188 protein-coding genes and 2 riboswitches (1 of these 190 only partly in view) are annotated in these 230,686 nt (G+C 70.7%); of the genes, 90 read left to right on the forward strand and 98 right to left on the reverse strand.

The genetic code is table 11. The features are described 5' to 3' along the window. A protein-coding gene (locus tag GUI43_RS01805) for an FAD-dependent oxidoreductase (protein ID WP_112697931.1) crosses the window boundary here: on the reverse strand, positions 1 to 800 show its 5' portion. The gene continues 595 nt to the left of window position 1, outside the view; only the first 800 of its 1,395 coding nucleotides appear in the window; its start codon is at positions 798 to 800; its stop codon lies off the left edge, out of view. Between the two features lie 45 nt (positions 801 to 845). Beyond that, positions 846 to 1,343 (reverse strand): GNAT family N-acetyltransferase, encoded by a 498-nt coding sequence (locus GUI43_RS01810; protein ID WP_112697725.1) that lies wholly within the window; start codon positions 1,341 to 1,343, stop codon positions 846 to 848. Between the two features lie 95 nt (positions 1,344 to 1,438). On the opposite strand from GUI43_RS01810, the gene GUI43_RS01815 reads away from it, so the two are divergent. From GUI43_RS01815 to GUI43_RS01825, 3 genes are read left to right on the forward strand one after another with little or no spacing between them, the layout of a single operon-like run. Beyond that, positions 1,439 to 1,792: an ArsR/SmtB family transcription factor gene (locus tag GUI43_RS01815; protein WP_112697727.1), complete on the forward strand. Its 354-nt coding sequence runs from the start codon at positions 1,439 to 1,441 to the stop codon at positions 1,790 to 1,792. After that, positions 1,789 to 2,880: an ACR3 family arsenite efflux transporter gene (arsB, locus tag GUI43_RS01820; RefSeq protein ID WP_112602551.1), complete on the forward strand. Its 1,092-nt coding sequence runs from the start codon at positions 1,789 to 1,791 to the stop codon at positions 2,878 to 2,880. Before GUI43_RS01815 ends, arsB begins: the two co-directional genes overlap by 4 nt. 17 nt (positions 2,881 to 2,897) lie before the next feature. Then, positions 2,898 to 3,338 (forward strand): arsenate reductase ArsC, encoded by a 441-nt coding sequence (locus GUI43_RS01825; protein ID WP_112697729.1) that lies wholly within the window; start codon positions 2,898 to 2,900, stop codon positions 3,336 to 3,338. Here the strand turns inward: GUI43_RS01825 and eno are convergent. Further along, the gene (eno, locus tag GUI43_RS01830; protein WP_112602553.1) at positions 3,320 to 4,585 is read right to left on the reverse strand and encodes a phosphopyruvate hydratase; all 1,266 of its coding nucleotides are present in this window, start codon (positions 4,583 to 4,585) and stop codon (positions 3,320 to 3,322) included. The two genes, GUI43_RS01825 and eno, sit on opposite strands and share 19 nt — an antisense overlap. 118 nt (positions 4,586 to 4,703) lie before the next feature. On the opposite strand from eno, the gene GUI43_RS01835 reads away from it, so the two are divergent. Further along, on the forward strand, positions 4,704 to 5,618 hold the full coding sequence (locus tag GUI43_RS01835) for a MerR family transcriptional regulator (protein WP_112697731.1): 915 nt from the start codon (positions 4,704 to 4,706) through the stop codon (positions 5,616 to 5,618). Here the strand turns inward: GUI43_RS01835 and GUI43_RS01840 are convergent. Together GUI43_RS01840 and GUI43_RS01845 are read right to left on the reverse strand one after the other, a co-directional pair. After that, complete coding sequence (locus GUI43_RS01840; protein ID WP_112602787.1) at positions 5,615 to 6,610, reverse strand: ribonucleotide-diphosphate reductase subunit beta; 996 nt, start codon at positions 6,608 to 6,610, stop codon at positions 5,615 to 5,617. The two genes, GUI43_RS01835 and GUI43_RS01840, sit on opposite strands and share 4 nt — an antisense overlap. Positions 6,611 to 6,669: 59 nt before the next feature. Beyond that, positions 6,670 to 8,991, reverse strand: a complete 2,322-nt coding sequence (locus tag GUI43_RS01845; protein WP_249037636.1) for a ribonucleoside-diphosphate reductase subunit alpha — start codon at positions 8,989 to 8,991, stop codon at positions 6,670 to 6,672. Positions 8,992 to 9,183: 192 nt separating this feature from the next. Further along, a riboswitch (cobalamin riboswitch) is annotated at positions 9,184 to 9,400 on the reverse strand. A gap of 430 nt (positions 9,401 to 9,830) precedes the next feature. On the opposite strand from GUI43_RS01845, the gene GUI43_RS01850 reads away from it, so the two are divergent. Then, entirely contained in the window at positions 9,831 to 11,228 is a 1,398-nt protein-coding gene (locus GUI43_RS01850; RefSeq protein WP_112697735.1) for an enolase C-terminal domain-like protein, read from the forward strand. A gap of 11 nt (positions 11,229 to 11,239) precedes the next feature. After that, positions 11,240 to 11,962 (forward strand): FadR/GntR family transcriptional regulator, encoded by a 723-nt coding sequence (locus tag GUI43_RS01855; protein WP_112589820.1) that lies wholly within the window; start codon positions 11,240 to 11,242, stop codon positions 11,960 to 11,962. Between the two features lie 10 nt (positions 11,963 to 11,972). Here the strand turns inward: GUI43_RS01855 and GUI43_RS01860 are convergent, their stop codons facing one another. The 5 genes from GUI43_RS01860 to GUI43_RS01880 form a co-directional block, all read right to left on the reverse strand. Further along, complete coding sequence (locus GUI43_RS01860) at positions 11,973 to 12,992, reverse strand: aldo/keto reductase (protein ID WP_249037621.1); 1,020 nt, start codon at positions 12,990 to 12,992, stop codon at positions 11,973 to 11,975. Beyond that, positions 12,989 to 13,807, reverse strand: a complete 819-nt coding sequence (locus GUI43_RS01865; RefSeq protein ID WP_112589823.1) for an ATP-binding cassette domain-containing protein — start codon at positions 13,805 to 13,807, stop codon at positions 12,989 to 12,991. Before GUI43_RS01865 ends, GUI43_RS01860 begins: the two co-directional genes overlap by 4 nt. Continuing rightward, positions 13,807 to 14,859 (reverse strand): ABC transporter substrate-binding protein, encoded by a 1,053-nt coding sequence (locus GUI43_RS01870; RefSeq protein WP_112697737.1) that lies wholly within the window; start codon positions 14,857 to 14,859, stop codon positions 13,807 to 13,809. The genes GUI43_RS01865 and GUI43_RS01870 overlap by 1 nt, the downstream gene beginning before the upstream one ends. A gap of 40 nt (positions 14,860 to 14,899) precedes the next feature. Continuing rightward, positions 14,900 to 15,907: an ABC transporter permease gene (locus tag GUI43_RS01875; RefSeq protein ID WP_091406814.1), complete on the reverse strand. Its 1,008-nt coding sequence runs from the start codon at positions 15,905 to 15,907 to the stop codon at positions 14,900 to 14,902. Between the two features lie 320 nt (positions 15,908 to 16,227). Then, complete coding sequence (locus tag GUI43_RS01880; protein WP_249037622.1) at positions 16,228 to 17,106, reverse strand: amidohydrolase family protein; 879 nt, start codon at positions 17,104 to 17,106, stop codon at positions 16,228 to 16,230. Between the two features lie 273 nt (positions 17,107 to 17,379). Beyond that, positions 17,380 to 17,523, forward strand: a riboswitch (cobalamin riboswitch). 35 nt (positions 17,524 to 17,558) lie between these two features. Here GUI43_RS01880 and GUI43_RS01885 point away from each other — a divergent pair. From GUI43_RS01885 to GUI43_RS01895, 3 genes are read left to right on the forward strand one after another with little or no spacing between them, the layout of a single operon-like run. After that, positions 17,559 to 17,762 (forward strand): CbtB domain-containing protein, encoded by a 204-nt coding sequence (locus GUI43_RS01885; RefSeq protein WP_112589832.1) that lies wholly within the window; start codon positions 17,559 to 17,561, stop codon positions 17,760 to 17,762. Beyond that, a complete protein-coding gene (locus GUI43_RS01890) occupies positions 17,753 to 18,523 on the forward strand; it encodes a CbtA family protein (protein WP_112602557.1) in 771 nt (256 codons plus the stop codon). The genes GUI43_RS01885 and GUI43_RS01890 overlap by 10 nt, the downstream gene beginning before the upstream one ends. After that, on the forward strand, positions 18,520 to 19,116 hold the full coding sequence (locus GUI43_RS01895; protein WP_211326627.1) for a histidine phosphatase family protein: 597 nt from the start codon (positions 18,520 to 18,522) through the stop codon (positions 19,114 to 19,116). The genes GUI43_RS01890 and GUI43_RS01895 overlap by 4 nt, the downstream gene beginning before the upstream one ends. A gap of 79 nt (positions 19,117 to 19,195) precedes the next feature. Here GUI43_RS01895 and GUI43_RS01900 read toward each other — a convergent pair whose 3' ends face one another. After that, entirely contained in the window at positions 19,196 to 20,698 is a 1,503-nt protein-coding gene (locus GUI43_RS01900) for an MFS transporter (protein ID WP_112697741.1), read from the reverse strand. 180 nt (positions 20,699 to 20,878) lie between these two features. Between GUI43_RS01900 and GUI43_RS01905 the strand changes: the two genes are divergently transcribed. After that, positions 20,879 to 21,511, forward strand: a complete 633-nt coding sequence (locus GUI43_RS01905) for a TetR family transcriptional regulator (protein WP_249037623.1) — start codon at positions 20,879 to 20,881, stop codon at positions 21,509 to 21,511. A gap of 80 nt (positions 21,512 to 21,591) precedes the next feature. Here the strand turns inward: GUI43_RS01905 and GUI43_RS01910 are convergent, their stop codons facing one another. Both GUI43_RS01910 and GUI43_RS01915 read right to left on the reverse strand, forming a co-directional pair. Continuing rightward, positions 21,592 to 27,207 carry a GH92 family glycosyl hydrolase gene (locus tag GUI43_RS01910; RefSeq protein ID WP_112697743.1) on the reverse strand — a complete coding sequence of 1,872 codons (5,616 nt, stop codon included), beginning with the start codon at positions 27,205 to 27,207 and terminating at the stop codon, positions 21,592 to 21,594. 275 nt (positions 27,208 to 27,482) lie between these two features. Then, positions 27,483 to 28,562, reverse strand: a complete 1,080-nt coding sequence (locus tag GUI43_RS01915; RefSeq protein ID WP_112584509.1) for a glycoside hydrolase family 19 protein — start codon at positions 28,560 to 28,562, stop codon at positions 27,483 to 27,485. Between the two features lie 441 nt (positions 28,563 to 29,003). Between GUI43_RS01915 and GUI43_RS01920 the strand changes: the two genes are divergently transcribed. The 3 genes from GUI43_RS01920 (at position 29,004) to GUI43_RS01930 (ending at position 31,545) form a co-directional block, all read left to right on the forward strand. Further along, complete coding sequence (locus GUI43_RS01920; RefSeq protein WP_112697745.1) at positions 29,004 to 30,026, forward strand: polysaccharide deacetylase family protein; 1,023 nt, start codon at positions 29,004 to 29,006, stop codon at positions 30,024 to 30,026. Positions 30,027 to 30,116: 90 nt separating this feature from the next. Continuing rightward, entirely contained in the window at positions 30,117 to 31,055 is a 939-nt protein-coding gene (locus GUI43_RS01925; RefSeq protein WP_112697747.1) for an acetamidase/formamidase family protein, read from the forward strand. Between the two features lie 154 nt (positions 31,056 to 31,209). Continuing rightward, positions 31,210 to 31,545 (forward strand): hypothetical protein, encoded by a 336-nt coding sequence (locus GUI43_RS01930; protein ID WP_112584506.1) that lies wholly within the window; start codon positions 31,210 to 31,212, stop codon positions 31,543 to 31,545. 15 nt (positions 31,546 to 31,560) lie between these two features. Here the strand turns inward: GUI43_RS01930 and GUI43_RS01935 are convergent, their stop codons facing one another. Further along, the gene (locus tag GUI43_RS01935) at positions 31,561 to 32,694 is read right to left on the reverse strand and encodes a tyrosine/phenylalanine carboxypeptidase domain-containing protein (RefSeq protein WP_167457782.1); all 1,134 of its coding nucleotides are present in this window, start codon (positions 32,692 to 32,694) and stop codon (positions 31,561 to 31,563) included. 153 nt (positions 32,695 to 32,847) lie between these two features. Between GUI43_RS01935 and GUI43_RS01940 the strand changes: the two genes are divergently transcribed. The 6 genes from GUI43_RS01940 to GUI43_RS01965 all read left to right on the forward strand — a co-directional run bounded on the left by GUI43_RS01940 (position 32,848) and on the right by GUI43_RS01965 (position 41,601). After that, positions 32,848 to 34,524 (forward strand): hypothetical protein, encoded by a 1,677-nt coding sequence (locus GUI43_RS01940; protein WP_146765842.1) that lies wholly within the window; start codon positions 32,848 to 32,850, stop codon positions 34,522 to 34,524. Positions 34,525 to 34,699: 175 nt separating this feature from the next. Beyond that, entirely contained in the window at positions 34,700 to 36,118 is a 1,419-nt protein-coding gene (locus tag GUI43_RS01945) for a WGR domain-containing protein (protein ID WP_112697751.1), read from the forward strand. Positions 36,119 to 36,185: 67 nt separating this feature from the next. After that, the gene (locus GUI43_RS01950) at positions 36,186 to 37,289 is read left to right on the forward strand and encodes an endonuclease domain-containing protein (protein ID WP_112697753.1); all 1,104 of its coding nucleotides are present in this window, start codon (positions 36,186 to 36,188) and stop codon (positions 37,287 to 37,289) included. Then, positions 37,286 to 38,014, forward strand: coding sequence for a hypothetical protein (locus GUI43_RS01955; RefSeq protein ID WP_112697755.1), 729 nt, complete (start codon positions 37,286 to 37,288; stop codon positions 38,012 to 38,014). Before GUI43_RS01950 ends, GUI43_RS01955 begins: the two co-directional genes overlap by 4 nt. Next, a complete protein-coding gene (locus GUI43_RS01960) occupies positions 38,011 to 41,259 on the forward strand; it encodes an ATP-binding protein (RefSeq protein ID WP_112697757.1) in 3,249 nt (1,082 codons plus the stop codon). The genes GUI43_RS01955 and GUI43_RS01960 overlap by 4 nt, the downstream gene beginning before the upstream one ends. A 9-nt stretch (positions 41,260 to 41,268) precedes the next feature. Continuing rightward, a complete protein-coding gene (locus GUI43_RS01965) occupies positions 41,269 to 41,601 on the forward strand; it encodes a putative quinol monooxygenase (RefSeq protein WP_112697759.1) in 333 nt (110 codons plus the stop codon). Between the two features lie 72 nt (positions 41,602 to 41,673). Here the strand turns inward: GUI43_RS01965 and pdxY are convergent, their stop codons facing one another. The 3 genes from pdxY to GUI43_RS01980 all read right to left on the reverse strand — a co-directional run bounded on the left by pdxY (position 41,674) and on the right by GUI43_RS01980 (position 44,662). After that, positions 41,674 to 42,525, reverse strand: coding sequence for a pyridoxal kinase PdxY (pdxY, locus tag GUI43_RS01970; protein ID WP_112697761.1), 852 nt, complete (start codon positions 42,523 to 42,525; stop codon positions 41,674 to 41,676). 174 nt (positions 42,526 to 42,699) lie between these two features. After that, a complete protein-coding gene (locus GUI43_RS01975; protein ID WP_112584497.1) occupies positions 42,700 to 43,494 on the reverse strand; it encodes a S1 family peptidase in 795 nt (264 codons plus the stop codon). Positions 43,495 to 43,645: 151 nt separating this feature from the next. After that, on the reverse strand, positions 43,646 to 44,662 hold the full coding sequence (locus GUI43_RS01980; RefSeq protein WP_112697763.1) for a LacI family DNA-binding transcriptional regulator: 1,017 nt from the start codon (positions 44,660 to 44,662) through the stop codon (positions 43,646 to 43,648). A 256-nt stretch (positions 44,663 to 44,918) separates the two neighbouring features. Here GUI43_RS01980 and GUI43_RS01985 point away from each other — a divergent pair, with 256 nt between their 5' ends. From GUI43_RS01985 to GUI43_RS02035, 11 genes are all read left to right on the forward strand, one after another. Beyond that, a complete protein-coding gene (locus GUI43_RS01985) occupies positions 44,919 to 47,273 on the forward strand; it encodes an AbfB domain-containing protein (protein ID WP_112697765.1) in 2,355 nt (784 codons plus the stop codon). Between the two features lie 462 nt (positions 47,274 to 47,735). Then, positions 47,736 to 49,028, forward strand: a complete 1,293-nt coding sequence (locus GUI43_RS01990) for a cytochrome P450 (RefSeq protein ID WP_112697767.1) — start codon at positions 47,736 to 47,738, stop codon at positions 49,026 to 49,028. Between the two features lie 261 nt (positions 49,029 to 49,289). Further along, a complete protein-coding gene (locus GUI43_RS01995) occupies positions 49,290 to 49,769 on the forward strand; it encodes a helix-turn-helix transcriptional regulator (RefSeq protein WP_112602571.1) in 480 nt (159 codons plus the stop codon). A 253-nt stretch (positions 49,770 to 50,022) separates the two neighbouring features. Then, positions 50,023 to 52,431, forward strand: a complete 2,409-nt coding sequence (locus GUI43_RS02000) for a sensor histidine kinase (protein WP_112697769.1) — start codon at positions 50,023 to 50,025, stop codon at positions 52,429 to 52,431. Positions 52,432 to 52,447: 16 nt separating this feature from the next. Continuing rightward, the gene (locus GUI43_RS02005; protein ID WP_030490280.1) at positions 52,448 to 52,852 is read left to right on the forward strand and encodes a roadblock/LC7 domain-containing protein; all 405 of its coding nucleotides are present in this window, start codon (positions 52,448 to 52,450) and stop codon (positions 52,850 to 52,852) included. Between the two features lie 53 nt (positions 52,853 to 52,905). Beyond that, a complete protein-coding gene (locus tag GUI43_RS02010; protein ID WP_112584491.1) occupies positions 52,906 to 54,099 on the forward strand; it encodes an ABC transporter substrate-binding protein in 1,194 nt (397 codons plus the stop codon). Next, positions 54,096 to 54,992: a branched-chain amino acid ABC transporter permease gene (locus GUI43_RS34195; RefSeq protein WP_112584490.1), complete on the forward strand. Its 897-nt coding sequence runs from the start codon at positions 54,096 to 54,098 to the stop codon at positions 54,990 to 54,992. The genes GUI43_RS02010 and GUI43_RS34195 overlap by 4 nt, the downstream gene beginning before the upstream one ends. After that, positions 54,989 to 56,008: a branched-chain amino acid ABC transporter permease gene (locus tag GUI43_RS34200; protein ID WP_146765843.1), complete on the forward strand. Its 1,020-nt coding sequence runs from the start codon at positions 54,989 to 54,991 to the stop codon at positions 56,006 to 56,008. Before GUI43_RS34195 ends, GUI43_RS34200 begins: the two co-directional genes overlap by 4 nt. Then, positions 56,005 to 56,748 carry an ABC transporter ATP-binding protein gene (locus GUI43_RS02025; protein ID WP_112697773.1) on the forward strand — a complete coding sequence of 248 codons (744 nt, stop codon included), beginning with the start codon at positions 56,005 to 56,007 and terminating at the stop codon, positions 56,746 to 56,748. The genes GUI43_RS34200 and GUI43_RS02025 overlap by 4 nt, the downstream gene beginning before the upstream one ends. After that, a complete protein-coding gene (locus tag GUI43_RS02030; RefSeq protein ID WP_091406868.1) occupies positions 56,748 to 57,518 on the forward strand; it encodes an ABC transporter ATP-binding protein in 771 nt (256 codons plus the stop codon). The genes GUI43_RS02025 and GUI43_RS02030 overlap by 1 nt, the downstream gene beginning before the upstream one ends. Positions 57,519 to 57,550: 32 nt before the next feature. Then, on the forward strand, positions 57,551 to 58,354 hold the full coding sequence (locus GUI43_RS02035) for a class I SAM-dependent methyltransferase (protein WP_112697775.1): 804 nt from the start codon (positions 57,551 to 57,553) through the stop codon (positions 58,352 to 58,354). 388 nt (positions 58,355 to 58,742) lie between these two features. Here the strand turns inward: GUI43_RS02035 and GUI43_RS02040 are convergent, their stop codons facing one another. Further along, positions 58,743 to 59,684: a hypothetical protein gene (locus GUI43_RS02040; protein WP_112697777.1), complete on the reverse strand. Its 942-nt coding sequence runs from the start codon at positions 59,682 to 59,684 to the stop codon at positions 58,743 to 58,745. Between the two features lie 294 nt (positions 59,685 to 59,978). Here GUI43_RS02040 and GUI43_RS02045 point away from each other — a divergent pair, with 294 nt between their 5' ends. Beyond that, positions 59,979 to 60,959 (forward strand): ATP-binding cassette domain-containing protein, encoded by a 981-nt coding sequence (locus GUI43_RS02045; protein ID WP_112584484.1) that lies wholly within the window; start codon positions 59,979 to 59,981, stop codon positions 60,957 to 60,959. Then, positions 60,956 to 61,783 carry an ABC transporter permease gene (locus GUI43_RS02050; RefSeq protein WP_112584483.1) on the forward strand — a complete coding sequence of 276 codons (828 nt, stop codon included), beginning with the start codon at positions 60,956 to 60,958 and terminating at the stop codon, positions 61,781 to 61,783. Before GUI43_RS02045 ends, GUI43_RS02050 begins: the two co-directional genes overlap by 4 nt. A gap of 1 nt (position 61,784) precedes the next feature. On the opposite strand, the gene GUI43_RS02055 is transcribed toward GUI43_RS02050, so the two are convergent. Next, positions 61,785 to 64,973: an ATP-binding protein gene (locus GUI43_RS02055; protein ID WP_112697779.1), complete on the reverse strand. Its 3,189-nt coding sequence runs from the start codon at positions 64,971 to 64,973 to the stop codon at positions 61,785 to 61,787. Positions 64,974 to 65,086: 113 nt separating this feature from the next. On the opposite strand from GUI43_RS02055, the gene GUI43_RS02060 reads away from it, so the two are divergent. The 6 genes from GUI43_RS02060 to GUI43_RS02085 all read left to right on the forward strand — a co-directional run bounded on the left by GUI43_RS02060 (position 65,087) and on the right by GUI43_RS02085 (position 72,090). Continuing rightward, positions 65,087 to 65,920, forward strand: coding sequence for an ABC transporter ATP-binding protein (locus GUI43_RS02060; protein ID WP_112584481.1), 834 nt, complete (start codon positions 65,087 to 65,089; stop codon positions 65,918 to 65,920). A 32-nt stretch (positions 65,921 to 65,952) separates the two neighbouring features. Beyond that, positions 65,953 to 66,936 (forward strand): ABC transporter substrate-binding protein, encoded by a 984-nt coding sequence (locus GUI43_RS02065; RefSeq protein ID WP_112697781.1) that lies wholly within the window; start codon positions 65,953 to 65,955, stop codon positions 66,934 to 66,936. Positions 66,937 to 66,941: 5 nt separating this feature from the next. Beyond that, positions 66,942 to 69,041 (forward strand): iron ABC transporter permease, encoded by a 2,100-nt coding sequence (locus GUI43_RS02070; protein ID WP_112697934.1) that lies wholly within the window; start codon positions 66,942 to 66,944, stop codon positions 69,039 to 69,041. Positions 69,042 to 69,068: 27 nt separating this feature from the next. Then, positions 69,069 to 69,974 (forward strand): siderophore-interacting protein, encoded by a 906-nt coding sequence (locus tag GUI43_RS02075; protein WP_112697783.1) that lies wholly within the window; start codon positions 69,069 to 69,071, stop codon positions 69,972 to 69,974. A gap of 131 nt (positions 69,975 to 70,105) precedes the next feature. Beyond that, positions 70,106 to 71,566, forward strand: a complete 1,461-nt coding sequence (locus tag GUI43_RS02080; protein WP_091406888.1) for an SDR family NAD(P)-dependent oxidoreductase — start codon at positions 70,106 to 70,108, stop codon at positions 71,564 to 71,566. Positions 71,567 to 71,613: 47 nt separating this feature from the next. Beyond that, positions 71,614 to 72,090 (forward strand): heme-degrading domain-containing protein, encoded by a 477-nt coding sequence (locus GUI43_RS02085; protein WP_112584538.1) that lies wholly within the window; start codon positions 71,614 to 71,616, stop codon positions 72,088 to 72,090. 45 nt (positions 72,091 to 72,135) lie between these two features. Here GUI43_RS02085 and GUI43_RS02090 read toward each other — a convergent pair whose 3' ends face one another. Then, the gene (locus tag GUI43_RS02090; protein ID WP_211326628.1) at positions 72,136 to 73,512 is read right to left on the reverse strand and encodes an FAD-dependent oxidoreductase; all 1,377 of its coding nucleotides are present in this window, start codon (positions 73,510 to 73,512) and stop codon (positions 72,136 to 72,138) included. A gap of 235 nt (positions 73,513 to 73,747) precedes the next feature. Here GUI43_RS02090 and GUI43_RS02095 point away from each other — a divergent pair, with 235 nt between their 5' ends. Together GUI43_RS02095 and GUI43_RS02100 are read left to right on the forward strand one after the other, a co-directional pair. Then, on the forward strand, positions 73,748 to 75,124 hold the full coding sequence (locus GUI43_RS02095) for a serine hydrolase domain-containing protein (protein ID WP_112697935.1): 1,377 nt from the start codon (positions 73,748 to 73,750) through the stop codon (positions 75,122 to 75,124). 86 nt (positions 75,125 to 75,210) lie between these two features. Then, positions 75,211 to 76,539: an alpha/beta fold hydrolase gene (locus GUI43_RS02100; protein WP_112584478.1), complete on the forward strand. Its 1,329-nt coding sequence runs from the start codon at positions 75,211 to 75,213 to the stop codon at positions 76,537 to 76,539. Positions 76,540 to 76,603: 64 nt separating this feature from the next. Here the strand turns inward: GUI43_RS02100 and GUI43_RS02105 are convergent, their stop codons facing one another. Beyond that, entirely contained in the window at positions 76,604 to 77,824 is a 1,221-nt protein-coding gene (locus GUI43_RS02105) for an MFS transporter (RefSeq protein WP_112602586.1), read from the reverse strand. 41 nt (positions 77,825 to 77,865) lie between these two features. On the opposite strand from GUI43_RS02105, the gene GUI43_RS02110 reads away from it, so the two are divergent. Then, entirely contained in the window at positions 77,866 to 78,975 is a 1,110-nt protein-coding gene (locus GUI43_RS02110; protein ID WP_112697787.1) for an ROK family protein, read from the forward strand. An 84-nt stretch (positions 78,976 to 79,059) separates the two neighbouring features. Here the strand turns inward: GUI43_RS02110 and GUI43_RS02115 are convergent, their stop codons facing one another. The 3 genes from GUI43_RS02115 to GUI43_RS02125 form a co-directional block, all read right to left on the reverse strand. Continuing rightward, positions 79,060 to 79,443 carry a MerR family transcriptional regulator gene (locus GUI43_RS02115; RefSeq protein ID WP_112584475.1) on the reverse strand — a complete coding sequence of 128 codons (384 nt, stop codon included), beginning with the start codon at positions 79,441 to 79,443 and terminating at the stop codon, positions 79,060 to 79,062. Positions 79,444 to 79,551: 108 nt separating this feature from the next. Then, complete coding sequence (locus tag GUI43_RS02120; RefSeq protein WP_112697789.1) at positions 79,552 to 80,004, reverse strand: Rv0361 family membrane protein; 453 nt, start codon at positions 80,002 to 80,004, stop codon at positions 79,552 to 79,554. A 57-nt stretch (positions 80,005 to 80,061) separates the two neighbouring features. After that, the gene (locus tag GUI43_RS02125) at positions 80,062 to 81,312 is read right to left on the reverse strand and encodes a L,D-transpeptidase (protein WP_211326629.1); all 1,251 of its coding nucleotides are present in this window, start codon (positions 81,310 to 81,312) and stop codon (positions 80,062 to 80,064) included. Between the two features lie 185 nt (positions 81,313 to 81,497). Here GUI43_RS02125 and GUI43_RS02130 point away from each other — a divergent pair, with 185 nt between their 5' ends. Together GUI43_RS02130 and GUI43_RS02135 are read left to right on the forward strand one after the other, a co-directional pair. Further along, a complete protein-coding gene (locus tag GUI43_RS02130) occupies positions 81,498 to 82,049 on the forward strand; it encodes a hypothetical protein (protein WP_146754611.1) in 552 nt (183 codons plus the stop codon). Between the two features lie 225 nt (positions 82,050 to 82,274). Then, positions 82,275 to 83,396 carry a DUF1996 domain-containing protein gene (locus GUI43_RS02135; protein WP_146765844.1) on the forward strand — a complete coding sequence of 374 codons (1,122 nt, stop codon included), beginning with the start codon at positions 82,275 to 82,277 and terminating at the stop codon, positions 83,394 to 83,396. Between the two features lie 274 nt (positions 83,397 to 83,670). On the opposite strand, the gene GUI43_RS02140 is transcribed toward GUI43_RS02135, so the two are convergent. The 11 genes from GUI43_RS02140 to GUI43_RS33665 form a co-directional block, all read right to left on the reverse strand. Further along, on the reverse strand, positions 83,671 to 84,648 hold the full coding sequence (locus GUI43_RS02140; protein ID WP_112697797.1) for a hypothetical protein: 978 nt from the start codon (positions 84,646 to 84,648) through the stop codon (positions 83,671 to 83,673). Between the two features lie 32 nt (positions 84,649 to 84,680). Next, a complete protein-coding gene (locus tag GUI43_RS02145; protein ID WP_112697936.1) occupies positions 84,681 to 86,210 on the reverse strand; it encodes an OmpL47-type beta-barrel domain-containing protein in 1,530 nt (509 codons plus the stop codon). 8 nt (positions 86,211 to 86,218) lie between these two features. Next, entirely contained in the window at positions 86,219 to 90,157 is a 3,939-nt protein-coding gene (locus tag GUI43_RS02150) for a ThuA domain-containing protein (RefSeq protein WP_112697799.1), read from the reverse strand. Positions 90,158 to 90,180: 23 nt separating this feature from the next. Next, the gene (locus GUI43_RS02155; RefSeq protein ID WP_112584468.1) at positions 90,181 to 91,185 is read right to left on the reverse strand and encodes a multicopper oxidase domain-containing protein; all 1,005 of its coding nucleotides are present in this window, start codon (positions 91,183 to 91,185) and stop codon (positions 90,181 to 90,183) included. Between the two features lie 356 nt (positions 91,186 to 91,541). Next, positions 91,542 to 92,345: an amino acid ABC transporter ATP-binding protein gene (locus GUI43_RS02160; protein ID WP_112584534.1), complete on the reverse strand. Its 804-nt coding sequence runs from the start codon at positions 92,343 to 92,345 to the stop codon at positions 91,542 to 91,544. A gap of 5 nt (positions 92,346 to 92,350) precedes the next feature. After that, positions 92,351 to 93,145: an amino acid ABC transporter permease gene (locus GUI43_RS02165; RefSeq protein ID WP_091406922.1), complete on the reverse strand. Its 795-nt coding sequence runs from the start codon at positions 93,143 to 93,145 to the stop codon at positions 92,351 to 92,353. Positions 93,146 to 93,222: 77 nt separating this feature from the next. Continuing rightward, complete coding sequence (locus GUI43_RS02170) at positions 93,223 to 94,041, reverse strand: basic amino acid ABC transporter substrate-binding protein (RefSeq protein ID WP_112584467.1); 819 nt, start codon at positions 94,039 to 94,041, stop codon at positions 93,223 to 93,225. Positions 94,042 to 94,217: 176 nt separating this feature from the next. Beyond that, the gene (locus GUI43_RS02175) at positions 94,218 to 94,895 is read right to left on the reverse strand and encodes a hypothetical protein (RefSeq protein ID WP_112697801.1); all 678 of its coding nucleotides are present in this window, start codon (positions 94,893 to 94,895) and stop codon (positions 94,218 to 94,220) included. A gap of 86 nt (positions 94,896 to 94,981) precedes the next feature. After that, the gene (locus tag GUI43_RS02180) at positions 94,982 to 95,893 is read right to left on the reverse strand and encodes a sulfotransferase family protein (RefSeq protein ID WP_112584465.1); all 912 of its coding nucleotides are present in this window, start codon (positions 95,891 to 95,893) and stop codon (positions 94,982 to 94,984) included. 3 nt (positions 95,894 to 95,896) lie between these two features. Beyond that, the gene (locus GUI43_RS02185; RefSeq protein ID WP_112697803.1) at positions 95,897 to 96,916 is read right to left on the reverse strand and encodes a sulfotransferase; all 1,020 of its coding nucleotides are present in this window, start codon (positions 96,914 to 96,916) and stop codon (positions 95,897 to 95,899) included. Next, positions 96,913 to 98,196, reverse strand: a complete 1,284-nt coding sequence (locus tag GUI43_RS33665; protein WP_170158649.1) for a glycosyltransferase — start codon at positions 98,194 to 98,196, stop codon at positions 96,913 to 96,915. Before GUI43_RS33665 ends, GUI43_RS02185 begins: the two co-directional genes overlap by 4 nt. Positions 98,197 to 98,454: 258 nt before the next feature. Between GUI43_RS33665 and GUI43_RS33670 the strand changes: the two genes are divergently transcribed. From GUI43_RS33670 to GUI43_RS02205, 3 genes are read left to right on the forward strand one after another with little or no spacing between them, the layout of a single operon-like run. Next, entirely contained in the window at positions 98,455 to 99,417 is a 963-nt protein-coding gene (locus GUI43_RS33670; RefSeq protein WP_170158650.1) for a sulfotransferase family protein, read from the forward strand. Beyond that, the gene (locus tag GUI43_RS02200; RefSeq protein ID WP_170158651.1) at positions 99,410 to 100,189 is read left to right on the forward strand and encodes a sulfotransferase family protein; all 780 of its coding nucleotides are present in this window, start codon (positions 99,410 to 99,412) and stop codon (positions 100,187 to 100,189) included. Before GUI43_RS33670 ends, GUI43_RS02200 begins: the two co-directional genes overlap by 8 nt. After that, positions 100,186 to 101,667: a hypothetical protein gene (locus GUI43_RS02205; RefSeq protein ID WP_112697811.1), complete on the forward strand. Its 1,482-nt coding sequence runs from the start codon at positions 100,186 to 100,188 to the stop codon at positions 101,665 to 101,667. Before GUI43_RS02200 ends, GUI43_RS02205 begins: the two co-directional genes overlap by 4 nt. Before the next feature lie 141 nt (positions 101,668 to 101,808). On the opposite strand, the gene GUI43_RS02210 is transcribed toward GUI43_RS02205, so the two are convergent. The 7 genes from GUI43_RS02210 to GUI43_RS02240 form a co-directional block, all read right to left on the reverse strand. Next, positions 101,809 to 102,660, reverse strand: a complete 852-nt coding sequence (locus GUI43_RS02210) for a sulfotransferase family protein (RefSeq protein WP_170158652.1) — start codon at positions 102,658 to 102,660, stop codon at positions 101,809 to 101,811. Continuing rightward, positions 102,657 to 104,255: an oligosaccharide flippase family protein gene (locus tag GUI43_RS02215; protein ID WP_112697815.1), complete on the reverse strand. Its 1,599-nt coding sequence runs from the start codon at positions 104,253 to 104,255 to the stop codon at positions 102,657 to 102,659. Before GUI43_RS02215 ends, GUI43_RS02210 begins: the two co-directional genes overlap by 4 nt. A gap of 22 nt (positions 104,256 to 104,277) precedes the next feature. Then, positions 104,278 to 105,291 carry a Wzz/FepE/Etk N-terminal domain-containing protein gene (locus tag GUI43_RS02220; protein ID WP_112584457.1) on the reverse strand — a complete coding sequence of 338 codons (1,014 nt, stop codon included), beginning with the start codon at positions 105,289 to 105,291 and terminating at the stop codon, positions 104,278 to 104,280. Positions 105,292 to 105,315: 24 nt separating this feature from the next. Continuing rightward, positions 105,316 to 106,773 carry an O-antigen ligase family protein gene (locus GUI43_RS02225; RefSeq protein WP_112697817.1) on the reverse strand — a complete coding sequence of 486 codons (1,458 nt, stop codon included), beginning with the start codon at positions 106,771 to 106,773 and terminating at the stop codon, positions 105,316 to 105,318. 180 nt (positions 106,774 to 106,953) lie between these two features. Next, entirely contained in the window at positions 106,954 to 108,246 is a 1,293-nt protein-coding gene (locus tag GUI43_RS02230; protein ID WP_112697819.1) for a glycosyltransferase family 4 protein, read from the reverse strand. A gap of 246 nt (positions 108,247 to 108,492) precedes the next feature. After that, positions 108,493 to 110,769 (reverse strand): catalase/peroxidase HPI, encoded by a 2,277-nt coding sequence (gene katG, locus GUI43_RS02235; protein ID WP_112697821.1) that lies wholly within the window; start codon positions 110,767 to 110,769, stop codon positions 108,493 to 108,495. After that, positions 110,766 to 111,221 (reverse strand): Fur family transcriptional regulator, encoded by a 456-nt coding sequence (locus GUI43_RS02240; protein WP_279616384.1) that lies wholly within the window; start codon positions 111,219 to 111,221, stop codon positions 110,766 to 110,768. The genes katG and GUI43_RS02240 overlap by 4 nt, the downstream gene beginning before the upstream one ends. A 198-nt stretch (positions 111,222 to 111,419) precedes the next feature. Between GUI43_RS02240 and GUI43_RS02245 the strand changes: the two genes are divergently transcribed. The 3 genes from GUI43_RS02245 (at position 111,420) to GUI43_RS02255 (ending at position 114,438) form a co-directional block, all read left to right on the forward strand. After that, positions 111,420 to 111,827, forward strand: a complete 408-nt coding sequence (locus GUI43_RS02245) for a YciI family protein (RefSeq protein WP_112602605.1) — start codon at positions 111,420 to 111,422, stop codon at positions 111,825 to 111,827. Positions 111,828 to 111,835: 8 nt separating this feature from the next. Next, positions 111,836 to 112,981, forward strand: a complete 1,146-nt coding sequence (locus GUI43_RS02250; protein ID WP_091406960.1) for an RNA polymerase sigma factor — start codon at positions 111,836 to 111,838, stop codon at positions 112,979 to 112,981. Between the two features lie 431 nt (positions 112,982 to 113,412). Beyond that, positions 113,413 to 114,438, forward strand: coding sequence for a glycoside hydrolase family 11 protein (locus tag GUI43_RS02255; RefSeq protein ID WP_112584449.1), 1,026 nt, complete (start codon positions 113,413 to 113,415; stop codon positions 114,436 to 114,438). A gap of 253 nt (positions 114,439 to 114,691) precedes the next feature. Here GUI43_RS02255 and GUI43_RS02260 read toward each other — a convergent pair whose 3' ends face one another. From GUI43_RS02260 to GUI43_RS02305, 10 genes are all read right to left on the reverse strand, one after another. Next, positions 114,692 to 116,053: a serine/threonine-protein kinase gene (locus GUI43_RS02260; RefSeq protein ID WP_249037625.1), complete on the reverse strand. Its 1,362-nt coding sequence runs from the start codon at positions 116,051 to 116,053 to the stop codon at positions 114,692 to 114,694. Positions 116,054 to 116,244: 191 nt separating this feature from the next. Beyond that, positions 116,245 to 117,138, reverse strand: coding sequence for an SGNH/GDSL hydrolase family protein (locus GUI43_RS02265; protein ID WP_112697824.1), 894 nt, complete (start codon positions 117,136 to 117,138; stop codon positions 116,245 to 116,247). Positions 117,139 to 117,341: 203 nt separating this feature from the next. Then, positions 117,342 to 117,956, reverse strand: coding sequence for a dihydrofolate reductase family protein (locus GUI43_RS02270; RefSeq protein ID WP_112584446.1), 615 nt, complete (start codon positions 117,954 to 117,956; stop codon positions 117,342 to 117,344). A gap of 107 nt (positions 117,957 to 118,063) precedes the next feature. Further along, positions 118,064 to 118,546 (reverse strand): GNAT family N-acetyltransferase, encoded by a 483-nt coding sequence (locus GUI43_RS02275; protein ID WP_146766733.1) that lies wholly within the window; start codon positions 118,544 to 118,546, stop codon positions 118,064 to 118,066. 263 nt (positions 118,547 to 118,809) lie between these two features. Then, entirely contained in the window at positions 118,810 to 120,207 is a 1,398-nt protein-coding gene (locus GUI43_RS02280; RefSeq protein WP_112697828.1) for a glycoside hydrolase family 62 protein, read from the reverse strand. Between the two features lie 186 nt (positions 120,208 to 120,393). Beyond that, on the reverse strand, positions 120,394 to 121,479 hold the full coding sequence (locus tag GUI43_RS02285; RefSeq protein WP_112697830.1) for a hypothetical protein: 1,086 nt from the start codon (positions 121,477 to 121,479) through the stop codon (positions 120,394 to 120,396). Positions 121,480 to 121,537: 58 nt separating this feature from the next. After that, positions 121,538 to 121,981, reverse strand: coding sequence for an OsmC family protein (locus tag GUI43_RS02290; RefSeq protein ID WP_112697832.1), 444 nt, complete (start codon positions 121,979 to 121,981; stop codon positions 121,538 to 121,540). Between the two features lie 25 nt (positions 121,982 to 122,006). Further along, positions 122,007 to 123,746 (reverse strand): multicopper oxidase family protein, encoded by a 1,740-nt coding sequence (locus tag GUI43_RS02295; RefSeq protein WP_112697834.1) that lies wholly within the window; start codon positions 123,744 to 123,746, stop codon positions 122,007 to 122,009. Next, entirely contained in the window at positions 123,743 to 124,195 is a 453-nt protein-coding gene (locus GUI43_RS02300; protein ID WP_112697836.1) for a DUF6220 domain-containing protein, read from the reverse strand. Before GUI43_RS02300 ends, GUI43_RS02295 begins: the two co-directional genes overlap by 4 nt. 10 nt (positions 124,196 to 124,205) lie before the next feature. After that, on the reverse strand, positions 124,206 to 125,201 hold the full coding sequence (locus GUI43_RS02305) for a carboxymuconolactone decarboxylase family protein (protein ID WP_112697838.1): 996 nt from the start codon (positions 125,199 to 125,201) through the stop codon (positions 124,206 to 124,208). A 144-nt stretch (positions 125,202 to 125,345) separates the two neighbouring features. Between GUI43_RS02305 and GUI43_RS02310 the strand changes: the two genes are divergently transcribed. The 3 genes from GUI43_RS02310 (at position 125,346) to GUI43_RS02320 (ending at position 127,984) form a co-directional block, all read left to right on the forward strand. Further along, positions 125,346 to 126,476 carry a sensor histidine kinase gene (locus tag GUI43_RS02310; protein ID WP_225854947.1) on the forward strand — a complete coding sequence of 377 codons (1,131 nt, stop codon included), beginning with the start codon at positions 125,346 to 125,348 and terminating at the stop codon, positions 126,474 to 126,476. 25 nt (positions 126,477 to 126,501) lie between these two features. Next, positions 126,502 to 127,164, forward strand: a complete 663-nt coding sequence (locus GUI43_RS02315; protein ID WP_112584437.1) for a response regulator — start codon at positions 126,502 to 126,504, stop codon at positions 127,162 to 127,164. Between the two features lie 106 nt (positions 127,165 to 127,270). Beyond that, positions 127,271 to 127,984 carry a hypothetical protein gene (locus GUI43_RS02320; protein WP_112584436.1) on the forward strand — a complete coding sequence of 238 codons (714 nt, stop codon included), beginning with the start codon at positions 127,271 to 127,273 and terminating at the stop codon, positions 127,982 to 127,984. A 13-nt stretch (positions 127,985 to 127,997) separates the two neighbouring features. Here the strand turns inward: GUI43_RS02320 and GUI43_RS02325 are convergent, their stop codons facing one another. Continuing rightward, entirely contained in the window at positions 127,998 to 128,765 is a 768-nt protein-coding gene (locus tag GUI43_RS02325; RefSeq protein ID WP_112584435.1) for a class I SAM-dependent methyltransferase, read from the reverse strand. Between the two features lie 131 nt (positions 128,766 to 128,896). On the opposite strand from GUI43_RS02325, the gene GUI43_RS02330 reads away from it, so the two are divergent. Continuing rightward, a complete protein-coding gene (locus GUI43_RS02330; protein ID WP_112584434.1) occupies positions 128,897 to 130,423 on the forward strand; it encodes a gluconokinase in 1,527 nt (508 codons plus the stop codon). On the opposite strand, the gene GUI43_RS02335 is transcribed toward GUI43_RS02330, so the two are convergent. From GUI43_RS02335 to GUI43_RS02350, 4 genes are read right to left on the reverse strand one after another with little or no spacing between them, the layout of a single operon-like run. After that, complete coding sequence (locus GUI43_RS02335; protein WP_091406994.1) at positions 130,401 to 131,291, reverse strand: ABC transporter permease; 891 nt, start codon at positions 131,289 to 131,291, stop codon at positions 130,401 to 130,403. The two genes, GUI43_RS02330 and GUI43_RS02335, sit on opposite strands and share 23 nt — an antisense overlap. Next, complete coding sequence (locus GUI43_RS02340) at positions 131,291 to 132,190, reverse strand: ABC transporter permease (RefSeq protein ID WP_112602615.1); 900 nt, start codon at positions 132,188 to 132,190, stop codon at positions 131,291 to 131,293. The genes GUI43_RS02335 and GUI43_RS02340 overlap by 1 nt, the downstream gene beginning before the upstream one ends. Then, the gene (locus GUI43_RS02345; protein WP_112602616.1) at positions 132,187 to 133,299 is read right to left on the reverse strand and encodes an ABC transporter ATP-binding protein; all 1,113 of its coding nucleotides are present in this window, start codon (positions 133,297 to 133,299) and stop codon (positions 132,187 to 132,189) included. Before GUI43_RS02345 ends, GUI43_RS02340 begins: the two co-directional genes overlap by 4 nt. Further along, complete coding sequence (locus GUI43_RS02350; protein ID WP_112584430.1) at positions 133,296 to 134,516, reverse strand: ABC transporter substrate-binding protein; 1,221 nt, start codon at positions 134,514 to 134,516, stop codon at positions 133,296 to 133,298. Before GUI43_RS02350 ends, GUI43_RS02345 begins: the two co-directional genes overlap by 4 nt. Before the next feature lie 185 nt (positions 134,517 to 134,701). Between GUI43_RS02350 and GUI43_RS02355 the strand changes: the two genes are divergently transcribed. Next, on the forward strand, positions 134,702 to 135,784 hold the full coding sequence (locus GUI43_RS02355) for a LacI family DNA-binding transcriptional regulator (protein WP_112697937.1): 1,083 nt from the start codon (positions 134,702 to 134,704) through the stop codon (positions 135,782 to 135,784). A gap of 147 nt (positions 135,785 to 135,931) precedes the next feature. Beyond that, positions 135,932 to 139,393, forward strand: coding sequence for an alpha-glucuronidase family glycosyl hydrolase (locus GUI43_RS02360; protein WP_112697938.1), 3,462 nt, complete (start codon positions 135,932 to 135,934; stop codon positions 139,391 to 139,393). Between the two features lie 98 nt (positions 139,394 to 139,491). Here the strand turns inward: GUI43_RS02360 and GUI43_RS02365 are convergent, their stop codons facing one another. Beyond that, positions 139,492 to 140,481: an ArsR/SmtB family transcription factor gene (locus GUI43_RS02365; RefSeq protein ID WP_112584429.1), complete on the reverse strand. Its 990-nt coding sequence runs from the start codon at positions 140,479 to 140,481 to the stop codon at positions 139,492 to 139,494. A 56-nt stretch (positions 140,482 to 140,537) separates the two neighbouring features. On the opposite strand from GUI43_RS02365, the gene GUI43_RS02370 reads away from it, so the two are divergent. Both GUI43_RS02370 and GUI43_RS02375 read left to right on the forward strand, forming a co-directional pair. Continuing rightward, positions 140,538 to 141,320 carry an SDR family NAD(P)-dependent oxidoreductase gene (locus GUI43_RS02370; protein WP_112697842.1) on the forward strand — a complete coding sequence of 261 codons (783 nt, stop codon included), beginning with the start codon at positions 140,538 to 140,540 and terminating at the stop codon, positions 141,318 to 141,320. A 33-nt stretch (positions 141,321 to 141,353) separates the two neighbouring features. After that, positions 141,354 to 142,730 carry an MFS transporter gene (locus GUI43_RS02375; protein WP_244220509.1) on the forward strand — a complete coding sequence of 459 codons (1,377 nt, stop codon included), beginning with the start codon at positions 141,354 to 141,356 and terminating at the stop codon, positions 142,728 to 142,730. Here the strand turns inward: GUI43_RS02375 and GUI43_RS02380 are convergent. Then, positions 142,666 to 145,665 (reverse strand): glycoside hydrolase family 95 protein, encoded by a 3,000-nt coding sequence (locus GUI43_RS02380; RefSeq protein WP_112697844.1) that lies wholly within the window; start codon positions 145,663 to 145,665, stop codon positions 142,666 to 142,668. The two genes, GUI43_RS02375 and GUI43_RS02380, sit on opposite strands and share 65 nt — an antisense overlap. A 469-nt stretch (positions 145,666 to 146,134) precedes the next feature. Between GUI43_RS02380 and GUI43_RS02385 the strand changes: the two genes are divergently transcribed. Continuing rightward, a complete protein-coding gene (locus GUI43_RS02385; protein ID WP_112697846.1) occupies positions 146,135 to 147,139 on the forward strand; it encodes a hypothetical protein in 1,005 nt (334 codons plus the stop codon). A gap of 15 nt (positions 147,140 to 147,154) precedes the next feature. Here the strand turns inward: GUI43_RS02385 and GUI43_RS02390 are convergent, their stop codons facing one another. Beyond that, positions 147,155 to 147,958, reverse strand: a complete 804-nt coding sequence (locus GUI43_RS02390) for a helix-turn-helix domain-containing protein (RefSeq protein WP_112697848.1) — start codon at positions 147,956 to 147,958, stop codon at positions 147,155 to 147,157. Positions 147,959 to 148,125: 167 nt separating this feature from the next. Between GUI43_RS02390 and GUI43_RS02395 the strand changes: the two genes are divergently transcribed. Then, a complete protein-coding gene (locus tag GUI43_RS02395; protein WP_112584424.1) occupies positions 148,126 to 148,470 on the forward strand; it encodes a DUF1330 domain-containing protein in 345 nt (114 codons plus the stop codon). Positions 148,471 to 148,574: 104 nt separating this feature from the next. Next, positions 148,575 to 149,450, forward strand: coding sequence for an alpha/beta fold hydrolase (locus tag GUI43_RS02400; RefSeq protein WP_208646695.1), 876 nt, complete (start codon positions 148,575 to 148,577; stop codon positions 149,448 to 149,450). Between the two features lie 7 nt (positions 149,451 to 149,457). On the opposite strand, the gene GUI43_RS02405 is transcribed toward GUI43_RS02400, so the two are convergent. Then, positions 149,458 to 149,688, reverse strand: coding sequence for a hypothetical protein (locus GUI43_RS02405; RefSeq protein WP_112584423.1), 231 nt, complete (start codon positions 149,686 to 149,688; stop codon positions 149,458 to 149,460). A 96-nt stretch (positions 149,689 to 149,784) separates the two neighbouring features. Between GUI43_RS02405 and GUI43_RS02410 the strand changes: the two genes are divergently transcribed. Both GUI43_RS02410 and GUI43_RS02415 read left to right on the forward strand, forming a co-directional pair. Further along, positions 149,785 to 150,510, forward strand: a complete 726-nt coding sequence (locus tag GUI43_RS02410) for a TetR/AcrR family transcriptional regulator C-terminal domain-containing protein (protein ID WP_112697850.1) — start codon at positions 149,785 to 149,787, stop codon at positions 150,508 to 150,510. Positions 150,511 to 150,684: 174 nt separating this feature from the next. Continuing rightward, positions 150,685 to 151,083 (forward strand): hypothetical protein, encoded by a 399-nt coding sequence (locus GUI43_RS02415; protein ID WP_112602627.1) that lies wholly within the window; start codon positions 150,685 to 150,687, stop codon positions 151,081 to 151,083. Positions 151,084 to 151,088: 5 nt separating this feature from the next. On the opposite strand, the gene GUI43_RS02420 is transcribed toward GUI43_RS02415, so the two are convergent. From GUI43_RS02420 to GUI43_RS02430, 3 genes are all read right to left on the reverse strand, one after another. Further along, positions 151,089 to 152,261, reverse strand: coding sequence for a hypothetical protein (locus GUI43_RS02420; protein ID WP_112697852.1), 1,173 nt, complete (start codon positions 152,259 to 152,261; stop codon positions 151,089 to 151,091). After that, positions 152,258 to 152,773 (reverse strand): SigE family RNA polymerase sigma factor, encoded by a 516-nt coding sequence (locus GUI43_RS02425; protein ID WP_091407022.1) that lies wholly within the window; start codon positions 152,771 to 152,773, stop codon positions 152,258 to 152,260. Before GUI43_RS02425 ends, GUI43_RS02420 begins: the two co-directional genes overlap by 4 nt. Positions 152,774 to 152,879: 106 nt before the next feature. Next, complete coding sequence (locus GUI43_RS02430) at positions 152,880 to 154,058, reverse strand: MalY/PatB family protein (protein WP_112697854.1); 1,179 nt, start codon at positions 154,056 to 154,058, stop codon at positions 152,880 to 152,882. Positions 154,059 to 154,341: 283 nt separating this feature from the next. Here GUI43_RS02430 and GUI43_RS02435 point away from each other — a divergent pair, with 283 nt between their 5' ends. Beyond that, complete coding sequence (locus GUI43_RS02435; RefSeq protein WP_112602633.1) at positions 154,342 to 155,388, forward strand: SMP-30/gluconolactonase/LRE family protein; 1,047 nt, start codon at positions 154,342 to 154,344, stop codon at positions 155,386 to 155,388. A 51-nt stretch (positions 155,389 to 155,439) separates the two neighbouring features. Here GUI43_RS02435 and GUI43_RS02440 read toward each other — a convergent pair whose 3' ends face one another. Both GUI43_RS02440 and GUI43_RS33675 read right to left on the reverse strand, forming a co-directional pair. Next, the gene (locus GUI43_RS02440; protein WP_112584417.1) at positions 155,440 to 156,078 is read right to left on the reverse strand and encodes a hypothetical protein; all 639 of its coding nucleotides are present in this window, start codon (positions 156,076 to 156,078) and stop codon (positions 155,440 to 155,442) included. Further along, the gene (locus GUI43_RS33675; RefSeq protein ID WP_167457683.1) at positions 156,075 to 156,236 is read right to left on the reverse strand and encodes a hypothetical protein; all 162 of its coding nucleotides are present in this window, start codon (positions 156,234 to 156,236) and stop codon (positions 156,075 to 156,077) included. Before GUI43_RS33675 ends, GUI43_RS02440 begins: the two co-directional genes overlap by 4 nt. Positions 156,237 to 156,298: 62 nt before the next feature. Between GUI43_RS33675 and GUI43_RS02445 the strand changes: the two genes are divergently transcribed. The 3 genes from GUI43_RS02445 (at position 156,299) to GUI43_RS02455 (ending at position 161,984) form a co-directional block, all read left to right on the forward strand. Then, positions 156,299 to 160,381 carry a tetratricopeptide repeat protein gene (locus GUI43_RS02445; protein WP_112697856.1) on the forward strand — a complete coding sequence of 1,361 codons (4,083 nt, stop codon included), beginning with the start codon at positions 156,299 to 156,301 and terminating at the stop codon, positions 160,379 to 160,381. A gap of 65 nt (positions 160,382 to 160,446) precedes the next feature. Continuing rightward, complete coding sequence (locus tag GUI43_RS02450) at positions 160,447 to 161,127, forward strand: haloacid dehalogenase-like hydrolase (RefSeq protein ID WP_112697858.1); 681 nt, start codon at positions 160,447 to 160,449, stop codon at positions 161,125 to 161,127. After that, positions 161,124 to 161,984, forward strand: coding sequence for an oxygenase MpaB family protein (locus GUI43_RS02455; RefSeq protein ID WP_112697860.1), 861 nt, complete (start codon positions 161,124 to 161,126; stop codon positions 161,982 to 161,984). Before GUI43_RS02450 ends, GUI43_RS02455 begins: the two co-directional genes overlap by 4 nt. A gap of 138 nt (positions 161,985 to 162,122) precedes the next feature. Here GUI43_RS02455 and GUI43_RS02460 read toward each other — a convergent pair whose 3' ends face one another. The 4 genes from GUI43_RS02460 to GUI43_RS02475 are packed head-to-tail and all read right to left on the reverse strand — an operon-like array spanning position 162,123 to position 167,528. Continuing rightward, positions 162,123 to 164,447 (reverse strand): beta-xylosidase/alpha-l-arabinosidase, encoded by a 2,325-nt coding sequence (locus GUI43_RS02460; RefSeq protein WP_112697862.1) that lies wholly within the window; start codon positions 164,445 to 164,447, stop codon positions 162,123 to 162,125. A 38-nt stretch (positions 164,448 to 164,485) separates the two neighbouring features. Further along, entirely contained in the window at positions 164,486 to 165,346 is an 861-nt protein-coding gene (locus GUI43_RS02465) for a carbohydrate ABC transporter permease (protein ID WP_181518555.1), read from the reverse strand. 2 nt (positions 165,347 to 165,348) lie between these two features. Further along, positions 165,349 to 166,347, reverse strand: coding sequence for a carbohydrate ABC transporter permease (locus GUI43_RS02470; RefSeq protein ID WP_112584411.1), 999 nt, complete (start codon positions 166,345 to 166,347; stop codon positions 165,349 to 165,351). After that, on the reverse strand, positions 166,344 to 167,528 hold the full coding sequence (locus GUI43_RS02475; RefSeq protein ID WP_225854944.1) for an extracellular solute-binding protein: 1,185 nt from the start codon (positions 167,526 to 167,528) through the stop codon (positions 166,344 to 166,346). Before GUI43_RS02475 ends, GUI43_RS02470 begins: the two co-directional genes overlap by 4 nt. Positions 167,529 to 167,790: 262 nt before the next feature. On the opposite strand from GUI43_RS02475, the gene GUI43_RS02480 reads away from it, so the two are divergent. After that, positions 167,791 to 168,795 (forward strand): LacI family DNA-binding transcriptional regulator, encoded by a 1,005-nt coding sequence (locus GUI43_RS02480; RefSeq protein WP_112584529.1) that lies wholly within the window; start codon positions 167,791 to 167,793, stop codon positions 168,793 to 168,795. A gap of 42 nt (positions 168,796 to 168,837) precedes the next feature. Here the strand turns inward: GUI43_RS02480 and GUI43_RS02485 are convergent, their stop codons facing one another. Beyond that, positions 168,838 to 169,611 carry a hypothetical protein gene (locus GUI43_RS02485; protein WP_112697864.1) on the reverse strand — a complete coding sequence of 258 codons (774 nt, stop codon included), beginning with the start codon at positions 169,609 to 169,611 and terminating at the stop codon, positions 168,838 to 168,840. A 272-nt stretch (positions 169,612 to 169,883) separates the two neighbouring features. Here GUI43_RS02485 and GUI43_RS02490 point away from each other — a divergent pair, with 272 nt between their 5' ends. The 5 genes from GUI43_RS02490 (at position 169,884) to GUI43_RS02510 (ending at position 180,365) form a co-directional block, all read left to right on the forward strand. Then, on the forward strand, positions 169,884 to 171,731 hold the full coding sequence (locus tag GUI43_RS02490; protein ID WP_112584408.1) for a glycoside hydrolase family 15 protein: 1,848 nt from the start codon (positions 169,884 to 169,886) through the stop codon (positions 171,729 to 171,731). A gap of 129 nt (positions 171,732 to 171,860) precedes the next feature. Beyond that, entirely contained in the window at positions 171,861 to 172,415 is a 555-nt protein-coding gene (locus GUI43_RS02495) for a hypothetical protein (RefSeq protein ID WP_112584407.1), read from the forward strand. 582 nt (positions 172,416 to 172,997) lie between these two features. Continuing rightward, entirely contained in the window at positions 172,998 to 175,208 is a 2,211-nt protein-coding gene (locus GUI43_RS02500) for a HelD family protein (protein ID WP_112697866.1), read from the forward strand. A 338-nt stretch (positions 175,209 to 175,546) separates the two neighbouring features. After that, positions 175,547 to 178,255, forward strand: coding sequence for a CHAT domain-containing protein (locus GUI43_RS02505; protein ID WP_112697868.1), 2,709 nt, complete (start codon positions 175,547 to 175,549; stop codon positions 178,253 to 178,255). A gap of 28 nt (positions 178,256 to 178,283) precedes the next feature. After that, a complete protein-coding gene (locus tag GUI43_RS02510) occupies positions 178,284 to 180,365 on the forward strand; it encodes a hypothetical protein (RefSeq protein ID WP_112697869.1) in 2,082 nt (693 codons plus the stop codon). Between the two features lie 9 nt (positions 180,366 to 180,374). On the opposite strand, the gene GUI43_RS02515 is transcribed toward GUI43_RS02510, so the two are convergent. The 3 genes from GUI43_RS02515 to GUI43_RS02520 form a co-directional block, all read right to left on the reverse strand. Then, positions 180,375 to 182,336: a caspase family protein gene (locus tag GUI43_RS02515; protein ID WP_146765846.1), complete on the reverse strand. Its 1,962-nt coding sequence runs from the start codon at positions 182,334 to 182,336 to the stop codon at positions 180,375 to 180,377. After that, a complete protein-coding gene (locus GUI43_RS33415; protein WP_146765847.1) occupies positions 182,333 to 183,475 on the reverse strand; it encodes a hypothetical protein in 1,143 nt (380 codons plus the stop codon). The genes GUI43_RS02515 and GUI43_RS33415 overlap by 4 nt, the downstream gene beginning before the upstream one ends. Positions 183,476 to 183,660: 185 nt before the next feature. Further along, positions 183,661 to 185,196 (reverse strand): vWA domain-containing protein, encoded by a 1,536-nt coding sequence (locus GUI43_RS02520; protein ID WP_112697873.1) that lies wholly within the window; start codon positions 185,194 to 185,196, stop codon positions 183,661 to 183,663. Between the two features lie 119 nt (positions 185,197 to 185,315). On the opposite strand from GUI43_RS02520, the gene grpE reads away from it, so the two are divergent. The 7 genes from grpE to GUI43_RS02555 are packed head-to-tail and all read left to right on the forward strand — an operon-like array spanning position 185,316 to position 195,871. Then, on the forward strand, positions 185,316 to 186,083 hold the full coding sequence (grpE, locus tag GUI43_RS02525) for a nucleotide exchange factor GrpE (protein WP_112697875.1): 768 nt from the start codon (positions 185,316 to 185,318) through the stop codon (positions 186,081 to 186,083). 29 nt (positions 186,084 to 186,112) lie between these two features. Beyond that, positions 186,113 to 187,783: an Hsp70 family protein gene (locus GUI43_RS02530; protein WP_112602664.1), complete on the forward strand. Its 1,671-nt coding sequence runs from the start codon at positions 186,113 to 186,115 to the stop codon at positions 187,781 to 187,783. A 5-nt stretch (positions 187,784 to 187,788) separates the two neighbouring features. Further along, positions 187,789 to 190,449 (forward strand): SaeA-related protein, encoded by a 2,661-nt coding sequence (locus GUI43_RS02535; RefSeq protein WP_112697877.1) that lies wholly within the window; start codon positions 187,789 to 187,791, stop codon positions 190,447 to 190,449. 1 nt (position 190,450) lies between these two features. Beyond that, positions 190,451 to 191,644 carry a zinc ribbon domain-containing protein gene (locus tag GUI43_RS02540; RefSeq protein ID WP_112602668.1) on the forward strand — a complete coding sequence of 398 codons (1,194 nt, stop codon included), beginning with the start codon at positions 190,451 to 190,453 and terminating at the stop codon, positions 191,642 to 191,644. Further along, positions 191,641 to 194,043 carry a GTPase-associated protein 1-related protein gene (locus GUI43_RS02545; protein WP_112697879.1) on the forward strand — a complete coding sequence of 801 codons (2,403 nt, stop codon included), beginning with the start codon at positions 191,641 to 191,643 and terminating at the stop codon, positions 194,041 to 194,043. Before GUI43_RS02540 ends, GUI43_RS02545 begins: the two co-directional genes overlap by 4 nt. 3 nt (positions 194,044 to 194,046) lie before the next feature. Continuing rightward, the gene (locus tag GUI43_RS02550) at positions 194,047 to 195,606 is read left to right on the forward strand and encodes a TRAFAC clade GTPase domain-containing protein (RefSeq protein WP_112697881.1); all 1,560 of its coding nucleotides are present in this window, start codon (positions 194,047 to 194,049) and stop codon (positions 195,604 to 195,606) included. Continuing rightward, on the forward strand, positions 195,599 to 195,871 hold the full coding sequence (locus tag GUI43_RS02555) for a hypothetical protein (RefSeq protein WP_146763050.1): 273 nt from the start codon (positions 195,599 to 195,601) through the stop codon (positions 195,869 to 195,871). The genes GUI43_RS02550 and GUI43_RS02555 overlap by 8 nt, the downstream gene beginning before the upstream one ends. Positions 195,872 to 195,873: 2 nt before the next feature. Here GUI43_RS02555 and GUI43_RS02560 read toward each other — a convergent pair whose 3' ends face one another. The 7 genes from GUI43_RS02560 to GUI43_RS02585 form a co-directional block, all read right to left on the reverse strand. Beyond that, entirely contained in the window at positions 195,874 to 197,751 is a 1,878-nt protein-coding gene (locus GUI43_RS02560; RefSeq protein WP_112697883.1) for an AAA family ATPase, read from the reverse strand. Further along, the gene (locus GUI43_RS02565) at positions 197,748 to 198,971 is read right to left on the reverse strand and encodes a hypothetical protein (protein WP_112697884.1); all 1,224 of its coding nucleotides are present in this window, start codon (positions 198,969 to 198,971) and stop codon (positions 197,748 to 197,750) included. Before GUI43_RS02565 ends, GUI43_RS02560 begins: the two co-directional genes overlap by 4 nt. Next, positions 198,971 to 199,627 (reverse strand): 4Fe-4S single cluster domain-containing protein, encoded by a 657-nt coding sequence (locus GUI43_RS02570; protein WP_112697885.1) that lies wholly within the window; start codon positions 199,625 to 199,627, stop codon positions 198,971 to 198,973. Before GUI43_RS02570 ends, GUI43_RS02565 begins: the two co-directional genes overlap by 1 nt. Beyond that, the gene (locus GUI43_RS02575; RefSeq protein WP_112602683.1) at positions 199,624 to 200,670 is read right to left on the reverse strand and encodes a hypothetical protein; all 1,047 of its coding nucleotides are present in this window, start codon (positions 200,668 to 200,670) and stop codon (positions 199,624 to 199,626) included. Before GUI43_RS02575 ends, GUI43_RS02570 begins: the two co-directional genes overlap by 4 nt. After that, the gene (locus tag GUI43_RS33680) at positions 200,667 to 201,446 is read right to left on the reverse strand and encodes a protein phosphatase 2C domain-containing protein (RefSeq protein WP_170158653.1); all 780 of its coding nucleotides are present in this window, start codon (positions 201,444 to 201,446) and stop codon (positions 200,667 to 200,669) included. The genes GUI43_RS02575 and GUI43_RS33680 overlap by 4 nt, the downstream gene beginning before the upstream one ends. After that, positions 201,443 to 202,198 (reverse strand): vWA domain-containing protein, encoded by a 756-nt coding sequence (locus GUI43_RS33685; protein WP_170158654.1) that lies wholly within the window; start codon positions 202,196 to 202,198, stop codon positions 201,443 to 201,445. The genes GUI43_RS33680 and GUI43_RS33685 overlap by 4 nt, the downstream gene beginning before the upstream one ends. A 317-nt stretch (positions 202,199 to 202,515) precedes the next feature. After that, positions 202,516 to 203,502: a hypothetical protein gene (locus GUI43_RS02585; RefSeq protein ID WP_112697886.1), complete on the reverse strand. Its 987-nt coding sequence runs from the start codon at positions 203,500 to 203,502 to the stop codon at positions 202,516 to 202,518. A gap of 619 nt (positions 203,503 to 204,121) precedes the next feature. Here GUI43_RS02585 and GUI43_RS02590 point away from each other — a divergent pair. Together GUI43_RS02590 and GUI43_RS02595 are read left to right on the forward strand one after the other, a co-directional pair. Then, complete coding sequence (locus tag GUI43_RS02590; protein WP_211326630.1) at positions 204,122 to 205,099, forward strand: hypothetical protein; 978 nt, start codon at positions 204,122 to 204,124, stop codon at positions 205,097 to 205,099. 503 nt (positions 205,100 to 205,602) lie between these two features. Further along, positions 205,603 to 206,310, forward strand: coding sequence for a Crp/Fnr family transcriptional regulator (locus tag GUI43_RS02595; RefSeq protein ID WP_112697887.1), 708 nt, complete (start codon positions 205,603 to 205,605; stop codon positions 206,308 to 206,310). On the opposite strand, the gene GUI43_RS33690 is transcribed toward GUI43_RS02595, so the two are convergent. The 3 genes from GUI43_RS33690 to GUI43_RS02605 all read right to left on the reverse strand — a co-directional run bounded on the left by GUI43_RS33690 (position 206,292) and on the right by GUI43_RS02605 (position 207,818). Beyond that, positions 206,292 to 206,735: a hypothetical protein gene (locus tag GUI43_RS33690; protein WP_112697888.1), complete on the reverse strand. Its 444-nt coding sequence runs from the start codon at positions 206,733 to 206,735 to the stop codon at positions 206,292 to 206,294. The two genes, GUI43_RS02595 and GUI43_RS33690, sit on opposite strands and share 19 nt — an antisense overlap. A 73-nt stretch (positions 206,736 to 206,808) precedes the next feature. After that, positions 206,809 to 206,946, reverse strand: a complete 138-nt coding sequence (locus GUI43_RS33695) for a hypothetical protein (RefSeq protein WP_170158655.1) — start codon at positions 206,944 to 206,946, stop codon at positions 206,809 to 206,811. Between the two features lie 98 nt (positions 206,947 to 207,044). Next, positions 207,045 to 207,818: an alpha/beta fold hydrolase gene (locus GUI43_RS02605; protein ID WP_249037626.1), complete on the reverse strand. Its 774-nt coding sequence runs from the start codon at positions 207,816 to 207,818 to the stop codon at positions 207,045 to 207,047. Between the two features lie 314 nt (positions 207,819 to 208,132). Here GUI43_RS02605 and GUI43_RS02610 point away from each other — a divergent pair, with 314 nt between their 5' ends. Then, entirely contained in the window at positions 208,133 to 208,741 is a 609-nt protein-coding gene (locus GUI43_RS02610; RefSeq protein WP_112697890.1) for a TetR/AcrR family transcriptional regulator, read from the forward strand. 124 nt (positions 208,742 to 208,865) lie between these two features. On the opposite strand, the gene GUI43_RS02615 is transcribed toward GUI43_RS02610, so the two are convergent. The 7 genes from GUI43_RS02615 to GUI43_RS02645 all read right to left on the reverse strand — a co-directional run bounded on the left by GUI43_RS02615 (position 208,866) and on the right by GUI43_RS02645 (position 216,181). Then, on the reverse strand, positions 208,866 to 210,305 hold the full coding sequence (locus GUI43_RS02615) for a dihydrolipoyl dehydrogenase family protein (protein WP_112697891.1): 1,440 nt from the start codon (positions 210,303 to 210,305) through the stop codon (positions 208,866 to 208,868). A gap of 1 nt (position 210,306) precedes the next feature. Next, complete coding sequence (locus GUI43_RS02620; RefSeq protein ID WP_112584397.1) at positions 210,307 to 210,864, reverse strand: hypothetical protein; 558 nt, start codon at positions 210,862 to 210,864, stop codon at positions 210,307 to 210,309. Between the two features lie 79 nt (positions 210,865 to 210,943). Next, complete coding sequence (locus GUI43_RS02625) at positions 210,944 to 211,243, reverse strand: EthD family reductase (protein WP_181548669.1); 300 nt, start codon at positions 211,241 to 211,243, stop codon at positions 210,944 to 210,946. Positions 211,244 to 211,426: 183 nt separating this feature from the next. Continuing rightward, complete coding sequence (locus tag GUI43_RS02630) at positions 211,427 to 212,824, reverse strand: pyridoxal phosphate-dependent decarboxylase family protein (protein WP_112697892.1); 1,398 nt, start codon at positions 212,822 to 212,824, stop codon at positions 211,427 to 211,429. Positions 212,825 to 212,951: 127 nt separating this feature from the next. Further along, complete coding sequence (locus GUI43_RS02635) at positions 212,952 to 214,127, reverse strand: GDSL-type esterase/lipase family protein (RefSeq protein WP_112697893.1); 1,176 nt, start codon at positions 214,125 to 214,127, stop codon at positions 212,952 to 212,954. Between the two features lie 81 nt (positions 214,128 to 214,208). Further along, positions 214,209 to 214,775, reverse strand: a complete 567-nt coding sequence (locus tag GUI43_RS02640; RefSeq protein WP_112584394.1) for a TetR/AcrR family transcriptional regulator — start codon at positions 214,773 to 214,775, stop codon at positions 214,209 to 214,211. A 170-nt stretch (positions 214,776 to 214,945) separates the two neighbouring features. Next, positions 214,946 to 216,181 carry a low temperature requirement protein A gene (locus GUI43_RS02645; protein WP_112697894.1) on the reverse strand — a complete coding sequence of 412 codons (1,236 nt, stop codon included), beginning with the start codon at positions 216,179 to 216,181 and terminating at the stop codon, positions 214,946 to 214,948. A gap of 229 nt (positions 216,182 to 216,410) precedes the next feature. Between GUI43_RS02645 and GUI43_RS02650 the strand changes: the two genes are divergently transcribed. Then, positions 216,411 to 216,824 carry a DUF6896 domain-containing protein gene (locus GUI43_RS02650; RefSeq protein ID WP_146765848.1) on the forward strand — a complete coding sequence of 138 codons (414 nt, stop codon included), beginning with the start codon at positions 216,411 to 216,413 and terminating at the stop codon, positions 216,822 to 216,824. Positions 216,825 to 216,858: 34 nt separating this feature from the next. Here the strand turns inward: GUI43_RS02650 and GUI43_RS02655 are convergent, their stop codons facing one another. Then, the gene (locus GUI43_RS02655) at positions 216,859 to 217,401 is read right to left on the reverse strand and encodes a hypothetical protein (RefSeq protein ID WP_112697896.1); all 543 of its coding nucleotides are present in this window, start codon (positions 217,399 to 217,401) and stop codon (positions 216,859 to 216,861) included. Positions 217,402 to 217,567: 166 nt separating this feature from the next. Here GUI43_RS02655 and GUI43_RS02660 point away from each other — a divergent pair, with 166 nt between their 5' ends. Further along, positions 217,568 to 218,812, forward strand: coding sequence for a PQQ-dependent sugar dehydrogenase (locus GUI43_RS02660; RefSeq protein WP_112697942.1), 1,245 nt, complete (start codon positions 217,568 to 217,570; stop codon positions 218,810 to 218,812). Positions 218,813 to 218,912: 100 nt separating this feature from the next. Here the strand turns inward: GUI43_RS02660 and GUI43_RS02665 are convergent, their stop codons facing one another. After that, complete coding sequence (locus GUI43_RS02665; RefSeq protein ID WP_249037627.1) at positions 218,913 to 219,422, reverse strand: hypothetical protein; 510 nt, start codon at positions 219,420 to 219,422, stop codon at positions 218,913 to 218,915. Continuing rightward, positions 219,419 to 219,931 carry a DUF1772 domain-containing protein gene (locus GUI43_RS02670; protein ID WP_244166463.1) on the reverse strand — a complete coding sequence of 171 codons (513 nt, stop codon included), beginning with the start codon at positions 219,929 to 219,931 and terminating at the stop codon, positions 219,419 to 219,421. Before GUI43_RS02670 ends, GUI43_RS02665 begins: the two co-directional genes overlap by 4 nt. A gap of 195 nt (positions 219,932 to 220,126) precedes the next feature. On the opposite strand from GUI43_RS02670, the gene GUI43_RS02675 reads away from it, so the two are divergent. From GUI43_RS02675 to GUI43_RS02690, 4 genes are all read left to right on the forward strand, one after another. Further along, complete coding sequence (locus GUI43_RS02675; RefSeq protein ID WP_112697897.1) at positions 220,127 to 221,275, forward strand: sensor histidine kinase; 1,149 nt, start codon at positions 220,127 to 220,129, stop codon at positions 221,273 to 221,275. After that, the gene (locus GUI43_RS02680; protein ID WP_112697898.1) at positions 221,272 to 221,934 is read left to right on the forward strand and encodes a response regulator transcription factor; all 663 of its coding nucleotides are present in this window, start codon (positions 221,272 to 221,274) and stop codon (positions 221,932 to 221,934) included. Before GUI43_RS02675 ends, GUI43_RS02680 begins: the two co-directional genes overlap by 4 nt. Positions 221,935 to 222,415: 481 nt before the next feature. After that, complete coding sequence (locus GUI43_RS02685) at positions 222,416 to 224,533, forward strand: double winged helix-containing putative transcriptional regulator (RefSeq protein ID WP_170158657.1); 2,118 nt, start codon at positions 222,416 to 222,418, stop codon at positions 224,531 to 224,533. Positions 224,534 to 224,885: 352 nt separating this feature from the next. Then, the gene (locus GUI43_RS02690) at positions 224,886 to 225,455 is read left to right on the forward strand and encodes a DinB family protein (protein ID WP_112697900.1); all 570 of its coding nucleotides are present in this window, start codon (positions 224,886 to 224,888) and stop codon (positions 225,453 to 225,455) included. Between the two features lie 151 nt (positions 225,456 to 225,606). Here GUI43_RS02690 and GUI43_RS02695 read toward each other — a convergent pair whose 3' ends face one another. Continuing rightward, the gene (locus GUI43_RS02695) at positions 225,607 to 225,948 is read right to left on the reverse strand and encodes a VOC family protein (protein WP_112697901.1); all 342 of its coding nucleotides are present in this window, start codon (positions 225,946 to 225,948) and stop codon (positions 225,607 to 225,609) included. Positions 225,949 to 226,004: 56 nt separating this feature from the next. Between GUI43_RS02695 and GUI43_RS02700 the strand changes: the two genes are divergently transcribed. After that, positions 226,005 to 226,484, forward strand: coding sequence for an LPXTG cell wall anchor domain-containing protein (locus tag GUI43_RS02700; RefSeq protein ID WP_112697902.1), 480 nt, complete (start codon positions 226,005 to 226,007; stop codon positions 226,482 to 226,484). Between the two features lie 133 nt (positions 226,485 to 226,617). Here the strand turns inward: GUI43_RS02700 and GUI43_RS02705 are convergent, their stop codons facing one another. The 3 genes from GUI43_RS02705 to GUI43_RS02715 form a co-directional block, all read right to left on the reverse strand. Further along, complete coding sequence (locus tag GUI43_RS02705; RefSeq protein WP_112697903.1) at positions 226,618 to 227,439, reverse strand: alpha/beta fold hydrolase; 822 nt, start codon at positions 227,437 to 227,439, stop codon at positions 226,618 to 226,620. A gap of 19 nt (positions 227,440 to 227,458) precedes the next feature. Beyond that, positions 227,459 to 228,028 (reverse strand): DJ-1/PfpI family protein, encoded by a 570-nt coding sequence (locus tag GUI43_RS02710; RefSeq protein WP_091407098.1) that lies wholly within the window; start codon positions 228,026 to 228,028, stop codon positions 227,459 to 227,461. An 89-nt stretch (positions 228,029 to 228,117) separates the two neighbouring features. After that, complete coding sequence (locus tag GUI43_RS02715) at positions 228,118 to 228,861, reverse strand: GntR family transcriptional regulator (protein ID WP_112602713.1); 744 nt, start codon at positions 228,859 to 228,861, stop codon at positions 228,118 to 228,120. 460 nt (positions 228,862 to 229,321) lie between these two features. On the opposite strand from GUI43_RS02715, the gene GUI43_RS02720 reads away from it, so the two are divergent. Continuing rightward, positions 229,322 to 230,686 (forward strand): extracellular solute-binding protein, encoded by a 1,365-nt coding sequence (locus tag GUI43_RS02720; RefSeq protein ID WP_249037628.1) that lies wholly within the window; start codon positions 229,322 to 229,324, stop codon positions 230,684 to 230,686.

Genomic DNA, 230,686 nt, shown 5'->3' on the forward strand with positions numbered 1-230,686 from the left:
CGGATCCGTCCGGCGTCGACGTGCGCACGCAGCCGTACGCCGAGCGCGCCCCGCGCCGGGAGGGCGTCGGCGTCCCCGCCGCCGTAGGTACGCGTCGGCGCGGCGGCCCGGATGGCCCAGGTGACCTCGGTGCCGGGCTCGACGGCAGCCAGCTCCGCCAGGGACAGCAGGGTGTTCGCGGCCGAGTGACCGGCGCCGACCACCAGGGTGTGGCGTCCGACGAACCGACCCCGGTCGGCGCCGAGGACGTCCGGCAGCGCGTGCTCCAGGTACGCCGCCGCGTCGGCCTCCCCTCGCGCGCGCAGACCGGACGCGCCGAGGACGTTCGGCGTGCTCCAGGTGCCGGAGGCGTCGATGACGGCGCGGGCGACCAGCTCGTCGCCGTCGGCGAGGCGGAGCAGGAACGGTGCGGTGTCGCGTCCGGCGGTACGCAGCCGGTCGAGGCCGAGCCGGCTGATCGCCTCGACGCGTGCCCCGTACCGCACGTGTGGCTTCAGTTGTGGCAGCTGCGCGAGGGGCCGGAGGTAGTCGTCGACCAGCTCCGCGCCGGTGGGCAGTGCCCCCGGATCGGGGGCGACCCAGCCGGCCTCGTCGAGGAGCCGACGGGCGGCCGGGTCGATGTTGTAACGCCATGGCGAGAAGACCCGCACGTGCCCCCACTGGCGTACCGCGGCACCCGGGGTGTCGCCGGCTTCGAGGACGGTGAAGGGCAGCCCGCGTTCGTGCAGGTGCGCGGCGGCGGCGAGACCGGTCGGGCCGGCGCCGATGACGATGGTGGGAAGGTCGTCCAGAGCGTTCATCAGTGGCTCCTCGGTGTGGTGGCCCGTCTTGAGGGCCACGGCTGGTCAGGTGATGGTGGGGCTGCGACGTTCCAGCAGGATGACGTCGCGCCAGCGGTCGTGATGGCGACCGACGCGCTCGCGTACGCCGATGACCCGGAAGCCGGCCCGCTGGTGGAGGGTCAGGCTGGCGGTGTTCTCCGGGAAGACTCCGGATTGGATGGTCCAGATGCCGGCTGCCTCGGTGGAGGCGATCAGCGCGGTCAGCAGCAGCCGGGCGACGCCCCGGCCCTGGGCGGCCGGGTCCACGTAGACGGAGTGTTCGACCACTCCGGCGTAGACCGCGCGGGTCGAGGTCGGCGAGACTGCGACCCAGCCGAGGACGGCCCCGTCGCGGTCGGCGGCCACGAAACGGTGCGCGCTCAGGCGCGCGGCGTCGAACGCCGCCCAGGTCGGGGCGGTGATCTCGAAGCTGGCATTGCCGGCGTCCAGACCGGCCTGATAGATCGCCAGGACCCGCTCGGCGTCGGCGTCGGTCATGGGGCGCACGGTGATGTCGGCCATCAGCGGGTTGCCTTCCGGAAGAGATCAGCGGACTGTCTCGACGTCTGTCGAATCAGACAGTTGCACACTGATTAGAGAAGTGTCAACCTAGAGGAATGTCGAATCAAGCAGGTCCGACCGTGGACGTGTCGTGCTGCCTCCCGCTGGCCGAGCGACGCGTACCGGCCGAGGCCGCCGCTGTGCTCGCGCCCGCGTTCAAGGCCCTCGGCGACCCGGTGCGGCTGCAGCTGCTGTCGATGATCGCCTCCGCCGAGAGCGGGGAGATCTGCGTCTGCGACCTGACCCCCGCGTTCGACCTGACCGGTCCGACCATCTCGCACCACCTCAGGACGCTGCGCGAGGCCGGGCTGGTCGACGCCGAACGCCGGGGCACCTGGGTCTACTACCGCGCCCGGACGGGCATCCTCCGCCAGCTCGCCGCACTGCTCACCGTGGCGCCGGCGACATGACGACGACCCTGCAGAGCGACCCGGCCGAGAGCGCCGTCGTCGGCCGCCTCTCCCGACTCGACCAGTTCCTCCCCGTGTGGATCGGGCTGGCGATGGTCGCCGGCCTGCTCCTCGGTCGGCTGATCCCCGGGTTTAACAGCGTCCTGGACGCGGTGCAGATCGGCGGGATCTCGCTACCGATCGCGGTCGGCCTGCTGATCATGATGTACCCGGTGTTGGCGAAGGTCCGCTACGACCGACTCGACACCGTCACCGGCGACCGGCGGCTGCTGATCTCCTCGCTGGTCCTCAACTGGCTCGTCGGCCCCGCCGTGATGTTCGCCCTGGCCTGGATCTTCCTGGCCGACCAACCCGCGTACCGCACCGGGCTGATCATCGTCGGCCTGGCCCGGTGCATCGCCATGGTCATCATCTGGAACGACCTCGCCTGCGGCGACCGGGAAGCCGCCGCCGTCCTGGTCGCCCTCAACTCCGTCTTCCAGGTCGTCGCCTTCGGCGTGCTCGGCTGGTTCTACCTCTCCGTACTCCCCCAGTGGCTGGGGCTCTCCGGCGCCGAGCTGACGGTCTCGGCCTGGGACATCGCCGGTAACGTGCTCATCTTCCTCGGCATCCCACTGCTCGCCGGCTACCTCACCCGCCGCCTCGGCGAGCGCGCCAAGGGCCGCACCTGGTACGAGGCCCGCTTCCTACCCCGCATCGGCCCGGCCGCCCTCTACGGGCTGCTGTTCACCATCGTGATCCTGTTCGCTCTGCAAGGCGACGCCATCACCACCCGACCCCTGGACGTCGTCCGCATCGCCCTGCCCCTGCTGGTGTACTTCACCCTCATGTGGGCCGGCTCCTACGCCCTCGGCCGGGCCATCGGCCTCGGCTACCAACGCACCACCACCCTCGCGTTCACCGCCGCCGGCAACAACTTCGAACTCGCCATCGCCGTCGCGATCGGCACCTTCGGCGTCACCTCCGGCCAGGCCCTCGCCGGAGTCGTCGGCCCCCTGATCGAGGTACCCGTCCTCGTCGGGCTCGTCTACGTCTCCCTGTGGGCGCGGCGCCGCTTCTTCACCCCCACGAACTCCGCAACCGCGTAACCCGGAAGGCACCCCCCGTGAGTGACAAGCCCAGCGTCCTGTTCGTCTGCGTCCACAACGCCGGCCGCTCCCAGATGGCCGCCGGATGGCTGCGCCACCTCGCCGGCGACACCGTCGAGGTCCGCTCCGCCGGCTCCGCCCCGGCCGACACCGTCAACCCCGCCGCCGTGCAGGCCATGCGCGAAGTCGGCATCGACATCACCGACCAAACCCCGAAACTTCTGGAGTACGCCACGGCGGAGTCGTCCGACGTCATCGTGACGATGGGCTGCGGCGACACCTGCCCGGTCTTCCCCGGCAAACGCTACGAGGACTGGAAGCTCGACGACCCGGCCGGCAGGGGCGTCGACGCCGTGCGCCCGATCCGTGACGAGATCCGGGACCGGGTGGAGAAGCTCCTCACCGACCTGAACCTCGCCACCGGACCGAGGCACACCCCTCAGCGGCCTCCGGCGTAGCGGGCGCGCTCGCCCAGCTCCTCCTCGATGCGGATGAGCTGGTTGTACTTGGCCGTGCGGTCGGAGCGCGACAGCGAGCCGGTCTTGATCTGACCGCAGCCGACGCCCACAGCCAGGTCGGCGATGGTGGTGTCCTCGGTCTCCCCGGATCGGTGCGACATCACCACCCGGTACCCCGCCTTGTGCGCGGCGTCCACCGTCGCCAGGGTCTCGGTGAGGGTGCCGATCTGGTTGACCTTGACCAGGATCGCGTTGGCGTAGCCGCCGTCGATCCCGTCGCGCAGCCGGTCGACGTCGGTGCAGAAGACGTCGTCGCCGACCAGCTGCACGCGCTCCCCCGCCACCGCAGTCAGTCGCTTCCAGCCGGCGATGTCGTCCTCGGCCATCGGATCCTCGATCGAGCTGATCGGGTACCGGGAGACCAGGTCGAGCAGGTAGTCGATGTGCTCCTCGACGGTGCGCCGGCGTCCCTCGCCGACGTAGTCGTAGACGCCCGCGCGGAAGAACTCCGAGCTGGCCGGGTCGAGGCAGATCCGCACGTCGACGCCGGGCTGGTAACCGGAGTCCTCGATGGCGCGCAGCACGAACCGCAGCGCCTCGTCGGCGTCCGTGACGTTCGGCGCGAAGCCGCCCTCGTCACCGACGTTGGTGTTGTGCCCGGCGGCGGCCAGGGACGCCCTGAGGGTGTGGAAGACCTCCGCGCCCATCCGGACCGCCTCGGCGAACGTCTGCGCTCCGACCGGGGCGATCATGAACTCCTGGAAGTCGAGCGGATTGTCGGCGTGCGCGCCACCGTTGATGATGTTCATCATCGGCACCGGCAGCAGGCGGGCGCCGACGCCACCGACGTAGCGGTACAGCGGCTGCCGGTGGGCCAACGCCGCAGCCTTCGCCGTCGCCAGGGACACCGCCAGGATCGCGTTGGCGCCCAGTCGACCCTTGTCCTTGGAACCGTCGAGAGCGATCATCGTCTCGTCGATCAGGGCCTGGTCCTCCGCGTCGAGCCCGAGCACCGCGTCGGCGATCTCGCCGTTGACCGCGGCGACGGCCGTGCTGACGCCCTTGCCGTGAAAACGCGTCCGGTCCCCGTCGCGCAGCTCGACCGCCTCGTTCGCCCCCGTCGACGCGCCGGACGGCACGGCCGCCCGGCCGGTCGACCCGTCGGCGAGGACCACGTCGGCCTCCACTGTCGGGTTGCCCCTGCTGTCGAGGATCTGCCGAGCACGCACCCGACTGATTGCCGTCATCACACACTCCCTGCTCAAGCTGCCTGTTCGCAGCCAGACTGGCAGGAAACGGCGGCCCTGACACCGCGACGATGGACACGTTGACCCGTACCCCGGGGTGCGGGTTTAGGGTCGCGGGATGCGGGTGGGTGAGTTGGCACGCCGGACCGGAACCACGGTCCGGGCACTGCGGTACTACGAGTCGGCCGGGCTGGTCGTACCCCGGCGGCTGGGCAACGGCTACCGCGAGTACGACCCGATCGCGGTGCGGCTGGTGGCGCAGATCCGGGAGCTGATGGCGCTCGGCCTCACCGTCGAGGAGACCCGCCCGTTCGTCGAGTCGATCGCCGATGGTTCCGACGACACCGACGTGTGCGCGGCGGCGGTGGCCACGTACCGCAGCACCATCACCAACCTCCAGGAACGGATCGGCAAGCTGACCGCCCAGCGGGACGCGCTGGACGCCCGCCTGGACGCCGCCGCGACCCAGGTCGTACCCGGCAGTCCCGCCGAAGGCGCCGACCCCACCACGCTGGTCGGCGTCAGATTGCCAGCGCTGTCCTTCTACGGCACCGACGGCCGCCCGGTCGATCTCGGCGCGCTCGGCCCCGGCCGCAGCGTCATCTTCGTCTACCCGCTGACCGGACGACCGGGCGTCGACCTGCCCAACGGGCTGCTGGAGATCCACGGCGCGCGCGGCAGCACCGAGCAGGCCGCCTGGTTCCGCGACCACCACGCCGAGCTCCGCGCGGCCGGCGCCGCGCGGGTGTACGGCCTGTCCGCGCAGTCGACCGGGTACCAGCGAGAACTCGCGCACCGACTGCGGCTGCCCTACCCGCTGATCCCCGACCCGAGGCTGACCCTGGCCGACGCGCTGCGGCTGCCGACCCGCACCGCCGGCGACATGACGCTCTACGAGCGGCTGACGCTGATCGTCGCCGACGGCGCTGTCGAACACGTCTTCCACCCGATCCCGGACCCGGCGTCGCACCCACTGCACGTGATGCGGTGGCTCACCAAGCGACGCCAGGCCCCCGGATCGGTTGCCGCCTAGAAATCGTCGTCGAAGGCGACAGTGCCGGTCACCCCGACCTGGTACGCCGACACCCGCCGCTCGAAGAAGTTGGACAGCTCCTGGACGTCCTGCAGCTCCATGAAGCCGAACGGGTTGCTCGACCCGTAGTGCGGGGCGATGCCGAGCTGGGCGAGGCGGCGGTCGGCGACGTGCTGGAGGTACTCCCGCATGTCGGCCAACGTCAGACCGGGCACACCATGGCCCAACAGGTCCTCGGCGAACTGCACCTCACACTCGACCGCCTCGGTGAGCATCCGGCGAACCTGGTCGGCGAGGTCGTCGTCGAACAGGTCCGGTTCCTCGGCACGGACGGTGTCGACGACGTCGAACGCGAACGCCATGTGCATGGACTCGTCGCGGAACACCCAGTTGGTGCCCGAGGCGAGGCCGTGCAGCAGGCCGCGGGAGCGCAGGAAGTAGACGTACGCGAACGCGCCGTAGAAGAACAACCCCTCGATGCAGGCGGCGAAGCAGATCAGGTTGAGCAGGAACGTCCGCCGGTCCTCGCGGGACCGCAGCTCCCGCAGGTCGTTCAGTGAGTCGATCCATCGGAAGCAGAACTCGGCCTTGCGACGGATCGAGGGGATGTTCTCGATGGCGGCGAAGGCCTCGAAGCGCTCCGTCTCGTCGGGCACGTACGTGTCGAGCAGGTTGAGATAGAACTGGACGTGCACGGCCTCCTCGAACAGCTGACGGGACAGGTAGAGGCGACCCTCCGGGCTGTTGACGTGCTGGTAGAGGTTGAGCACCAGGTTGTTGGCGACGATCGTGTCACCGGTGGCGAAGAACGCCACCAGGCGGCTGACCAGGTGCCGTTCTGCCGGCGACAGCTTGTCCAGGTCGGCGAGGTCGGCGTGCAGGTCGACCTCCTCGACCGTCCAGGTGTTGCGGATCGCGTCGCGGAACCGGTCGAAGAAGTGCGGGTAGCGCATCGGGCGGAGAGTCAGGTCCATCCCGGGGTCGAGCAGCATGTGCGTGGTCCTCGTGTCGGTGGTGCTGGCGTCGGTGGTGGTGGCGCTGTCGGCGGGGGTCACTGGCAGGCCTCGCACGACTCGGGGTTCTCCAGCGAGCAGGCCAGCGCCTCCGCGTCAACCCCGACGGCGGGCGCGACAGCGCTGACGGTGGCCTGCTGGATCCGCGTCGCGGGGCGCGAACGCAGGTAGTAGGTGGTCTTCAGGCCGGCCTTCCAGGCGTACAGGTACATCGACGAGAGCTTGCCGATGGTCGGCGCGGCCAGGAACAGGTTCAGCGACTGGGACTGGTCGATGAACGGGGCGCGGGCGGCGGCCAGGTCGATCAGCGCCCGCTGCGGCAGCTCCCACGCGGTGCGGAACAGCTCCCGTACGCCGGCCGGCAGCTCGGCGATGTCCTGCACCGACCCCTCCGCCCGCTTGATCGCCGAACGGATCCGCTCGGTCCACAGACCGCGGGCCTTCAGCTCGCGTACCAGAGCGGTGTTGACCTGGAGGAACTCCCCCGACAGAGTCTCGCGCTTGAACAGGTTGGACACCTGCGGCTCGATGCACTCGTAGCACCCGGCGATCGAGGCGATGGTCGCTGTCGGCGCGACCGCCACGAGCAGCGAGTTGCGCAGCCCGTACGCCTCGACCCGCTCACGCAGCGCGTCCCACCGCGCGGTCTGCGTACCCTCGACACCCCACAGGTCGGGCTGGAGCTGGCCCCGCGCGGCCCGGGTCTGCGGGTACGCCGGATGCGCGCCGAAGTCGCGCGCGAGGTCGGCGGAGGTCTCCAGCGCGGTCAGGTACAGCTCCTCGCTGATCAGGGTGGACAGCTCCCGCGCGGCCGGCGAGTCGAACGGCAGCCGTAGCGCGAAGAAGACGTCCTGGAGGCCCATCAGCCCGAGTCCGACCGGCCGCCACCGGGGGTTGCTCGCCGCCGCCTGCGCGGTCGGGTAGTAGTTGATGTCGATGACCCGGTCGAGGAAGGTCACCGCGGTCCGCACCGTGGCGCGCAGCCGCTCCCAGTCGATGCCGCCGTCGGTGAGGTGGGCGGCGAGGTTCACCGAGCCGAGGTTGCACACGGCGGTCTCGGTGTCACTGGACACCTCGACGATCTCGGTGCAGAGGTTCGACAGGTGCACCACGTTGCCCGGCTCGGCGGTCTGGTTGCAGAGTCGGTTGGCGGCGTCCTTGAAGGTCATCCATCCGTTGCCGGTCTGGGCGAGGGTCCGCATCATCTTCCCGTACAGCTCCCGTGCCGGGACCTGCCGCACGTAGCGACAGTGCGCCTCGGCCTCCCGGTACGCGGCGTCGAACCGCTCCCCCCACAGGTCGGGCAGCTCGGGCACCTCGTGCGGGTCGAACAGCGACCACAGCTCGTCGGCCTCGACCCGGCGCATGAACTCGTCCGGGATCCAGTTGGCCAGGTTGAGGTTGTGGGTGCGCCGGGCGTCCTCGCCGGTGTTGTCCCGCAGTTGCAGGAACTCCTCGATGTCCGGGTGCCACGGCTCCAGATAGACGCAGGCCGCGCCCTTGCGCCGGCCACCCTGGTTCACCGCGGCGACGCTCGCGTCCAGCGTGCGCAGCCACGGCACGATCCCGTTGGACTGCCCGTTCGTGCCCCGGATCAGCGCGCCTCGGGAGCGGACCCGGGAGTACGCGATGCCGATGCCACCGGCGAACTTGGACAGGTTGGCGACCTGGGCGTACCGCTGGTAGATCGAGTCCAGCTCGTCGAGCGGGGAGTCGACCAGGTAGCAGGAGGACATCTGGGTGTGCCGGGTGCCGGAGTTGAACAAGGTCGGTGAGCTGGGCAGGTAGGCCAGGCTGGACATCAGCCGGTAGAAGTCGACCGCCTCGTCGGCCGTCCGGGACAGTCCGCAGGCCACCCGCAGCAGCCAGTACTGGGGGGTCTCCAGCACCAGTCGGCTGGTGGGGTGGCGCAGCAGGTAGCGGTCGTACACGGTGCGCAGGCCGAAGTACTCGAACCGGCGGTCGCCGTCCGGGTCGATGGCGTGGTCGAGGGTCGCGGCGTGCGCGGCGACGAACGCGGCGGTGTCGTCACCGATCAGGCCCTCGGCGTGGCCGACCCGGATCGCCGCGCTGAACGAGGTGATGCCCTGTCGACGCACCTCCTTGTCGACGTAACCGGCCAGCAGCCGCGCGGCGAGGCGCGAGTACTGCGGCTCCTCACCGATCATCTCGGCCGCGGTCTGGATGGACAGCCGGTCCAGTTCGGCAGTGGTCGCGCCGTCGTAGAGGCCGCTGATGGTGCGGGTGGCCACCCGCATCGGGTCGACGTCGGTCAGGTCGTCGGCCCACCGTTCAACCGCTCGGACGATCTTGTTCACGTCCACGGGTTCGGTGCCGCCGTCGCGCTTGCGGACCTGCATCGGCGTCCGCCGCACTGTCGCGTCGCCGCTGGTCGGGACTACCTCGGTGACTGTCACCACTCGCTCCTCGGAGTTCGAGACCTGGTGGCCCGGACGCGAGGAGACAGACACCAACGGACGCCACGCCAGCCCGGCGTGGGTCAGGGGGCGTCAGCCGTCCCACGCGGCCTCGGACCGCCGCCCACCCGGGTACGGGTACGCGGCGCGCTGGCAGGTCTTCGGACTCGCGGGCACGACCGGTGTCGCCGGTCTCCTACTGGCCGTCGCTTCCCAGGCCGATTGGTGGCCCAGTGCTGTTGACGGCGGTCGTTCCCACTCACCGCTGCGGGACAGTCCCGGATTTCCACCGGGTTCCCTGTTGCCTCGACCACCCCGGATGAGCGGCCGAACCAGCTGCGCTCGACACCATATATAGGGACGCAGCCGTTGTCACACCCCACATGTCGTTCTCGGGCGTGTCGGCACCGACTCGGTGACCACCGTCACCACCCCGGCCGGCCACGCCACGCCGACCGACGCCCGGCACCGGAGACGGGCTCTCCGGGCGGGTGTCGACAGTCGACAGAGATTTGACGTATCGAGGCCAGGGTGGCGCAGGCCGCACTCATACGCCACCGTCAATGCCCTGTGATGGGATGGAACATCCAATCTCCACGGACCGCCACTCCCGCCACCTTCACCCGTCAACCGGCACGATGGGCGGCAAGGCGGATCGGCACGGCGAGGCAAACATCATATGTCTGTGGGCCTGCGATGATCGACATCGTTGACGCGCCGGAGCGGCCCTCCGTATACTCCCAGTGATCATCTGATCTTTAGCCTAGCCGGGCGAGGAGCGCATGCCGCAGATCACCGCCGTCACCGTCGAAGACGTCCGCTTCCCCACCTCCCTGACCGCTGACGGGTCAGACGCCATGAACAAGGACGGCGACTACTCGGCGGCCTACGTCGTCCTGCACACCGACGGCGTCGACGGCGTGGGCGCGCCACTCGCGGGGCACGGCCTGACCTTCACCATCGGTCGAGGCAACGACATCGTCGCGGCGGCGGCAGTCCACCAGGCACAGCTTCTGGTGGGCCTGGACGTGGCGACGATGGCAGCGGACATGGGCGCGGTCTACCGCCTCCTCACCTCCGACTCGCAACTGCGCTGGCTCGGCCCCGAGAAGGGCGTCGTCCACCTGTCCCTGGCCGCCGTGCTGAACGCATCGTGGGACCTGGTCGCCCGGCTCGCCGACAAGCCGCTGTGGCGGCTGCTCGTCGACATGTCCCCCGAGCAACTCGTCGACATCGCGGACCTGCGCTACCTCTCCGACGCGCTGACCCGTGACGAGGCACTGGCCATCCTGCGGGCCAAGGAGGGCACGAAGGCCGCCCGCCTCGCCGAGCTCGACCGGACCGGCTACCCCGCCTACACCACATCCGCGGGTTGGCTCGGCTACGGCGACGACAAGCTGCGCCGGCTCTGTCAGGAAGCGGTGGACACCGGCTACGGCTACGTCAAGCTCAAGGTGGGCGCCAACCTCGACGACGACATCCGCCGATGCGCGATCGCGCGGGAGATCCTCGGGCCGGACCGCAACCTGATGATCGACGCCAACCAGGTGTGGGACGTCGGTCAGGCCATCGAGTGGGTCACCGCCCTCGCCCAGTTCACGCCACTGTGGATCGAGGAGCCGACCAGCCCCGACGACATCCTGGGCCACGCGGCCGTCCGCCGCGCCGTCGCGCCGATCGGCGTCGCCACCGGCGAACACTGCCACAACCGGGTGATGTTCAAGCAGCTGTTCCAGGCCAAGGCCATCGACTTCTGCCAGCTCGACACCGGCAGGTTGGCCAGCATCAACGAGATCGTCGCCGTGCTGCTGCTCGCCGCGAAGTTCGACGTCCCGGTGTGCCCGCACGCCGGCGGTGTCGGGCTGTGCGAGATGGTCCAACACGTGTCGGTGCTCGACTACGTCGCGATCTCGGGGGACCTCACCAACCGGGTCACCGAGTTCGTCGACCACCTGCACGAGCACTTCACCGATCCCTGCATCATCCGGGACACCGGTTCCGGCAGCGGATACGTCCTGCCCAGCCAGCCCGGCTACTCCACCCGGATGCGTCAGGAGTCGGTGGCGCTCTACCGGTTTCCCGACGGCCACTACTGGGCGGCGACAGACCCGACTACCGTGTCATCTCCGGAGGCGGCGTACGTGATCGCGGGTGGGAAGGCCACCCCCGCCGGCCGCTAGGGGGGTCGGTCATGTCTCGCACTGACGAAGTGGTCAACGGCATCAAGCGGATGATCCTCGAAGGGCAGTTCAGGCCCGGGGACCGGTTGCCCATCGAGAAGGACCTCGCCGAGCAGCTCGGTGTCTCGCGGGGGTCCCTGCGCGAGGGGATGTCAGCCCTGTCGATCCTCGGCATCGTCAACATCCGCCAGGGCGACGGCACCTACGTCACCAACCTCGACGCGCCACAACTGCTGGCCCCGATGGGTTTCGTGGTGGACTTCCAGGGCCAGGGCGACCCCCGCCACATCCACACCGTTCGCCGTCTGCTGGAGTGCGAGGCCGCCTGCCTGGCGGCGACCAGGATCACCGACGAGGCCCTGACCCAGGCGGGTGACCTGCTCGACGAGGCGGCCCGGTTGATCGGCCAGTCACCGCCGGACCACGAGCGGATCATGGAGATCGACATCGCCTTCCACCGGATCATCGCGGTGCACGCCGAGAATCCGGTGCTGGTCGGCCTGATCGAAGCCTTCGCCGGGCGCACCATCCGTGGCCGGCTCTGGCGGAGTCTGCACGAGGAGGGCGCGGACCTGCGGACCCATGACGAACACGTGGCGATCCTGAAGGCCCTCGTGGCGCGCGACCCGGAGCGGGCGCGCACCCGGATGGCCAACCACCTGATCGGCGTGGAGGAGTCGTTGCAGGGGTTACCCGACGACGCTGACGCCAGCATCGAGACGGCCCGGTCGTGACGGCCGATCCTCACGGCTGCACGTCGAGCAGCCCCTCGTCGTACAACGCCGTCCAGAGCTGATCCGGGACGTCGACAGCAGATCGACGCAGGGTTTCGGTCACCTGGGCCTCGTCACGCATGCCGACCACCGTCGAGACCACGGCCGGGTGACGACGGACGAACGCCAACGCCGCCTGGGGCAGCGTGACGCCGTACATCTGACAGACCCGCGCTATCCGGCGGGCCTGATCGATCACCTCTGCCGGCGCCTGCTGGTAGTCGTAGACGGCGTCGGTCGGCGGCATGTCCCGGGCCAGCAGCCCGGAGTTGTAGACGCCGGCGACCACCACGCCGACGTGGCGGGCCTGCGCGAGGGGCAGCAGGTCGGTCAGGGCGCCCTGCTCCAGCAGGGTGTACCGGCCGGCGCACATCACCACGTCCACGTCGGTCTCCGCCACGAAGCGGGCCAGCATCGCGGACTGGTTCATCCCGGCCCCGACGGCACCGATCACGCCCTGTTCCCGCAGCTCCACCAATGCCGGGATCGCCTCGCGCGTGGCCTGCTCCCAGTGCTCGTCCGGGTCATGCAGATACACCACGTCGATCCGGTCCAGGCTGGTGCGCCGAAGGCTGGCCTCCAGGGAACGGTGTACGCCGTCGCGGCTGAAGTCCCAGACCCGGCGATGGTCGGCGGGAACGTCGAACCCCTCCGGATCACGCCGGTGCGCCGTCTCCGGTGACGGCACGAGCAGCCGGCCGACCTTCGTTGAGACCACGTACCCGCCGCGCGGGCGGGAGCGCAGGGCCGCGCCCAGGCGCCGTTCGGACAGGCCCAGCCCGTAGTGCGGTGCCGTGTCGAAGTATCGGACGCCGCCTGCCCACGCGGTGTCCACCGCGGCGGCGAACTGCTCGTCCGACGTCGCGCGGTAGAGATTGCCGCCCTGGGAGGCGCCGAAGCCCAGTGGACTCAGCCGCAGCGGCGAACCGACGCCGCTGCGGGTCGTCGGACGGGCGGGATCGCGCGCGCCCCGCTGGACGACAGCCGTCACCGCTCGTCCCGATCCACGTTGGTGCTGCCGGTCATCGCCGCGACCAGATCGTCGGTGGTGACCTCGTCGGCGCGGAGTTGGGCGGCGCGCCGACCGAGGCGCAAGACCTCGACCCGGTCGGCGATCTCGAGCACCTGCGGCATGTTGTGGCTCACCAGCACCACCGACATGCCGGCGTCACGGGCACGCCGAACGACGTCGAGCACCCGCCCGGTCTGGACCACACCCAGGGCCGCGGTGGGCTCGTCGAGGATGACCACGTTGGTTGCCCAGATGATGGCGCGGGCCACCGCCACGCACTGCCGCTGCCCACCGGAGAGCATCGCGATCGGGGTGGTGACCCGGGGGATCCGTACGCCGAGTTCGTCGAGGGCGGCGGCGGCGCCGTGGCGCATGGCGCGCTTGTCCAGCAGCCCGAGCCGGCCGAGTGGTCCGGAGCGGAGGATCTCCCGGCCGAGATACAGGTTGGCGGCCACGCTGAGGTCGTCGGCGACGGCGAGGTCCTGGTAGACCGTCTCCACTCCCGCCCGTCGGGCATCGACCGGAGTGGAGAACTGGACCGGGCGGCCGCCGACCCGGATCTCGCCCTCGTCGGGTGGGTGCACACCGGACAGGGTCTTGATCAGGGTGCTCTTGCCGGCGCCGTTGTCACCGATCAGCGCGACGACCTCACCTCGACGGACCGTGAAGTCGGCGCCACGCAACGCCTCCACATGCCCGAATCGCTTGACGATGCCGCGGGCTTCGAGGACCGGCGGTTCCGCGTCGGTGGGTTGCTGATGGCTGTCCGCGGTGGCAGTGGGGATCGCGCCCATCACTGCACCGGCGGGCGGGCGCAGCTGGGCTCGAGCACCGCCTTGATCTCCGCCGAGTCGATGTTCTCCTTGGTGACGAACGTGACGCCGGTGTCGGCCGACGCCAGCGGCGCCTTGTCCCGAAGGTGCTTGACCATCTTGTCGACGCCGAAGTAGCCCATCTTGAACGGGTTCTGCACGACCAGCGCGGAGATCTGGCCGTTGCGCACCCCGGCGATCTCGTCCGGGGCCGCGTCCCAGCCGATGATGACCACCTTGCCGGACTTGCCGGCGGCCTGGATGGCCTGGGCGGCACCGAGCACGCTCGGCTCGTTGGCCGCGAAGACGCCGGCGAGCTTGGGGTTGGCGGTGAGGATGTTCTCGGTGACCCGTCGGGCCTCGTTGACGTCACTGCGGCTCGGCTGCTGGCCGACCAGCTTCAGGTTGGGGTACTGGGCGAGACCGGCCTTGAAGCCGTCGACCCGCTCGGTGTTGGTCTGCGATCCGGGCTGGAACTCGACGAGCGCCACCTCGTGGTTGCCGGGGCCGAGTTCGGTGGCGAGCAGCTTCGCCGCCTCGGTCGCCGACGCGCGGTTGTCGGTGGCGAAGAGGGGCACGTTCGACGGCTGCGGGCTGGTGCCGGAGTCGATCATGGCGACCGGGATGTTGGCGCTGAGTGCCTTGTCGGTCGCCGGTGCCAGCGCGCTGGAGTCGGTCGCCGCGTAGACGATGCCGTCGACCTTCTTGGTGACGAAGTTCTGGATCAGGTTGACCTGGCCCTCGACGTCGGTCTCGGTGGTCACCCCGTCCCACTGGACGGTGACGTCCCCGGCGCGCTGCGCGGCGCACTCGGCGCCCGCCTTGACCGTGTTCCAGTAGTCGGCCCCGACCGCCTTGGGTACGACGGCGAGCTTCAACGGGCCGCTCGCGTCCTTGGTCGCGCCGTCGCCGCCGTCACGGACCTCGACCCCGCCGCAGGCGCTGAGCAGGGCGGTCGCCGCGGCTGCGGCCAGGATCGCCTGCGTGCGCAGGAGTCGTCCTCGCGTCCGCCGGCTGGTGGTGGTGTGTGCCATGGTGTGTGTCCTTCCTCGTTCGGACTCTCGGAATGGCATGTCAACCCCGTGATTCCAGCCGCCGGCGGCGGTACTGGTCGAAGTAGACGGCGGCCCAGATGATCACGCCGACGATCACCTGCTGGTAGTGGATGCTGATGTCGAGCAGGACGGCGCCGTTGCGGACCAGGGCGATGAGGAACGCGCCGATGATGGTCCCGACGATCCGGCCCTGCCCGCCGAACAGGCTGGCTCCGCCGATGACGGCGGCGGCGATGACGTCGAGTTCCAGCGAGATCCCGTAGTTGGGCTGGCCGGAGTTGACCCGGGACGCGGCGATCATGCCGCCCAGCCCGACCAGCACGCCGGCCAGCACGTACACCCCGGTCAGGTGCCGCCCGACCCGGATGCCGGAGCGGCGGGCCGCCTCCAGATTGGAGCCCATCGCGTAGGTGTACTGACCGAAGCGGGTCTGGGAGAGCAGGAAGGCGACCCCGACGGCGACCAGGACGGTGATCACCACGGCGAACGGAATGCCGAGGATCTGCCCGTTGCCGAGCAGTTGGAAGGACCGGGGAAGGCCGTAGACGCCGACCGCTCCGGTGATGATGAAGACCAGGCCCCGACCCACGGACATCGTCCCCAGCGTCGCGATGAACGGCGGAATCCGGGCAACCGTCACCAGCAGGCCGTTCAACAGCCCGGCCAGTGCGCCGACGCCGATCGCGACCGCCGTCGCCGCCCAGAGCGAGAAGCCGAGGTCGCGCACGACCATCGCGCCCAACACGCCGGCGAGCGCGGCGACGGACCCCACGGACAGGTCGATGCCCTTCGTGATGATGACCATCGTCTGGGCCGTGGCGATGATGGCGATCACCGCCGTCTGGGCGCCGATGTTGAAGAGGTTGTCCGCTGTGAGGAAGTAGGGACTCGCGAAGGTCAAGGCGATGAACAGGACGACCAGCGCGGTCGCGGCGGTGAACTCGGAGACGGCGTGGGAGATCCGTTCCCGGAACCAGTCGCTGAGTTCGCCGCGCTGCGTGCCGGCGGTTGCCTCGGCGCTACTCATCGTCGGACCTGACCTCCCCAAGCGCGGCGCCGGCGTCCGACGGGGACCCGCCGACGAGCCGAACGCCTGTGAGCGACCGACCCCGCTCGGACGGTGGTGCGGCTAGATGGCCACACATCCCTTGGAGATAGGTCGGATGTTTCCCACGATCAGGCGTTACCTTGCCACGCATTCACGTATGTTGCCAAGGTCTTGCGAGCATGTTTTGCCATCGTTACTTGCACCGCCGAAGGCATACGTCCGACCACATCGACATCGCTGCCGCCGCCAGCGTGTTATCGATAACATGCTATGTCCCCAGTTGGGAAGGCGCTGCCGTCTCAGGACGGGGCCAGCCGGTAGACCCGGCTGGCGGTCTGACGCCAGATCGCGGTCCGCTCGTCGTCGGACAGCGGGTCCAGCAGGTCATTGAGGACTGTGACCCAGCGGGTGTACGAGGTGGCGAGCAGGCACACCGGCCAGTCCGAGCCGAACATCAGCCGATCCGGGCCGAACACGTCCAGGGCGTGCTCGACTGCGGGCCGCAGGTCGGCAGCCGTCCAGGGCTGGCCGTCCACCTCGGTCACCAGGCCGGAGAGCTTCGCCGTCGTGTTGGGCTCGGCCGCGAGCGCCAGCAGGTCGCGCTGCCAGTCACCGAGATCGGCGCGCCCGAGCGGGGGCTTGCCGAGGTGGTCCAGGACGAACCGCACCTGGGGCAGGTCGTGGACGAGCCGGGCGGCCGCCGGCAGCTGATGATGGCGCACCAGGAGGTCGAAGGCGAGGCCGGCGGCACCGACCGCGGCGATGCCGTGCCGCACGTCGGGGCGGTCGAGATAGGTCGGGTCGGGTTCGGACTGGACCAGGTGGCGGATCCCGACCAGCCGTTCGCCGCCGCGGGCCCTGCGTAGCCGGGCGAGGCGACGGTCGACATCGGCGGCGGTGAGGTCGACCCAGCCGACGACCCCGGCGACGAGGGGGTCGTCGGCCGCGATGCCGAGCAGCTCGGGCGTCTCCGACCGAACGGCGACGGACTGGACGACCACGGTCTGGGTGACCCCGGCGGCCCGGGTTGCCGGGGCGAGCTCGACCGGCGTGAAGTCGTCGTCGATCGCGGCCATGGTGTGCGGGTCGATCCAGGGCTGTGGGTGCCGCGCCCGGACCCAGAGGTGATGATGCGCGTCGACAATGCCCTGTCGTCGCGCAACCTCGCCGGTCGTCACCGGCCCCGTCCTGGTGTGTTCGTCCACTCTGCACCCCGCCCCGCCGCTGATCGAAACCCTCCGGGTCGACCCGGAGCCACAGAGCCGATCTGGCAGGTTGACCATGTTAGCGGTAACAGAGTGTTCACGAGTCGCGGAACGCGCGCTACGACCGGCTGGCGGCAGTGTCGCCTTTTGGTCTGACGAATCCGCCGGCACCCTGCGGCTCAGTCGGCTCGTTGACCGAGCGATGGGTGCCGCGTTCGGTGCCCGGGGTCCGGGTTGACCGCCCGAGGCGGCACCGCTACCGTCGACCCACTATCTGCGGCGACGCGAGGGAAGCCGGTGTGAATCCGGCGCGGTCGCGCCACTGTGAGCGGTCCCCAACCACAACTGGGGCCGCGAGCCAGGACGCTCGGTCGTCCGCAGCCTTGCGATGGGGACGCGTCATCCCTGGGGAGGTTCGTGTATTCATGTCTAGCTCCGCTTCCAGCCAGCCGGTGGTGCACCCCGCTGGCAGTGCGCGTCTGATGTGGACGGCTCTGGCGACCGTTGCCGTGCTCACCCTGCTGGCGTACCTCGTCGCCTTCGACCAGGGGGCGGTGTCGCGCAGCGGGATGTACCTGCACGAGCTGATGCACGACGGCCGGCACCTGCTGGGCGTCCCGTGCCACTGAACACCACCGCCGCTCCCCCGTTCCTCGCCGTCCTCGTCCGCGGGCTGCTGGCCGGCCTGATCGCCGGCCTGCTGGCCGGGGCGTTCGCGTACGTCGCTGGCGAACCGCACGTCGAGGCAGCCATCGCCATCGAGGAGGCGGCGACGCACGCCGAGCCCGCCGCCGGTGCGCACGATCACGAGGACGCCCTGGTCGGCCGGTCGGGTCAGCGCGGCGGTCTGTTCCTGGCCACCGGCCTGTTCGGGGCCGCGATGGGTGGCCTGCTGGCCACGGCGTACGTCCTGCTGTCCCGGCGGCGTCGCGGCGACGACGACGGGCGGTCGGGTCTGCTGCTGGCCGGCGGGGCGCTGCTCGGTGCGGTGATCGTGCCGTTCGTCAAGTACCCGGCGAACCCGCCGGCGGTCGGCGACCCGGCCACCATCAACCAACGGACCGTCACCTACCTGTTGATGGTGGTGCTCGGGCTGGTGGCCGTGTGGGCCGGCTCGCTGGGCTACCGGTCGGTCGGTGCCCAGGCGCCGACGTGGCTGCGCGCCGCCGGGGCCACGGGCGGGTTCCTGCTGGTCACGGCAGTGTCGTACGTGGTGATGCCGTCCTTCCAGGAGGTTCCGGCGGACTTCCCGGCGACCCTGCTGTGGAGTTTCCGACTGGCCTCGCTCGGCACCCAGGTGGTGCTCTGGACCGGCATCGGCCTGCTGTTCGCGGCCCTGATGCACCACGAGCGGCGTCGCCGGGCCGGCACCGCACTGCCGAGCACGTGACCGGCACCAGCCTTCGGCTGGTCGCCCACGGTCACACCGCCGCTCTGCGCCGGGCCCGCTTCGGCGGCGCCGACGACGGCCTGGACGAGGGTGGCCTGCGTGCCGCACTCGCCCAGGCCCAGGCGGGCGCAGACCGGCGCGGGCCCCTCGGCGTCAACGCCACCTGCCTGTCCAGCCCCGCGGTGGCCGCCCGACAGACCGCCGACGCCTTCGGCCTGCTGCCGACGATCGAGACCGCGTTGGCCGACTGTGACTACGGGGACTGGTCCGGACGGTCGCTGGAGGAGATCGCTGAATCGCAGCCGCAGGCGCTGCACGACTGGCTGTCCGCACCGGGGTCCGCGCCGCACGGCGGTGAGTCCGTCACGGCCGTGCGGGATCGGGTCGGCAGCTGGCTGGACGAGCAGCAGGAAGCCGGTGGACGCGTCATCGCGGTCACCCACCCACTGGTGATCCGGGTCGCGGTGGTGCACGCCCTCGGTCTTCCGATGGCGACGTACCGGCAGGTGGACGTGGAGCCCCTGGCCGTCGTCCGGCTCACCAGCCGGGGCGCGCGCTGGCAGCTCCGACTGGGCGCACCGCGAGCAGGTTGAGGTCGAACCGAACGGCGCAGGCCGTGTCCACCACGAGTGGACACGGCCTGCGCTCGTTCGGCGACTGTCAGCCGCCTGCTCAGTGATGCCGGTGGGGCAGGTGCAGCTCGACCGGCTCGGGCGGAAGGTCGTCGACACCGGCGGCGACGGCCTGTTCGTGACGGCGACGCGCCGAGGGCAGGGCCAGTGCCGCGAAGACGGCCAGGACCGCGACGCCCGCGCACACCCAGAAGCCGGCGGTGAACGCCGCGTCGGTGGGCAGCCCCTGCGGGGTGCTGTTCGACGTGATGACGGCCGCCACGACCGCCGCGCCGATGCTGCTGCCGATGGTGCGGGCGATGGTGTTGACGCCGCTCGCCTCGCCGGTCTGCCCCGCCGGGACGCTCTCGATGATGGCGTTGGACATCGCCGCGAACGCCAGGCCGATGCCGGCGCCGGTGAGCACCCCGGAGAGCAGCACCTGCCAGGTCGCGCCGTGCGCGAGAGCCGGCAGCGCGAATGCGACGACGACCGCGACAGTGCCGAGGAACATCGGAACCTTGGGACCGAAGCGACGGTCCAGCAGGCCCGCGAGGGGACCGAAGACCACCATCATCAGGACGGTGGGCAGCAGGAACAGGCCCGCCTGGGACACCGTCTTGCCGAACCCGTACCCGGTGGCGGCAGGAAGTTGCAGCAGGGTCGGCACCAGCACGAACGTCCCGAACATCGCGAAGCCGAGGATCAGGGCGACGAGGTCGGTGGCCCAGACACCGCGAATCCGCATCAGGCGCATGTCGATGAGCGGCTCGCGTACGCGAAGCTCGACCCGGACGAACACCACCATCGCGACCGCGCCGAGCAGGAACAGGCCGATTGTCTTCGGCTCGGTCCAGCCCCAGCCCTGCCCCTTGCTCACGGCCAGCAGCAGCGAGACCAGCGAGACCGACAGGATGGCCGCGCCGAGCATGTCGAGCCGCCCGGGCGTGCGGACCCGCGACTCGGGCATTCCGAAGATGGCTCCGAGCAGCGCGACGACGACGAGGACCAGCGGCAGCCAGAACAGCCAGTGCCACGACAGGTGCTCCACGATCGGGCCCGCGGCCACGATGCCGACACCGGCGCCGACCCCGAAGATCGCCGACAGCAGGCCGACGGTGACGCCGACCTTCTCCCGGGGCAGTTGGTCGCGGACGAGGCCGATCGACAACGGCAGGATCGCTCCTGCGGCTCCCTGTAGCGCCCGCGCGACGATCAGCACTGTCAGGTTGGGGGCCAGGGCGGCGAGCAGGGTGCCCGCGGCCAGGGCCGCGAGGACGCCGATGAGGACCCGACGCTTGCCGATCATGTCACCGAGACGTCCGAGAATGGGCGTCAGCACCGAGGCGGCCAACAGGTACGCCGTGAGCACCCAGCTGATGTCTCCGGTCGAGACGCCCAGGTCCCTTCCGATGGTCGACAGCGCGGGCGCCACCAGCGACTGGAGCACCGCGAACGCCAGGCCGCCCAGCGACAGGTACAGCACCAGAAGCGTGCTGTTGGCGCGCGGGGCGGCGCCGGGCGCGGAGCCGAGGCGGGTCGGCTCCTCGATGGTGTGGGTCATGGAATCCCCGAACTAGATGTAAACGTTTGCTGACTTAGCCAGTATGCGCAGCCTGGGACCCATGTCAACAGTCGTTTACGTCACCCTCGGACCGCACCGGACGTTGCGGTCGGCGGAAAGTCAACATATGTTTACTTACTAGGCACCGACGCCGAGCCAGAGCGACAGAGAGGACGCGTCGTGACAGCAGAACCGCCTGTCCCCGCGACCAGCAACACCGCCGGCGAACCGGCCCAGCGTCGCCGTCGGGACGCGGCCGAGACCCGGCAGTTGCTGCTCGACGCCGCTCGCCAACGCTTCGCCCGGGACGGCTACGCGGCCACCACTGTCCGGGACATCGCCGACGACGCGGGCGTCAACGTGGCGCTCATCAGCCGCTACTTCACGTCCAAGGAAGGCCTGTTCGAGGCGTGCCTGCGCGCGGCCGGCGACGAGCTGCGCCGAACCACCGGCCAGACGCCGGCCGACCGGGTGCCCGAGGCCATCGCCCGGCACATCGCCGACCTCGGCGCGGCAGGCCTGTCGAGCCAGCTGTCACTGCTGTTGCGATCGTCCGGAGACGCGGGAGCCGACGAGATCCGGCGCGGCGTGCTGGTCCGTTCCAGTGAACAACTGGCGGCGGCTCGCGGGTGGCGTCCGGGCGAACCGGGCAGCGAACAGCTCCTGCTCCGCGCCCAGATGGCCCTCGCCGCCGGCATCGGAGTCGCGGTGCTGCGATCGTCGATCCGGCTGGAACCGCTGAGTTCCGCCACCGAACAGGATCTGGTCGGGCCCCTGCGCGACCTGGTCGACGCGCTGCTGCCACCGCGCTGAAATTTGATCTCTGCGATGCGGCGTGGGGCGGGCCGTGATCACGGCCCGCCCCACGCGGCTGTACTGTCCCCGGCTCGGTGCTAGCCGGTGACGGTGAACGGTCGGGAGACCTTCGTCGCCGACGTGGCGCCGTTCAGCGTGACGCTGGTCGCGCCCGCCTTCGCCGCACCCGGAACGCTGACCGTCGCGCCGGAGATGACGCCGTCACCGTTCGCGCGCACGGTGCTGACCGCCAGTCCGGCCCCGAAGGCGATGGTGACCACCTCGTTCGGCGCGAATCCGGAACCGTCGACCATGATCGACGTGCCGCGCGGGCCCGAGGTGGTCAACAGCGCCACCCGCGGCTGGTAGGTCCGCGCCTCCGGCTCCCCGGTCACCTGGACGGTGGCCGTGGCCGGCGTACGCGAGGACGCGCCCGTCGCGGTGACGGCGTACCGGCCGGGTTGTGCGTCACCGGAGGTCGGCACCGAGGCGCGGACCGTTCCCGACGCGGAGGCCGCGACCTTCATGGTCCGGCCCGGGTCGGTGCCGACGCTGACTGTCACCTGCTCACCGGCGGCGAAGCCGCTGCCGTTGACGGTGATCGCGCCACCGGTGGTGACGGTGCCGGCCGCGGACAGCGCGATCGCCGGCTGCGATCCGCTCCGAGCCACGGTCACGGTGAAGGACCCGGTGCTGCTCGACAGCGTGTCCCACGCGGTGACGCGCACCGTGTAGGTGCCCTCCCGCGCGTAGGTGTGCTGGCCGCTCATCGCGCCGGACGCGCCGATCGTGACGTCGTCCGGAACCGTGCCGTCACCCCACTGGACGCGGGCGCGGTAGCCCGTCGTACCGGGAACGCCGCCGGTCACCGCACCGAGGTTCGCCGCGAGGGCCTGCCCGGCGGTGGCCGTCTGGTTCTTCGGGGCGTCGGTCGTCAGCGCCGGGGCGGGCGTGCCGTCGTTGGCCACGGCGAACACATGGATCCGACCCGCCGAGCGAGGGTCACCGGTCTGCGTCGGCAGAGTCACCGACACCAGCGTCCTGCCCGCCGGAATCTGGTACGGCGCGGTGGCGAAGAGGAACGGCTGGGCGCCGTCGCGGCTCGTGCCCTGCAACCGGTACGCCGTCCGGGCGACGATGACGTTGCCGTAGGACGGGGTGCCGTTGGCGTTGCCGCCCAGCGTCCAGTCGCTCAACTGGATCGGAATGCTGGCCGTGCTGCCGTCGCTGAACGTCGCCGTGCCGGTGGTGCTCTGGTTGCCCTGCGTTCCGGCGCCGATGAACGAGATGCTCTTCGCGTCCTGCGGGAGGTCGAGGACGATGGTCGCCCCGTTGCCGGTGGCGTTGTCCGGCTGCCCGGCCGGGATCACCGGCACTGTGAACCGCAGCGCCGTTCCGGGAACCTGCAGCGGCTGGCCCTGGGTCACACCACCGGCCGCCAGGGCGGCCCGCGAGTACGCCCACGACTTGGCGTCACAGTCCGCCGCCAGGACCCCTTCGTCGCCGACGCAGACGCTGTCGAACGCGGCGGTGAGACCGGAGGCCGGGGCGTACGCCACCTCGACGCCGACCGTCGCGGAGCTCTGGCTTTCGCCGTCGGTTACCGTGACGTTCGCCTGGTGGTAGCCGGGTGTGGCGTAGGTGTGCGACCCGGCGATGCGGTAGACGGCCCGCGAGCTCAACGTCACGGTACCCGCGGTGACCGGCGTGCCGTCACCCCAGTCGATGGTGGCCTGGTAGCCGCTGGCGTCGCCGCCGGTGACGGTGGCCAGCGGCACCGAGACGGGTACGCCGGTGGTCGCGTGCACGCCGTCCGCTGCGGTGACCGTGATGTCGCCGCCCCCGAGGTCGAGGTCACCTCCGGCGAGCAGCTCGACCTCGGCGAGGTTGGTCTGCGCGGCGCCGACGGTCTTCGTGACGGCGAGGCGGAACTGGGCGAACCGTCCCGGCTTGTCGATCGAGTACGGGCGGGTCTGGTTGCGCCACGGGAACACCTGGGCGGTGCGGGAGTCCACTGTGGTCCAGGTGAGGCCGTCGTTGGAGCCCTGCAGACGCCAGTCGGCCGGATCGCCGGCACCGGCCCCGGACGTGACCGTGTAGTACTTCGGCTTCTGCTTGCCACCACGGAAGGCCCAGGTGATCTGCGGGGTCGCCGAGGTGAAGGTCAGCTGCGTGGTCGACGAGTCGTCGAACAGCTTCGACGCGTCCTGACCGCCGGTCGCGGTCGCGGTGCCGAGACCGGGGCCGGTGACGTCCTGCAACGGCTTCGGCGCCTCGTCACCCTTGGTCAGCGACGGCGGCGCGTCGTTCTTGCCGCTGCCCCAGGACGACGGCTTGGAGCCCATCTGGAAGTCGATGGTGCCGCCCTTGGCGAGCGTCGCGACGTCCACTGACAGGCCGCGCTGCTTCTTGCCGTTGACCGTCACGCCCTGCACGTAGACGTTCGCCGTGCTGTTGTTCGGCGCGTTGACGACGATGTCGCCGCTGCTGCGGTGCACGGTCATCCGGGTGAACTGCGGGGAGCCGATCGCCCACTCGGACGACCCGGCCTGCAACGGGTAGATGCCCAGCGAGCTGAGGATGTACCACGACGACATCTCGCCGTTGTCCTCGTCGCCCAGGTAGCCCTGGCCGATCTCACTGCCGACGTAGAGACGGCGCAGGATCTCCCGTACCGTCTCCTGGGTCCTGGCCGGCGCGCCCGCGACGTTGTACATGTACGGGATGTGGTGCGACGGCTGGTTGCTCATGCCGAGCTGACCCATCCGCACCGCGCGTGCTTCGAGCATCTCGTGGATGACGCCGCCGTACCCACCGGGGCGGTCGGCGTTCTCCGGGGTGGTGAAGAACGCGTCGAGCTTGTCCCGCAGCGCCTTCTGTCCGCCGTACAGGTTGATCAGGCCCTGGCCGTCCTGCTGGGCGGTGAACGCGAAGTTCCACCCGTTGGTCTCGGTGTAGACGCCACCCCAGTCCAGCGGGTCACCGGCGAGGAAGTTGCCGGCGGCGTCGCGGCCCTGGAAGAGCTTGGTCTTCGGGTCGAAGAGGTGGACGTAGTTGCGGGCCCGCTCCAGGAAGTACCGCGATTCCTCCTTGAGACGGGCGCGCTCCGACTTCGGCGTGGCCGGGTCCTTGGCGAGCGCCGCACCCATGTTGCCGATGCCGAAGTCGTTGATGTAGCCCTCCAGCGCCCAGGACACCGACTCTCCGGTGGACGTCGGCGTGTAGCCGAGGAACAGGGAGCTCTCGATGCCCTTGCGCCCGACCGCGCTGCGCCCGGACGCGACGGTCGCGTCCTTGACGGCCGCGTCGTACGCCGCGAGCGGGTCGGGCAGCTTGACCCCGGTGAGGTACGCCTGGGCCAGCGCCACGTTCGCGCTGGTGCCGGTCATCAGGTCGGCGTAGCCGGGGGACGACCAGCGGGCGATCCAGCCGCCGTCGCGGTAGTGCTGGACGAACCCGTCGGAGATCTTCGCGGCGACGTCCGGGTACAGCAGCGCGTAGGCGGGCCACACGGTGCGGTAGGTGTCCCAGAAGCCGTTGTTGACGTAGATCTGCCCGTCGACGATTTTCGCGCCGGTCCGGGTGGGGGTCGACGCGCCGGTCGGCGCCGAGACCGGGCTGGCGTACTGCCAGCGCGGCGCGGCGGCGGTGCCGGTGTTCTCCGACTGCGAGTTCGGATAGAGGTTCAGCCGGTACAGGTTCGAGTACATGGTGACCAACTGCGACTCGTTGGCGCCCCGCACCTCGACCCGGCCGAGCCGGTCCTTCCACGCGGCCGTCGCGGCGGCGTGGATCTGGTCGAAGCTCTTGCCGGTGACCTCCAGATCGAGGTTACGGCGCGCCTGGTCGACGGAGAGGAACGACGTGGCGAGACGCATCGTCACCTCCCGCGAGCCGAAGATGTCGAAGGTGGCCGAGGTCGCGGCGGACGCCGTCGGCGCCCGGTCGAAGGCGCCGGAGACGAACATCCGGCTACGACCGGCCGACAGGCCGCTTCCGTTGTCGACCCAACCGGTGAACGTGCCGTCCGTGCCGATGGTGAACGTGCCGTTGTGGAAGACGAGGCTCCCGGTCTGCTGCCCGGTGGGGAAGGTGAACCGCATGATCCCGGCGTGGTCGGTGGGCGACATCTCCGCGACCAGGCCGTTCTGGAGCGTGACCCGGTAGAGGTCCGGCTGCGCCGTCTCGTCGTCGTGGCTGAAGGCGAGCGCACGGCCGGCGGGCTGACCGGTGAGCGGCCCGCCACCGACGACCGGCATGACGGACATCTGGTTGCGGTCACCCATCCAGGGGCTGGGCTCGTGGGAGATCGCGAGGCCCTGGAGCATGGGCAGGTTGGCCTCGTTGTTGATCCGGTGGTACTCGTACTCCCACGAGTCGGAGGTCGCGTCGGTCACCGGGGTGAAGAAGTTGAACCCGTTCGGCACGGCGGTGATCGGCAGGTTGTTGCCGCGCGAGAAGCCGCCCGTCGAGTTGGTGCCCCGTCGGGTGTCGACGTAGTTGGTCAGCTTCGAGCCGTCGATCGACGCCGGTGTGGCCGTCAGCTCGATGTCGTCGAGCCAACCCTGGAACCGGGTCTCCCCGGTGGCCTGCGGATTGTCGTACGCGAGCAGGATGCGGTCGATCGTCTTGCCGCGCGCGACGGTGCCCAGGTCGGCCTGCACCAGGTTCCACTGGTCGGCGAAGAGCACCTTCGAGGCGCCCTGACCGGTACCCGTGAGCGGGTAGCCGTGCTGGTCGGCGGGCGAGCGGCCACTCAGGTAGCTGCCGTCGGTGAAGTGCAGGTCGACGGCGGTGTAGGTGGACGGGTACCGGCCGTCTCCCCCGGTGAACTCGGGGAAGATCTTGTACGACAGTCGGGTCGTCGGCCCGACCGGGATGGTGACGTCGAAGAGCTTGTTGGTCGCGTACGACCGGCCGTTGCCCTCGGCGCCGCCGGAGTAGCGCAGCGCGGCCAGCCCGGTGAACCCGACGTCCGGCTTCGTGGTGTAGCCGCCGTTCGGGCCGGCGGTCGCCTCGCTGACCATGGGGGTGGCCGGCGGGCGGACGTCCGAGCCGTCGCTGATGTTCCAGGCGGCGAGCTGCACGAGCGAGTCACCGGAGTTCGCTGTGACGTTGAGCCGGTAGAAGCCGTAGGCGTTCGGGTTGGTGAAGCTGTACGTCTTGGTGGCGAAGCGCCCGCTGAACTTCTCGCCGGCGCGCTTGTCCAGGTCGGTCCAGGTGCTGCCGTCGTTCGACCCCTGGACGACGAAGTCCCTGGGGTCGCGGGTCGGTGCGTCGTTGGCAGCGGTCAGCGAGTAGCGCACCACAGTCGCCGGCTTAACAAGCTGGTAGGTCACCCAGCCGCTGGACGCGAACACGAGCCACTTGGTCGACGGATCGTCGTCCTTGAGGTTCGCGGCGATCTCTCGCGGCTGGTTCTCGTCGCTTGCGGTCACGGCGCTGACCTGGCCGAGCAGGCTGCCGGGCAGCGTGGAGACCTTGCCGCTCAGGTTGGCCTGGACCGGCTTTCCGTTGGGGCCGACCTCCACGGTGCTGGTGGCGGGCTGCGGGTCGGCGGACTCGAACGAGGAGGTGAAGTTGCCCGGCGGTGCGGGGGTGGGGGCGGCGTTCGCCAGGGGCGCGGCGACGAGCAGGCCAAGCGGTAGTAGGGCGGCTGTCGTCGCCGCGATCAGGCGGGGTGAGAGAGGGCGCGCAAGGGGGGTGTGCGACATGAGGGACGGAGCCTTTCGACTCGAACCGGGTCGAGTACGTCGAACGTCTGGGCAGAGTGGAGCGGGTGGTGGGTCGGGGGCCCTGACATCGTTGTCATTGGACTTCGTGAACAACGAGGATCGGGGCGGTGGACTGCCGCTGATAGTTCCGGGCGCAGCACGGCCGTGTCAACGGGCTGATCGCGCCGAAACGGCCGGGACCCCCACCGAGGCCCGGCCGCCGATGCGCCGGGCCTCGACTCCGTCCAGGACGTAAGCCGAGGCCCGGCCACGGATCAGCAGTAGAGGTTGGCTCCGGCGGACACCCCGAGGATGCCGACGAACTGCTGGTACCTGGTGACGCGGCTCTGCACCTGGGCGGGGTTTCCGCCGTTGCACTCGATCGAGCCGTTGATGCTGCGGATCGTCTGACCGAACCCGGCGCCGTTGACCATCGCATTGTGGGCGGTCATGGTGCCCGGCCCGTTCTGGGTCATCCAGTACCAGATGCCGGTCTTCCAGGCCACCGCGGCGTCGGTCTGCACCAGCCACGGGTTGGTCAGCAGCGGCAGGTTGAGGGCGTTGCCAGCGGCGTTGTAGTTGAAGTTCCAACTGAGCTGGATCGGCCCCCGACCGTAGTAGGCGGCCTGCCCGGCGGGGCAGCCGTACGGCTGACCGTAGTCGCAGTAGTGCGGGTAGTTCGCGGTGTTCTGCTCGACCACGTGCACGAGCCCGCCGGTCTCGTGGTAGACGTTCGCCAGGAAGGCCGCGGCTTCCTGGCGCTGGACGGTGGCGCTGCCGGTGCGCGCGAACGCCGGGTAGGCGCCGAGCGCGGCGACGAGCCCGGAGTACGTGTAGAAGGAGTTGCGACCCGGGAACATCTGGTTGAACTGGGCCTCGGTGACCACGAAGCCACCCGGGTTGGTGGGAGGCGGGGTGGTCGGTGGCTGACCGCCACAGGTGTAGGGCTCCCAGTACCAGGTGCTGACGACGGGGTCGTACCCCGGATTGTCGTGCTCGGCGATGTAGTAGGAACCGTTGGTGTACCGCACGATCGCTCCGGCGGCGTACCAGGTCCCGGCGGCCCAGTTCGGGTAGGTGCAGGTCCCACCGGTGGGCGGCGTGGTGCCCCCGCCGCACGCGCCGAGGTCCTCCCAGACGCCGGTCGTGCCCGGCGGCGCCTCGTTCTGGGTCCACCACTTCGCCCGGTAGTTGCGGCCGTTGTGGGAGACCTGGGCGTCTCCCCAGTAGACGGCCGAGGCCTGCCACGATGCCGAGCAGGCCGCCGCCGAGGCGGCGGTGGCCGGGATGACCGCAACCAGCCCACCGGCGACGATCAGTGCCGCCAGCGCGACCAGCGCGCGCAGTCTCGTCATGTGCTCACTCCTCTCAGGGACCTCACTGGCCGAAACCCCAGCGGATATCGACCGAAGTGACTGTAACACCTTCTGTTCACAATCTTTACTATTAGATGTGCGGACGCGACGGTGGGCCCGGAGATCGACGATCGATAGTTCCGGCCACTTTCCGGATCATGCGACGGGTAGACCCATCGATTGATCGGATCGAGGCGGCGTGCGGGCACCGCCCCGGCCGAAGGCACGCCTGCACCAACCGCCGGGCAGCTTCCTGCGTTGTTCCGAGGATGTTCCGGAACTTGTTGACGCGTTGGAATTCTCGCTGTAATACTCCGATCCACTGAGGTCAATGCGATCGGCTTCGTTGCGGTTTCCGCTCCACCTACCCACTCATCCACACCTGTCCGGACTGTGCTGCCCACCCCCGGGCGCGTCCGGGCCTGCGCGAAGGGGCACCAGATGAGCAGGCTCTTCCCCCGCACGGCCCTGTGGTCCAGGCGGTTGCGCGCGGCGCTCGCCGTCCTGGCCACCGCCGTCGCCATGTGCGGCGTCGTCCTCGCGGCCACCTCCACCCCGTCGAACGCCGCCGCCTGCAACGGCTACGTCGGCCTCACCTTCGACGACGGTCCGACCGGCAGCACCAGCGCGCTGCTGAACGTGCTGCGCACCAACGGCGTACGGGCCACCATGTTCAACGTCGGGCAGAACGTCCAGAACAACCGGTCGGCCGCGCAGGCACAGGTGGCCGCCGGCATGTGGGTGGCCAACCACAGCTGGAACCACGCCCACATGACCTCGATGAGCCAGGCTCAGATGCAGTCGGACCTCTCCCAGACCAGCTCGGCGATCCAGTCGGCCACCGGCAGCCGACCGGTGCTGTTCCGGCCGCCGTACGGCGAGACCAACTCCACGTTGCAGTCCGTCGCGTCGTCACTGGGCATGCGCCAGGTGATCTGGGACGTGGACTCCCAGGACTGGAACGGCGCCAGCGTCAGCCAGATCGTGGCCAACGCGAGCCGACTCCAGGCCGGTCAGGTCATCCTGATGCACGACGGGATCCAGAACACCCGCGACGCCATCGGACAGATCATGGCCAACCTGACCAGCCGCAACCTGTGCCCCGGCATGATCTCGCCGTCCACCGGCCGCGCCGTCGCGCCGGACGGCACCACCCCGCCGCCCACCACCACCCCGCCGCCCTCCGGCGGCACCTGCACCGCGACCGCCACGACCCCCAACGTCTGGGGCGACCGGTACAACACGTCGGTGACGGTCAGCGGCGCCAGCACGTGGACGGTGGTCGTTGCCATCACCTCGCCGCAGCGGGTCACCACGATCTGGAACGGCACCGCCACCTGGGACAGCAGCGGCACAGTCATGACCATGCGGTCCAACGGCAGCGGCAACACCTTCGGCTTCACCACGATGACCAACGGCAACAGCAGCGCCCGCCCACAGATCCGCTCCTGCACCTCGGGTTGACATCGCCCAGGTTGAGACGTGCGCGGTGGGTGCGCCCGGCACCCACCGCGCACCTGCCTGCCCGCCGCACGTGGCCACTAGCCTGCACTGATGCGACACACCCTCACGCCCGGGGACGACAGCCTGCACGGCCACTTCTCCCCCGACTTCCCGCCGGTGCTCACCATCGACCCCGGCGACACCGTCACCTATCGCACCCTGGACTGTTGGTGGTCCGCCGGCCCGTACCCCGGGGGACCGAACCGGGACCGCCCCCGGGTCGCACAGCACCGGCCCGACCACGGACACGCGTTGATCGGTCCGGTCGCGGTCCGCGGTGCGCGCGCTGGCCAGACCCTCGCGGTACGCATCGACGCGGTCGTCCCGGGCAGTTGGGGAACCACAGTGGCCGGCGGCTGGCCGAGTGGGTTCAACCAGCGCTACGGCGTGCTGGACCAACCGGTGGTGCACGCCTGGGCGCTGGACCCGGTGACGATGACCGGCCGCAACCAGCACGGCCACACGATCGCGCTGCGGCCCTTCATGGGAGTGCTCGGCATGCCACCCGCGGAGCCGGGGCTTCACTCGACGATCCCACCGCGCCCCTGGGGCGGCAACCTGGACTGTCGGGACCTCACCGCCGGCAGCACCCTCCTGCTGCCCATCCCGGTGGACGACGCGCTGTTCTCCGTCGGCGACGGGCACGCCGCACAGGGTGACGGCGAGGTCGGCGGCACCGCGATCGAATGTCCGATGGACGAGGTGACGCTGACCTTCGACGTACGCGACGACTTTCCGGTCACCGGCCCGGTGGCCCGTACCCCCGACGCGTGGCTGACCCTGGGCGTCGGCGCCTCCCTCGACGACGCCACGTTCACCGCGCTGGACTCGATGCTGACAGTGATGCAGCGGCTGCATGGGCTCAGCCGCGCGGACGCGGTGGCGCTGGCCAGCATCGCGGTCGACGTGCGGGTGACGCAGATCGTCAACCAGAGCGTCGGCGCGCACGCGGTGCTCCGCGACGACGCGCTGCGCTGGCCAGATCAGTGACTGACGATGCCACCGCGAAGCCCTCGGGACACAGCCCAGGGCGGGCCAGTGCCATCGCCAGAGGGGAGCGTGTCGGCTAACGGTCAGTGCGGGCTGCTTTCACGTTGTTGAATCTAATCTGACTCCGGGTTTTCACAACCGACGAGGAGGCACAGTGCCGGTCACGATCGAGTCAAAGGAAGACGCCGGTGCCGCGCTGGAGCGGGTGGGATTCCTACAGCAGCAGGTGGACGCCGGACAGATCGACCCCGCATCGGCCGGGCCGGAAATCGTCGATACTCTCAACGCCGTCGTCAGCTTTTTCGTCCTCATCGGTGCCACCGGGAATCTCTACACAGCGCTCGTCGAGCCACTGATGCAGTGGAACATCTACTCGGTGTCACTGAAGTTCCTGCGAGGGCCGGAGACTCCCGAGACGCAGAGCGCCCGGGAGCTGTTCGAGATGATATCCACCTTCTATCACAAGTGGGAGGTCCTCAAAACGGAGTAACGGCGGCTCCGAACCTCAACCCTCGGCGACAATTGCCCGAGTCAGGTCGACCACCTCATCGACTCGATGGTGCGGTGACATCGACGACCGCTCGTCGAAAAGCGTCCGCAAGAGCGGCACCTCCGATAGCGGCCACTTGCAGGCCATCAACAGATCGTGATCGCCCGGATGGCGGTCCAGATGGTTCGTGACCTCGATGAAGCCGCCCAGGTAGATGTGATCCTTGATGTAGCCGCCAGGCGCGGAAGTGTCGATCAGCCCCCGCTTCACACGGAGTGCGAGATCGAAGGCCTCGTTGGTGGTGGTATGTGGCAGGACAGCGTCGAAAACGGCTCGAAAGCCAGCCCGCAGCGCCGTGTCGCAGGCAATTACCCGCAGCGCGTACCGTCGCATGACATCGGGATCGATCATCCCCGCCTGCTGCTCGTGCCAGACCGCGAGACCCTCCTCGGTCCCCAGGTACCCAGGGATCCCGTGCGCCAGGAGATGCAGTGGCTGCCGCAAGCCGTTGGCCGTGCGCAGCACGTGGGTGCCGATCTCGTGCACGATCAGTCGCTGCACCGTCGGACCGGTGAAAGTGACCCCCCGCTTGACTCGCACCTGACGCCGCCGGCCGACCACACTCATTCGCGCTGCCATGCGATCGCTGTGGTCGACGGTCCACTCGTCCAGGCCCAACTCGACAAGGACCCGGCCCATGGTGGCTGCTACCCGGTCGGAGTTCCACGTCGCCTCGGTGTCGGCTGTCGGCGGCTGCTCTCCCAGGCGCCGGTACGCGTCCACCACGACAGCGGCGGCAACATCGCCGAACTGGCTCTGCGAGTAGCTCGTCATCGCCTCCGGGTCACGAGAGTGCAGTGCCGCGAGACCTGCCCGCGCGTACGCCAACTCTCGTTCAAGGGCCTCTCGCCACGGCCCCGCCTCCGTCGGTGCGGCGCGCGCCGCGTCGAGAGCGGCCGCGAGCTCACCGGGTATCGGCGGGTATTCGAAACGTGGATCCACGGCACGGCCGGCCCTGTGTGCGTCGAGAAACTCCGTCCGCACCTGTGTCAGGTTGGTGGGGGTGATGTAGTGGGCGTAGCGAACAGGGTGAACGGCGTCGAGCACCACCCGGGTGGCGTGGTTGATGGCATCCAGGTCGACGCCCATTGTCTGTTCCCTTCGCGGCATGACGGCTGCATGAGATGCTCTCACAGAGTCGAGCCGGACAGACGTTCGGCGACAGCATCCGGACGATCGGCCCACGGTTGAGGCATTGATGGGGCATTGCCCTCTCATGTCGTCGTCAGAAGAATAGTTCGAATGGATGTGCCACAGCCACGTTCCACAAGCGACAGCCCGATCCCGGACTTTCTTCCAATGGAGCGGCTGATACTGGCCGTCTGCGCCACCCGCACGCCCGCTGACGGGAGGTCGATCGCCGACAAGACGGTACGTGCGGATTTTCTGGAGCGGCTCGTCACCGGCCAGGTCAAGGGATTGCCCGGCGAAATCCGCACGATCCACCTCATCGGAGCATCCATCGTCGGCGAGTTGGTCCTGACCGGCCTCGACATCGGCTACCCACTGACTTTCGACTGGTGCAAATTCGACCAGGCTCCCCGGCTCTGCGACGCCAACCTGCTGAGTCTGTCACTGACGGACTCGACAATTCCCGGGCTCGACGCCACCGGAATGAGGGTCCGAGGATCGGTCAGCATGGTTCGGGTCGTCAGCACCGAGACGATTGATCTGCGCTACGCCCAGATCGACGGCGTGCTCCACTTCCGAGAGTGCGATCTCCGTAGTTCCTCGCACGCGGTCCGCGCGAGCCAGATGGCCGTCAGAAGTAACGTGTCCTTCGCCAAGACGGTCGTCTCGGGTCAGATTCGCATGATCGGCGCCCAGATCGGCGGAGCCGCCATCTTCCGCGGCGCGGATCTGCACAGTCCAAACGACGTGTGCCTGCAGGCCGAGCGTACGGAAATTGATGAGGGCCTCTGGTTCGATGCGGACGCCACACGACGAGCCGCGACCGTCGAGGGACGGATCATTCTCGACAACGCCAGGGTCGGTGGGTCCATCCTGTTGAGTGGCGTCGCACTGACCCAACCGCACCGGGGGTCGACACGCAAGCGGTTGAAAGACCGCCCCACCAGCCTGCAGGCGTACGGGCTCAAGGTCACCAGGGACATCAGATGTGACCAGGAGTTTCGGTCGGACGGGGCGATCGGTCTGTGTTTCGCCAGTGTGGAGGGGACGGTCTCGTTCGACACGGCGACCTTTGCTCCTGGTGCGGCTGACACAGCGGCCGACCCGAGTCTGGTCGACCTGTCCGGGACGTCTGCAGGAATGGTCGACCTCGACTTCGCACAACCTCCGGCGACGCTCGACATGACCAACGTGTCTGCCCGGGTGGTGACGGACAACCCGAGCACCTGGCCCGCCGTCATCGTGCTCGACGGGTTCGCGTACGACCGGTTGAGTTCACCCCAACCGGTCACCGTCCGCGAGAGGATCAGGTGGCTCACCAGGGGTGACACCAACTACCGCCCGCAGCCGTACGAACAACTGATCGCGGCGTACCGGCGCGCCGGCCAGGAGCACGAGGCGCGTGTCGTCGGTTACCGGAAACAACACGCCCGCGCGAAGGAGGTCAGAGGGATCTCGAGAATATGGTCGGGGATCCTGTGGGCCACCGTGGGCTACGGCTACCGCACCTGGCTCGCTTCGGTCTGGCTGATCGGGCTGACGGCCCTGGGGTGGTCCGTCTTCACGCCGATCGGCGAGAGCGCCATCGCCGCAGTGGAGAAGCCACCGCAGTTCCACTCACTCGTCTACTCGGTGGACCTTCTGATTCCGGTGGTGAGCCTCGGGCAGGACTCGACCTGGCGCTTCGACAGCGGTGCCCGATGGGTGGCCTGGGGCCTGATCTTGTCGGGATGGGTATTGACCACGGCCGTCGCGACCGCCATCGCGCGCGTCCTGCGCCAGGGCTGATCCGGGGCGGGGTGCCCGCCCTCGACGGGCACGGCAGGAGTCGCGGACCAGACCGACGCGTCACACGGGCCCAGCCCTCAGCGTCAGCCGATTCTGTCGGGGGGCGCCGTTAACGTGTGGGCACTGTCGCCGCGCCGGCCGGATCGCGCCGCTCGCTGACCCTCGGAGGCCCCCCATGTCCCAGGAGACGACCTACCTCGAACTGTCCGAAGTGGACGGTGCGCACAAGTTCTACGAGGTCATCGTCGACAACGCCACGCTGACGGTGCGCTACGGCCGGATCGGCGACCAGGGGCAGGTGAAGGCGAGTGCCTATCCGGACAACGCCCGCGCCCGGGCCGCCGCGGCGAAGAAGATCGGGGAGAAGGTCCGCAAGGGCTACGCGCCGGCGGTCCCCGGCGTCCGCCAGAAGCGCACCGTGTCGCGGCGGCAGATCGTGAGCACCCGCTCCACCGCCCGCACCGCCCCGGTGCTCTGGCGCTACGACTCCGGCGCCCCCGCCTTCGGCATCTTCGTCGACGGGCAGCACTGCATGGTCGGCAACGAGCACGGAGTCATCACCACGCTCGACCACCACGCCCAGGTGCGCAGCCAGGTCCGCCTTCCCGACGGGGTGAAGTGCATCGTCGCCGACGACGCCTGGATCTACGCCGGCTGCGACGACGGCAACGTCTATGACCTGTCCGGCAAGGTGCCCCGCGTGGCGTACGCGATCGCCCCGGAGATCGACATCTACTGGCTGGACATCCACGACGGCGTCCTCGGCGTCTCCGACGCCGACGGCGGGATCACCGCCGTCGACCACGAGGACGAGTTCCTGTGGCGTCGCCCCGGGCGGGGGCGTTCGGCCTGGATGGTGCGGTGCGACGACGACGCGATCTACCACGGCCACTCGCAGGGCGTGACCGGCTACGAGTGGCGCACCGGCAGCGAGCTGTGGCACACCAGTACCGGTTCGGTGCTCTTCGGCTGGCAGGAGCACGGCAGTGTCTTCGCCGGCACCAGCAGCCGGGAGGTGGTGCGGCTGTCCAAGTCGGGCCGCCGCGAACGCACCTATCTGTGCGACGCCCCGGTCTTCTCCTGCGCCACCGCCGAGGGCGGCGAGTACGTCTTCGCCGGTGACAGCCAGTCCTCGATCTACTGCTTCGACGCGGCGGGCACCCGGCTGTGGAAGCTCGGCACCGGCTGCGGCTCGGCGTACTCCATGCAGTACCACGACGACCGGCTCTACGTCGTCACCACCGGCGGGCATCTGGCCTGCATCGACGCGAGCGAGCCGGGGATCCGCGCTGCGCAGGCCGGGAACGTGCCCGAGGTACGCGACGTCAAGGCCCCCCGCCAGGCGCCCCAGCCGGTGCAGCCGACGATCGTCGAGGTGACCAGCGACTCGGGCGCGGGCGTGGTCGTGCAGTGCCTGGACGACCGGGGGCGGCTGCGGATTCAGGTGCTCTCCGACGGTTACCGGCGCGACTGGTCGGTGCAGTTCCCCAAGGGGATTCGCGAGCCGGGCGCCCGCTACCTGGTGACCGAGGTGCGCGAGTCCAGCCGCGGTGGCTACTACCGCGCGTACGGCGACATCCGCCGGCTGCGCTGAGCCGCGAGCGCACCGCCTCGCTACCGAGGGGTCCCGGCCGCGCCCGCCCGTGTCGTAGGGTGCCGCCATGGCGCACCCCGTCCGGGCCAACGGCGACGCCAGCAGGGCCTGGTGGGCTGCCCCGCCGACGGGGCGGGTCAGTCACCTGCCGGGCATCGAGCCGGAGCTGCTGCGGGTGGCACTCGACCCGTTACCACCGGCAGCACCCGCGATCATGCACTACCGGCCCACTGTGACACGTCCTCTCGGTGACGTCGTGGACACAGTGCTCGACCAACTGGACACCGCGGCCCTCGCGATGTTCCCCCGCTGGCTGACGGGGGCCGACCATGTCGACAGCGAGGGCACGCTCGGCGTGGCGGCGGTGCGGGCCCTCGCGGCCCGCACCGCCGCACGCTCCCGGCACTTCGGCCCGTTCCTGGCCGACCTCGCCGAGCGAGGACTGCGCGGCCCGCACCACCCCGGCGGCCGGTCCCGCTTCGCCCCGGGGGTACGCGCCGCCGGGCTCGCCCGGGTGATCGCCGACGCGTACGACCGGCAGAGCTGCGTGCTCGTCGTGGCCCTGCCCGACGCCGACGCCGACGCCGAGCGGACGCTGGTGGCCGCCGCCGAGTGGCTCGTGCGGCACGGTGGCTTCACTGTGTGGTTGGCCGGCGGACCGCTGCGACACGCCGACCGGGTGCGCTCAGTGCCCATGCCGGTGCCGGCGCGATTCGCCGAGCTGGCCAGCACGACCGAACGGCTTCCGGCGCTCGCCGCCGAGCCGGAGTCGACGGTGCTGGCCTGGCCGCCGATCGCGGGCGTGCCCCGCCGTGACAGCGCTGCCGAGCAGGCGTTGGAACGTGCGCTCGCACCGCACGACTGGGCGCGGGGCCGGCGGTGGAACCAGACCTACGAGTGGCACGTCCTGGCCACGGCGTACCGTCTGGATCTGTTTTGGCCCACGGAGGGTCTTGCGGTCGAGGTGGACGGCCCGGAGCATCGTGGGCGAATCGCTTTCGCCAACGACCGGCGGAGAGACGTGCAGCTGCAACTCCTCGGGCTGGACGTGCTCCGCTTCACCAACGAGCAGGTGCTCACCGACGCGCCGGCGGTGGTCGACGGGATCCGTCGGCTGCTGGCCCGGCGACGCGCGGGCGGCACGCACCCCCACGGAGATGAGACATCATGACGAGCCCGGCGGACGTCCCGCACCTGACGCCGAACCAGATCAACGCCCTCGTGGTGCTGATGGTCGAGGCACGCCGACTCACCAACGTCGAGCTGAAAGAGCTGGCCGGTTTCACGCTGACCGGCAAGGACAACACGAAGCTCGTCGACCTGGGCCTGGTGGACACCGATCGGACGCACCGGCCCTTCGCCCACGAGCTGACCGAGCAGGGCTGGCGGGTGGCACGTCAGCTGCACACCGCCGCGCCGCCGAAGCAGGGTGGCTCGACGACCCGGTCCCTGTTCGTCGTCCTGTCCAACCTGCACCGCTCGCTGGACCGGCTCCGGGTCAGCCACGGCGATTTCTTCAAGCAGACCGAGGCAACGGCCGCCCCGGCGACCAGCGAGCCACGAGACGGAGCACCGGCACCCACGAAGACCGCTACGACGGCTGCACCGGCTGCTGCGGCACCGGTGTCCGCGGCGGAGGTGGAGGCACTGGTTCGCTCGGCGTACCGGGATCTGGCCACCGCGCCGGGCGCCTGGGTGGGCCTCGCCGACGTCCGCGACCGGCTCGCCGACACCGATCGGGCCGCCCTCGACGCGGCGTTGCGGGCGATGGTCGGCCGGGAGGACGTCCGCATCATCCCGGTGGCGAACACCAAGTCACTGACCGCACGGGACCGGGCTGCGGCCGTCCGCATCGGGAACGAGGACAACCACGCCCTGGCGATCGGCCCGGCATGATCTCGGACGACCAGCGGGCCGCGCTGGAAGCGGTCAGTCTCAACCCGGCGGTCACCCCCGACGACGTCTGGCGACCCAGCCCGCACAACGTGCCGGAGCTGCACGAGAAGGTGGCCGCGGAGATCCTGCGCGGGGTGGCACGGGCCCGCACCGACGACACGAGCATGCCGCTCGGGGTGGCCATGCAGGGCCGCGCGGGCGCCGGCAAGACGCACCTGCTCGGGGCGGTCCGCGAACGGATCCAGGGCGACGGCGGCTACTTCTTCCTGGTCGACATGGTCAGTGGCAAGACGTTCTGGGAGAGCGTGGCCCTGGCCCTGGTGGAGGGGATGGGCCGCCCCCACGTCGGCTGGGGCACCCAGTTGAAGACCTTCCTGCGTCGACTCACCCCCCAGCTCGGCCTGCCGGTGGAGGTCCGCGACGCGGTCGCCGGCGCCCGACCGGTGACCCGTGCGCAGCTCGACACCTTCATCTGGGCGCTGCGCGAGCGCGATCGGGAGGTCGGGCGGGACGCCCAGGACACCGCGCGGGCGCTCGTCCTGCACGGCGCCATCGACTTCGAGGCACAGGACGTCGGTTACGCGCACCTGATCTCCGAACCGGGTGACCCGGCCGCGCGGGCGGCCTGGGGGTTGAGCGCCGCGATCCGCACCCCGCAGCAGGTCGTGCAGGACATCTCCCGGCTGATGGCCCTGACCCTGGACCCCACTGTCATCGCCGTGGACCAGCTCGACACGCTGTTCGCCCAGACCAGCACCTCACTGCTCAACCAGCATCAGGGGCTGGAGGACGGCCAGGCCAGGGTGCTCGGCCCGATCGCCGACGGCCTGCTCAAGCTCCGCGACATCACCCGCCGCACGCTGGTCGTCGTCTCGTGCCTGCCGGACACCTGGGTGCTGTTGACCCGCACGGCGCCCACCCCGGTCGCTGACCGCTTCCGTACGGCGACCCTGCCGGACCGGATCCCCACCCCGGAGATCGGGCAGGCCATCGTGTCGAAGCGCCTCGCCGCCGCCTTCGCGGGTATGTACTTCGGACCACCGCACCCCACCTGGCCGATCGCCCCCGCCGCCTTCGCCGACGCACCCACCCTGACGCCACGCGCCCTGCTGCGTCGGGTGGACCGCCACATCGCCTGGTGCCGTGATCGCGACGAGGTGGTCGAGCTGGACCGGCTCATCGACGGCGCCGACTCGACGCCGACGGTCAGCACCGCCCGTGGCGCTTCCGCCGATCCGACGACCGACGAGCGCCGCCTGCACGAGTTGGACGCGCGGTTCGCCGAACTGGTCGAGGCCGCGGACGTGTCGGCCGCCGTCGACCCGAAGGGCGAGGACGAGCACATGCCGCCGCTGCTCGCCGCCGGCCTGGCCGCCTGGATCGCCGAGCAGGCGCCGACCGGCGCCACCTACAAGTACGATCCGCCGCCCGGCCGCAAGCCCGCGCTGCACGGGCGGCTCATCGAGGTGCTCGACGAGGCCACCGAGAACGAGGCGCACTGGTGCTTCCGGGCGATCGCACACCCCAATGCCATCGCCGTCACCGCCCGGGTCAAGGCCGCCTGCACCCTCGCCGGGTTGGACCGGGACCTGCCACAACGGCGGCTGATCCTGCTGCGTAACGGTCCGTGGCCGACCGGGAAGCGTACGACCGAGGTGTTGACCGGCTTCGACGCGGCAGGCGGCGTGCGGTGTGCCGTGCCGGAGGCGGACCTGCGGGTCTTCGCGGCGCTGCGGGTGATGGCGGCCGAACCGTCCACGGCCTTGCAGGAGTGGCTGGTGGCCCGCCGTCCGGCCAGCGGCACCGAGCTGTTCCGCGCGGTCCTGCCCGGGCCCGACGGGACGCGCGGCGGTGCCCAGTCGCCGACGCCCGACGACGACGAGCCACCGTCGGGTGGCCCCGAATCCGACCCGACGAACGTGTCGGAAGCCGACGTCCCCGCTGGCATGTCGACCGGCGCGGCGGCCGAGTCCGTACCCGCCGACCCGACCGACCTCGTGGTCGGCGAGGGCGGTCGGGCCGTTGGGCTGGGGCGGACCGTCGACGGCGGTCACCCCTTCACGGTGCCCCTGGAGTCGTTGCGCCGCCACGCGGTCGTGTTCGCCGGGTCCGGCTCGGGCAAGACCGTGCTGATCCGCCGGCTGGTCGAGGAGTGTGCCCGCGAGGGGGTCTCCGCGATCGTGCTCGACCCCAACAACGACCTGGCCCGGCTCGGCGACCCGTGGCCCGACCCGCCGGGCGGCTGGGACCCCGGCGACGCCGAACGTGCCGCCGACTACCTCGCACACACCGAGGTGGTGGTGTGGACGCCCCGGGTCACCGCCGGTCGGCCGCTGAGCTTCCAGCCGCTGCCCGACTTCACCTCCCTGCGGGACTGGCCCGACGAGTTCGACCAGGCCGTCCGCTCCGCCGTGGAGGCACTCGCGCCACGGGCGGGCGTGGACCGCTCCAGCCGGCTCGCCCAGCAGGGCAAGGCCGTCCTCACCGAGGCCCTCCAGGCGTACGCGCGCAGCGGGATGGTCGGCCTGCCCGGCTTCACCGAGTTCCTCACCGATCTGCCCGAGGGCGTCAGTCGGCTGGCCCGCGCCGGGAAGCTCGCCGAGGAGTTGGCCGAGGCGCTCAAGGCGGCGATGGTCACCGATCCGCTCTTCGGCGGGGTCGGCGCGCCGGCTGACCCGGGGCTGCTGCTGACGCCGTCGGCGGGGCGGCGGGCCCGGGTGTCGGTGATCAGCTTTGTCGGCCTCACCTCCGACCAGGAGCGGCAGAGCTTCGTCAACCAGTTGCAGATGGCGCTCTTCGCGTGGATCAAGCGGCACCCCGCCGGTGACCGACCGCTGGGCGGGCTGTTCGTGATGGACGAGGCGCAGACGCTCGCGCCCTCGACCGGCACCACGGCCTGCACCGCCAGCTCGATCGCGCTGGCCTCGCAGGCCCGCAAGTACGGCCTCGGGCTGGTCTTCGCCACCCAGGCGCCCAAGGGTCTGCACAACCAGATCTCCGGCAACGCGACGACGCAGTTCTTCGGGCTGCTCAACGCGCCGGCGCAGATCGACGCGGCCCGGCAGCTCGCCGAGGCCAAGGGCGGGCGACTGCCGGACATCGGCCTGCTCAACAGCGGTGAGTTCTACGCGGCCGGGGAGGGGTTCTCGTTCGTCAAGGTCCGCACCCCGCTGTGCCTGACGCACCACCCGAAGGCGCCGTTGACCCCCGAGGAGGTCGTCGCCCGCGCCCGCCCGGCTGGGTAGCCTGGGGCCATGATCTTCATTACCGCCAAGTTCCGGGTCCTGGCCGAGCACGCCGACAGGTGGCCGCAGATCGCCGCCGAGTTCACCGAGGCGACCCGGGCGGAGCCGGGTTGCCTGTGGTTCGACTGGTCCCGCAGCGTGGGCGATCCCACGGAGTACGTGCTGGTCGAGGCGTTTCGCGACGACCAGGCCGGCGGGGCCCACGTCCAGTCCGCGCATTTCCGCACGGCCCAGGAGACCCTGCCCCAGTACCTGGCCGAGACGCCGCGGATCGTGAACGCCACGGTGCCGCAGGAGGACTGGTCGCTGCTCGGCGAGATGGCCGTTCCCGAGGGTCGCTGACCGCCACCGGTCCGCGGTCAGCGACCGTCGTCAAACGCAGCCCGTCCGCGGTCCGCGGTCCGCGACCCGCCGTCAGCGCAGCCGGCGGGCGGTGAACCGTGCCGGTGGGTCGGCGATGACGTCCTGTGCCGCGATCAGCTGGATCTCCCGGGTGCCCGCCGCGAGAGTGGCCTCGAGCACGGCGTAGACGGAGGCGATGGTGCGTTCCAGCGCGGTCGCGGGTGAGCCGGTCGTCCACAGGTGGGCGAGGTACAGCGCCGCAGTGACGTCGCCCCCACCGTTCGGGTTGATCGGCAGCAGCGGCGTGGTCACCGCCCAGGCGCCCTCGTCGGAGACCGCCACCACCTCCAGCGAGTCCGGCGGCAGGTCGCCGTGGAGCACGCTGGTCACCAGGACCTGCCGTGGCCCGGTGGCGCGCACCACGTCGACCGCGTCGAGCACCTCGGCCAGTGAGTTCGTGGTGCGACCGGCGAGGAAGTCCAGCTCGAAGTGGTTCGGCGTGATGATGTCCGCGCGGGGCACGACGGTGTCCCGTAGGTACTCCGGAATTCCCGGCCGGACGAACATGCCCCGACCGGCGTCGCCCATCACCGGGTCGCAGCAGTACACAGCGGCCGGGTTGGTCGCCTTCACAGTCGCCACCGCGTCCAGGATCACCGCGCCCATGGCCGGGTCGCCCTGGTAGCCGGAGAGCACCGCGTCGGCGCTGCCAAGGACACCGCGGTCCTCGATGCCCGCGATCACCTCCGCCACGTCTGCCGCCGGGAGCATCGGGCCCCGCCACGCGCCGTACCCGGTGTGGTTGGAGAAGTGAACCGTCAGGACCGGCCAGACCTCGTGCCCGAGGCGTTGCAGCGGAAAGGCCGCCGCCGAGTTGCCGACGTGACCGTAGGCGACCGACGACTGGATGGACAGGATCTTCACCGGCCCATCATCGCCGCTGCGGCTGACGGCGCACGGACGGCCCGCCGAATCTGTCGGGTGGCCCACTCGCCGCTCACCCGGGACGGCACGAACGGGCGACCCGGACCGTGCCGTCCGGGCCGCCCGAGCGGTGGCGGGGCGACCGGCGCGCTGGCTGGCCGTCCCGTCGTACGGTCAGCCGCCGAGGCTCGCCGCGGCCGAGGCGATCGACGAGGCGAAGTAGCTCACCTGGGTGTAGACACCCGGGTAGTTGGGCCGGGCGCAGCCGTTGCCCCAGCTGACGATGCCGACCTGGATCCAGGCGTTGCTGGCGTCGCGGCGGAACATCGGGCCGCCCGAGTCACCCTGGCAGGTGTCCGTGCCGCCGCTGGCGTAGCCGGCGCAGATCTCCTGGGCGGGGATGAGATCCCCGCCGTAGTTGGCGTTGCAGGTGGAGTCGCTGACGAACGGCACGTTCGCCTTGAGCAGGTACCGCTGCTGGCCGCCGCCCTCGCGGGCGGCGCCCCAACCGGCCACGGTGAAGGTGCCGCTGTCGTACGCGGTGGTGCTGGCGATCGGCAGCGTGCTCAGCCCGGTGACGGGGCTGGCCAGCCGGATCAGCGCCCAGTCGCGGCCGGCGCCGTTGTAGCCGGGGGCACGGTAGACGTAGTTGGACCGGACGGTGATCCGGCTGGACGACTGGAGGTCGACCGTCCCGAGCGTCGCGGTGATGCTGGTGTTGGTGCCGGTCGCGCCCACGCAGTGTGCCGCGGTGAGCACCAGCCGGGGGCTGTACAGCGCCCCGCCGCAGCCCATCGAGAGACGCACCATGAACGGGAACTCGCCCTGAGCGGCGCGGGTGCCGCCGACGACGTTCGGCGTCACGGGGCTGTCGGCCGCGGCGGCCGGCGCGGTGAGGGTGAGGCTGGCCGCGGTCACCGCGGCCAACGCGGTGGCCAGCAGGCCAGTGAGGGTACGCCAGCGAACCATGCATTCCTCCGCATCAGGATGGCACGCCTCGTGAGCGCACCGCAGTCGAGATAGCGGTCATCATATTGAGGAGTATGGATCTAGCGGGTCATCCTCTCTGGGTCGTACCACCGGCGGTATGGATCTCGCGGGGCTCGCGGGCGACCGGTGGTCAGGCGTCCGGCGTGCCGGTGCTCTCCCGGCGGAGAAGCCGGAACGGTGTCTGCACGGTCAGCGGCCCCGTGACCTCCGCGCCCTCGATGCGGGCGATGAGGCGGCGTACCGCGAGACGGCCGATCTCCCTCTTGTCGGGGGCGATCGTGGTGAGGGTCGGGGTAGTGAACCGCCCCTCCTCGATGTCGTCGATCCCGACCACCGCGACGTCCTCGGGCACCCGGTGACCGGCCTCGGCCAGCGCCCGCAGCGCGCCGATGGCGACCAGGTCGTTGTAACCGAACACCGCGTCCGGCGGGTCACCGAGGGCGAGCAGGTCACGCATTGCGCGCATGCCGTCGAGCCGACCGAACGCGTCGGTGCCGGCGACCAACAGTGGTCGGTACGGCAGGCCGGCGGCCGCCAGTGCTTCCCGGTAACCCCGGACCCGCAGGTGGGCCGACTGTCGGTCACCGCCCGGGGTGGCGCCGATGAACGCTATCCGGCGGCGGCCGATCGCCACGAGATGCCGGATAGCCGCGTGGCTGGCGGCGACGTTGTCGATGGCGATGTGGTCGTGTGGCACGTCGTAGACGCCCTCGCCGATCAGCACGAGTGGGCTGCCGGCCGTCCGGGCCAGCACCTCCTCCCGGCCGATGCGAACCGGGCTGAGGATCAGGCCGTCGATGATGCGCTGTCGCGAGCCGTCGAGGAGCGCCAGCTCCGCCTCCCGGTCCGCGGCGGTGTTCTCCATGACGAGTGTGTAGCCGAGCGCGGCGGCCTCGGAGATGGCTATCTCGGCGAGCTCGGCGAAGTACGGGTTGGTCAGTTCCGGGACGGCCAGGGCGATCAGACCGGTACGGCCCCGACGGAGATGCCGGGCGCCGAGGTTGGGGCTGTAGCCGAGTTCGTCGATCGCCTGCTGCACCCGTTGTCGGGTCCGCTCCCCCACCGGCCGGTACCCGTTCACCACGTTCGAGACAGTGGCCAGGGAGACACCGGCGCGCTGGGCGATGTCCTTCAGGTTGACGCCCATCCCCAACCTCTCGCGAATTCGACCGGCGGGCCGACCGGACATTGATGAACAAGCATTGACGGGAGGGTCGGCGCGGCTCTATAACGTTATACAGGTGATGATGGATGTCAATATGCCGGTCACCGTTGGCGTGTGGAGATCCCACCGACATCCGTCGCTGACGCCCGTCCCCCCGTCAATGACCACCCGATGCCCACCACCCACGCGCTTCGGGCCTGGCTGCACCGCCCGCGGCGACTCCTCTCCCGGAGACGGCATGACACGTCACGTCCCCATCCGCCCTGCCCTGCCACTGCTGCTCGCCATCGCCCTGGTCGCCGGCGTTCTCGCCGCGCCCGCCTCGTCGGCGTACGCCGCACCGGCCAAGACGCCGCCACTGAGCACCCCCTGGACCAGCCAGGCGCTGGCCGGCACACCACTGCCCGAGTACCCGCGACCCCAGATGACGCGGCCGGACTGGCTCAACCTCAACGGCGAGTGGCAGCTACGCCAGTCGACGACCGACGACGCCCCGCAGTTCGGCACGAACCTGCCCGAGCGGGTCAACGTGCCCTTCCCGGTGGAGAGCGCCCTGTCCGGCATCCAGCGGGCCGCCAACGACAACCGCAACTACCTGTTCTACCGACGCACCGTCACCATCCCGGCGAACTGGTCCGGTCGGCGCACGCTGCTGCACTTCGGCGCCGTCGACTGGCAGAGCACCGTCTGGGTCAACGGTGTCCGCGTCGGCGCGCACACCGGCGGCTACGACGCCTTCACCTTCGACGTGACGCCCCAGCTCACCACCGGGACGAACGAAATCGTCGTCAAGGTCTGGGATCCCACCGACACCCGACAGAACGGCAGCCTGCCCGCCATCGGCAAGCAGACCAAGACACCTGGCGGGATCTTCTACACCCCCAGCTCCGGCATCTGGCAGACGGTGTGGATGGAGCCGGTGCCCGCCGCCTCGATCAGCAGCGTGGACGTCTACCCGAACCTGAGCAACAACACACTGCGGGTCCGGGTCTTCACCCGGGGCGACGTGAGCGGCCACAGCGTGCTCGCCGAGGCGCTGAACGGCACCACAGTGGTCGGCTCGGCCACCGGCGGCTTCACCGACTTCAGCGTGCCGGTGCCCAACGCCCGCCGCTGGTCACCCGACGACCCGTTCCTCTACAACCTCCGGGTGACAGTGCGCGGCGCCACCGGCGCCACAGTGGACCGGACCACGCACTACTTCGGCATGCGGGAGATCACCACCGGCCTGGTCAACGGTGTGCTGCGCCCCAAGCTCAACGGCCAGTTCGTGTTCCAGGTCGGCACCCTCGACCAGGGCTTCTGGCCGGACGGGCTCTACACCGCGCCCACCGACGCCGCCCTCGCCTTCGACCTGCAGAAACACAAGGACCTGGGCTTCAACATGGTGCGCAAGCACATCAAGGTCGAGCCGCAGCGCTGGTTCTACCACGCCGACCGGCTCGGCCTGCTGGTCTGGCAGGACATCCCGTCGCTGACCGCACAGGACGTCAACCCCACCGACGCCCAGCAGGCGCAGTTCGAGGCCGAGGCACGCGAGATCGTCGACGAGCACCGCAGCTCACCCGCCGTGATCGCGTACACGCCCTACAACGAGGGCTGGGGCGAGCGGTCCCTCGCCGACACCCGGCGGGTCGCGCAGAACATCAAGAACCAGGACCCGACACGTCTGGTCAACCCGCACAGCGGCCACAACTGCTGCCAGTCCCTCGGCAACCCCGGCAACGGCGACATCGACGACTGGCACGTCTACCTCGGCCCGGACTCGCCCGTACCGTCGAGCACCCGGATCGCGGTGCTCGGCGAGTTCGGCGGCCTGGGCCTGCACACGCCGGGCCACGAGTACAGCCCCAGCGGCAGCTTCTTCGCGTACGAGTGGCAGTCCAGTTCGAACGCCCTCACCGACCGGTACGTGGGGCTGGTGCAGGGCACCCAGAACCTGATGCTCGGCAAGGGACTCAGCGCCTCGATCTACACCGAGATCACCGACCTGGAGGGTGAGCTGAACGGGTTCCTCACCTACGACCGACAGGTGATCAAGATGGACCAGGCGCGGGTACGCGCCGCCAACACCGCCCTGATCAACGCCTCGAAGGCCATCGGCAGTTCGGCACCCGTCGCCCTGCCGGTCAACACCCGTCGGTCGTTGCAGGTGACCACGCCCGGCTTCACCAACCGCTACCTACGCCACCAGGACAGCCTGGCCTACACGGAGGTGGTCGACGCCGCGAGTTCCAGCCTGCTCAAGGCCGACGCCACGTACACCATCCGGCCCGGCCTGGCCGGTGCCGGCTGCTACTCGTTCGAGTCGGTCAACTTTCCCGGGCAGTACCTGCGCCACCAGAACTCCCGGGTCCGCAACTCGCCGGACGACGGCTCAGCGCTGCTGCGCGCCGACGCCACCTGGTGCGCCCGTACCGGCCTGACCGGCACCGGCGTGTCGCTGGAGTCGTACAACTTCCGAGGTAGGTACCTGCGGCACTACAACGCGGAGGTCTGGCTCAGCAACGGCGCCGGCGGCGACGCGTACAACACGCCGACGTCGTGGACCGCCGACAGCACCTGGAACATCGCCGCCCCGTGGGCGCCCTGATCGCTGGGCGCTAAGCGGGCCGCTCCGACAACAAGAAGCGCGGGGGTTCCGGCGTGGGCCGGGACCCCGCGACGCGTGGACCGTGTCGGGGCCGGGGCTCGGCCTCTTCCGCCAGCGCCGGCGCCTTCCGTCGCGGTCGGTGACCGGACGCCGGCGTCACTCGTCGTCTCGGGGCTCGTTTCCCCGGTCATGAGCGAAAGCGGTGAGTTGATTGCACCGTCCGGCCGGGTCGACTTCAGGGCAAGGACCGTGCCGCAACATGCATCTGGCCAGGTTCGCTCCGCTGTTGCAACACGCAATCATGCCGGCCAATAAATAGACGGACACCAATCTTGACTTGCGCGGCCGGCCAGCGCACCGTAAAGAGCCAGAGGCAGATGCACGCCATTATCGGCCCGGCTGGAGTGGATCGCCAAATGGGGGCGCTGCCGGTTTCGCGCCGCGTGCACCAGGAGGCTTTCCATGCGGTTGAATCCGTTCACCGGTCTCTATCTCACCGATCCGGCAAGCATGTGGCGGCGCATTCTCGACGATCCCGACGGGGTGCACTACGCCGAGGATCTGGGCCTGTGGTTGATCAGCCGGCACGCACACGTCCGGCGGGCTCTCGCCGACGCCACGACATTCGCCAACGCTCTCACCCTCGCCCCGGTCTACGAGGTGTGTCCACCGGCGCTGAACGTGATCATGCAGATCGACGCGCCACCCACGACGGCCGCCGCGGACCCACCGGAGCACCCGCGCACCCGACGGGCCCTACGGGCGACCTTCGCGAACACCGCCGAGCGGGTCGAGGCTGAGTACGGGGAGATCATCCGACGCCGGGTCGACCAGCTGGTGTCCCGTCTCGCCGCCCGCCAGGGCGATCAGGTCGACCTGATCCCGGAGTTCGCGACCGAGCTTCCCCTGCTGGTGGTCCTGGACATCCTCGGGGTGCCCGACGCCGACATCGGGCGCATCCGGAGTTGGGCGGACGGCCAGATCGCCCTCATCTGGGGGCAGCCGGACCCGGCCGAGCAGGTCCGCCTGGCCCAGGGCCTGCTGGAGTTCTGGCACTACTGCGAGGACGCGGTCCGCCAACGGCTGGACAGTGGACACCGGGGCGAGGACTTCATCAGCCGCGCCCTGGAATACCGGGACGACGACGACAGCGTGCTGACGGTGCCCGAGGTGGCGAGCCTTGCCTTCAACCTCCTGGTCGCGGGCCACGAGACCACTGCCGGGTTGCTCGCGCACGCGCTCGACCAGGCCCTGTCCGCCCCCCAGCGCTGGTCGGCGATCACCGCGGACCCGGGACTCGTCCCCGCCTTCGTGGGCGAGACGCTACGGTTCGCGCCCGCCATCGACGGTTGGCTGCGGGTGACCACCCGGGATGTCACAGTGGGTGCGGTGAGGATCCCCGCCGGCGCGCGTTGCCTGCTGTTGATCGGAGCCGCGAACCGGGACCCGGCGGCGTTCCATGACCCGGACCGGTTCGACCCACACCGGGCCGATGTGGGCAATCACCTGTCATTCGGCCACGGTCCACATTTCTGCATCGGCGCGGGATTGGCGCGGCTTGAGGCCGGAATCGCCCTCAGCCGGCTCGCCGAGGCCATTCCCGGGCTGAGGCTGTCACCGGAGCAACATCGCTCGTACAAACCCAATGTCGCATTTCGTGCGCACCGCACGCTGCTCGCGATAATCGACGTTCCGGCACCCGCGGACGTGCCGGCGGCACGGAATGGCGCGACGGCCGAAGTGCACGCCGCCTGAGAGCCCGCGAGCGCCAGCGGTGCTGACCTGCGGACGGGTCGGGGGTGGGATGGGCGGCGTGGCCGGCTCCACCCGGCGCATCCGGGTGCCGACACCGGGGTCGGCGCGTACCTTTCCCGCTTTTCCCGACGATCCATACCGGTGAACGTCTTCACACCCATCGCGTCATGGGTTAAGAATTGCCCTCTGTGAATGTTCGGCTCATCGGCCAATCTCGATCTGGTGGCCGCCGCTGAATGTCCGTTCCACGAAGGTGAGCGCATGGAGCACACGTCCCCGTCGAGCTCGGCTCACTCCGCTGCCAGTCAGCGGTTCCGACGGGAGTTGCGCGACTGCCGCGTCCAACGGGGCCTTACCCAACGAGCCCTGGCGGACCTGGTGCGGTTCAGCCGGGAGACGGTCGCGGCGGTCGAGTCAGGGCGCCGGTTCGGCAGTCACGAGTTCGCGCTGCGCTGCGACGACGTGCTCGGCACCGGCGGCCGGCTGGCCGCACTGTGGCCGCAGGTCGCGGCCGAGCAGTTGGCCGCCGACGGTCGCCGAGGCCCCCGCGCGCCGGAACCGGCTCGACTGGATCGGCAGGTGCCGCGTCAGCGTGGACGGCGTGACGCGCGCGACCCGGGCGCCGTGGTGGACGCGATCGACGAGCTGCGTGAGCTGATCGGCCAGGTGCTCAACGGTCAACCCGAAGCGGACGAACCGGAGCGGCGGCACCCGGCCGGGCCCCTCGACCACCAGCGCTGACCCGACGAATCCGGTACGACCTCGGGGCGTCACCGGTCGCTGACGTTGGGTACAGATGCTGGTACGGGCAGTTTGTACCACGGCCAGGTCTGGTCTACGAGCGCGGCTTCCGGCCGAATGGGACTTGCATTCGGCAACGTGCGTATAGACCGTCATCGACGAGTCGTGGGAGTCAATCTTGGCGTCGAGCACCCGGTCCCACGCGGCCAGACCCTACCCGACCCGTCGACGCGGTTGGAAGATCGCCGGCCGAATGCGGCTCATCGTCGCGGCCCCGCTCGTCGCCGTGATCGGCTTCGCCGGTCTCGCGCTGACCGAGAGCGCACGCCAGACGGCCCGCGCCAGCGACCTGCGGATCCTGGCGCAGGTCGGTGCCGAGGCCGGCGACCTGGCCTACCGTCTGCAACGCGAACGCATCGCCGCCGCCGACCTGCTCACCTATGCCCGGCCGGAGCAGCAGGACGCCTTCGGCGTGGAGATGGCCGCCACCGATGACGCCGTCGTCCGCTACCGCGGGCAGCGTGGCCGGCTGTCTGCCGACAGCGGCACCAACACGGCTCTGCTGCGGCGCATCGACGCGGCACTGGACGGCCTCGCCCCGCTGCGCACCCAGGTGCGCACCGCCACGCACGCGTCGGTGTCGGCGATGACCTTCAGCTACCGCATCGCGATAGCCGACCTCATCAACTTCCGGGAGAACGTCTCACACGGCGTGGTGGACGCCCCACTCGCCGACGGGATCCGGGCCTCGGCGGCGCTGTCGAAGACGGCCGAGGCCATCGGTCAGCAGCAGGTGGCCGTGCTGCGCGCCGTCGCGGGCGGCGAGCTGACCCCGGCCATGCAGCAGGACATCACCGCGGCCCGCACCAGCTACACGGAGTCGAGCCTGTCGTTCCTGGCCCTGGCCCCACCGGAGTGGAGCGTCTGGTGGGAGCAGGCCGGCACCGGCAAGGAGGCGCTCGCCCTGCAACGGATGCAGGACGAGGTGTCCCGGGCCCAGCCGGGGTCGCAACTGAAACTGGAGACCGACTCCTGGGTGTCCACCACCCAGACGCGCGCCGCCCGGCTGGCCGACCTGCGCGCCCGGGTCGACGGCGCGGTCCGCGACGACGTTCGGGCCGCGCACGCCGACCAGCGCCGCCGTGCCGTGGCCGAGGCCGCCAGCGTCCTCCTGGCCCTGATCCTGACCGCGTTGGTGACCTGGGCCGTCGCACGACAGATCACCCGGCGGCTGCGCCGGCTACGGGACGCCGCCAACGCGGTGGCCTTCGAACAGCTCCCCGCCGTGGTGGCCCAGCTCCAACAGCCCGGCAGCGCCACCGTCGACCCACAGAAGCTGGCCCACCAGCAGTCCAGTGCCGCCCTCGAACCGTCCAGCGACGACGAGATCGGCGAACTGGGTCAGGCGTTCAGCGCCGTGCACCAGGCCGCCGTGCGGACCGCCGCCGAACAGGCCGTCATGCGCGCCAACACCGCCGACATCTTCATCCACCTGAGCCGCCGCGAACAGCGACTGGTCGACGCCGTCCTCGCCCAGGTCGACCTGGTCGAGCGGGACGAGACCGACCCCGACCGGCTCGACCAGCTGTACACACTGGACAACCTGGCGACCCGGATGGGCCGGATCAACGCCAGCCTGCTGGTGCTCGGTGGTGTCGGCGTGGGTCGCGTACGCCAGCGCGACGTCCCGCTGCAACAGGTACTCCAGGCAGCACTGTCCCAGATCGAGCACTACGCGCGGGTCCGGCTCGGCATGATCGACGGGGACGTCGCGGTGGCTGCCAAGACCGTCGACGAGGTCGTGCACCTGCTCGCCGAACTCATGGACAACGCCACGACCTACTCGCCGCCGGGCAGCGAGACCTGGGTGAGCGGCCGGAGCCTGGGAGACCGCGTCATCGTCCAGATCAGCGACGAGGGTGTGGGGCTGTCCGCGCAGCGGATGCAGCAACTCAACGAGCTGCTGGCCCGCCCGCCGGCCATCGACGTGGCCGCCGTACGGGCAATGGGGCTGGTCGTCGTGGGCCAGCTCGCGGCCCGGCTGGGCGCCACCGTCCAACTGCGACGCGGCCCCCGACGCGGCATCCTCGCCGAGGCGACACTGCCCGCGGCGATCATCCGGTCGCTGCCACCGGAGGAGTACCTGCTCGCACCCGGCCGGCTGTCGCGGCGGGCAGCGCGGACTACCAACCCCCCGCCGCCGTACCAGCCGCGCCCCGAACCCAGCGCCGGACGCCCGCCGGCCGAACGGACCCTGCCGGCCGCGCCGGTCTTCCGACCGGCTCCCCCACCCCCGGACCGGGGTGACGCGCCCACCGAGGAGCTGCTCATCTTCGAACAGGTCAACCACTGGTTCCAGAACGACGTCGTCGACGGCCAGAGCGGCCAGAACGGCCAGAACGGCCAGCAGTGGTCCAGCCCCGCCGACGACGCCTGGCGTACGGCCGCCCAGGCGCACACCCCCGAGGTCGCCACGACCACCAACTCCGGCCTGCCCAAACGACAGCCGCAACGGCACCTCGTGCCCGGCGGTGTGACAGTGCCCCAGCAGCAGCAACGGTCCGAGTACCGCGACCCGGCACAGGTGGCGACGGCGATGGCCGCGTACGCGCGGGGCGTGGCGAACCGACGGCGCACCCCGATCAACCTCGGCAACAAATGACGCGACAGGAGAGCACGTGACCGACCAACAGGATCTCGGCTGGCTGCTGGACAACTTCGCGGCGCGCGCGACCGAGGTCAGCCACGCGATCGCCATTTCCAGCGACGGCCTGATGGTGGCCGCCACCCGCGACCTGCCACCGGACCGGGCCGACCAGTTGGCCGCCACGGGTAGCGGGCTGGTCAGCCTGCTGCGGGGGGCGGCGGCCTTCTTCGACGCCGGCGCGGTGATCTCCAACGTCACCCAGCTCGAGGGCGGGTTCATGTTCTCCATGGCCTTCAACGACGGCGCCTCGCTGCTGGTGCTCGCCGCGCCCGAGTGTGACGTGGGCAAGGTCTCCTACGAGATGACCGAGCTGGCCAACCGCATCGGGGACGCGCTGACCCCCGCTGCCCGAGCGGCGCTCGCCCGCAGCCGCTGACCACCCCGGCGCCCCCACGCCGGAAACCCCTTCCCCTTCCTCTGGAGTCAGACATGCCTCTCATCACGCCTTGGCGCAGCCGTGCCCTCACCGCCGCGCTGCTCGCCGCCGTGCTGACCACCAGCACGGCCTGTGGCGACGACGCTCCGGGCACGAGCGCCGGCGGCTCGATAAAGATCGGCCTGCTCGCGTCGCTGTCCGGGACGTACCAGGCGGTCGGTACGGAGATCCGCGACGGCTTCCAGCTCTACCTGGACACCCACGACGGCAAGTTGGGGGGTCGGCAGGTCGACCTCATCGTCGCGGACGAGGGCAACGGCGCCCAGACCGCTGTCCCGGCGGCGACCAAGCTGCTCAAGCAGGACCGGGTGTCCGCGCTCACCGGCATCGTCGGTGGCGGCTCGGTCGCCGGAGTCACCCCCGTGCTCAACGAGACCAAGGTGCCACTGGTCGGCTCCAACGGCCGGCCGGAACTCAAGGACGTCTCCCGGGTCTGGCACACCTCGTACCTCTCCGACGAGCCCGGGGCGGCGATCGCCCAGCACGTCCGCGACAACGTGAAGGGCTCCGTGTACGCGATCGGCCCGGACTACCAGGGCGGTTGGGACGAGCTGCGTGGCTTCACCGACGCGTTCGGCAAGATCGGCGGAAAGCTCGCGAACGCCGACGGCAAGACGACCTTCACGCCGTTCCCGGCCACCACCAACTTTCTCCCGTACTTCGCCCGCATCAAGGCATCCGGCGCGGCGGCCGTCTACACCTTCTACGCCGGCAGCGCCGCCGTCGACTTCGTGAAGCAGTACGCGCAGTCCGAGATCAAGGACATCCCGTTGTACGCGGCCGGGTTCCTCACCGAGGGCGGCGTGCTCAACGCGCAGGGCGAGGCCGCCCGGGACATCTACTCGGTGCTCAACTACTCGCCCGACCTCGACAACGCGGAGAACCGCGCCTTCGTGGCCGCGTGGAAGGCGAAGCACGACGGCTCGCCGACGACCTACGCGCTGGCCTCGTACGACGCGGCGGCGGTGCTGGACCGAGCGATCGGCGCCGCCGGAAGCGACCCGACCCCCGAGGCCATCAACACGGCCATCGGCAAACTCGGCCAGATCGCCAGCCCGCGCGGCACCTGGCAGTTCTCCACCACCACGCACTCCCCGGTGCAGAAGTGGTACCTGCGGCAGGTCCGCCAGGACGGCCGGGCGCTGTCCAACACCGTCGTGGGCGACCTCGCGACCGTCGGCCGGTGATAGCGGTGGCGGCCGGCACGAACCGGATCGACCCGTACCTGATCCCGGCGTTGGACGGAGTCGCCTACGGGCTGCTGGTGTTCGTCGCCGCGTCGGGCCTGGTCTTCTGTTTCGGCGTCGCCAACATCCTCAACCTGGCGCACGGCCTGCTCTACGCGATCGGCGGGTACACCGCCGCGGCGCTGCTCGACGGCGGCTGGGCGAGCCTGGCGTTGGCGTTGGCGGTCGGTGTGCTGGCCGCCGCCGCGGCGGGGGTGCTCCTGGCCGGTCTGCTCACACCGGTCGCCACCGGCAATCACCTGAGTCAGGCGCTGCTGACGTTCGGGGTGGCGCTGGCCGGCGGCAGCCTGCTCGTCGCCGGCTTCGGACCCGACAACCCGCAGGTCCAGGTGCCCGCAGCCCTGGAGGGGTCGGTGATGGTGGCCGGCCACCGCTACGCCGCGTACCGGTTGGTGTTCATCGTCGTCGCCGCCGTGCTCGCCGCCGCCCTCTACCTGGTGGTGCGACGCACCAGGGCCGGGATGCTCGTCCGGGCGGCCGTCGACGACCCGGAGATGGTCGCCTGTCTGGGCGTGAGCCCGGCGCGGATCCGGGCCGGTGTGCTCGCCGCCGCCGGTGCGCTGGCAGGCGCGGCCGGGGTCCTGGGCGCGCCCATCATCGGCCCCGGCACGGGCACCGCAGACACGGTGCTGCTGCTCTCCCTGGTGGTGGTCGTCCTCGGTGGTCTCGGGTCGATGGCGGGCACCCTGCTGGCCGCGCTCGCGATCGGCGAGATCCAGACGCTGGGAGTGGCGCTGCTGCCGTCCGCCGCGCCGTTTCTGCTCTTCGCCGCCATGGCGGCCGTGCTGGCCGTGCGGGCGCGTGGCCTGGCCGGCAGGTGGAGGGCGGCATGAGAGGCGAGGTGATCCGGCGAGTTCCGGGCGGCATCGCGGCACTCGTCCTGGTCGGCCTGGTCGTGGCGCCCTGGGTGGTCGACGACTACACCACGGCGATCCTCGCCCGGACGCTGGCGCTGGCCCTGGTCGGGGTGAGCGTGGCCCTGCTCACCGGCGTCGCCGGCATGCCCACCCTCGGCCAGACCGCACCGTACGCGGCGGGCGCCTACGCCTGCGCCGTGGTCGGGAGCCGAGTCTCCGACATCGGCGTCGTGCAGCTCGTCGTCGCGGCGGCCGCCGGGGCGTTGCTGGCCGCGCTGACCGTGCCGCTCGTCGTGCACGCCCGAGGGGTGATCGTCCTGATGATCACCCTTGCCATCGGCGAACTCGTCGTCATCGTCCTCGGGCGGTGGCGGTCGGTGACCGGTGGCACGGACGGGCTGGCCGGCATCCCACCGGTCCGCCCGTTCTGGGGGCTCCCGGCCCTGGCCAACGATCAGGCCCGTTACCTGTACGCCCTGGTAGTCGTGGCCATGCTGGTCGGCGCGGTGCTGGTGCTGCTGCGTACCCGGGCGGGGTTGGTGCTGCGTGCCGGCCGCGACGACGAGACGCGGTTGCGGGCCAGCGGTCACCGGGTGGCGCTGCACCTGTCCGGCGCGCACATCGCCGCCGGGGCGATCGCCGGCGCCGCCGGCTCGCTCCTGGTCGTCGCCCAGCAGTACATCTCCCCCGCCGACTTCGGCTTCGACACCTCCGCGCTGCTGCTGCTCGGTGTCGTCATCGGAGGCACCGCCTCGGTGGGCGGCGCCCTGGTGGGTGCGGCGTTGGTCATCGCCGTCCGGGACTGGCTGTTCGGGGTGCTGCCCGGCCACGCGCCACTGGTGCTGGGCGCGCTGTTCGTGGCGACGGTCTACCTGCTGCCCACCGGCGTCAACCGGGCCCGGGGTCGGCTGCGCCCGCCGAACGCCCCGGCGCCACAGCCGGACCAGCCAGCCGCCCATGATCAGACCACCGTTGCGGAGCTGCACCGATGACCGGCCTGCTGGAAGCCCAGGAGATCAGCGTGCGGTACGGCTCGCTCGCCGCACTCGACGGCGTGGACCTGCGCATCCACGACGGCCAGCGGCACGCGTTGATCGGCCCGAACGGGGCCGGCAAGACGACCCTGCTCAACGTGCTCGGCGGGTCCACCAGGCCGCACCGCGGCACGGTGCGGTTCGACGGACGGGACGTCGGTCGGCTCGGCCCGGCGGCCCGGGCCCGGCGGGGCATCAACCGCATCCACCAACGACCCGCTGTCTTTCCGACGCTCACCGCGACGGAGAACGTCGTGGTGGCCGCGCTGCCCCGGGTCATCCCACGCCGCCGGTGGTGGCCGGGCGGACGCCGACGCGCCGCGCAGCGCCTGGCCGGCCCACTGCTGGACCAGATGGGGCTCACCGCCGTCGCGGCGGTGCCTGCCGGGCACCTCGCGCACGGGCAACGACGCCAGTTGGAGATCGCGATGGCCCTGGCCGGTCGCCCCCGCCTGCTGCTCCTCGACGAACCGGCGGCCGGGCTGTCCGCCATCGAGGTCGGCCGGCTGGTCGAGTTGCTCCAGGCGCTACCCAGGGCGGTCGCCGTGTTGCTGGTCGAACACCGACTGGACCTGGTGTACGCCCTCTCCGACACGGTCACCGTGTTGCGCGACGGTCAGACGTTGGCCGCCGGCACACCGGACGAGATCCGTACCTCGCCGCTGGTGCGGCAGGCCTACGCCGACGGGGTGGCCTGATGCTCACTGTGGATCGTCTCTGCGCCGGCTACGGCGGGGGAATCGTCCTGCACGAGGTCAGCCTGCGGGTACGCCCGGGCAGCATCCAGGCCGTGGTGGGCCGCAACGGGGCGGGCAAGAGCACACTCGTACACACCATCGCCGGGCTGGTTCGCGCGTCCAGCGGTCGCATCGAGATCGGCGGCGTGCACGTCGCCGGCCGACAACCACATCGCATCGCCCAGTCCGGCGTCGGTCTCGTCCCGCAGGGCCGCCGGGTCTTCTCCCGGTTGACAGTGGCCGAGCACCTGCACCTGGCGGCCGCACCGTGGCGGGCCCGCACCTCCGGCGGCGAGGGCTGGACGGTCGCCCGGACCCTGGAACTGCTGCCGAGGCTGGCGGTACGGCTGCGACACCGCGGCTGCGAACTCTCCGGCGGCGAGCAGCAGATGCTGGCGATAGCCCGTGCGCTGCTCGGCCAACCCCGGGTGCTGCTGCTCGACGAACCATGCGAGGGCCTCTCACCCGATCTGGCGGCGCGGGTCCGCGAACTCGTCAACGGTCTCGCCGCCGACGGCCTGACCGTGCTGCTCGTGGAGCAGCAACTCCAGCACGCCATCGAACTCGCGGACCGGGTGGCGGTGCTGGAGTACGGCCGGGTGGTCTACGACCGGCCGACCGCGGAGGCCCGCCGCGATCCGGCCCCACTGGCGGCGATGTTGAGCGTCGCCGCCGTTGCGCCGCCCCCGGCCAACCGATCGACCCCTCGGCTCTGGGCCGACACCCCGTAGTCACCCGACCCTTCACGGAGAGGTAGACACCGATGACCACCGCTACGAGCGATGACACGTACACGTTCGACAACGGCGCACCCGACGCCGTTCCCCAGATGCACGCGCTGGAGTCCTTCCTGGACCCGATCACGACACGTCGGCTGGCCCGCCCGGTGCTGGAGCCGGGCGCGACCTGCTGGGAGGTCGGGGCCGGTGGAGGCTCGATGGCCCGCCGGATGGCCCGCGCGGTCGGCGACGGCGGCCACGTGCTGGCCACCGACATCGACCCCACACACCTCGTGGCCGAGGGCAACCTGCACGTACGCCAGCACGACGTGCGCACCGAACCGCCACCCGGGGACGCGTTCGACCTGATCCACGCCCGCCTGGTGCTGCTGCACCTCCCCGATCGACGACGGGTCCTGCGCACCCTCACCGGTGCGCTGGCGCCCGGCGGGTGGCTGGTGGTCGAGGAGTTCGACTGCACGGTGCCGCAGCGGGTGCTGACCGCCCCGACCGACGACGCCGCGAAGCTCTTCGCGCAGGTCATGGACGCCATGATGGGTGTCCTGGAGGACCACGGCGCCGACCTGGGCTGGGCGCAGGACGTGCACACCGAGATGGCCCTCGCCGGTCTGACCGACCTGGACACCATCACCCACTCGCAGAGCTGGGCCGGCGGGTCGACCGGAACGTCGCTCTACGAGACCAACTCCCGCCAGTTGGAACCGGACCTGCTGGCCGCCGGGCTGTCGCCCCAGCAACTGCACGCCTTCCGACGGCTGCTCCGTGACCCCGGGTTCGCCGTCATGTCGTACCACTTCGTCTCCACGCGGGGCCGCCTACCGAGCTGAGCAGGTGGACCACCGCGCGGAGCGCGGTCACGCCGTCCGTACCTCTCCCGCCGCAGCACCTCCCCCCCTCTGCGCTCCGGACAGCTCTACGACGGCGTCGACCGCGCCGGCCGGGCTCCCCGCAAGGGAGCCCGGCCGGCCCGTGCCCGGCGTGTGCTCTGACTGGCCCGCCATGTCGTCGTGCTGTTGAGCGGTATACCTCGGAGGTATGAATATGACTCTGAGGTATACCGCTCACGACCGCATCCGCCCCGACGCAGGTGACCGTCGGTCACCGGCGGCCGCCGCGCCGGATCCATCCGAAGGTGGCCCAGGCAACGAAGCTGTGCAGGAGGGTCTGACCGGGCCCGGAGGAGACGATGCGGGCACCACCGAGGCCGGCACTGGCTCAGCGCGGAGTGGTTTCCTGGTGGGCCAGGACAATCAGGTCGTCAGGGCGGGCCGACAGCGGCGCCGTCGCCCCGTCGAGCCACACGAGGTAGCCCACCGGCGGACCGGACGAACCCCACCGGGCACCGATGATCGTGGCCGACCGCGCGTCGTGCGGCTGCGTGAGCAGGCGTACCCGGGTGCCCGGCGCGTGGCCGTCGTCGGCGACGATGAGCAGCGCGTCGAGGATCTGCCGGGCACCGGCGACAGGCAACCCCGGAACGTACGGCTCGCCCGCGTATCCCAGACGCGGCGTCATCATCGTGCTCAACAGCGCGGTCTGCCGGATCGCCTCCTGGCGGACCTGCCCGTCCACAATGCGTTCGGCCACGGTCAGCGCCTTCTGGATGCGCGACCAGAGGGCCAGTGGCTCCTGGTCGAGCAGGCGGCGGGCCTCGCGGTCGATCTCGGCGCAGGCCGTGTCGAGCGCGGTGTCCTCGCCGAGTTCCGCGATCCAGGCGAGGTCCCCCACCTCGGGCAGCCACCCTGGCGACTCGGCCACGATCACGATGTACAGCATCGCGAGCAGTTCCTCGCGGCCCTCGCCGTGATAGAGCGAGCCCACCCCGCTGCCGGTACGCCCACGGCTGGGCGGGAACCGCTCGACGAGGTGCTGCGCGCGGCCATGAGGTAGGGCAGCGGCCCGCCTGGTGTCCGACACCCGCTCCTCGAACGACCGCCGCTCACGGCGTTCGACGAGCAGCTGGCGATGCGGGTCGAACCCGATCGGATAGATCGTCCGCCCGTACCGGGAGAGGGTTTCGCCGGGCCGGAGGCCGACCGACTCAAGCTGGCGGGCCGCCTCCGAGTAGGCAACGCCGGCACGGGCTGCATGCTCCCGGATGGCGCGCTTGCGGGCGCGTCCCGGGGCCGGGGTCCGTCGGGGAATCGGATCAGACATGACGCCTCCGGTGCAGCCCCACGCACTCCACCGAACGGGCGGCGTGACCGGCACGCCGGGAGTCGACACATCGGCGCGGAGTCGGAGACTCTTGGCCCAAGCATGTGGTCAGGCGTGGGCCACCACATCGGGCGCTGGCAGGCGCTCTGCCGTGGCCAGCATATCGTGACGCCGACCGCCGGTGTGGATGTGCACACCCTGGCCGCCCTCTCTCCCAGCCCCGGTGTCAGCCCGTGTCAGCCGATGTCGGCGGCGTGTCGGGGCGGTGTCAGCGGGCCCGCGCAGACTCGGCGCATGACAGCTGACCTGGTGATCGAGGCCGAGGGCCTCGTGAAGACGTTTGGGAAGACGAGGGCGCTTCAGGGCGTGGACCTCGCCGTACCCCGTGGGACGGTGCTCGGGGTGCTCGGGCCCAACGGCGCCGGCAAGACCACCGCCGTGCGCATCCTCTCCACCCTGCTCACCCCGGACGGCGGGACCGCCCGGATCAGCGGTTTCGACGTGGTACGGGACGCCGAACGCGTTCGGCAGAGTATCGGCCTCACCGGCCAGTACGCCTCGGTCGACGAGGACCTGACCGGGCGGCAGAACCTGGAGCTGTTCGGCACCCTGTTGGAGCTGGGGCGCGTCGGCGCGCGGCGACGGGCCGCCGAACTGCTCGACTGGTTCGACCTGACCGATGCCGCGAACCGCCCGGCCAAGACCTACTCCGGCGGCATGCGGCGACGGCTGGACCTGGCCGCCAGCCTCGTCGGCTCCCCCGACGTGATCTTCCTGGACGAGCCGACGACCGGGCTCGACCCGGCCAAGCGCGAGGACATGTGGGACGTGGTCCGAACGCTTGTCAACAACGGCTCGACGGTGCTGCTGACCACCCAGTACCTGGAGGAGGCCGACGCGCTCGCCGACGCGATCACGGTGATCGACCACGGCCGGGTCATCGCGCACGACACCCCCGAAGGGCTCAAGCGGGTGGTCGGCGGGCAGACCCTGGAGGTCCGGCCGTCCGATCCGGCTCAGCTGCCGCGCACCGCGGAGATCCTGACCCAGGTCGGTTCCGGCGCGCAGGCCGACGAGATCCGTAAGGGCGTGCTCGCGGTGCCGGTCACCGACGACGCGGCCCTGACCGAGAGCGTCGCGCGGTTCGCCACGGCCGGCATCGGGGTCACCGAACTCTCCCTGCACCTGCCGAGCCTCGACGAGGTGTTCTTCACCCTCACCGGGCGTACGGCGTCTGAAGACGACACCACCCGCCCCACGGAGGTCGCGGCATGAGCACTCTGACCGACACAGCGCCCACGAGAAGCCGCGTGCTCTCGAACTCCGCGCCGAACCCTCGGCCGTTCCGGCTGGTCCGGCATTCGTTGGCGCTCGCCAAGCGCAGCCTCATCAAGACCTGGCGTACGCCCGAGGCGCTCATCGACGTCACCCTGCAACCGGTGCTGTTCCTCATCATCTTCGTGTACGTCTTTGGCGGCGCGGTCGCCGGATCGACCCACGACTACCTGCAGTTCCTGCTGCCCGGAATCCTGGCGCAGACGATCGCGACCGGCGCCATCGCGATCGGCGTCAACCTCAACACCGACATCGCCAAGGGCATCTTCGACCGGTTCCGGTCGTTGCCGATCCCCCGCTCAGCCCCACTGGTCGGCGCGGTCCTCGGCGATGTCGTCCGGTACGTCATCGTCACCGTGTCGACGCTCGCGATCGGCTACGTGATGGGTTTCCGGATTGACACCGACCCGTTCCGGGCGATCGCCGGGTGTCTGCTCGCGGTGCTGTTCGCGCTCTGCCTGAGCTGGCTGCCGGTGCTGGTGTCGATGAAGGTGCGGACCGCGGGTGCCGTGCAGGGTGTGATGTTCGCGTTGATCATGCCGCTGAGCTTCGCGTCCAATGTGTTCGTCGGCGCCGACACCCTGCCGGGCTGGATGCAGGCGTTCGTGGACGTCAACCCGATGACCCATCTGGTGGCGTCGGTACGCGGGCTGTTCCTCGGCACCCCACTGGGCAACCACGTGTGGTGGACGCTCGCCTGGTGCGCCGGCTTCGTTGCGGTGTTCATGCCGCTGGCGCTGCGGGCGTACCGCAAGAAGATCTGAGTCAGGCGAGCAGGTCGTCCATCAGCTCGCGGATCCGGCTGACGGCCGCGGCGGGTGGCCGCTCGCGCCACGCGGCCAGCAACGGCTCACGCTGCTCCTCGTTCCCGAGGATGGCGTTGAGCCGTTCGCCGTTTTCAAAGGGGAAGAACATCTCGATCTGGGTGCCGATCCGCTTCGCGAGTACGGCCAGTTCGCGGGCGCTGTCGACGTCACCCCGGTACGCCGCGAACTCCGCGCCGCCCGAAGCCCACGCCCCGATCACCGGCAGGTCCCGTGAGGTCAACGCATCGTCACGGGCGAGCGACAGCATCGCGGCCGCCTGGATGGTGGCGTCGGTGCCCGACACCCGCCCAACCTGGGCCACGCGCAGGTAGATGATCGCCGCCGTGGCCCGGAGCATCACGCGCGGCTGTGGCTGCGGCCCGACCCAGCCGGCGAGGACGCGCGTCACCTCGTCGGCGTGGGCGAGCGCCTCGTCGTACCGCTCACGCTGCCAGGCGAGGTGCGCCAGGCCGAGCAGCGCCTGCGCGGAGTCGATCTGCTCGGCCTGGCCCAGCGCGGCCGTCTCACCCAGTCGCCGCTCGGCCTCGGCGTCGCCGGTCAGGGCGAGCTGCACGTCCAGCCGTACCCGGATCGACCGCGCGTCCTGCGTGGCGCCGACCAGCTCCATGTGCCGGACGCTGCGGGTCAGCCACTCGGCCGACCGGGCATCCCCGCCCGGGACCAGGAACTGCCCGACCGCACCCGCCGCCATCGCCATGCCCCAGTGGTCTCCGGCGGCCTCGAAGCGGTGGTAAGCCTGCTCGGCGTCGCTGATCGACGCTTCCGGCAGGCCGCCGTTCTCCCGCACCGCCGCGCGCGCGAACAGCCCCAGCGCCTGCACGTACGGGTCCGGGTGCGCGACCATCTCGGTCGCGCTCTTCAGGCTCTGCTCCACGTCGGACGCGTCGAAGCCGGGCAGCGCCGCCGCAATAGCGGTCATCCGGGACGACACCTCGCCGGGACGTTCGGTCTGGAGCGTCCGCAGCGCCCGCCGGGCGAGCACGGCGGGCCGCAGATCGGCGCTGACGCCGGCGTTCACGCTGATCACCACGCACGTCCAGGCCAGCCGGTCGGCGTTGGGCAGTGGCCGGCCGCTGGCCGCGCCGCGCAGGATCGCCGACCGCAGCCGCCGCTGCGGGTCGTCGATGTGCAGCAGCCCGCGCGCCCAGGCGAGGACCTCCAGGTGCAGGCCCCGCACCGACCAGAGGTGGAACAGCGCGGCGGCGACGTCGACGGCGGCGGGCTCGTCGTCCGTTCCCATCGCCCACCGCAGGCCGGCGACCAGGTTGTCCTGCTCGGCGGCGCAACGGTGCAGCGCCTCGACCTGGCCGGGGCCGATGAAGCGGCCGGTCAGCGCGACGGACTGCTCCCGCGCCCAGCTGACCAGGCCGGCCATGGCCTGATCCCGGGCACCGGCCGCGTCCAGCCGGGCCTCGCCGTACTCGCGGACCGTTTCGAGCATGCGGTAGCGCGGCGGACCGTCCCCCTCGACCAGGGTCAGCAGGGACTGTTCGACGAGGGTCGCCAGGCCGCGACGGACGTCCGGGGCCTGCGCGACGGCGGCGGCGAGGTCCGCGGTGAACGGCGCGGGAATGACCGCGACCCGCTGGAGCAGGTCGCGGTCGGCCCCGGCGAGCAGTTCCCTGCTCCAGTCGACAAGCGCCCACAGGCTCGCGTGCCGCTCGGGCAGGCCGCGTAGGGCGTCGTCGAGCAGGGCGAACCGGTCGGTCAGCCCGGCGAGCACGTCGTCGATCGGCATGTTCCGCAGTCGCGCGGCGGCCAGTTCGAGGGCCAACGGCAGGTTGTCGAGCCGGTGGCACAGGGCGAGCGCCCGCTCGGTGTCCCACGTCGGTACGGCGCCACCGGCCCGTGCCCGGGACTCGACCAGCGCGAGCGCGTCGGCGTCCGGCAACGCGGTCAGCCGGTGCACCAGCTCGCCGACCAGGCCCAGTGGGGCGCGGCTCGTCGCGAGCACCGCGACCTCCGGCGAGGCCGCCGCGACCAGGTCCGCGACGACGACGGCCACCGCGTCGAGCACGTGCTCGCAGTTGTCCAGCACCACCAGCCCGTCCAGGTCCGGCGCCACGGCGCGCAGCCGCTCCTCGGGGCTGAGGACCCGCCGCTCCAGACCCAGGTTGCCGCCGGTGGCCGTGGTGTCCGCGCCGCCGAGCGCGGCGAGCACAGTGGGCAGAACCTCGTCGGGCGAGCGCAGGCCGGCGAGTTCGATCACGCGTACCGCCCGCCCACCCGCCGCCGTACGCCTGGCCACCTCGGCGGCGAGCCGGGTCTTGCCCGCCCCGCCGGTCGCCACGATCGTCACGACGGGTGTCTCGGCGAGCGCGTCGGTGACGGCAGTGACGTCCCGCTCCCGCCCGACGAGGGCGGCCATGGGGCGGCGCCACGCGGCGGGCAGCGTGATCCGCGCCTGCTGCCGGGGCGGCGTCGGCGGCGCCGCGGCGGGCGGCGCGGTGAGTTCACCACGCAGCAACGCCAGGTGGACGCTCGTGATCACGGGCGACGGGTCGGTGCCGTAGCGGTCGGCCAGGTCGGCGCGCAGCCGCTCGACCACCTCCAGCGCCTCCGCCTCCCGTCCCTGCGCGGCAAGCACCCGGACGAGCAGGGCGGCGGACGGCTCGTCCGGCGGTGTCCTCGCGACGAGTCGGCCCAGGTCGACCTCGTCGAACGGGCCCACGCCGGCGAGTGCCGCCTGCGCGCGCAGCGCGGCGACCTCCGCGAACAGGCGGGTGTCCTCGGCGCTGACCAACTCCGGCACCTCGGGGAACAGCGCCCGCGCCTGATCGGCCAGACCGCGGGCGGCACTGACGTCACCGCACCGGAGCACGGTGCCCGCCTGATCGACGAGCGCGCGCGCCTCGACCGCGTCGACGGTGATCTCCTCGGCGGGCAGCCGGTATCCGCCCGGCACCGCGACCACGGGCAGCCCGAGTCGGCGTACCCGGGACACGAGCGCCTGGACGGCGCCGGTCGCGTCGTCGGGTGGGGCCCCGTCCCAGACGGCGTCCACGAGCAGGTTCACGGAGACCGCGCGCCCCCGCGCGTCGACGAGCGCGCGGAGCACCGCCGCGAGCCGTTCACCCCGAACGGGCTGGCCGTCGACGGCGAGTGGGCCGAGGGTCGCGATCTGCACGGACCCAGCATCCCCCACGCGCGCACGGACCCGACGACCACCGGTCCGCCAGGCCGGTCACGGCCCCACGACCGGCTTGACACGGCGGCGTTTGGTTAGGTTAGCCTAACCTCATGCAGAACGAGTTGGCGTCGGTCAACGGGGAACGCAGCCTGTCCGGCGTCGACCTCCGTCTGGGCTATCACGGTGTGCCGGTGGTGCACGGTGCCGTGATCAACCTGCGCGCGGGTGCCGTGACCGCACTGGTGGGGCCCAACGGCAGCGGCAAGTCCACCCTGCTGCGGGCCCTGGCCCGGCTGCACCCGATCGAGGCCGGAATCGTGCACCTCGCCGACGGCGTCACGGCCGCCAGCCTCGCGGCCCGGGAGTTCGCCCGGCGGGTCACCCTGCTCGCCCAGAGCCGGCCGGTGCCCAGCGGAGTCACCGTCCGCGACGTCGTCGGCTACGGCCGCCACCCCTACCGGGGACGCTGGCGCACCGAGGACCCGGACGGTCCCGGCGCCATCGCACGCGCCATGGACGTCACCGGCGTCGCCGCGATGGCCGACCGTCCCGTCGACGAACTCTCCGGAGGCGAGTTGCAGCGGGTCTGGTTGGCCACCTGCCTCGCCCAGGACACCCCGGTTCTGCTCCTCGACGAACCCACCACGTTCCTCGACCTGCGCTACCAGGTGGAGATCCTCGACCTGGTCCGTGACCTCGCGGACGATCACGGCGTCGCCGTCGGCGTCGTGTTGCACGACCTCAACCAGGCAGCCGCCGTGGCCGACGAGGTGGTCCTGTTGCAGCAGGGCCGGGTCCGCGCCACCGGCACCCCGGCAACGGTGTTCACCGAGAACGCCCTCACCGAGACCTACGGGATCCGCATCGAGGTGACCACCGATCCGGTCAGCGGACTGGTCACCACCCGCCCGGTCGGGCGGCACCAGATCCGCGCCCTGGTCTGAACCACCCCCATCCACAGCAGAGAAAGACCGTCATGACCCGTACCCGTTTCACCGCCCTCATCGCCGTCGTGGCCGCGCTGACACTCGGCGCCTGCGGCACCACCGAGAACGCCGCGGCCCCCGACACCTCCGCCTCGGCGGCCGGCGGCCCGGTCACCGTCACCGACAGCCGGGGCAAGGAGATCACCCTCAAGGCGCCGGCGACGAAGGTCGTCGGGCTCGAGTGGGGCGAGGTCGAGCTGCTGGTCAGCCTGGGCGTCATGCCCGTCGGTGTCGCCGACCCCAAGGGTTACGGCACCTGGGTCACCTCCGCGAAGCTCGACCCGGGCGTCAAGGACGTCGGGGTCCGCGGCGAGCCCAGCGTCGACGCGATCGTCGCCCTCCAGCCCGACCTCGTCGTGATGGAGGACGACCGGGGCGCCAACATGGTCAGTCAGCTGGAGAAGTTCGTGCCCGTGGTGGTCGCCAAGGGCAGTGACGCCACCGACAACCTCGGCCGGATGCGCACCGACCTCAACATGATCGCGAAGGCGGTCGGCAAGACCACCGAGGCGGAGAAGCTGCTCACCGACTTCGACGCGGCCATCGCCGACGGCAAGAAGAGAATCGCCGACGCGGGTGCCGCCGGCCGTCCGTTCGCCATCGCCGACGGCTGGAAGGAGGGCAGCACCGTCAGCATCCGGATGTTCGGCACTGGCGCGCTGGTCTCCCAGATCGGCATCCAACTCGGCCTCACCAACGCCTGGACCGGCAAGACCGATGAGGTGTGGGGCCTGGGCCAGACCGACGTCGAGGGCATGACGGTCCTCAAGGACCCGAACATGCACCTCTTCTACAACGCCTCCGACGGCGACGACGTGTTCGCCGACGGTCTCGCCGGCAACGCCATCTGGAAGTCGCTGCCCTTCGTGCAGAAGGGCAACCTGCACAAGATGCCCAACGGCATCTGGACCTTCGGCGGTCCTCTCTCCGGCAAGCAGTACATCGACGAACTCGTCAAGACGTACACGGTGTGAGCGTGCTGAACGCGCCCCCACGCCCGGCGCCGGCCACCCGGCCGGCTCCGGGCGGACACCAGGCCGTGCCCCGCGTCGCCGTCGTCTTCGTCGCCGCGACCCTGCTGCTGCTCGTGGTCGGCGCGGTGCACCTCACCCAGGGCACCTCGAACGTCGGCGCCCTCGACCTGCTGCGGCTCGCGATCGGCGCGGACGACGAGGCGGCCCGCGTCCTGATCGCGTCGCGGCTGCCCCGGCTGCTCGCCGGGCTCGCCATCGGCGTGGCGCTCGGGTTCGCCGGGGCGGCGTTGCAGTCGATCGCCCGCAACCCGCTCGCCTCCCCCGACACCCTCGCGGTCAACGCGGGCGCCCACCTGGCGATCGTCGCCGTCGCCGCGTTCGGCGTCTCACTGCCCGCGCTGCCCGCCGGCGGCCTCGCCTTCTGCGGCGGGCTGGCCGCCGCCGGCCTGGTGATGGCGATGTCCTCCGGTGGGCAGGCCGGCACCACCCGGCTGATCCTCGCCGGCTCGGCGACCGCGCTGGCTCTCGGGTCGGTGACCACACTGCTGCTGCTCCTTTTCGAGCAGGCCACCATCGGGCTGTTCGCCTGGGGGAACGGCTCGCTGGTGCAGAGCGACCTGACCGCGCTGACCCAACTCGCCCCGGTGATCGTCGGCGCCACCATCGTGCTCGTGCTGCTCGGGCACCGCCTCGACATCCTCGCCCTCGGCGACGACACCGCCACAGTGCTCGGCCTCGACGTGCGGCGCACCCGGCTCACCGTCATGGTGCTGGCCGTGCTGCTCTCCGCCGCGGCCGTCACCCTCACCGGTCCGGTCGGCTTCGTCGGCCTGTGCGCCCCGGTGATCGTCCGGCTGCTCGCCCCCGTGGTGCCGGGCGTACACCGGCACCGCATCCTGCTGCCGTTGTCCGGCATCGCCGGGGTCATCATCGTGCTCGGCTCCGACGTGCTGCTGCGGGCCGTGATGGGCGGGCAGGCCGGGGTCGACATCCCCACCGGCGTGGTCACCACCCTGTTCGGCGCGGCGATCCTCATCTGGCTGGCCCGCCGGCACCGCGACGCCGGCCCCACCCGTCGTCCGCCCGGAGGGCACGCGGCTGTCCGCTCCGCCGCCTTCCACCGCGGCGTCGTCGCCGTCACCGCAGTCCTGACCGTCTGCGCCGTGGCGGTCGGCATGCTCGCCGGTGACACCTGGGTGCTGCTCGGCGACGTCGTCAACTGGGTCAACGGCACCACCGGGCCCGCGTACACCTTTGTGCTGGACCAGCGGTGGCCGCGCGTCGCCGCGGCGGTCCTGGCCGGCGCGGCGCTCGCGGTCGCCGGCACCACAGTGCAGGCGGTCTGCCGCAATCCGCTGGCCGAACCGGGCATCCTCGGCATCACCGCCGGCGCCGGGCTCGGCGCCGTCTCCCTGCTCACCTTCGTGCCGCTGGCCGGGGTGTGGGCCGTCTCCGGCGTCGCCGGGCTCGGCGCGATGCTGGCGTTCGCCCTGGTCTACGGCCTGGCCTGGCGCGGCGGACTGAGCTCCGACCGACTTGTGCTGATCGGCTTCGGCGCCTGGCAGGGCGGCATGGCGGTCATCACCTACCTGGTCGTGGCCTTCGACCCCTGGAACACCGGGAAGGCGTTGACCTGGCTGTCCGGCTCCACCTACGGCCGGATGCCCACCCAGGTGCTGCCGGTGCTGATCGCCCTGCTGGTGCTCACTCCGGCCGTGGTCGCCGCCCGTCGGGAACTCGACCTGATGGCGCTGGACGACGACACCCCCCGGGTGCTGGGCGTCCGACTGGAACGCACCCGGTTGATCGCGCTCGGCGCGGCGGCGCTGCTCACCTCCACCGCCGTCTCGGCCGTCGGGGTCATCGGTTTCGTCGGTCTGGTCGCCCCGCACGCCGCGCGGGCGCTCGTCGGCGGCCGGCACTCCCGGGTGCTCCCGGTGGCCGCCCTGCTCGGCGCGGCGCTGGTCAGCATCGCCGACACCCTCGGTCGGACGGTCATCGCTCCGGCCCAGATCCCCGCCGGCCTGGTCACCGCCATGATCGGCACCCCGTACTTCGTCTGGCTGCTGTGGCGCTCCCGCGCCGTGGCGAGCACCACCCGGTAGACGCGAGCCCGAGTCGAGAGAGGCACCATGACCGAGACCCTGCCCATCGCCCCGTGGCGCGTGTTCGCCGTCACCGTCCGGGCGGTACGTCGCCTGAGCCCGTCCTTCACCCGGGTGACCTTCACCGGGGCGGACCTGGACCGCTTCGCCGACAACGGTTACGACCAGCGGATCAAGCTGGCGCTGCCGCTGCCCGGTCAGGACCGGGCGACCCTGCCGGACGGCGCGGACTGGTACGCGACGTGGCGGGCCCTGCCCGAGCACCTGCGCAACCCGATACGCACCTACACGGTGCGGGCGGTCCGGCCGCACCTGGCCGAGGTCGATGTCGACCTGGTGCTGCACGGCGACAGTGGCCCGGCGACGCGCTGGGCTCGGCGGGCCAGCGTCGGCGACGAGATCGCCCTGGTCGGGCCGGATGCCGGCTTCGACGGCAACCACGGCGGGGTCGAGTTTCGACAGCCCACCGGCGGCACGGTGCTACTGGCCGGGGACGAGACCGCCGTGCCGGCGATCAGCAGCATCTGCGAGCAGCTCCCCCTCGACACCCGGGGCACTGTCGTGCTGGAGGTGCCCGACGCCGCCGACGTGCTGCCGCTGCTCGCGCCGCCTGGCGTCGAGGTCCGCTGGCTGGCCCGGGGTGCCGACGGGTACGGCAGCCGGCTGGTGCCCGCCGTCGTCGCGGCGGCCGGGGAACTGCTGGCCCCCGGCGCGTCGACAGCCGCCCAACCCGTGCCGGACGTCGACGTGGACACCGAGATCCTGTGGGAGGTGCCCGAGCGGGTGGCCTCGGCGCCGCTCTACGCGTGGCTGGCCGGGGAGGCCGGCGTCATCCGTAACCTGCGCCGGCACCTCGTCGCCGAGCGGGGTATGGACCGGCGGGCGGTGGCCTTCATGGGCTACTGGCGTCTCGGCCACGCCGACGCCGACTGACAGCGCCGCGAGGCGCACCACGCCGAGCGGCCGCGAGGTGCGTCGGAGGCCGTGAGGCGCGTACCGTTTCGGGTCGGACTTGGGGCGGGTCGGCTGGAGCCGGCACGGGATACGGGACGAGACAACGACGCATGACGGTGGACAACATTACCGAAAACGGTCAAGAGGGTATTGACCGAAGCCGGCTGGAGGCCTGCCTCAGCGTCTTCGAGGCGTTGGAGGCGCTGCCCTCCGACCACCCCGACGTGGTGCAGGTGCAGCGGGCCACCGCCCGGCTCTACAAGGTGATCAAGCAGCGGCGGCGGGAGGAGCGGCGGGACGCCATCCTCGCCGCCGACCGCGCGGTGACGGAGGCCACCGCCACCGGCGCTCCGGGGCGGATCGACGACGAGACACAGGGCATTCCGCTCGCGTCCTCCGTCGCGGGCGAGACGGCCGGCTTCCTGCACAACCCGCGCGGCTGCTACGTCTGCAAGCAGCGCTACCGCGAGGTGGACGCCTTCTACCACCAGCTCTGCCCGTCCTGCGCCGCCCTGAACCGGGAGCGCCGCGACGCCCGCACCGACCTGACCGGCCGGCGTGCGCTGCTCACCGGCGGCCGGGCCAAGATCGGCATGTACATCGCGCTGCGGCTGCTGCGCGACGGCGCGCACACGACGGTGACGACCCGGTTCCCGCACGACGCGGTCCGCCGCTTCGCCGCGATGCCCGACAGCGCGGACTGGCTGCACCGTCTGCGCATCGTCGGGATCGACCTACGCGACCCCGCCCAGGTGATCGCGCTCGCCGACGACGTCAGCAGCCAGGGCCCCCTCGACATCCTGATCAACAACGCGGCGCAGACCGTCCGCCGGTCCCCCGGGGCGTACGCGCAGCTCATCGCCGCCGAGGCCGCGGCCCTGCCGGACGGCCCGCTGCCGGAGCTGATCACGTTCGCCAAGCCGGACGGGCAGGGCGGCCCGGTGGGCAGCCTGACCGCCGGGCCACAGTCGACAGCGCTCACCCCGCACGCGCTCACCGCGCTGGCACTGACCAGCGGATCGGCCTCGCCGGAACGGATCGCGGCGTCCACGGCCATCGACGCCGGAGGTCTCGTGCCCGACCTCGACTCGGTCAACAGCTGGGTCCAGCGGGTCCAGGAGGTGGACCCGGTCGAGCTGCTCGAAGTGCAGCTGTGCAACGTCACCGCGCCGTTCGTGCTGGTCAGCCGGTTGCGTCCGGTGATGGCCGCCGCGTCGGCCCGCCGCAAGTACGTGGTGAACGTGTCGGCGATGGAGGGCCAGTTCGGTCGCGGTTACAAGGGGCCGGGGCACCCGCACACCAACATGGCCAAGGCGGCGCTGAACATGCTGACCCGCACCAGCGCCGAGGAGATGTTGACCGACGGCATCCTGATGACCAGCGTCGACACCGGCTGGATCACCGACGAACGCCCTCACCCGACGAAGATGCGGCTGGCCGACGAGGGCTTCCACGCCCCACTGGACCTGGTCGACGGAGCGGCCCGGGTGTACGACCCGATCGTCCGCGGCGAGCAGGGCGAGGATCTGTACGGCTGTTTTTTGAAGGACTACGCGCCCTGCGCCTGGTGATCGCCCCGCAGGACGAGGACGATCGCCCGCACCAAAAGGAGAAGAACATGTCAGCTGACCGTGAATCGTGGCCGACGCTGGACGAGCTGCTGCGCGAGGAGAACGAGCTGGAGCTCGCGGGTCTGTCCGAGACCGACGCGTACGAGCTGGGGATGCTCGCCGTCACCGCCGCGACCGAGCAGCGGCTGCCGGTCTCGGTGGGCGTGTGGCGGGCCGGGCGGCAGCTGTTCCACTGTGGCCTGCCGGGGTCGACGGCGGACAACGACGCGTGGCTGCGCCGCAAGGGGCGGGTGGTGATGCGGTTCGAGCACTCCTCGCTCTACATGGCCCGGCTGTGCCAGGACAAGCAGGTGACGCTGGCAGAGAGGTTCGGCCTGCCGGCCTCGCGGTACGCGGCGGCCGGGGGCGCGGTGCCGCTGCGCGTGCGTGGCACCGGTGTGGTGGGCTGGGTCGGTGTCTCCGGGCTGCCGCAGCTGGACGACCACCGTTTCGTGGTCGACATCCTCCGCAAGCTCCCCCGGTAATGGGCTGTCCCGGCGGCCTCCTGCCGAGGCCGCCGGGTCACCCGCTCAGTGTGTGCGCCGGTTGGCCCGCAGGGCGCCCAGGAGCACGCCGGGCCGGGCCAGTGAGCGCGGGTGCTCGCGCATGGAAACCACGTCGTTGAACCGCCGCGCGGTCGCCACGTCCGTGACGGTCGCGGCGATGATCTGCCCACTGGCCCACCTGGAGAGCCGGTAGCCGCGCGGGTAGGGCCCGTCGACGTGGGGCAACGCCAGGTCCGCCGAGGTGGAGAGCGACCAGGCGGCGTCGACCACGACCTTCTGGAGCGCGAGGTAGTGACGCGCGGGCGCCCGCAGATCCGGACCGGACCGCAGGTACGTCGACAGGCAGGCCGCGTGCAGGGCCGCCGCTGTCATGCCCTGCCCGTACACCGGGTTGAACGACGCGACGGCGTCGCCGACGCTGATCAGACCGGCCGGGAACCGCTTGAGCGCGTGGAAGTCCCGTCGTCGGCTGTCGGCGTGGTGGTAGGTCTGGACGTCACCGATCATCTCCTGGTCGGCGACCTCGCCGAACTCCGGTGGGAACTGCTCGCGCAGGCGACGGACGAAGTCGTCGGCGGTGCGCCCCGGGCGGTCCTTGCCGTAACCGGCCATCATGGCCATCCACCGGCCGTCCTCGATGGCGAAGAACGCAGCCCCGGCCACGTCCGCCTGCGCCCTGGCGGTGTTCAATGCCAGCACGACCGTCGAGTCCGGCGTCACCTCCGGGCGACGGAACAGGGCGGTCGCGTAGTTGAGGTGCACTGTCATCCGCCGGGTGACCGGCCGGTCCCAGTCGGCCTGCTCCAGCCAGTCCGACAGTTTGCTGGACCGCCCCATGGCATCCACCACGAGGTCACCGCGCTCGACACCGGGCACCCCGCTGACCTCACAGCGGACCCCGGTGACAGCGGAGCCGTCGAACACGAGGCCGGTGGCGCGAGCCGTGATCGTCTTGACGTTGGGCAGTCGGAGCACCTGCTGGCGGATCAGGCCCTCCAGCAGCGGCCGACTGCCCGCCAGACTGTCGGCGTCGTCGGGGACGACGACCTTCAGACGTCCGTCGAGGTAGTTGCGCCGGGCCGCGGGCGGCGCCTCGACCGCTCCGCGCGCCAGTGCCTCGTCGCGGAATCCGGGAAACAGCCGCTCCAGCTGGAAGAGGCCGCCGGGCAGCAGCGCGTGCAACTGCGTCCCCTGGGGTACGCCGGGCCGCGCGCCGGTCACCTGCGGGTCGTCCCGGTCGATGATGACGACGGTGTCGGCGTGGTCGGACAGCACCCGGGCGGCCAGCAGACCGGCGACACTGCCGCCGACCACGACGGCCGTGCCCATCGTCGGGGACGGCTGATCAGGGGGTCGAGCCGCATTCAGCTCTGCGAAGACCCGGGACGGGGAGAGGGACATCGTGCTCTCCAAGGGGGTAACGGGGTGTGTGCCCTCCCCGGTTACTGTCCGCGACCGTGCGCGGACAGACCGGTGGACGGTCGTTCGACGTTTTGCCCGCCGATCGTCGCACAACCACCTGAACGGCAACCGCGTGTGTCCGCCAGATGACCGCCTGTTGACCGGCGGGCCGGACGGGTCCGACGTTCGGACGGGTCAGTGGCGCGTACTCTGGCTGGCTGTCACGATCTCCGGCATGTCCGTTGCACGTCGAACTCTGCTCGGGGCCGGCCTGGCCGCCGCGGCCTCCGCCCTTACCGGTTGCGGTGCCACCGGCGCGCCGAACCCCGGTTCGGACGGCCCTGGCGACGCCGCGACCGGGAAGGGCGCCACCGGCAGCCGGGCCGGATTTGGTCCGGCGGGAGACGCCGGGCCGCCGCTCAGGGCACCGGACGCGCCGGTCGGCGGCAACCCACCGGTTCGTGAGGCCCGCTACGCGCAGGACGTGACCGCTCTGCTCCGGCGACACCTGCCCGCGACCCCGCAGACCGTGCAACACAAGGGTTTTCCCGGTGCTGTCGCTCTCGTTCTGGTGGGCGGGAAGGTGACGGTGCACAGCGCTGTCGGTGAGGCGTTGCGTTATTCGGCGGGTCCGAAGCTGCTCGCGGCGAACCAGCGCGTCGCGATGCGCCGGGACTCCATCTTCGACCTCGCCTCGGTCAGCAAGGTGTACACGGCCATCCTGCTGTTGCAGCAGGTCGACAAGGGGCGTGTCGACCTCGGCGCTCCGGTGCGCGACTACCTGCCCGCCTTCACCGGCGCGGGCAAGGAGCGGATCACCGTCGAGATGCTGCTCACCCACACCAGCGGCCTTCCCGTCGGCGCCAAGGTCACCGGCCTGCCCGACAACGCGGCCCGCTGGAACGCCGTGCTCGGCACGCCGCTGGTCTCCGGCGCCGTGCCGGGGAAGACGTTCCGCTATTCCAGCGTCGGGCTCATGGTCGCCGGCAAGATCGTCGAGAAGGTCACCGGCCAGCGGCTCGATCAGGCGCTCAAGACCAATCTGACCGACCCGCTCGGCCTGCGCGACACCGGCTTCAACCCGAACGGCTGGCTGTCGGCCGCCGCGAAGGCCAGCCGGCTGGTCTCCACCGACGCCCGCTCGTCCCGGGGGCTGCTCCGTGGCGTCGTCCACGACGACGTCGCCAATCACCTCGGTGGCATCGCCGGCCACGCCGGCATCTTCGCCTCCGCGACCGATCTCGCCGCCATCGGTCAGCTGCTCCTCAACGAGGGCACCCACCGGGGCGAGCGGATCCTCGCCGCGGCGACGGTGCGCCGGATGCTCACCAACCACAACGCCGGCAAACCCGCCATCGACCCCGAGCGCCCCAATCGGACCTCGGCGCACGGCCTCGGCGTCGTCCTCGACCAGAGCTGGTTCATGGGGAAGCTCGCCTCGGCCCGGACCTTCGGCCACACCGGATTCGCCGGCCCCTCGCTGCTGGTCGCCCCCGACCGCAAACTCGTCCTGGCGCTGCTCACCAACCGCGCGCACCCCAACTGGAGCTGGTCGAACCCCGACCCGGTCCGCGCCGCCGTCGGCGACCTGCTCGCCACAAAGGTCAACTGACCGGAAGGTGTGGACCATCGCTCCCCACCCTGACACGATACTTGCGCTAGTAGTGCAAATACTTCGTCCGTCCAGGTGGAGGATCGATGCACACATCTCGCCGGAGCCTGCTCTCCGTGTTGGCCGGGGTCGCCCTCGCGGCCAGCCTGTCCGCCGTCGCCGTTCCACGCGCCGCCGAAGCCGCCGCCACACCGACGTACCGTCCAGTGATCTTCGTACACGGCAGCGCGGGATCGGCGGCGCAGTTCGAGACCCAGGCCAAACGGCTGGCCAGCAACGGGTACCCGATCGACATCATCGAAGCCCACGAGTACGACTCCCCGAACGTCGCGACGATCCTGCCCCAGGTGTACGCGGGACTCGACGCACGGATCTCCCGCCTGCTGGCGGCCACCGGCGCGGACCGGGTCGACCTCGTCGCGCACTCACTGGGCACTTTCGTCTCGCAGGCCTATCTCAACAGCTCGCCGGAGCGTGCCGCCCGGGTCGCGCACTACGTCAACCTGGACGGGCGGCCCGCGACCTCCCCGCCGGGTGGTGTGCCCACGCTCGCCATCTGGGGCGAGGGTGACCCGGCCCGCGCCGTCGTCGGCGCGACCAACGTGCACCTGCCGGACCAGTCGCACACCCAGACCGTGTCATCGGCGGAGTCGTTCACCGAGATCTTCGGCTTCCTCCGGGGCCGCGCGCCCCACACGACGCGGATCGTGCCGCAACTCTTCGGTGCCGCCCGCGTCTCCGGCCGTGCCGTGCTCTTCCCGAGCAACGTCGGTGTCACCGGTGCGACTCTTGAGGTCTACCCGGTCAGCCCGCTGACCGGCGGCCGACTGTCGCACCGGCCCGCGCATCGGCTGTCACTCGGCGGCGACGGCTCGTTCGGCCCTCTCCCGGTGCTCGCCACGGCTCGCTACGAGTTCGCCATCGTGCGCCCGGGCGCCGCGACGCACCACTTCTACTTTCAGCCGTTTCTCCGCTCGGATTCGTTGGTGCGCCTGGCGACCAGCGAGCCGGGCGAGGGCCTCAGCGGCCTGGTCGAGACCAGCGACCGGCACACAGCGCTCACGATCCAACGGCAGAAGGAGTGGTGGGGCGACCAGGGCGACGCCGGCGACCACCTCTGGATCAACGGCAGGGATGTCCTGAACGCGGCGAACACACCCCGCGCCAAGCGGACGATCGGCATCTTCGCCTTCGACGACGGCAGCGACGGCGTCACCGACCTGACGGCCCCGTTGCCGGAGTTCTTCAGCCAGACCTTCATCACCGGCATGGACGTCTTCGTTCCGGCGACGCCGGCACACCTCGGCCTGGTACGGATCACCGTGGGCCAACGCGGCGGCGGCTACGAGGTGATCAACGTGCCCAACTGGAGGTCGAGCACCGACCGGGTGACGGTCAGCGTGGACGACTTCTGACCGCGTCTCGCGCACGGCCCGGCCACCTCAGGTCGAGACGGTGGCCGGGCCCCGCCCGCGCTCGTCAGACGGTGGCCGGGACCCGTTCGCGCACTCGTCGCCCGACGGCGAAGCTGACCAACCCCAGGATCAACCCGACGATCGCCAGCGCGACGCCCACCCGGGCCGGCGCGAGGTAACCGAGGCCGGCGGCGATGGCGACGCTGCCCAGCGCGGCACCCAGGCTGTTCGCGATGTTCATGGCCGACTGGTTGAGCGCCGCGCCCATCAGTTGCGCTCCCGGAGCGACGGTGATCAGGCGCGCCTGCAGGACCGGACCGAGATACAGGCTGGTGGCACCGACCAGGAACGCGCCCACGAACAGACCGACGCGGGACGACGCCACGAGACTGAACACGGCGATGCTCACGATCATCGCCACGAAACCGATGACCATGCTCCGGTGGAGGTCACGGTCCGCCAGCCAGCCGCCCAGGGCGTTGCCGACGGTCATCCCGAGACCCACCGCGACCAATGCCCACGGCACCGTCGCGGCGGAGAGGCCGGTGACGTCGGTGGTGACCGGAGCGATGTAGGTGTTCACCGCGAAGAAGCCGGCGAAACCGACCGCGCCGGTCGCGGCGACCAGCCAGACCTGCGAGGTCCGCAGCGCCCGCAACTCGGTGGCCGGCGAGCCGTCGACCGCCGCGGCGACCTCCGGCACGACCGCCAGCACCGCCAGCAGGGTGAGCACGAAGAAGCCGGCGATGACCAGGTACGCGACCCGCCAGTCGACGGCCTGCCCGAGCCGCGTGATGAGGGGTACGCCGACCAGGTTGCTCACTGTCAGACCGCCGAGCACTGTGGCGAAACCACGGGCCTCGTTACCGGGGCCCATCAGGGTCGCCGCGAGCAGACCCGCCGCACCGAAGTACGCGCCGTGCGGCAGCGCCGCCGCGAACCGGGCCACCAGCACCAGGTCGAAGGTGGGCGCGAGCGCGGACGCGACAGTGCCGACAGCGAACAGCACGAGCAGCCCGAGGACGAGCTTCTTGCGGGGCAGGCGCGCGCTCAACGCGGCGATCAGCGGCGCGCCGACGACCACGCCGAGCGCGTACGCGGTGATCATCCAGCCCGCCCGGGCGACGGCGTCCGACGACGACTGCGCGTACTCGTGCGGGAGCAGACCGCGGGCGATGTCGGGCAGCAGCCCCATCGCCACGAACTCGGTCAGGCCGACCGCGACGCCGCCCAGTGCCAGGGCGGCCAGCGCCGCCAACCGTCGACCTCTACTCAACTCGATCACCGAAAAAATTTAGCAACAGCGTTGCGTAATAGGGTGGTGAGATGACTCGCGTCACTGCCGACGTCACCTTCCTCCGCGGCTACAACCAGGCGCTGGTTATGGCGGTGGGGCGCACGGCTCGCACGTTCGAGCGCTCGACAGTGGTCGAGGCCACCGGCCTGACACCACAGGCGGTCTCCAAGGTCATCGCCCGGCTGATCGCCGACGGCCTGATCCGCCCCGCCGGCGTCCGGCGCCCGGGCATCGGCAAGCCCGCTGTCGTCTACGCACTCGTCCCGGACAGCCGGTACGCGATCGGCGCCCACGTGGCCCGACGCACGCTGCGGCTCGTCCTGGTCGACCTGGCCGGCACCGTGCACCACTCGGCGGTCAGCCCACTGCCCCGCGACTTCACCCCGGAGCAGCTCCTCGACGCCCTGAGCGTCGGCATCGACACGATGGCCGGCATCGGCGACCTGCGCAGCCGGCTCACCGGGCTGGGCATCGGCATGATCGGCCCACTCGACCACGCCAACGGCCTGGTCCGGGACGCCCACGGCCTGCGGCACTGGCACGACGTACCGCTGCGCGAGATCGCCGAAAAGCACCTCGGCCTCCCCGTCCACCTGGACAAGGACGTCACCGCGGGGATCACGGCTGAGGCCTGGCGGCACGGCGCGACGTTCGGCGACGCGGCCCTCATCATGGTCGAGTCCGGCATCGGCGGCGGCTTCTGGCTGGGCGGCGCGGCCCACCGGGGGGCGCACACCAACGCGGGCGAGTTCGGCCACACGGTGGTCGACCTGACCGGGCCCCGCTGCGTCTGTGGCCGGCACGGGTGCCTGGAGATCGTGCACCACCGGGCCGCCGAGGCCGGAGACATCGCACACGCCGCCCGCGTGCTGGCCGTCGGCGTCGTCAACCTGCTCCAGACCCTCGACCTCGCCCACGTGGTGCTGGCCGGCGCGGACCTCCTCCGACACTCGCAGACCTATCTCGCGGCGGTCACCGAGGCCGTCGGGGCGGATGCCCGGCGCGCGGACTGGCTCAGCACCACTGTGGCTCTGTCCAGCCTCGGCGCGGACGTGATCGCCGCGGGCGCGGCGATGCAGGTCCTCGACCAGCACTACGGCATCCCGGAGCTGGCCCATCCCTTGATCGTTGGCAGTTGAGCAGCTCGACACGCCGAGCGCCGCCCTGCTGAGCTGCTGCCACCGATCGCCGCGAGGTCAGAAGCCGGCGACCGGACTGCGTCGCTACGCCACCACGGCGTCGGTGTCCGTTCGGGTGCAACCGTTTGTCGGGCTCTCGCTGAGCGCGATGACCTCGTCGAGCCGCTTGCGCGCCTGCCGGAGTTGAGTGATCTGCCGATCGATGCGGTCGCGTTCGGCGCGGAGCATGGCCCGCGACTGCGGTGTGTTGACCTTCGCGTCGACGCAGGGCAGCAGGTCCAGGATGGTTCGGCTGGACAGGCCGGCGGCGTACAGCATCTGGATCAGATACACCCGGTCGACCGCGTCGTCGAGGTAGTGCCGCTGGCCGCCACTGCTCCGTGCGGCAGAAAGGAGGCCCTGCTCCTCGTAGTAGCGCAGGGCTCGTACCGACACCCCGGTCTTCGTGGCGAGTTCCCCGATCCGCATCGACCCTCCCCCGGCCGGTGACGCCGGTCACACAGCCATGTCCCTCACGTGAACGTCAGGTTTTACCGTAGCTCGCATACCGACTCTCCTGCAGCGCGGCGCGGTGACTCACTGACAGACGCGCCAGTCGCCGTCCTCCTTGATCAGCGCGACCCCCTGCGTGAACCTCGCACCGGTGGCCGCCTGGACCGCCTCGACCTGGACGGTCCCGGTGACCCGCCCGTTGTAGTTGTTGACGTTCACGCCGGTGATCTCGTAACTGCTGATCTTCAACTGCGCACTCTGGATCCGGGCGAAGTCCTCCTGCGGCATGGTGTCGCGCACCCGGTCGCACAGCCGCCCGTACGCGCCCGCGTAGTTGCCGGCCTGCACGTCGTCGAGGTAGGCAGTCGCCGCCCCCCGGACCGGTTCGACGGTGTCCTTGACCGAGCGGTAGAGCCAGAGGCCGACGCAGGTGCCGACCACGCAGCACAAGGCCAGTAGGGCGCCGACGACGATCAGGACCGTACGAAGTGTCTGGTTGGGCCTCGGGGCGGGAACCATCATCGGCTCGTACGTCATGGCCCGGAGGGTAGGGCTGCCGGGCCAGCGGCGAGAGCCCGCCGGGCAGCCGGTGGTTCAGCCTCCGGAGGCGGACGGCCCCGGCGTCGGCACGCCACCGGCGACCGCACGCGCGGGCGGCGTCGGGGCCGGGGCCGGTCGCAGATCCGCGGGTACGGGCAGCGCGCTGCCCTTGACGAACTGGCCCCAACTGGTGTTCCAGGCCGTCCAGCCGTTGCCCGGCTGGAGCCGGACCTCGGTGCCGGTGAAGGTGACCAGGTCACCGACCTGGGTGACGCCCATCAACCAGTCGGCGTTGGCCGCCGAGATGTTCGTGCAGCCGTGCGAGACGTTGCGGTGTCCCTGATCCGACACCGACCAGGGTGCCCCGTGGATGAACTCGCCGCCCCAGGTGAGCCGTTGCGCGTCCTTGACGTTCACCACGTAGCCGCCGTTCGGCTCGCCCCGCGTGTCGAACGTGGTGTACTGGTGCTTCTCCATGATCACCATCTTGCCGCTGGACGTGGGGGTGCTGCGCTTGCCGAGGCTGACCGGGATCCTGCGGATCAGCTTGCCGTCGCGCAGCACGCGCATCTGCTTGGTGGCGTTGTCGACTTCGAGCGCCACCTGCCGTCCGATCCGGGACGTCGCGGTGCGGTCGGCGTCACCGATGTGGTTCTTGCCGATGGGCAGGCCCTCCAGGCCGGCCCGGACGCTGATGGTCGTGCCAGGCCGCCAGAAGTCGGGAGCCCGGTAGTAGACCTGGCTGCCGTCGTCCACCCAGGACCAGGCGCCCGGCTGGGCCGGCTTCGTGGTGACGAACAACCGACGCTGCACGTCGGCGCGGGCCGCCCTGGCGATGGGCGGATCGAAGCCGATGGTCACCGGCATGGCCGTGCCGTACGTCTGCTTGTCGGCGAAGTACAGGGTGCTGCTCACCTGCGGCTTCGTCGACGCCGCCGCGGTGGTGAAGGTGGTGGTGCGGGTGGTGGTCCGCCCGGAGTCGCCGGTGGCGGTCACCGACGCGGTGTAGGTGTGCTGCGGCCGCAACGGAGTGGTCGGCACCCAGGCCGAGCCGTCCGCGCGTGGCTCCGCCCGGACCAGCGCGCCCGCGTCGTCGACGATGCGCACGGTGGTGATCTTCCCGCCCGTGACGAGCGGAACCACCTCGGCGCTGAGCGGCACGTCCCGGGAGAGATCGGCGGGCGTGAGGGTCAGTTCGGGCGAGGGCACCACCTGCTCGGCCTGACGCACGGCGGCCTTTCGCTCGGTGGTGCACCCACCGAGGACCAGCGGTGTCGCCGCGACGGTCACCGCAACGAGCGCCATACGCCTTCGTAAACCCATCGAACGTCCCCCGGCTTCCGCGTGCTCCGTGGCGGCAATTCTCTCCGCGTCCGCGGTGCCCTGCGCCGTTTTCGGAAATCACGCAGCGAAGGTGGGAACGTACGGCACGGCACGCGGTCCGGGCCCTCGGTTGCGCTTCCCTTTCGTGATCCTCGGGGCATCGAAGCGTGATGCCGCCGTGGAATGCTGCCAACATGCGCGGAAGACGACGTCCATGGATTCTGCTCCCGCTCCCCCTCCTTATCCTGACCGCCTGCTCGCCTGCGGAGCAGCCGATTGTCGCTCTCGCCGTCCAGGACGGCCGGCCGGTCGGCGTACTGGTCACCTGCGACGACCGTGACGCCAATATCCGTGTGTTCGAGAACGACCATAAGGGTGAACCGGGCAAACGATCCCTGATCAGGTGGCGCATCGGCGGCCCGCCCGCGAGCGAGGTCGTCGAGGTGGCGCTGTTGGGTCAGCCGCCAGAGGGTTGGGAGGTCGCCGACGCTGTCGACAGCTCTGCGACCGAGGTGGACGTCGAGCTGCTCACCGAATTTCGGGCCGGGGTCACCTACACCCTCGACGGGTCAAGCCGCAGCGAGGCCCTCTCGGTGGACTTCACCCTCGCGGACCTGCCACGGATCGGCCCGGATCAGGTGTTGGCGCCGCGCGAACACAACTCGACGAAGGTCGTGTCGCGGGAGACCTTCCTGCGCAAGGCACGCGACCGCTGCTGACCCGACACGGCCGACCACTCAAGAAAGTGGAGTGGCGCCACAGTCGCCGATTACAGTTTTTGAAGAAAAATCAAAAAATTGAGATTGATCCGACACCACGGCGGCTCCGCACAGCCGACCAGGCAATCGCAGAGCGATATTTAAGGGAGAATTAATCGTTTCACCTGGAAACGAGCAGGGGGCCGACTCGTATTCTTCGTGCTCGGAAGAAAGGTGCGCCCCCCATTGATAAATCTTCGATCCACCCCTCGACACCGCCGTTCCGTCACCGCCCTGCTGCTGGTGAGCGTGGCGCTCGCTGGCGGCTGCAAGGAGGCGCCGGGCACTCCCGGCGGGTCCGGCCCGTCCAGCGACACCGGCATCGGCTCGTCCGGCCCGGATGCGCCGACGCCCGCCGCCCCGGGCGACCCGTCGGCCACCCCGAGCGCCCCGGGCACCTCGGCGACCCCGTCCGCGCCGGGCAAGCCCGGAACGCCGGCGACCAGCGCATCCGGTGGCTGGATCACCATCGACGCCGCCGCGCAGGCCGCCGCGACGAAGGCGTTCTTCGCGCGCAAGCCCAAGCCGGTGACCGGCAATCCCGTCAAGGTGCCCGAATTCAACGTCGGCTGTACGACCAGCCACCACAACAGCGACGATCCGATCGTGCTGCCGAAGCTGGTGGGCGGCTCACACAACCACACGTTCTGGGGCAACAGGTCGACCGACGCCAACTCGACCGCCGAGTCGCTGCGGGCGTCCAAGGCGACAACCTGCAACTCGCCGGACGACCAGTCCGCCTACTGGGTGCCGACGATGTACCAGAACGGCAAGGTCGTGGACCCGAAGGAGGTGACCGTCTACTACGGCTCCCGCCTGAAGGACCCGAGCAGGACCCAGCCCTTCCCGTTCGGCCTGCGAATGATCACGGGTAACGCCAAGAACCAGGTCGACACCCCGGACAAGCAGGGCAACCATTTCTGGTGCGCCGGCATCGGCGGCGAGATCGGCCGCAGCGCCGACAAGACGTTCCCGGTCTGCGCCAAGACCGCGAACATCGTCCGGCAGATCACCTTCCCGGACTGCTGGGACGGCAAGCACCTGGACAGCCCCGACCACAAGGCGCACATGGCCAACGGGGACCACACCGGGGCCTGCCCGAAGAGCCACCCGGTGCCCGTCCCGTCGGTGTCCTTCGTGATCTCGTACCCGTTGAGCGCGAACACGGACGGCATCACCCTCGCGTCCGGCACATCGTTCTCGATGCACGCGGACTTCTTCAACGCGTGGAAGGACGAGGCGCTCGCCGCACGGGTGCGCAACTGCCTCGACCAGGGCGTCAAGTGCAACTCGGCCGGTAACTTCTAGTCGACGCGGTACGACGGCGGCGGCCGGTCACCCCCTGGGGACGACCGGCCGCTGTCGCGTGTGCCTCGTACTCGTACTGACTCTGGGGCTGACGGCGGGCGCTTTGGCTAGCCTGCCCTGTCGATGTGCTGGTGAGCGGTATACCTCAGAGGTATGAATATGACCCTGAGGTATACCCCTCACTGCCGCATCCGCCCCGACGGAGGTGACCGACGGTCACCGCCGACCGCCGGCTGCGCGCCCACCGCCCCAGCCACGGTTGGTACTTGCTCGTCTAGAGCCGGGCGGCGCCCGCCTCGGTGGCCTCCTGCACCGCCGAGGTACGGCGGACCTCGGCCCGCTCGTCACCGGCGTCCTCCCGATCCGGGCCGGCCACCCGGGCCGCACGGTTGGTGGCAGGTGCCGCCTGGTCACCGGTCACCCCGCCACGGATCCGGTTGTTCGCGGCCACCTGGGCGGCCGGGTCGTTGGACGTCACCGCCAACTGACCGTTGATGATGTTGTCGTCGACGGTGACGCCACCGGTGGTGCTGGTGACGCTCACGTCCCCACCCCAGTAACCGCCGGAGGCGCAGCTGTCGAGGGTGCCGTTCGGGCCGAGCTGCACACCGCCCAGGTTGCCGGCGAAGGTGGCCCGGCCCTGGACCGCACTGCCACACACCACGCTGCCGGTGGCGCTGTTGAGCACCGACAGCGTGCCGTCGACGAACGAGTCGTGCAGGTCGGTGTAGTAGGTGCCGGTGCTGCTGAGGTTGCGCTGCACCTGGGTGCCCCGGTCGAGCCGGACCTCGCCGGCACCGACGTTGACGTGCCCGGTGACCGTCGACGCCTCGGCGAACAGGAAGCTGTCGATGGTCGTGGAGCCCTTCGGCCGTACGGTGACGGTGCCGGTGCGGGCATCCTTGAGGAAGATGCCGTACCCCCCGGCCGCGAGCACCACCTGGCCGTCGACTGCCGTCTCGGTGGCGTCGAGGTACCCGTCGGCGGCGACGCGTACCTCACCGCTGACCCGGCCACCGGTCACCACCAGGTTGCCGCCGGCCGCGACGGTGACGTTGCCGGTGATCGTGGTGCCGGTGAGCGCGCAGGATTCGCCGGCGGGTACGAGCAGGTCGTTGGGCACTGTCACCGCGCCGCCGGTGCCGATGCAGTGGGTGACCAGGTCGGCGTGTGCGGTGGGCGCCACGGCCAGCACCGAGGCCGCGATGACGGCGCTCACGGTGGCGAGCTTGGCGACGGTTCGTCCGGGCATCGTGGTACTCCCTGTCGGTGAGATTCGAGGACTCATGCGCCGACGTCCGATCGGGCCGCGGCCCGGACGATGGCGCCCTGCTGCCGCCGGTCGAGCGTGCCGCCGGTCACGAGAGCGGCGGTGACCGCTTCGACGTGTCGGACGAATTCGGCGTGGCCGGGGTAGTCGGCGTGTTCGTCGATCAGATCGTTGATGGTGCAGCCGTCGCCGGTGTCCACGTTGGCCACACCGGTGTCGCCCCCGTCGATGACCACGGTGGCCCGGGTGTCCGAGTCGGGGCAGCGGTCGGTGCCGTCGACCACCACGGTGAACGACGTCGACTGCTCGGTGGAGGAGTTCCCCGCCGTGTCGGTCGCCCGGTACCGCACTGTGTGCGCGCCGGGTGCGCGGACGGCGACCGGAGCGGTGTACGCCGTCCAGCCTCCGGTGTCGAGCGCGTACTCGATCTTCGCCACGCCCGACTCGGCGTCGGTGGCCGTGACGGTGACGGTCGCGCCGCCGACGTACCCGCCGTCGTCGTTGCGGTCACCGGCCACCGTGGCGGCGACAGTGGGTGGGGTGGTGTCCTCGGCCTGCGGCTCGACGACTGTGAAGTGGGACATCTGCTCCGCCGACGTGTTGCCGGCGACGTCAGTGGCCCGGTAGTGCAGCATGTGCATCCCGGCCGCGTTCACCACGATCGGGTTCGTGTACGCGGTGAAGGCCGCCCCGTCGAGGGCGTACTCGATGGTGGCGACGCCGGATCCGCTGTCGGTGGCGGTCAACGTGGCGGTGGCCGTACCGATGTAGTTGCCGTCGCCGTCGCGGTCGCCGGCCAGCGCGACCGCCACCACCGGCGCGGTGGTGTCCTCCTCCCCCGGCTCGACGATCCGGAACGCCACCGAGCCGACTGCGCTGGTGTTGCCGGCCTGGTCGGTGGCGCGGAACTGCACCGCGTGGTCACCGATCGCGGTCACTCGCACCGGCTCGGTGTACGGCAGGAAGCTGGTGTCGTCGACCTGGTACTCGACGGTCTGGACCCCCGAGTCGGCGTCGGTGGCCGTCACGGTCACCGTGGCCGCGCCGAGGTAGTTGCCGTCCTGGTCCTGGTCGCCGGAGACCGCGGCGGTCACTGTCGGCGCGGTGGTGTCACCGCCGCCACCGCCGTCGGTGACCACCAGCTCACCGACCATCGAGCTGTGGCCGGGGATCGAGCAGAAGTACCGGTACCGCCCCGGGGTCAGCGTCACGGTCGCCTGGTGGCGGCCGTCGTTGGCGTCGAACGGGCTGGCCAGGATGTTGACTGTGACGTCGTGGTTGTAGCCCTCGGTGCTGGTGTCGAAGGTCAGGGTGTGCGGCATCCCGGTGGTGTTTCCGGTGGCCGCGCTGTTCTCCCAGATGATCGTGGTCGCTCCGGCCACCGCCGTGGTGGGCGCGGACTTGTACTGGGTGATGCTGTCGTCGGCGGTCCAGGTCAGCACCTGGTCGGCGGCGACACGCGGGGCGGCGGAGGCGGGCGCCACTGCCAACGGGATCACCGTGAGCAGGAGCGCCGCCAGCGCGGCCGTCAGTCGTCGGGTCATCGTCACTCCTAGAGTTCCCGCGCACGAATGTTGCGGAACTCGGTCAGGTCGTTGTCACCGTGGTTCTGCAGGCCGATGAAGCCGCGCAGGAACTGCCGCAGGTCGGTCGGCGGGTCGCCGGCGCGCGACGACTGCTTGCCCGGCGTGTTGTCGAACTCGTTGATCACCACGCCGTTGCGGATCATCGTGTAGTGCTGCCCGACGGCGCGGATCTCGTAGTCGTTCCACTCGTTCTTCGGCGTCACGCCGGCCTGGGCCAGCGGCACCGGGTCGAAGTTGTAGACCGAGCCGGTCTTCTGCGGCTCACCGGTGTCACCGTCGTAGATCTGGATCTCGTGTCCGCAGTAGATCGCCATCCAGGCCGGCGAGGTCCGCGCCGACCCGACCGTGCCGCAGCTGTCCGGTGGCCGCTGGTCGAGGGGCGTTCGCAGATCCGGGAACCGGATGAAGACTCCGGTGTTGGCCCGGCCGGTGCCCGGCGCGATGTCCCGGAACTGCAACTTCAGCGAGAAGTCGCCCAGCTCCTTGGTGTGCCAGAGCATGCCCAGGCCGCCGCTGGAGCGCAGCGACCCGTCCGGTTGGATGCCGAACTGTCCCGACGGTGCCTGCTGCCAGCCGCGCAGCGACTCGGCGGTGCCGTCGAAGAGCGGCTCGTACCCGGTGTGCCCGTCCCGGCCGATCTCCGACGCGGCGGCCAGGCGGGTGAGGGTGCCCGCTTCGCGGGTGCTGAGCAGGTCGTCGTCCTGCAACGAGCGGGCCACCGCGGTGACGTGCCGGACGAAACCGTTGTGGTCGGTCCAGGTGCTCTCGTCGTCGATCAGGTCGTTGGCCGTGCAACCCTGCCCGACAGTGCGACTGGGCACCCCGGTGTCGGTGTCGCCGAGCCACACCGTCGACCTGTCGTCGGGTACCGCGCAGCCCACAGTCACAGTGGTCTGCACCGTCGCGGTCTGACCGTCGGCGTACGTGACGGTGAGCTTCGCCGTGTAGGTGCCGACAGTGGCGTACGTGTGCCGGGGGTCCGCCTCGGTCGACGTGGCGCCGTCGCCGAACTCCCAGCGGTGGCTGACGCCGCCGGAGCGGGAACCGGTGAAGGCGATGGTCAGCGGCTTGTTCTGCACGGCGACCGAGGTCGCCGCCGGCGCCGGGGTGGGCGCCCCTCCGGTGTAGGTGATCCGGATCAGCTTCTGGTTCGCGTGCAGGCTGAAGAAGCCGCCGCCGTAGTCCAGCAGATAGAGCGCGCCGTCCGGGCCGAACTTCGCGTCCATCCAGCTCTGCAACCGGTTGTCGCCGTTGCCACCGGGGATGATGGCCCGCAGTGACTCGGCGTACACCGGTGGGGCGGCCTGCGGCACGCCGGCCGGGTCGACGGTGACCGCGACCCGGTTGGCGGCGTTCGACTGGTCGCCGATGAACCACTTGCCGTCCCAGTGCTCCGGCCACGCCACGCCGCTGGCGGTGTCGACGAGGCTGCGGTGGTACGTCGGGCCGGACATGATGGCCTGCCCGCCGCCGCGCAGGTACGGCTGCGTGTAGGTGGCGTCGGCCGCCACGTAGGTCGGCAGGCCGCTGCCGTCGGTCCGCTTCGGGAACACCGGGCCGCCGCCGTCGGGCGAATACCAGATCATGTTGTCCCGGGCCGCCGGGACGTCCACCAGTCCGGTGTTGCGCGGCGACTCGTTTTTCAGGTTGTCGCAGTCGTACCAGCCGGTCAGCACTGTCGCGTCGGTGTTGCTGCGGTCGCGGTACGGCTGCCGGTTGCCCATGCAGTACGGCCAGCCCTGGTTACCGGCGGAGGTGATGATGGTGGCCGTCTCGTACTTCGCCGGGCCCAGGGTGGGGCTGGGCGACGAGGCGTCCGGGCCGACCCAGCCGGCGGTCAGCCACTGGTGCACCGGGTCGATCTGAAGGCGGGCGATGTTGCGCACGCCCATCACGTAGATCTCCGGTCGGGCCTTCTCGGTGCCCGGTGGGAACAGGTTGCCCTCCGGGATGGTGTACGTGCCGTCCGGCTCCGGGTGAATCCGGATGATCTTGCCGGCGAGGTCGTTGGTGTTACCCGACGTGCGGCGGGCGTCCTGGAACGAGATCCCCTGGTACTCCTGGGTCCAGTTGTTGCCGGCGTAGCCCTGCGACCCCTCCGAGGAGTTGTTGTCGCCGGAGCCGACGTAGAGGTTGCCCTTGGCGTCGAACGCCATGCCGCCGCCGGCGTGGCAGCAGCTGTGGATCTGCACCGGGAACTGCAGCAGGTCCTTGCGGGTGGCCTGGTCGATGGTCTGCGCCTGACGGTCGTAGGTGAACCGCGAGACGGTCCGCTGACCGACCCGCTTCACCCGGTCGACCGAGTCGTGCGGCATCCAGTAGACGTAGAGCCAGCCGTTTTCGGCGAACGCGGGGTCGGGCACGATGCCGAGCAGACCCTCCTCGTTCTTGACCAACTCGGAGCCGCTGCCCCGGTTGCCCATCACCTCAAGGGTGGTGAGCAGCTTGACCTGCTTGGTGCGCGGGTCCCAGGAGTGGATGGTGCCGCAGCCCAGGCCGACCTTCGGGTTGCTCCAGTCCGCGATCGGGCCGCTCGGGCAGGCCGCCTTGCCGACGTAGAAGACAGTGCCGTCCGGCGCGATGGTGAGCCCGTGCGGCTCGCCGATCTGGTCCAGCTGCCCGGTCTGGTTGGCTGCGGTGAGTCGCTCCACCTTGTAGTTAGCGGCGATGGTGGCCTGGCAGTCGCCGCGTACCCGACCGGTGGTCCAGTTGAGAGCGCCGGCGAGGTGCGTGCGGAACGCCTCCTCGCCGTAGCTGCCCTCGGTGTGGCCCATGCCGGTGTAGAACGACCGGCCGCCGTCGTAGTCCCGGCACCAGGACACCGGGTGGAAGGCGCCGTTGGCGGCCGCCCCCGGGTTGTAGTGCCGCTCCTCGACCTGGGCGAGGGTGTGCACGGTGCCGATCGGGTTCGGGTCCCAGTTCTCCCAGCGGTCGGACCGGGTGATGGTCATCGGCAGCGACGCGGTGGCCGGGTGCTTGCGGTCCAGGATGTTCACCACCGCGCGGTTCACCGCGGGCGGCTCCGGGGCGGTGGTGCTGCCGGTGAACAGGCGCAGATCGGCGAGTTGGACCAGCGGTTCACCGCTGTTCGCTGTGACGTTCAGCCGGTAGCGCGTGAACTCCTGCGGCGCGGCGATGTCGAACCGCCGGGTCTGGTACCGGTCCGGGAAGGTCTGCCCGGTGCGGCGGTCCAGGTCGGTCCAGCTCTGACCGTCAGTGGAGCCCTGCAGGGTCCAGTCCTTCGGGTCCCGACCGGAGGAGTCGTTGGCCGACGTGAGCGCGTACCCGGTGATCTTCTTCGGTGCGCTCAACTCGTACGCCACCCAGGCGGTCGGGGTGCGGACCAGCCACTTCGTGTTGGCGTCGCCGTCGGTCAGCTTCTCCTTGGTCTCGTTGGGCGGGTTCTCGCCGCTGGCGGTCACCCGGGTCACCGGCTCGGCGACCGGGATGGCGCCGGCCGGGCGGGTGCCGATCAGCCCGGTGAACCAGGTCGAGTCGACCTGGGCTCGGGCGGCGTCGGCGATGCCGACGAAACCGCCGCCGGCCTTGACGTAGTTCTGGAGCGCTGACTCCTGGTCGCGGTTCAGCGCGGCGCCCGTCGCGGAGAGAAAGACCACGCTGCGGTACGCGGACAGCCCGGCCGCGGTGAAGGCGCCCGGGTCCGTGGTGGCCGTGACATCGATGTCATGAACGGCACCAAGCTGTTTGATGGTGTCCACCGCGCGAGAAACCGGGTCCTGCTGCTCGGCCACCGGGCCGTGGAATACCAGGACCGCGGTCTGCTGCGGCACCGCCGCCTGCGGGGCGGCCGCCGTTCGTGGTGCGGCCGCGGCCGCCGTCGTTGCCGGGAGCAGTGTCGCCAAGGCCGCTACCGCGGCAAGGGTTCGTCGTAGTTTTCTGGTCATGCCCGTCCCCACTTTCGGTTCGGTCAGCTTCCGTGCGTGTGGGTGTGGCCCTGGAACCGGTGGATCGCCTCCTCGGCACCCGGCGGCATGCTGCCGTCGGCGTTGCGCACCAGGAAGATCCCGGCCATGCCGCCGTCGGAGTGCGTCTGCACGTGGCAGTGGTACATCCACGCGCCGGGTCCGACGCCCTCCCCGGCCAGCACCTGGAAACCGAACGAGCTGCCGGGGTTGAGGTCCTTGTTGTCGACCACCAGGCTCGGGTCGCTCGGCCCCTCCAACATCCCGGTGCGGTTGTCCGCCCAGCGATGCGCGTGCAGGTGGAAGGTGTGGAACAGGTTGCCGTGGCCGATGGCGATCCACTCGACACGCTCGCCCAGGTTCGCCTCGAACATCGGGGTCGCCGGAGCCATCTTGTTGTTGATCATCATGTCGTGGAACACGGCCGTGAACTGCTTCGACGGCAGGGTGTCGCCACGCCGCCGGACGATCAGCGCTCCGTACAGTCCTTTCGCGACACCGCCGGTGCCGTGGTCGGTACCCATCGCGTGATCGTGGTAGTGCCAGTAGCCGGCGCTGCCCGGCATGTACCGCCGGCCGGCCGCGGCGACCATCTCGTGGGAGCGCCAGACGTACGTCCGCGTCTCACCCGGGTTGTTGAACGAGGCGTTGAACGGACTGCCGTCGGACTCGGTGCTGTAGTCCACCCCGTGCGGATGGATGGACAGCCGCTGGTTGGTGGTGTTGACGAGGGTGATCTCCAGCGTGTCACCCTCGTACATCTCCAGGATCGGGCCCGGAACGGTGGCCTGACCGGGCGCCAGGCCGTACCCGAACAGGTTGCCGGGCAACTGCTCGGCGTAGATGGTGATCTTCTTGGTGACACCGGCGGCGGCCCGGGCGGGGCTGCCACCGAACGCGGTGCCGATCGTTGGGGCGGACGCGCCCAACGCCCCGGCGGCGAGCGCGCCGGTGGCGATCAGCGATCTGCGGGACAGGTGGCGGTGAGGGCCACCAGCGTGATCGTCCATGGGTCTCCGTTCCCGACCGGGCGAAGACGCGACGAGGGCAGGGTGCATCGACCGCCGAGCTCGGGGGCGGTGGCACGACTGAGGGTGAGGCTCGTCGCGGACTTTGCTCGGAAGACTCAGAACTTTCGATGGATAACAGCAACTTATGTAATCCATCGACGAAAGTACAGGTCTGATTGCAAGAAGATTACCTTGACATCACGACGTCGGTCGATTGACATGAAGCTGACACGCATCGCCGGGGGCGCGGCTAGGCCGACGTCGACGTCTCGGCCGTGGCGTGGGTGTTGTGTGGGGCGCGCTGCGAGGCTCGCTACCTCTGGCCGCGGACGCCGACCTGTGCCCCGCACGAACGGCTAGTCGGGCGCGCCCGGCGACTGGTCGGGCCCACCGAGCTGCGCGACGTGGGTCGGGTCGAGGACCCGGGAGAGGAACGCGCGGGTCCGGTCGTGCTTCGGCGCGCCCAGCACCTCCTGCGGCGGCCCCTGCTCGACCACGACGCCACCATCCATGAAGACGACCCGGTCGGCGACGTCGCGGGCGAACGCCATCTCGTGGGTGACCACCATCATCGTCATGCCGTCCTCAGCCAGCTTGCGCATGACGGTGAGCACGTCGCCGACGAGCTCCGGATCGAGCGCGGAGGTCGGCTCGTCGAAGAGCATCAGCTTCGGCTCCATCGACAGCGACCGGGCGATCGCCGCCCGCTGCTGCTGCCCACCGGAGAGCTGCGCCGGGAAGGCGTCGGCCTTGTCGGTCAGCCCGACGCGCTCCAGGTTGGCGCGAGCGATCCGCTCGGCCTCGGCCCGACCTCGCCGGAGCACCCGGCGCTGGGCGATGGTGAGGTTGTTCAGGACGGTCAGGTGCGGAAACAGGTTGAACGACTGGAACACCATGCCGATGCCGCGGCGGACCGCGTCGATCTCGACGTCCGGGTCGGTCATCTCGACCCCGTTCACCCAGATCTTGCCGGCGGTCGGCTCCTCCAGCAGGTCGACGCAGCGCAGCAGGGTCGACTTGCCGGAGCCGGACGGCCCGATGACGCAGACGACCTCGCCCTGGCCGACCTCGAAGTCGATGCCCTTGAGCACCTTGAGTGGCCCGAAGGACTTGTGCAGGTCGCGGATCTCCACGGCGGGGCGGGAGGGCGTGGTCGTCATCGGGGTCACCGAGCCTTGGCGTAGCGGAGTTCGAGGCGTCGTACCACCTGCGACAGCGGCAGGGTGATCACCAGGTAGGCGAGGCCGGCCACCAGCAGCGGGGTCGCGTTCACCCGGTCGTTGAGCATGTCCCGACCGAACTTGGTGATCTCGATCGTCTGCGCCGTCACCCCGAGCACGTAGGCCAGCGACGAGTCCTTGGTGAGCAGGATGAGCTCGTTCGTCAGCGGCGGGATCACGATCCGGAACGCCTGCGGGATGACGATCGTGCGCATGGCGGTGAAGTGCGACATGCCGAGGGTCCGCGCCGCCTCCATCTGCCCCTTCGGCACGGCCTGGATGCCGGCCCGGATCGTCTCCGCCATGTACGCCGCGGCGGTCAACCCGAGGCCGATCGCGATCGAACCGAACACCCCGCCCGGAATCTCGCGCTCCGGGAAGGCGATCGGGATGCCGTACCCGACGAGGAAGAGCACCAGCAGCGCGGGCAGACCCCGGAACAGCTCGATGTACGCCGTCGCCACCCAGCGGTACGGCGCCACCCGGGACAGGCGCATCAGCGCCAGGATGGTGCCGAAGACGAGGCCGAAGGCGAACGCGCCCAGCGTGTAGAGGATGGTGTTGCGCAGCGCGACGGTGATGATCGTCGGGAACATCGACTTGATGATGTCGACGCGGAAGAAGGCGTCGGCCAACCTGTCCCAGTCCGCGGCGACGAGCACCGTGGCGATGATGGCGATGAAGACCAGGTACTGGAGCCCGAGGGACAGCCGCTCCCGCTGGCGGCGTCGCAGCTTCACGTTCGCTCGTTGCCTTCCCGGAGGTTACCGACGTCGGAGGGCGCGCGGGACGCGCGCCCTCCGGTAGTGCGTGGCGCTCAGGCGCTCGGCTGCTTACCGATCCACTTCTCGTAGATCGTGTTGTACGTGCCGTCCTGCTTGGCCTTGGCCAGCACCTCGTTGATCTTCTTGAGCAACTCGGGGTTGGTGTCCTTCTTGACGGGGAAGCCGTACTGCTCGCCGGTGTCGAACTCGGCGGCCACCTCGAACCCGCCCGGGTTCTCCTTCAGGTACTCGGTCCAGACCGGCAGGTCGTTGATGGCGGCCTCGACCTGGCCGTTGGAGACGGCCTGCTGGAGGGCGGCGAGGTCCTCGAACTCGACGAGCTTCAGGCCCTTCTCCGCCTCGAGCTTCTTGGCGTAGTCACGACCCGTGGTGGCCGCCTGGACGCCGAGCTTCCTGCCCTTGAGGTCGTCGAGCGACTTGTACGTCTTGCCGGTCTTCACCAGCATCGCCTGGGTGGCGTCGAAGTAGGGATCGGAAAAGTCGACCACCTTCCGCCGCTCCTCGGTGATGGTCATGCCGGCGGCGGCCGCGTCGCACTTGCCGGTGCTGAGGTCCTGGCCGGACTTGATCCCCTCGAACGGGGTGTCGATGATCGTCTGCTCGACGCCGAGCTCCTTGGCGACCAGGTCCATGATATCGACGTCGAGGCCGGTCACCTTGCCGCTGGCGTCCTTGGACTGGAACGGCGGGTACGGCAGGTGGGTGCAGACGGTCAGCTTGCCCGCCGCGACCAGCTTGACGCCACTCGCCTGGACCTCGCTGTCGTCCTTCTTCGCGCAACCCGCGGTCAACGCCAGGGCGGCGACGGCCACGACGAGGCCGGCCTGACGGACGGCGCTTGGGAACCTCACGGCTGTGTCCCTCCGATTCGGCTTCCATTGCACGGAAAGCCAATCTGGTTCATAGACATTGCGATAAGCGACCGTACCCGATCCGGCGGGTCGCCCATAGATCACGCCGTGACCGCTCGGCCGACCCGGCACGCCGACCTCTGCCGGCAAACCCGACACTTGCCCCGCAAGGTGCCTCAGCCACCGGTTCCCTCGGCCGCCCCGTCCGGGGTGAGGGCCCCTTCGTGGGGGTCTGTGTCCAGGAACACATGCTGGTGACCCTGGCCGGAATCGACGCTGATCTGGTCGAGCTGGGTCGCCGCGACCGACCAGATCGTCGCGGCCTCGGCCGCCTGCCGCGCGGTGACGTCCAGCAGTGCCGCACGCTGCGCGGCCGGAACGCCGGCCGCCAGCGCGTAGGCGTCGACGGCCAACGACGCCTGCTGGACCGCTCCGCGCAAACCTCCGCGCGCCACGTTGGTGGCGGTGGTCCCCGACGGCGGGTCGGCGAACGGCTCGGCCGCCTGGCGCATGACACCCTGCCACTGGCGCGCCTGCGCCGGGTCGGGCGCACGTCCGGCGGTCGTCTCCGTCTTGATGGCGGCCAGCACCGGGGCGACCTGGTCGCGAACGCGGCGGGCCGTCTCGATCAGCTCCACGATCTGCTGAGCGTCCCGCTTCGCGTCGTTCTGCTTAATGCTCGCGATGGTCGCCTCGGTCGCGTCCGGGCGGCCCAACTGGTAACCGATCAGCCCACCCAGCAACGCGGTGACCAGTGCGATCACGCACGCGCCGGCCACCAAGCGCAGTGTGCGGCGGTGACGCACATCGGCCTTGTCCAACTGGTAGGAGGGTCGGCCGGTACGGCGCGCCATCGCATCTCCTCACATCGATGGTGTGGGGCCAAAGATTAGCCGCCCCCCGTGACGTCCGTCGATAGCGAGGGCGGCGACAGACGCCCCTAGACCGGGTAGCCCCACTCGGCCAGCGGCTTCTCCAGCACCCGTTCGATCGCGGTGAGCTGCGCCGGGCTGAGTTCGTCCCGGTACGCCTCCGCCCGGCCCACTGTGAAGTCGTACCGGGAGAAGCCCTTCTCGAAGGCGGTCGACCACCGCAGGCCGAGGAAGTCGAGCATCCGCCCGACCTGCTCGCGCGGCTGCTCGACCAGGTCCTCGTAGCGCACGTCCAGCCACTGGTCGGCCGGGTGACGCAGCCGGGCCTGCGCGAAGGCGTCCATCAGCATCTTCCAGCCCAGCGCGGCTAGCACCTGGAAGGAGCGACCGGACTCGGCCCACTCCTCGCGCAGGTCGGACGGGAGCGGGCCGTAGATCCAGTTGTCCGGCCCGCGCCAGCCGTCCCACCAGCCCATCTGGAGCCACGAGTTGGCCACCGCCCGGCCGTCGCGCACCACGTTGACCACCCGCAGCTCCGGGTACGCGGCGTGCAGCAGGCCGGTCCGCGGCCACCCCGTGACGTGCTGCACCAACTGCTGACAGCCCTGCCGCGCGATCCGCTCGTCGAAGAAGGCCCGCAGCCGCCGGGCCACGAACGGGGTCAGGTCCTCGGCCACCAGGTCCCGACACGGTCGGGAGAAGCCGGCCAGCACCTGCCGGTCGAGCAGGTGGTACGCCTCCGACGGCGCCACCCGGAGCCGGCCCCGCTCCAGCAACCGTCGACTGTGTCGCAGCGAGGTCATCCCCGCCGGGCGCGGCGCCGAACGCCGGTAGAGCGCGCCGTTGAACCTGCCCTTCGGGTTGAGCCGGGCCAGTTTGTCGTCCAGGCCGGAGACGAAGCCGACCGCGGGATGCCGGGAGAGCAACTCCTGGACCAGGGTCGAACCACAGCGACCGGTGCCCACCACCAGTGAGAGCATCGTTCAGCCTTCCTGCCGGGTGGCCGGTGACGGGGAGACGGCCGGGTCCGCGGCGAGGCGGGCGGCGGGAGAGGTGACCGTCGGGCGGCGCAACGGGTAGCCGAACCGGGTCAGGGCCACGGCGGTCAGCCCGGTCACCACGGCGTACGCGCGGGTGGGGAGCCCGGTCAGCCACTCGGTGTCGGCGACCACGTCGACCAGCCCGGTGCGGTGCCGCGACGGATTGCCGGCCACCGAGTGGGTGGGGGTGAGCCGCACCGTTGCCGGTGTCGGGAACGGAAGCTCGTCGGGGGTCGCGCCGACGAAGCGGGCGATCCGGGCGGTGGCGCCGGCCGGGTCGGTCACGAAGTCCTCGTACCGCACCCGCAGGTAGCGGCCGGGCGCACGGCGGCGGTCCCCCCACAGTCGTACGGTCGCGGTGTTCCAGACCAGCCAGAGCAGCGCGGCCTTGCCGACCGGTGGCCGGCTCATCAGCTCATCGTCGGCGCGCCCGTCCAGCGGGCGTCGACGCCGCCAGGAGTACGCGGTGGCGCGCGGGTCGCGCACCACGTGCAGGACGTACAGGTCGATGCCGGGCAGGCTGCCGAGCAGGGCGCCGTACGGCGGCAGCTTGGAGGAGTCGACGATGACACCGTCCGACCGGCCGGCCAGGGCGTGCTCGGCGATCGAGGCGTAGAGCCGGGCCAGCTGCGTGTCGTCGGGGTGGCCCGCGACCGGCGGCTGTCCCCGACGCTGGCGGCGCAACAGTGCGGGTAACCCGCGCAGCCGCAGCCGCTGGGCCAACCGGGCGGCGATCCCGGCCGGGTCGGCGTCGGTCAGGTCGGCGCGCACCCGGGCCCAGAGCGGGCAGTCGGCGACCGGGGAGCCGCAGCCGCAGGGTCGGTTCTCCAGGATGCCGCGTCGCCACAGGTAGCGCAGCTCGCCCGCCGCGAAGAAGCCCGGCAACTGTCCCAGGACCGTGGTCACCAGCGTGCTGCCGCTGCGACCACTGCCGGCGAGGTAGAGCACCCGTACCGGGTTCACCGGGCCGCTCCCCCACCGGTGGTGGCCCGGCCGGCCCGCCGGCGCGACGGCAACGCCTCGGCGGCCTCCGCGTACAGCCCACGGATCCGCTCCAGGTGCCGGTCCGGGGCGAACTGGGCGGCGATCTTCGCCCGGCCGGCCCGGCCCATCCGGTACGCCTGTTCGGGGTCGGCCAGGAGGTCGTTCAGCGCGTCGCCGAGGGCCGTCGGCGCATCGGCGGCGACGACGTGGCCATCCAGCTCGGGCTCGATCAGCTCGGGAAGCCCGCCCAGGTCGGTGGCGACCACCGGCACACCGCAGGCGAACGCCTCCAGCACCGCCATCGGTTGGTTCTCATGCCACCGGGACGGAACGGCGACCACCGCCGCCGACCGGATCAACTCGTGCAGGCGCGGCTTGTCGAGACGGCCGTGGAACCGGACCCGGCCGGGCACCCGCCGCGCGGCGAGCGCCTCCAACTCCGGGCGGGCCGGGCCGTCTCCGGCGATGTCCACGCTGACTCCGGGCGGCAACGCGGCGGCCGCCTCGATCAGCACGTCGACACCCTTCTCCGGCGCCAGCCGGCCGGCGAAGACGACACCCCCGCCGGGCGTCTGCTTGGCCGCGACGCCGGTCAGGTCGACGAAGTGGTTGACCACCCGCAACCGGTCCGGGTAGACACCCGCGCGGCGCATCACGTCGGCCAGGAACCCGCTCGGGCTGACGAAGAGCTGCACCGGGTCGTACGCGTCGAGCTGACGGTGCAACCAGGACTCGACGGCGAGCAGGCCACTGCGCGACAGCGATCCGTCCTTGCAGCGGCGACGGGCCGCCTGCAACGGGCCACCGGTGACGCACGCCTGACAGGGGCGGCCCCGGTCCAGCAGTTGGTAGCTCGGGCAGGCGAGCTTGTAGTCGTGCATGGTCAGCACGCACGGCACACCCGCGGCGCGGGCCGCGGCGAGCACCGACGGGGAGAGCTGGTGGTAGATGTTGTGCAGGTGCAGCACGTCCGGCCGAAAATCGTCGATCACGTGGGCCAGTCCGCGGCGGCTCGTCGGTGACCACAGCATCCGGCCGACGGCCACCGCGCGGGGCCGCACCCCGCTCGGCGCCGGCTCCAACTCCACTTCGGACGGGAACCGCGCGGCGTACGGCAGGGGCGACTCGTTCTCCGGGTGGCTCATGCCGAAGTAGGCGACCGTGTCGCCGGCAGCCCGTTGCAGGTCGGCGAGATCGAGCAGATACCCCTCCGCGCCGCCACGGCGGTAGAGGAACTTGTTCACATGCAGCACGCGCATCGACTCGCCCTGCTCACATCGATCGGGCGAACCGGGCCCGGAGGTGATGACCGGGGTCTGCCCGCCCCGGCCAGGGCCCACGGTATGCAGGGCAGGTCGACGAGTCCAGCTCACGTTTCGCATGTGGCTGAACGGGTGATCTTCGTCTGCCCGTGCGGTCCGCGGCCTGGCCTCCCACCATGATCTCCCGATAGCCTGGCTGCCGCCGGTCGCACCCGCTCTGGTGCGGGGCCGGGCCGGTGTCCGACGAGGAGGACCGTGGCAGCCGACGACGAGGTCTCCGCGCTCGCGTACACCGCGCGGCGGGTCCGGCGGCATCTGCGCTGGGCGCGTACCGAGGGGATCGGACGGCTGATCGAGGAGGACCGCCTCAACCCGGTCGAGCGGATCGGCACCGCCCTGGCGAAGCGACGCTGGCGACGGCGGCACGGCCGGACGCCCGGCTCGGCGATGCCCGTCTACCTGGTCGGTCTGCAACGCTCCGGCACGAACATGCTGGTCCGGGGCCTGGACGCCGCCCCCGAGGTCGAGGTCCGCAACGAGAACGACAGCACCCTCTTCCACCGCTTCCAACTGCGCCCGGATCCGGTGCTGACCGCCACCCTCCACCGCAGCCGGCACGCGTACGTCCTGGTCAAGCCGCTCTGCGAGAGCCACCGCGTGGACGAGTTGCTGGCCCTGCCGGGGGTGACGCCGGGGCGCGCGCTCTGGGTCTACCGCGACGTCGACGACCGGGCCCGCTCCGAGGTCGCCAAGTTCGGTGACGCGAACCTGCGGGCCCTGAGCGCGATCGCCGACGGCAGCATCGGCCGCCGGTGGCAGGGGCAACGCCTCGACGCCGACACGGTCGAGCTGGTCAGGGCCCACGACCCGCGGAGTTTGGATCCGCACAGCGGCGCGGCGCTGTTCTGGTACGTCCGCAACTCGCTGTTCTTCCAGCTCGGCCTGGACCGGCGGGCCGACGTGCTGCTCTGCCGCTACGACAGCCTGGTCGCGCAGCCCGCCGCGCAGCTCCGACGGCTCTGCGCCTTCCTCGACTTCCCCTACCATTCCCGGCTGCACGCGCACATCGCCCCACGCGCGTCGCACGGCGCGGCGGGCCACCGTCGGCTACCGATCGACCCGGGCGTCCGGGCCCGCTGCGACGAGCTGACCGACCGGCTCGACCGCGCCGCGGCCGATGCCCGATTCGAGACGACGAAGGCGGTCGACAGTGGCTGACACCGGAACCCGTACCGCGCCGATCTTCCTGGTCGGCTGCCAGCGGTCGGGCACCACTATGGTGCGCCTCGTCCTGGACTCGCACTCGCGGATCAGCTGCGGCCCGGAGACCCGGTTCCTGCCGGACCTGCGACGGATCGTCGGCCGGGACTGGGAACGCCTGGCCCGCTTCGGTTTTCCGCGTGAGGACTGGCTGCGCCGGATCCGGGACTTCTTCGGCGGCGTGCACGCCGACTACGCCGCCGCGCGGGGCAAGACCCGGTGGGCCGACAAGACCCCGCTGTACGCGATGTCGCTCGACTTCGTCACCGAGGTCTTCCCGGACGCCCAGATCGTGCACCTCATCCGGGACGGACGCGACGTGGTGGTCTCACACCGCAAACGGTTCGGCTACTGGTCGGCGGTGAAGTGCGTGGTGAAGTGGCCGCGCTACATCCGCGCCGCGCGGGCGTTCGGCGCCACCCTGCCGGCGGACCGCTACTACGAGCTGCGGTACGAGCAGGCGGTCAGCGAGCCGGAGAAGGCGATGCGGGGCCTCTTCGAGTTCCTCGGCGAGCCCTGGGAGGACGGCATCCTCGACTACGACAGCAAGCAGCACGACGTGGCCCAGAAGTACACCACCGAGGCGGAGCGACGACGCGCAGCCGTGGGCGACACCGCGCCGATCTACGGCTCCCGGGTGGGCAGCTACCGCCGCGAACTCGACCCGTTCCTCCGCCTGCTGGTCTGGGTCTTCTCCGGTCCGACCCTGCGCGCGCTGGGCTACCGGTGACCCGCCCCGGCCGGCTGCGCGCGGTCGCCACCGCCGTCGCCGCCACGCTTCTACTCACCGCCGGCTGCACCGCTGGCGACGACGATCCGCCGCCAGCGGCCACCCCCTCCGCGACGGCGGCGCCCGGAGCCGGCACGCCGGGGCGCACCGCCGACCAGGTGAGCAACCCGTTCGGCGCGCACTGGGACTGGTCGCGGTACAAGCAGTTCGAGCCGTACCTGCGCCGGCTCGCCGGTTCGGCGACGTACGAGGAGATCTCCTGGTGCGAGATCGAACGGACCTCGGGGCAGGCCGACTGGGCAGGGCTTGACGAGATCGCCTCGCGCAGCCGGGAGCTGGGCATCACACTGCACCTGAAGATCCGCACCGGCGTGTGCTGGGCGACCGGTGGCACCGCCCGCTACACCCGGGGCGCGGCGAACAAGACCGAGTCGGCGATGCCCACCGACCTCGGCGCGTACCAGCGGTTCGTCCGCTCGGTGGTGCAGCGCTACGGCCCGTACGGGGTGCGGGAGTACGCCATCGAGAACGAGGTCAACGCGCCGAGCTACTGGGCCGGCAGTCCCGAGGAGTACGCGCGGCTGGTCCGCGCCGCCGCCGAGACGATCCGCGCGACCGACCCGAAGGCGCGGGTGGTCGACTCCGGCATCAGCAGCGTCGCGTACGGCATGGGTGTCGCCGACCGGCTGGTACGCGCCGGTCGGGTGCCCGAGGCCATCGCCGCCTACCAGGCGTACTTCCAACGCCGGGTCGGCACCCGGGGGCAGCAGATCCCGGCGGTGACCGGGGAGGCGCTGCTGCGCCGGGCGCTCGCCACCGAGACCAACAGCCGCAGCCTGCGCTTCCTGGCGGTGACCGAGTCGCTGCTGACCGACCGCACCGTCGACGTCCGTCAGGTGCACTTCTACGAGCACTTCAGCGGGGTGGCCCCGCTGCTGGACTACCTGCGCGCCACCACACCGCCGGGTGTGCCGATCCAGGCGTGGGAGGTCGGGCAGTTCTGGCGCGACGGCGACGGTGACCCGGCCAGCCGGGCGGCGGAGATGGTCAAGACGGTCACTCTGCTGGTCGCCGGCGGGGTCGGCGAGATCAGTTGGCTGCCGTTGGCGTACAACCCGAACAACGCCGCCGGCAGCGAGGTCCGCTACGGCCTGCTCGACCCGGACGGCGCCGAACGGGACGCCGGCCGGATGCTGGCCGCCCTGGCCGACGCGGCCCGGGACGCCACCGTCACCCCGCTGCCCGCCCCGGTGGCCGGCAGGCTGCACGGAATCGCGTTCGTCCGGGGCGGGTCGAGCACGCTGGTGCTCTGGTCGGCGACGAACACGCCGGTGAGCGTGCCGGCGACACCGGGCGGACGGACCGGGGCGGTGGGTTCCCCGCTCGGCGCGGCCGGCGGCGGCACCACAGTGACCGACGTCCCCGTCCTGCTCCGCGCCGACCAGCCGGTGGACCGGATCCTCGCCGCCGTCCGCTAGCGACCTCCAGCTTGCGCTCGCTGGCCCGCATGTCGATGTGCCGAGTAGCGGTATACCTCAGAGGTATAAATATGCCTCTGAGGTATACCGCTCATTGCCGCGTCCGCCTCGGCGGCGGTGACCGACGGTGACCGCCGTGCCCTAGCCGGGCCAGGGGTCGGGCCAGTTGAGCAGCGCGGTCAGGCGGGCGTTGTGCGGCGCGAAGTACTCGCCCAGCCGGTCCCGCAGGGCCGGGGTCAGCTGCGAGACGCCGTGGTCGACGCGACGGGTGTGCCGGGTGAACGCCTCGGGGGTGAAGGGCGGCAGGCCGAGGAAGCGCAGCATGTCGCCGTACGTGCCGGCCGGGTCGGTGTGCAGGTCTTCGGTCCGGGCGACGTGGATCCGCTCCCGCGGGACCTGCGCGAACCACCGGTCCAGCTGCTCGGCGTAGCGACCCCGGGCCGCGTACGAATAATTACGCAACGCCCGGTGCGCGGCGGCGCTGTCCGGGCCACCGCGCGTTGCCCGGGCCAGCCGCTCCTCCTCCGCGTCGAGCGCGTCGGCGAAGGACAGCGGCTCCAAGCCGTAGGAGCGGGTGTGCAGGTAGTGCGAGTACGCCCGCTGCACCGGATCGCGCAGCAGGACGACGAAGCGGGCCTGCGGCAGGGTCGCCGCGACCCGGGCCGGCACGCTCGGATGGAACAGGTAGTAGGGGCTCGCCTCGAACGTGCGCTCACCCGGGGCGAGGCGCGGGAAGTGCCCCCGGTACCACCGCACCCCCCGACCATGGTGGACGCTGAAGTACTGCAACTCCTTGCCGCTGGCCACCCGGACCTGGGGATGCGCGGCGAGATGGTGGTACAGCGACGTGGTGCCGCAGCGCTGCCCACCGATCACCAGGAAGTCGGGCAGCGGGCCGGGCTCTCCCGGCCGGGCCGCGCGTCCCCAGGCCCGCGCCGCGCGTACCCCCCGACGCAGCCGGTCGGTGACCTGACGCCGCGCGACGCCGGTCACGAGCGGACCACGGGGCGGCCGGCGCCCACACCGGCACCGTCGGCGGGGCCGGCGGGGTCGGCCGGGGCACGTCGACCACCTCGGCGGGTCACCGAGCGCAACACCATGACGTCCTCCCGACTGAGCCCGAGGGCGAGCACCACGGCGAGGTACGCCGCCACGATCGCGGCCAGACCGACCACAAGCTGCCCGGTCCCGCCCCCGACCAACCACCGCACACCGAAGCCGACGCCCATCGCGACCAGCGCGGCGACCAGGCCCTTGACCATGCCCGCCGTCACCGGCACGGTGTGCACCTGCGCGCGCACCTGCCAGACCCGGGCGACGTTCACCGCCGCCAACGACACCGCCCAGGCCACCGCCGCGCCGAGAATGCCGTACGCCGGGATGAGCCAGAGGTTGAGCAGGACGTTGAGCAGCAGGGCCGCGAGGTTGTCCACCATGTTGACCGAGACCCGGCCGGACATGTTCAGCAGCGTCCCGCATGGCCCGGTGGCGGCGTTGACGAGCTGGCCGAGCGCCAGCACCACCGTCACCGCCGCACCACCGGCCAGACCCGGCCCGCCGACCAACCGCAGCAACTGCTCCGGGAAGACCAGCAACGCCACGAAGGCCGGCAACGACAGCCGGAGCACCCAACCGGTGGCGACCCGGTAGATCCGGCGGACCTCGTCCAGTCGACCCTGGTGGTAGAGGTGCGCCAGGTGCGGACCGAACGAGGCGTTCACCGGTGCCAGCACGAACACCGCGATCGTGACCAACCGGGTCGCCACGTGGTAGACGCCGATCGCGTCGGGACCGTAGTCGAAGAAGCCGAGCAGCAACGCGTCCACCCAGATCAGCCCGGTGGACGACAGCGAGGAGACCCAGCTGACTGTGGAGAACCGGAACAGCTCGCCCGGCCGGTACGCGGGCCGGGCGGCGGGCACCCGGCGCACCAACCGCGCCAGCGCCACGAGAGCGAACCCGGCCGCGCTCCAGCTCGCCACCACCAGCGCCCAGAACGCGCCGGTCAGGCCCGCTCCGAGGGCGAGCGCCAGCGCGGTGAGCACCAGCCGGGCGCCCGGCTCGTAGACCTGGCCGATGAGCGCGTAGGCCCGTTGCGTGCGCCATCCCCGGGTGGCCGCGAGCGCGGCCTCGCAGACGGTGGCGGCGGGCAGGCAGAGCGCCGCCAACCGCAGCCCGGTGGTGAGCTGCGGGTCGTGCAGGGCGTCGGCGAGCCACGGTGCGCCGATCGCCAGACCGAGGGCGATCACTGTGGACGCCACGGCCGAGATGCCGATCCCGAGGCGGATCGCGCCCCGGAGGGCGGCCGGCTCGTCGTCGGCGAGGTGCACCGCCACGAACCGGGTCAGCCCGGCCCGGAAACCGGAGAGCGAGAGCAGCCCCAGCAGCGACAGCACGGCGTAGACCTGGGCGTACCGGCCGAGTTCGCGTACACCCAGGACCCGGGCCAGCAACAGCATGACCAGGAAGAGCGCCACCTGGCTGAGCACGGCGCTGCCCAGGTTCAGCACACCGCCGCGGGCCATGCCGCGTACCTGCTGGTCGCCGGCCTCCGGCGCGGCCGACGACCGGCCGGTCACCTCGCGCACCCGGCGGCCCGTTTCCCGACGGTCACGACCGTGCCGCGGTCACGGTCTCCGCCGGCGCCGAGGGGGCCGCGGTGGTCGCCGCCGGGGCCACCGGCCGGGCGGCGGTACGACCCCGGGAGAGCAGTTCGAGTACGCCCACCAGCAGCACCCCGAGCAGCAGACCGGCACCGCCCACCGGCAGGGCGGTGCGCACCAGCTCCGTCATCCGGCTCACCTCGTGCGCCTCGCCGATGCTGGTCACCTGCTTCGGATCGGCAGCCTGGGCCTGCGCCCGCGCCGCCTGCAACCCTTCCCGCGCCTGGGACAGGGCGTTGGTCGCCGCGTCCCGCTGGGCGAGCAGGGCCTGGTAGTCGGGGAGCTTCGGTCCCAGCTCGTCGAGCTTCTTCTGGGCGGCGGTGATCGCGGCGGTCGCCGCGTCGACACCCCGGCTGTTGCCGACCGCCTGCATGGAGAGCTGCTGCTGGCGCAGGCTGGTCAGCTCGCCCAGCGTGGCCTGGTAGATCCGGTCCGGCTGGGAGACCTTGTTCGTCTTCTCCCACTCACCGATCGCCTTGGTCGCCGCGGTGACGTCGGCGTTGGCCGCCTCGACCTCGCCGGTGGCGATGCCGACCTGGGAGGAGAAGAGGAAGGCCAGCGCCCGGGTGGTGGTCGCGGTCAGCACCGGCGCGACAGTCGCCCGGTCGCCGGCGGTGTACGTCACCTCCAACTGGCTGCTCGCGCCGACCTGGGTGATGGCGAGCCCGTCACGCAACCGCTCCGGCGGCACCCCGGTGTCAGCGGCCACGTCGGCGAGGACGCGGGGCGAGGTGACCGCCGCGCCGAACGCCGCGACGAACTGGTTCGCCGCCTGCGTACCGGTGTACTGCGTCCCGGCCGCGCCGCCCACCAGCGCCGGCGCCGCCACGTACGCGGTCCCGCTGAACTGCTGTGGCGCGAACAGGACGATGGCGGCCGCGGCGCCGGTGGCGAGCACCGGCACGCCCACGAGTACCCAGAGGCGCCGCCGGGCGACTCGCAGGTAGTCGACGATCTCCACTTTTTCCCCAATGCTGTCGTTCAGTCAAACCGGGACGGACGTGCCTCGTGGCTGCTCGCCGGTCAGGTTCGGAGCCGGTTGGCGGGCGATCACGCTGGCCGCCGCAGCGAACGCGACGAAGTACCAGAGGGTGACCACGTTGGAGATGACGTTGGAGGCGGCGCTGACCGCCACGAACGCGGCGGCGCAGCCGGTGAACCCGACGGCGACGCCACGCTCCAAACTGCCCGGAGGCGCGCGCCGCAGCGCGGTCCGGGCGGTGTGCAGAAAGGCGAACAGCATCAGCAGGTACGCCCCGAGACCGAGCAGCCCGGTCTCCACGTACGCCCGCAGGAAGTCGTTGTGCGGCTTCTTCGCCTCGTCGGTCTCACGCTGGGTCATGTTCGGCCCGATGCCGGTCACCGGGTTCCGGTCGGCGAGCGTGACGATCTCGGTCCAGTAGCCGATCCGCCAGGCCAGGGTGTTTCCGGTCGGGTCTCCGCCGACCGCGCGCGACGTACCGAGTTGGGCGAAGCGTTCGCCGACGGCGGGCACCAGGGCCACCCCGGCGACCGCCACCACGCAGAGGGTGACCAGCATCCGCTTGCTGCGGTGCAGCGCGGCGACCACCACCAGGCCGATCGCCGCGCCGAGCAGGGCGCTGCGGGTGTTGGTGAGCAGCAGGAACAGCAGCGAGAGCGCGAGCAGCACCCCGAGGGACGCCCGCAGGCGACGATCCAGGAAGCGGTACACCGCGAACCCGAAGATCACCATGAACATCAGGTAGCGGCCGAACGTGGTCGACTGGCTGAACGTGCCGCTGATCCGGGTGAAGTCGCCCTTAACCTCGGCTGGCGGGTTGCCGAGCAACGACAGCACGACGGTGTAGCCCAGCGCCAGCACCAGCGAGGCGTAGCAGGCGAGCAGGACCCGGCGGATCGCCGCGGTGTCCGGCATGAGCTGTTCCAGCACCACGAACATCACCACCACGGTGAGGATCCGCAGCGCCTCCAACAGGCTGTTCGCCGGCCGGCTGGCACCGAGGGCGCTGACCACGCTGCTGGCGCCGACGAGCAGCATGGCCCAGCTGAGCGGGGAGCCGCGCAACCGCCCGTGCCGGCTGAGCTGTGCGGCCAGCCAGAGCCCTGCGGCGAGGAGGAACAGCACCGCGAGCAGAGTGGAGGGGTCCACCGCCCGGGCCGTTCCGGCGGAGTCGGCCTGGCCGGCGCTCGGGCCGGTCAGCTTGAACAGGTCGACGCAGGAGCGCACCGCGAGCATCAGCAGCACGTACCCGGCGAACCGGGTCAGCGCGAGGACGGCCACCGCGATCCCCGCGACCGCCGCGAGCGGCAGCACCATGCCCCTGCGATCACCGGCCGCCATGGAGACGCCCGCGACCACCGCCACGACCGCGGCGGCCAGCGCCGCTCCGCCGGTGAGCAGGCGGGTCGGGTCGAGCCGCCTGGTCATGAGCGGAGTGACCTGCTGCGTGTGTTGTTCCACTGATCCCACTGAACTGAATCGGCGCTGCCCGGCCGCTGCCGGGCGCGGCCAACCGATGTCCTCCCGGCACAAGATCGGTTCAATCTAGTCCTGTCGCCTCGACGGCAGAAGGGGCCGTTGCACCGACTGCTCCGTCCCCCGGGAAGCTGATCCGACACTCCCCCGCCTGACGCCGGCCGGTCAGTCGGCGGCCCCCGTGGGTCGTGCCCGGGCCCGTCGGCCCGGCTCCGGAGCCAGCCGGAGATAGAGCTGCTCCAACTCGCGGGCGGCGGTGTCCCAGCTGTACCGGTTGGTGATCCGCTCTCCCAGCGCAACCGCACCGGCCCGTTCAGCCGGCAGATCGGCGAGCAGCGACGTCAACGCCCGGACCAGGTCGTCCTCGTCGCCGTCGCGGAACAACCGCCCGCCGGCGGTGTCGGACTTGAGTACCTCGACGTGCGGCGCGATGTCGCTGGCGACCACCGGCAGCCCGTACGCGGCCGCCTCCAGCAACGTCAACGGCAGTCCCTCCAACCGGGACGGTTGAACGAAGGCGGCGGCACCGGCGTACAGCTCGGCGAGCAGGTCGCCGTAGGCGAACCCGGTGAAGACGATCCGGTCGTCGGAGCCGGCTTCCCGGCGCAGCCGGTCCACGAAGTCGTCGGTGAACGACGACCCGCCGACGATCGCCAGGCGCATCGGGGTCTCGGTTCGACGGAAGGCCCGGATCAGCAGGTCGGCCGCCTTTTCCGGCACCAGCCGACCGACCAGCAGCAGGTAGCCGCCGGGGGTCAGCCCGAACCGTTCCTGGATCTGGCGGGTCCGCGTCGGCCGGGCCGGATTCACGCCGTTCGGGATGTAGGTCGTGGGACGGCCGAACCGGTCGGAGTAGTGGGCGGCGAGCCCCTGGGAGACCGCCACCCGCTGGTGCGGGACGTACCCGCTGAACCAGTGGGCGCTGCCCAGCACCGCCCGCGCTGCGAGCCCCCACTTGCCCCGCTGGTTGTCCAGCCCGTGCACGGTCAACACCACGCGCGCCCGGGACAGGGCACGCGGAAGTGGGGCGACCAGGGCCGGCCCGAGCCCGTGGTAGTGCACGATGTCGGGCCGCGCGGCCATCGCCGCCATGGTCGAGGTCGCCGCGTGCACGATGGCGTCGAGGTGCTTGCTCGCGATCGTGTGGGTCTGACGCAGCCGTACGCCCCGGTAGCCGTCGGCGGGTGTCTCGCCGTAGCTCCGACGGCAGTAGACGGTGACCTCGTGGCCGTAGCTCGCGAGCCGGCTGGCCATCTCCTCCACGTGCCGTTCAATCCCACCGTAGGTCGCCGGCATCCCCTTCTGGCCGATCATCGCGATCCGCAGCGGTCGCCAGGCGACGGCGCTGTCGGCGACGCCCGCTCGGGACCGCCGGGCGGGGACCACCCGCTGCCGGGGTATCGCAGGGCTTGCGGCGTGCTGGTCCACGTCCTCGGCCTGCAGGTCGGGATGGGCCACGTTGACTCCCTGCGTGACTAGGTCCGCGCCCGCCGCCCGGGCAGGGTCAACACCTTGCCATGGATGGGCCCGTCCGCCAGCTGATCAATGAGACAGGAAAATCATCCATGGGATTCGTCGCGAAGGGAATGGCACCGGGGGTGACATCAAGGTGGACGGCGCTGGTCCCGCGTCGAACGGCACGCAAAGGGCGACGAGCCCCGGTCGATCACGTGCGGATCGGCCGGGGCTCGTCGGTGGTACCTGTCAGGCGAGATCGAACCGGTCGAGCTCCATGACCTTGGTCCAGGCGGCCACGAAGTCCGCCACGAACTTGTCACGGGCGTCCTGGCTGGCGTAGACCTCGGCGAGGGCGCGCAGCTGCGAGTTGGACCCGAAGATGAGGTCGACCGCGGTGGCGGTCCACTTCACCTCATCGGTGGCAAGGTCGCGGATCTCGTACACGTGCTCGTCGGACTTCGACGCGCTCCACCGGGTGCCCGGGGAGAGCAGGTTGGCGAAGAAGTCGTTGGTGAGCACGCCCGGCCGGTCGGTGAGCACACCGTGCTGGCTGCCGCCGACGTTGGCGCCGAGGGAGCGCAGACCGCCGATGAGGACGGTCATCTCGGGCGCGGTCAGGTTGAGCATGTAGGCACGGTCGACGAGCAGCACCTCCGGCTGGGTCTTCTCGCCGGCGCGCAGGTAGTTGCGGAAACCGTCGGCGCGCGGCTCGAGGACCCGGAAGGAATCGGTGTCGGTCTGCTCCTGGGTCGCGTCGGTGCGGCCCGCCCGGAACGGCACTGTCACCTCGACGCCGGCGTCCCGCGCCGCCTTCTCGACGGCGGCCGAACCGGCCAGCACGATCAGGTCGGCGAGCGAGATGGTCGCCCCGCCAGCGGAGTTGAACTCCTGCTGGATGCCCTCAAGGGTGGCGAGGACGGTGGCCAGCTGCTCGGGCTGGTTGACCTCCCAGCTGCGCTGCGGCTCGAGGCGAATCCGCGCCCCGTTGGCACCGCCGCGCTTGTCGGTGTGCCGGAAGCTCGCGGCAGAGGCCCAGGCGGTGGAGACCAGCTGGTCGACCGTGAGACCGGACTCCAGGACCTTCGCCTTGAGGGCGGCGATGTCGGCGTCGCCCACCAGCTCGTGGTCGACGGCCGGCACCGGGTCCTGCCAGAGCTGCGGCTCGGCCACCCACGGCCCGAGGAAGCGCTCGATCGGGCCCATGTCGCGGTGCAGCAGCTTGTACCACGCCTTGGCGAAGGCCAGCGCGAACTCGTCGGGGTTCTCCAGGAAGCGGCGGGAGATCTTCTCGTACGCCGGGTCGACACGCAGCGACAGGTCGGTCGTGAGCATCGTCGGCCGGTGCTTCTTCGCCGGGTCGAAGGGATCCGGAATGATCGCCTCGGCGTCCTTGGCGACCCACTGCTTCGCACCGCCGGGGCTGGTGGTGAGCTCCCACTCGTAGCCGAAGAGGATCTCGAAGAAGCGGTTGCTCCACTGCGTCGGCACGTCGGTCCACGTCACCTCGAGACCACTGGTGATCGTGTCGGCGCCCTTTCCGCTGCCGTGGGTGCTCAGCCAACCCAGGCCCTGCGCCTCCAGCGGGGCGCCCTCGGGCTCCGGACCCACGTGGTTGTCGGCGACGCCGGCACCGTGGGTCTTACCGAAGGTGTGACCACCGGCGATGAGGGCGACGGTCTCCTCGTCGTTCATCGCCATCCGGCCGAAGGTCTCGCGGATGAAGTGCGCCGCCGCGGCCGGGTCCGCGTTACCGCGCGGGCCCTCCGGGTTGACGTAGATGAGCCCCATCTCGGTCGAGCCGACGCCGGCCGCCATCTCCTTCTCGGAGGCGTAGCGCTCGTCGCCCAGCCAGGTGTCCTCGGGACCCCAGAAGATCTCCTCGGGCTCCCACACGTCCTCGCGACCGAAGCCGAAGCCGAAGGTCTTGAAGCCCATCGACTCCAGGGAGACGTTGCCGGCGAGCACGATCAGGTCGGCCCAGGAGATCTTCTGGCCGTACTTCTGCTTGACCGGCCAGAGCAGCCGGCGGGCCTTGTCCAGGTTGGCGTTGTCCGGCCAGCTGTTCAGCGGAGCGAAACGCTGACCGCCGTCGCCGGCGCCGCCGCGGCCGTCCTCGATGCGGTACGTGCCGGCGGAGTGCCAGCTCATCCGGATCATGAGGCCGCCGTAGTGGCCGAAGTCGGCCGGCCACCAGTCCTGCGAGGTGGTGAGCACCTCGACGATGTCGCGCTTGAGGGCCTCGACGTCGAGCTTCGCGAACTCCCTGGCGTAGCTGAAGTTCTCGCCCAGCGGGTTGCCCTTGGACGAGTGGGCGTGCAGCACCGACAGGTCGAGCTGGTTGGGCCACCAGTCCCGGTTGGTGCGGGGACGACCGCCGGTCTTCGGGGTCGGCGAGTCGATCGCCGGGTTCTCGCTCTCGCTGCCGTGCGCGGTCACTGAGTCGTGCGCGACCGGGCAGCCTGCAGCTGCCTTCTGGTCCACGCCCTGCGCACTGACGGGGCCGTTGTCCTGGGTGTCGCTCATGTACTTCCTTCCGAGCTTGCGGATCTCTGGGGCGTGCGTTCGGTCGCGCAGTCGGGGCAGCTGCCCCAGTAGACGACCTCCGCCTCGTCGACCACGAAACCGTGGTCGCCCGAGGCGGTGAGACAGGGGGCGTGACCGACGGCGCAGTCGACGTCGGCGATGGCGCCGCAGGAGCGGCACACGACATGGTGGTGGTTGTCCGCGACCCGGGACTCGTAGCGGGCGGTCGCCCCGGCCGGTTGGATGCGCCGCACCAGGCCGGCGTCGGTGAGCACGCGCAGCACGTCGTACACGGCCTGGTGGGAGACCGTGGGGTGATCCGCGCGGACCAGCGCGATCACCGCGTCGGTGCCGGCGTGCGGGTGGTCACGTAGCGCCGCGAGCACCGCCAACCGGGGCCGGGTCACGCGCAACGAGACGGCCCGCAGCTGCGCCTCGAAGTCGGACATCACGGGTACGAACACTAGCTCACTATTTTGGAATGAATCAAGTTTTGCGCCGCCCGTGGTGCCCCGACGGCGGACGATTCACCCGAGGTTAACCTGCGGGAGGAAAAAAATCGGACAGCCATGTCGAGAAGTGCCGACCGGCTTCGTCCCCGGAGTGAACGTGACCACGATGGGTCACAGCCAGCACCGAGGAGCATCACGATGGCGAAGTACCTGCTGCTCAAGCACTACCGGGGCGGCCCGGCCGCGGTCAACGACGTGCCGATGGACCAGTGGACCCCGGCGGAGATCTCGGCCCACATGCAGTACATGCGCGACTTCGCGGCCCGACTCGAGGGCACCGGAGAGTTCGTCGACGGTCAGGCACTCGCCCCCGAGGGGACGTTCGTCCGGTACGACGGCGAGGGCCGCCCGCCGGTCACCGACGGTCCCTTCGCCGAGACCAAGGATCTCATCGCCGGTTGGATGGTGATCGACGTCGACAGTTACGACCGGGCCGTCGAGCTGGCCGGGGAGCTGTCGGCCGCTCCCGGGGCGGGCGGGAAGCCGATCCACGAGTGGCTGGAGCTGCGCCCGTTCCTGAGCGAGCCCCCCACCATCACGGAGTGACGGCCCCGATGGACGAGACGCTGCTGCGCAGCCTCACGCCGAGCGTCCTCGGGATCCTCGTCCGCCGCGGAATCGACTTCGCGGCGGCCGAGGACGCCGTGCAGGACGCCCTTGTCGAGGCGGTCCGGGTCTGGCCGGCCGACCCGCCGCGCGACCCGAAGGGCTGGCTCACCACTGTGGCGTGGCGACGGTTCCTCGACGCGGCGCGGGCCGACGCCGCTCGCCGTCGGCGCGAGGATCTCGTCGACGAGGAGCCGGCGCCAGGGCCCGCTCCCACGGTGGACGACACGCTCCAGCTCTACTTCCTGTGCGCCCACCCGTCGCTGACGCCCTCGTCCGCGGTCGCGCTCACGCTGCGCGCCGTCGGCGGGCTGACCACCCGGCAGATCGCCCACGCCTACCTGGTGCCCGAGGCGACCATGGCGCAGCGCATCAGCAGGGCCAAGCGCACCGTCTCCGGGCTGCGCTTCGACCGACCCGGTGACGTCGCCACCGTGCTGCGCGTCCTCTACCTGGTCTTCAACGAGGGCTACTCCGGTGACGTGGACCTCGCCGCCGAGGCCATCCGGCTCACCCGGCAGCTCGCGGCCGCGATCGACCACCCCGAGGTGGCGGGGCTGCTCGCCCTCATGCTGTTGCACCACGCCCGGCGCGCCGCCCGGACCGCGCCCGACGGCAGCCTGGTGCCACTCGCCGAGCAGGACCGCAGCCGCTGGGACACCCGGTCGATCGCCGAGGGCGTCGAGATCCTGCAGGCGGCCCTGGCCCGCGACCAACTGGGCGAGTTCCAGGCCCAGGCGGCCATCGCGGCGCTGCACGCGGACGCGCCGACCGCCGCGGAGACCGACTGGGTGCAGATCGTGGAGTGGTACGACGAACTCGCGCGCCTGACCGCGAACCCGGTCGTCCGACTCAACCGCGCGGTGGCGGTCGGTGAGGCCGACGGCCCCCGGGCCGGCCTGACGGCGCTCGCGGCGGTGGACGACGCGCTGCCCCGGTACACGGCCGTGGCGGCGTACCTGCACGAGCGCGACGGCGATCCGGCAACGGCGGCGCGGCTGTACGCCGAGGCCGCCCAGCAGGCCCCCAACCTCGCCGAACGCGACCATCTGACCCGCCAGGCCGCCCGGCTCAACGCCCTGCGGCGTCGCTGACCGCTCGAGCAACGGGAGCGTCTGCCCGTGCCACTGGCCACGGCCAGGCCACCTGGTCCGGAAAGTCTCCGGAACTTCCGGCAGCCCTCAGCCTGACCGGTGTTCGGCTGTTGCGACGCCGCGGTGACCGCCCTGGACTCTGATCGACTACTGACCTGGATGGATGCCGCTCCGGCGATGACGGCGGTGTTGCCACGCCGTTTCCGGAAATTGTTGACAAGTCGACGGCTGGGTTAATACGGTCGCCATCGACGGCGCTCGATTGTCGTCAGCACCAGCCACCACGACCCACTTCTCCGGTCGTCGTGCAGGACGACCGGCCCACCACCACCGAGCGGTACGACGCCGTGGCCGTTACCCGACCACCGGCAGCCTGCCGAGGCGTACCGCGCCGCTGGCCCCCGCCAGCCGTCAGAGGAGGCAACAGTTCCATGACCGACACCAGCCACACCAAACCGAGAGGCCGCGGCCGCATGCGGTTGCTCCTGGGCGCCGCATGCGCCGCCGTCGTGGCCGTCGCCGGCACGATGACGGCCACCAACGCGTACGCCGAGGCCGACCGGACCCTCACGTCGAACCTCACCGGCACGCACAACGGGTACTACTTCTCGTTCTGGAAGGACAGCGGCAACGCCAGCATGACGCTGCGCGCCGACGGCCGATACACCAGCAGTTGGGACAGGAGCACCAACAACTGGGTCGGCGGCAAGGGCTGGGCCACCGGCAACCGTCGGACGGTCACCTACTCGGGCAGCTACAACCCGGGTAACAACAACACCTACCTCGCCCTGTACGGATGGACGCGCAACCCGCTCATCGAGTACTACGTGGTGGAGAACTTCGGCAGCTACAACCCGAGCAGCGGCGCCACCCGGATGGGCACGGTCACCACTGACGGCGGCACCTACGACATCCTCCGCAGCCAGCGGGTCAACGCCCCGTCGATCGACGGCAACCAGACGTTCTACCAGTTCTGGAGCGTCCGCCAGCAGAAGCGCTCGAGCGGCACCATCACCACCGCCAACCACTTCGACGCCTGGGCCCGGGCCGGCCTGAACCTCGGCACCAACCACAGCTACCAGGTCATGGCCACCGAGGGTTACCAGAGCAGCGGAAGCTCCGACATCACCGTCCGGGAGGGCAGCGGCGGCGGCAACCCGACCACCCCGCCCCCCACCGGCAACCCGGGGACCGGAAACTGCAACGCGACGATCTCCGCCGGCCAGCAGTGGGGTGACCGGTTCAACCTCAACGTCGCGGTCAGCGGCACCAACAACTGGGTCGTCAGCCTCGGCCTCGGTGGCGGTCAGAGCATTCAGAACAGCTGGAACGCCGCCGTCAACGGCAACAGCGGCACCGTCACCGCGACGCCGAACGGCAACGGCAACAACTTCGGCGTAACGATCATGGCCAACGGCAACTGGAACTGGCCGACGATCAGCTGTCGCACCAGTTGACGCCGATCAGTTCCTGACATCGCACCACTGGCGTGGCGGCCTCGGTCGCCACGCCAGTCTGCGTTGCGCAGGCAACCCCCGTCCGCCTCGGCGTCCATGGCGGCCACGGGCCGACCCCGCTCGACGTGCCCTTTGCTCTGCACCCGCCGAGGCACCACCGGCCTACAGCTGGATGGCGCTTGCGCGGGTGCAGAGCAAAGGCGGATCTTGCGGCACGGTCCAGTCACAGGACCGTGGTCTTCGCCGCCGTCCGCTACGCCCGCGGCAGCGCGGTCTCGCCTCCGGCCGACGGTTCCTCCGCCGACGGGTCCGAGGTTGGGTCCGCCGCGGGGTCCTCCGTCGTCCCCGAGGTCGGCGCCACTGTCGTTCCACCCGTCGGGGCTTCCGTCGGCTCCGCAGGAGCGCTCTCGGACGCGGTGGGACCGGGCGCATCCGTAGTGCTTCCACCGGACGGCGTCGACGGATCCACCGTCCCCTCGGCCCGGGTGGGCGTCGGGGTCGGGGAGCCGGGCGCTCGGACCGGCAGGCCCGCAGAACTGCGGGTGGCTGGTTCACCGCCGCCGACGCCGGGGCCCGGTTCCCGCTGCGACGGCACCGTTGGCGACACCGCGGGCGGCACCGCGGGAGGCGTCGACGGGCGCCCGGCCGGGCCGGGCATGATCCCGATGGGATCGGCGAGAACCAGGACGGCAGCCGCGGCGGCCAACGATCCGAGAAGCACCGCGAGCGCTCTGGGCCCAGGAGTGACGGCCCGGCTCACCGTGCCACCGGGGGCCGACCGCCGGGCATCCGTGACCTCGGTCCGCACCCCGATCTCGGTCGCCCCGGTCGCGGTGGACAGCAGGTGGTCGGACGGGGCCGCGAGTGCCTGCGCCGCCCCGGCCATGGCCGCTGCCGTCGGAAAGCGGTCTGCGGGCTCTTTGGCCATCGCGGTGGCGACCACACGCCGGACCTCGGCCGGAACGTCCTCGGGCAGTGGCGACGGTTCCTCTTCGAGATGCCGCAGCGCCACCGCGACGGCATTCTCGCCCTGGTGCGGCGGCCGCCCGGCGAGGCAGTGGTAGACGACAGCCCCCAGCGCGTAGATGTCGATCGCCGGTGTGGTCTCGTTCTTCGCAACCTGCTCGGGTGCCATGTACAGGGCGGTGCCGACGATCTGGTTCGCTGCGGTCAGGCTCGTCGCTTCCCGCGTCACCGCGACACCGAAATCGACGAGTACGACGTGTCCGTCCGGCTCGATGATCAGATTGCTGGGTTTGACGTCACGGTGGACGACACCGGCGTCATGCGCGGCCTGCAGGGCACGGGCGGCCTGCGCGGCGATCGACATCGTCTCGGCCACGTCCAGCCGGCCGACCTCGGCGATCCGCTCCGACAAGGGCTGCCCCTGCACGCATTCCATCACGATGTAGGCGAGGACCGGCGCTCCGGACTGGGACACCTCACCGTAGTCGTAGACCTGGGCTACACCTGGGTGACGCAGAGCTGCCATGGCCCGCGCCTCGCGCCGGAACCGCTCACCGAAGCCGCCGTCGGTAGCCAACCGAGGTTGCAGCATCTTGACCGCCACGCAGCGGTCGAGGGTTTCGTCGACCGCCCGCCACACGTCACCCATTCCGCCGCTGGCGATGCTTTCGACCAGGCGGTAACGGTCTCCGACGACTTGCCCCACATTCGGCATAGCTTTCGGTACCCCGGACTCCTCGATCTCAAGCACAGCGAGTCTGGGCACCGCCGCGCGGCGCACCGCAGGAGTGACCCGCCCCGCCGCTGCCGGCGGGGCGGGCTCGGCCGTTTACGGCTCGGTCAGCTGTTCAGCCTGCCAATCAGGGCGGTGGCCATGCCCTGCTCACCTCGGGCGTTGGGGTGGAACGGCGCGGCCGAGTTCTGCGGCACCAGACCCTCGACCCACCGGGTGCCGCTGCCCTTGCATGCGTCGCGGCCGATCGACGGGGTGTAGACATCGGCGTAGGTGGCGCCGTTGGCGCTCGCGACGCTGGCCAGCATCGCGTTGAGCGACTTCTCGACGCCACGCAGGTACGGCACGTCCTGGTAGGCGATCGGAACGACCGGCCAGCAGCCGTAACCGCTGTCCGGCAGGATCGCCGGGTAGCCGAGCACCACGACCCGCGCGCCCGGTGCGGCCTGCCGGACCGCCTGGAGCACGGCGGTGACCTTCGGCGTGGCGGCGACGATCCGTGCCTGCAACTGGTCGACACCTCCGGCGGTGTACCGGTTCTTGCACGGAGATCCGAGCGGGCTGCTGACGCTCGCCTCCGCGCAGTCGCCGATGATGCCGGAGAAGCCGATGTCGTTGCCGCCGATCTGCACCGTCACCAGCGACGTGTTCGACGTGACCGCGTTGAGCTGCGGCGGCAACGTGATGCCCAGTTGGCCACTACCGCCGTAGAGGATGTCCTCCGTGGTGGCGCCGGAGCAGCTCACGTCGGCGAACGACGACGAGCCGGCGGACGCCGCCACCAGCGACGGGTAGTTACGGTTGGACCGCAGACAGTTGAGGTCGACCTGGGTGGGGATCAGCGGACCTGCTGTGTACGAGTCGCCCAGCGCGACGTAACGGCCGGTGGGCACGGCGGCGCTGGCGGGGGTGGCGACGGTGAGCAGCACGCCGGCGGTGGCCAGCGCGAGTGCGGCCAACCGGGTGGCTGCCCACAGGCGGGGCAGGCGGGGACGGGTCATGGCGCCTCCCAGGAGGGATCAGGGTGGTGGTGCCCGAGATCCTGTCGCCGTCGACGCCCGCCGTCAATATCGATGAACCTCACTAAATGCCGGTCCGGAGTGTGGGATGAATCGGTGTCGGTCAATCCAGCGAGGCGTACCACCGGGCACCGGTGACCCGGACCCGGGAGCGGCCGGCGCGGCGGCCGTCCCCGAAACGCCCACTAGTTTCCGGCTGGCACCTGGTCCTTGATTTCCTCATAGCCGACCGGAGTCGGTGCCGTGCCCGGCGCGTAGATCACCCGGAGGACGCCGGTCGGGAACGCTTCCGAAGCCAGCAGTCGCAGGTGGTACGCGGCGTCGCCCTCGTCGAACAGCTTGCGGCCCTTGCGCGCGGCCACCGGATGCACCAGCAGACGCAGCTCGTCGACCAGGCCGGCGGCGAGCAGTTGCTGCACCACTGAGATCGACCCGGGGATGAGGATTCCCCGGACGCCGGCATCGGCCTTGAGCGCGGTGACAGCGTCGAGGAGGCCACCGTTGATCAGCTCGGAGTTGCGCCAGGAGAACTCCAGCGGCTGGCGTGAGACGACGACCTTGCGCATGTCGCCGAGTTGCTTGGCGAACGGCGCGTCGTCCCCACCCGCGGCCTCCCGGCCGGGCCACGCCCCGGCGAAGCTGTCGTACGTCTCGCGGCCGATGAGCAGCACATCGGCGGCGTCATAGTCCTCGGTGACGGCGCGGCCCATGTTCTCGTCGAAGTACGGGAAGTGCCAGTCAGGGTCGATCTCGGCCACACCGTCGGCCGAGATGAACAGCGTGGAGATGACCTTTGCCATCGCGGGGATCCCTTCGAGTCGGGTGATGTCGGTAGGTCGACCGGCGCATCGTCCCAAACTCGTCAGCCACAGGCGGTCCCGATGGTGCGTGTCGTATCCCGTCTTTGTCAGCCCGACGTCACGGGAGCGATCCAGTGCCACGTTTCGAGCAGCTTCGGCTGCCCCAACCCATTCGTCCTCTCGACGACGGCATCGTCGCTCCGGACGTATCCGGCGGACTCGGCGACCCGCCGCGAGGGCACATTGCCCTGCACGATGCTCAGCCGCAGTCGGGTGAAGCCGAGTTCTTCGTGGCAGAACGTCGTCATCAACCGCAGAGAACGCGACGCCAGGCCTCGGCCGCGGTGCGAGGGGCCGATGGCGTACCCCAGCACCCCGCTCGCCACGTGCAGTGCGACGAGGCCACGCGGCTCCTCGCCGTCGCGCGTCACGGCCAGGTCGACAATGCCCTGGGCACGGCGCCGCCGAATTCTGACCAGAAAGGCGTCCGCGTCGAATGGAGAAGGAATATCGGTGTTCGCGGCGATGTCCGGCGCGTCGAAGAGGCCCGGCATGTGCGGCAGATCGGCGTCGAGCCAGTCCCGCAGCACAATCCCCTCCCCTTCCAGTGCGAGAGAGGAGGCGATTGGATCGACCGCCGACGACATTGTTGATTCGCAGCTCACACAACATCCTTACACGGACGTGGCCGCCGGCCTCAGCGCTGCCGTTGCTTGATCGACTCGCGTTCGGGAAGTCGCGGCGTCAGGACGACCGGTATACCGCGACTTCCCTGAACCCGAGTGGATCCCGGCGTGGTGCGGGCGGGCTCGGCGTGATACCGAGCCCGCCCGTCCGGGTCAGTCGAGCCTGATCAAACCGGGCGCTGCAGGGTCAGCAGACCCGGCCGGTACGGCAGGAGGCCGTAGTCGCCGCCGGAGCTGGGGGAACGACCCTGGTAGAGCAGTTGCAGGTTGCAGGGGTCGACTGTCATCGTCTGGTCGGCGTTGGTGCGCAGCAGCTCACCGTGGCTGATGTCGTTGGTCCAGGTGGCGCCGCTGTTGGCCTTGCCGGCGAACGGGTTGCTCTCGCTGGTGGCCTGCGGCGTCCACGAGCCGCCCAGGCTGGTGGCCGTGAACGAGCGGAAGTAGCGGCCCTGCGAACCGATCGCCTCGACAATCATGAGATAACGGGTCTGGCCCTGGAGCTTGTAGACCTGAACGGCCTCGAAGAGGTTGTTCGTGGTGTCGCTCATGATGGTCGTGTAGTTGGAGCCGAAGCTGCCGGGGAAGTTGCCGATCGGCATGCTGGCCCGGTAGATCTTGCCGTTGTCACCGGCGAAGAACAGGTACATGTTCGTGTCGTCACCGATGACCGCCTGGTCGATCGGGCCGGTGCCCGAACCGGTGATGCTTCCGCTGAACAGGGTCTGTGCCGCGGACCAGCCGTTCGGGTTGGTCGGGTTGGTCGAGGTCCGGTAGGAGAACGCCGGCCCACCCCACTGGTAGGCGAGCACCCAGATGTTCTTCGGGGCGAAGTAGAACAGCGACGGCGCGACGGTCGCGTTGTTCATCGCGTTCTGGCTGGCCGAGGCCATCTGCGAGTAGTTCGTGAAGAGGCCGAAGTTCATCGAGCCCCACCGGGTGCCGTTGTCGTGGGTGGTGGCGTAGACGAGTTGCTGGCCGTTGTAGGGGGCGACGGTGAAGTCCTTGAGTGACACCCAGCCCGACCTCGGGGTCGCCAACACCCCGGTGGAGGACCACCGGTACGTCGAGGGAAGGTTGCACGTGGTCGGCGGCGGATCGGTCGGCGGCGGGGTGGTCGGCGGCGGGTCGGTCGGCGGCGGAGTCGTCGTGCCGCCGGTGCAGGTGACGCCGTTCAGGGCGAAGCTCGCCGGGTCGGGGTTGCTGCCCGTCCAGGACCCGTTGAACCCGAACGACACAGTGCCGTTGGTCGGGATCCCACCGTTGTAGCTCACGTTCTTCGCCGTCACCGCCGACCCGCTCTGCGTCAGCGACGTGTTCCAGGCCTGCGTCACCGTCTGCCCGGCGCCGTACGACCAGGTCAAGGTCCAACTGCTCAACGGATCACCCAGGTTCGTGATCGCCACGCTGGCGCCGAAGCCGCCCTGCCACTGCGACGACACGGCGTAGTTCACCGAACAACCCTCAGCCGCGGCACCGGCCGGCAGCGCCGCGACAACTGTCGACGACATCAGTAAGCCGACGCCGGCCGCAACCAGACCGACATTGGTGGCTCTGGATCTGGTCATGTAGCACCCTCCTCGCGGGACGGCGGCCTCTGCATTGGTGGGGGTCATTGTGCGGTGACCGATTGTGAGCGTTAACAGGCCGCGTCAGGTATGTTACGGGAGCGCTCCCATACCCTCAACAGCATCTATCCCTCGTTCTCGCCCACATCGACTTCGCCGGTGCGGCTGGCCCAGCAGCGACCGTTCTCAGACGACGGTGAGGGTGAGGACACCGAACTGGTTGCCCCGCTGCACGTAGTGCGGCAGATACAACTTCCAGGTCACGCTCAGCTCGCGCCCGGCCCGCATCGAGGCTGGCACCTCGGCGACCATTTCGAACACGGCGCTGCCGCCGGCAGGGATCTGCGGGAGCGCGCGGCAGTTCAGCCGGTACAGCTGGGCCGAGTTCACCGCATCGTTCGTCGCGTCGCCGAGAGAGAACCGTTCCATCAGGTAGCCCGGGCAGGGGTCCAGCGCGAGGGGGCCGTCGGTCGGGTTGCCCAGCGTCACCCGGAAGGTGAGCCGCGACCCGGCGGCGGCGGTCGTCGGCCCCTGAACAGCGACGGTGAGCTTTTCGAGCGGCGAGGACGGGGGCTTCGACACCGTCACCGGCTCGGTGAACCCGCTCGCGGACAGCGTTCCCCGCGCGCGCGGGTGCACCCCCTCCCCCTGCGGACAGCCCGGACGCTCGTCGGCGGTGACCGGTGCGCGCAACCTGCCGCCGTCGTGCGGCAACTCGATCGCGAGCTCCAACGAACCCCTCACGGGCTGACAGAACGGCCCGGACCAGTCCAGGCGCAGGCTGGCGTGGCCGCCGACCGGCACGGCGACCACCCGGGTACGGCCCTCCTCGTTGATGCCGTGGGTGTAGAGCATCGGGATCTCGCGGCCGCCGGCGAGCATGGTCGTGGGCACCTCGCCCTGCAGGGTGCACTCGACAGTCGACGAGTTCCGTACGTCCACTTCGCCGATGAGCTTGCCGATGGCGGCGTCGAAGCCGCGAGGCGTCTCGCCGCCGGTGCCGGGCCGCGTCCAGGTGGTGAGCCGGCCGGTCAGCTGCTCCGCCCGGCACGGTTCGCTGCCGGGGGCCGGCGTTCTCGGCGCGGCAGGGCGGCCGTTGAGGTCCTCGCCGGTGATCTTCAGGTCGGCCCAGGGCACGCTGCCGTCGGCGAGCAGTTCGGTGGGCGCCGGCTCCGCGACTGACGGGTCCGAGCGACCCGGCTGGGCGTTCGGGTCGGCGCACGCCGCCACCATGGTGAGCAGGATCAGCAGTGGCACCAGTAGTCGACGCATGCCCGTCATCCTCACCCGAACGAACCGCAGGGGCCTGAGTAGCCGTGCTCAGCGCCCGTCAGTCCCCGGTGGTCCCGGGGCCCTCGGCGATCGCGACGGGAGTGCCGAGCTCGACGGTACGGGAGACAGTGCACAACCGATCGTGCGACTGCTGCAACGACCGGGGCAGCGCCGCACGGGCCGCGTCGCCCTCCGCGCCCTCCGGGAACGTCACTGCGAACTCGACCCGCAGGTTCCGCATCCGGTTTCCGCCGGCCTCGTCCCGGATCTTGTCACCGGTGACGGCGACGGCGAACTCGGTCGGCTCGGCCCGACGACTGGTGATGTGGTCCACGTCCACAGCAGTGCAGCCGCCGATGGCGGCCAGTAGCAACTCCACCGGCGTGAAACTGCTGTCCTCGCCCGTGCCCAACGACACCGAGCCGCCACGGGAGTTCCGCACGACGTAGTTGCCCAGGCTGGTGCGCTCGATCGCCACCGAACGGAAGGTGTCCTCAGTCATGACAGAAAACTACAGGCCTCCGCGATCACGAGTACATGAGATGCAGCGTCATCCCGGCATCGGCGTGCGCCAGGTTGTGGCAGTGATTGGCCCACATCCCCGGGTTGTCGGCCCGGAACGCCACCTCCCACACCTCGCCCGGACGGACGTCGAACGAGTCCAGCCACAACGGGCTTCCGGTCGCCGGCTTGCCATCGCGGGCCAGCACCAGGACGTGGTGGCCGTGCAGGTGCCACGGGTGCACGATCTGCGACCGGTTGACGATCGTGAACCGTACGACGTCACCCAGGCGTACGACCTGCGGTGGGATGTCCGGGTCGGCCGCGCCGTTGACGGTGTGGGCGTACCGCGGTAGCAGTCTGCGCAGGTCGAGGCCGCGATCGAGGACGAGGGTGAACGTCTTGTCGAACCGGGACCAGGGCACCGGAGCGGTCGCGCCGTAGCCGAGCGGGTCGAGCACCGGCCAGGCGCCGGTCGCCGTCGACACCGGGCCTGTCGAGTAGACCGCCCGCCCGTCGACGAACAGCGCCACCGGGGTCGCCGGCGCGTCGAAGACCAGGTCGTAGCGGCCCCCGGCCGGGATCAGCACCGCGGTGTCCGCCAGCGGCGTCGGGCCGCGCAGGTCGACGCCGTCGATCGCGGCCACCCGGAACGCGGTCCCGACCACTGCGTACCGGTGCGTCGTGCTGTCGGTGTTGATCAGCCGCAACCGCACCGGCAGGCCGGCCTCGACCTGCTCCACTTTCGGCGCGGGCAACGGACGGCCCGCCAGGGTGTGCACCGGCACTGTGACGTCGAGGCCGGTCGCCGGGCCCGGTCGCACCACCAGCACGCCGTAGAGACCCATCCGCACGCCGACATCGGAGGCCGAATGCGTGTGATACCAGTACGTTCCGGCCTGGTCGGCGCGGAACCGGTAGACGAACTCCTGCCCGGGCCGCACCGCCGCCTGCGTCACCCCGGGTACCCCGTCCTGATCGTTCGGCACGTCGTACCCGTGCCAGTGCACTGTGACGCCGCGCCCGATGTCCCGGTTGCGCAGCGTCACCTCCAGGACGTCGCCGACGGTGGCGGTGAGCTCCGGTCCGGGGACCTGCCCGTTGAACGCCCACGCCGCGACGTTCCGGCCGCCCGCGTCCACAGTGGCGGTCCCGGCGGTCAGCGTGAACCGCCGGGTGGGTTCGTCGGCGATCCGGGCCGCCGGAGAACCATGATCATGCGGTACGGCGGGCGCGGCGCCCGGAGCGACGGTCAGCCCGGTTCCGGTCAGCAGCGCCGCGACCGCCACCACGAGGGCCACCCGGGACACCGTCCGGGGCAGGTGCGCACCGAGCGCGCGCCCCGAGATCACCGTCGCCGCCACGACTCCGGCGACCGCGAGCAGCCCCGCCCCGGCCGACGCCGGATAGCCGTGCAGGATCGTCACGAGCAGGGCGCTGCTCGTGGCGTACCCGGCGAAGAGGAGCGGAACCGCGACGGCCCGGATGTCGCCCGGGGCCCGCAGCAACCGCGGACCGGCGATCCCCACCGCCGCGAGCGACAGTGGGGCAGCGATGAGGACCTTCTCCGCGGCGAACCACCAGCCGGCGCGGGCGAGGGCGGAGATCGTGATCGCGCGGGCGAGCGTGGCGAGCAGCGCGACGGCCGCCAGTCCCAGCGCGAGCGGGCGGCGACGGGCGGCGGACGCGGCGCCACCGCCCAGCCAGGCGGCAGCCGCGAGGACCGCGATCACGAGGTCGGCCGCGAGCAGCGACCCGGTGGTCACGCCGGCTCTCCTTCCCGGGTGACCAGCCGAGCCGTGACGGCGGGAACCGGGACGCTCAGCTGTCGCGCCGCCCGATGGACACCGACCACGACGTGCACCGCGATGATTCCGTTGAGCGCGTGCAACCCACCGATGGTCAGGCCGAGCGGGGTGCTGACACCCGACGCGTCAGTGGACGCCTCGGCCAGCATGGCGATGAGCGGCTGGAGGACGACGAGGCCGATCGGCAGGATCGCCAGGCCGACGACCCTTCCCGGTGCCTTCGCCAGGGCGGCGAACACTGCGGTGAGCACTGTGAGAGTCGGGATGACCGCCATGCCGTTGACGCTGTGCAGCGCGTACGCGTCGTCGCCGGCGGGTCTGGTGAACCCGCCCACGGCGGCGAGGACGAACTGCACGGCGAACGCGACGAGCAGCAGAGCGCTGATGATGACGAATGCCTTGCGCATGGGTTACCTCCTAGAGGCGCGCCGAGGCGAGGGCCCGGGCGACGTGATCGGTGGCCGTGATCGCCCCGTACGCGACCAACCGCACGAGGTCGGCGTCGGCGGGGTGGGAGAGCCGCCAGAGAGCGACGTCGCCCGGGCTGATCGCGCTGGGCGCGAACGCCGCCAGCAACGCGATCCGCGTCCCGATGCGGTCCGTGCCCGGCACGTCCCGGACCAGGTCGACGGCCCAGTCCGCCGGCCGGGCCGGGAACCGCCCGTCCTCCCAGCGCACCGTGGCCGTGACGGTCTGGCGCGCCACGTCGCCCAGCAGCAGGTCCCCACCCCGGGTGGCGGCGTCCCGCAGCGACGCGTAGGCGACGCCCACCGGGCTGTCCCCCGCCCAGGCGGGAGGTGATGTGGTCGGGTCGGCGTCGAGGAGCGGGAGGCTTCGGCCGGGCTCCTTCGGCTCCCGGGCCGCCTTGGCGTAGAGCCGGCCCCCGACCGAGCGCACCAGTGGGGAGCGTTGCAGGCCGCCGGGGAGCAGGTCGGGGTCGAGCAACGCGGAGACGACCCGGTTGATGAAGTGGAAGGCGAGCAGGGTGCCGGTGATCTCCGGGCCGTGGGTGCTGGTCCAGTCGGCGGCTCTGGGGCTGCGGCTCGCCTGCGCCCAGACGACGAGCGCGGCGTGCCTCGGCTCGGTGGGCGTCTCGCCCCGGGCGACGGCCTCGGCCAGCTTCGGTGCGCCCAGCGCGTGCAGCAGCAGCACGTGGGCGTCGACGCAGAACTGACAGCGGTTGGCCCGGGACACCGCTGCCGCGACGAGTTCGCGCTCGACCCGGGGCGCGTCGCCGGCGAGCAGCGCCTCCCGCATCAGCGCCCAGGTCGCGGCCAGCACCTCCGGCACGGCCGAGAGCGCCTGGAAGGTCGGCAACGGCCCGAGAAAGTCGTCGCGCAACTGTTGGTAGACGGCCGCTGTGCGGCCGGTGGCCGCCCTCGTCGGCGTGGGGGTGAAGAAGCGGTATGTCATGGGCTCGATGCTCGTTCCGGCGGGCCGGAAAAACGTCGTGCCGCCGCAGACACTTGCCCCGCCGCTCATACCGCGCCCGTGGTACGCCGCAGGTACCACGCGCGCGGGATGCTCCACCGACGACGGCCGTTCTACAGTGCGACCATGCGCCGCGACCTCCCGTACGCCCTCGGCGGGCTCGCCCTCGGCGTCCTCCTGCTCGGCAACGCCGTGCTCACCCCGGACGCCGCGCCGGTCGAGGTGCTCGACGTCGCCCTGGTCCTCGCCACTGTGGTGGCCCTGGCGGCGTGCCGGCGCTACCCGGTGGTGGCGCTGGGCGTGGTCACCGTCGCCATGCTGGCCGTTCACGTCCGGGTGCACCCCGGGGTGTCCGCCGCGTTCCCCGTCCTCTGCGCGGTGTACGTCAGCGCCTGGCAGGGACACCGGTCGGCCTCCGCCGTGGCGAGCCTCGCCTTCCTCGGTAGCTTTTTGGCCCGCGACATCTCGATGGCGCCGGCCGGCCGACCGGGCCAACTGGTCGCCGAGCGGACGGCCCTGCTGCTCGGCTGGTTCGTGGCGGCCAACGTCGCCGGGCTCGTCGCGCGGCAGCGCCGGGCGTACCTGGAGCAGGTCGAGCAACGGGCGATCGAGGCCGAACGCACCCGCGAGGAGATGGCGTTGCGGCGCGCCGGGGAGGAGCGCCTGCGCATCGCCCGCGACCTGCACGACTCCCTGACCCACAGCATCTCGGTGATCAAGGTGCAGGCCGGGATCGCCGTGCACCTGGCGCGCAAGCACGGCGAGGAGCCGTCGGCCACGCTGCTGGCGATCCAGGAGGCCAGCGGCGCCGCGATGCGGGAACTCCGTACGACCCTGGACGTCCTCCGCGCACCAACCGACGGCGATCGGGTCGGGCTGGCCCGGGTGGACGAGCTGGCCGAGCGGACCCGGGCGGCCGGCGTACCGGTGCAGGTGACCGTCACCGGCCAGCGCGGGGATCTGCCCGACGAGGTCGACCAGGCCGGGTACCGGGTCATCCAGGAGGCACTCACCAACGTGGCCCGCCACGCCGGGCCCGCGACAGCGCACATCCAGGTGGAGTACGCCCCGGCGGGGCTGACCGTCGCGGTCACCGACGACGGTCAGGCGTCACTGGCCGAGCCGTTGACCCCGGGCGTGGGCCTGCGCGGCATGCGGGAGCGGGTCAGCGCCCTGGGCGGCACGCTGCGGACCGCCGCGCACGACGACCACGGGTTCACCGTACGGGCCACCTTCCCGCTGGACGGCCCGCGATGACCGCCCGCCTCCCGGAGGAGCCGGGATGATCCGGGTGCTGCTCGCCGACGACCAGGCGCTGATGCGAGCCGGCTTCCGGGCACTGCTCGACGCCGAGGACCACCTGGAGGTCGTCGGCGAGGCGACCGACGGCACCTCGGCCGTCCACCTGTCGCGGTGTCTGCGCCCGGACGTCGTCCTGATGGACGTGCAGATGCCGGGCCTCGACGGCATCGAGGCCACCCGGCGCATCGCCGCTGATCCCGACCTCGCCGCGATCCGCGTGCTCATCCTCACCAACTACGGGCTCGACTCCTATGTGTTCGCCGCCCTCCGCGCCGGCGCCAGCGGCTTTCTCCTGAAGGACGCCGACCCCGCCGACCTGCTGCACGCCGTCACCGTCGTCGCGCGCGGTGACGCGCTGCTCGCGCCGACGGTCACCCGCACACTGATCAGTGAGTTCGTGGCCGGCCCACCGCCGGCCGTGCCAACGGCCGGGCGCGACGTACTGACCGCCCGGGAGCAGGAGGTCGTCCAGCTGGTCGCCCGTGGGCTGACCAACGACGAGATCGCCGTGCGCATGGTGATCAGTCCGCTGACCGCCAAGACACACGTCAACCGGGCGATGACGAAGCTGCACTGCCGCGACCGGGCGCAGCTGGTCGTGTGGGCGTACGAGTCGGGGCTGATCACGCCCCGTCGGCGGTGAACGCCGTCTCCGAGAAGGCCCCGATCAACCCCCCTTGGCAACATGAGGGAGGATCGACGCACTAGCATTGCCGCCGTCCGCGACGGCTCTGCTGAATCGAGGCGACATGCGTTGGCTCCGTCGATTGCTGGGCGGTAGGAAGGTCCAGCTCGACCCGGGACGCCAGCAGGCGCTGCTGCACGACGTCCAGTCCCGGTACGGCCCCCACGCGCGGATCCGGTTCAACGAGCAGGTCGACGCGCTCACCGGTTCGCTCGACAGTGACGACGGCCTGGTGGTGGCGACCCGGATCGTGAGTCAGGTCGCCGACGAGGCCCACGTGGACCTTCAGGCCCAGGCCCAGGAGATCCACCGACGGACCGGCCGACGGCTGCTGGTGCACCGCCGTAACTACCGGCCGCTGTGGAAGGAGGCGGGCCCGGCCCTGCGCTGGCCGCTGTTCGCGTTGCCGTGTGGCTTCCACCCGTACGCGCAGGTGGCCGCCGCCGTCACAGTGGTCGGCACCCGGGCGCCCCGGCTCGACCGGGTGACCGACCCGAACCCGCTGGTGACCCGCGTGTTCGAGGTGCTCGACCTGACCACCTCCGGCTGGGAGTACGGCCGGGTGCGGGTGGACACCGACGCCGCCACCCTGGCCGATCGACTGATCGTCAGTGCCGGGCAGGTCCTCGCGGCGATGGACGACCCGCCGCGACTGCCGCCCGCGGTCCGTGAGCTGATGCGTCGCAACAACACCGTCGCGGTGCACGACCCGTCCAGCCCCCGGGCGGTGGGCGGGATCAACCTGGGCGCGCGGATGCGGGAGGAGTTCCTGGTCTGAGCGCCAGCGGGCGCTACTGATCGGGGCGTCGACGCGCGAGATGCACGATGACGTCGGCGGAGAGCTCGACCGTCTCGGGCAGGACCTGTTCGATCTGGGCGAAGACCTGCTCCTGCTCCGAGGTCGGCAGCTCGAGATACGCCGAGATCGTCGACAGATGCCCGACGTAGTCGCGAGCACTCATCGTCAGCCGACGCTCGATCACGGTCTGCTGCACATCGGTGAACCATTCGGACCGCTGGAGCTCGGTGCCCGGCCACTGCATGGCCTGCCCCGCGGGCGTGCCATCGGGCGACGGAATCTCGTCGCTCTCCAGGAAGGGTGCCCGGGCGACGCGGACAGCGTCCGCCACCGCCGGGTCAACCAGCTGGGTCGGTCCACCGAACGAGGCGAACACGCCGCCGGGTTCCAGCAGCGCGGCCATCCGCGACCATCGCTCCTCCGGTTTCGTCCAGTGCAGTGCCGCTGCCGCGTAGACCAGGTGGTACCTCGCGCCCGGCCGCAGGTCCTCGAATGCGGCCCGCACGGTCCGGACGCCTGCTGGCACGTGCCTGCGCAGCTCGGCGAGCATGGCCCCGTCCGGCTCGGTCGCGGTGACAGTGACGCCCGCTCCGGCGAACAGCCGGGTCGCCTTGCCGGTTCCGGCGCCGATCTCCAGGGCCGTTCGAATGGGCCGATCCACGTACGTCAGCACCAGGTCGACAAGCTCGGCGGGGTAGCCCGGTCGGTACCGCTCGTATCGTTGGGCCACCATTCCAAAGCTCAGTGCGCGAGCAGGCATGCCGACAATCCTGTCACCACTCGCGTCGGCGATGCCCGGTCTTCCAGGCAACGGGTGGGCTACGCGCCGCCGTGACGACAACTGCGCGCAACCGCTTGCCGGCCCGCCGAACACCGCTCGACCATGTGCGGATGGGGCCGGAGCGTCGGGTGATCGTCGGTGTCGACGTGGGCACCACTGCCGTGCGGGCTGTCGCGTTCGCGTTGGACGGCACCGCACGACACGTCGCAACGCGGGAGTACCCACTGCTTGAGCCGATGCCCGGCTGGCAGGTACAGGAGCCGGACGTGCTGATGGCGGCCACAGTGGCGGCGATGTCCGCGTGTGTGGCCGGCACCGCCGGGGCGGAGGTGGTCGCCCTCGCGCTGAGCTCCGCCAGGTACGGCCTGATCGGGCTGGACGCGGCCATGACGCCGGTGACGCCGCTGCTGACCCGGCGGGACGCGCGGTCGTCGGAGGCGGCCCGTGAGTTGCGGTTGTCCGGCCAGAGCCGGGAGCTGCACCGGTTGACGGGCACACCCGTGCATTCGATGAACCCGCTCTGCAAGCTCCTGTGGTTCGCCCGCCATGAGCCGTACCTCTGCACGGCGACGCGGTGGTGGATCGGCCTCAAGGACTACGTGGTCCATCGGCTCACCGGGATGTTGGTGACCGAGCTGTCCTCGGCATCCGGCACCGGGATGTTCGATGTGCACCGCCGACTGTGGAGTTCCGCCGTACTCGATCTTGCCGGGGTGTCCGAGAGTCAGCTGCCCCCGGTGCTGCCCACGACTGCGGTGTTGCGGTTGTCGCCGACGGCCGGACGCGCGGTCGGCCTGCCCTCCGGCACACCGGTCGTCGTCGGCGCGGGAGACGGTCCGTTGCGGAGTCTGGGCGCGGCGGCGATCGACCCCAGCGTCGGTGGCCTGACGCTCGGGGCCACCGGGGCCCTGCGGACTGTCGTCGAGGCTCCCCTCACCGACCCGGGCGAGACCTTCGCCTGCGGTGCGCTGACCGACGACGCCTGGGTTGTCGGCGGCGCGGTCAGCAACGGCGGCAACGTCGTACGGTGGGCGGGACGCGTCCTCGGTGACGACAGTGCCGCGCCCGCGCTCCTGGACCTCGCCGAGCGGATCGCACCGGGCAGCGGTGGTCTCGTGATGCTGCCCTACCTGCGGGCCGACGAGGCCCCGCCGCAGGGCTGTGCCCCGCCGGGCGCGTTCCTGGGCCTGCGCAGCGAGCACTCGCGCGGGCACCTGGTCCGGGCCGCCGTGGAGGGCGTCTGCCTGCAACTCGCTGGTGTCCGTGACCGGCTGGCCGAGTTGACGCCGATCGGCAGCGTCCGCCTGACCGGCGGCGCCTTCGCGTCCCCGCTGTGGCGCGAGGTGATGGCGGCGGTGCTGGACTGCCCGGTCCGCGTCGCGGGTGTGGCCGACCACGTCACCCTCGGCGCGGCGACCCTCGGGCTCTTCGCGACCGGGCACACCGCCGATCTCCAGGAGGCGGTCACCCAGCTCGATCCCGCGGTCGCCGCCGGCGAGCCCGTCGCTGTGGACCCGGCTCTCGCCGCGGCCTATCGCGGTCTGCGGACGAGACTGCCCGCGCTCCTCACCGTCGCGGGTCGCCTGGGCGAGATCCTCGACGCCGGCGCCGGCCTCAGTGCTCCGGCTCGTCCTTGACCTGGGCCACCAGCTGGGTCGGGTTGACGTAGCGCAGCGCGACGACGAGGAGGACCAGCATCATCGAGGTGTAGATGACCGCCATGGCGTCGACCGACTGCTGAGCCCTAATACCGGACGCGGACATCGAGTAGTAGAGCGCCACCACCAGGGTCTGCGAGTCGGGCCCCGCAGTCAGGAAGGTGAGCTCGAACATGCCCACGGTGCGGACCAGCACGAGGATCGCGGAGGCGAGGATGCCCGGCACGAGCAGCGGCGTGAGGACCCGGAGGAACACCGTCCGCAGGCCCGCGCCGCACATGCGCGCGGCGCTCTCGATCCTCGGGTCGATCTGCTCGATGAACGGGGTCATGGTCAGGATGACGAAGGGCACCGACGGCACGAGGTTGGCGAGCACCACCCCGGACATGTGCCCGGCCAGGCCGAACTTGTAGAGGACTGTCGCCAGCGGGATGCCGTACGTGATCGGGGGCATCAGAATGGGCAGCAGGAACACCAGGAAGATCAGCCGTTTGCCCGGGAACGAGCGCCGCGCGAGGGCGTAGGCGGCCGGCACGCCGATCACCAGCGAGAGGCCCACGACGAGTACGGAGACCTCCAGTGTCACGACGATGACCTGGAGGAGCGCGAACTCGTCCCAGGCTCGGGCGTACCAGCTGGTGGTGTAGCCGTCCGGGAGCCAGGTGTCGAACCAGCGCTGGCCGAACGAGCTGACCAGCACGGACGCCACGACGCCCAGCAGGTTGAGGAAGAAGAAGATGACGACGCCCCACACGATCCAGGCGGCCGGGCGCGCGGCGATGCGCCGCCGCCGGTCGGTGCTGGTGGCGGGGGGCCGCGCTGGTGGGGCCTGGGTGGTCGTTGCCATCAGCCCTTGCCTCCGCTGGAGCCGGTGTAGAAGCGGCTACGAGCGGCCAGCACCACAGCGATGATGACCAGCTCGACGAAGCCCATGATCATGGCGATCGCCGACGCGTACGGGTAGTCGTACTGCTCGTAGGCCGCCTGGTAGGCGGCGAGGGAGATGACCCGGGTCTCCCCGGCCGGGTTGCCGACCAGAACTGCCGACGGGAACACACTGAACGCCAGGACGAACGTCAGGCAGAAGGTCGTGGCGAGGCCGGGCATCAGCAGCGGCAGGGTGATCCGGGTGAACCGACGACGCCAGTCCGCGCCCAGCGTCGCGGCCGCTCGTTCCAGGGTCGGGTCGATGCCGGACAGGTACGAGAGCACCAGCAGGAACGCGAATGGAAAGCCGGTGATCACCAGGGAGAAGAACACGCCCCAGTAGTTGTGGGTCAGCCGCACCGGCTCGTCGACGAGATGGGTGGCCAGCAGGATCCGGTTGAACCAGCCGGTGGGGCCGAGGAAGTTCAGCAACCCCTGTGCGGTGAGGACCGTGCCGAGTGTGATCGGCACGACCAGCAGCGTGGTGACCAGCCGTTTGCCCCGGAACCGGCCGCGCATCCGGTAGGCGATCGGCACCGCCGCGAGGACGTTCAGGAGCGCGGCGGGCAACGCGATCCGCAGCGTGATCCAGATCGTGCCGCGCTCGTAGGAGTCGGAGAAGAACCGGGCGTAGTCGCTGAACGGCCCGCCAGTGGTCGGCTGGAACGAGAGCGTCAGGCCGTAGAAGAACGGGTAGAGGAACAGGGCGATGACGAAGACCAAGGCCGGGACCAGCAACCAGAGCTGACGATCGACGCCCCGCTCGGCGAGACGGTGCTGCCAGTGCGCCAGCGGCCTCCCGGGCCCGGCGCCGCTCACCGCGTCGCCCCCGGGGCGTCCGCGAGCCGGTCGGGTTGCGTCGACGCGTCGGCGGGATAGACGAGCAGCCGCTGCGGGTCGACGGCGAGCTTGACCTGGTCGCCGGGCGCGATCCGCTGCTCGGTCCGCAGGTGCAGCAGCAGTCCGGTGTCGGTACGGGCCTCGGCCGCCAACTCGCGGCCCTGGTACTCCACCACCTCGACCGTCGCCGACATGGCGTTGCGGGTCTCGCCGGGCCCGTCGACGCGGATGTCCTCGGGGCGTACCGCGACCACCGCCTCCGCCCCTGGCTGGAGGCCCCCCACCACCTCACCGAGCAGGCGATGACCGGACGACTCGACGGTGGCCCGGGCGCCTTCGGACTGCTCCACCCGCCCCCGCCACAGGTTGCGGTAGCCCATGAAGTCGGCGACGTGCCAGTTCGCCGGTCGGGTGTGCAGCTCACGCGGCGAGCCGATCTGCTGCACCCGCCCCTCCCGCAGCACCACCAGTCGGTCGGCCAGGGACAGCGCCTCCTCCTGATCGTGGGTCACGTAGACGGTGGTGAGCCCCAACGACTGGTGCAGCCGGCGGATCTCGGTCCGCATCTCCAGGCGCAGTTTGGCGTCGAGGTTGCTCAACGGCTCGTCCATCAACACCAGGGACGGCTCGAACACGACGGCACGGGCGATGGCGACGCGTTGCTGCTGGCCACCCGAGAGCTGGCCGGGCAGCTTGTCGACGTGGTCCTCCAGTCGCACCAGCCGCACCGCCTCCGCCGTACGCCGGCGCGTCTCCTCCTTGGGCAGCCGCCGCATGCGCAGTCCGAAGGCGATGTTCGCCCGGACCGTCAGGTGCGGAAAGAGGGCGTAGCTCTGGAACACCATGCCGAAGCCGCGCCGCTCCGGTGGGAGCGTGTCGATACGGCGCTCGTCCTGCCAGATGCTCCCCTGCGTCAACGGCAGCAGCCCGGCCAGGCAGTTCAACGCCGTCGACTTGCCGCAGCCGGACGGGCCGAGCAGGGCGATGAACTCCCCCGCCTCGATCGTCAGGTCCAGCTCGGTGAGCGCGGCCTGGCCACCGAACCGGCGGGACACCCCGTCCAGCCGCAGCTGGGTGAAGGCGCTCATCCCTGCTTGACCTTGCCGCCGCCGATCTCGCGGTCCCAGCGGCTGAACGCCGCCACCAGGCTCTTCGCGTCGAGCGGGACCTCGGTCGGGTTTCCGGCGATCAGCGCGTCGTACTCGGGGCGACCGAACTCCCGGATCGCGTCCTGGCTCTTCTGCGGCGCCGACGAGAGCTGGACCTCCTTGATCGCCGGGCCCGGGTAGAAGTAACCCTCGTCGTACGCCTTCGCCTGCTGTTCAGGGGTGAGCATGAACGCCAGCAGGGCCAGCACGGCGGCCTGGGTGTCGGTCGACACGCCCTTGGGCAGGACGGCGTAGTGCGCGTCGGTGACCCAGTGGAAGCCGTCGATCGGGGTGATCCTGGCCTCCTTGGGCACCGTGCCGAGCACCCGCGGGTTGATGTCCCAACCGGTTGTGCTGACGATCAGGTGCGCGGTGCCGTTGGCGAGGTTCTTCATCGTCTCGGTGGTGCCGGACGGGTAGTAGTCGACGTACTGGCCCAACTCCTTGAGGAAGGCCCATGTCTTGTCCCAGCCCGCGGTGGGGTCCTTGGGGTTCGAGTCGCCCAGGATGTAGGGCAGACCCATCAGGAACGTCCGGCCCGGGCCGGAGTTGGCCGGGCGGGCGTACTGGAATTTGCGTGGGTTGGCTCTGGCCCAGGCGAGTAGTGCGTCCGCGCTGGTGGGTGGCGTCGCCAGGCGCGACGGCAGATATTCGAGCAGCGGACCGGACGGGTAGTAGGTGACGGTGACGCCCGCGTTGCCGGCGAGCTTCTGCATCGCGGCGGCCGGCTCCAGGTAGTTGCTCATGCCGCCGAGACGGTCCTGGAAGGTCGGCAACACGTCGATCCAGAGCCCCTGCTCTATCCCGGCGGCCAGGCCGTCGACGCCGGTCAGCACGAGACCGATGTCCACCCGGTCCGCCCCCTGCTGGGCCTTGATCTTCCCGGCCAGCTCGGGCGCCGGCGCCTTCGAATAGGTCACCCGGGAGATCACGTCGGGGTTCTTCGAGACGAACTCGTCGATCATCCCCTGGGTCAGCTGGAGGTTGCCCGCCACGTCGAGGACGTTGAGCGTGACGGCCTTACCGGGCCGCTGTGGCACCTCCCCGGTGCTGTCGCCAGTGTTGTCGCCGGGGGCCTCGGGTGCCCCACACCCGACAGTGCCCACCAGGAGCGACGATGCCGTGACCAGGAGAGCGCCGCGCCGCGAGATACCCATGAGCCGTTCCCTCCGCCAGGTGTCATCACTGCTGATTGAGGCAGCCGGCGCGCCGCGGCGGCAACGGGTTGCCATGTATTGCCTCGCGCGAATGTGATCGGGCTGCTGGATTGTTGCGGGGGCATTGCCGAGTATTCACTGCCGCCATACCATGATCACGGCGCGTAGCCGGGAGGAGCATGCAGATGCCCGACCACATCAGGCCGCCGGGACAGCGAGTCACGATCTACGACGTCGCCCATGAGGCGGACGTCTCACCGTCCACGGTGTCCCGCGCCTTCTCCCGACCGAGTCGCGTCAATTCCGAGACCGCCGAACGGATCCGGCGGGTCGCCGAGCGGTTGGGCTACCGGACCAACCCCCTCGCTCGCGCCCTCACCACATCCCGTACGCAGATGATCGCGCTGGTCATCGCCGACATCACCAACCCGGTGTACGCCGAGATCGTGCGCGGCGCGCAGGAGGTGGCGGCCGAAGGCGAATACACCACAGTGCTGATCGACGCCCAGGAGTCCGACCGGCTGGAACGAGCGGCGGTCGAACGCACCATGTCGACAGTCGACGGCATCGTGCTGGCCAGCAGCCGGATGTCCGACTCGGCCATCCGGATGGTCGCCAAGCAGCGGCCGGTGGTGGTCCTCAACCGCGCTCTCGCCGACGTGCCGTGCGTCGTCACGGACGACCCTCGTGGGGTGCGGCGGGCCGCCGAACACCTCGGCGAGTTGGGGCACGACCACATCACCTACGTCGCGGGGCCGCAGGCGTCCTGGCCCAATGGTGTGCGCTGGCGCTCGCTGCTCGAGGCGGGCATGGAGCTGGAGATCAAGGTCCGCCAGATTGGGCCGTTCAGCCCCACCCTGGCGGGCGGTGAGCGGGCCGCGCAGGAGCTGTGCGCGCGTCCCGCGACGGCGGTCCTGGCCTTCAACGACCAGATGGCCATCGGGATCATCCGCGGTCTCAGCCGGATGGGCGTCAACGTTCCGGGCGACGTCAGCGTCGTGGGCTTCGACAACATCCTCGCCGCCGACATCGTCACGCCCGGGCTCACCACCGTCGCGGCACCGCTCTACGCGGAAGGCTCGGCCGCTACCCGGCACCTGCTCACGATGATCGAGGGGGCGCCCGGGCACACCGGCCGGCCGATGGTCCTGCCGGTACGCCTCGTGGTCCGCGACTCGACGGCCGTGCGCAACCCGAGCCCCGGTCGGGCCCGACCGGCGTGGGTGCGGCAGCGGCCCGTTCCCGGCCCGGCGGCCCACCTGCCGTGAGGGCCGCGCGGCCCCGCGACAAGAAACGACAACTCGTTGCCCGGGTGGAGCCACGCCGGGAAGGATCGACGCCATCCATCCAGCAACGTCGTTGCGCTCGCGGGACGGGCCGAACGGCGTCCCCAGTGAACGAACGAGGAGATGGTGATGAACCGAGCTTCGGTGCCCCGGCTACGGCGAACCCTCATCGTGCTGGGCACGGCACTGGCCACCGTCGCGGCCACCCTCACTGTCGCCACCACCACGCCGGTCGCCGCGGCCCCGTCGCCGGACGACTACAACGGCTCCGACCTGTGGCTGCGGTACGTGCCGGTCGACGACGCGAAGCTGCTGCGTGACTACCGCCGCGCGGCCACGGCGGTCGTGGTCGAGAACGCCGACGCCACGAAGGTCCACCGGCACACGACTGACCTCGCCATGGCCCCCGATTCACGCGAGAAGCTCGTCGAGACCACGCTGGGCGCCGCCCGGGACGAACTGGTCCGCGGTCTGGGCGGGCTGCTCGGCCAACCGACACCCGTGGCGACCGTCGACGGCGGCACGGTCCCCGACGGCGCGGTCGTGGTGGGCACGCCGACGAGTTCGCCGCTGGTGGGCCGCGCCATCGCCACCCGCGACCTGGCCAAAGTGGGCGACGAGGGCTACCTCGTCCGGTCGGTGTCGAAGGGCGGGGCACGCTTCACCGTCATCGCCGGCAACACCGACCTCGGCGCGCTGTACGGCACCTTCGCCTTCCTGCGGCTGCTACAGACCCAGAAACCCATCGACCACCTCCGCGTCGCGGAGTCACCGAAGATCAAGCATCGGTTGCTGAACAACTGGGAGACCGAGCGTCTCTACGCGGGCAACAACGCCTCCGGAATCGGCGGGCTGAACGGGGAGAGCGGGGCGATCTTCAACTTCGCAGCCACCGGCGCCAGCGCCGGTCGGAATCTGCCCGTCATTCTCGACCGCTACCTCGTCATGGCCCGCGCGTTGGCGTCGCTGGGCATCAACGGCATCACCATCAACAACGTCAACGCCGACAACGCGTACCTGACGAGCACCCGCATCGCGCAGGAGGCCGCCCTCGCCGACGCGCTGCGTCCGTACGGCATCAGGCTGGGCCTGTCGATCCGCTACACCGCGCCCACCGACAGCCGGTTCGCGCCGGACACGCTGACCAACAGCCAACTCGATCCGTACGGCGCGGATTTCCGGGGCTGGTGGCACCGCCGGGCCCAGCAGATCCAGGCCGCGATCCCGGACTTCATGGGCCTCACCGTCAAGGCCAACTCCGAGGGCCAGCCGGGGCCACAGGACTTCGGGTACGACCACGGTGACGGCGCCAACGCCATCGCCGCCGCTGTGGCGCCGCTCGGGATGACAGTGCACTGGCGGACGTTCGTCTACAACGCGGAGGTCGACAACGACCGGCTCAAGCGGGCCTACCTGGAGTTCGGGCCGATCGACGACGAGGTCCAGCCGGACGGGAGCCGGGGACGCTTCGCCGACAACGTGTTCCTCCAGACCAAGAACGGGCCACTGGACTTCCAGGCCCGGGAGCCCATCCACCCGATGTTCGGCCGGATGGAGAACACCAACCAGGCCCTGGAACTCCAGATCACCCAGGAGTACACCGGCCAGAACTGGATGCTGGCCTACCTCGGCCCGATGTACGAGGAGATCCTCAAGACCGACACGTACGCGACCGACGCGAACGGGAAGCTGCTCAAGAAGCGCCTGGTCGGCAACATCGTCGACGGGACCGCCCAGCACCACCCGGACACCGCCATCGTGGGTGTCGCCAACCTCGGCAACGCGGACAACCTGACCGGGCACCACTTCGCCCAGGCGAACCTCTTCACCTTCGGACGCCAGGCGTGGGACTGGACGCTCGACTCGGCGGACATCGCGGCCGACTGGACGCGGATGACCTGGAGCAACGACCGGCGCGTCGTCGACACCATCCACGCGATGATGATGGGCTCGTGGGAGTCGCTGGTCAGCTACCAGACGCCGCTGGGCATCGGCCACCAGTTCGCCGAGGGCGTCCACTACCGCCCCGACCCCGCCGACTGGGCGGGCCGCGACGACTGGAGCCCGATCTACTACAACAAGGCCGACAGCGTCGGTCTGGGCTTCGACCGCTCCCCCACCGGCAGCAACCTGGCCGCCCAGTACTTTCCCCGGTTGGAGCAGCGCTACGGGAACATCAACTCGGTCCCGGAGAACCTGCTGATGTGGTTCCACCACGTGCCGTGGGGCCATCGGATGGACAGCGGCCGGACGTTCTGGGACGAGTTGGTCTACCGCTACCAGATGGGCGTGCAGTACGTGACCTGGATGCGGGAGACCTGGGACAGGCTCGAACCTGACATCGACGCACGCCGGTTCGCTGAGGTACGCGCCAAGCTGGCGGTGCACGAGGCGGACGCCGCCGACTGGCGGGACACCTCGGTGAACTACTGGAAGGAGTTCAGCGGGCGGGACATCCCGGTCGACGACGCGCCACTGTCGGCGACGATCGTGGTGAACGGGAAGAGGTTCGGCGGCTTCAACCTGTCGGATACCTCGTACACCATCCCGGTGCCGGCCGGGGCGTCGCCGACCATCACGAAGGTGCGGACGGCCGACCGGAAGGCCCGCTACGAGATCATCTCCCAGGCGGCCGGCGTACCCGGACAGGCGGTCGTCAAGGTCACGACGGAGAGTTTCTTCGGCCCCCTGGTGAAGAACTACGTCTTCAACCTGGTGCCCGACACGACGCTGACGGCCCTGCGCGTCGACGGCAGGCGGCTGGCGTCCTTCGCGCCGACGGTGCTGCGCTACAACGCCCTCACACCGGCCGGCACGACGACAGTGCCGACGGTCACCGCCAGCGCCGCCGACCCCACCGCCACGGTCGCGGTCGAGCAGGCGACCAGCCCCACCGGGCAGGCCCGGGTCACCGTCACCAACGGCGGAGCCTCATCGGTCTACACGGTGGACCTGAACACCACCATCACCGGCAGCGACAAGTTCGACTCGGCTCAGCTCGGCCCGCAGTGGCAGTGGGTCCGGCCGGACGAGAGCAGCCGGCGTCTGGCCGACGGGTCTCTGGTCATCACCGCGCAGCAGGGCGACCTCCAGGGCAACGCCAACACCGCGAGGAACCTGGCCCTCCAGGACGTCGACGGCGACTGGACGGCCGAGTCCCGGATCGTCTTCTCCCGCCCACTCGCCACCAACAACGAGCAGGGCGGTGTGCTCGGGTACGCGGACGACAACAACTACGTGAAGCTCGCCTGGGAGATGGGCAACGCGACCGCCGCCGTCAACAAGACCCGGATCGTCTTCCTGCGCGAACAGAACGGCACGGCGTCCACCCTGGAGATCACCGGAGCCGATGCCCAGCGCATCGTCGGGGCCGACGGCGCCATCTGGCTGCGACTGACCAAGATCGGGGACAGCTACCGCGCCTACTACTCTACCGACGGGAGCGTCTACCGCTACATCGGCTCCACGACGCTCAACGTCGAGGCGACGAAGGCCGGGCTGCTGGCCTTCAACCGGGCCGGCACCTCCACCGACCTCGACGTCGCCTTCGACTACTTCCGGATCGAGAGCCGCGGCGAGCGCATCCCCTAGACGAGTAGGTCCTAACTCAAGACGGGGCTGGGGTCGCGGCAGCATGAAGTGGGCTGGCGGGCATGATCACCGAGGGACAGCGTCTCGGTCCACCGGGATCACTGCTCCGCCGCCTGGCCGACCACCTGGTCACCAAGAGGGCTGCGCCGGTACAGCACGTGCCGTCCGTCGCGGGCGCGAGTGATCAGGCCTGTCGCGTGGAGGACCTTCAGGTGTTGTGACACGGCGCTGGGTGTGACGGTGAGCCGGCGGGCGATCTCCACGGTCGGTAGCGGTTCGGCAAGGAGGTGGAGCAGCCGCGCTCTGGGCGCGCCGAGGAGCGATGTGACGGCGGCCGCGTCGGCGGTCGGTGTCGGCGCCCAGAGCGTTGCTACTCCACGGCAGGGGTATGCCAGCACTGGCGGTTCCTGCGGGCTGACTGGCGGGGCGGGCTTGTAGGAGAACACGGACGGCACCAGCAGAAGTCCTCGGCCGGCTGCCGCGACATGGTGCCTGCCGATCATCTTGTCGATGTGCAGGACGCCGTCCTGCCAGCGCAGATTCGGGTGCATGTCGGCGAAGAGCAGGCGCGCGCCTCCGACGGCCAGTTGTCGGGCGCGGTAGGTCATGTCTGCTTCCAGGACGAGTCGCATCTGCGGCCAGGTCGGCTTGATCGCGATCTCCCAGTAACGCTGGAGGTGGTCGCAGATGGCATCGCGGAGTGCGAGGACAGGAGCATCGTCGTCCGCGGTGATCTCCTGCAAGATGTCCGGAAGCCGGCCACGTACGTACACGGCCAACACGTCGCGGCGAACGACATCCGGAGGCGTCCGGCGTACTGCGGCCAACTCTTCTTCGAAGGTCTCGGCGAACTCCGTCGGCCGGGGCGTCAGGAAATCCGCAACGGCGCGGTCCGGCCCGACCAGGGACATCAGCAGGTCGGCACCGGGCGCATCGAGTCTGCCGAGAACCGACCTGCGCCACGGCAGGTGCAGCGCGTACAAGCCGGGCTCGCGCAATACCCGCAGGCTGAGCACGGTCTGGTAGATCGGTGAGATCGCGAAGCGGGTGTCCGCGAGGTCCTCGACGCTGAGCATGAAGCTGATCATTAAGCTGCAGGCTACATCGCTTGGCGTCGCCGCCGCCGTGCCGTGGACTATCCGGCATGACACAGATCAACATGACAGACCAGGCCATTCGGCGTACGGCGATCGTCACGGGCGCGGCACGGGGCATCGGCGCCGGGGTGGCCAGGCGTTTGGCGCGCGATGGCCTCGCGGTCGCCGTGGTCGACCTGGTCGAGGAAGACTGCGCCGGCACCGTGACTGCCATCACCCGCGACGGCGGAACAGCGGCGGCGTTCGCCGCCGACGTCAACGACGAGTCGGCCGTGACCGCCGCTGTCACTCGGATCGCGGCCGACTTGGGATCACCGACGGTGCTGATCAACAACGCCGGCATCGGCGGCCCCAACGCCGGCGTCGAGGAGACGAGCACCCAGCAGTGGGACGCGGTCACCGGGGTCAGCCTGCGCGGAGCGTTCTTCCTCACCCGGGCCGTGACCCCCTACATGATGGCGGCCGGCTGGGGACGGATCGTCAACATGTCGAGCATTTCCGCGCTCGGCGATTCCGGCCGCGTTGACTACGCCGCCGCGAAGGCCGGTCTGATCGGCTTCACCAAATCGCTCGCGCTGCGGCTCGGGCAGCACGGCGTGACGGCAAACGCCATCGGGCCAGGCTTCGTGGTCAGTGACATGACCAGGGTCGGGGCCCAGCGGCGGGGCCGCACCTTCGAGGAGCACCAGCGGATCGTGGCGCAGACCATCCCGGTGCGCCGGGTCGGCGAGCCCGAGGACATCGCGCACACCGCGTCGTACCTGGTCAGCCCCGAAGCCGGCTTCGTCTCCGGCCAGGTCATCTACGTCGCAGGCGGGCCGGTGGACTGACGTGACCGACGCTTTCGCACAGGCGGTTCGCACATGAGTCGCAGGCTGCTGGTGCTCCTCGCCCTCACCTGCGGGGTCGCCGTCGGAAACATCTACTTCCCCCAGACGATCAGCCCGCTGGTCGCCGCCAGCCTGCACGTCAGCGCTGACTCGGCCGCCCTGGTGGTGACCGCGGTGCAGTTCGGCTATGCCGCCGGGATCTTCCTGTTGGTGCCGCTCGGCGACCGGCTCCCGCACCGCCCGCTGATCGTCACCCTGCTCGGCCTCACCGGGCTGGGGCTGCTCGCCGCGAGCGCCGCACCCGCGCTGCCGCCGTTCGTCGGCGCGAGCGCCCTCGTCGGGGTCACGACGGTTGTCGCGCCGATCATCGGCCCCATGGCAGCCGGACTCGTTCCCGACGACCAGCGCGGCGTGGTCAGCGGCACCCTGCTGAGCGGCTCCATCGCTGGCATGCTGCTGTCCCGCACCGTCGCGGGCACCATCGGCGACTGGTTCGGATGGCGGGCCCCCTACCTGACGGCGGCGGCGTCCGTGCTGTTCATCGCCGTGGTCATGGCCCGCGTACTGCCGACAACACGACCGCCGTCCGGACACCGATACCCAGCGCTGCTGGCCGAGTCGCTGCGACTGCTGCGCACCGAGGCCGACCTGCGCCGCTCCTGCTTCTACCAGGCGACGGTTTTCGCCGGTTTCTCCGCGGTCTGGACCGCCGTCGCGCTGCTGCTCACCGGTCCCACATACGACTTGGGCGCACCGGCGGTCGGAACGCTCGCACTTGTCAACGCGGCGACAATGCTGTGCACCCCGGTCGCCGGACGGCAGGTGGACCGTAGGGGCAGCGACGCGGTGAATCTGGCCTGCCTGCTCGGGGTCATCGCCTCGGCCGTCGTCCTCGCGTTCGCCAGTCTCGGCGGGGCGGGAGGCCTCGCGGCACTGGCGCTCGGCACGTTGCTGCTCGACGTCGGGATGCAGTCCGGCATGGTCGCCAACCAGGTACGCGTCTACGCCCTGCGGCCCGAAGCCCGGAGCAGACTCAACACCGCCTACATGACCTGCGCCTACCTCGGCGGCAGCCTCGGCTCCTGGCTCGGAGCGCGCGCCTACGCCCATTTCGGGTGGCTGGGCGTATGCGCGGTCCTGGCGCTCCTCGCCGTGATCGCTCTTGCCCGCCACCTGACGTCAAGCCCGACCACCGGCCACCCTCGAACCACAGTCGCCGCCCGGAACACCGGGACCTCCGAGATCATCGCGGCACGGCCCACCTCGTTGGGCGAGAAGCCGCGACCGGGCCCGTCCCTGGTGGGGACGGGCCCGGTCGTGCTCCCCCGAGCAGGATTCGTTGCTGTCAGCCCCCGATCGCGATGGCGAAGATGTGCATGGTCGGCACGTTCGTGGCGGGCCGGGCGCTGATGTTGGGCAGCACGACCGAGGCCACCGCCTTGCTCTGCAACGCGACGCCCACGTAGTAGATGCAGGCGGCGGTGGCTTGGCGCTGGTTGTTGGGCCGGTTCTGGTACGCGGACACGATGGCCGCGGTGCCCCCGGAGTGCGGCCCGCCGTACCAGTCGGGCGTGCTCAACGTGAACGTCTGGCGGGTGCCGTCGGCGTAGACCACAGTCCCGGTCCCCGACACCGCGCCGTAGGTGCCGGTCAGCAGGAAACCGAGCGTGCTGCCGGTGCCGGTCACGCCGATGGTCTGGCCCGAGGCGATGGCGTTGTCGGCGGCCCCGGAGCTGACGTTGGGCCAGCGGAAGTTGACCCCGTTGCGGCTCACCGTGCCGCCCGGGCTGGCACCGGCCTGCGCCAGCGCCTGCGCGGAGAGCGAGGCCCCGCCGCCGTCGAAGTTCCCGACGTTGGTGTTGCTGTCGCTGGTGATGCCGACGTTGCTGAAGCTCTGCTCCAGCGTCGGCGTGGTGGCACCGGAACTGGTGACCCGGTAGGTGCGTCCGGCCTGCACTGTGACGTCGATCAGGTCGGACTCGATCCGGGTGGTCCGGGCCGCCGTACCATCGGCGGTGTCGACCACCGTGACGGTGCCGGTCAGGATCCGGGAGCGCAGGCGGACGGTGCCGGCCCGGTCCGGTCGGATGAGGATCTCGGTGGCCAGACCGCTCGCCCAGGTGATGCCGACCGTGTGCCCACCCCGACCGCGCAGGCCGGTCACCCGCCCGCTCGGCCAGGCCGGCGGCAGCGCGGGCAGGACGTGCAGCTCGCCGGTGTGGCTCTGCAACAGCATCTCGGCGATGCCGGCGGTGGCGCCGAAGTTGCCGTCGATCTGGAACGGCGGGTGCAGGTCGAACATGTTGGGCGCGAGCCGCGCGGTGGTGGCGAGGTAGCGGATCAGGTCGTGGGCCCGCTTGCCCTCCTCCATCCGAGCCCAGAAGTTGATTTTCCAGGCCAACGACCAGCCTGTGCCGTCGTCGCCACGCAGCGCCAGGGTCCGCCGGGCCGCCTCGAACAGCTGCGGCGTGCCGCGCTTGGTGATCTGGTTGCTGGGGGCCAGCCCGTACAGGTGCGAGATGTGCCGGTGGTTGGGTTCGGTCTCCACCCAGTCGTAGAGCCACTCCATGATGTTGCCGCGCGAGCCGATCTTCATGGGTGGGAGCCGGTCCCGGGTGGCGCGAACCTGCGCCCGGAAGGTGCTGTCCACGTTGAGGATCTCGCTGGCCCGGGCGCACGCGTCGAACAGGTCCCGCAGGATCTGGTTGTCCATGGTGGGGCCGGCGCACACGCTGGCGTTCGCGTGGTGGCTCAGCTCCGGCGAGTTCGACGGGTTGGTCACCAGGTAGCCGAGGGTCGGCTCGGTCACCAGGGTGTTGAGGAAGAACTGCGCCGCGCCCTTCATGGCCGGGTAGTTCGTCCGCAGGAACTCGATGTCGCCGTTGAACAGGTAGTGGTCCCAGATCAACGTGGACAGCCAGGCGCCGCCGGTCTGCCACATGCCCCAGAACGCGCCGTCCACCACAGCGGTGGCCCGCCACGCGTCGGTGTTGTGGTGGGTGACCCAGCCACTGGCGGCGCCGTACTGCACCTGGGCGGTGCGCGCTCCGGCGACGGCGAGGTCTCTGACCATGTCGAAGACCGGGTTGTGGCACTCGGCCAGGTTGGTGGTGTTGGCCGGCCAGTAGTTCATCGGCAGGTTGGCGTTGATCGTGTATTTCGAGTCCCACGCCGGGGCCAGCGAGTCGTTCCAGATGCCCTGGAGGTTGGCCGGCTGGGTGCCGGGCCGCGACGACGAGATCAGCAGGTAGCGGCCGTACTGGAACAGCAGCGTGGAGAACTGCGGGTCGTTGACGCTGTTGTGCTGGGCGATCCGGACATCCGTCGTCTGGTCGGCCGCGGACGTGCGGCCCAGATCGAGAGTGACCCGGCCGAACAGCGCCTGGTAGTCGGCCACGTGCCGGCTGCGCAGCTGGTCGTAGCTGCTGGCCCGCGCGGCGGTGAGGCGCTGCCGGGCGATGCCCTGGTAGTCGCCGCCGACGTTGCGGTAGTTGACGTAGCTGGAGCCGATGGAGATCAACAGGGTCACGCTGTTGGCGTTGGTCACCCGCAGGGTGCCGCCGGAGCTGGACACGCTGCCGCCGCTGACTGTCGCGTTGGCCAGGGCCAGGAAGCGGACCGCGCCGGTGACGCCCTCCATGTTTCCGGAGACGCCGTCGAGGCCGATCGTGGTGCCGTCCGGGCTGGACACCGTGGTGCGCTGCGGGCTGTCGAAGGTGGCGGTGAAGCTGATCGAGCCGGTCCGGTCGGCGGTCAGTCGCATCGCGATGACCTGGTCGGGCGCGCTGGCGAACACCTCCCGCTGGTGACGAACGCCGTTCAGCACGTACGACGTCGTCACGGTGGCGGTGGTGAGGTCGAGCGTCCGGTCGTACTGTGACGCTCCGCTGGCGGAACCGAAGGCGAGCCGCAGGTTGCCGACGGTCTGGTAGGCGAGCTGGCCGCCGGGGTTGCCCATCATGGTCTGGTTGATCAGATCCTGGGCCTGGGTCCACTGGTTCGCGTTGACCAGCCGCCGGATCTCCGCGAGTGCTCCCGCGCCTCTGGGGTTGCTGGGGTCGTGCGGCCCACCGGCCCAGACGGTGTCCTCATTGAGCTGAAGTCGCTCCGTGTCGACGTTGCCGAAGACCATGGCGCCGAGCCGGCCGTTGCCGATCGGCAGCGCCCGCAGCCAGTCGGTCCCGGCCCCCTCGTCGTACCAGAGGGCGAGGTCCCCGGCGGCCAACACCTGCGGCGGCGCGACCGAGTCCGCTCGTGCCACGGCGGTCCAGGGCACCGGCAGGAGAGCACCACCCGCGCTGGCTGCGCCGATCTTGAGGGCCTGCCGTCGGGTCAGGTCTGACATCGATCCTCCAAACGGTGACCAGTCCGGCCACCCCGAAGCGTGACAACTATGGGACTCGACATGGGGATCCGCTTGGTGGGGCCAACCGGGCCCTGCCTGAGCAGGCCGACGCCGGGCCTTGGCGAGCCAGACATCTGATGTGTTTCGGGAAGGTTACTCCGGGGCCACAGAATAGGCAACGGTCGATCGATGCGCGGACGTGGCGCCGCTCTGGCCGGTCAGCAACATGGACGAGCAGATGAGCAGCGGCGTAGCGACAAGGCACAGCACTGCGATCCGCCAGAATCACGCCGACGATCACCCACTCCGATGGGCATACATCAGATGTACGCAGGCAGGCAGCCAAGCCAGCCGCGCACCAGCTCCGAAGTGCGCCCCGAAGCGGCTCAGGACTGCGGCTCCCGTACGCAATCGGGTTGTTCTCTGCCGACGCACGGGTGACCATGGGCGGCATGGCGGGAGCTCGGGGGTGAGATCACCTCTGCAAGGTGGACTGCCGCCGGGCGGCGCGGTGGTGGTCGGAGCCGTCGTGGAGATCGCCTGCGACGAGTCAGGGTTCTCGGGTACGAACCTGCTGCACTCGACCGCCCCGGTGATCACGCACGCGAGCGTCGACCTGGCCGTCGACGAGGCGGTCGCGCTCATCACCGCCCTGCGGTCCGGGTTCCGGTTCGCACCGCAGGAGCTCAAATCCGGCCGGTTTCTGCGCGGCTCGGGTGCGCAGGAGGCACTGGAGTGGTTCCTGGCGGCACTCGCCGGCCGCGCGCACGTCCACCTCATCGACAAGGAGTTCTTCCTCGTCACCCGGATCGTGGACTTCCTGCTGACCGAGCCGTCGTACGCGGCGGGCACCCGCCTGGCTCGCGAGCACCATCCGGCGGCTCTCGCCCTGCACGAGGCCGGACGTTCGGCGGGAGGCGAATGGGGCGCCTTCCTGTCGGCGTTCGTCGATCTGGTCCGGATGAAGCGGCGACTTCCGGTCGACCAGACCGTGCAGCGGTTCTTCCAGGCCCGCGACGCGCTGCGGCGACACGGCCTCGGCACGGTGGCCGACGCCGTCCTCGACGGGCTCAGCCCGAGTTACGTGCGGGCCGTGGTGGCCAGGCTCGACGTCGACGACCGCACGGTCCCTCCCCCGCTGGAACCGCTGCTGCCGGCGCTGGCGGAGACGGTTCTGTCCTGGAGCGGCGGCCGGCGGCAGGTGCTGGTGACCCACGACGAGCAGAGCGCCCTGACGGCCGACCGGCTGACCCGCCTCCAGCGGGTGTTGGCCGACGGCGACGCGTCGACGGCCGGCGTCAACCGGGCTGGAGCACTGCCGAACGGCGTGTCACCCCTGGCGGGGCTGGTGGTCGTCGACTCCCGTGACGATCCACGCGTGCAGGTAGCGGATCTCCTCGCCGGAGTGGCCCGGCGGATGCCGGGCATCATCGACGACGCGCTCCGTCAGCCACCGGCCGCTCCCCCCGGGTGACGGGCAGCGGCCGGGTCACGACGCGGCACGGGCTCGGAGGGCTTGCGTGGTCGCCGAGTCAGCGGGAAAGAACGCCTCGACGGCCAACCCGGCGACTGTCACATCCCGCGGCGTACCGAAGAGGGTAGTGGTGCTGACGAAGGACAGTTCCTGGTCACAGTGCCGGTAGCGCAGCGGGACGAGAACACGTGAAAGGGCATCGCTGGCCGGTGTCGTGTCGACGTCACCACCGGGATAGCCGCGAAGCTCCTCGTGCAGGTCGTACAGGACCGGGTCGTTGGTTGTCGCCGCCTGCTGGTGCAGCCGTTTCAGCAGGTGGGCGCGCCACTCGGGCAGGTTGACGATGCGCGGCGCCAGACCGTCGGGGTGCAGGCTGAGGCGCAGCACGTTGATCGGTGGGGTGAGCAGGTGGGGCTGCGCATCCATTGTGAACAGGTCGATGGCAGGGTTGGCGTCGACGAGGTGCCAGTGCTGGTCCACGAGCAGCGCGGGGTACGGGCTGTGACCGTCGAGGATCTGCCGTACAGCGGCCCGTACCGGTGCCAGCTCGGGGTCGCTCAGTTCGTGGCGGGGGTACGCGGGCGCGTAGCCGCCGGCCAGCAGCATCGTGTTGCGCTCGGCCAGCGGCATCTCCAGGTGTTCGGCCAACCGCAGGAGGAGCTCGGGGCTCGGCCGGGATCGGCCGGTCTCGACGAAGCTCAGGTGCCGGGTCGACACTCCCGCCTCGATCGACAGGTCGAGCTGGCTCATTCCGCGAGTCTGGCGCCAGTCGCGCAGCAGCTCCCCCACTGGGCGCCCGTGCCGGGTCGAGATCGTCACTCACCGACCCTAATTCCGCACTGACAGCCGGGCCATTACCTGCGAGGTAATCGACAGCCCACCACGACGTTGGAAAGATCGCTTCCGGAACGACCGATCCGGTGCCGTGAAGCGGCGGCACCCACCGCGACCCACGTCAGAAAACCAGACGCGAAGGACGGACAATCATGACCGCGTACGCGCTCGCACACCTCCGCAAGGCACCCGTCCACGCCGAGGTGCTGACGTACCTGGAGCGAATCGACGCCACCCTCGCGCCTTTCGCGGGCCGGTTCATCGTCCACGGCGGTGCCATCGACGTCCTGGAGGGCGACTGGCCCGGCGACGTGATCGTCATTGAGTTTCCCGACCTGCAGCAGGCCCGCTCCTGGTACCAGTCCAGCGATTATCAGGAGATCAAGCCCTTGCGGACGAGGCACCTCACCGGCGAGGTGATTCTCGTCGACGGAGTCGAGTCCGGGCACGACTCGTCGCAGATGGCCGCGGCCATTCGCCGCGCCACCGATCGGTAGCACCTGACCTGCTCCCCGCCAGGGCACGAGCGCCGTCCCGAAGAACCGATGGCTCGCCGCCCGCACGGCACCCTGACACAGTCAGCCGGCCGTAGTCTCATCGGATGCAGGACATCCAGACGCACACCCTGGTCATTCCCGGCGTCGACCTGGTCTACGACGTCCGCGGCCCGCTACCTCCCACTGGCGCCCATCGCGCGCTACTCATGATCGGCCAGCCGATGGCGGCGGAAGGCTTCACCGCGCTCGCCCCGCACTTCACGGACCGCACGGTCCTCACCTACGACCCGCGTGGTCTGGGCCGCAGCGTCCGCAAGGACGGTCGGTCCGACCACACGCCGCAGCAGCAGGCCGCAGACCTGCACGCGCTCATTCAGGCGCTCGAGGTCGGTCCGGTCGACGTCTTCGCCAGCAGCGGTGGCGCGGTGACCGCACTCGAACTGGTCGCCACCCACCCCGACGACGTCGCCACCCTGGTGGCGCACGAACCGCCGATCAACGCCGTGCTCCCCGACGCCACGGCAGCCGAGCGCGCCCGAGCCGGCTTCTATGAGGCGTACCAGGCGAAGGGCTCGGGGGCGGGAATGGCCGCGTTCATCGCCATGACGTCCTGGCAGGGCGAGTTCACCGATGCCTACTTCGCCCAGCCCACCCCCGACCCGGCAATGTTCGGCATGGCCGCCGACGACGACGGCAGCCGCGACGATCCGCTGCTGTCGCAGAACTCGTGGGCGATCACCGACTACCGTCCCGACGCGAGCGTGCTCAACGCCGCGTCCACCCGGATCGTGGTCGCGGTCGGCGAGGAGTCGGCCGGCACGTACACCGCTCGCACCGCCCTGGGCCTCGCGGCGCTGCTCGGCCAGGAGGCCGTGGTGTTCCCGAGCCACCACGGCGGGTTCCTCGGCGGCGAGTTCGGCTACGCGGGCAAGCCCGAGGAGTTCGCCGCGCGACTGCGGGAGGTACTGGACGCGGGCTGACCCCTGCTCAACGGGTTGCGTCGGTGTAGACCTCGACGTCGTAGAGCAACTGCACGTCGCGACGGCCGTTGGTGATGCCGACGAAGACCGGATCACCGGCCGGGGTGCGGCCCTGACGCCACGCCTGCTCCCGGGCGGCCTCCCGCGACTCGTGATGGATCCTGCCCTCCTGGTGCAGTTGCAGCACGCGACGGGCAGTGGTCCGGTCGGTGTCGAGATGGATTCGCAGGAGAGGCATGCCGGGACCTCCTTGCGCCAACCGTCACCCCAACTTCCCTACGGACAATCACCTTACCGTCGTTAAATTGCCTGTCCATCTGTTTAGGATGCCTCCATGACCCCCGTCGAGCCCGGCATGTCCACCTCACCCTCGACGGCGCGACCGGACAATCACGCCGCGCCGCCGGTATGGCTGCGCGCGGCGCCGTCGCGGGCGCGGCGGAAGCCACCTTTGACCCTCGATCGAATCGTGGACGCTGCCGTGATCGTGCTGGACGAGCTCAGCGCCGAGGGCCTGACGATGCGCTGTCTCGCGCAGCGGCTCGACGTCACGGCGACCGCGTTGTACTGGCACGTGAGGACGAAGGACGACGTCCTGGACCTGGCCGTCGACCGGATCTTCGGCGAAGTGCCCGTTCCGGACACGAGCGAGAGCTGGCTGGAGGACATCCGCGTCCTCGCTCGCGCCTGGCGCCGCGCCATGCTGGATCATCCCTGGGCCGCAGGGCTCGTCGGCCGCCCCATGCTCGGTCCGAACGTGCTGGCCCGCACCGAGTTTCTGCAATCGGCGCTGGTACGCGGCGGCTGTAGCGGACTGCACCTCGCGGTGGCGACGCGCCTGCTGGCCAACTACGTCATCGGCGCCTCGCTCACCGAAGCCACCTGGCGACGGACCACGGAGCCGGAAACCAGGGCCGCGGCCCGCGCCCATATCGTGGCGAGCGCCAACGCCTATCCGACCCTCGACGCCTCCGGCCACCTCGACGACACCCGATGGGACGACGACCTGCTGTTCGAGGAGGGCCTCAACGGCATTCTCCGCACGGCGGCCCGAGGCTAGCGAGCGAGCCCCATCGGTACCGGTGCCACCAGGCGTCGCCAATCCCGCACCGTCCGGAACGAGGAAGAGGCTGGGACCTCGTGCAGATGGCCCGACCAGCCGTATCGTGGGACACGGAGGCGACGATCCGCCGTCTTCGATGAAGTTCCTCCCGCAGCGGTCGAGGAGAACGAGATGACTGGTCTGGCGGCCGTCAGCGCAATCGTGGGTGTCCTGCTCGTCGGTCTCGTGGTCCTGGTCCGCAAGCCGACCAACACCCGGTCGGTGCTCAGATGGTCGGCCCTGGCGATCACCGCGCTGGTGGCCGCCGTGCTGGCTCCCTTCACCGTGGACGACTCGGGCACCGCGGCCAGCTATCTGCTCGGCGTTCCCGTTGTCGCGGCACTGCTGCCCGTTCTCGCGCAGCGGATCGGTCGACTGGCAGTCGTCGCCGATGTGGTGGCCGCGCTCGTCCTCACCGGCTGGGGGCTGCTGCTCGGGTTGGGCATCGGTGTCGCGTTCCTACCAGCGGTGATACTCCTGATCGCCAGCGCCGCGGGCACCTGGGCGCCGCGACCGTCCACCATCACGTGACCCGGTCACTGCCGGTTGCACCGCCACACCAGCGGCCGATACGCCTGGTTCTCGTAGACGGCCCCGACCACCGTCAGACCGTCGTCGCTGATTCCCTCTGCCGTGTACGTGCCCGCCTCGGTCACCCGGACCTCGGGTTGGCCCGGCAACCGGCGGGAGGTGCCGTCCGGGGCCACGACCAGCGGCGCACCGTCGACGACCAGCACATCGCCATTGCCGGCGATGCCGCTCGCCCCCGGGAAGGGCAGCAGGCTCACCGCTCCGGTGGCGAGATTCCACCGCACCGGCAGCATCTGCACGGCGCCGCTCCGTCGGCCGCCGGGAACCATGCCGATCGCCCATTCGCCCCGCGCCGAGTCGACCGACGCCCGCGGGTAGCCGTCGGGCACTGCCAGCGCCGCCCCGACGCCCCGCGGCGTCCACCGGTAGGGCCGATCGCCCACGGTGCCGACGATCGTGCCGTCCTCGGTGATCCCGGTCGCGGACGACCCCCGCTGGCCGATCAGCCGGTACTTCTGGGGGTGGTCCGTCGACCACAGCACGGCCTGGTGCGAGTCGTCGGATTTGCGGGCGGTGCCGACGATGTCGCCCCGACCGTTGACGGCGTGCACGAGCACCGCGTCGTAGCCGGGCGGGGTGGCCAGGACACGCAGCTTCCCGTCCCGGTACAGCCAGCCGGTGCCGTCGCCGTTGGTGCCGACCACATAGCCACGGGTGTTGACCGCTGCCGCGTGCCGCGCGGTCGCCGGCAGGACGACCGGCCGGCCGTCGGTCCACAGCACGACCCGTCCGTCCTCCCGCCCAGTGCCGATGTCGCCGACGATGTGCCGTCCGGTGGGATCGACCCCGCTGGCCACCGCGACCGGACCGCCGACCGGCTGCGGCAACCACGACGCCTGGCAGGTGACCGTCGGGCGCGGGGCGGCCGACCCGGTCACCGCCGGTGACACGGCGATCGCCGGCGTGTTGGGAACTGGCGGGCTGGTGGTCCCGCCGACCTGGACGGCACCCACGACACCGACCCCGGCCAGCACCGTCAGCGCGGCGATTCCGCCGACTCGGCGACGCTGGCGGCGCCGCCGACCGTCGCGGACCGCCCGGCTCAGGTCGACCCGCGGCTCCGGTACCGGCACCGAGCGCAGCAGCTCGGCGATCCGCTGATCGTCCACCGTGGTCATCTCGGGCTCCTCACTGACATCTCGGTGACGTCGAGCACCTGGCGGACGGCCGCCAGCGCCCGAGCCGTCTGCGACTTCACGTTGCCTTCGGAGCAGCCCATCGCTGCGGCCGTGTCGCTCAGCGACAGGTCGCACAGGAACCGCAGGACCAGCACGGTGCGCTGGCCACGTGGGAGGCGGGCGAGCGCCGCGAGCAGGCTGTCCCGCTCGGCCAGGTCGTCGTGCGGCGTCACCGGCGAGCGCTCCGGCTCCGGCACCGACCCCAGCAGGCGAACCTTCGCCCAGCTCAACCGCTTCTCATCGACGAGCTTGTGCACCAGCATCCGGTGTACGTACGCGTCGACGTTGTCGGCCCGGCTGACCCGGCGCCAGTTCACGTAGAGCGCCGTGACAGTCTGCTGCACCACGTCATCGGCCAGATGGGCGTCGCCGCACATCAGGAACGCGGTCCGATGCAGGCTCGGCAGTCGCGCGGAGACGTACTCCACGAACTCACCCTCGGCATCCACCATCGAGGCTCCCTCCTCCGCAAGCTCGACGGGACCGGACCATCATCAGGTTGCGTCCCGTCGAAGAACGCTCGGAAGCCCTACCGCCCGGCCGCCGCGCGCCACGGTCTCAGCCGACGGCGCTGGCCATCCGGTGTACCGCCTCGATGATGAGCTCCGGCGCGGTGGCCAGGTTCAATCGGACATGCCCCACACCGCCGGTGCCGAACGCCAGTCCGGAGTTCAGCGCCACCCGGCCACGGTCGAGGAACACGCTGGCCGGGTCGTCGCCGAGGCCCAGGGCGCGGCAGTCCAGCCAGGCCAGATAGGTGGCCTGACCGGGCTGGTAGCGGACGGCCGGCAGGTGCTCGGCGAGCAGCGCGGTCAGGAGCCGACGGTTGTCGTCCAGGCCGGTCAACACTGCGTCGAGCCACTCGCCGCCGTCGCGGAAGGCAGCGGTGTGGGCGATCACGCCGAGGTGGCTGGTGCCGACGCTGACCCCGAACGGGACACGGGCGAGGTCCCCGGCCGCGGCCGGGCCGGCGACCAGGAGCCCGCCGCGCAGGCCGGCCAGGTTCCAGCCCTTGGAGGCGGACATCAGCGACAGGCCGTTCTCCGCGCCGGGCACCGAGAGGTACGGCACGAATCGCGCTCCCCCAGCCACCACGGGAGCGTGGATCTCGTCGGCGACCACCCGCACCCCGTGCCGCTGGGCCAGTTCGGCGACGGCGGTCAACTCGGCCGCGCTGTGCATGACGCCGGTCGGGTTGTGCGGGCTGCAGAGCAGGTACGCGGCCGGCCGGCCACCGGCGCGAGCCCGCCGGAACGCGTCCCCCAGCGCGTCGAGGTCGATCCGCAGGTCCTCGCCGAGCGGTGCCTCCACGATCCGGCGCTCCGCGTGCGCCACTGACTCATAGAACGGCGGGTAGACCGGGCAGTTGACGACCACCGCGTCTCCCGGGTCGGTGACCAGTCGCAGCGCCTCGACGACGCCGTGCATGACGTCGGGCACGAGCGCGGTGCGCTCCACGGCCAGCCCGTCCCAGCCCCACCGCCGTGCAGCGAACTCGGCCACCGCCTGTGGGTACGCCGTTCCGGCGGTGTAGCCGGTGTCGCCGCGCGCGACGGCGTCGGTGATCGCCAGTGCGACCGGCTCGGCCAGGGGCACGTCCATCTCCGCCACCCAGAGCGGCAGCACGTCGTCGGGGTACTCCCGCCACTTGAGGCTCGTCCGCTGCCGGAGCTGGTGGATCGTGAGCTGGCGGAGGGGATTGACAGCGGTTCGCGCACCACTGAGCAGGCCACTCATGTCCCCACCCTATTCCCTGCCTCCGGCCGACGCCTCGGGTAACCACTGATGTGTCCACTGTGGTCGTATCGGAAGGATTTCCGGAGACGGTTTTGGCATTGACCAGTGTCTTTGTGTTTGGGATCGTCGTACCGCTCGGAATCAACGGCGAAACATTGCTGCGGGTTGCTGGTTCATAACCTAGGCTCCCGAATATCCACATCGACGGCCCGCCCTCACGCCGTGCCAGCCACCGACCTCGCACGCCGGCCATCGCAACCCTCGACGCCGATTGGAGTATTCGATGACCTGGCGTCCCACCATTGCCGCACTGGCCGGCCTGTGCCTGGCGGTCAGCGCCACGCCGTTGCCCGCCGGTGCTGCCGCCGACGCTGCGCATGTCAGCGCTCACGCCGCGCTGGCCGGTCCGCCCGGCGCACCGCCCGGGGCCTGCCCGACGGGGGCCAGTTACGGTCCACCGCTGCCGGCCAGCACCATGACGGCCCCGCGCATCCAGGGCGGGTTCACGTTCCTCGAAGGGCCGGTCTGGGTCGCCGACGGCGGCTACCTGCTGATGTCGGACATGACCGCCGGCACCGGGCCGTACAACGTCCAGCCGTCGACGATCCGCCGGTTCACCCCGCCAGCCGGCTTCGACACGTTCATCGCCGACGCCGGCAGCAACGGCCTGGCACTCAGCGCCGACGGCCAGCAGCTCGTCGCGGCCACCCACGACCAGCGCAGCGTGTCCGCGTACCGGTTGAGCGACCGGGCCCGCAGCACCGTCGCGCCGAACTACCAGGGCCGGGCGTTCAACTCGCCGAACGACGTCGCGGTCCGTTCCGACGGCGTCGTCTACTTCACCGACCCCAACTTCCAGCGCGGCAACCGCCCAGACCAGATGAGCGGGCGTACCAGCGTCTTCCGCGTCTCCAACGGGCAGGTGTCGCTGGTCGACGACCGGTTGCGCCAACCCAACGGCATCTCGCTCTCGCCGGACGGGACCGCGCTGTACGTGGGCGCCTACTCCGAGAACAAGATCTACAAGTACGCGGTCCAGCCCGACGGCAGCATCGGCGCTCGCAGCGTCTTCGTGAACTACATCGGCGGCCCGGACGGCGGCACGATCGACTGCGCCGGCAACGTGTACTGGACCTCGGGCGGGGATTCCCTGGTCCACGTCTACTCCCCGGCGGGCACCCAGCTCGGCACGATCCGGTCCGGCAACTCCGGCACGACCAACGTGGCGTTCGGGGGCCCCGACCGGCAGACCCTCTTCGTCACGTCGGGCCGGTGGGGCGACTCCGGGCTGTACAGCGTGCGACTCAACGTCCCCGGCTATCCGTACTGACCAACGGCGGGATGGCGCGCCGCTTCCGTCGTAGCCCGACGAGGCGGCGCGCTATCCGGTGGTCGCGGCGATGAACACCACCGCCCCGACGACCACCAGGGCGGCGGCCAGGAAGGTCTGCCGGCGGGCCCGGCGCAACGCCTCCCGGACCTGCCAGGCGTGGGCCGTGGCGAGCAGCCAGCGCAGGTACGGGTCGGTCCGGGCGATGTTGCGGCGCGCGGTGGCGAGCCCTGCCCGGAGGGCGTCCCGCTCCTGCGGCGGGGCCGTCGACAGGCGATGGGTGATCTCCGCAGCGATCCGGCGATGACGCAGCAGACCGTCGACGTCACCGGCGTACCCGCCGAAGTGGTACCAGGGCTCGGCCTCCAGCCGCTCGCGCAGGCCGCGCAGCTCCGGCCCGGTGAGCGTCGCCGGCGTGGTCATCGGCGGGACGAGCACCTCGCTGGTCCGCCAGATCGCCCAGGCCACGCCGAGCAGCGTCACCAGCAGACCGCCGCCCGCCCACACCGCATGAGCCCAGTCGGTGACCTTGCCGGCGGCGATCAGCGGGCCGCCGCCGAGCAGCAGCGCGCCCACCGCGCCGGCCGAGGAGATGATCCACCGTGCCGCCGCCCGACTGTCCGCGACCGAGTCCAACGGGGACGGCAGCGCGTCCAACCCCGCGCCGCTCGTCGGCGATTCCCCGGTCATCGGGGGTCGTCGCGGAAGACGACACCCAGCGGGCCGTTGGCGTCGTCGGGCAGATCGGTGTACGGAACCCAGCGCTGGCCGTCGAAGAACTCCAGCTCGCCGCTGTCGTTGATCCGCACGGCGTTGACTTGCGCAAGCTCCTCAGGATCGTCAGCCATGGATACAGTATCGGTCAGTCCGGCAATCCACCCCGGCGTCGGGGCGTCCGCAGGGGGCCTTCGTGATCCGGTTGACAGTCAGCGCGACCGACGTGGTCCTGGCCGTCCGGGACGACCGGCGCCGACACCCGGTGGGCCCAGCCGATCAACGCACCGCCGACCTGCTCTGGCGGCTGCGCGGCGGCCCCTCGGTGGAGCTGTCGTACGAGGTCGGCGTCGCGCTCGGCCGCCGCTTCCTCGACGCACCCGGCGCGGCCCTGCGCGCCGAACTGGCCCGCCCCGGCCGGCACCGGCTCGGCATCGAGGTCGTCGGCCCGGCACTGGCCGACCTGCCCTGGGAGACCCTGGTGCTGCCCGGCGAGGAACTGCCGCTGGCGCTGCACCCCGACGTCGACGTCTGCCGGACCGGCTCCGACACACCGGCGCCCACGGTCCGGGTGGACGGCCCACTGCGGATGCTCGCGGCGATCGCGAGCCCGGACGACTCGACCCAGCCGCTGCTGGACCACGAGCGGGAACTCGGGCGGATCCTCGGCGCGGTGGAACCGGGGCATCGGCACGGGGTACGGGTACGCGTCCTGGAGTGGGGCAGTGCCGCGGCGATCCGGGCCGCCCTCACCGAGGAGCCGTTCCACGTCCTGCACGTCTCCAGTCACGCGCGCCCCGGCGCGCTGCTGCTGGAGACCCCCACCGGCACGGAGGACCGCGTGGACGCCGCGCGGTTCCTGGCCGAGGTGCTGCCGCCCGGCCGGACCGTGCCGTTGATCGTGCTGGCCGGCTGCTCCACCGCGCGTCAGGATCAACGGGAGCTGCCCGGGCTGGCCGGCGCGCTGCTGACCCACGGGGCGCCGGCGGTGTTGGCGATGAACGGGACGGTCAGCGACGGGTACACCATCGAGTTCTGCGCTCGGCTCTACGAACGGTTGGCCGCCCGCAGCGAGCCGGAGTTGTTGGCGGAGGTCTCCGCCGTACGCCGCGAGCTGGCCCCGACCGCCGCCGAGTGGTGGATGCCGACGCTGTTCCTGGCCGATCCCGGGCTGCGGCTGGCCGGCGGACGGGGTGGTGCTGCCGTCGCCGCGCCGCCCGGCCAGTCGCTCGTCGGGGACGGCGTGGTGGGCGCACCCACGGACTTCGTGGGCCGCCGGGAGATCCTGCGCCGGCTGTCCCGGGGAAGGCTTCGGGTGCTCGTCCACGGCATCGGCGGGATCGGCAAGACCAGTCTCGCCGCGGAACTCGCGCGGCGGTTCCGCGACGCGGGCGGCATCGTCGTGGCGACCCACGGCGACGCCACCGTCGACGGGATCCTCGACGAGCTGCGCCGCCAGGTGGAGAGCCGATGCGCAGGAGCGGCCCCGGACGACCCGCTGCGGCGATGGCTCGTCGTCCTCGCCGAGCCGGGCCAGGACTGGCGGCGACGGTTGGACGCGATCGGCACCGGCGACCCGGCGCTACTGCTCGTCCTCGACAACGCCGAGGACGCCCTGAACGCCGAGCACCGGTTGGCCGACACGGACCTGGCCGCGTTCCTCGCCGCCTGGGCGTCCCGCCACGAACTGGTCGTGACCAGCCGACACCCGTTCCCGGTCGCCGGCCTCGAAACCTGTCACCTCGGTCCGCTCTCCTGGCAGGAGACCCGCAAGCTGCTCTGGCGGCTGCCGGGCGTGGGCCAACTGCCGCCGGCCGAACAGCAACGGATGTGGCACCGGCTGGGTGGCCACCCACGCGCACTGGAATACCTCGACGGCCTGCTGCGCGGCGACAACGCCCGATCCGACGAGGTGGCCGGCCGACTGGTCGCGGCCGGCGGTGGCCGGGACGCCGGACCGGCAGCGGCCGGCACACCGCTGGCCGAGGCCGGCGCGCTGGCCGCCGAGGATGTGCTGCTGCCCCGGCTGCTCGCCCGCCTGGAGGCCGTCCCGGCGGCCCGGCGGTTGCTACTCGGTGCGGCGGTGTACCGCACCCCGGTGGACCGGGCCGGCCTCGCCTGGCAGCTCGCCGACCCGGCGGACGGCGACGACCCACCGCCGGAACCGGCGGGGTTGGACGAGTCGGTCGAGACACTGTCACAGCTGGGGCTGCTCGCCCCGGTGACCGGGGGCCACCTGGTGCACCGGTGGACGGCGGCGAGCCTGCTGCGGATCGCCGGCCGCGACGCGGTGGTCGACGCGCACCGCCGGTCGGGCCGTTACTGGGGCTGGCGGACCCGGTCCAGCACCGACCAGCACGACTTCATCCGCCGGGCCGTCGAGGCGCGGTACCACCACCTGGCCGCGGGTGACACCGACGAGGTCGTCACCTACTCCGAGCTGGCCTGCCAGGAGTTGCACGCGGCCGGGCACTGGGCCTGGGAGGAGAAGATCTGGCGGGAGCTACTGCCGATGGCGCCCCCGGGCTCGGCGCGCGGGGCGAGCTTCCTGAAGGGACTCGGCGACGTGCACCTCAGCCGGGGCGAGTACCCGCAGGCCACGGCGCGCTACGAGGCGGCGCTGGCCGTCTACCGGGATCTCGGCGACGACAGCGGGGTCGGCAAGCTCCTGCACCAGTTGGGCCTGGTCGCCGACAACCGGGGTGACCGGGCGACCGCGGACCGGCTGTTCCAGGAGGCATTGGCGATCCTGAGCGGGCTCGACGACCGCGGGGCCGTCTCCCGGACCCTGCACCAGCTTGCCGGCATCGCCCGCGGCAACGGTGACGCCGAGCTGGCCATGTCGCGTTACCTCCAGGAGCTGGCGATCGCCCGGGAACTCGACGACCTGGAGGGGATCGCGGCGAGCCACCACCAGATCGGTGTACTCGCCTTCGAGGCCCGGGACCTCGTGAAGGCGGAGCAGTGCATCCAGGTGGCGATCACCACCTACGGACGGTTGGGCGTCCGGGTCCAGCAGGGCAGCGGGCTGGTGATGCTCGGGCGGATCGCCCTCGCCCAGTTCGCGTACGAAACCGCCGAGGAGCGGGTCCGCGCCGCCCTGAAAATCTTCGAGGAGGTCGGCAGCAACGGTCACATCGCGGAGTGCTCGCTGCTGCTCGGTCACCTCTCCCGCGACCTCGACGACCTCGAATTCGCCGAGAGCTGCTTCGCCCGCGCCCGGACGATCGTCGCTGCCCTCGGCGAGGATCGGCTGCTGCGCCGCTGCGACGAACTGCTCGGCGGCGTCCGCACCGTCCTCGGCCGGGCTGCCGAGGCGGTGCCGCACACCCTGAACGCGATCGGCGGGGACGACGAGCCGCCGCTCCAGGCGGCAGTGGAATGGCTGGCCGTGCAGCGCCTAGAACTGGGCGCGCAAGCCTTCTCCGCCCTGCTGGCCCGGCACCTCGACCGGCGGCAGGCGGCGCAGCGGGCCGAGTGGGTCCAGGCGTACCTGCGGTTCCGGTTCGACGTCTCGCACCCGACGCCGCTCGGCAGTGGGTACGTCCTGCTCGCCATCGCCGCAGCCCAGGCGGGTGAGTTCGGCACCGCCCGGATGTGCCTGCTGCGGGCGTTGCCGATCTGCGCCGCCGCCGGCTACCGGGCGGGAGTCGCCAAGTGCCACGAGGATCTCGGCGGGGCGGCCCTGGAGACCCGCCGGCTGGCCGAGGCCCGTTCCCGGTACGAGCAGGCGCTGGAGGTCTACCGCGTGCTGCGCCACGAAACCAACCAGGCCATCGTCCTGCACCAGCTCGGCCGGGTCTGCGAGGAGCAGGAGAACCTCGCCGGCGCGGATGGGTTCTACCGCCGCTCCATCGCGATCAAGAAGCGGCTCGGGAACCTGTCGGGCGTCTCCAACAGCACCTTCCACCTCGGCCGGGTGGCCGGCCTGCGCGGCGACCAGGCCCTGGCCGAACGGTGCTACCGGACCTGCCTGCGAATCGACCGCGAGCAGGGCAACTGGGAGGAGGTGGCGCTGGACCAGGTGGCGATCGGGCAGCTACGCGTCGAACAGGGCCACCCGGCGCAGGGCATCCCGCTGATCGTCGAGGCCCTGAGCATCGACCGGCAGATCGGGTCGACGAACGCGGCGCTCGACCTCAACGCGCTGCGCGAACTGCGGGCCCGGCTCGGCGACCAGGCGTTCACCGCCATCCTCACCGACGCCTTCGGTCCGGCCGGCGCCGTCGAGGTGCTCAACCTGATCGCGGTGCTACCGACCACGGCCGAGCCGCCCTGACCCACCCGGCCACCCGTACACTCGGCTCATGGCGAACCGCCCGTGGCACCACTGTCGGTAGACCGATGAGTGCGTCGACCGCAGACACCGTGATCGTCGATTTCGACGGTGTACTGCTGCGCGGGGACGCTTTCGGGCTGTTCCTGCGACGCACTGCTTTCGCGGGTGCTCGGCTCCCGCTCGCCGCCGCCGCGCTCGTTTTCCTCGCGCCCATCGCCACCGTTCCCGCCTTCCGTCCGTGGGCGGCCCGGTGGGTGAGCCGAATCGGCCTGTTGGGCCGGAACGCGGAGGAGTTGCGGGCGGAGTTGGCACGCTTCGGCGCCGACCTCGGTGCGGAACCAGGCCGGATCATCGCGCCCGGTCTACGGATGATCCGCACCCACCTCGCCGCCGGCGACCGGGTCATCGTGGTGACCGCGTGCGAGCACACCCTGGCGCGCGCGGTGCTCGACGCGATCGGCCTCGCCGGGGTCGAGCTCGTGGCCTCGCGCATTCGCGGGCCGAGGCTGATCGTGCACAACCACGGGGCGACCAAGATGGCGCAGCTCGCCGGCCAGGGGGTGACGCCACCGTGGCGGGTGGCCTACAGCGACTCGCTGTCGGATCTGCCCATCCTCGGCTCCGCCGAGCAGCCCGTGCTGGTCAACGCGAACGCGCGTCAGGTCGCCCGGGCACGCCGGTTACTCGGCGCCCGGCTCACCACCGTCACCTGGTTGGGTGGCCAGGGCCCGGAGGTCCGCCGATGAGAGGCCGCTACGACAACCTGACCCGCACCCGTGCTCTCGACCCGGAACGCGACTACCTGGCCATCTACCAGACCATGCTGCGCTACGAGTTTGCGTGGGACATGAAGCTCGGGCTCAACCTCGCCTTCAACCGCTCGTTCTCCATCCCCGCGATCGCCACCGTGCACACCGCCACTGGCGAGCTGACCGAACGCACCCAGAAGCGGATCGACGACACCGGACTGCTGATGTACGAGATGGTGCTCAACGGCTTCGACCAGCCTCGGGGCCGCGAGGCGTTGCGGCGCGTCAACCAGATCCACCGCCCGTACGACATCAGCAACGACGACTTCCGCTACGTCCTCGGCTGCCTGGTCGTGATCCCCACCCGGTGGTTGCAGGAGTACGGCTGGCGCCCACCCTGCTGCCATGAACGTCACGCCACATACCTGTTCTACCGGGAGCTCGGCCGACGAATGGGCATCACCGACATCCCCGGGTCCTACGACGAGTTCGAGACCTGGTTCGACGCGTACGACGCAGGTCACCTGCAACCCAACGACGACGCGGCGGCCATCGAACGCGCCACCCGCATGCTGATGCTCACCCGGATCCCCCGGATGCTCGCTCCACTGGGAAACGCGCTGGTCGGCGCCCTGTACGACGCGCCGCTGCGGCGCGCAACGCGGGTCGACACGCCGGCCTGGCCGGTCCGGGCGGGGTTGCACCTGGCCCTGCGGACGCGCTCACGGTTGCAGCGGTGGTTCGGGGCACCACGGACGACCGCTTTGTTCGCCGATGGGATCAAGACCAAGAGCTACCCCGACGGGTACGAGATCAGCCAGCTCGGCCCCCACCAGGACGGCGTGCGGGAGTAGCGCGTCCGGTTGTGCTGGCGTCGCCGGCTCGGACGCGCGCCGGCCCTGCGCTGCCCGTGCGAGATCATCGCGGAGAACCGGCGCGCGAGTGGGGCCGGTCCGCCGACTGTCCGCTGGGGACGGTTGGCGGACCGGCTCTCAGCGCACCTCGGTGGTGGTCCAGCGTGGGGAGGTGGTGGTGACCGGGACGGTGTCACCGACCAGCGTGGTCACCGCCTGGGCATCCCGCCGCGCGCTGGTGCCGACCCACAGCTCGACGTCGCCGGGCTCCACCACGCGGGTGAACGTGCGGTCGGAGAAGGCCAGACGGGTGGTGGGCACCGTCAGCTCGACCGTGACGGACTGGCCCGGTTCCAGATGGACTCGCCGGTAGCCGAGCAGCTGCGCCACCGGCCGGGTCACCGAGGCGACCACGTCGCGACCGTAGAGCTGGACCACGTCGTCGCCGGCGACCGCGCCGGTGTTCGTCACCCGCACGGTCACCCCTACCGCCCCGCTGGTGGGCGCCGTGGCGGGCACGGTGAGTTCGCTGTACGCGAATGTCGTGTAGGACAGGCCGTGGCCGAACGGCGCCACGGGCGTCGCCGGCAGGTTGGTCACCTCGTTGCCCGCACCGAGGGTGGGGTGCAGGTAGGAGTACGGCTGCGCGCCGGCCGACCGGGGCAGGCTGACCGGCAGCCGGCCCGACGGGTTGACCCGCCCGGAGAGCACCCCCGCGATCGCCCCGGCGCCCTCCTCGCCCGGGAAGAACGCCTGCACCACCGCCGCGCAGCGCGAGAGCGCCCAGTCGACCGCGTACGGCCGGCCGGTGACCAGCACGAGGACGACCGGTGTGCCGGTTTCCAACACCGCCTCGACCAGTTCGCGCTGGACGCCGGGCAACTCCAGGTCGTCCCGGTCGCAGCCTTCGCCGACCGTGCCACGTCCGAAGAGGCCGGCGTGGTCGCCGACGACCAGGACGGCCACGTCAGCGCCGGAGGCCGTGGCGACGGCCTCGTCGAAGCCGGATCGGTCGTCGTTGTCCACGTCGCAGCCGCGAGCCCAGGTGACGAGATCGCCGCCGAGCTCGGCCCGCACGGCGTCGAGCACTGTCGGCACCTCGATGCCGGTCTCCACCCCGGGGTGCTGGACGAGGACGTGGTTGAGGAACGAGTAGCACCCGAAGAGCGCGCTCTGCCGATCGGCGTTCGGGCCGATGAGGGCCACCCGTCGCCCGGCGGGCAGCGGCAGCGCGTCCCGGTTGGCGACCAGCACTATCGATTCCTCGGCGAGCCGGCGGGCGATCGACCGGTGCTCGGGCGAGTCGAGGTCGATCGCCTGGGGCGGCTCGTCGGTGAATGTCGCGTCGAGTAGCCCCAGGTCATGCTTCTGGCGCAGCACCCGCAGCACCGCGCGGTCGATCAGCGCCTCGTCGAGCTTGCCCGCCCGCACCGACTCCCCCAGGGTCAGATAGGCGTCGCCGGTCGGCAGTTCGACGTCGAGGCCGGCGGTCAACGCCTGCCCGGCCGCGTCCGCGTGATCGCTCGCCACGTGGTGCAGCAGGTTCAGGAACGCGACCCCGTAGTAGTCGGCCACCACAGTGCCGTCGAAGCCCCACTGGTCCCGCAGGATGCCGGTCAGCATCGTCGGGTCGGCGGCGACCGGCACCCCGTCGATCTCGGTGTACGAGTGCATGACACTGCGGGCGTCGCCGTCGATGATCGCCATCTCGAACGGGGGGAGCAGCACGTCGGCCAGTTCCCGGCGGCCGACGTGCACCGGGGCGAAGTTGCGCCCGGCGCGCGAGGCGGAGTAGCCGGCGAAGTGCTTGAGGGTGGCGTGCACCCCCTGCGACTGCAGACCGCGCACGTACGAGGTGCCGATGGTGCCGACCAGGTACGGGTCTTCGGCGATGCACTCGTCGACCCGACCCCAGCGGGGGTCACGGATCACGTCGAGCACCGGAGAGAGCCCCTGGTGCACGCCCAGGGCCCGCATCGAGGCGCCGATCGCCGCGGCCATCTCGGTGACCAGTTCGGGGTCGAACGCGGCACCCCAGGCCAGCGGGGTGGGGAACGTGGCCGCCTTCCACGCGGACAGCCCGGTGAGGCACTCCTCGTGGACGATCGCCGGGATGCCGAGCCGGGTGCCGGTGACCAGGTCCCGCTGGAACTTCCACAACCAGGACGCGCGTTGCGCCGCGTCCAACGGGCGGGTGCCGTAGGCGCGGGTGAGGTGACCGAGCCCGTGCCGGGAGAAGTCTTCGAGCTTGAAGGCGTCGCCGAACTCCCCCTGCAACGGTGCGACCGCCTCGCCGTCCGACTTTTCCCAGAAGCCGACGAGCTGGGCGATCTTCTCCTCGATCGTCATCCGGCCGAGGAGATCGCGTACGCGGGCCTCGCCGTCATGCCCGTCCGGTCGTCCGTGCACCGGACCGGCCTGAGCCGGCACCGGCCCGCCCACCACCGCGTGGACCTCAGTCATGCTGTGCCTTCCTGTGGTTGTGCAAGTACCGCTGCCGCTCAGCCCTTGACCGCGCCCTGCAGGCCACCGACGATCTGCTTCTCCGCGAGCGTGAAGAAGAGCAGTGCCGGCAGCATCGCCAGCGAGGTGAAGGCGAGTACGCCTGCCGTGTCGGTGGTGTACTGGCTGGAGAAGTTCTGCACGCCCAGCGGCAGGGTGTGCAGGTTGACGTCGCTGAGAACGAGCAGCGGCAGCAGGAACGAGTTCCAGCTGGCCACGAACGCCAGGACGCCAACGGTGACGAGCGCGGGCCGCGACAGCGGCATCGCGACGCGCCAGAGGAAGCCGAGCCGACTGGCACCATCGATGGCGGCGGCGTCCTCCAACTCTCTCGGGATGGCCGAGAGGAAGGGACGCAGGATCACGATCGTCAGTGGCAGTGAGAAGGCGACCTGCGGCAGGATCACCGCGTAGTAGGAGTTGATCAGGTTCAGGTCACGCAGCATGAGGTAGAGCGGCAGGATCGCCGCGCCGGCCGGAAACAGCAGACCGAGGGTGAAGAAGGTGTAGAGCCCTTCCCGCCCGCGGAAGCGGTAGCGGGCGAGCACGAACGCGGCGGCCAGTCCGAGCACGACCACGGCCAGCGTGGTTCCCAGGGCGATGACCGCACTGTTGAACGCCTGTTGCCAGAAGTTGCTCTGGGTCAGCACCCTGGCGTAGTTGTCCCAGACGAACGGGTCGGGCAGGCCGGCCGGGTCCGCGACGATCTGCGGGGTGGTGCGGAAGCCGCCGATGACCACGTAGATGACCGGGGCGATCGACACCGCGGCGATCGCGAGGGCGAGCGCGTAGGTGAGCGGTGTGCCCCAGGAAACCTGACGGCGTCCGGTGGACGGGGGGAGAACCGAGTTCACGGCCATCGTCACTTCGCCCTTCCGGTGATGGCGCCCTCGATGTCGCGGCGAAGCAGGAACCGCTGGAACAGCAGCGCCGCCACGAAGGAGATGACGAACAGGATTACCGCCACAGCGTTGCCGTAGCCCCACAGCCGGGCGAAGAACCCGTTGTCCACCATGTATGTGGCCATGGTGGCCGACGCGCCGAGGGACCGCACCGCGGGCACCGAGGTCACCCAGATCATGTCGAAGATCTGCAGCGAGCCGATCATGGACAGGAACATCCAGATCCGGATCGTCGGGCCGAGCAGCGGGATCGTGACGTGCCGTTGGATCTGCCACCAGCTCGCGCCGTCGATGGCCGCCGCCTCGGTCAGCTCATCGGGCACATTGGACAGCCCGGCGAGGAGCAGGATGATGGCGAAGCCGACGTATTTCCAGGTGAGGATGGCCAGCAGGGTCCAGATGACCACGTCCAGGTCCGCCAGCCAGGCCTGCACCAGGCCGCCCATGCCCAGCGACCGCATCAGCGCGTCGACAGTGCCGTCGCCGGTCAGCAGCAGCTTCCACATGATGCCGACGGTGACCTCGGCCAGCACGTACGGCACGAACACCAGCAGGCGGAACACCGCCCGCCCACGGAAGCGACGGTTGAGCAGCAGGGCGACGCCCAGGGCGATCGGGCCCTGGATCAGCAGCGACCCGAACACGATGATCGCGTTGTTGCGCAACGCGTCGAGGAAGATCGGGTCCTGGAAGGCGAGGGTGTAGTTCCGCAGACCGACGAACTCGGTGGGAGGGCCGACCCCGCGCCACCGGAACAGGCTGTAGTAGACCGCGAAGCCCATCGGCACCAGCACGAACATCACGTAGATCAGAACGGCCGGCGTGGTGAGCCCGATGATCTCGTACCACTTGCGGCGGTTGTCGGCTCGGCGGGCGGAGTCGCGCCCGGCCCTGTGGGGGCCCGCCGGCGACGCGGAAGCGCCGCCGGCGGGCATACGGATCTGGTTGGCGGAGGTCACTTGCTTGCGGCCGCCTTCATTGCCGAGACGACCTTCTCAGGCGTCCCGTTGCCGGCGAAGATGGCGACGATCGCGTCGTTCATCGCGTTGCCGACGGTGCTGCCGTAAGCCGTGTCCAGCCAGAGCTGCACGTAGCTCGCCCCGGAGGTGGCCTCCAGGATGGACTTCAACGCGGGGTCCTTCACGGCATCCGCCGCGCCCTTGGCGACAGGCAGGCCGGTGCCGGTCTCGGCGTAGCCCTTCTGCACCTCGGGGCTCACGATGTACTTGAGGAACTCGACGCACTCCGCCGGGGCGTTCTTGGCGCAGGAGAACCCGTCGCCACCGCCGAGAGCCGCCTTCGGGTCACCCGGGGAACCGGAGATCGCCGGCACCGGGAACCAGCCGAGGAACGACGCGAGCTTCGCCTTGTCCGTGGTGACGGTGTCCAGCGTGCCGCGGTTCCAGTCACCCATGAGCTCCATCGCGGCCTTGCCGTTGGCGAGCATGCCGTTGGCGCTGGTCGGGTCGTTCTGGCCCGGCGTGGCGATGAAGTTGGGCTGGAACGGCTTGGTGTCGATGAACGCCTTCAGGTCCTGGCCGGCCTTCACGAAGCACGGGTCGTCGAAGTTCTTCTCCGCGGAGGCCTTCTTGAGGGCGTCGACCGAGCAGGCGCGCAGCGCCATGTTGTACCACCAGTGCGCGGCCGGCCACTTGTCACCGGCACCCACGGCGATCGGAATGACGTTGATCGCCTTGAGCTTGGTGACCGCGGTGTTGAGCTCCTCGAAGGTGGTCGGCGGAGCCGCGATGCCCGCCTTGGCGAACATCTCCTTGTTGTACCAGACGCCCTCGATGCCCATCCGGAACGGCAGGCCGTACTGCTTTCCCTTGACCTGCCAGATCTCCGCGGCGCTGCCGATGTCGCCGACCTCGGTCTTGGTCTGGTCGGTGATCTCCTTGAGGTAGTCGGCCTCCACCTGCTCGCTCATCTCGCCGCCGCCCCAGGCCTGGAAGATGTCCGGCGGGTCGCTGCTCAGCAGCGCGGCAGGGAGCCGGGTGCGCTGGAGCTGGTTCGTCTCGATCGCCTCGATCTCGATCTTGACGGTGGGGTGGAGTGCGGAGAAGTCCTTGGCGACCTTCTCCCAGTAGGTCTTGCCGGGCCCGTCCTGTGAGGCGTTGTGCCACCAGCTCAGGGTCACCGGGTCCTTGTACAGCTCGCTCTGAGGGGCTGCCTCTTCGCCGCCGCCGGAACACCCGGCGAGGACGACAACACTTGTCATTAACAGTGCCAGAACGGCACTCGCACGCCGCTTCGTTGCCATCGATGTCTCCTCGACTAGTCAGTCGCGGTACTCGGCCTGCGGCGAAGTTTTACAGTCATGTAACTTGATGTCAATCGGTATCGATAACGTTTTCGAGTCGCTGGCGACGCGCCCGCAGCGGGGCCCTATCATCATCGACGTGGTGTTTCAGCAGCGCGTCAAGATGTCGGATGTGGCACGTACTGCCGGCGTCTCGGTCGCGACCGTGTCGAAGGTCGTCAACGGCCGCTACGGCGTGGCCCAGGCGACCGTGGAGCGCGTCCAGCAGGTCATCCACGAGCTCGGCTACGAGGCGAGCCTGGGGGCGCAGAGCCTGCGCAGCCACCGCACCAACGTGCTCGGCATCCTGGTCGCCGAGTTCGAGCCGTTCTCGACCGAGCTGCTCAAGGGGGCGTCGCAGGAGGTCGCCGGGAGCGGATACCAGCTGCTGGCCTACTCCAGCGGGGACGGCGAGGGCGCCGCCGTGGGGTGGGAGCGGCGCTCACTCGCCCGACTCTCCGGCACACTCATCGACGGGGCTGTGATCGTCACGCCGACCGTGGTCGAGACCGAGCACAGCTTCCACGTCGTGGCCGTCGACCCACACACCGGGCCGTCCGACCTGCCCACCGTCGATTCGGACAACTTCGCCGGCGCGGTGCTGGCGACCAACTACCTGCTGTCCCTCGGCCACACGCGGATCGGGCACATCAGTGGACGCACCGACCTGAAGTCTGCGCAGCTGCGCGAGGCCGGCTTCCGCAGTGCCATGGCCGAGGCCGGCGTGCCGGTGGACGAACGCCTCGTCCGCGTGGGCGGGTTCCGGATCGAGAGCGCCGCCGGCACGGCCGCGGAGCTGCTCGCCCTCACCGACCGGCCGAGCGCGATCTTCGCGGGTAACGACCTCTCCGCGATCTCCACGATGACCGTGGCCCGCGACATGGGCCTGTCGGTGCCCGACGACCTGTCGGTGATCGGGTTCGACAACGTACCGGAGTCGGCGCTTGTCAACCCGCCGCTGACGACCATCATGCAGCCGCTGCAACGGATGGGCGCCGAGGCGTTGCGCCTGCTGGTCGACCTGATCGCCGGCGTCGAACGCGACACCCACATCCGGCTCCCCACCGAGCTGGTCATCCGTTCCTCCTGCCGCCCGCTGCACTGACGCCCGGGCCCGGCGGGGGGCCGGCGCGGCGAGCGTTCCCGTCTAGTCCGGGTAGGAGTCGTCGATCACCATCTCTCGGATCTCGATGATGCCGGGCCAGTGCCGGGAGACCGGGTCGGTACCGCGGCGCAGCCAGAGGGTCGTGCCGTCGCCGGCCGTCGCGGTCTCGATGACGTGGTCCGCATCCGCCTCGATGCGGCCGGTCTCGACCGGGCCCAGGCCGAGCCTCTCCGCCTCGGTCCCAAGGTCGGCGCGGGCGAGGAACAACAGGGCCGCGCGGCCCGGGTCGACGCCCACCGCGGCGGGCTCGACGCGGGCCAGCCACGGCTCCAGCGCCTCCACCGTCCCGGCGATCGTGGTCGCCGCGACAGTGACGAAGAGCCGGGCGACGAACTCGGCCTCGGTCGGCCCGATCTCCATGGTCCGGTCGGGGGTTCGGCCGGTGCCGTGGGTCGCACCCTCCCAGCCCAGCTCCTGATTGGCCCGGTTGATCACCAGACGGGTGGCCGGCGGACCGGACGGGGGTTCCAGGGTTTCGGCGTAGCGGACGTTCGACGAGTAGACGAAGTCCCGCTCGCGCCACCCGAAGCGGTGCAGCAGCGGGCGCGCCATGGCGTGCATGGCGCGTTCCTCGCTGACGGCGACGAGGCGGCCCGACAGCAGCACGTCCGCGCGTTCGACGTCGACGTCCATCCCGTCGGCGCCGAGCTCGTCGGCGAGCGGAGCGTATCGGCGCAGAGTGGCGGCGGCATTCGCGGTGTCGCGTTCCAGCCTGAGCATCGCCCTCATCGCAAACGGCGGCTTGTTCCTGGCCACAACTGCCCCCTCTTCCGGTGCGAGTGGTACGCGACGAGCAGGAACGCCCTGAGGCGAGGTTGCCCGCACCGATGATCTTCGCAGGGCCCGGAAACGGTTTACTGTCAGCCGCGCTCCTCGTGCCCGGTCAGATCGGGTAGACGAGACGGGGCCTGGCGGATGGTCGGTGCAGGTTGTGCCACGCGACAGGGTGGCGGAACGTGAATCTCACCTAAGACGACAATTCCTCCCCTAGGTTCGGTGCGCAGGACGCAGCCGAACCGGGGAGAGACGTGGACAGCTATCCGGCGATCGAGGATCACGGGCTCATCGGCGACCTGCAGACCGCCGCGCTGGTGACGTGCGACGGGACAATCGACTGGTTCTGCGCGCCGCGGTTCGACTCGCCGAGCATCTTCGCCGCCCTGCTCGACAAGGAGAAGGGCGGCTACTTCCAGATCGCGCCGCACGACGTGCGGTACGTGACCAAGCAGCTCTACCTCCCCGGCACACCCATCCTGATCACCCGGTTCATCAGCGCCGACGGGGTGGCCGAGGTGACGGACTTCATGCCGGTCACCGGCGAGCGGGCCACCGACGCGCATCGGCTGGTCCGCACCGTCACCATGGTCCGCGGCAGCATGCGCTTCCGGGTGGAGTGCCGGCCGCGGTTCGACTACGCCCGCGAAGAGCATCAGCTTGAGCGCCACCACAACGGTTACGTCTTCCGCAGCCGGTCGGCGACGCTGACGTTCAACCCGGTCGACCCCGTGCGGCGGTTGATCTCCGAACAGGGTGACGTCCACCTTGAAGGCGGCGACCTTGTCGCGTACGGCACGCTGAACGAGGGCGACACCGGCGGGGTGGTCCTCGAGACGGGCGGCGCCGAACCGCGCATCTTCTCGCCGGAAGAGATCCAGGGCATGTTCGAGTGGACCCGGGACTACTGGCGGCGCTGGCTCGAACGTTCCCGCTACACCGGCCGCTGGCGGGAGATGGTCGAGCGCTCGGCCATCACGCTCAAACTCATGACGTACGCGCCGACCGGCGCGATGATCGCCGCACCCACCACCGCGCTGCCCGAGCTGGTCGGCGGAACCCGCAACTGGGACTACCGCTACACCTGGGTACGCGACACGTCGTTCTCGGTGCACGCGCTGCTCGGCCTCGGCTTCACCGAGGAGGTCAGCCAGTACATGAACTGGCTGGACGAGCGGATCCGCGAGGCCGGCGACCACCAGGACCCGCTTAAGATCATGTACCGGGTGGACGGCTCCTCCGACCTGCACGAGGAGGTGCTGGACCATCTGGAGGGCTACCGAGGCTCCCGGCCGGTGCGGATCGGCAACGGTGCCGCCGACCAGCTCCAGCTCGACATCCACGGCGAGGCCCTCTACGCCATGCACCTCGCTGACGAGCAGGGCATCCGCGTCTCGCACCAGGTGTGGAAGAGCACCGTCCGGCTGGTCGACTGGCTCTGCCACAACTGGGACCAACCCGACGCCGGCATCTGGGAAAGTCGCCACCACCCCCGCAACTACACCTTCGGTCGGGTGATGTCCTGGGTCGCGCTGGACCGGGCCATCCGGCTGGCCACCCGCACCGGCCGCCCAGGGGACATGACCTGCTGGACCGAACAGCGCAACCGCATCTACAACCAGGTCATGGAGCGCGGATACGACCGGGCCCGCGGCACCTTCGTGCAGGCGTACGACGAGAAAGTGCTGGACGCGGCGCTGCTCGCCATGCCGTCGGTCGGTTTCGTCACGCCGAGCGACCCACTGTGGCAGTCCACCTTGCAGGCGATCGAGCGTGAGCTGGTCTCCGACAGCCTGGTCCACCGGTACGACCCGGTCCACTCCCCCGACGGCCTCCCGGGCCACGAGGGCACCTTCAACATGTGCACCTTCTGGTACGTCGAGGCGCTGGCCCGTTCGGGCCGCCTCGACGACGCCCGACTCACGTTCGAGAAGATGTTCACCTTCAGCAACCACCTCGGCCTCTACGCCGAGGAGATCGCCTCGACCGGGGAGCAGATCGGCAACTATCCCCAGGCGTTCAGCCACCTCTCACTGATCAACTCAGCGCTGACGCTCAACGACCTGCTCGACACCGAGGCCGACGCCCGCCGCAGGCGGTAGCGCCAGCATGGTGCGGCCGGCCGCCGCCCACGCGGAGCCGACTGCGGGAAGGGCTTGACGCGCCCACGTCGCATCGCGCATCGTCGATATGTATCGACCATCTCGAATGTATTGACGCGGGGAGAACCGATGAAGGCATTCGTCACCACCGTCTCGGTCGCGGCCCTGCTGCTCCTGGCCACGGGCAGCGCATCCCACGGCCAGCCGGCGGCGGACCCGCCCTGCACCGGGCAGATCCACCCGAATCCGGGGTTCGAGCGCGGCACCACCGGCTGGACGGCCGGCCCCCGCATCGTCGTGCTCGGCGACGCGACCCGGCCCGCACACACCGGCCGCGCGTACGCCACCTTCGCTGGGCTGGACGTGACACGTAGCGACCTGCTGCGCACCACCGTCACCGTTCCGGCCAACTGCGACCTGACGGTCCGTTTCTGGGTGCGGACCACCACCACGGAGACCAGCCGCGGCGACTACCTGAACGTCGGGCTGGCGGTCACCGGGATTCCCCCGAAGACGAGGTTCTCGCTGGCCTTCGACGGCGGGGCGGAGTGGCGGCAATACGTCATGTCGAGCGGAACCGCCACTACCGAACGCACCGCGACGGTCAGCTTCCTCGCCAGCGAGATGGCCGGCAACGGCGCCACCGCCTTCGACGTCGACGACGTGTCCTTCACGTTGAGCTGACCTGCGCGGGACAGCCCTCGCCGCCGCGGTGATCGTCCTCGCGCCGCGCGACCTCGTCCGTCCAGATGAACCAGGACCGGTCCGTGGGCCACAGATTCGTCGACGAGAACGGGTAGGGGGCTGGACGGCAACGGGCCGACTGCGGTGTGGGAACCAGCGGTGGCTTGGCGGGTAACTCCGATCCGATGCCTGTCCCTCGGTGCGATGCTGCGACCAGAGCGCCCGTCGCCCTGGACTTCCCGGTCGGACAACGAAGCCCAGGGGAATACCAGTGTCGGTGGTGTCCTCGTCGAGGTTTATGCCTCCGATGATCTCCGGCGCGAGGTCGCCAGATTCGAGCCGGTGGTCGCCTCCCGAACAGGACGGTCTGCAAGCCAGGTCCCATAGAACAGATAAAGACCGGACTGTCAATAAGAAAATGGGATTGGTGAGGCCACAAGCGACCCCGAAACTGCAAGGCATTGAGATTCCGATCTCTGCCGGCGGATTTCCTGGCCGGTAAGGGAGACCAACTCTATGCTTGCCGCCGAATGCGCTGCGGCTCATCCGGGCCGAGGGTTACCCCGATACAAGGATTTGCGAATGCACCGGAAGTCTGCCCTGAGCGACGGCACCGCCGGCGTCGACGAAGTAGCACCGGACGGCCAACTGCCGACCTCTACCGCAGAGGGTGCAGCGCGTCGATCCGCGGTCGCCGAGGAACAGGCGTTTCTCGACCTGGCCACGGCCCGGCGCGACAGGCTGGCCGATCACCTACAGGTCGAGCTTTCGTCAGAGGCCCTGGACGCGTTGGAGCGGGCCCGGCAGCGCATGCTCCGCCAGCAGTACGACGAGCTACGGCGAGCAGAGGACGGTCTGGTCTTCGGCCGCCTCGACGGCCTTGACGGCACCGTGCGACACGTGGGCCGAGTCGGTCTCCGCAACGACGGTGAGGGCGCTGAGCCACTGCTGGTGGACTGGCGCGCTCCCGCAGCTCGGCCCTTCTACACCGCGACGGCTGTCGACCCACAGGGTCAGGCGCGGCGCCGGCACATCCGCACGACGGGATCGGCCGTCGTCGGCGTGGACGACGAGCCCCTGGACGGGAGCACCACGACGGACCTCGTCGGCGAAGGCGCTCTACTGGCCGCCCTCGACCAGCGGCGCACTGGTCGCATGTCCACGGCGATCTCCACCCTGCAACGCGAACAGGACGACATCATCCGGGCTGAGGCGACCGGCCCGCTGATCGTCCAGGGCGGTCCGGGCACGGGCAAGACGGTGGTTGCCCTGCACCGCGTCGCGTACCTGCTGTTCACCCACCGAAAGATGGCCGACCAGGCGGTTCTGGTCCTGGGCCCCTCGCCGCGGTTCCTCCAGTACATCGCCCAGGTGCTGCCCGCGCTCGGTGAGACCGCCGTCGTCTCGGCGACCTGCGACACCCTGCTGGCCGACGTCCACGTGGGCCGCGACGAGAGCCGGCTTCTCGCCGAAATCAAGGGCCGCGCCCTCTGGCAACCCACGCTCGAAAGCTACGTCGCGTCGCTGCTCCCCCGACCGCGCGAGCTGAAGCTGCGCTGGGAGGGCGAGTTTTATGTCATACCAGCCGCAACTGTGGCGCAGGCGCTCGCCTCGGCGGTGCAGGGGCGCCCGCACCACCGCGCCCGCGCGGCGTTCGCCGAGCAACTGCACCGCCTCCTGGCCGATGTCGTCGCCGAGCAGCGCGAGGCGCTGATGGCCGAGATGGAGGAAGGCTTCGAGGACATCCTCGCCCGCGTCGACAAGGGCATGGAGCAGGACCACCACTCCACCCGGACGTCCACCGGCAGCGACATCGACGGGTTGCTCTCCGAGGAGGAAGTCGAACAGCTTCGTTGTCGTATCGCCGAGAACGCCACCATCGCCCGGTTCATCGAGGCATGGTGGCCCACCCTCGACCCCGAAACCCTGCTGGCTGATTTCCTGACCGACAGCACCCTGCTGGCCCGGTTCGCCCCGCAACTGTCCCCCGATGAGATCACGGCCGTCGCGGCCGAGCCCACCCCATGGGCATCAAGCGACATCCCTCTGCTCGACGCCCTCGCCGACCTGCTCGGCGAGGTCGACACCCCGCAACCACAGGGCGAATTCCTCGCCGACCGCGCTCGCCGCCAGCGCGGCTGGGTGTACGGCCACGTCGTGATCGACGAGGCGCAGGAGCTGTCCGAGATGCAGTGGCAGATGGTTCTCCGGCGCTGTCCCAGTCGGTCCATCACCGCCGTCGGCGACATCGACCAGGCCGAGGCAGCACACCGGCACACCAGTTGGGCACAAGCGGTGCGGGCCGCCTTCGGAGACCGCTGGACCGGCGCGGAACTCACCATCTGCTACCGGACCCCACGCGAGGTCATGGACCTCACCGAACCGGTCTTGAAGAAGGCTGGCAGCCACAACACTCCACCACGAGCGGTACGTTCCTCCGGCATCGCCCCCTGGGAGCTCACGACCACCCCCGCTGAGCTTGCCGGCGCCGCCGTGGAAGCGGTGCGGCAGTTGCAGCAACGGTGGCACGGCGGGACGGTCGGCGTCATCGCCCCCGCGGAGCGCATCGCCACACTCCAAGCCGTACTCAGTGATGTGCCAGTGCTCACCGCAACGCAGTCCAAGGGACTGGAATGGGACGCGACACTCCTCATCGACCCTCAGGGCATCGCCGCCGAACCGCGCGGTTGGAACGGCCTCTACGTCGCGCTCACCCGATGCACCCAGGAACTCGGACAGCTGACACTCACACAGCAGTCAGGTTGCGCGGCTCAGCCGCGTAGCCAGGAGTGATGGCCGCCGGGTCGCCTCGCGGTGGAGGTGGCGGTCGAGGTCGCGGCCCGGCCGGAGTACGGATTGGTCCGTCCCAGGGTCACCGAAATCCCGATGCGGATGGAAATATCCGGAGGCGTTGACCGCCTGGTCCTGACCACTGACCGTGCGCCGTTCTCAGCACAGATGCCCCCATGCACTCTGCCAACATCGGCGAGCGTCAGCATCTGCCGGTACGGGCCGCAAGCCTGGGCAGTTGAGCATCCGCTCGACGCCGCTGTCCGTCAGGTGGAGTAGTCGGAAGGTGGCACGCGGGAGGGACGCGGTTGGACGGGGCATCGGACATCATCAGGCGTTGCGTGGCGATCAGTCGGGCGGCCTTCGGCCGGGGCGACCTCGACACCGCGATCGAGGACCTGCACCGGCTGCCGGCCGACCTGACCATCCGGGGTGTCCTGGCGGCCGACCTGCTCGGTGCTCTGGTCCGCGGCGGTCCGACGGCGGATCTCCACCGGCTGCGGCAACTCGACAGCCTTCTCGAGATCGCCGAGGAGGATCCACCCGATACCCCGGAGTGGCCGATGGTGCGCGTCGCGGCCCGGGTGATGGCCGTGCTACGCGCCGGGATGGAGGGTGAGGATGCGGACCCGCGGGTCACGCTCGCCGAGGCGGAGTCCCTCCTCGCCCTGGCGCCGAGTGTCGGCGACGACCCGACGGTGGCACCACTGTGGGACGTGATGAGGACCATGATCGGTCTCCTGCGGGCGATGGAGGACGGTGACGAGGCCGCGATGGAACGGCTGCCCGACGAGGCCCGTCGGGTCCGCGAGACGTTGGCCGGGAACCCGGCGCTGACGACATTCGGTGACGCCTTCGCCAATCTGACCGACCTGGTGACGGTGCACCACAGTGGTGGCGACTTTCGGCCGGCCTTCGGCCTGCTCCGCGAGACGGTGCAGCGGTTGCCAGCCGAGGATCCGCTGCGGGCCTCGGTGCTGTCGTTGGAGCCGATGCTGATGCCGCTGGCCGCGGTGCTTCGCGAGGACGTCGACGAGACGGGGTCGGCCGTCGTCGCCACGGCCGAACAGCTCGCCGCCATGACCGCCGTGGCGCAACGGCCCGACCTCTCCCCCGGCGACCGTGCGATGCACTACGCCGGGATCGGCGGCACGATGCTCGGCCTCGGCGAGGAGACCGATCCCGTCCGTGTCGAACAGGCCGTCGCGCACTTCCGCACGGCGGTGGACATCGCACCACCCGAGGACCCCCGCCTCACCTCCCATCTCGTCGGCTTGGCGCTCGGGCTGGTGACCCGGGGCGACGTGACCGGCAGGATGTCGGACGCGGTCGAGGCCGACGAGGTGCTGGGGCGTGCGAAGCGGCTGGCCGGCGGGCCGGCGCACCCCCTGTGGTCCGTCATCAACGAACTGCTGGCACAGGTACGGCGGCGGCACGCCGGTGTGGCGGAACCACACGCCGTCGCCCTCGAGGGCCTGCGTGAACACTCCTGGCGAGTGCTGCTCCAGACCGACCTGCGGGCGGCCAACTCGGCCGCCCGCCGGGCCGCACAGGAGGCCGTCGACGTCGCCCGCCAGTGCCTGGTGTTCCACGATCCGGCCAGCGCGATCCGGGCACTCGACGCGGGCCGGGGCCTGGCCCTCTACGCGGCGACCGAGAACCGGCAGATCCCCGGTCGACTCGAGGACGCGGGCCGACCCGACCTCGCGGCGCGCTGGCGTACGACCACGGCGTCCGGCGCGGCGGAGGAGGCCCCGATCGACCTGCGTCGCGAGGTGCTCACCGTGCTCACCGAGCAGAGCAGCACGGGAGCACTGCTCGACGCGCCGACGCTCGGCGAGATCCGGGCCGCACTGCACACCGTGGACGCGGACATGCTCGTCTACCTGGTGCCGAGCACGGCACCCGTACCCGGCTACGCGGTCATCGCGCCCGCGCAGGGCCCACCCGCCTACCTGCCCCTGCCCAACCTGCATCTCTTCGACGACCTGGACGTGGAGCGCTACCTGACGGCCCTGGTCCGACGCGACGCGGCCATCGCGGACCCGGAGCGGGACCTGACCGCGCTCGACGACCCCGTCGACTTCGCCGGCAGCCTCGACGCCATGTGCGACTGGGCGTGGCGGGCGGCGATCGGCCCACTCGTGCAGCAGTACCTGCCGACCCTCCCCCGCCCGACCACCGGACGACCGCCCCGGATGGTCCTGGTCCCGATGGGCGAACTGGCCCGGATCCCGTGGCAGGCGGCCCGCCGGCCGGACGGCACGTACGCGGTGCGGCTGGTCGCCATCTCGCAGGCCGCCTCGGCCCGGATGCTCTGCCACTCGGCGGCGCTCCCGCCGGTCGCGCCGACGCCTGTCGGCCTGGTCGTCGGGGACCCGGACCCGGGCGGCGAGGCGCCGGACCTGGCTGCGGCCAGGGTGGAGGCATACGCCATCCACCGGTCGTTCTATCCCGGCGGCCGGTACGTGGGCCGGCGGCCCGACGGGTCGCCGAGCCGGTCCGGTCCCGGCAGCGTCGACGAGGTGCGAGCCTGGCTGACCGGTGCGAACCCCGGCGCCGGCGGGATGCTGCACCTCGCCTGTCACGGCGTCATCAACACCGATCCGGCGACGGCCACCTCCTACCTGCTGCTGGCCGGCGGTGGACGGCTGACCGCGGAGGAGCTGGTCGAGCTGACCTCGCGCTCCCCGGAGCGCGCCATCGGGCTGATCGTGCTCGCCGCCTGCCGGACGGGTCAGGCGATCAGCGGCTACGACGAGGCGTACAGCCTGGGCACGGCCTTCCTCGCCGGCGGCGTCCGGTCGGTGCTCTCGACCCAGTGGGCCATCCCCGACCGGGCCACCTCGGTGCTGATGTACATGTTCCACCACCACCTGATGACGAAGGGGCTGCCCGCGTGGGAAGCGCTGCGGCAGGCGCAGAGCTGGATGCTCGGCCCGGAGTGGCCCATTCCGGAAGGTATGCCGGAGCCGATGCGCCGACACCTGGACCAGGACGGGCTCTCCCATGTCACGGCCTGGGCCGGGTTTGTCCACTGGGGGCAGTGATGCGACCACGCGAGGACGAGAGGGGCCGATGGTGAACGATGACAAGGAGAGGCGTCTGCGGGATCAGCTGGCCCGGCTGACCGGGCCCGCCCGCGTCCGCCCTCTGATGGAGCTCTCCCAGATCCTGGCCGACCGCTATTGGCGCATCGGCCCTGGCCAGGCGAGCGGGCAGCCGGCGCTCGACGACGCGATCGCCTGCCTGGTGGAGGCGCACGGCATGTTCGGCCCGGGCGACCCGCTGCGCGCGCAGATCGCCGCCCAGTCGGGCTGGCTGCTGAGCGCACGGCACGTTGCCCACGGCGGCCCGAACGAGGACCGGGAGCAGGCGATCGAGCTGCTGGAGGAGGCCGTCGCGGCGGTCGGTCTGCCACCTGTCTTCCCCGTCATCGCCCGCTTCGCCCTCGGTCAACTCTACGTGGCCGGGCTGTCTCGCGGCCTCGCCACCGGGAACCTGGCGGGACGGCTGAGCGGCGCCCCGGCGGACCCCGCCACGCTGGCCGAGGCCGAGCGGGCGGTGGAGTGCTTCCGTGAGGTGGTCAACGCCGACCAGTTGGGTGTCGAGGTGGCCGAGGCCACGAAGGTCATGCTGGAGCTGGCCGAGGCGATGCGGGACTTCTACCGTGCGCCGAAACGCGGCGCCCCGTTCGATCTCGGGCCCATGATGCGGTTGATGACCACAATGCAGGAGATGCAGCAGCGGATGGAGGGCGGCGTCACGGCCGGGCTCCCGATACCCTCCCTGTTCGACCTGTCCACCCAGGCCACGGGTGACCCGCTGGACCGCCCCGTCGCCGTCGTGACCGTGCCGGACGGTGCCGAGCAGGCATCCGTGCCCACGCCCCGGCCGGCGGCGACACCGCCCGACCCGGCGACGCTACGCCGCGCTCTCCGGGAACGACTCGGCGGCGATGAGCTCAACGCCGCCCTCGCGGCCCTGCTTCGCCCCGGTGCTCCTGCCCCGCGGGTCGGGCTGGTGGACGACCTGGTGGGGCTGGCCAGCTCGGTCGTCCACGCGGCGGGAGTCGCGGCCACCGCGCAGGACCAGATCACCCTGGCGGTGGCGTTGTACCTGCGCGGCAGGGACGACGCCGACGACGGCTGGGGCGACACCGACGACGATGTCCGGTCGGCCGCCGCGCACGTGATGGCCGCCACGGACGCCCTGCCCGCCGACCCGTTCGGCGTCGTTCCGCTCGCCGTGGACCTGGCCGGGCTGCTCGACGAGCGCCACCCCGCCGGACGGCTGGGCGAGACCCTGCGAGCCAGCTTCGCCCCGGTGGCCGCGGCGCTGCACGGCGTCCGGGTCGCGGCGCTGGGCTGGCCCAGGGCGGACGGGTTGATGCTGCTGCACACCGAGACCGGCCGGTTCGACCGCGTCCCGCCCGAGCGGGCCCTACCCGACCGGCTTGCTGTCGTCGGCGGCCCGTTGCCGGACGACGACCAGGTGGTGGTCTCCGCGGTCACCTCGGCCCGACAGGCGGCCGAGCTGGCCCGCCGGGTGCCGATGCGGGTCACCGAGGCGCCGGTGCTCGTCAGCGATCCGCGCGGCGACCGCGGCCCGGCCGAGGTGGAACGGCTTCGCCGGCTCTACCCACGGTCGATCGTTCTCGGCCGGGTCGGCTCAGACGCCGACGGCGCCGGCACCCCGGACGACGTCCTCGCCCACCTCGACGCGTCGATGCTGCACCTCGACTGCGACGTAGACGCCGACGGTGCGCTGGCCCTGGCCGGGCCCGCCGCGTTGACACCCGCCGCGATCACCGGGCGGGCGGGGCGGGCCGGGGCCGAGGGCGGGTTGGCCGTCCTGCCATCCGTCGGCGCGCAATCCGCACCGCTCGCCGACGCGTTGCTCACCGCCGGGTTCACCGCCGTGGTCGACTGGGTCCGGCCGATACCCCGCCCAGTGGCCACGCTGATGCTGACCCTCCTGCACACCGAACTGGTGCGCGGCGGGTTACGCCCCGCCGCGGCCGTCCGGGCGGTGGGCCGACGGCTTCGGGCCCCGGGACGGATCGCGCCCACCCTGCTCCCGGCGACCCTCGCCGGCCGCACCGACCTGGACCTCACCGACCCGGCCTATCGGACCGCCATGGTGCTGCGAGGGCTCTGACCCGACCGTTCAGCTCCGGGGCACCTCCACCTCGAGAGGAACGGTCACCGTCGTCCAGTCGTACGCGCCGTCCTCAGCGGATGCCACCAGGTCGCGATGCTGCACGGCGCGCCCGATCCGGTCGAGGAACCCCCGGACGGCCAACGGCCCACGGTCGACACCACGCGGCGCGCCGAGCGCCGGCAGCTCGAAGGGCGCCGGGCCGAACTGTTCCTCGGCCACCACCAGCTTGAGCCAGTCCCGCACCCGGGCACCCGGCTCGGGTGCCTCCCCCGACGGTAGGGCTGCCACGACCCGGCGTCCCCGCAGGGCCGCCGCCCGGCCGCCGGGGGCGACGAAGCTACCCGGAAAGAGCTCGGCATGCGCCCGGAAACGCTCGGTCAGGTCCAGCAGAACGCAGAACAGCATCCGGTCACTGCGGTTGTGCAGGCGGACGAAGATGGTCTGCGGCGTCCAGCCGCCCGGCCCCCGCTCGTAGCGGAGCCGCAGCACACCGTCGACGTCGGCGGCGACAGGCGGCCGGTCGAACGGTGCGATGCGCTCGCCCGGTCGTGCCGCGACCACCTCCACCGTCACCGCGCCGGCCAGGCCGGTCACCGGATTGTTCAGCTCCCGGATCTGTCGCCACCTGGCGATGTGCTCCAGGACGTGGACGGTCTGCCGCGCCCCGTCCCGGTGGATGTCGGTCAACTCCCCGGCGAGCGGCGTGCCGCAACGGTCCACCACGATGGCCAGATCGCGCCGCGGAACCCGCACCATCAGCTCCGGCGTGGTGCCCACGTCCGACGGATCGACCGGGCGCAGGTGCGGCGAAGGCCCGCCCCCGGGGCCGGCGGAGCCCAGCGCGGCCAGCACCGTCGCGACGGTGGCCCGGTCCTGGCCCGGCCCGCCCACCATGACGGTGGTGGCCGGCAGCGGCACCCGGCTGAGCACCATCCGGTACTGCCGATCCCGATCGGGCTGCCAGCCGATCGGCTCGACCAGGCTCCGTTCGGCAAGCACCTGGACCGCACGGACCTCCCGCACCGGGAGCTCGCCCACCACGGCCAGCCGGATCTCGTCCGTGGTGGTGGCGACCAGGCCGTGACAACTGCCGGCGTCGACCTCCCAGCCCTGACGGACGTACCGCAGCAGCAGGCCGGAAGCGGGTGGGGCCAACGGGCCGCCGAGGAAGGGCTGGTCGGCGATCCCCTGGTGGGCCGGCGCCAGCTGCGGCACCTGCCGGTAGACGTTCTGCTCCACCTCCGTCTGTGCCGCGGCCAGCAGATCCCGATACGTCGCCGCCGGGCCCAACCGGCCGAGGGCGTTGAGCAGAGCCCAGCTGAACAGGCCCCGCCGCCGGCCGCCCAGCCTCATCTCCTGAGCCAGCTCGTCGGACCGGCAGGCGGCCAGCGCGACGTGCTCCGGAGCGGACGTCTGTCCGGGCACCGCGACCAGCAGTTCCGGAATCAGCAACTCGCGGACCGGCGCGGCAGCCATCGGCACCGCCATCCGGGCGCGGGTGCCCGGCAGCTCGCGGTTGGCACCCGCCGAGTGGCAGCAGTCCAGGACCGCCGCCACGTGCCCGGCCCGCAGGGCTACCTCGTCGAGCAGGATCGACAGCTCCTTGTCCAGCAGGTCGGGCACCTCGCCGTCCCTGCTGTCCGCGCAGACGAGGGTCTGCAGCATGCCCGTTGACTCCTCGAACCACCAGGCCGGGGCGGGCGCCTCGGCCCCGTGACCGCTGAACCAGAACAGGACCGAATCCGCCGGGCCGGCCTGGCCCAGGTGGGACCGGATCGCTTCGATCACCGCCGCCCGGGTCGCCTGGCCGTCATGCAACGACAGTGGTGCGAGGGTCACACCGGGTGCCAGCCGGGTTTCCAGGAAGGCCCTCGCCTCCACCACGTCGGTCAGGCAGCCGTTCAGGTCGGGCACCGTGGGCGCACGGTACGAGTTGATGCCGACCAACAGGGCGTAGAGCGTGCTCACACTGACTCCTCGGGTCCGATGTGCAGCCAGCTGTGCTCGACGAACCCCTTCGCAGGTAACTCCACGATGATCGGGGCGAAGTCCGCCGGCAGCGGTGGCTCGGTGGCGTGCCGGATGACGTCCTGGAACAGCACGTCGGGAACGCCGAGGACGAAGTCGACGGCCGGCCGGGCGGTCAACGCGTCGCGCAGGGGCGAGCTGTCGAGGATCCGGTGCACCGCGATCGCCGCCACCCCGACCCACCCGTTGGACGCGGGCTTCACCAGGCCCCGGTGCAGTGCCACCCGTACCCGCAGCCGCTCCGCCGCCGGCCGGCCGGCGTTGAGCGCGCGCAGCTGCTGGCCCAGACCAGTGACCAGGCGGGAGATCACCACCGATTCGTCGATCCCGGCCGGCAGCACCGTGAACTGGCCGTCGCCCTGCGGCTGGGGCCGGACGGCCGACTCCGGTACGCCAGCGCCCTGCCGGACCTGGGACAGCAACGCGACCAGGTCGCGCTGCACCTGCTCGGCAGCAGCGGTGCTGCGCCGGCTGTAGCCGGTGACGTCAACGGCCATGCAGAGCCGGACCGCCGCGCCCTCGACCGCCCCGCCGGCCTCGAACGCCTCGTCAAACGTCACCGACTCGCGCAGCCCAGCGCTGTACGGGTCGCGCCCACCCGTCACCCGCACCCGCACGTCGAGTGCCCCGGCGACCCGGCCAACGCCGGGCGGCAACTCCAGCAGAGCGTGCATGCCGTGCACCCGGGGCACCAGCAGGTCACCTCGGGGGTCCTCGTACACCCAGCCGAACTCGTGGCGGTGAATGCCGAAGACGTGGGCGCGCGGCGACCCCGCCCGGGTCGCCAGCCGGGCCAGCCAGCCCGGTCGAGCCCGGGCCGCCGCCACCGCGTGCACTGCCGTCGTCGAGGTCGGCTCGGCGAACGCCGCTGGCCAGCTCAGGCCGAGCGTGCCGCCGTCGCCGTCGAGCCGCACCGCGAGGGCCGCCGGGTCGGCCAGGATCACCTCGAACCGGGCGGCCGAGTACCGCTGCCGTCGCGGCAGAGCGTCGAGGTCGAAAGCGAACAGCGCCCCCACGTACCGCCGCCCGGTGGCCTCGGATCGGCGGCGCAGGTGTGCAGGCAGATCCTCGCCGGGCACGGGATACAGCAGCGGCCGTCCACACCGTGCGCGGACAGGCTCGGTCGGTCTCTCCTCCCCCGGGCCACGACCATCGGTCGACACCAGCTCGCCGAGGGCGAGGAGGTCGCTGTCGCCCAACGGAACGGGCGCGCTCGGGCCTGGAGCGGGTGCTGCCGGGCCGTCCTCCTCGGCCGGGCCGCCGATCACCGCGACGGACCGATCAGGCTGCTCTTCGCGGCGGCGGCCGCCGGTGTCGCGGTGCGCCAGGTGAAGTCGACTCCGCCCAGTTCGACGGTCTCCCCCGGGCCGCAGGTGCCGACCTCCCGTTCGGCGACCGAGCCGTCCCGGGAGTAGCCGATCACCAACCGGACCTCGGACGCCCCGACGGAGGGCCGGTGTGCGGTCACCTCGCCATACCCGGGCAGCCCCGTGGAGTCCGCGGTGATGGCGGTCCGGCGGCCGCTGAGTGCCAGGTCACGTTCACCGCCTGAGGCGTCGCGGAGACGCAACGTGCCGGCGAGGGCCGGGTGCCGCCGCCGGCCGCGGCCCCACCAACCGGCGACTGCCATCGCCGTCAGCAGCGCCGCGCCCAGGGACCACCACCCGATGCTGCCGCGTTGGGCGGAGAGGGCGCCGCGGGTGCGGCCGCCGTCCAGCCGCGGGGCGAAGTCCACGCCCAGCTCATCGGTGAGAACCTCCGCCCACGCGGAGCCGACCTCGCCATCGAGCGTCAACGTCGCGTCCGCGGTGACCCGGGCCAGCGGCGCTACCCGCCGGGGGCCAGCGTCCCAGTCGACAGTCACCGGAACGGTCGCGGTGCCGCCGGCCGGCAGTTCCACCGGCCCGCCCGGCACGGACAACCGCACGTCGGGCCGGTCACTGCGAACAAGGAGGTGGTCGACGACCAGCGGGACCTTGGTGGTGGTCGACCGGAGCCGGACCTCCAGCCGGGTCCGGCCGGCCCCCAGGCGGCCCGCGCCGGCCGGCCAGACGACCTGGACCCCGTGGGACACGTCGTCGCCGAGGACGCTACGCGCCTTCGCGGCGCGGGCCGACGCCTTCGGCTGTTCGAGTTGGTCGCCCAGCCGATCGATCGACGTGGGCGCGAGCAGCTTGGCGCCCGGGTAGACCCGGGCGAGCAGCGGCGCGCCCGTCGAACCGGTCAGCGGCACGGCGTACGCGGTCAAGGAGGTCTTCTTCAGCGACCGGCCGGAACGGACGAGCTCGTTCCAGGCGTACCCCTGCTCGAAGGGGTACGCGCTGCCCACGGGTGGGTCGTGCCGCCCGTCGGTGAGGAGGACGACGGTGGCGATCGGCGGCACACCCTCGCGCGCCAGCAGCCGGAGACTGGTCTCGATGGCCGCGCCGATGTCCGTGTACCGCCCGTCCGCGCTCCGGGGCAGCTTCGCCACCAGTTGGTCGGGGGCACGGCCGACCGGCCCGTCGTGGACCACCCGCGCCGAATCGGCGAAGGTGACAAGCGCAACCCGGTCGTCCGGCGCGAGCGCGGCCAGGAAGGATCGCAGCGCCCGTCGCACCTGCTCGTACCGGCCGCCGTCGCGCATCGACCGGGACACGTCGACCATCACCACGTAGTCGGCCGCGACCTTGTTGACGCCGAGCGCCGCGTACACCTCGTCGCTGTTCGCCGGTGCTGCCGCCGCCGGTGCGACGGGCAGGAAGACCATCGCCACCGCCGTCAGTGCCGCCGCGGCGGCTGCCACCGTACGCCGAATCATGCTGATCGCCCTCCGCGTCTGCCGATCGTCGTGTGTCCCTGACGGACGGCGGACCTGTCCGTCAGGGACAGACGACCAGACGCCCACAGTGGCGGCGGTGGACCAGGGAGGGAGCACGGGTGCACGAGGAAGCGCACGGTCCCGCGGCGGAGGCCAGCGTCGACGCGACCGCGCCGGTGGCCGAGCCGCCGTCGGAGCTGATGGCCGAGCGGCTGGAACCGTCGGCAGCGGATCTCGCGGAGCCGGCGGGCGAGGTCCATGCCGAGCCGGCGGGCGACCCGCCGCACCGGCTGGACAGCCTGACCGAACGACTCGGAGACGAGCTGGCCGGGCTGGCGGATCGGCTCACCGGCGAGCTGGCCGGGCTGCGGGCCGAGGTCGCCCGCACGCAGGACCGGGCCGCGGCCCGCGAGCAGGTCATCGACCGGCTGCACGAGGAGAACCAACGGCTGCGGGCCGGTGAGCGACGGCTTCTGCTCCGCCCGCTCCTGACCGACCTCCAGCGGCTGCGCCACGACCTGCTGCGTACCGCCGCCGGGCTGCCCACGACGTTCGACGCCACGGCCGCCGCGGAAATGCTGCGCAGCTACGCCGCCAACCTCGAACTGACGCTGGAACGGGGCGGCATCAACGTGCTGGCACCGGCGGTCGGTGCCACCTTCGACCCGTCAACGCAGCGGGCCACCGCGACCGAGCCCGCGAGGGACCCCGGTCAGGACGGCACCGTCGCGGCCGTGGTTCTCGACGGTTACCACGACGTCGAGACGGGACGCACGGCCGTGCCCGCCGCGGTCCGCGTGCACCGCTGGATTCCCGACCCGCAGCCCCCGGCGGGCGAGCCCCATCCGGAGCCGGAGAGCGAAAACCAACACGCGCCCACACCGTGACAGCCGATCGATCGGCGGACAGGAGCAGGATGTCGGACGAGAACCTGACTTTCTACGGAATCGACCTGGGTACCACCTACTCGGTCGTGTCGTATGTCGACGAGACCGGACGGCCCGCCGTCGTCCGCAACGTCATCACCAATAACGAGACCACCCCCTCGGTCGTCTACTTCGAGCAGGACACCGGTGAGGTGGTGGTCGGCGAGGCCGCCAAGAACGTGTCCCGGCTCTACCCGTCCCGGGTGGTGGAGCGGGTCAAGCGGAGCATGGGCAAGGAGTCGCAGTGGGAGTTCGACGGGACGACGTACACCCCTGAGTCGATCTCCGCGCTGATTCTCAAGCAGCTGGCGCAGGACGCCGAGTACTACACCAACCGTCCGGTCCGCAAAGTCGTGATCACCGTCCCCGCGTACTTCGGTCTGCTGGAACGCGACGCCACCCGCAACGCCGGCCGGATCGCCGGCCTGGACGTCGTCGAGGTGGTGCCGGAGCCGGTCGCCGCCGCCCTCCAGTACGACCTCGGCAAAGACACGGCCCGGACGGTGCTCGTCTACGACCTCGGTGGCGGCACCTTTGACACCACAGTCATCCGCATCGGCGTGGACGCGGTCGAGGTGCTCTGCACCGACGGCGACCAGCAGCTCGGCGGCACCGACTGGGACGCCCGTCTGGTCCAGTACCTGGTGGACGAGTTCGTCGCCCGCGCGCAGCCGGCCGAGGACCCGACGCTGGACGAGGAGTTCATGCAGGACCTCGCGCTGACCGCCGAGGAGGTCAAGCGACAGCTGTCGACGGTGACGTCGCGCAAGGTGCCGATGCGTTACGCGGGCGCGTCCGCCTCGGTGGAGGTCAGCCGGGAGACGTTCGAGGAGATCACCGGCGATCTGCTCAACCGGACGATCGTGTACACCGAGCGGACACTGCGCACACTCGGCGAGAAGCTCGGTGTCGACGACCCGGCCGCCGCCATCGACGAGGTGCTGCTCGTCGGTGGTTCCAGCAAGATGCCGGCCGTGGCGAGGGAGCTGACCGAGAAGTGGGGTTGGACGCCACGTCTGCACGACCCGGACCTCGCGGTGGCGAAGGGCGCGGCCCGCTACGCGCTCAGCCGCGCCGTCTGGGCGTGGGACGGCGAGGGTGCCGCACCCACCGCCGAGGAGAAGCGTGAGCGGGTCCAGGCGCTGGCGCTGGCGACCGGGGTGGACGAGGAGGCCCTGTCCGCCAGCGCCAACAAGCGGATCGTCACGGTGCTACCGAAGTCGTTCGGGGTCAAGCTCCAGGACACCACGGCGGACGACTGGGCATCCCAGCCGGACAAGTACTACATCGAGCACCTGGTGCACGCGAACGAGTCGCTACCCATCACGCAGCGAGAGCTGAGTGCCCGCACGGTGGTCGAGGGCCAGACCGCGATCGAGATCGAGCTGCACGAGCAGGCCGGCGCCGAGGAGAGCCCCGAACTGTCGGCGAACAAGCCGGTGGACCAGGGCAAGGGTCAGATCAGCGGACTACCCCCGCTGCCCCGGCACTCACCGATCAGCATCACGATGGATGTCAGCGACGGCGGTCAGCTGACGTTGCACGCGGTCGAGCCGAGCAGCGGCGAGAAGCTTCTGATCGAGGTGCAGGTCAGTCTGCTCACCGAGGAGGAAGTGCACGACCTTCGGGACATCGTCGCGGGGATCACGGTGCGGGGCTGACCACGATGGCGTTCGACCAGCGCACATACCTACGCGAGGTGATCGGCCCACTGCGGGACCGTCCGGGCGGCCTGTCGCCCACCGATCTCGCCCGGCACTACGCGGTCAGCACCGAGATGTCCGCGGCCGAGCTGCGGGAGCAGCTGACAGCAATTCGTCGACTGTGGAACCAGCGCTCCAGCGGCGTCGACTCCGCCGCCCGGGTCTGCGCGCAGCTGCACAGCCGGGACGAGCAGCTGCGGGCCGAGCACGGCACGTCCATGTTCGAGCCGTCGTGGTGGCGGGAACGGATCGAGGAACATGGTCGCGGCGCGCGGGCGGAGTCCGAACGGTTCGCCCGGGACCTGGCCCAGTCGTACGGCGCCCTCGGCCGGATCACCCAGGCGCAGCTGAAGGAGATCGCCGGGCACTGGCCGGGCCTGGACGCCGAGCAGATCGACCAGGCGGTTCGGCGCGCCGGCCTGGTCGTGGTCGATCCGGTGGAGCTGCCGACCGAGCCCGATATGGAGCGCACCGCCTACCGTTCCCTACTCCGGCTACAGGACCTGCTCGGCGCGCCCACCGTGGTCCAGGTGGTGCACCCCGACGGTGCGCCGTTCCGGCTGCTCGGCGCGGAGGCGGTGCCGCTCGACGTCGCCACGGTGCGAGCCCGGACGCAGGAGGCGAACCGGCTCGCCGACGCCGCTGCGGTGCGCAACCGCAAGGAGGCCCTCGGCCTCCTGGAGCGGGCCGCCACCGACGGTGTTGACCTGCGCCTGTTGGCGCTGTTCCAGGTGGTCGACCGGCTCCGGTCGGGGCGGGCCAGAGGGCTCGCCGACGGAATGCTGGTGCGCATCGCCACCGACACCGGGCTGGAGCACTCCGACGCCCGTTCGGTGGTGGCCAACCTGCCGCTCGACACCGGCCAGGACGCCGGGCCGGCGGGGCGGATCCGTGACCTGGTCGCCGACGGGCATTTGCTCGCGGCCCGGCAGGCCGTCGCGGTGCTGCCCCTGGACGACCCGCACCGGGATGAGCTGCGCGGCCAGGTCGACACCCTGCTGGGCGAGGTCGAGTCACTGCGGCGTGCCGCCGACGAGGCCACCCGGTCGGAGCGCGAGGAGGAGGCCGCCCGGCTGCTCCGATCGGCGCTACGGATCGCCGCGGACGACGACGACCTCGCCGACCGGCTCGCCGCGCTCGCGCCGCCGCCCCCACGTGGTCTGGCGGCACGGTCGATGGAAACCGGCGTTCGGCTGACCTGGACGGCCCCGCCTGGGCAGATTGCCGAGGTGCGCTACCGGGTCGTCCGGTCCGACCGGCCACCTCGCTCGGCCGCTGACGGCGAGACGGTCAGCGAGAGCACGCTGGCCGAGGCGACGGATCCGGCCGCGCCACCCGCCCGGTCCCTGCACTACGGCGTTTTCGCCAGCGTCGGTGGGGACTGGTCGCGCCCGGCCACCGTGGCGACGCGCATCGTCCCGCCGGTCACGGGCGTGCGGGTGTCCGTCCGCCCCGACGAGTTGTCCTGTTCCTGGCGGGCGCACCCGGCCGCGGAGGGCGTCCGGGTGCGTCGCACCCTCGGGCGGCCGCCAGCCTCCGCGGAGGACGGAGAGCCGGTGCCCGCGAGCCGTGCCGGGCTGTCGGACGACACCGGGGACGGCGTCACCGACCGCTACTACGGCATCGTCCCGGTCTATCGGGACGAGCACGGCGCCGAGGTCGAAGGGCCGTTCGTGGTGGCGCGCGCCGTCCTGCGGGACGCCGCACCGTCGCACGTGGAGCGGTTGCGCGCCCACGTGACGGCGGTCGACGCCCAGACCGCGACGGCCCACTTCGCCTGGCTCACGCCGGCCGGCGGGACAGTGTCGGTCCGCCGGTCCGAGCTGCGCCCCACCTGGGCACCAGGCGCCCGGATCCGACGCGAGGAGATGGAAGGGTACGGCGAGGCGCTGGTCAGCGACCGGATCGTGCAGGAGGCGGAAACCCTGCTCGAGGTGACCGTACCAAGTGGGCGGTTTGTGTACGTCCCGTTCACCGTGGACCGGGCGACGGACACCGCAGTGGTGGGTGAACCCCTCGCGCTCGGGGTGACCGAGCCGGTCCAGCAGCTCATCGCCCGCCGCACGGGTGACGAGGTGACAGTGGCGTGGGTGTGGCCACCCTCGGTCAACCTGGCCGAGGTCACCTTCACCCCGCCGCAGGGCTCGGCGACGGTACGGCGGCTGACCCGTGGCCAGGTCACCGCGTCGGGATGTCGCCTGCGGGTGGGTCCCGCCGGTGGTCGGGTCTCGGTCCGGACGGTGGAGCGCGGCCCCGGCGGCGAGACGTACTCCGCCGTCGAGTCAGTGCCGGTGGACGGGGTGCCCGTCGCGTTCGGCTACCGGATCCGGCGGGACGGCGGCCTGTTCAGCCGCAAGCGACTGTTGAGCGTCGACGTCGACCAGCCGTGCGAGGGAGTGGAACTGCTCCTGGTGGCCGCGTCCGGAGTGGCGATGCCGGCCCGACCGGAGCGGGGCAGGGTCGTGAGCCGGGTGACCGGACTCTCGCTGCACCCGGACGTTGCGTGGCAGCTGCCCTTCACGCTGCCCACCGGGCTGTCCAAGCCGTACTGGCTGCGCTGCTTCGTGATCCGACCGCCCGACGCGCGAGTCACCGATCCCATCGACGAAATGAAGGTGTCCTGAGATGACGACCCTCTCCTGCCCGTACTGCTACGGGAAGATCGACCCTCGCGGGCCGTGGTTCCGGTGCACCGGGCGGCGGTCGCCGGGGAAGGAGCCCTGCAAGCCGCAGTGGGACGAGGCGCGCGAGCAGGAACTCGGCATCAAGGAGCTGGTGCTGCCGTCGTTCGCCGGGCCTCGACGCACCCTGCGCACGGTGGCCGCCGCCCCCTGTCCGCACTGTGGAAGCGAGTCAGCGGTCCGGGTCTGCCCGCACTGCCACAGCCGACTGCCCGCGGCGTTCGGTGAGGGTCGCAGCCCGCTGATCGCCATGGCTGGTGCCCGACACACCGGTAAGAGCGTCTACCTCAAAGTGCTGGCGCACCAGCTACGCCGCGGCATGGGGCAACGGTTCGGTGCCGACGTGCGACTGGCCGGCGATGGTCAGTTTCGGGCCGAGACAGGCGGCGGCACGGACTTCCTCGACCCGGCCGGCGAGCTGTTCCCGGACGGTGGGCTCTACCAGAAGACGATGCAGGCTTCGGGCGGCCGGCGTGAACCAATTGTGTTCGCCTGGCGCCAGACCCGGCGGGTGACGGGCTACCAGACGACTTTCCTGTCGTTCTTCGACACCGCCGGCGAGGACCTGCTCGACCAGGAGACGGTCGACAACCTCGGTTACCTCGGTGCTGCCGACGCGCTCATCCTGATCCTCGATCCGTTCGCGATCCCGCAGGCGCGGGACCGGATCCGGCTCCCCGAATCGGCAATCGACGCGAGCGCCAACACCATCGACGTGGTCAACCGGGTGACCGAGAACCTGCGGATCAGCCACCGCCTGGGTGGCCGCAGGAACATCTCCATCCCGGTGGCGGTGGTCTTCGCGAAGATCGACGCCTTCTTCGACGTGCTGGGCGCGGACCATCCCCTGGTCCGCCGCCCGCAGTCTGGTCCGTACTACGACGAGCAGGCCGGGCGGGAGACCCACGAGCACGTCCGGGCGCTGCTGTACGACTGGGGTGCCGACGATATCGACACCCACCTCATGCACAACTATCGAAACTTCCGCTACTTCGCTGTCTCCTCCCTGGGCACCGAGCCCGACTATGACGCGAACAGGGTCGACCTGCGCGGGGTCCAACCGTTCCGGGTGGATGAGCCGTTGCTGTGGCTGCTCAGCGAGTTCAACGTGGTGCCACGCCGCCAGGCGGCCCGATGAGCGGTCGCTTCGAGACGTTGATCTACACCGACTGCCATCAGGGGCAGGGGTTGAAGGGCAACGCCGGCCTGCAGTTCCAGGCCCGGTCGGCGGATTCCGCCGCAGCGGCGGAGACACTCGTCCGGGACCACCTGCTCTACGAGCCGCCGTCGCGGTGGATGGCCGACCGGCGGCCGGTCGAGCAGTACCCTCCCTCGTTCGCGCACATCAGCTCCAACGGAATCCTGGCCACGGCGACCGGGCTCTACCTCGGCCGGGAGGCCAACGGCACCCGGGAGGGCAACCAACTGACCCACGCCATCGTCACCACCGATCCGGCCAGTTACGCCGACCTGCGTCCGGCGCAGTTGTTCCAGGCCAGGTTCTGGTCGAGCGCGCCGGCACCGACCACACAGTCGGATCCGGTACGCCTTGGCGACGGAGTGGGGAGCGACCACTCCCCCACGCATGCACAGGCCTTCGTCCTCGACCAGCCACGCGGACGGGAGACGTTGCTGGCGCTGGTCTCGGCGCTCGCCGACGCCGGTCGCCCCGGGCGTTTGCGCGTGCTCTTCGTCGGTGATGACATCGCCTCGATCGTGGGATGGCTCGTCGCGGGCACCCTCCTGCTGCCCCGCGAGCGGGCATTGGAGTTGGGCTTCAAGATCTTCTCGACCGACCCGGCACGCTCAGCCCTGCCGGTCGTCGCGGTCCGGCCGGAGTTCGCGGGCCCGGCCGGCCGGATCGACAACCCGCTCGGCTACGCAGTGTTCGACCTGCACCGGCACCAGCACACACCGATCGAACCGACCGCGTCGGCCCGCCGGTGGGTCGACCTCTTCCTGACCGAGGACCCGCGGGACGTGGTGGACGCCCTGGGCGTCGCGGCGGCGTCCGGGCTGGCCGGCGACGACAGCCGCGAGGAGTCCGCCGCCGCGCTCGGGCTGGCCGCCATCCTGCACCGCATTCCCGAGCCCCGGCACGCCGAGGCCATCGTGGGCTGGTTGCGCACCGGGCCGGAGGGGCTGCGCCACGCGTACGGCCCCGACGTGGCGGACCTCTTCGCCGAGACGCCCGAGCGCTGGCCGCAGCGGGTGCTGGTGCTGCTCGACGAGGTCGGCTGTGATGGCCTCGTGCCTGGCAGGGCGGCCGATGTCCGACTCGCCCTGATCATCAGCGAGCTGGCGGACGCCCGCGTCCGGGGCGCTGTGACCGACCGTCGGCTGCCCCCGCTGCCGGTTGGTGAGTGGCACCCCGACCACAGCGACCACGCACGGCAGCTCCTCACCGAAGCCCTCACCTCCGGTGTCCCGCCGCGGCGGTTCGAGGCGCTGCTGCGGGTGGCGACCCGGTTCGAGGTGGACGTGCGGTGGTCCGACATCGCCGGGGCGGCCGAGGAGTTCGTCAGGTACTGGGCGGATCACCCCCGGGATGTGCGGCCCGCCGGGCTCGCCTGCCGCGACCGGCTGGAGGAGCGGCTGATGTCGGTGCTGGAGGATCGCGCTCGGCTCGGTCCGAGGGGCCGGGCGGAGGTCGGCGACGGTTGGTGGCGGTCGCTGCTGCCCCGGCTGGAGACGCTGGACTACCCGTTGGCGGCGGCGGTGCTCGGCGCGGCGGTGCGGCACGGCGACGAGCGGGACGCCGTGATCGAACGGTACCTGACCGCGTACCGGCACGATCCCGATGACTTCTCCTGGGTGGCGGGGGCGCTGTGGAGCCAGTCCGCGCCGACGAGCGCGGAGCTGGAACTGGTGCTCGGCCTCGCTCCGAAGGGCGCCCGCCTGCCCGACCGGGTCTTCTTGAAGGTCACCGACGGGGTGACCCGCGGGGCGGTGGCGGACCTGGATCTCTTCGATCTCTGCCACCGGCTGGTCGCCTCAGGCCTGATGACCCCCACGGCTCGGGTCGCGGCGACGCTGGCAGAGGACGAGGAGCTGACCGGCGCCCTCACCGAACTGCGGCACCGGCCCCACGGAGGTCGCAGTGCGGTGCTGCTGCGCAAGCTGCGCGACTGCCCCGCACGGTTGATGGAGATGCGGCAGGCCGAGGTGGTCACGGCGCTGAGCCGGGTGGTGGCCCTGCTCAGCCTCGACGGTGTCCTCGACCGGCATCCGGCCCTGCTGGGCCCCTTCGTCGACCGGCTCGTCGACGCGTTGACGACGGAGGACGGGGAGGCACCCGCGGTGCTCGCCTACTACCTGACCGCCGGCTCGGGCGCGCCCCCCGCGCAGCAGGTCACGCGCCTCGAACACGCGCTCGGGCGGTGGCTGACCCGGGCCCCGGACGTTCAGCTCGAACGGGCCGGCCAGCACTTCGCCCAGCACAGCAGTGACTGGCGCAAGGGTTGGCAGCGGCTCGCCGACAAATACAGCGGTCGTCGCCGCAGGTACCGTCTCGCCCATCCGTTCCGGGACCGGTGAGCCGTGCGACTCCTCGGGCGTCTTCTGCACTTCACCCTCAGCCTCGGTCTGCTGTTCATCGTCGCCCTGCCGTTGGCCAACCTCGCCGCGCTCGGTGGCCTGGTCGCGGGGGCCGCCGTGGTCCTCGGGGTCGCCGGTGTCGTGCTGGTCGGACGCGCCTCCTGGGTTCGGGTACGCACACCTGACGATGTGCACGGCGGCACGCTGGCGGGCCGGGTGGCGCCGGCATTCGTCCGGCGGGACTGGGCCTGGCCGCAGTACTTCGCCGCTCAGGTGCTGCTCGACGCCCGGGCGCTTGTGGAACGCGTGCGGCTGATCACCCGTACGGTCTGGGTCCGGCCCTACCGGTGGGCCCGCGCCCACCGACTGAGGTGGTGGTGGCCGTTCTACATGCCGGTCCTCGCCTCGCAGGCCGGGGTGACGGTGGGCGTGGTGGCCGGCGTGCTGGGCGCCGGGTTGGTAACCGCCGGCGTCTCGGCGGCCGCCTGGCTGGTCGGCGTACCGGTGGTTCTGCTGCTGCGGGGCTTGGACGCGGGCTGGCAGACGGTGTTCGGCGCGCGGGCGAGCTGCCGGCGCTGCCATCAGCTCGCGGCGGTCCCGGCGTACCGCTGCCGTGGACCGCACCCGCCTGGCGACCGGCTGACCGGCGCGGACCTGCACCGGGATCTGCGTCCCGGGCGGCTGGGCGTGCTGTGGCGGCGCTGCGGTTGCGGCGTCCTACTGCCCACCACCGTCCTGCGCGCGGCATTCAGCCACCAACTGGAGGCCTGCTGCCCCAGCTGCACCAAAGCACTGCTGCCGGGCGCCGGAGTGGTCACCGACGTACGGATGCCGGTGTTCGGGGCCGCCTCGGCGGGCAAGACCCAGCTGATCATGTCGGCCCTGGCGGGCCTGGAGCAGTCCGCGAAGCGGGTCGGCGTCGCGGTGGCCCTACCGGACGAGCACAGCCGGCAACAACACGAGGTGTACGCGCGGCTGATGCGCGAGGGGGCATCGCCGGCCAAGACCGAGGCGGCCGGCCCGCCGGTGGCCGTCACCCTCCGGCTGGCCCGAGGGCCACGGGTGGCGCTGGTGCACCTCTTCGACGCGGCCGGCGAGAACCTGGTCGACCGCGAGCAGAATGCCCGGCTCGCGTACCTTGACCACGCGCGTTCCCTGATCTACGTACTCGACCCGTTCTCGGTCCGTCGGGTGCGCGACGAGTTCGCTCATGGGGCGCCGGAGATCTTCGCGGTCGCAAACCCGGCGACCTACGACCCGGAGGACGCCTACAACGCGACAGTGCAGCGGTTGCAGGAGTTCGGCGTCCCCACCGGCCGTCGGCGGCTCGCCTTCGTGGTGTCCAAGGCGGACCTGCTCGAGAAGATGTCCGCTGGTCCCGACGATCCCGCCGCGGTACGAACCTGGTTGCGGGAGAACGGGCTGAACAACCTCGTGTTGGCTGTCGAACGGGACTTCCGGGAGGTGCGCTACTTCCTGGTGTCCGGGCGGGATGCGGGCCCGGACGGCGGGTTCGGGCCGGCGAACTGGATCCTCACCAGAGAGTGGAGCGGTCTTGGCTGAGCAGGGGCAGGGAGGGCTGCCGCCCGGTCACCGGGCGGCAAGGCTGGTGCTCCTCGGCGCGCTGCTGGCCGCGCTGGCCGCCGGTGTCGTATCGCCCGCCGCGGACGGGTACACCAGGGGAGCCTGGGAGCAGGCCGGGCAGGTCGTCGCGTATTTCTTGGCGCCGCTGCGGGACCGGGCCACACCGGCGCCCCCGCCCACGCCGTCGCCCACTCCCGCCAAGCCGAAACCCAAGCCCAAGCCGACCAAGAGCCGGGCCGGCTGAACTCAGCCGGCGCGGATCACGGTGCCGTGCGGCTGCACCGACAGTCGCAGCGCCACCTGCCCGGGACTGGCGAAGACGTGCTCGACCAGGGGCTCTCGCACCAGGCGGTCCAGGACGTCACGGATGCTGCGCACCCCCAGCCGCAGCGCCTCTGGCCGGCGCATCACCTCCTGCACCCGGGCAACGACGCTCTGGTCGTCGAGGGTCAGTCGGACCCCTTGACGGTGAGCGCTGGCGACCAGCTGCGCGAGCAGCTTACCGACGATCTGATCGACAAACTCGGGCCGCAGGATGTCAAACACTGTGATGCCGCCGCCGAGGCGGCCGAGCAGCTCCGGCCGGCCCAGGGTGGTGGTGAAGTGGTCGCGCACGGCGCGTTCGAAATGGGCGCTGACCTTCTCGTAGTCGGGCAGTTCACCGCCGTCGAGCCAACCGTACGTCTCGGCGGCGCCCAGGTTCGAGGTGAAGATGATGATGGTCTCGGAGAAGTACGCCGTGTTGCCGAGCGCGTCGGTGAGCCGACCATCGTCGAGCACCTGGAGGAACTTGTCGAACACCGAAGCGTGCGCCTTCTCGATCTCGTCGAAGAGCAGCACGCTGAACGGGCGCTGGCTCACCCGGTTGGTCAGTTCACCCCCGCGTTCGTGGCCGACATATCCGGGTGGCGCCCCGGTGAGCCGCTCCGCGGAGTGCGCCTCGGCGAAGGTGGACATGTCGAAGCGGGCCAGTGCGGTCTCGTCGTCGAAGACGAACTCGCTGAGCGTCCGGGCCAGCTCCGTCTTGCCCACCCCGGTCGGCCCGACGAAGAAGAATATGCCCTTGGGTCGGGACTCGGCGTTGTGCGGGTCGGCGACGAAGTCGATGCCGACGGTGGCCGAGGTCAGCGCCCGTCGGACCCGATCGACCGCGACGGGCTGGCCGATGACCCGTTCACCGGCCATCGGCCCGAACCGGGCGAGCCGGTCGCGAACCCGGCGCCACGGGTCCTGGCGCGGGCCGAACAGGGTGCGCTTCATCAGCGTCCGGGGTTCGTCGAGCGGGATCTCCTGCAGGTTGCTCATCCGCCACAGCCCGTCCAGCTCGCTGATCGCCATGCCTTCGCTCAGGTTGGCCAGCACCCGCAGGTCTTCCGGGGCCTTCCTGGCGGTGGCCGCCTGGTGGAAGTGGCGGGCCTGCTGGTGCAGGTAGACGTGCCGCTCGTCGAAGGTCGGCAGGGCCGCCTCGACCACCTGGACGTACGGGCGATCCCGGTAGAGCCAGGCCGGCAGGGCTGCGAGGTCGTCCGCGACCAGCACGAGCAGATTACGCAGCTTGCCGGTCTGGGCCGCCTCGGTCATCGCCTTGGCCATCGTGCCGAGCAGCCGTCGCTCGGCGTCGCCGCCCCGCTCGGGCGGGGAGAGCATCAGGTCGGCCTGGTCGATGAGGAACGCCGACGAGGTGCCGGCCTGCCGGAGCACCCGCCGGATCGCCGCCAGCGCGTCGTACGGGTTGGTCAGAGCCGGCGTGGGCGCGTCCCGCAGCACGGTGGAGAGCCGGCTCCGCACCGTTCCGGCCCGGTCGGCGCCGGCGGGCGGATCGCCTGCGGCGGGCCGGCCGACGTTCGGACCCACCAGCAGTCGGTGGAACTCCCGCTGGTCGTCCGCGTTGCCGAAGCTGAGCCCGTCGACCGGATCGAAGTAGCCGGTCAGCTGGTAGCCGAAGATCGACAGCAGGCCGGAGACGGCGGTGCGCAGCGGGTGGAACGAGCGGTCCCAGCGCACCAGGTCGCGCACATTGCCGTGGATGACGACGTGCCGGCCCCTGGCGATTTCGGCGGTGACCCGTTCCAACCAGGCCGCCGCCGGTGGTGCGGTGGGCCGACCCGGCGGCGCGCCGGTCACGATCGGCTCCGGTCGTCGTGCGCCGGCCGGCGCAACGCCTCCACAGCCGGTGGCCGGGGCTGGCCGGGTTTGCCCTCCCAGTGCAGGCCGTCGGTCGCCACCCCCTGGTCGGCGAGCTCGGCGTGGAAGCGTTCGAGCAGTTCCTCGGTCAGGTCACAGCGGGAAATCGCCCCGCCGACCGCGTTCTCCACGACGATGTCGGAGCCAGCGGTGCGGTACTCCAACCGGTTGCCGTCGGCGTCCCCCGCGTAGACGGTCATCTCCACGGGTGAGCCGTCGGCGCGTTCGGCGACGAAGACAACGGCGTCGGCGCGCTCCGCCAGGCTGTCCGGCACGACCCGCAGGCCGGCTGCCGGCAGCGCGGCGCTGGCTGCCTCCACGATCAGGGCCATCCGGTCGAGCTGGTCGAGTCGGTTGTCAGTCGCCGCGGTCACTGCCTCGACCCGGTCGCGCAGGCCGGCGACGCGCCGCTCCCACCGGTCGACGTGGCCGCCGGCCGCCTCCTGGCGCAGACCGGTCAGCTCGGCGCGCAGCGCGGATTCCTCGGCCACCGCGAGGCCCGCCGCCGCCGCGTCGGCCAGCACGTCGACCAGCTGGGCGGAGAGCTCGTCGGTCTCCGTGGCCAGGCGCAGCAGGTGCGCCTGCCGGTCGCGGACCGTCTCCAGGTGTGCGCCGACCGCCTCGCCGAGCCGTTGGTGCAGGTCGGAGAAGCCACGCGCGTCCCCCGCGCGCCGCCTGGTGTCGTCCAGCAGCGCCGCGATGGTCCGGTGTCCCACCGGGTCGAACTGTGCCCCGTCGGTAAGCCCGCGCAGCGGCGCGACGGCCAGTTCCACCGCCCGGCTCTGCTCCTGCCGGGTCAGTTCCCGGGACACCGCGACGGTGAGTTCATCGGCACGTCGTTCGGCACCCCTCAACTCCCGCCCGATTCGGCTCAGCCCGGCCTCGTCGCTGGGGCGGCGCAGGCCGACGACCTGGTCGGTCGCCGCAGTCACCTGGGCATGCTGGGGCAACCCACGCGACATGCCCACCAGCTCGCCCATTCGCGCGGTCAGCGCGTCACGGCGTGCCTCGGCGGCCCGGATACCGGCGGAGAGACGTCGCTGGCGGTGCTCCTCCCGCCGCCGCCGGCGGTCCTCCTCGCGCCGCCGCCGGGCGGCCGCCAACTGTTCACGGCGGGCGACGTCGAACGCGACGGTCGTGTACTTCGGACTGCCGGACATTATCGGCCTCCCTCGTCGGTGGGGTTGGTGGGCGTGAACGGCGCGATCTCGACGCCCTGAGCCCGCATGGCGGTCTCGAACCCGGCACGGAAGTCGGGCACCGGAGGGACCCCGACCCACTGGACGCCGTCCTCAGCCAGCTGCAGCTCGATGCCTGCGGACGTGTCCTGCACCGACGGCGCGTGCCGGTCGGTGAGGAAGTGCAGCCGTTGGTTCGTCGAGCCGCGCCAGAGCAGGTCGGCGTGGCGGGCGGCCACGTACGGGCCGTCCACCAGGATGTCGAGCTGGCCCAGCAGCCGGATCTGATCGGCGTCTTGCTGCCGGCGCAGGTGCTCCACGGTCCACCCGGTGAACGACATCACCGACCAGTCGCGGTCGGCGCGAATCCGCTCGACGAGCGCGCTGAGCCCGGCCGCCTGGGCCATCGGCTCGCCGCCAGAGAGGGTCAGCCCGGTGATGTCGGACGGCAGACCGCCGAGCCAGCCGGCCAGGTCGTCGATGGTGCGGGTGACCCCTCCGACGAAGGGCAGGTCTTCCGGCGCGACGCAGCCAGGACAGCGCAAGGGACATCCCCGTACCCAGATCACCGCGCGCAGACCTGGCCCGAGCACGGCGGTCCGGTCGGCGACCCGGCTGATCTCGATGGTCGTGGTCATCGTCCGCTCCCCGGAAACGGATCGGGTGCGCCAGCTGCCACCATCCGGCACCAGGGGCAGTCGCGGTGCTCGCGCGAAAACACGTGGGTCGGGCTTGTGGAACAGCCGACGAGCTGGTTCCGCAGGTACGCCAGCACGGCGGCCCAGGACTGCGGGCCGGGCCGCGCGGTCGGCGCGTCGTACCCGACGTCGAGGGCCTCGGTGAGCCGGCGAAGCAGCACGGCCGGCAGCGCCTGCGGCGGTACCGCGCTGACCGGTGACCGGACGTCCGCCCCGAGCAGCCGGCAACAGCGGAGCCGGACGTTGTCGACCTCCTCGACCGGACCGGTCGCCCCTGGCCGTACACCTCCGTAGGGATGGAAGCCGAGGCAGGCCAGTTGGGCGGTCAGCACCGCCAGCGCCCAGTTGTCACTTGCCGCCTCCCGCCGCTGGCCCGAACGTCCGAGGTCCTCGGGCGCGGTGTACTCCGGACGCGAGAACGGGCACGGCAGGTCCTTCCCGGTCGTCCGGTCGTGCAACTGCCAACCGTCGACGTCGATGAGGCAGACGCCGCCGCCGGCGGAGACGAATATGTTGGCAGGCGCCAGGTCACCGATCAGGTGCCCACGCGCGTGCACAGACTGGACGAGCCGGGCCAGGTCTTCCGCCAGGGTCAGCCACCAGGCCCAGGTGGCGCCGGGCAGCATCCGGGCCCGGACGGCGGGGTTGAACAGCAGCGGCAGCGGCGCGAACCGGGGCGGCGCGAGCAGCGGTGCGGCGTAGCCGAGAAGCCGCCCGTCGTCACGCCGGTGCACGGCGGCGCTCGGCCAGGCCACCACGGGCCGCCCCGAGCGCACGGTCCAGCCGGTCGGTTCGGCGAGCATGACCCGGGTACGGGCGGCCAACTCCTCCGGGTCCGCGCGGTGCAGGACCTTCACCACGGTGTCCGGCCGCAGCCGTAGCCGAAAGACCTGCCCCTGCGACCCCACCGAGCCGACCGGCGTGTCGAGGGTGTCGGCCGTCTGCTGGCCCTGCGGGCCGGTCAGCCACACGTCGAGGCTCATCGGGGCACCGCCAGCAGGAGGGTTCGGTCGTCGTCGGTGAGGCTGCTGACCCGCCGACCGTTGAGCAGCCGGACGAGCGTCGACGGGTCGGTCTCGGCACCATCGACGAGCGTGAACAGCTGCGCGAAGACCGCCGCGCCCGGTTGGCAGGGTCGGCTGCCGTCGTACTCGACGAGGAGGCTGTCGAGACCGTCGGTGCATACGGCGAGCCCGGTGAGATCGGGCAGTCGGGCGACGAGCCGACGCGCCTGCTCTCCGGCACGGGCGTTGGGCAGTAGCGTCGTCGCGCCGGGCTGCCGGTCGGCGCCGCCGGGCGGGGCGAGCAGCAGGTCGAGGTGGCCGCCGGCGGCCCGGACCACCACGAGGCCGTCGCCCACGGCGAGTACGGCGACCCACGGCGGGCGGGCGACCACGACGGTCACGGTGGTGGCCAGGTCGTCCGGCTCGATCCCACCGACGGCTCGGGCCAGCGCTCGCGCCGCACGGCGGAACCGGCGGAACAGCCGCTCTCCCACCAGGTCGAGCCACCCGGACCAGGCGGCGGCGGAGGTCGGTGGCTGGTCGCCGAGGAGCGGGACGAGCAGCTGCACTGCCAGGGTGACGACCAGGGACGCGCCGGTTCCGGCGCAGCGGCGGCTGCCCGCACCGTCGGCCGTGACCAGCAGCAGCGTGCCGTCGACCTCGTGGACCGCGTACGCGTCCTGGCCGCTGATCCCGGCCCGGACGTGCGCTCCACCCGCGGCGCTGCCGCCCAGGACCGACCATCGCGCTGTCACCGGAGGTCGCCTCCGTACACCTGGCTGCGCACCCGCTCGAAGTCGACGTGGTCGGAGGTGGCCACCAGGATCAGGTCGAGCAGCTTCCGCAGGTCGAGGTCGTCCAGCGGGAAGTAGCCGCTCGGGGTGGCGAGGGCCCGCATCACCTCGTCGTCCACCCCGGGCACGCCGAACGCGAACAGCTGCATCCGCCGCGTCGACCGCCACTGCTCCAACCGCCGGGCGAGAGGCCGCCAGTCGTCGGTGGGGTTGCCCTCCTCGTCGGTCGGCGCGCCGTCGCTGACCAGGATCAGCCGAGGCCCACCGGTCTGTTGGGCGTGCACCGCCTGGACGTGCTGGCGGCGCTGCTCGACGAGGGTGAGGGCCAGGTCCACCGCCGCCACCATCGGCGAGGCGCCCCCCGCGACCAGGGTCGGCAGTTCCAGCCGCGATGCCGGTACGAATGCGCCGTCGTCCTCGGCCGACGGGGTCCCGTTGCCGGAGACCACGCCTACCCCGCCCGCGCCGAAAGTGATCACCAGGAACTCGACGTCCCGGAGTGGTCCGCGCCCTTCCGCACGTACGCTGGGCAACCACCGCGCCAGTTCCCGGTTGAGCGCGTCGATCGCGCGTACGCCGTTGCTCTGGGTGGCCGCCATCGACCAGGAGGTGTCGATCAGGAGCGCCACGAAGCGACGCCGGTGGGTGTCGGTGATGAAGGGGATTTCGTCGGGCCCGTCGCTGTCCTCCTCGAACAGCGCAAAGGGGTTCATGGTCCAACCTCCGCCTCCGCCAGCCAGCGCCCGCCCGGGTCTGGCCGCCGACGGACGCGGGTGCCGGCCGCCGGCGGTGGCCCGTCGCCTACCCACCAGGCCGCGACGATGACCCCGTCGGTCTCGACCAGCCCTCGCGGCTGCAACGTCGCATGCACAGTGCCCAGCTCCGGACCGGGTCTCGGCGGAGAACGCCGGACGAGGTGCCAGCCCCAGAACCTGCCGGCGCGAAGCCGAGCGGAAAAACTCGCCACGTTCTGATCTGACGGACCGCCGTCGAAACGACAGCCGCGGCGCACCGGACGCGGCTGCGGGCTTCAGGTGTGCGAAGCATCGGCGAAGGTCCACGCGATCCCGTACGCGTAGCCCTGCTGCAACCCGTCGAACGCCGACGTCACCTCGCCGACGGCGTCGGGTCGCAGCCGGTCCGGACCCGGTGTCCGTTCGTCGACCGCGCGGGGCGGGACGCCGTTGAGCCGCCAGGCTGTCGCCGGCCCACCGTCGGTCGGGAACCGCAGCCGGACGGTGCAGTGCGCGCACGGCGCCAGCGGCTGAAAGACGTAGTGCTCCCGCATCGGTTGCCCCTCGGGGAGCCGGTAGTGCAGGCAGAGGTCGTGTCGTTCGCCCGGTTCCAGCGTCCTCGGCAGGGCGAGGGTGAGCCGGAGGTACTGGCCCGAGTTGTGCCGGGTCAGTTCGCGGATCCGTGCGCCGAACAGCACGTCGGCGTGCACGCCGTGCTCCCGGGCATCGTCGTTGGGTTGGCGCGGCAAGCTGAACTGCACGGTCAGCTCGTCGATCGGGCGGATGGCCACGACGCTGCGCGCCTCGTAGAGCTCCGGTGTCAACGTGTCGAGCCGGAGCAGCGCATTCATCGCGCACAGGTGCCAGCCGGGGCCCGCGTCGGTCGGGTCGGTGGGGATTTCCGGTACGGCGGCGCGGACCAGCCGGGCGACTGCCTCGTCGATCCGGCGACGGGCCGTGCGCTGCTGGACCGACAACTCACGGGCGAGTTGGTCGGTGCGGCGGTCCAGCCGGAGATAGTCGTGAACGGGATCGAGGGCGTACGCGAGAACGACGGCCCGGCGCAGGTCACCGGGCAGGTCGGCGGAGAGGGCGAGCAGGGTGGCGCGCACCTTCGCTCGTACCGCCGATTCCGGCTCGGCCGGCGAGACGCCGCAGAGGTCGGCCAGCTGCGGCCCCAGCCGTCGGTGCAGCGGGCTGCTCTGCAGGCCCGGACCCCGGCGGAGGTCCAGCAATTCCTGTCGGAGCTGGTCGGAGGTATGGGTGTCGTTGCCGGGACGCACGGCCCTCTCCTCTTCTCTGAATGGTCCGTCAGGACCGTGCGGAGGCTACCGGCATTCCAGCGGGCACGTGGTCCTGTAGTGCGCTGAGTATCCCGCCCACGACCATTATCTGGCCAGGGAAAGGGACATCTTCTGGCCAGTATCGATGCCCCCTGCGCACGAGGATGGACGCGTCACGTCGCCGCCTCAGAGAACAAGGGATCGATCCCCGTCATGCGGGTGAAGACAATGGATGGTCATAGCACATTTCGAACCGGGTGCCGAGCCGCCGTTCGGCCGGGTCGCGAACGGGCGTCGGTCGCCCTGACGGACGTGCCTGGGTCGACGGGAGGGCCGACACGACTCGGCGGATTCGTCAGCGATGTACGACGATCCGCTTCTTCGACGAGTGAGGGCTCGCCTTCCCGGCCCACCCACCACATTGTTGTTGGCAAGCGCCGGAAGTTCTCGGGCGCAATTTGCAGATCGCAGACGACGTGCCGCATTCCGCATTCCGGGAGGGGGCGTGATGACGAAAGTGGATGATCCGACCGTGCGGCGCCCTTCGGATGAGGCCGTCGAGGTTACGAAGCCGTGGCAGGCAACGTGCACGCCACGGGAGTCTTGCGCCCGTATCGCCGTGGACGACCTGCGTGACCTGGCCCGCCGCGGCGAGTTGGCGAACGTGGTCGCGTCCGCGACGCCCGAGGTCCGCGCCCGGCTCAGCGGAGCCGCGTACGCGATCGTCTGGCCGATCGTCTTCGCCCGGGTGACCCGCCCCGTGGAGCGCCGACGGGGGCACTGGCTCTGCGCGAACTCGGTAGAGCAGCTTGCCGACGACTGCCTCGACCGACACCACGACGACGTCGAGGCCGTCGTGTCCGACTTGTTGACCAACGCCAAGGTGCCGATCGTCGACGTCGAGCGGTGGTCCTCGGCCCGACTCACCGCGGCCACTGTGGATGGTCACCGCCGTCGGCGCGGTCAACGGGGCGCGTTGCAACGGCCCCGGGTTCCGGCCTGGCTCGCTGCGGAACTCGGCGGTGACCCCTGGCTGACCGAACTGGCCGTGCAGATCCTCACCTGGGTCGGTGTGCCCACGACCGCCGGGACGCAGCTGTGGCCGCTGGACAGCTGGGCGCTCCGACGGGAGGTCGCCACCGGGGACCTGACCGGCAACCCGATGCTGTCCATGGAGATCGAGCGGGTGCTCGCCGCGATGCGGCGGCGGCCCCGGTGGTACGCGGATTACGTGGAGCGGCCGCTCGGCCGCAAGTACGCCCCCGCGCTCGCCGTCTCCGCCGACGGGGCGGCCGGCCTCCGGCCGTTGGTCGTGATCGGCTCGCACGAGCGCGACGAGGCCCACCTCGCCGATCTTGCCGCCGCCGCGGTGGAGCTGATCAGCCGTCGTCTTCGCGCTGGCGCGGACCCGGCCCACGCGGTGGTGGAGGTGCTCGGTGTCGTCTTCGGTGCTGGCACTGGAAGCGAGCAGATGGACCGTACGCCGGACGGTGGGCCGGCGGCGGAGGAACGGTTGTCAGTCCTGCTCGCCGATGACCGGACCGTTCGGCGGATCGTCGACGAGGTGCTCCGTATCGTCGCCGACGGCAGCAAGTGACAACATTTTCCGTACCCGGTGCGCAGTGGCTTCCGCGAGGGCGGCCGAGTCGGCTCCGGCCGCGACGGCGGCTCGCCACGCCTCGCCGAACTCCCGCTCGAAGAGCCGTCGCAGGCGCTTGCGTTGCTCCGGCGACAGCCCTCCGGGCGGCGGTTCCCCGGCCGCCGGCGGCTCGCTCATGGCTCCACCACCGCCCGAAGGCGCTCGGTCGACGGGTCGCAGGTAGCCATATCCCTCCGATCCGTGCCGCACCGCCCTGCGGGTCATCTGTCAAACATCTGACGGACAGACGGACGGATCGGTGGCCTACCGGGCGCGCGCCCGGTAGGCCACCGATTCATGACGCGGGGCCGTGGTACGACTGTCATTGATGGGATTCCACGTCAACTCCCCTCGGCAGGTAACGGAACCGGTCCTCTGCGGGTATTGCATCCCGGCCCGGTGAGCGGTATTCCGGGGAAGGACGGGATCTCGTCCGGCCCCACCCCCGAGGAGGCCCGGTCATGGCTGCCGTACCGCTGGACGTCGACGCGGTGTGGGCGGAAGGATCGTTCCTGGACCGGATCGCTCCCGCCGACCGCAGAGACCTGCTGGCCCTCGGCGTGACCCGTACGGTGTCGCCCGGCCGCCGCCTGCTGACCGAAGGAGCTCGGGACACCCACGTCGAGGTGATCCGGCGCGGCTTTGTGAAGATCACGACGAGCGCGGATGGCGCCGACCGGCTGCTGGCGATCCGCCTGCCTGGCGATCTCGTCGGGGAGTTCGCGGCGATCAGCGGTCAGGGTCGCTCCGCGACCGTGACCACCTGCGGGGAGGTCGTCTGCACCGTCATCCGGCAGGTGGATTTCCTCCGCTTCCTCGAACGTCGCTCCGCCGTCGCCGCGCAGGTCACCGCGACGGTCGGCCAGCGCCTGCGGTGGGCGAACGATCGCCGGGCCGAGTTCGCCGCCTTTCCGGTGCACGTACGGCTGGCCCGGGTGCTGGCCGAGATCGCGGCGAGCTGCGGGTGGACCAACGACGACGAACTCGTCATCGGGGTCGAGTTGAGCCACGCGGAGCTCGCCACCCTGGTCGGCGCGGCGACGGACACCACCCAGCGGGCGCTGCGCACGTTGCGCGCCAAGCGGCTGATCCGCACCGGGTACCGGCGCATCGCGGTGCTCGACCTGGCCGGTCTCCGCGCCGTCGCCGCTCACGGCGAGCCGCGGTGACGCCGGCCGATCAGCCAGTGCCGGGCGGCCACCGCACGATCTTGGCTGTCCTCACATACCATCGATGTTCCGGCGGTGGCCCGGCCCATGCCCTCGCCACGCGGAGCGCCGAAGCCCTGTGACGTTGGATCACCACCAGAGCCGGCCGGACGTTGCTCAGCTGTAGAAGGATCCAAGGTGTCAGGCTCGTGGTGCGGGCGTTCGCCTCCGGGGTACGGCACCCCCATCTCTCTGAACCAGACGTGGGCCAGCAGTTCCGTGTGGTGGTAGTACACCGCCGCGGACCGCAGGGACGCGAACGATTCGGGACGGTTGTTCAGGTTCTCCAGCGCATGGTGCAGGTACCGCAGCGCCCGCTCGCCATGCCCGGAATACCGACCGGTGCGACCCGGCGCGGACGGTTCGTTGGCGTTGACGGCGGCCATGATCCGGTCGGCGACGCCCGGCTTCTGACGAGGTCGGCCGAGCCGCGCGGAGAGGTGGCGGCGTGGGGGCGAGTCAGGTCCGGCGCGCGGGACTCAGCAAGGCACAGGTGCGCATCGATTTGTCGGCAGTCTCCGGCTCGTCGTCCTGGCCGGCCATGAAATGAACACGAGCGCCCTCGACCACGCGGTCCCATTCCGCTGTCTGACTCACCGAAGCATCCTCGCAGCTTCGGACGCTCGGCTTGGGCACGATTCTGCTCGGCACCGACAGCGGTGGAATGAACCGGACCGCCGCTTCGGCAAGCCTGGTCAACCCCGACGACTCTTGGACATCTGCATCGAGCGTGCGGTGGCGCGGGCGGCGGTGCCGATGAGGTCTGCGACCGGGCCGGGTTGCGAGACTGCCACCGCGTGCGAAGCGGCGATCTCCACTGTCGTGGACCCCGCCCTGTCGGCCAGGAAGCGCTGTAGGTCCGGCGGAATGCCCTGGTCCTGGGTGGTGATCAGGGTCCAGGAGGGGATTGTCTTCCAGGCGGCCTTGGTAACGCCCTCCTCCTGGGCGCTGGCGGACGCGGGCCGCTGCGTTGCCGCCATGATTTCGGCGGTGCCGGGGTCGACGTCGGCGGCGAACACCTCGGGGTACTTGTCCTGCAGGATGTACTGGTCCATGGTCGTGCCGCCGTCGTCGGAGGGGATCGGCACCATTGTGATGCTGGTGGCGAGCTGACTTCCGGGGTACTTGGTGAGCAACCCGATGACGCTTTCGCCTACGTCCGGGCTCACGCTGGCCACGTACACCAGGGCCTTGACGTTGGAGGCACCAGCCGCGGCCTCGGTCATGACCAGCCCGCCGTAGGAATGGGCGGCCATCACGACCGGTCCGGGCAAGCTGTCCAGGAGAGCCCGCACGTAAGCGGCGTCCTTCTGCACACCGCGCAGCGGGTTGGCGACGGCAATGACCGGGTACCCCTGACGTTTGAGGTTGGCAATCACCCCGTTCCAACTCGACGAGCCGGCGAATGCCCCGTGGACCAGCACAACTGTCGGCATCTCCTGCGCGGACATGTCAGGAGCAGGGCTCATCTGGAGTTCCTTTCGAGGGGCTCGCCACCGCTGCCTGCGGTATGCAGGCCGGACCGACGAGGACGGTCGACGGAGCATTTCCCCGGCATCGCGAATCAGCCCGCGCGATCCTGGCTCCGATGGGGTTGCCGCATCCAGAATCCAGCATTGATGAGCCCACTGTCAGCGAGATCGAAGAACGGGGTGCCTCGCCAAACGCTTGGTTGGCATCCGACCCGGACACGAGATGAGCTGCCGTCGCTGTCCCACACTGGGCGCCGCGCCAATACCGCAGGCACAGATCAGACCGAACGTTCTGTCGCTAAGATGGTTGGATGGCGAGCGACGAACCCAATGCCCGACCGTCTGAGGCACGTCTCAAGCTTCTGCGCACGGCGACCAGGATCTTCTACGCGGAGGGCATTCACGCCGTCGGCGTCGACCGGATCATCGCCGAGGCGAAGGTGACCAGGGCTACCTTCTACCGGCACTTCCCCAGCAAGGACGACCTCATCCTGGCCTACCTGCGTGAGGTGCATCAGCTGGAGCGCGGCATGGTCGACGAGGCCCTCGCCGCCAACCTCTCGCCGGTCGAGCCGCTCCTGGCCATCGCCAATTCCATCGCTCAGAACATCCAGTCCCCCGGGTTCCGTGGGTGCGCGTTCCTGAACGCCGCAGCGGAATACCCCGACACGAACCATCCCGTGCACCAAGAACTCATCGCCCACCGGGCATGGTTCCTGGGCACCATCACCACGCTCATGGCACAGGTCCACGAAGGAACGGCGGACCCCGCAGCGCGCCACTTCGTCATGCTCCGGGACGGCGCCATGGCGGCCGGATGCCTCTCCGACCCCACGTTGGTGTCCGAGACCTTCCTGCGCGGTGTCGAAGGACTCCTCAGGATCAACTCGGAGCGCCAGTCGACAGAGTCGGCCCGTTAGCCCCCGCACGACCTGGGGCTGGGCCACCCCCGGTGAGGGGATGACCCAGCTCCTCGATGTTGCTACCACCGGTTGAGCCCGCCCTCGCTCGCAGGCGACGGCGCGGACGACCGCACGGCTCAGATCAGCGGCCGTATGCCTCGAGCAGGCGCAGCCAGACCTCGCTGACGGTCGGGTACGCGGGCACGGCGTGCCACAGCCGATCCAGTGGGACCTCGCCGACGATGGCGATCGTCGCGGCGTGGATCAATTCCGCGACGTCCGGGCCGACGAGGGTGAGGCCGACGATGACCCGTCGGTCCTCGTCCACGACCATCCGGGCGTGCCCCTGGTAGCCGTCGGCGTGCAGCGCGGCCCCGGCGACGGCGGCCAGGTCGTAGTCGACGACCCGGATCCGCAGCCCGGCGGCCTCGGCGGCGGCTGCGGTCAGCCCTACCGACGCGATCTCCGGGTCGGTGAAGACGACCTGCGGCACGGCGCGCTCGTCGGCGGTGGCGACGTGCCGACCCCACGGGCGGTCGTCTGCCGCTTCGCCAGTGGCCCGCGCCACGATCACGTCGCCCACCGCGCGAGCCTGGTACTTGCCCTGGTGGGTCAGGAGCACACGCCGGTTGACGTCCCCGGCCGCGTACAGCCATCCGTCGCCGATCAACGCGCCGGCATCATCGACCACCCGCAGGGTGTCGTCGACAGTGAGCCAGGCGCCCGGCTTCAGGCCGATCCGGTCGAGGCCGACGTCGTGCGTGTTCGGCGTACGGCCGATCGCGACGAGGATTTCGTCGGCCTCGACCTGGTCGCCGTCGGTGAGCGTGACGTGCACAGTGCCGTCGCCGTCGCGGCTCACCGACGTGGCCTCGGCACCGAGTTGGACTGACACGCCAGCTTCCCGCAGGGACTGCGTGACCCGCTCGCCGACGAACGGCTCCGCCTGATTGAGCACTCCGTCGCGCACGAGCACCGTCACCGCTGATCCGAGGCCGGCGTACGCGGTCGCCATCTCCGTGGCCACCACGCCACCACCGATGATGGCGAGCCGACCGGGAACGTCACTGGCGGCGGCTGCCTCGCGGCTGGTCCACGGTGCCGCCTCGCGCAGACCGGCGATGTCCGGCACCAGTGCGCTACTTCCGGTCGCGATGACGACCGCGTGTCGGGCGGTGAGCGAGGTGGTGGCGCCGTCCGCCCCGGTCACCTCGACGATCCGGTCGGAGCTGATCCGCCCCTGGCCCCGGTACAGGGCGATCCCCGCAGAGTCGAGCCAGGACACCTGGCCGTCGTCCTTCCAGTGCGAGGCGACGGTGTCCCGGCGGCGCAGCACGGCCGCCGCGTCCAGCTCGCCGGTCACCGCCGCGCGCGCACCGGGCAGCTGACGAGCCGCTCGGAGCGCGGCCTGGCTGCGCAGCAACGCCTTGGTCGGCATGCAGGCCCAGTACGAGCACTCGCCACCCACCAGTTCCCGTTCGACGATCGCGGCGGTCAGGCCGCCCTGCACGACGCGGTCGGCGACGTTCTCCCCCACCGGCCCCGCGCCGATGACAACGACGTCGTACGTGGCGTTCTGCACGTCAGTTTCCCTTCGCGGCGCGGCCGAGGCGGATGGCCGCGATGAGGAAGAAGATGGCGCCGGGGATGGCGTAGCCGATGGCGTTGGTCAGCGCCGGGTTGTCCGCGGAGGCGGCCGCGACGAATGATCCACCGGCGATGACGGAGATGCCACCGCTGATGATCATCGGCCACTGGCCACCCATCTTGCGGCGGGTGACGGCCACGATCAGCTGTACCAGTCCGGCCACGACCGCCCAGGCGCCCCAGACCCGCAGGACCGCAGGGATGCCGGACGCGCCGGCGACGCCCAGGCCCACCGCGGCGAGCAGGCTGATCGCGATGTTCACGTACAGCAGGGTGGGCGAGCCGGTGGCCCGCGACGCTCGAACGTCGACGATGGCGGCGGCCACGTCGAACAGCGGGTAGAGCACGAGCAGCGCGGCGGTGAGGGGGTTGAGGTGCTTGGCGAGTGGGAACGTCACGGCAGCCCAGACGATTGCGAAGGCGAAGCGACCGAAGTACAACCGCCGCAGGGCAGCGGCCGTCGTCGAGATGCCGGGAACGGCAAGGGTGGTCATGGTCATCCTCTCGGTGATTCCGGAGCGAAGGGGACGCCCCGCGGGGGTGCGGGCCGCCTGCGGGAGGGGAAGGGCGGTGCTACTCGATGTTTGAGAACAGCCCCGTGATCTCCACCTGAGCGCCCTGGAGCCCACCGAAGACGGCACCGGCAGCGGGCGTCGCGACTGCGGCGGAGGCGTCCTCGTAGCTGGCGAAGTACAGGTCGAGCGTCCGGTACGCGGGAGTGGGCGTGCCGTCCTCCTTCGGCCACACCTTGGCCGACTCGATCCGCTGAAGCTTCGGGAACGTCTCGGCGGCCCGGCGTACGTCGGCGTAGACCCTCTCGAACTCGTCGGGGTCCGCGGGGTTACCGATGACGAGGGTGATCTTGGTAGGCATGGCGGTCTCCTTCAGGCACAGCCGCACACCTGACTGGCACTAGGTAGAACGAACGTTCTGTCCCTGAGAACCGTACCGACTCGGACCCCCGCCGTCAAGACCGATCGTTCTATCCACCCTTTCGGTGAGGGCGGGGGAAGGCGTGGCGCTCGCCACAGCCCGTGAAGGAACGCCGTTTCGACATCAAAGCGCGATGCGCGTCTCTCCGGCCGGTTGTGCGGCGAGACGGGTGATCGCGGCGATCGACCGGTCCACGTCCGCTTCGGTCGTGGCGGCGTTGGACACGGAGATCCGCATCAGCCGCCGACCTCGCCACGTTGTTCCGCCCATCCAGCAGGTGCCGTCAGCCTGGACCGCGGCCACCACCCGGTCGGTGCGCGCATCGTCGCCGAAGCCGACCAGCACCTGGTTGAGGACCACCTCGTTCGCGACCTCGAAGCCGGCCCTGGCCAGGCCGACGGCGAATCGACGGGCCAACTCGCAGCAGCGCTCGACCACAGCGGCGACGCCGAGGCTGCCCAGTTCCCGCAGTCCGGCCCAGACGGCGAACCCACGAGCCCGCCGTGAGGACTCCGCGGTCAGGTCCGCTCCGACTGGCGTCCCGCCGGAACCAACCAGGTACGCGGCGCTGTAGGACATCGCCGCGGCGTGCACATCGGGCCGGGCGCAGAACGCGAACGCCGAGTCGTACGGAAGATTGAGCCACTTGTGACCATCGCAGGCCCACGAATCGGCCAACTCCAACCCGTCCACGAGATGCCGGGTGCCGGGGCTAGCCGCCGCCCACAGCCCGAATGCCCCGTCCACGTGCACCCAGCCGCCGTGCCGGCGTGCCAGTTCGCATGCCTCGCGGAGTTGGTCGCAGGCACCGGTGTTCACATTCCCGGCCTGCAGGCAAACGATGGTGGGACCAGACGATCCGGCCCGCAGTGCCTCCCGCAGCGCTTCGAGGTCGATGGCACCGTTCGGCTCGGCGGGCACCGGGCGCACCGCGTCGGTCCCGACGCCGAGCAGACGCAGCGACCGGTCGATGGTCCCGTGCCGCTCCTGACCAGCGATCACCCGGATCGGTGGCGCCCCGAGCAGCCCGCGCCGTTCCACGTCCCAGCCCGCATCCGCCAGTACCTGGTGCCGGGCGGCGGCGAGCCCTGCGGTGTTGGCCGCCTGGGCACCGGTGACGAAACCGACCGACGCCGACGCAGGGATACCCAGCAACTCCTTCAACCAGCCACCTGCTGCAGCTTCGGCCGCGACAGCGGCCGGCGATGTCACGGCGTTGGTCGCGAGCTGGTCCCAACCAGCTGCCACGATGTCCGCCGCGGTCGCCGCCGGCAACGCGCCACCGACCACGAACCCGAAGTACCGCGGGCCGGCGCTGGCCACCAGCCCCGGCTCGGCCGCAGCGATCAGGTCGGCAAGCACCTGCTCCGGCGGGCACGACGCGGAGGGCAATGGGCCGGAGAAGGCACCGTTCAGCGCCGCCTGGTCGACGGGAATTCCGACCTGACGCTCCGACAGCGACGTCCGGTAGTCAGCGGCATGCTCGGCGGCCGAGCGGAACAGGTGCCCGAGGTCTCCCATCGAGCCAACCTATCTTCGAGCCGAGCCTCTATCGCTCGGCAGGGCTCTGGAGCTGAAATCGGCGACCCACCCCCGGGCGGCACCTCGGAAATTCGGCGCGGTCCTCGATGTCTGCGTACCCAGACGGTTAGCCGGTCTTCGTGGCGAATGGGCCGCTGTCGCCGAACGCGAGCCGCGCGAAGTTCTCCGCGATGCGGCGATGTCCGGCAGGGTCGGGGTGGACCTCGTCGGGTAGTGGGAGTTCGGCGTAGTCGTCCGCGCCGTACAGGTCGCGTCCGTCGAGGTAGTGCAGGTTCGGGTCGTCGGCCGAGCGCTGTTCGACGATCCGGGCGAGTTCGTCACGGATGATGTTGAGGGTCAGCCGCCCCGCGGTGCGTTCGGCCGGATCTCCCGTGGCCTTGAACCGCAGGCTCCCGCCCTCGAGGTCTGGCGCGAGAGGGCCGGGCGTGTCTTCCTGGACCGGGCACAGGATGGCGGACACGACCAGCAGTGGTGTGGTCGGATGCCCCTCCCGGACAGTGTCGAGGAACCCGTGGACCGCGGGGGTGAAGGCGCGTAGACGCATCACATCGCTGTTGACGATGTTGATGCCGATCTTGACGCTGATCAGGTCCGCGGTGATGTCCCGCATGGCGCGGGCGGTGAACGGGTCGAGCAGCGCGCTCCCGCCGAACCCCAGGTTGACCAACTCCACGCCGCCCTCAGCCGCGGCCAGGGCCGGCCAGATGGCGCTGGGATGCCCGGCATTCGAGCCGTGGCTGATGGAACTGCCGTGGTGTAGCCACGTCCTGCGCCGGTTGGGCGGGGTCTGCTCGACGGGCGCGTCGGTGCGCAGCGTGATCAGCTCAGTGATCTCCGTGTGCGGGAGCCAGATCTCGACGTTTTTCTCACCCGCGGGCAGATCGGCGAAGCGGGCGGTGCCGGTCGGCCCCTCGGCCAGCACCGAGGTTTGGGTGAACATGTCGGTGACGGTCCGGACGTTACCTCCGGGCACCGAGGCCTGCGCGGTCAGGCGGCCGTCGATCAGCAGGTCGTAGACGCCGTCCGGTGGGGGCGGAAAGCCTTGGTAGACCCGTTTGGTGGGCAGCGTGTCCAGTTCGATCGTGGTGGCCCGGGTACGGAACGCCAGCCGCACACCGGAGGGCTGGGCCTCGGCCATGGCCAGTTGGTCGTCGGGGATCTGCCGGCGCGCCCGTGCGGTCAGCCGATGCGGCAGCAGACCGCGCGCGGTCTGCTGCAGATCGACGAAGCCGCGCAGCAGCTCCGCAGTGATCGGGGTGGTCCAGTGATGCTCGGTGGTCATTACCTCAATGCCTCTCGAGGAATATCGGTGTTCATCAGCGCGCCGCGAACCACTCGCGGACGAGTGCGGTCCCTCGCACCGTCAGGAGCTGCGGCTGCGTAGCAGCGCGTCGAGTGAGTCCACGATCCAGTCCCAGGATTGCTGCTCATCGGGGGCGCTGTGCGCGAAAGCGCCGGCCAGCTCCAAGCTGACGTAGCCGTGGAAGACACTGCCCAGCAGTCGGACCGCGTGCGTCGCGTCCGGGTCGTTCAACTCATAGCCCCGCAGGATCGCCCGGGCCATCTGCGCGTGCCGGACGCCGGCGCTGGCGGCCGCCGTTTCCGGATCGAGCCGGAGCCGAGCGGCGGCATAGCGGCCCGGGTGCTCCCTGGCGTAGTCACGGTAGGCGTCGGCGAAAGCGGCCAGGGCATCCCTGCCGGCACGACCGGCGACGGCATCGGCCACACGGTCGGCGAGTTCCTCCAGCGCGAACAGCGCAATGCGGACCCGGAGATCCTGTGAGTTCTTCAGGTGCGAGTACAAGCTCGGGAGCTTGACGCCGCACCGCCGGGCGAGCGCCGAGACGGTGACCTCGTCGAAGCCGACCTCGTCGGCCAACTCCGCCCCCGCTCGGGTCAGACGCTCCGGCGTCAGCCCTCGCTTCTCCATGACCCTCCCTAGGCTAACTACCACTATTAGGCTCATGCCTAATGGTACTAGGAGAACTGTTGGCAGCTTACGGGGAGGGCTGTTCGCCAGTACGCGGTCGAAGCGGGAGGCAGCCGCTCCGAAGTTGGACGGCGGGTCTGCGGTGGCCGCGGTAGCTACGCCCGAACGCGTTACGCCTCGGAGTCGCCAACGTCGGAGGTTTCGCCTCCGATCGGTGAAGCGGAAATCTCCGTCGGCTGTCCCCACCTGCGCAACGCGTCGACAAGCGCGACCAGGGCCAGCACTGCGGCCACCACGCTCAGCCCGACCATCGGCGCCCACTGGGCCAACGCCGGCGTGCACAGCAGCAGAGCGACCAATCCGATCAGGTGGGAAGGGAAAACCCGACCAAAAATCTCGTACTGCAACCGCACCCGGGCGACGAGGAAGAGCATCGGACCGCCCACCAGGAACAGCAGCCAACTGGGCCGCGGCTGCCCGAACGGATGATCGATCACCAGCTCGTAGCCGACCGCCGTGACGAGCACGCTGAGCACGATCAACAGGTGCGTCCGTTCCGACACCGCTCCCAGCCGGCCGGGCATACCCGCCCGGTCGAACGCCTCCGTCAGCAGCAGACCGGCGCGGTAGAAGTAGATCCGCCAGAGCAGCGCGCTGGTGGCGAACGCGACCGCGAAGGCGGCTGCCCGCTCCGCGGAGTAGTCCGCGCCGCTGAAAACCACGCCGATAACCAGAATCGACTCACCGAGCGCGATGAGGAACATCTGCTGATAACGGTCCGCGAGATGGGTCCCCGCGATCCGCCACCGACCCACCTTCGCGACCCCGAGCCACGGCAGCGGCCAGCCCAAAGTCCAGGCGAGGTAGTCGACAGCGAGGGCGACAACCCACAGCGGCAGGCGGAGGTGATCCGGGCCCAACGCGCCGGCCAGCCACAGCGGGGCGCTCGCCAGAGCCCATACGACAAGCCGGAAGGGCACCAGCCGTCGCGGATGGCCACGCAGCGCGACGGCGACCACCAGCGGCCGCACCACCATCACCATCAGGTACGCGACCGCGAACGGCAGTGCTCGCTCCTCCATGGCGCGGGGCAGCGTCACCGCCATGATCAGGCTGGCGAACATGGTGCCGACCACGACGGCCTGAATGATCGGCTGTTCCGGTTCGTAACGGCTGGTGATCCAGGCGGTGTGCGACCAGATCAGCCAGAGCGCCAGAAAGAGCAGCAGGGTACGCCCGAACCCCCCGGCGAGCGCCCAGCCGGTGTCATCGCTCAACCCCGCGAATCGTTGCGAGACCCGGGTGAGGGCCACAACGAACGCCAGATCGAAGAACAGCTCCAGGAACGTCGCCCGACCCGAACTCACCGGAGGGCGCAGCAGCTCGGCACCCCGCCCCGCCGCCATCGTCCGCCTCCGTCCGCCCCTCGCTACCAACGAGCCGGCCCCAGCGGAGTTGCGTCAGCGCGCATCCCGGCGCAACCACACCTGGTACGACTGGCCGCGAGAGATCAGCGAGACGGCCCGGTAGCAGGGCCTCGGTGGCACCCGAGTTGCTCGCGCACAGGCCGCCGTCGACCCGCCAAACGGCCCCGCGAAACGCGGTCATACTGATGTCATGGGCGAGGAATCTGAGTTGGCGATCGCTGCGGTTCGCCGCTACGCCGCCGCTCTGCGGTGCATCCAGTCACGCTTGTTCGATGCCTATCCGGACGTCGACGGCATCAAGGATCTGATGGTGGCGGTGCGGCACGAGAAGACACTTCCGCGAGCGGGCACGTCGAGCACAGGCGTCGAGTACGCGGTCCACGGAGCGGGCTGTCAGATGATCGACGAGCTGGGCCGGATGGTCGACGTCGATGTGGTCGATGATGTCGAGGCGTTCGACGCCTGGCGGATCAGAGGGTTTCTCGACGAACAGTCGCACGCCCGGCCCTCGATCGAGGAGCTGCGCACAGCATGCTCTCACCTCGCCAGCACCGGTGAACTGTTGGAGGTGCGGGCAGGCCGCTGGTATGCCCTGCCCGATCGTTGGCGGAAGGGCGACTGACCGTCAGCCTGGAGGCGCCGCACCCCCCGGCCTGTCAAGCGCGTTGATCGACGGCTTGGAACGCGGAGGGCAGGCCGAGTTCGGCCCGGGCCACCTCGATGAATCGGCGCTCGGCCTCCCAGAGGGCGTCGAACCGATCGGCGGGCAACCCCTCGGCCTCGCTACCCGCTCGTGTGGCCGCCAGGAGCCGGGCCTGGCGCACCAGCTCCGACGAGCCGCTGACCACCTTGACGTTGCCGGCCACCAGCCGAAGCGCGGTCTTGGTGCTCTCCAGCCGCTCCCGGTAGCGGCTGCCCTCGTCGTCGAAGAACGGCATGAGATCACCCGGATCACGCGGGCGCGGCACCGCGGTGATGCGCGCCGCCGGGTTGAGGACGTGGGCCACGTACTCCCGGACCGCGCCGATGAAGTCGGTGTACGCGTTCAGCCGGATGTCTCGCCACTGTCGATCCTGGTCGCGCCGCCACAGCCGGTCCTGAGCCCGGACGGTGAGCCACCCACCGATCAGGACTGCCAGCATTGTCGTTGTCGCGGTGACACCCGCCTGGATCAGACTCACCGGCACCACCGTTCGCATCGATCGGTGACTCACCCTACCGCCCGTTGTCACCCGCCCCGGAAGTCGCGGGACGGCCCAACTACGGACGGAACGCGTAGACGTGGGTTGGACATCGATCTCAACCAATGTATCGTGGGAACGCTCCCAGACCGCGTCCACCACCCACCTGCTCGAGGAGCTGAACATGTCACGACGACGTCGTCGCCCGGCCGCCATGCTGGCCGGGTTGCTCGTTCTGGCCCTGGCTACGTCTCTGTCGCCACTGGCGCCGGTGGCCAGCACCGCCGCGGCCGGCCCATCGAAACTCCGTGCTGCGCCACTCGCTGAGCTGACCGTGGTTTCCGAACAGGTGGCTTTCGGTCTGCAGCGTCCGATCGCGATCACCGGGCTGCCGGACGGCCGGATGCTGATCGCGGAGAAGAACGGCACTGTCCGCGCCTACCACCCCGACACCGGCCTGGCACCCGACCCGGTGATCGACCTGACCGCCCGGATCGACACGTCGGACAACGAGCGCGGCCTTCTCGGCATCACTCCGGCGCCGAACTTCGCGCGGACCGGGATGCTCTACGTGGCCTACACGAGCCTGCCGGCCGGCGCGCTGACCCTGGCGCGAGTGCCCATCAACGCTCCTGATCGGGTGCAGGTGCTGCTCACCCAGGCGCACGCCGAGTACGGCAACCACAACGGCGGACAGGTGGCCTTCGGCCGCGACGGCTACCTCTACTGGTCCCTCGGCGACGGTGGCTACGCGAACGACCCCTACAAGAGCGGCCAGAACCTCGGCACCCTGCTCGGCAAGATTCTGCGGATCGACGTCAACCGCAGCTGCGGGGGAAAGCCCTACTGCGTGCCCTACGACAACCCGTTCGTCCGCACGCCGGGCGCGCGACCGGAAATCTGGGTCTATGGGCTGCGCAACCCGTGGAAGTTCTCCATCGACCCGGCCGACAACTCGCTGTGGATCGGTGACGTCGGCCAGGGTCTGATCGAGGAGATCAACCACGTCCGCCCGTCGCAGCGTGGCGCGAACCTCGGCTGGTCCTGTCGAGAGGGCACGCCGGTCTTCGACGAGACGCAGTGCCGGCCGGGCGTGCGGCTCACCGACCCGATCGTCGAGTACGACCACTACATGACGGAGAACTGCTCCATCATCGGCGGCCTGGTGTACCGGGGGAACGTCACCCCGGAGGCGCGGGGCACCTACATCGCCAGCGACTACTGCTCGACCCGCGCTTTCGCCGTGCGTCCCAAGTCCACGGGTGGCTACGAGTCCGCCGAGATCGGCACCTTCCCCACCCAGCCGACGGCGTTCGGCGCCGATGTGAGCGGCGAGTTGTACGTGCTCAGTGACCTCCCGGGATTCCTGAGCAAGGTGCGGTTCGAGCGGGTCCAGCCAGCCCCCACCGGCGGGGCGACGATCCGCTGAAGCTTGGGACATGCCCTTGACACCCGCGCTACCGCAGGGGGCGGCCGCGTTCGGCGGCCGTCCCCTGCTCGCGCCGGGCTGGTGCTCCCCGGTTGACAGATCAACCTTGCGGTGGCCGAGTGGCACTGGCGTCGTCCGGTCCGCGCCACGCCTTCTCGACCGACTGCCCGGCGGCGCGCTGCCGCCCGATGACGAGCCGGCTCAGCACCGCCGCCACCGCCCCGGCCACCACCCCGGTGAGGGTTCCGGTGACGAGGCTGGAGAACACCGCCGCCACCCGAAAGATCGCTTCCTGCGCCCGAGGATCGATGTCCCCGAGCCTCGGCCCGGTCGCACCGAACGCCTCGTCCCACAGAATCTGGTGACCAACCGCGAGAAGAACACCGTAGATCGCCCCGATGACCACCACGGTCAGGAACGGACGCGGCGGACGCCGCCACAGCACGGCGGCGACCCAACAGATCAGCGGTACGACCGCGAGCAGCACCGCGGCTGGCCGCCCTTCCTCCACGACGTGCAGGTCGTGCAGGACCACCCGCGGTGCGGCCAACACGGCGAGCGCGACCAGGGCAGGCCACGAGAACCCGAGCGTGCGACGCCCGACGCTCATCGCTCGGCCCGTACCGGCGCGGTTTCCCTGGCGAAGCGCAGCAGGGCGGTGAATGCCAGCGCGGATGTCACCGCTCCGCCGGCGAGGCGCACCCAGTGGCCGGCGACGAACTCCTCGGCGACCTGGCGTAGGTACTCCGGGGAGTGCGTGCCGACCGGGTCGACGAACATGATCTCGTTGCGTGGCCAGAAGAACACCACCGAGAACAGGAACTCGCAGGCGATGAAGACCGCCGCGGCGGCGGCGACGTACCACCGCAGTCGCCGATTGCGCCACGTGAGGGCGGTCGCGGCGAGGCTCATCAACACGACCGAGGCGCCCAGCGGCGGGAAGTAGTCGCTCGGGCCTCCGGCGACCAGGAACTCACGGGCCCGGTCCAGCGAGGCGGGTGCGTCCCCGAAGATGTTCGGGTAGAGCATCACGGTCTCGGCCGCGACCCCACCAAAGGACATCATCGCCGCCCAGACGAGCACGATGAGCACGATCCACGTCAGCCTGATACGGGACACAGCAGTACTTCTCCTTGGTCTCGGGACCCATGTGGGCACGATCTGTGATGTCGCCGTTGACGCTAGGTCGCCAATTCGGGGCCGTCTGCCGCGCAGCCGCGTGAGCTGGCATCGCTTCTCGACGTACGTGTGGGGGCCGGGGTGATGCCTGCGGACGGCAGCGGCGCGGGCCCGCGCCGACTTAGGCTCACGGACGTGCAGGCCACCTCACCCACCCGAACCGAGGCGCTGCTCGCTGTGGCCATCCTGGGCCTGGTCGCGGCGGCGATCGCGACCGAGGACGCGCCGACCTCCCAGGCGGCGCTGGCCGGCGGGTTCGGGGTCGGCCTGGCCGTACTGCTGCTGGTGGCCCGGCGTTGGACCGTCCCCGCGCTGCTGGCGACAGCCGCCGGCATCCTTGGCTACTACGCGCTGGAGTTGCCGCCGGTCGGCGTGGCCGCGCCGGCCGCCGCCATCCTCTACGTGGCCGCCCAGCGGGGCCGGGTGGTCCCGGCCGCCGCCGTCGGCGGGAGCCTGCTGGCCGTTTCGGTGGCCGCCCGGCTCGTCGAGGGAGACGACATCTCTGTCGTGATCGGTGCTGGTCTCGGCTCCGAGGCGGCCCTGATACTCGCCGTCATCGCTCTCGGTGACGCCGTCCGCAACCGGCGTTCGCTACGGGTCACGCTGGCTCGGCAGGCCGCCTCGGCGGCCGAGGAACGCCGCCGGGAGGCAGCCCGGCAGGTCGAGGCCGAGCGGCTGCGCATTGCCCGGGAGGTGCACGACACGCTCGGACACACGATGTCGGTGGTCACCCTGCAGTCGGCTGTGGCGAGGGAGGCACTTGCTGATGCCGAGCCCGAGCGGGCCGAGGCCGCCCTGGCCGCGATCCAGTCGGTGAGCGGCAGCGCCATGGCCGAGCTGCGTGCCACGTTGGGCACGCTGCGTCGCGAGCCCGGGCCGCGCGAGCCGGCCCCCGGTTTCACCCAGCTGCGTACGCTCATTGAGGGCGTCCGCCGCGGTGGGCTGCCGGTCGAACTGCGTCTCGACGGCTCGGTCGACACCCTGCCCACAGTGGTCGGCAGCACTGTGTACCGCATCGTGCAGGAGGCACTGACCAATGTGCTGCGTCACGCACACGCCAGCCGCGCCACTGTGACGATCCGGACGAGTCCGGCCCGGCTGTCGGTGGAGATCGTTGACGACGGCCGGGGATCCGCCGGCGGCACGGCGGTTGAGACGGGTCAGGGGCTACGCGGTATGTCGGAGCGGGTTGCCCTGCTCGGCGGGACCCTCGATGCCGGCGAGACCGCTGACGGCGGCTTCCGGGTCTCGGTCCACCTACCGCTGGCCGGAGTCGCCGCATGACCGACGTACGCGTCGTCCTCGTCGACGACCAGCACCTGGTCCGCACCGGACTCCGCGCGTTGCTGGAACGCGCCCCGGACATCACCATTGTCGGCGAAGCCGGCGACGGCCGGGCCGGTGTGGCGGTCGCCCGCGAGCAGCGGCCCGACGTCGTCCTGATGGATGTCCGGATGCCCGGCGGCGACGGTATCGAGGCCACCCGCCGCATCCTCGCCGACCCGGCGCTGGCCCACGTCCGGGTGGTCATGCTGACCACCTTCGACGACGACGAGTACCTCTTCGAGGCCATCCGCGCCGGCGCCGCCGGTTTCCTCCTCAAGGACACCCCGCCCGACGCCCTGCGGGACGCCGTCCGCGTGGTGGCCGGCGGGGACGCGCTGCTGTCACCGGCGGTGACCCGGCGGGTGATCGCCGCGGCCGCCCGCTCCCCCATCGCGGACCCCGCCCGGTTGACCGGGCTCACCGCGCGGGAACGAGACGTCCTGGCACAGGTCGGCACCGGACGGTCGAATGTGGAGATCGGGGCGGCGCTGCATCTCAGCCCGGACACCGCCCGCACGTACGTGAGTCGTCTGCTGCACAAACTGAACGCCCGCGACCGCGCCCAGCTTGTGGTTATCGCGTACGAGAGCGGGCTGGTGCGCGCCGGCGACAGCTGAGCCTCGCACCAGCTCGTCCCTGGTCATCCAGCCCGACTGGTCGAGCAGTTTGCAGCAGCGGCCGTGTCTCGGCGGCACAAGCAGCGCCTCAGACGAGGTGACCAACCAGCTTGGGACCACAACGTCGGACGCCGCCTACTGGCCATCCCGCGTCTGCTGGCCTGATCTTTCGGATATCCGAGCAAACGGGCCGCACCCAGCGACCGATCCGAGAGACGAGTCCATGACCGACGCACAACTCCCCCCACCATGCACGCGTCGGCGACACGGCGGTCTTCAACTCGGTGGGGCCCGCAGCAGAACCTGGTGCCTTCACCGCCCTCGCTGGCGCACAAGCCGAGGGTGTCCCGAGTACCCCACCGTGACGGCCAGGGCCATCCTGGGCAGCCCGCCGTGATAACTCATAGTAGATGCCTAATCAGGCTGACGTACTCCTTGATGACATTGATTACTGCTTGAATGTCTATCTAGGATGTCCCCCATGACGCATGGTGAGCCGTCCGGCCGACCCGAAGCTCTCGCCGAACAGAAAGCGCTCTGGCGCAGGCAGGCCAGCGCGATCCCGGGTCTGCTCGGCGGTAAAGCGGTGTGGCTCCCGCTAGTCCTCGAGCTCGTCAAGCAGGTCGGCGAGGGGCGCGCGATTGGCCTCGACACGAAGCCTGAGTTGTCGTTCGACATCGAGAGCATCGAACGGCGCCAAGGTGGCGCAGCCCCCAGACTGGAGCCTGCGACGTGGCGTGACTACTACGGCTTCCTTCGGGGCCTCCAGCTCGTCGAAAACACCGCCGACGAGCTTCGCCTCACCGCGACCGGGTTGAAGCTCCAGTCCGATCCGGCGCCGGCACGTCTGGCCACGATCCTGGCCGATCGCATCAGGCTCTTCGCGGAGGTCCTGTCGCTGATCGCCGTGGAACCGCTCACCATCGACGAGGTCGATGAGCGCATCCGAGCGCGTTACAAGCAGTCCTGGAAGAGCAGGGGAAACACTCGCATCCGGATGGACTGGCAGGAGGTCCTCGGCCTGATCGAGGCAATTGGCAGCCGGCGGTGGGGCATCACCCAGGCTGGGCGGACCCTGCTTGCGGATCGTGTGCTGGTGGGGCCGGACGCTTTCGATGAAGCACCTGTGAGCGTGGTTGAGGTTCCTGAGGCTCCGGCCGAAATTGCTGGTCTTCTGGAGGAGTTCTCGACGTCGGCCCGCACGCACGAGTCGCGAAACACCTACAACATCTGGGTTCCGAGCCCGCCGTCGAATCCCAACAAGGTTGAGAACCTCAGAACCATCATGAACGCGGCCCTGGCGAGGATCGAGCGAAGAGAGCTCTTCTCGTTCATCAGCGAGACGTTCGACCTGAGGAGCAGCAGCGTGGAGTCGATGCTGCCGTTCCTGCGGGCGTCGGGGCTTCTCGTCGAGGTGGGCCGGGGGGTTTTCAAGGCCACGCCGGCAGCCAGAGCCTGGGTCGAGTCAGGCGAAGACCTCAACTTTGTAAGAATCTTGCATGCGAACATGCGGTTCGTCGGCGAAATGATCCGCACGGTCGAGAACGACGTCACCCGGAACGACATGTATTCCGAAGCTGCCAAGTTCGGTTTGAATATTGACAAGTGTCGGTGGATCGCCAGCTTCCTTCTCAACACCGGACTGATAGAGGAGCCGCGCTACGGGAGCCTCCGGGCCACACCACGAGGGACTGCGCTGGCGGCCGAGTTGCCTCTGGCCGACATCCCCAGCGCTCCACTGGAGCGTTCAGCCGAGACCCAGGACGCTCGGCTGGTACCGGCAGAGACGCAGCCCCTTCTGGTGAAGCAAAACCTGGTCCACCTCTCCAGGGAGCCCCTGGCCGGAGGCGAAGGTAGCGGCCGGGCTTTCGAGAGGGCCATCTGTGACGCCTTCCTCGCTATGGGCTTCGAGGCCCGGACGATCGGCGCATCCGGCGACACGGACATCCTTGTGCAGTGGCGCAACGCCGACGGCTCACGGTCGACTGCGATCATCGAAGCGAAGGCGCGGTCGTCCGGACATGTCACCCACACCGACGTCAGCGATGTGGCGATCGAGACCCACAAGGGGCGCCATCATGCCAGCGGCATCGCGATCGTCGGACCGGGTTTCACCGGTGACACCATAAAGAACATGGCGTCGCAAAAAAAGTGGGTGCTGCTGGACGCTGACCGGTTGGGAACGCTAACGGAAGCCTCGATCACCTTGGGGCTCCGGCCTTACGAGATAGGACAGCTGTTCCTCGTTCCGAATGGACTCTCGGATGTCGACGATCTGATCGCGGACCGCCGCCGGGAGTTGGACATTGTGTCGTTCCTGCTCACCAAGCTCGCCGAGGAGGAGAGCGACGCGGGCGAGCCGATCTCCGCCCGCGACATTTCCCGGGACGGACGCAGAACGGAACTCCGCCCGAGCGTCGATGAGATCGTCAATGCGATCGACGTCATGTCAGGCTTGCACGTCGGCGCCCTGCAGCTGGTCGACGCGGCCGACGACCCGAAGTTCGCTACGTACGTTCTCGGCGATGCTGTAGCGGGAGCGAGGCGTCTCCGCGCACTGGCCGACGCCATAGACCGCCCACACCGCGAGGCCCAGTAGAACCTGCGGGAATTCGTGCCGGTGGGGCGACATCGACCACGACTCCCCTGATCGTCGTTCAGGCGGAACTGCGACTCACGCCGTTCCCACCGACCGCTACCTCACCGCTGCCGACCACAGCGTCCAACCACACCAGGCCAGCCGACTCGGCGGCCGGCGCCGACCTGTTCACCACACCGGGCGCGGACCGCCTGATCGAAGAGCACGAGAAGGCCGGCGGCAGACAGGGCAGACGAACAAGCAGGTCCAACGGTTGACTTGGTGCCCGGAGGTACCGTGCGGCATGCCCCAGCTGCGAATACGAGCAACGGTGGGGTCGCAGCCAGGTCTCCGCTGTATGTAGCGTGCGGAAATGACAAGAAGTGAGCGAATCGCCGACCAGCTGGACCGGCACTGGCACAAGAACCTGCGGCCGCGGTTGCATGGCCTTGTCGATGAGGAGTACTTCTGGGAGCCCGTGCGTGGCTGCTGGAGCATCCGCCCACGTGGCACGTCGGCTGCACCGATGTCGGCGGGTTCGGGGAAATGGACGGTGGATTCCGCGTCCCCCGACGCGGTGCCGGCGCCGGCGCCGGTGACGACGATTGCCTGGCGGCTGGCGCACATCATCGTCTCCTGCCTGGGCTATCGGGTCGGATGGCACTTCGGCGGCCAGGACATCGACTCCCAGACGTTCGCCTACGCGGGGACCGCCGACGAGGCGCTGAAACAGCTCGATGAGATGTATGAGAGATGGAACGCGGGGGTCCGCGAGCTCTCGGACGCCGACCTGGAGAATCCGCCCACCGTGGGCCCCGAACGGTTTCCCATGGAGGGCATCGTCCTGCACGTCAACAGGGAGCTGATCCATCACGGCGCCGAGATTTCCCTGCTGCGCGACCTCTACCGGTGGCAGGACGGAGCCGCGCCGCGCCGCATATGACTTCCGGTAACCGGCGATCGACCTTCGGAATCTACGTGGACTCCACGAGTACTTCGCGGAAGAGATCGATAACGCTTTTGACCGGAACTCCGACCGGGGCGTTTTGCGTGTACGCCGCCCTACAGAGGTCTGCGGACGCCGCCGGCCTGCGTCAGACCGGCCCGCCGCCGAAGCCGATCTCGTTGCCGTCCGGGTCGCGGAAGGTGGCCTTGCGGACGCCGTTGTCGTAGGTCTCGCGCCCGGCCGGCTCCAGACCGCGCTCGGCGATCTGGGCGATGCGGGCGTCGAAGTCGCTGACGAAGACGGTGTGCATGGCGTGCCCGGCATGGTCTGGCCGCACCTCGATGAACAGGTACCGGTGGTCGGCGAGTTCCCACACCGCCTCGGTGTCGTTCGGCAGGAACGACGGCGGGGCGCCGAGGAGTCGCTCGTACCAGGCCGCCGCGGCGGCGTAGTCGCGAACGGGGATGCCCGCGAACAGATCTACGGTCATGACGCCATGCTAGGGGGTCGACCCAGCAGGATCAGAGAGATGACAATCGCCCTGGTGTGGCACCCGACCTCAGTGCGCTGCTGTCCGGACTCTCGCTGCCGAGTGGCGTCACGGCCGTACGCGTTCCGATGACCTGCTCGAGCTACGGCGACTGGGTGCCTGGGAAGCTCGGCGCCAAGGAGTACCGCTGCGGCGAGAACAGACGCCTGGCGCAGGGCGAGAAAATCGAGTACGAGTTCGAGCTGCGCCTCGACGAGGCCCGCACTCGGGCCGCCCAGGTGCGGCTGACCTTCGACGCGGGCGTGGATCTCAACCCCGCCAACGACAGCGCGACGATCACCATCATCGCGAGCGCTGACGGCGGGAGCGAGAACCCCGGTGAGGATGACGGCCAGGGAGGCGGGGACACCGATGGCTCGCTGCCGATCACCGGTGCCAAGGCCGGTCTGACCGCCGGCATCGGCGGCGTACTGCTCGCCGCCGGCGTTGCGGGCTTGGTGGTGGCCCGCCGCCGCAAGACCCGCTTCGTCGCCTGATCTACTCCCTGCACCAACCGTGCCCCGTCGACCTCAGGTCGGCGGGGCACGCTTTCGCTCTCATGAACTGCCGTGACTCCGCACGGTCATCGTCCTGGCGCTCAAGAGCACTCGGCCCTGAGGTCCGCAGCAGTCAGTGACCTCGGTCCGGGCGGAGGAAGCACGACAGCAGTTGCCTGAACTCCTGCGGGTGCTCGACCGACGGCACGTGCCCGCATCGGCCGAACACGTGCAGACGGACGTCGGCCAGGTGTTCGAGCAGGGGCTGGGCTGTCGTCTCGAGCGGGGTGACCCGGTCCTCGGCGCCGTGTACGAGCAGCACGGGCGCGCGCACCGCCGCCAGGGTCTGCGCCGAGAGGGTGAGCTCGTCGACCCATCGTGCCCTGGGTGGCGGGAACAACGATGCGAACGCGGCCTCTCCCGCTCGCATCGCAGTTGCACGGGCCTCGACGGCGGAATCGGTCACGAGCGCTTGGTCGAGGACGAGGCGACTCAGCATGTCTCGTGCCCCGATCGGGCCGGCGGGGGCGGCCCAGACCGCGTCGAGGTCGGCGGACAGCGGCGCCCCGGGGGCGCCCATCGTCGAGACCGCCACGACACAGGTGACCTGCTGGGGGCGCGCGGCCGCCAACGCCAGCGCCACGGCACCGCCCATGGAGTGACCCACCACGGCGTAGTGCTCGATACCGAGAGCATCCATCAGGCCAGCGGCCTGCTCCGTCCACAGCCGGAGCCCACCCCGGGAGCCCGCCGGGATGGGGGTACGGCCGAACCCCGCCTGGTCAGGAGCCACCAGGTGCCAGGACGCGCCCAGCGCCTGCGCCGTCGTTGCCCAGGCGCCGGACCCGGTCGTGCCGGGTCCGGAGCCGTGCAGCATCAGCACCGCAGGCCCCGTGCCGGCCTCCAGGACGTGGACGGGGGAACCGTCGACTGTGACGGTCCGAAGTGCTGTCACCGGGGCAGGCCAGGTGTGCTCATGCCGATGCGGGGTCGACAGACTTCGAGAAGAGTTCCATCATCGCCCTGCCGAATTGCGGCATGTCGGGCCACCCCCGGCAGGAGACGAGGTTGCCGTCCACGACGTCGGGAGCGTCGATGACCGTCGCGCCCGCGTTCTCCATGTCACCGGTGATCGGGGGGAAGCAGGCCGTCTTCCGACCCTTCAGCAGCCCGTACACGGCTGGCACCTGCGCGCCGTGGCACACCAGCGCGATGGGGAGGTTGCGCGCGAAGAAGTGCTCGGTGATACGCCTGACGTCGGCGTCGACCCGGATCCATTCGGGGGCACGTCCCCCGGGGATGATGAGGGCGTCATAGCGCTCGACGTCGACCTCGGCCCAGGGCACGTCGACCGGCAGCTTGCGGCCGTTCTTCTCCACGTAGGCGTCGGAGTTGGGGTCGAACTCGTGAATGACCAGTTGCACGTCGCGCATCGTCCGTGACGAGACGTCGACGTCCCAGCCGCCCTCCTGCACGCGGTAGTAGGGATACATCGTGTCGAGCTCCTCGGCGGCGTCGCCGGTCAGGAGCAGCGCTCTGGGCACCTGCTTCTCCTCGCATCTGGGGGCGGGTGAGGTGGATCCAATCCGATCCGATCAGGATTGAGTCAGCATTCCTGGGCCCAGCGTGCCCGTCAAGCCTCTACCGCCATTCCGTCCGCGCCCTCGATCTCGTCGAACAGTCGTCGGAAACGCTCGCCGGACCGCAGGATGTGCCGACGCATCGCGTAGGCGGCGGCGTCCGGGTCACGCGCGGCGATCGCGGCCACAATGTCCTCATGCTCGGCCATGGCCAGGTGAGTGACCTGGGTGTCGTGGTGAAGCCGGAAGAGGTGCACGTGGCTGTGCAGGCGAGCGAGCGCTTCACGGATGACCTGGTTCTCCGCGCTCAGGGCGACGAGATCGTGGAAAGCGGCGTCGCGTAGGCCGAAGGCGCCGTAGGCCATCGGCCCGTTGCCCCCCTCCAGTTCCGCCATCTCCTCCAGCATGCGTCGCAGACCGGCCACCTGCTCCAAGGACGCGCGTTCCGCGGATCTGCGCGCCGCCGCCGGCTCGAGGAGCAGGCGGACCTCGAGCATGTCCTCGAATCGGTGACGGGTGATCTGGGGAGGAATGCGGTAGCCGGCATGGGGCACACGCACGACCAGGCCCTCGGCCTCCATGCGGTTCAGAGCGTCTCGGATCGGCGTCTGCGAGACCCCCAGCTCCCGCGCCAGGACGTCGATCGTGACGCGCGAGCCAGGCTCGATCCGTAGCGACATCAGCTGTCCGAGCAGCGTGTCGTACACCTCGTCGGCAAGCCGGCCGCCAGATCTTGCCGGCGGCATTGCGCCCGTCACGGTCCTGCGGCCCCGCGCGATCATCGCTTCGTCGTCCATCGTGACGTGAGGTCCTTCCTTGCGCCTTCGGGAAGCTGTTGACATCGATCGCAACGCTGCGGGATGCTGACGCCCCCACCGGGATCGTATAGGAAAGGTGGCGGATGGTCGCCATCCTGCACCCATGGCGGAGCCGCCCGCCATCGCTCCAGTTCGATCACCTGAAGCTCCCCTCGGCATGTTCGACGTCCTGCTCGGTTCGTCACCGGGCCGCAGATGGGCCGACGAACTTTTTCAACATGAAGACCCAGTACATCGCGGCGCACTCGTGACGCTGGTCCGCGGGTCGGCCCCCGTGACGCCCCGGCAACACGCCTGAACAACCCAGCAACTGCTCGGCGAAGCACATAGCGAGGTTCTAGAAGTCCCCACCCAGAAAGCAGGCTTGAAAATGCGCTCTCCGAAGCGAATAGGAAGAATGTCCGCTCCCGGCCGAAAGGTACGGCTGGCGACAGCGGCCATGCTGCTGGTGGCCACAACCGTGACGGCTTGCGGCGATGGCAAGGACGACGGCGAGAAGGCGAGCGCCCCCAAGGCGCCGGCGACCATCCCAGAGCTCACCAAGGATCCGCTGACCCTCAGCTTCATCTGGTTCGACTGGCCGCCTGCAAAGGCACTGGAAGCCTTCGCGAACGCGGAGTACAAGAAGGAACGGCCGAACGCGACCATCAAGGTCAACACCGTGCCGAACGCGAACTGGCACGACGCGATGTTCACCCAGTTCGCGGCGCGCAAGACCGACTTCGACATCGCGGTCCTGGACTCGCAACACATCGGCGAGGCCGTGACGAACGGCAACATCCTCGACCTCACCGACTTCGTCAAGGAAAACATCGACGTCGCGGCGTACAACCCGTACCTCCTGGCGGCGTACGGCCAGTTCCCCCAGGCGGAGACCGGCAAGCGCGACGAGAACGCCAGCCTGTACGGACTGCCGCTGCTCGGCGACACCTGGACGATGATCTACCGCAAGGACCTGATCGGCGACAAGCCGCCGCAGACCTGGGACCAGATGATCGCAGCCGCCGAGAAGTGCCAGGCGGACAACCCCGGCGTCAGTGGGCTGGCTTTCCACCAGGCCAACGGCTCCGACGCCGCGGCCGTCACCTACAACACGGTCAACGGCGTCTACGGCGGCAACCTCTGGGATTCCAAGACGCGCAAGATCGATGGCGTCATCAACGACGCCGCGGGCCAGGAGGCGATGGACGTCCTGGTCAACAAGATGAAGCCGCTGACCGCCAAGGGCTCCGGCAACTGGTTCATCGACGAGGTGAACGCGGCTGTCGCCCAGGGCAAGGCCTGCATCGCGTTCAACTGGATCGCCGCGAGCGGCGGCCTACTCGATCCGAAGCAGTCGACGCTCGGCACCACCCGGGAGCAGATTCTCGACAAGCTGGGCTTTGCCACCCTGCCGAGCCAGAAGACGAACCTGGTCCCTCTCGGCGGTATGGGGATGCACGTGTCGGCCTACTCCGCCACGGCGAACCAGACCGAGGCCCTGAACTTCATGAAGTGGTTCGAGCGGGCTGACGTCCAGAAGAAGTGGGCCGCGGCCGGTGGCGTGCCATCGCGTACGGACGCCCTGGAGTCGCCCGAGTTCCTCAATGCCGGGCCGTTCAACCAGGTGTACACCGACTCGGTTCCACGGATGCGGGACATGTGGAACGTGCCCGAGTACGCGCGCCTCGTCGACATTGAGAACACCAACGTGAACGCGGCTCTCAACGGCGCGAAGAAGCCGAAGGATGCGCTCGACGACATCGCCAAGGAGCAGCAGAGCGTGCTCGACTCGAGCAGCCGCAAGGGCGGCGGCGGACTGTGA

Origin of the sequence: Micromonospora noduli (assembly GCF_003264365.1) — a bacterium.
GTDB classification, from domain to species: domain Bacteria; phylum Actinomycetota; class Actinomycetes; order Mycobacteriales; family Micromonosporaceae; genus Micromonospora; species Micromonospora noduli.

Bases quoted from the DNA above. Each gene is read 5' to 3' on its own strand.
- GUI43_RS02085 (WP_112584538.1), top strand. From the start codon at position 71,614: ATGTCAGCTGACCGTGAATCGTGGCCGACGCTGGACGAGCTGCTGCGC.
- GUI43_RS02285 (WP_112697830.1), bottom strand. From the start codon at position 121,479: ATGCGTCGACTACTGGTGCCACTGCTGATCCTGCTCACCATGGTGGCG.
- GUI43_RS02695 (WP_112697901.1), bottom strand. From the start codon at position 225,948: ATGACCGTAGATCTGTTCGCGGGCATCCCCGTTCGCGACTACGCCGCC.
- GUI43_RS02335 (WP_091406994.1), bottom strand. From the start codon at position 131,291: ATGGCAACGACCACCCAGGCCCCACCAGCGCGGCCCCCCGCCACCAGC.
- GUI43_RS01900 (WP_112697741.1), bottom strand. From the start codon at position 20,698: ATGACCCACACCATCGAGGAGCCGACCCGCCTCGGCTCCGCGCCCGGC.
- GUI43_RS02315 (WP_112584437.1), top strand. From the start codon at position 126,502: ATGATCCGGGTGCTGCTCGCCGACGACCAGGCGCTGATGCGAGCCGGC.
- GUI43_RS02455 (WP_112697860.1), top strand. From the start codon at position 161,124: ATGAGAGGCCGCTACGACAACCTGACCCGCACCCGTGCTCTCGACCCG.
- GUI43_RS02180 (WP_112584465.1), bottom strand. From the start codon at position 95,893: ATGCTCTCACTGGTGGTGGGCACCGGTCGCTGTGGTTCGACCCTGGTC.
- GUI43_RS01935 (WP_167457782.1), bottom strand. From the start codon at position 32,694: ATGGGCGTCGACCTGGATGCCATCAACCACGCCACCCGGGTGGTGCTC.
- GUI43_RS02110 (WP_112697787.1), top strand. From the start codon at position 77,866: ATGACTCGCGTCACTGCCGACGTCACCTTCCTCCGCGGCTACAACCAG.
- GUI43_RS02535 (WP_112697877.1), top strand. From the start codon at position 187,789: ATGGCGTTCGACCAGCGCACATACCTACGCGAGGTGATCGGCCCACTG.
- GUI43_RS02160 (WP_112584534.1), bottom strand. From the start codon at position 92,345: ATGACGACCACGCCCTCCCGCCCCGCCGTGGAGATCCGCGACCTGCAC.
- GUI43_RS02095 (WP_112697935.1), top strand. From the start codon at position 73,748: ATGTCCGTTGCACGTCGAACTCTGCTCGGGGCCGGCCTGGCCGCCGCG.
- GUI43_RS02300 (WP_112697836.1), bottom strand. From the start codon at position 124,195: ATGCGCAAGGCATTCGTCATCATCAGCGCTCTGCTGCTCGTCGCGTTC.
- GUI43_RS02680 (WP_112697898.1), top strand. From the start codon at position 221,272: ATGACCGACGTACGCGTCGTCCTCGTCGACGACCAGCACCTGGTCCGC.
- GUI43_RS02045 (WP_112584484.1), top strand. From the start codon at position 59,979: ATGACAGCTGACCTGGTGATCGAGGCCGAGGGCCTCGTGAAGACGTTT.
- GUI43_RS01915 (WP_112584509.1), bottom strand. From the start codon at position 28,562: ATGACGAGACTGCGCGCGCTGGTCGCGCTGGCGGCACTGATCGTCGCC.
- GUI43_RS02325 (WP_112584435.1), bottom strand. From the start codon at position 128,765: ATGCCTGCTCGCGCACTGAGCTTTGGAATGGTGGCCCAACGATACGAG.
- GUI43_RS02685 (WP_170158657.1), top strand. From the start codon at position 222,416: ATGACGCATGGTGAGCCGTCCGGCCGACCCGAAGCTCTCGCCGAACAG.
- GUI43_RS01835 (WP_112697731.1), top strand. From the start codon at position 4,704: ATGCGGGTGGGTGAGTTGGCACGCCGGACCGGAACCACGGTCCGGGCA.
- GUI43_RS02075 (WP_112697783.1), top strand. From the start codon at position 69,069: ATGACCGAGACCCTGCCCATCGCCCCGTGGCGCGTGTTCGCCGTCACC.
- GUI43_RS02495 (WP_112584407.1), top strand. From the start codon at position 171,861: ATGAAGGCATTCGTCACCACCGTCTCGGTCGCGGCCCTGCTGCTCCTG.
- GUI43_RS01980 (WP_112697763.1), bottom strand. From the start codon at position 44,662: ATGGGCGTCAACCTGAAGGACATCGCCCAGCGCGCCGGTGTCTCCCTG.
- eno (WP_112602553.1), bottom strand. From the start codon at position 4,585: ATGACGGCAATCAGTCGGGTGCGTGCTCGGCAGATCCTCGACAGCAGG.
- GUI43_RS02065 (WP_112697781.1), top strand. From the start codon at position 65,953: ATGACCCGTACCCGTTTCACCGCCCTCATCGCCGTCGTGGCCGCGCTG.
- GUI43_RS01975 (WP_112584497.1), bottom strand. From the start codon at position 43,494: ATGGTTCGCTGGCGTACCCTCACTGGCCTGCTGGCCACCGCGTTGGCC.
- GUI43_RS01865 (WP_112589823.1), bottom strand. From the start codon at position 13,807: ATGGGCGCGATCCCCACTGCCACCGCGGACAGCCATCAGCAACCCACC.
- GUI43_RS02410 (WP_112697850.1), top strand. From the start codon at position 149,785: ATGACCCCCGTCGAGCCCGGCATGTCCACCTCACCCTCGACGGCGCGA.
- GUI43_RS02575 (WP_112602683.1), bottom strand. From the start codon at position 200,670: ATGAGCCTCGACGTGTGGCTGACCGGCCCGCAGGGCCAGCAGACGGCC.
- GUI43_RS02310 (WP_225854947.1), top strand. From the start codon at position 125,346: ATGCGCCGCGACCTCCCGTACGCCCTCGGCGGGCTCGCCCTCGGCGTC.
- GUI43_RS02565 (WP_112697884.1), bottom strand. From the start codon at position 198,971: ATGTCCGGCAGTCCGAAGTACACGACCGTCGCGTTCGACGTCGCCCGC.
- GUI43_RS02400 (WP_208646695.1), top strand. From the start codon at position 148,575: ATGCAGGACATCCAGACGCACACCCTGGTCATTCCCGGCGTCGACCTG.
- GUI43_RS02395 (WP_112584424.1), top strand. From the start codon at position 148,126: ATGACCGCGTACGCGCTCGCACACCTCCGCAAGGCACCCGTCCACGCC.
- GUI43_RS34200 (WP_146765843.1), top strand. From the start codon at position 54,989: ATGAGAGGCGAGGTGATCCGGCGAGTTCCGGGCGGCATCGCGGCACTC.
- GUI43_RS02290 (WP_112697832.1), bottom strand. From the start codon at position 121,981: ATGACTGAGGACACCTTCCGTTCGGTGGCGATCGAGCGCACCAGCCTG.
- GUI43_RS02720 (WP_249037628.1), top strand. From the start codon at position 229,322: ATGCTGCTGGTGGCCACAACCGTGACGGCTTGCGGCGATGGCAAGGAC.
- GUI43_RS02125 (WP_211326629.1), bottom strand. From the start codon at position 81,312: ATGGCGCTCGTTGCGGTGACCGTCGCGGCGACACCGCTGGTCCTCGGT.
- GUI43_RS02280 (WP_112697828.1), bottom strand. From the start codon at position 120,207: ATGACCAGATCCAGAGCCACCAATGTCGGTCTGGTTGCGGCCGGCGTC.
- GUI43_RS02175 (WP_112697801.1), bottom strand. From the start codon at position 94,895: ATGGCGCGCCGTACCGGCCGACCCTCCTACCAGTTGGACAAGGCCGAT.
- GUI43_RS02260 (WP_249037625.1), bottom strand. From the start codon at position 116,053: ATGGGTGACGTGTGGCGGGCGGTCGACGAAACCCTCGACCGCTGCGTG.
- GUI43_RS01995 (WP_112602571.1), top strand. From the start codon at position 49,290: ATGGAGCACACGTCCCCGTCGAGCTCGGCTCACTCCGCTGCCAGTCAG.
- GUI43_RS33690 (WP_112697888.1), bottom strand. From the start codon at position 206,735: ATGGCCGCCGTCAACGCCAACGAACCGTCCGCGCCGGGTCGCACCGGT.
- GUI43_RS02430 (WP_112697854.1), bottom strand. From the start codon at position 154,058: ATGAGTGGCCTGCTCAGTGGTGCGCGAACCGCTGTCAATCCCCTCCGC.
- GUI43_RS02610 (WP_112697890.1), top strand. From the start codon at position 208,133: ATGGCGAGCGACGAACCCAATGCCCGACCGTCTGAGGCACGTCTCAAG.
- GUI43_RS02270 (WP_112584446.1), bottom strand. From the start codon at position 117,956: ATGGCAAAGGTCATCTCCACGCTGTTCATCTCGGCCGACGGTGTGGCC.
- GUI43_RS02035 (WP_112697775.1), top strand. From the start codon at position 57,551: ATGACCACCGCTACGAGCGATGACACGTACACGTTCGACAACGGCGCA.
- GUI43_RS01965 (WP_112697759.1), top strand. From the start codon at position 41,269: ATGATCTTCATTACCGCCAAGTTCCGGGTCCTGGCCGAGCACGCCGAC.
- GUI43_RS01950 (WP_112697753.1), top strand. From the start codon at position 36,186: ATGGCGCACCCCGTCCGGGCCAACGGCGACGCCAGCAGGGCCTGGTGG.
- GUI43_RS02655 (WP_112697896.1), bottom strand. From the start codon at position 217,401: ATGCGAACGGTGGTGCCGGTGAGTCTGATCCAGGCGGGTGTCACCGCG.
- GUI43_RS01855 (WP_112589820.1), top strand. From the start codon at position 11,240: ATGTCTCGCACTGACGAAGTGGTCAACGGCATCAAGCGGATGATCCTC.
- GUI43_RS02010 (WP_112584491.1), top strand. From the start codon at position 52,906: ATGCCTCTCATCACGCCTTGGCGCAGCCGTGCCCTCACCGCCGCGCTG.
- GUI43_RS02155 (WP_112584468.1), bottom strand. From the start codon at position 91,185: ATGGACGATCACGCTGGTGGCCCTCACCGCCACCTGTCCCGCAGATCG.
- GUI43_RS01810 (WP_112697725.1), bottom strand. From the start codon at position 1,343: ATGGCCGACATCACCGTGCGCCCCATGACCGACGCCGACGCCGAGCGG.
- GUI43_RS02360 (WP_112697938.1), top strand. From the start codon at position 135,932: ATGAACCGAGCTTCGGTGCCCCGGCTACGGCGAACCCTCATCGTGCTG.
- GUI43_RS02145 (WP_112697936.1), bottom strand. From the start codon at position 86,210: ATGACCCGACGACTGACGGCCGCGCTGGCGGCGCTCCTGCTCACGGTG.
- GUI43_RS01885 (WP_112589832.1), top strand. From the start codon at position 17,559: ATGTCTAGCTCCGCTTCCAGCCAGCCGGTGGTGCACCCCGCTGGCAGT.
- GUI43_RS02245 (WP_112602605.1), top strand. From the start codon at position 111,420: ATGGCGAAGTACCTGCTGCTCAAGCACTACCGGGGCGGCCCGGCCGCG.
- GUI43_RS02435 (WP_112602633.1), top strand. From the start codon at position 154,342: ATGACCTGGCGTCCCACCATTGCCGCACTGGCCGGCCTGTGCCTGGCG.
- GUI43_RS02520 (WP_112697873.1), bottom strand. From the start codon at position 185,196: ATGATTCGGCGTACGGTGGCAGCCGCCGCGGCGGCACTGACGGCGGTG.
- GUI43_RS02350 (WP_112584430.1), bottom strand. From the start codon at position 134,516: ATGGGTATCTCGCGGCGCGGCGCTCTCCTGGTCACGGCATCGTCGCTC.
- GUI43_RS02100 (WP_112584478.1), top strand. From the start codon at position 75,211: ATGCACACATCTCGCCGGAGCCTGCTCTCCGTGTTGGCCGGGGTCGCC.
- GUI43_RS02120 (WP_112697789.1), bottom strand. From the start codon at position 80,004: ATGACGTACGAGCCGATGATGGTTCCCGCCCCGAGGCCCAACCAGACA.
- GUI43_RS02715 (WP_112602713.1), bottom strand. From the start codon at position 228,861: ATGGACGACGAAGCGATGATCGCGCGGGGCCGCAGGACCGTGACGGGC.
- GUI43_RS02635 (WP_112697893.1), bottom strand. From the start codon at position 214,127: ATGACCACCGAGCATCACTGGACCACCCCGATCACTGCGGAGCTGCTG.
- GUI43_RS33665 (WP_170158649.1), bottom strand. From the start codon at position 98,196: ATGCGCGTGCTGCATGTGAACAAGTTCCTCTACCGCCGTGGCGGCGCG.
- GUI43_RS02150 (WP_112697799.1), bottom strand. From the start codon at position 90,157: ATGACCAGAAAACTACGACGAACCCTTGCCGCGGTAGCGGCCTTGGCG.
- GUI43_RS01955 (WP_112697755.1), top strand. From the start codon at position 37,286: ATGACGAGCCCGGCGGACGTCCCGCACCTGACGCCGAACCAGATCAAC.
- GUI43_RS02090 (WP_211326628.1), bottom strand. From the start codon at position 73,512: ATGTCCCTCTCCCCGTCCCGGGTCTTCGCAGAGCTGAATGCGGCTCGA.
- GUI43_RS01920 (WP_112697745.1), top strand. From the start codon at position 29,004: ATGAGCAGGCTCTTCCCCCGCACGGCCCTGTGGTCCAGGCGGTTGCGC.
- GUI43_RS01840 (WP_112602787.1), bottom strand. From the start codon at position 6,610: ATGCTGCTCGACCCCGGGATGGACCTGACTCTCCGCCCGATGCGCTAC.
- GUI43_RS01940 (WP_146765842.1), top strand. From the start codon at position 32,848: ATGGATGTGCCACAGCCACGTTCCACAAGCGACAGCCCGATCCCGGAC.
- GUI43_RS02530 (WP_112602664.1), top strand. From the start codon at position 186,113: ATGTCGGACGAGAACCTGACTTTCTACGGAATCGACCTGGGTACCACC.
- GUI43_RS01985 (WP_112697765.1), top strand. From the start codon at position 44,919: ATGACACGTCACGTCCCCATCCGCCCTGCCCTGCCACTGCTGCTCGCC.
- GUI43_RS02625 (WP_181548669.1), bottom strand. From the start codon at position 211,243: ATGCCTACCAAGATCACCCTCGTCATCGGTAACCCCGCGGACCCCGAC.
- GUI43_RS02450 (WP_112697858.1), top strand. From the start codon at position 160,447: ATGAGTGCGTCGACCGCAGACACCGTGATCGTCGATTTCGACGGTGTA.
- GUI43_RS01945 (WP_112697751.1), top strand. From the start codon at position 34,700: ATGTCCCAGGAGACGACCTACCTCGAACTGTCCGAAGTGGACGGTGCG.
- GUI43_RS02265 (WP_112697824.1), bottom strand. From the start codon at position 117,138: ATGACCCGTCCCCGCCTGCCCCGCCTGTGGGCAGCCACCCGGTTGGCC.
- GUI43_RS02510 (WP_112697869.1), top strand. From the start codon at position 178,284: ATGGTGAACGATGACAAGGAGAGGCGTCTGCGGGATCAGCTGGCCCGG.
- GUI43_RS02540 (WP_112602668.1), top strand. From the start codon at position 190,451: ATGACGACCCTCTCCTGCCCGTACTGCTACGGGAAGATCGACCCTCGC.
- GUI43_RS02420 (WP_112697852.1), bottom strand. From the start codon at position 152,261: ATGACCACGGTGGACGATCAGCGGATCGCCGAGCTGCTGCGCTCGGTG.
- GUI43_RS02375 (WP_244220509.1), top strand. From the start codon at position 141,354: ATGAGTCGCAGGCTGCTGGTGCTCCTCGCCCTCACCTGCGGGGTCGCC.
- GUI43_RS02365 (WP_112584429.1), bottom strand. From the start codon at position 140,481: ATGATCAGCTTCATGCTCAGCGTCGAGGACCTCGCGGACACCCGCTTC.
- GUI43_RS02060 (WP_112584481.1), top strand. From the start codon at position 65,087: ATGCAGAACGAGTTGGCGTCGGTCAACGGGGAACGCAGCCTGTCCGGC.
- GUI43_RS02425 (WP_091407022.1), bottom strand. From the start codon at position 152,773: ATGGTGGATGCCGAGGGTGAGTTCGTGGAGTACGTCTCCGCGCGACTG.
- GUI43_RS02660 (WP_112697942.1), top strand. From the start codon at position 217,568: ATGTCACGACGACGTCGTCGCCCGGCCGCCATGCTGGCCGGGTTGCTC.
- GUI43_RS02115 (WP_112584475.1), bottom strand. From the start codon at position 79,443: ATGCGGATCGGGGAACTCGCCACGAAGACCGGGGTGTCGGTACGAGCC.
- GUI43_RS01870 (WP_112697737.1), bottom strand. From the start codon at position 14,859: ATGGCACACACCACCACCAGCCGGCGGACGCGAGGACGACTCCTGCGC.
- GUI43_RS02605 (WP_249037626.1), bottom strand. From the start codon at position 207,818: ATGAGCCCTGCTCCTGACATGTCCGCGCAGGAGATGCCGACAGTTGTG.
- GUI43_RS33675 (WP_167457683.1), bottom strand. From the start codon at position 156,236: ATGGCTGACGATCCTGAGGAGCTTGCGCAAGTCAACGCCGTGCGGATC.
- GUI43_RS01815 (WP_112697727.1), top strand. From the start codon at position 1,439: ATGTCGAATCAAGCAGGTCCGACCGTGGACGTGTCGTGCTGCCTCCCG.
- GUI43_RS02665 (WP_249037627.1), bottom strand. From the start codon at position 219,422: ATGAGCGTCGGGCGTCGCACGCTCGGGTTCTCGTGGCCTGCCCTGGTC.
- GUI43_RS33685 (WP_170158654.1), bottom strand. From the start codon at position 202,198: ATGAACCCCTTTGCGCTGTTCGAGGAGGACAGCGACGGGCCCGACGAA.
- GUI43_RS02040 (WP_112697777.1), bottom strand. From the start codon at position 59,684: ATGTCTGATCCGATTCCCCGACGGACCCCGGCCCCGGGACGCGCCCGC.
- GUI43_RS02595 (WP_112697887.1), top strand. From the start codon at position 205,603: ATGGCTGCCGTACCGCTGGACGTCGACGCGGTGTGGGCGGAAGGATCG.
- GUI43_RS02025 (WP_112697773.1), top strand. From the start codon at position 56,005: ATGACCGGCCTGCTGGAAGCCCAGGAGATCAGCGTGCGGTACGGCTCG.
- GUI43_RS01925 (WP_112697747.1), top strand. From the start codon at position 30,117: ATGCGACACACCCTCACGCCCGGGGACGACAGCCTGCACGGCCACTTC.
- GUI43_RS01960 (WP_112697757.1), top strand. From the start codon at position 38,011: ATGATCTCGGACGACCAGCGGGCCGCGCTGGAAGCGGTCAGTCTCAAC.
- GUI43_RS02460 (WP_112697862.1), bottom strand. From the start codon at position 164,447: ATGACTGAGGTCCACGCGGTGGTGGGCGGGCCGGTGCCGGCTCAGGCC.
- GUI43_RS02050 (WP_112584483.1), top strand. From the start codon at position 60,956: ATGAGCACTCTGACCGACACAGCGCCCACGAGAAGCCGCGTGCTCTCG.
- GUI43_RS01910 (WP_112697743.1), bottom strand. From the start codon at position 27,207: ATGTCGCACACCCCCCTTGCGCGCCCTCTCTCACCCCGCCTGATCGCG.
- GUI43_RS02640 (WP_112584394.1), bottom strand. From the start codon at position 214,775: ATGGAGAAGCGAGGGCTGACGCCGGAGCGTCTGACCCGAGCGGGGGCG.
- GUI43_RS02355 (WP_112697937.1), top strand. From the start codon at position 134,702: ATGCCCGACCACATCAGGCCGCCGGGACAGCGAGTCACGATCTACGAC.
- GUI43_RS02140 (WP_112697797.1), bottom strand. From the start codon at position 84,648: ATGCCCGGACGAACCGTCGCCAAGCTCGCCACCGTGAGCGCCGTCATC.
- GUI43_RS02030 (WP_091406868.1), top strand. From the start codon at position 56,748: ATGCTCACTGTGGATCGTCTCTGCGCCGGCTACGGCGGGGGAATCGTC.
- GUI43_RS01990 (WP_112697767.1), top strand. From the start codon at position 47,736: ATGCGGTTGAATCCGTTCACCGGTCTCTATCTCACCGATCCGGCAAGC.
- GUI43_RS02620 (WP_112584397.1), bottom strand. From the start codon at position 210,864: ATGACCACCCTTGCCGTTCCCGGCATCTCGACGACGGCCGCTGCCCTG.
- GUI43_RS02465 (WP_181518555.1), bottom strand. From the start codon at position 165,346: ATGGCCGTGAACTCGGTTCTCCCCCCGTCCACCGGACGCCGTCAGGTT.
- GUI43_RS02370 (WP_112697842.1), top strand. From the start codon at position 140,538: ATGACACAGATCAACATGACAGACCAGGCCATTCGGCGTACGGCGATC.
- GUI43_RS02545 (WP_112697879.1), top strand. From the start codon at position 191,641: ATGAGCGGTCGCTTCGAGACGTTGATCTACACCGACTGCCATCAGGGG.
- GUI43_RS02405 (WP_112584423.1), bottom strand. From the start codon at position 149,688: ATGCCTCTCCTGCGAATCCATCTCGACACCGACCGGACCACTGCCCGT.
- arsB (WP_112602551.1), top strand. From the start codon at position 1,789: ATGACGACGACCCTGCAGAGCGACCCGGCCGAGAGCGCCGTCGTCGGC.
- GUI43_RS02440 (WP_112584417.1), bottom strand. From the start codon at position 156,078: ATGACCGGGGAATCGCCGACGAGCGGCGCGGGGTTGGACGCGCTGCCG.
- GUI43_RS02000 (WP_112697769.1), top strand. From the start codon at position 50,023: ATGCGGCTCATCGTCGCGGCCCCGCTCGTCGCCGTGATCGGCTTCGCC.
- GUI43_RS02255 (WP_112584449.1), top strand. From the start codon at position 113,413: ATGACCGACACCAGCCACACCAAACCGAGAGGCCGCGGCCGCATGCGG.
- GUI43_RS01845 (WP_249037636.1), bottom strand. From the start codon at position 8,991: ATGCAGGTCCGCAAGCGCGACGGCGGCACCGAACCCGTGGACGTGAAC.
- katG (WP_112697821.1), bottom strand. From the start codon at position 110,769: ATGAGCGACACCCAGGACAACGGCCCCGTCAGTGCGCAGGGCGTGGAC.
- GUI43_RS02305 (WP_112697838.1), bottom strand. From the start codon at position 125,201: ATGACATACCGCTTCTTCACCCCCACGCCGACGAGGGCGGCCACCGGC.
- GUI43_RS02250 (WP_091406960.1), top strand. From the start codon at position 111,836: ATGGACGAGACGCTGCTGCGCAGCCTCACGCCGAGCGTCCTCGGGATC.
- GUI43_RS01875 (WP_091406814.1), bottom strand. From the start codon at position 15,907: ATGAGTAGCGCCGAGGCAACCGCCGGCACGCAGCGCGGCGAACTCAGC.
- GUI43_RS02500 (WP_112697866.1), top strand. From the start codon at position 172,998: ATGCACCGGAAGTCTGCCCTGAGCGACGGCACCGCCGGCGTCGACGAA.
- GUI43_RS02320 (WP_112584436.1), top strand. From the start codon at position 127,271: ATGCGTTGGCTCCGTCGATTGCTGGGCGGTAGGAAGGTCCAGCTCGAC.
- GUI43_RS02080 (WP_091406888.1), top strand. From the start codon at position 70,106: ATGACGGTGGACAACATTACCGAAAACGGTCAAGAGGGTATTGACCGA.
- GUI43_RS02630 (WP_112697892.1), bottom strand. From the start codon at position 212,824: ATGGGAGACCTCGGGCACCTGTTCCGCTCGGCCGCCGAGCATGCCGCT.
- GUI43_RS02415 (WP_112602627.1), top strand. From the start codon at position 150,685: ATGACTGGTCTGGCGGCCGTCAGCGCAATCGTGGGTGTCCTGCTCGTC.
- GUI43_RS02330 (WP_112584434.1), top strand. From the start codon at position 128,897: ATGGGGCCGGAGCGTCGGGTGATCGTCGGTGTCGACGTGGGCACCACT.
- GUI43_RS02570 (WP_112697885.1), bottom strand. From the start codon at position 199,627: ATGACCACGACCATCGAGATCAGCCGGGTCGCCGACCGGACCGCCGTG.
- GUI43_RS02345 (WP_112602616.1), bottom strand. From the start codon at position 133,299: ATGAGCGCCTTCACCCAGCTGCGGCTGGACGGGGTGTCCCGCCGGTTC.
- GUI43_RS01850 (WP_112697735.1), top strand. From the start codon at position 9,831: ATGCCGCAGATCACCGCCGTCACCGTCGAAGACGTCCGCTTCCCCACC.
- GUI43_RS02380 (WP_112697844.1), bottom strand. From the start codon at position 145,665: ATGTCAGACCTGACCCGACGGCAGGCCCTCAAGATCGGCGCAGCCAGC.
- GUI43_RS02690 (WP_112697900.1), top strand. From the start codon at position 224,886: ATGACAAGAAGTGAGCGAATCGCCGACCAGCTGGACCGGCACTGGCAC.
- GUI43_RS02645 (WP_112697894.1), bottom strand. From the start codon at position 216,181: ATGGCGGCGGGGCGGGGTGCCGAGCTGCTGCGCCCTCCGGTGAGTTCG.